This window comes from Mycobacteroides salmoniphilum (assembly GCF_004924335.1).
GTDB lineage: Bacteria > Actinomycetota > Actinomycetes > Mycobacteriales > Mycobacteriaceae > Mycobacterium > Mycobacterium salmoniphilum.
Map to the genome: position 1 here is coordinate 2618265 of NZ_CP024633.1, position 230119 is coordinate 2848383.

A 230119-nucleotide genomic window follows, 5' to 3' on the forward strand; every position below is an offset into this window, starting at 1 on the left:
TCGAATCCGCGCAGCTCCAACAGACCCAGACGCCCGCGGGCGCTGTCGGGGCTGTACAGCTTGTCGATGCAGAACTCCGCGCGGTGGGTGTTCCCGGTGATATCGGTCAGCAAGTGCCGCAGCGCCCGGTCGACGTGCCAGGGAGCAGGATGCTCGGAAGGATCGCGATCGGGCGCCTTCGTCAATCTGTCGATCTCCGCGAAGGCGATCTCCAACTCGTACAACGCCTCTTCGCGGCCTTCGTCGACGCGGGGAGCCTGCGATGTGGTGCCGACGAACCGTCCCGAGAACAGGTAGGACAACGCGGGGTGGTGCTGCCAGTAGGTCAGCAGCGACACCAGTAGATCGGGGCGGCGCAGCAAGGGCGAGGTCGCCGGGGTCCGGCCTCCGAGCGTGATGTGGTTACCCCCGCCGGTCCCGGTGTGGGTGCCGTCCACGTCGAACGATTCGGTGGTCAGCCGCGCCTTTCGCGCCTCCTCATACAGCACCTGGAGCTGGCGGGACTGTTCCGCGAAGCTGCCGGTGGGGGTCACATTGACCTCGATGACCCCCGGATCGGGAGTGACACTCATGACTTCCAGCCGGGGGTCCGGCGGCGGCCCATACCCTTCGATCACCAGCGGGCAGGTGACGGCGGCCTCGATGCGCGCGATGAGATCCACGAAGTCGTCGAGGCTTTGCACCGGCGGCAAGAACAGATACAGCAGCCCGTCGCGAATCTCGGCGACCAGGGCGGTGGGGGGTGCTCCGTCAGCGGGCACCACGACGGCATCCGCGCCGGAACGTTGTGCGCCGAGTTCCGTGGTGACACCGAGCGGGTCCGCCTCGGTGGGGTGCGGTGCCGGCTGCCAGGAGATGGAGTCCAGTGGGAGCCGCAGACCCGCCGGAGACGATCCTTGTGTCAGGACAATCCTTCCGCGGCGCAGTGTCCAGTCGGCGCTCTCCCAGCGACCGCCGTCCTCCCCGCGGTGCAGGGGCAGCAAGTACGCGGCCGGCCGGGCCACCTGCTCGTCCAGACGGGCCAGCAGTTCTGCACGTCGATCTTCCGAGTCTTCCTGCGGTGCTGGGTCATCGGCTGCCGCGACCGGATCGCCCTCGGGACGCCGAACGGATGCGGCGAGTTGACTCAACGGATCCTCATACACCGCGCGGACCTGGCTCTCGGGCAGCCCCAGATCACCCGCCAGGGCGAGCAGGAGCGCGCGGTCCGTGCCCTCAGGGGTGGACCACTGACGATCCTCCGCCCATGGGTCGGCGAGCAGGTCGGGGTCAGACCACAGTGCCTTGCCGTCGCGCCTCCAGTGCAAACCGATCTGCCACCGCGGCAGGGGTTCGCCGGGGTACCACTTTCCCTGACTGCGCTGCACCAAACCTGTTGGCGCCCAGAGCGCTTTGAGACGGGCGGATAGATCGGAGGCACGTACCCGCTTCTGTGGCCCGTCGGCAGCGGTCGTCCACTCCTCGGCGACCTGGTCGTCGATCGACACGAATGTCGGCTCGCCACCCATCGTCAGCCCCACCCCTGCGGTATCGAGCCGGGTGTCGATCTCCGCACCCAATGCGGTGACGGCCTCCCACACCGATGCCGTGTAGGGCAGCGTGACTCGTGGATCTTCGTGCACACGCGTGACGGTGTTGGAGAAATCGAGGGTGGACTCGCACATATCGGTTGCCCCGGAGATGGCGGCGGACGTCGACGGATGTGGAGTCGCCGAGAGCGGAATATGCCCCTCACCGGCGAGCAACCCCGACGTGGGGTCGAGCCCCACCCATCCGGCACCGGGAATGTACACCTCTGCCCAGGCATGCAGATCGGTGAAGTCCGCGACCGGGCCTGAGGGACCGTCGATTTCGACGATATCCGAGGTCAGCTGCACCAGATATCCGGACACGAAGCGGGCGGCAAGCCCCTTCTGCCGCAGGATTGACACCAACAACCAGGCCGTGTCACGGCAGGAACCGATACCCACCGCCAGCGTCGTGTCCGGGCTCTGGACACCGGGCTCCAACCTCACCGCGTAACCGACATCCGAGCACAGCGCCTGGTTGAGCGTGACGAGGTAGTCGATGATGCGCGTATTGGGTGCCATCGTGAAGTTGGCCACCCAGGCCCGAGTCAGTTCACCAGGACCCGAACCGGGCACAGATTCGTCCACCAGCTTGAGGTAGGGCTCCAGATCCGCCGCCAATGCGGCCGGATAGGCAAACCCGACGTGTTCGGCCCACTCCTCGATGAAGAAGTCGAACGGGTTGACCGATTTCAGATCAGCGATGAGGCCGACGGTGATCGATAGCCGTCGGGTGCGCTTCGGAAACACCACGCGGGCAAGGAAATTACCGAAGGCATCCTGTTGCCAGTTGATGAAGTGATCGTCGGGGGCGATGCGCAGCGAGTAGGCCTCGATGGGCGTTCGGGTGTGCGGAGCGGGGCGCAATCGAATCTCGTGCGGATGCACCTGCACGAGTCTGTCGAATACGTAGCTGGTCCGGTGCTCCAGCGCCACCTTGATGCCCATCGGCTGATCCCACCATAACCTGGCCTCACCCGCATGGCCTGCGATTCAGGGCACAATGAACCGGTGGCCACCTGGGATGACGTGACGGGCGTCGCATCGGGGCTCCCCGAGGCGCTCGAGACCTCCCCACGCGTGTGGAAGGTGCGCAAAAAACTGTTCGTCTGGGAACGGCCGTTGCGGAACAGTGACCTGGCAGCGCTGGGAGATTCAGCCCCCGACGGCGACATACTGGGCGCCCGCGTCGGCGATGAGGGCGTCAAACGCGCGCTGATCGCCGAGGAACCGCAGGTGTACTTCACCACGCCGCATTTCGACGGTTACCCGATCGTGCTTGCCCGGTTGGACGCCATCGAGCCACCGGACCTCACCGAACTCATCACCGAGGCCTGGCTGTGCCAGGCGCCGAAGACGCTGGCACGCAGGTTCCTCGACTAACGGCGGCGCAGCTCGAAGATCGGGATGGCGCGGTCGGTCTTCTCCTGATAGTCGGCGAACACGGGAACCTGCTCGACGACCTTCGGATACAGCGCATCGCGCTCGGCGAGCGAAAGCTCATGGGCGACCACGTCGTAACCGTCGGTTCCGATGTCGATATGCGCATGTGGATGTGCGCGCAAGTTGTGCACCCAGGCAGGGTCTTTATCGGCGCCGCCGAATGAGCCGACGATGTAAATCTTCTCGTCGATGTCGAAGTAGGCCAGCGGATTCAGCCGCTGTTGTCCGCTCTTGGCGCCGGTATTGGTCAGGAGCAAGATCGGTACACCGGCGAATTGTCCGCCGACCTCTCCGCCGTTGGTGCGGAACTCCTGAGTGATGCCGTCATTGAATTCGTTGATCACCGCGGCGGGCTGCTGGTTGAAGGGTGTGTCATCGGTCACCTCACCAGAGTGCCACCGCTGCGCCGAGTTCTCAGGTTGCGCTGACAGGATGGCCGGATGACGGTGGCCGCCTCTTCGTCCCGACGTTGGTTCGGTTCGACCGAGATCCTGGTGGTGGCGCTCATCACGATGGCCCTGGCGGCGAGCTGGTTACGCGGGGTTGTCGATGGCAATGAGAAGCTGGCGACCGCCGGGACGGTGTTCTGTGGGGTGTTCGTCCAGGCCGTCCCGTTCCTTGCACTCGGGGTGATCGTGAGTGGGCTCGTCGCGACATTCGTCACCCCCGAACGGCTGGCCCGGTGGCTGCCGAACCGATCCCTCGCCGCGGTGGCAGTGGCGGGTGTGAGCGGAGCGGCGTTGCCCGGCTGTGAATGCGGGTCGGTTCCGGTGGCACGCCGGCTGTACGGACCGGGATCCGTCGGTGCGGCCGCGCTCACCTTCATGTTGTCGGCGCCTGCCATCAACCCGGTGGTGTTGGTCGCTACCGCGGTCGCGTTCCCCGGCCAGCCCACGATGGTGCTGGCGCGCGCGGTGGCCTCCCTGCTCACCGCCATGGTGATGGGCATGGCGTGGTCACGGTGGGGACGGGACAGCTGGGTCACCCGCAAGCTACCCGCAGCGCACGCCGGATCCTCTTCCCGCTGGACGACATTCACCGAGGCCGCGCGGCACGACTTTCTGCAGGCGGCCTCGTACCTGGCGATCGGAGCGGTAGCCGCAGCGGCTTTGCACGTGCTGGTTCCGGCCTGGGTGTTCGAGCATCTGGCGGGCAATCTTGTGGTCGGCGTGGTGACGATGGCGCTGCTGGCCGTGGTGCTGGCATTGTGCTCGGAAGCCGATGCCTTCGTCGCCGCGAGCATCACGATGATGCCGCTGATTCCGCGACTGGTGTTCCTCGTGGTGGGGCCGGCCGTCGACGTGAAGCTCATCGCCATGCAGTCCGGCATGTTCGGACGGCCCTTCGCGGCCCGATTCGCGCCGCTGACGTTCGTGGTCGCCACCGTCGTCGCGACGGGTGTCGGACTGGCGGTGCTGGGGACCTCATGAGGCGCGACACGGAGAACACGCTGCTGATCCTGCTGGGGGTCAGCGTGGCCATGATCGCGGTGACCGGAACCTTCACGCGCTACGTCAAGCCCGGCCTGCTGCCGTGGCTCGCCGGTTCGGCGGTCATCGTGATCGGGCTCGGTCTGGCCGCGATCATCCGCGACGTACGCCGCGGCCACACCGACCACGACGATGAGCACGACGGCCACGGAGGTCACACCCACAAGCACGGCGCCACATGGTTTTTGGTGCTGCCCATAGTTCTGCTGATCTTTATCGTGCCCCCTGCCCTCAGCGCGCGTTCCATCGCGCCGGCCAACATTGGCGCATCGGCCAACACGCCCCGGCGAGCGTTTCCCCCACTGCCACCCGGTGACGCGCCATCCGTGCCGCTGCCGGAGGTCCTGATGCGCATTGCCGCCGGTTCCTCGGACACGCTGAGCGGACGCACCATCACCGTCACCGGGTTCACGTTCAAAGAGGGCGAGCACACCGACCTGGCCAAGATCGTCATCGTGTGTTGCGCCGCGGATGCCCAGCTGGCGCGGCTGCACATGACGGGACCGGCGGCCGCCTCGGCATCGGCGCTGCCGGAGAACGCCTGGATCTCGGTGACCGGGGTCGTGCCGGGCGGACAGAGCTATCGCGGCCCGTCGTCCATTCCCGTCATCGAGGTCACCGGCATCACCCGCACCGATCCACCGAAGAGCACCTACTGAGCGGAGTCGCGTTGCGGTACAAGGCATACCTGTTCGATGTGCAGGGCACGCTGCTGGACTTCTTTGAGCCCGTGTCGCACGCGATTGCCGAGCACGCTCCCGGTATCGATGCCGCCGGTTTCACTCGAGCCTGGCGCGCGGACTATTTCGACCGCGTCGCAAACCTGGCCCAGTCTGTGGACGACTGGACGCGGGTACAGGACCTGTACGCGCACGGCTTCGCCGATGTCTGCCAGACGTTCGGGCTGCCGCGTCCGGACGCTGGCACCGCCGAACTCGTCGCATCCAGCTGGCAGCACCTGATTCCCTGGCCGGACGTACCCGCAGGCCTGGCCGGGCTGCGTTCACAGGCCGTCATCGCCACCCTGTCCAACACCGACATGGCCACCATGGTGAATCTGTTCAAACGCCTGGGTATTTCGTGGGACGCGGTACTCACCGCGGAGGTATTCGGCAGCTTCAAACCAGACCCGGTGGTGTACCAACGCGCACTGCGCTACCTCGGCATCAAACCCGGTGACGCGGCGATGGTGGCCGCACACCCGTATGACCTGCGCGCCGCACGAGAGATCGGCATGGGCACCGTCTTCGTCTCACGCCCCTACGAATACGGCGATCCCGCACTGGCTCATGGCGACCCTGACGAGGAGTTCGATCAGCGGGTCACCGCTATCGGCGACATCGCCTAGCGCAGCCCGCGCGGCCGCACCAGCAGCACCAACACCCCGGCCAGGACGATACCGAAAAGGTTGACCGCCAGCTGCAGCGCGGACAGCCCAGCGATTTCCCATTCCCCCACCGTCGCCGCCACCACCGCGAATCCCGCGGCCGGCACGGTGGTCACCGAGATGAAAACACCCACCAGCGCCGCCGATTTCGCCGACATCAACGAGAGCATGCCGGCCGCGCCCGCCAACAACGCGACCACCAATGAGAACGGCCCCACCTGGAATATGAAGTCGACCTGCTGCAGCTCGCGCACGCTCTTCAAGGTGACCCAGCCGGCGCCCTCGGCGGCCAGCGCCCCGAGGGCAGTCACCCCCATCGCCACCGGGAATCCCACCACCAATGCCAGCAGCGACCGCCGCGCCAGCGACCATTTCCGCCGCACGATCGAAACCGCCAGTGCGGCAAGCGGACCGAACTCGGGCCCGACCACCATGGCGCCGACGATGGTGACCGGCGAATCGGTGACCACGCCGACCGCGGCAATCAGGCAGGCCAGGCACAGGAAGGCCAGGAACGTCAGGTTGAGAGTGGATTCTTCGCGGGTGCGCCCGATCAATTCGTCCCAGATGACGGCATCGGCAGGGTCACCTTCGGCATCGTCCTCGGCCTCATAGGCGGTCTGTGAGATCACCGTGTCGAGCACCTCCGCGGTGATCGATCCCCGCTTGTCGATATCGATCGCCTTGAGCCCGTCGAGCACGTCGTTGGCCGTCTCGCGAGCCACGTCGGCGGTAATCACATCACCCTCGGGGCTGATCGCCACCCCGGGCACACGCACGATATGCGCGACCCCCGTTGTGGTGGAGAGGAACTCCACCACCTGATCGGAGAGATCGGCAGGTGCAATAACCCGGACGTGCAGCACGTGCGCTACGCGTCCGGCTTACCCGGCTGATCGGCCTTATCCGGCTTAGCGTCGATTCCGGATTCCTTGCGCTGCGCCGCGGTGATCGGTGCCGGCGCATCCGTGAGCGGATCCACACCGCCACCGGACTTCGGGAAGGCGATGACTTCGCGGATGGACGATGTACCCGCGAGCAACGCGGTCACCCGGTCCCAGCCGAAGGCGATGCCGCCGTGCGGCGGTGCACCGAAGGCGAAGGCGTCCAGCAGGAATCCGAACTTGTCCTGGGCCTCTTCATTGCTGATGCCCATGACCTTGAATACGCGTTCCTGGACATCGCGGCGATGGATACGGATCGATCCGCCACCGATCTCGTGCCCGTTGCACACAATGTCGTAGGCGTAGGCGAGCGCGGACCCCGGATCGGTGTCGAAGGTGTCCGCGGACTCCGGCTTGGGTGAGGTGAAGGCGTGATGCACCGCGGTCCAGGCACCGGAACCGACCGCCACATCACCGGCGGCGGTGGCGTCATCAGCGGGCTCGAACATCGGCGCGTCCACTACCCAGGCGAATGCCCAGGCGTCGGGGGCGATCAAGTCCAGGCGTTGCGCGACCTCGCCGCGCACCGAACCCAGCAGCGCCCGTGAGGATTTGACCGCACCGGCAGAGAAGAAGATGCAGTCACCCGGACTGGCGCCGACATGCGCTGCCAGCCCATCGCGTTCGGCGTCGGTCAGGTTCTTGGCGACGGGGCCGCCGAGGGTGCCGTCCTCCCCCACCAGCACATAGGCCAGGCCCTTGTGGCCGCGCTGTTTGGCGAACTCCTGCCAGCCGTCCAGGGTCCGGCGCGGCTGATCGGCGCCACCGGGCATCACCACCGCACCCACATAGGGTGCCTGGAATACCCGGAAGCTGGTGTCGGAGAAGTAGTCTGTGCATTCCACCAGCTCCAGGCCGAACCGCAGGTCCGGCTTGTCGCTGCCGTAGCGACGCATCGCCTCGGCATAGGTGATCCGCGCAATGGGTGTGGGTACGTGGTAACCGATCAGATCCCACAGCGCAACGAGAAGCTCCTCGGCCAGCGCGATGACATCGTCCTGGTCCACGAAGCTCATCTCGATGTCGAGCTGGGTGAACTCGGGCTGCCGATCCGCGCGGAAATCCTCGTCGCGGTAGCACCGCGCGATCTGGTAGTACCGCTCCATGCCCGCGACCATGAGCAGCTGCTTGAACAGCTGCGGGCTCTGCGGCAGCGCGTAGAAGCTGCCCGGCTGCAGACGGGCCGGCACCAGGAAATCGCGCGCGCCCTCCGGCGTCGAGCGCGTCAGTGTCGGGGTCTCCACCTCAACGAAATCGTGGCGGGCCAGCACGCCGCGCGCCGCGGCGCTTACCTTAGAGCGCAACCTGATTGCGTTGCCCGGACCCTCGCGACGCAGATCCAGGTACCGATACTTCAGGCGCGCTTCTTCACCCGCGGTTTCATCCAGCTGGAAGGGCAGCGGCGCGCTCTCGTTGAGCACGATGAGTTCGGCGGCGTTGACCTCGATGTGGCCGGTCGCGATCTCGGCGTTGGCGTTGCCCTCGGGCCGGACCTCCACGACACCGGTGACCTCGACGCAGAATTCGGCACGCAACCGATGAGCCTGTTCGAGCACCGCGTCATCACGGAACACCACCTGGGACACACCGGAGGCATCACGCAGGTCAATAAAAATGACGCCGCCGTGGTCGCGCCGTCGAGCCACCCAGCCGGCAAGCGTCACGCGCTGTCCGGCGTCCGACTCCCGCAACGTACCCGCGTCGTGAGTGCGCAGCACAAAAGATCCCTTCGACAGTGCTTGTTATACAAAAAGGCCAGTGTTTAGACGTTTGAGCCTAGCGGCCCGCGTTCGCTGCCTTGTCGGGGCGCCGCGTCGAGACTCAGTGCACCTGGGCCCAGGCGGTACGGCGCACCGAATCCGGGTCCTCCATGGTGACGTCGGAGCGCGACCGGATGATCCGCGTACGCCGACCGTCCGCCCCATAGGTCGGCCAGTCGTCCGGTCCTTCTCCCGTGGCGAAGTCCAGCCAGGCCCGCTGCATGCGGCGCCCGACCGAAGGCATCATCCGCGCCCCGAGCGGACTCAGCAGCATCCCCACAAATGATCCATAACTGTGCTGGACATGCACGATCTCACTGCCGTGGGTGGCGCCCAGGCCGAGGAGCTTGAGTCCCCACGCGGTGTGGTCGAACCGGTACATATACGTGTCGACGAAAGCGCTGTAGGCGTCGGCGAACGCCCACATGGGTGCGGCGAACATGGCATCCGAGCCCACCGCCACCAGCGCCGAACGGCTCGGGTACCGCGGGTACGCGGCGATGATCGCGTCTTGGTACTCCGGACCCACCCGGTTGAAGTAGCCGTTGACGGTCGGCTCGGTGGTGGGCAGCATCGGCGGTTTTACGCGCGCGAACATCGACGCCTCATGGCTATTGGACCCGATGATGAGCGGCACCTGGTGCACCTCACCGCGCCGTGCCGCCTCGATGGGGTGATGCGGCAGCAAGTCGGTGCCGTGCGTGAGGCCGTATCCGAGGATGGGCGTATCGGTGGCGCTTTCGATCTGCAGTTTGGCCGCACCACGGCGCAGTTCCCGCTGCGGTAACACCTTGAGCCGGCTGGGATCGGTGACATCGAGCAGCTCCATGTATCGGTGCGCACGCCGGTCACGCAGGGCCTTATCGGCGATCAGCGGCAACGCGGGGCTCTGTGCGATGGCACGCCCGAACAGACCTGCCGCCGCCGGGCTCGCCAGCAGTGCCAGTACCGATGTCGCCCCCGCCGACTCGCCGAAGATGGTGACGCGGTCGGGATCACCGCCGAAGGCCGCGATGTTGTCGCGCACCCATCTGAGCGCCGCGATCTGATCCCGCAGCGCCAGGTTGTCATCGAAACCCTCTCCCAGGGCGCTGAGCTCCAGTCCGCCCAAGGCCCCGATCCGGTACGTGACGTTGACGACGACGACGTTGCCGTTGGCCGCAAGACGTGCGCCGCTGTACAACTCCAGCTGCCCGGCTCCGAAGACAAAAGCCCCGCCCGGGATCCAGACCATGACAGGCAAGTTGGCGTGGATGTCCGGCGACCAGACGCTGACGGTCAGACACTCTTCGCCGCGAATCTTGGGGTCATCGCGGCCGGCCCCCACAAATGATTTACCTTGCGGCGGCAACGGCGCGTGTTCGATGGCGTCACGCACTCCGTCCCAGGGCTCCAACGGGACCGGCGCCAGGAATCGAAGCTGTTCGACGGGCTGTCGCGCATAGGGCACCCCGCGCCAGACAGAAACACCGCCTTCGGTGGTTCCCCGCAGGTCCCCCAACGGCGTGCGGACGACAGTCGGCAGGGCGACGTCAACGGCCACGTATCGAATCGTAATGCGGACCAGCGCTACAGAGGCGAAGGCCCCGCCGGAAAGTCCCGGGCCGGACATGAACTCTTCGCCATGTAGCGATACGCCCGTCCGTGGAGTATGCAAAGGTATCGGCAGCCGACAGCAGCCGATAGCCGAGTGGCAGAGACACGACATGGGAGTGACGGACCAATGACCTTCAACGAAGGCATGCAGATCGACACCAGCACCACCTCGGGCGGTGGCATGGGCCGCGGCCCCAAGATGGCCATCGGCGGTGGCGTCGGCGGGTTGCTGATCGCGGTGGTGGTCATGCTGCTCGGCGGTGACCCCAGCCAGGTCCTGCAACAACAGGGCCAACAGCAGGCGGGCCCCGCGCAGGAACAGACGCAGGACTTCAGCCACTGCAAAACCGGTGCCGACGCGAACAAGTCACTGGACTGCCGCATCATCGCCACCGGGAACTCGGTGGACGCCGTCTGGACGCAAATCCTCGGACCGAAGTACCCACGGCCGGACGTCAAACTGTTCAGCGGTCAGGTGAACACCGGATGCGGCGCCGCATCCACCGAGGTCGGCCCCTTCTACTGCCCCGCCGACCGGACCGCATACTTCGATACCAGCTTCTTCCAGGTGCTGGTCGACCAGTTCGGATCCAGCGGTGGCCCCTTGGCGCAGGAGTATGTGGTGGCCCATGAGTTCGGCCATCACATCCAGAACCTGTTCGGCGTGCTGGGCAAGAATCACCGCTGTGCCGAGGGCCAGGCGGGCGGCGGCGTGTGCACCGAACTGCAGGCAGACTGCTACGCCGGCGTCTGGGCAAAGCACGCATCGACCACCGTTCAGGAAGGCACCGGAGTCCCGTTCCTGAAACCGCTGACGGACCAGGACATTCGGGACGCATTGTCGGCCGCATCCTCGGTGGGCGATGACCGGATCCAGAAGCGGGCCACCGGGCGTGTCAACCCCGAGGCGTGGTCGCATGGCTCGTCCGAGCAGCGCCAGCGATGGTTCACCCAGGGATACAACACCGGCGACTTCCGCACCTGCGACACCTTCAACGCCGACAGCCTGAACTAGATCCGGGCAGCGAGGGCAGACGCTAGAACAGCGTCATCTCTGGAGTGTGCGCCAATTTTGTTGGCCTCGAGGGGGTTTCCTCACGACGGGAAGCCAGCCCGTACTTGCTCACCAGAGGTCCCACTCGCTCTCTCAACCAGGCCCGGTACTCGGCGGGCACATAAGCGCCCTTGCGATACAGCTCCCGGTATCGACCGACGAGCTCGGGGTGCGACTGGGACACCCAGGACATGAACCAGCCACGTGTCGTCCCGCGCAAATGCAACGGAAAGACCGTGACGCCGGCCGCGCCCGCCTCCGCGATCCGGCCCAACAGGTCATCGAGATGCTCCACCGTGTCGGTCAGGAACGGAAGCACCGGCGCCACCATCACCTGCGGTTCAAAACCGGCGTCGCGTGCGGCGGTGATCAATGACAGTCTCGCCTGAGGCGAAGGCACCCCCGCCTCAACCTCGCGGTGAAGTGCCTCGTCCCCGATGGCCAGCGAGATGCCCAAGCTCACCGGCACCTGTTGAGCTGCCTGGGCAAGCAGAGGCAAATCCCTGCGCAGCAGAGTGCCTTTGGTGAGAATCGATATCGGAGTGCCAGAATCAGCCAGCGCCGCAATGACTCCCGGCATCAGCTGATAGCGTCCCTCGGCCCGTTGATAGGGATCGGTATTGGTACCGAGTGCGACCGTCTCCCGATTCCAGGACTTGCGCGCCAGTTCTTTCCTAAGCACCGGAACCAGATTGGTTTTCACGACGATCTGATTGTCGAAGTCCGCCCCGCTGTCGAACTCCAGGTATTCGTGGGTCGGGCGTGCGAAACAATAGCGGCATGCGTGGGCGCAGCCGCGAAACGCGTTGACCGTAAACCGAAACGGCAACATGGACACCGCCGGAACCTTGTTGAGCGCCGACTTGCACAGCACTTCATGGAAGGTGATGCCCTCAAATTCGGGCGTGCGCACACTGCGCACCAGGCCGATCCGTTCCAAACCCGGAAGCGCACCGTCGTCGGCGTCCAGCGTCTGACCGTCCCACCGCATAACCCTATGCGAACATATGTTCGATCACGTGTCAATCCCCCGCTCCGGTGTCGGCGCGTGAATCTAGGCTTGTCGCCATGAAGCAGCAGCTGCACTTTGTCACTGTCGCCGCAACGGATCTGGATGCCGCTCGGCATTTCTACGGAGCACTGGGCTGGTCCCCACTGCTGGATGTCGAGGACGAGATCATCTTCTACCAGAGCGCACCGGGACAGCTGCTGGGATTTTTCCTCGCGGATAAGTTCAATGAGGACCTCGCCGCGCCCGGTGATCATTCACGGGTTTCCGGAATCACCCTGGCGCACAACGTCGATTCGCCGGAGGACGTGACCGAACTGTCCGGCGCCATGTCCCTGTCGGGGGGCACCGTTCTCAAACCGCCGCAACCCGGCCAGTTCGGTGGGGTCTTTCACGCCCACGTCCAAGACCCCAACGGGCTGATCTGGGAAATCGCCCACAACCCCGGGTGGCGGATCGCCTCCGACGGCACCGTCCACCTCGGTGACTGACACACCGCCCGCCCGCACCGGCCGGCCTGATTGACTTACCGCGTGACGAATACCGCGACCGAGCTCCTGTTCTCCTACGGCACCCTGCAGCAGGCCGACGTGCAGCGTGCCACCTTCGGACAGGAACTAGACGGTCATACCGACGCCATCGTGGGCTTCGATCTGGACTACGTGATCATCACCGACCCACATGTCATCGCGACCAGCGGCAGCGACCGTCACCCCATCCTTCGCCCGTCGGCCGATACCTCGGCGCAGGTCCCCGGCACGGTCTTCTCGATCACGCCCGAGCAGCTGGCGGCCGCCGATGAGTACGAAGTGGACGACTACCAACGTGTTTCGGTGCCACTGCGCTCAGGCGCGACGGCCTGGGTGTATGTGTTCGCCGGCTAGCGGGTCACCACTTGCGCAGTGAACAGGTGACGGCGGTCTCGCCATCGGCCTGGGTGGCCAGGGCACCGTCCACGTACACCTCACAATGGAAGACGGGGGCACCGGTGACGGCCTTGGCCGCCGCACTGGCGCTCACATAGGCCCACTGCGTCGGGTCGTTCAGCGTGGTCTCGACGACGAACGGGGCGTCGGGGGTGATGCGGGTCGAGTTGCGCACCAGATACTTGCTCGACTCCGAGTCGTATGCCGACGCGCTCGGCGGCTCGTTCTGCAGCACGAGGGTCTGCGAGAGGAATTCACGGTCGGAGCTGATCACGTACTTCACTTGGTGCGGTGCCGCCTCGGCGACAGGCGTCAGCACCATCGTCAAGGTCGCGGCACTGGCCGTGGCGAGCAAAGCTGCGGCGATACGTCCCATACGTGTCATATCCGCGATGCTAGCCGCGCCGTTACTTCCTCGACAATCGAACCAATCGGCACGGGCTGCTGTACGCCGTCGGCCAGCGTCTTGAGCTCGATGTTTCCCTCGCCGATTTCCCGATCCCCGGCGACCAGCGCAATCGAAGCTCCCGAGCGGTCCGCGCCGCGCATCGCACCCTTGAGTCCGCGGTCGCCGTAGGCGATATCGGTGCGAATCCCGGCGATCCGCAGCTGCGCCGCCACCTTCACAAGTGCGGATTTTGCGTCCTGACCCAGGGGCACGCAGAACACGTCACAGCGCCCACTGTCCCCCACCGTGACACCCTCGGCCTGCAGCGCGAGCAGGGTTCTATCCACGCCGAGCCCAAACCCGATACCCGACAACGACTGTCCACCGAGCTGCGCCATCAGTCCGTCGTAGCGCCCACCGCCGCCAATCCCGGATTGCGCGCCGAGGCCGTCGTGCACGAACTCGAATGTGGTCTTGGTGTAGTAGTCAAGCCCACGCACCAGCCTGGGGTTCACCACGTACTGCACGCCCAGCGCGTCCAGATGGCTCAGCACCTGATCGAAATGCTCCTTGGACTCCTCGGAGAGGTGGTCGAGCATGAGCGGCGCCGCGGCCGTCATCTCCCGCACTTCGGGCCTCTTGTCATCGAGCACCCGAATCGGGTTGATACGAGCCCGATCTCGCGTGGCCTCGTCCAGGTCCAACCCGAAGAGGAATTCCTGCAACAACTCTCGATACTGCGGGCGGCAGGAGGCATCGCCCAGCGAGCTGATCTCCAACCGGAAGCCGGTCAGGCCCAGGGAGCGGTACCCGGCATCGGCGATCGCGATCACCTCGGCATCCAGGGCTGGATCGTCGACGCCGATGGCTTCCACACCCACCTGCTGCAGCTGGCGATAGCGGCCGGCCTGCGGTCGCTCATACCGGAAAAAGGGCCCAGCGTAACGAAGTTTCATCGGCAGCTGGCCACGATCCAGGCCGTGCTCGATCACCGCGCGCATCACCGATGCCGTGCCCTCTGGGCGCAACGTCACCGACCGATCGCCACGGTCGGCGAAGGTGTACATCTCCTTGCTGACCACATCGGTGGACTCGCCCACCCCGCGGGCGAACAGTCCGGTGTCCTCGAACACGGGCAGCTCGATGTAGCCGTATCCGGCCAGCCGCGCCTGCTCCAGTAGCCCGTCGCGAACAGCCAAGAACTGCGCCGAGTCCGGTGGCACATAGTCCGGTATGCCCTTGGGGGCCCGGAAGGATGCGGTACCGGAAGTCTTCTCGCTCACAGGATTCCCTCGAGGAATGGGTTGGCACGTCGCTCATCGCCGATGCTGGTGGCATTGCCGTGACCCGGCAGCACCACCGTCGAATCGTCTCGGGTGAGCAGTTTGGCCGCAATCGAATTAAGCAGCTGTTGGTGGTTTCCGCCGGGCAGATCGGTGCGCCCGATCGACATCTGGAAGAGCGTGTCACCGCTGAACACCACGTCAATGGGTCCATTGTCGCTATCGACCTCAATGCCGAACACGACAGAACCACGGGTGTGCCCCGGCGTGTGGTCGACAGTGAGTGTGATCCCGGCAAGCTCCAGCTTGTCGCCGTCACCGATCTCCACGAGCTCCTTGGGCTCGGTGAATTCCATGCCCTGGATGAACTGAGCCAGACCCGGCCCGATCCCGGCGAGCGGATCAGCGAGCATCACGCGGTCATCGGGGTGGATGTACACCGGGATCCCGTATTCATCGGCGAGCGGCTGCGCCGTCCAGGTGTGGTCCAGATGCCCGTGGGTGAGCAACACCGCCGCAGGGGTGAGGTCGCGTTCGGCGAGGATCTCCTTGACGCCGGAGGTCGCCTCCTGTCCGGGGTCGACGATGACGGCGGGGCCGCCCTCGTGGGGCGCCACGATGTAGCAGTTCGTGGCGAACATGCCCGCGGGAAAACCGGTGATCAGCACCCGACCAGCTTAGGCGGCGGGTCCTGCACCATCTCTCAGGTGTGGCTGGCACACTCTCTGGCGACCTAGATTCTTCAATGGACGCCCCTAGGAGGAGAACCCGGTGCCGACCAACGAGCAGCGACGTCAGACGGCCAAGCGCAAGCTGGAGCGACAGCTGGAGAACCGTGCTGAGCGCGCCCGTAAGCAGCGGATCTGGGCGATCAGCGGCGTCGCGGTCGTCGCCGTCGTCGTCGCGGTGGCCATCACCGCATGGCTCGCCATCAGCAAGAGCAACAAGACCGATGCGGCACTGGACACCACCGCCCCGGTCTCCACGGTCGACGTGCCGCCGACCTCCTCGGTGCCAACGCCTGACGAGCCACCCGTCACCGGCCCGGCCCTTCCGAAATTCGTGCCTTCCGCTGAGGTCGGTGCCAATTGTCAGTACCGGCCCGCGGGCGCACCCGCCAAGACCATCGACAAGCAGATGCCGCGCTCCGGGAAGATCCCGACCGATCCGGCGACGCTCACCGCCAGCGTGAAGACCAGCCAGGGCAACATCGGCCTGGTGCTGGACAACGCCAAGGCACCGTGCACGGTGAACAGCTTCGCCAGCCTGGCGCAGGGCGGATATTTCGATGACACCATCTGCCACCGGATCACGACTGGCGGCCTGTCGGTCCTGCAGTGCGGAGACCCCAAGGGCACCGGTTCGGGCGGTCCGGGATACGAATTCGACAACGAGTACCCGACGACTGCGTACAAGCCGGGCGATCCAGCGGCGCAGCAAGCCGTCATCTATCCCGCTGGCACGTTGGCGATGGCCAACGCGGGCCCCGGGACCAACGGCAGCCAGTTCTTCATGGTCTACAAGGATTCGCAACTGCCGCCCCAGTACACGGTGTTCGGCACCATCGACAAGACCGGCATGGACACCCTCGCCAAGATCGCCAAGAACGGCATCAAGCCAGGAGCACGTGGCGCGGGTGATGGCGCGCCCGCACAAGAAGTCAAGATCATCGACCTGCAGCTCGACTGACATGATTTCGCGTCGTGCTGTCTTACTCGGTGGATTGACGGCGGTCGGCGTGGCCGCCGTTGGTTGTTCACGCGGCGGCGACCGCCAACCCTCGCCGACCGAACTCGCCTCCCTGGAAAAGGATTTCGGGGGCCGCGTCGGCGTGTATGCCCTGGATACCGGATCGGGTGCGACGCTGAGCCACCGGGCAAATGAGCGCTTCCTCATGTGCTCCACGGTGAAGACCTTCATCGTCTCGGCCATCCTGCACCGGCGTCTGAGTGAACCAGGGCTGCTGGACAAGCGCATTCAATACACGCAATCCGACGTCCTCGAGTGGGCACCGGTCACGTCCCAGCATGTAGCCGAGGGCATGACCGTTTCGGAGCTGTGCGATGCGACGATCCGCTACAGCGACAACACCGGCGCCAACCTGTTGATCGCGCAGCTCGGCGGTCCGAAGCAAACGGAGAAGTTTGTTCGAAGCCTGGGCGACAACGTCTCTCGCATGGATCGCACCGAAGATCAACTGAACATCCCCGATGGTGATTTGGACACCTCGACCCCGCAGCAGCTGGTGACCAACCTGCGCAGGCTGGTTATCGACGAAGGGCTGGATTCGCAGGGGCGCGATCTGCTCACCGACTGGTTGAAGCGGAACACCACCGGCGACCAGTCGATTCGGGCGGGCGTCCCGGCAGGTTGGACGGTCGGCGACAAGACCGGCAGCGGATTCAAGGGTGAAACCAATGACATCGCGGTGATCTGGCCGCCGGGGCGTGCGCCCATTGTGGTGGTGGTGCTCACCGTCCCCGACGACCCGAAGTCCACCAAGGGCAAGCCGACCATCGCCGCGGCCACCCGAATCGCGCTCAAGGCATTCAACGCCTAGCCGCTCGGCGCAAGCGGATCAGGCGGCGCTGGTCACCCGATAGACGTCGTAGACGCCCTCCACGTTGCGCACCACGTTGAGAACGTGTCCCAGATGCTTCGGGTCGCCCATCTCAAAGGTGAAGCGGCTGATAGCCACTCGATCATTCGACGTGGTCACCGAGGCCGACAGGATGTTCACCCGCTCATCGGCCAGGGCACGGGTCACATCGGAGAGCAGCCGGTGCCGGTCCAAGGCCTCGACCTGGATGGCGACCAGGAAAACCGAGGACGACGACGGCGCCCAATGCACTTCGATGATCCGTTCCGATTGCTGCTGAAGGGATTCGGCGTTGGTGCAGTCGGTGCGGTGCACGCTTACTCCCCCGCCACGCGTGACAAACCCGAGGATCTGATCACCCGGCACCGGCGTACAACATTTCGCAAGCTTGGTCAGCACGCCCGGCGCTCCCGGTACCGCCACGCCGACATCCTCGGAGCGTCGCTGCCGGATGGGCATCGTCGACGGGGTGGAACGCTCGGCCAGCTCTTCCTCGGCGCTGTCCACGCCACCGAGCTGGGCGACCAACCGCTGCACCACGTGCCGCGCCGAGACGTGGCCCTCGCCCACCGCGGTGTACAGCTGCGAGGTGTCCTGGTAGCGCAGCTCGCGGGCCAGCGATGCCATACCCTCGCCGTTGACCAACCGCTGCAACGGAAGTCCACCGCGACGCACCTCGCGCGCAATGGCGTCCTTACCGGCTTCGAGCGCCTCTTCGCGGCGCTCCTTGGCGAACCACTGCCGAATCTTCGCCTTCGCACGTGGTGACACGACAAAGGTCTGCCAGTCGCGCGAGGGACCGGCGGTAGCGGCCTTGGAGGTGAAAACCTCCACCACTTCTCCGTTTTCGAGCTTGCGCTCCAGCGCCACCAACCGGCCGTTGACGCGAGCGCCGATACAGCGGTGACCTACCTCGGTGTGCACGGCGTACGCGAAGTCGACCGGGGTAGACCCGGCCGGCAACGTGATGACATCGCCCTTGGGTGTGAAGACGAAGATCTCCTGTACCGCCAGGTCATAGCGCAGCGACTCCAGGAACTCCCCGGGGTCGGCGGCCTCACGTTGCCAGTCGAGCAGCTGACGCATCCACGCCATATCGTCGATTTCGGCGGCGGCATGGTTGGGCGGAACACCATTGCGGCCCTTGGCTTCCTTGTACCGCCAGTGCGCGGCAATACCGTACTCGGCGGTGCGGTGCATGTCCCGGGTGCGGATCTGCACCTCCAACGGCTTGCCTTCGGGGCCGACCACGGTGGTGTGCAAGGACTGATAGACACCGAATCGCGGTTGGGCGATGTAGTCCTTGAACCGGCCGGCCATCGGCTGCCACAGCGAGTGGACAACGCCCACAGCGGCGTAACAGTCACGAATCTCATCACACAGAATCCGGACGCCTACCAGGTCGTGGATGTCGTCGAAGTCGCGGCCCTTGACGATCATCTTCTGATAGATCGACCAGTAATGCTTGGGGCGGCCCTCGACGGTGGCGCCGATACGCGAACCATTCAGGGTGGCAACAATTTCCGCGCGCACCTTGGCCAGGTAGGTATCGCGTGACGGCGCCCGGTCGGCGACCAGTCGCACGATCTCCTCGTATTTTTTGGGGTGCAGGATCGCGAAGGACAGGTCTTCGAGCTCCCACTTGACCGTGGCCATACCTAGACGGTGTGCCAGTGGCGCAATCACTTCGAGCGTCTCGCGGGCCTTACGCGCCTGCTTTTCCGGCGGCAGGAATCGCATGGTGCGCATGTTGTGCAAGCGGTCGGCGACCTTAATCACCAGCACCCGAGGGTCGCGCGCCATGGCGATGATCATCTTGCGGATGGTTTCGCCCTCGGCGGCGTTGCCCAACACCACCTTGTCGAGCTTGGTCACGCCGTCGACCAGGTGGGCCACCTCGGTACCGAATTCGGTGGTCAGCTGCTCGAGGCTGTAACCGGTGTCCTCGACTGTGTCGTGCAGGATCGCGGCCACCAAAGTGGTGGTGTCCATGCCAAGCTCGGCCAGAATGTTCGCGACGGCGATCGGATGGGTGATGTACGGATCACCCGACTTACGAAACTGTTCGGCATGCCGGCTCTCGGCTACCTCGTATGCGCGCTGCAGCACCACGCGGTCGGCCTTGGGGTAGAACTCGCGATGGACGGCCATCAGCGGCTCGAGTACGGGGCTGACGGCCCCGCGCTGGGCGGTCATCCGGCGGGCCAGCCGGGCCCGCACGCGGCGCGACGCACTCATGGTGCCGCTGCTGACCCGCAGGGAGTCCACGCTCGGCGCCGTCTGATCGCTCACGGCAGGCGGGGATTCGACCGCGACCTGATTCTCGCTCGGTACCTGCTCGTCAGCCACGGTTCACCTCCTGCCGCCTAGATTATCCCTCAGATCACGCGCAATGCAGTTAATGGCAGCGGCGCCACGACCGCACGGCCGCCCAGATCCGCCAGTTCCAGAACTACACCAGCGCTGATCACGTCCGCCCCCGCGGTGCGCAAGAGTTTGATGGTTGCCGCCAGTGTCCCTCCGGTGGCCAGCACATCGTCGATGATCGCCACGCGATGGCCGGTCAGATCCACTCCATCGGCAGGAATCTCCAGCGCCGCGGTGCCGTACTCCAGTTGATAGGTCTGAGCATGCACGGGTGGTGGCAGCTTTCCCGCCTTCCGCACGGCCAGCACACCTACGCCGAGCCGGATCGCCACGGCGGCCCCCAGCAGGAAGCCGCGCGCATCGATCCCCGCGATCAGCGTGGCTCCTGCCGCCGCCTCCCCCAACGCATCGGTGACCCGTGACAAGCCTTCGGCGTCCGCGAACAGCGGCGTCAAATCCTTGAACTGCACCCCGGGCTCGGGAAAGTCGGGGACCTTACGAGTCAGCCTGTCGATCAGCGCTGTGACAGCGTCCGCAGATGTCACGCCGGCAACACCCAACGATCCATGTTCCAGCCCGTGCCCCACCGGGTGACGCTCGGTGTGGCGGCGTACATCGACTTCGGTGCGATCAGCACACGCGGCTGCCGGTACAGCGGCAGCGTGGGCAGGTCGTTCCACAGGATCGCCGACGCGTCGCCGAGCAGCCGACTCTGGTCCCTGGCATTAGTGGTCACCGCCAGCGCCGCGATGATCCCGTCGATCTGGCCGTTGCCGTAGTTCGCCGGGTTCTTGCCTTCACGTGACCGCAAGGCGTACGCATCCATGAGCCATGAACCCGTCGACCCGCTTCCGGGAGCGCCGCCGATCGAGCTAAGTAGCGCATCAACCTGATTGTCCCGCAACGAGCGTGGCCCAATCTCGGGCGAACTGACGTCCTGCACGGTGATCCCGGCGGCTGCACAGGCCTGCGCCATGGCGGACACGATTGCCGCGCGGCGCGGGTTGGGCGCTTGGTATCCCACCCGGACGGTCAACGGACGATTGGCCACCGCAGCACGAGCCGCGACAGGGTCCGAACGCATGAACCGTCCCGCCTCGGCGGCGGCCTCCACCGAGGCGAACGAGTCTCCGATGCTGGTATCCAGCCGGGCATTCATCACCGGCACGCCGGTAATTCCCGCGATGGCGTCACGCGGCGTGCACAAGGCGACCGCACGGCGCACATCCGGAGCCCCCACCGACCCTCCGGCACCGAAGATGAGTTGCTCCACACCCGAACCGGGTTCCTCGGTGCGTACGAATCCGTCAGGGGCGGTGAGAGTCCCAGCCGATCCGGCGGCGACGTCGACAACCTCCAGATCGCCGTCGGACAGCCGTTTTTGCACATCGATTCCGCTGGGCCACACCGTGACCCGCTTGGTCACCGGCGGGCTCCCCCACCACTTGTCATTGGCGACAAGCACGACCGATCCGTCGTCGTTGTACCCGTCGAGCTTGTACGGCCCCGATGACGGGAACTTCGAAAGATCCAGCTCGGAGCCGAAGTTCCACTGGTTGTTCCAAAAATCGGCGATCTTTTGCAGTGCCGGAACGTCATTGGCCGCGATGGCACCGATCAGGTCGATACCTCCGCCGATCTTGTCGGCGACCACATGCCACGGCAACATCGTGGTGGCGGCGAACAACTGGGTCCAGTCGGTGAAGGCGCGATCCGGCGCAAAGGTGACGCGCGCGGTCTTCTGCCCTGGCTTGCAATCGATGGTGGAGATATCGGCGTATCCCGCCGTGCTGGCCGCGTCAAAATCGGGCAGCCTGCCGGATTGCGCGAACCAGGCCAGCACCATGTCTTCACAGGTCACCGGTTTGCCGTCGGAGTAGACGGCCTTCTCATTGATGGTGTAGTCGAGCACCAGCGGAATGCGGCCGACGACCTCGACGGTGCCGAAGTCATGGTCAGCGATTACCTGGCCGTCAGGTCCGTGGAAGCCGAACCCGGTGAGTACGCGATTGAATGCCTGTGCCCCGGCTGACGCGTTCCCCGCGACACTGTTGACGTTGTACGTCGTCAAGCGGCCGTCGACGGCGTAGTCGAGCGTTTTTGCCGCCGAGGTCCAACACGAGGTCAACAACCCCGCCGCGAGCACCACCGTGGTCGCGATGGCGCCGATTCGCGCGATCCGTCTGACTCCGGTCCGTGCTGGGCCACGTGAAACCATCAGCGCCGCCGAACGTTTCGCTTACCTTGAGGGCGGGCGCCGGGCTTGGGTTTCGCGGGACGTACCCCGGTTGTGGTGGCATCGGATGCTTCCGATGTCGCCGCCTTGACGGCCTTGGCTCCCGAACCGGTGTCCGCCAGGGGCGCGGCGTCGGGCTTGCGGCGGCTCAGCACCTTCTTGGTATGGCTCGCCACCAGCTCCGTGCGCTCGCGCAGCGCCACCAGCAGCGGGGTCGCGAAGAAGATCGACGAGTAGGTGCCCACCAGAATGCCGACAAGCTGAACCAGTGCAAGGTCCTTCAGTGTGCCCACACCCAGCAGCCAGATGGCCACCACGATGAGCGAGAGCACCGGGATCACCGAGATGAGGCTGGTGTTGATCGAGCGCATGAAGGTCTGGTTCACGGCCAGGTTGGCGTGCTCGGCGAAGGTGCGCCGCGACGTGTGCTGGAACCCGTGTGTGTTTTCCTCGACCTTGTCGAACACGATCACGGTGTCGTACAAGGAGAATCCGAGGATGGTGAGCAGACCGATCACAGTGGCCGGGGTGACCTCGAAGCCCACCAGTGAATACACACCCGCGGTAACCAGCAGGTCGAAGACCAGCGCGGCCAATGCCGCCAGCGCCATATAGCGCTCGTAGCGCACGGCGATGTAGATGCCGGACAGCACCAGGAAAACGCCCAGCGCCCACAGCGCCTTGTTGGTGATCTGCCCGCCCCAGGTCTCCGACACCGCCGAATCGCTGATGGCGTTGATGGACGGTTTACCGTCAGATCCCTTAGGGGCGAACCTGTCGAAGAGCGCCTTGTGAAGCTTCGCCGACTCGTCATTGTCGAGTGTTTCGGTGCGAATCTGAATCGAGGCCGAGTCGCCGGTTCCGGTGACAACGATCGATTCGGCATCGCGGCCGAGTGTTTGACTGAAAACGTCCTCGGTCTGCTGGACGGTCGCCTCGCCCTTCGGGAACGAGACCTTGGTACCGCCCTCGAAGTCGATACCGAAGACGAATCCCTTGATCGCGATGGACAAGATCGCGACGACCATGAACGCGCCACTGATCCCGAACCACAGCGTGCGCTTGCCGACAACGTCGACGGCACCGGTTCCGGTGTACAGACGGTAGAAGAATCCGTGTTCTGGTGCCGCACTGACGGTTTCAACCGCGGTGGACGTGGGTTCCTTGGCGGCACTCTCGGTGCCGTTGCCGTTGCTCACGGTGTCGTTGCTCGTGCTCATGCGTGTGCCGCCGCCTTACGTTCGCGGGCAATCTGCTGGACCGCGCCGAGCCCGTTGTACACGGGCTTGGACAGGGTCGCGGACTTGGAGGACAGGTAGACAAGCGGCCACGTCACCAGGAACACCACGACGACGTCGAGGATGGTGGTGAGTCCGAGGGTGAACGCGAAGCCCTTCACCTGCCCGATGGCAAGGGCGTAGAGCACCACGGCGGCCAGCAGGGTCACCGCGTTACCCGACAGGATCGTCTTACGGGCGCGAGCCCAACCGCGGGGCACCGCCGAGCGGTACGAACGACCTTCTCGTATCTCATCTTTGATGCGCTCGAAGAACACCACGAAGGAGTCCGCGGTCGTGCCGATGCCGATGATCAGACCGGCGATACCGGCCAGGTCCAGGGTGTACGAGATGTATCTACCCAACAGAACCAGGATGGCGAACACCATGGCACCGGAGGCCACCAAGGACAGCGCGGTCAGTATGCCGAGCACGCGGTAATAGAGCAGCGAGTACAGCAGCACGATCGCCAATCCGATGGCGCCCGCGATCAGGCCGGCCTTGAGCGAGGTCAATCCGAGTGTTGCCGAAACGGTTTCGGCATCGGAGGACTCGAAGGACAGCGGCAGCGAACCGTACTTGAGGGCCGCGGCAAGCTGCTTGGCCGAGTCGGAGGTGAACTGCCCGCTGATTTCGGTCTTGCCGCCCGGGATCGGTTCGCGGATGGCCGGTGCGCTGATCACCTTGGAGTCCAGCGTGAACGCGGTTTGGGTGCCCTGCTGCCAATGCGCAGAGGTGTACTCCGCCCAGACCTTGGCGCCGGTGGGCTTGAACTCCATGCTCACCACGTAGATACCGCGCTGCTGGTCAAGTCCCGAGCTGGCGTCCTTGATCTCCTCGCCGCTGATGATCGCCTTGTCCAGCAGATACGCGGCCTTTCCACCCTGACTGTCGTCGCCACAGGTGACCAACGGCAGGTTTGGATCGTCGTTGCCCGCGAGCGGATCGTCAAGGTCATAGCAACGCGATGACTGAACCTGAAGCGCCAGCATCTGAATCCGTGGGTCGTCGCTCTGCCTGATCTGCTTCTCGAAGTCGATCAGCTGCTTGCGTTCCTCACCGCTGCCCGGCTTCGGCGGCAGATCGGTGGCAGGAGCGGCAGGCGGTGGGGCATTCGGCGTCGCGGGCTGCGTCGCCGGAGCGGGTGGCGGCGGTGGCGGCGGTGGCGGCGGCGTGGTGGTTTGCGCCGGATAGGGCCGCGGCTGCGGTTTCGGAGAGGGTGCGGCGGGTGCCGGCTTTCCTGCACCGGGCGCCGGGGGCGTCGCCCCTTGCCCAGCGCCGGGCTGGCCGCCCTGCGGCGCTCCGGCCTGAGGATTCTCCTTGGGCTGCGCCGGCACCATCTGGACGACGGGCCGGATGTAAAGCTTGGCGGTCTGGCCGAGGTTTCGGGCCTCGCTGCCGTCGTTGCCCGGCACGGTGATGACGAGGTTGTCGCCGTCGATGATGACCTCGGATCCGGAGACACCGAGGCCGTTGACGCGCGCATTGATGATCTGCTGCGCCTGCGTCAACGCTTCCCTGGTCGGCTTGGAACCGTCAGGGGTGCGTGCTGTCAGGGTGACGCGGGTTCCGCCCTGCAGGTCGATACCGAGCTTGGGCTTAGCGTGCTTATCGCCGGTCAGAAACACCAGCAAATAGGCGCCAATCAGCAGCACCAGGAAGGCAGCTAAATAGCGCGCGGGATGCACAGGGGCCGATGGCGAGGCCACGTGTCCGGTCTCCTTGCTTGTCGAGGGCGGGTCGGGCGGCGTTCAGGGTTGAGCAAAGGCGAAAGCCGCTACTCCTTGGTCAGCTCGACCCCGGCGCTCTCGACGTCGCGCGACGCCTCCTGAGCGGTGTCATCGGTGTCCTCGGCCTCGTCAACGATCTTGTCGCGAATCGCGAGCTTCATCCAGCGAGTCACAACACCCGGCGCGATCTCCAGGTCCACGGTGTCATCGGTGACCGCGGCGATGGTGCCCTGCAGACCAGAGGTGGTGTGCACCCGGTCGCCGATCGCCAGGGAGTCGTGCAGGTCGATGGTGGCATCGAGGGCCTTGCGCTGCCGCCGGTTCGCGAAGAAGAGGAACGCGCCCATAACGAGGATGAGCGGCAAAAAGACGATGATCGATTCCATGGCGGCTTTCGGGATTCTTTCCGTTGGGTCTTCACAAGTTCAAGCACGGTCTGCGTGAAACGAGCACGCGACAAGTCACCAGTGTGCCATCCGACTCTGTGGAATCGACGCGAACCCCGGACCTGCGCGTCCTGGACTCAACCGTCCTGTCAATCGAACAGGCCGCCCTGCCCCAGCACCTGCGGCGGCGGGGTAAGACCCAGATGCGTCCACGCCAGCGATGTCGCCACGCGTCCGCGCGGCGTACGGGCCAGCATCCCGGCACGTACCAGGAACGGCTCGCATACCTCTTCCACCGTGGTCGACTCCTCCGCGACCGCCACCGCCAGCGTCGACAGGCCCACCGGGCCACCGCCGAAACTGCGTGTCAGCGCCGTGAGCACCGCCCGGTCCAGGCGATCCAGCCCCAGCTCATCGACGTCATAGACGGCCAGGGCGGACTTGGCGACGTCCACCGTGATCACGCCGTCCGCACGTACTTCCGCGTAGTCACGGACCCGGCGCAACAATCGGTTGGCGATGCGCGGGGTGCCGCGCGAGCGTCGGGCAATCTCCGCACCCGCGGCGGCTCCCAGCTCGATACCAAGGATTCCCGCCGATCGGGCCAGTACGAGCTCGAGCTCGTCGGGCTCGTAGAAGTCCATGTGGGCGGTGAACCCGAACCGGTCACGCAGCGGCCCGGTCAGCGACCCCGATCGGGTGGTCGCGCCGACCAGCGTGAACGGCGCCACTTCCAGGGGGATCGAGGTGGCGCCGGGCCCTTTGCCGACGACGATGTCGACGCGAAAGTCCTCCATCGCCAGATACAGCATTTCCTCGGCGGGCCGGGCGATGCGATGAATCTCGTCGATGAAGAGCACGTCGTGTTCGACGAGGTTGCTCAGCATCGCCGCCAGGTCACCCGCTCGTTCCAGGGCCGGACCCGAGGTCACCCGCAGCGAGGAGCCCAACTCGGTGGCGATGATCATCGCCAGGGATGTCTTGCCGAGCCCGGGTGGTCCGGACAACAGGATGTGATCCGGAGTGCTGCCGCGATTCTTCGCACCGGACAACACGAGCTCCAGCTGCTCACGCACCCGTGGCTGGCCGATGAACTCCCGCAGCGACTTGGGTCTCAGCCCGGCGTCGATGTCGTTTTCGCCAACAGTGAGTGCGCCGGACAACTCGGGGCCGGCATCGAAATCGTCCTCCGCGCCGTCGAACTCGTCGAAGCCGGTCATCGCGTCTTGCCCAGTAGCGTCAGCGCCGACCGCAGCACGGTCGAGGTATCTCCGTCGGAATTATCTTGAGCCAGCACGGTATCGGTGGTCTGTTCGGCTTGCTTCGCGGCGAACCCGAGGCCGATGAGTGCCTCGACCACCTGTGTGCGCACCAGCGACGCGGTGCCGCGGCCCAGCTCGGTGGTTCCACCCTGCGCCCCTGCGACTGCCGCCACCTTCTCGCGCAGTTCGAGCACCAAGCGCTCGGCACCACGCTTACCGATCCCGGGAACCCGAGTCAGCGCGTTGACATCGCCATCGGCCAGCGCCTGCCGCAAGGTCGGCGCGTCGTAGACCGCGAGCGTGGCCATCGCGATCTTGGGCCCCACACCGGAGACACCGAGCAGCGTCAGGAACAGATCACGGGCGTCGGTGTCGGTGAAGCCGTACAACGTCATCGAATCTTCGCGGACGATCATCGCGGTGATCAGCCGCACCTGCGTGCCGCGCCGCAGCGTCGACAGCGTGGCCGGGGTGGCATTGACGCGATATCCGACCCCGGCGGCCTCAATCACCACATGATCGAGCGCGATGTCGATGACCTCGCCATTGACCGAAGCAATCATCGAGTTACCGCCTTCATCCGGGCCGCAAAGGCCTTCCGCTGTTTCTCCGCCGCGGCTTCCGCCTTCGCCATTCTCGCCAGCATGGGCGCACGCCAGCAGTGACAGATTGCCAGGGCCAAGGCGTCGGCGGCGTCCGCCGGCTTCGGCGCCGTCTGCAGGTTCAAGATGCGGGTGACCATTGCGGTCACTTGGGATTTATCTGCCCGACCGTTGCCGGTCACGGCCGCCTTGACCTCGGACGGGGTGTGGAAATAGACCGCGATCCCCCGTTTCGCCGCCGAGAGTGCGATCACTCCGCCGGCCTGGGCGGTACCCATCACGGTGGACACATTCTGCTGAGCGAAGACGCGCTCTATGGCGACCACATCGGGACGATGGGTGTCCATCCAGTGTTCGACAACCTCACTGATCGCCAAAAGTCGTTGCGGCAGAGGCTGGTTGGCAGGAGTGCGCACCACATCGACATCCAGGGCCACCACCTTGCGGCCCGAGGATGCCTCGACCATGGACAGGCCGCACCGGGTAAGCCCCGGGTCGACTCCCATTACTCGCACGTGCCAGACCCCTCGCCGTAGAACAGTTGTTCGATCAGCATATCGAGGGGTCTTACCCATTGGGCATAGCAACACGCGAGGGCTCTGCAAATGTCAACACCCGTTGGCCTAAGCTCAGCGCATGTCCACCGAACCTCGGCGATCGGACGCCACCCGTGCGGCCATCCTCGAGGCTGCCCAGGAACACTTCGCCAGTGTCGGGTATGAGAAGGCGACCATACGGGCCATCGCGGCGACCGCGGGCATCGATCCGTCACTGGTGATGCGGTACTACGGCAACAAGGGCAAGCTGTTCGCGGCCGCCGCCGACTTCGACATTCACCTACCCGAGAATCTTGCCGAGATCCCACGCGCCGAACTCGGGGCCACCCTTGTCGAACACTTCCTCGCCAAGTGGGAGGCCGACGACACCATGGTCGCCCTATTGCGCGCGGCGGTTTCGCACGAGACGGCCCGCGCCCGCATGGCCGAGATCTTCAGCAGTCAAATGGTCCCTGCCATCGAGGCGTTGACGGCGGATCGCGCCATGGAACGCGCGGCACTCATCGGTACGCAGATGATCGGCCTCGCCATGTGCCGATACGTGATCCGCCTCGGGAACGTGCCCGAGATGACGCACGAACAGATCATCGACTTGATCGCACCGACGATCCAGGCCTACCTGGACTGCGATTGTGACTGCGACGCGACGTAGTTCGCACGCTCGGGCTGCGTCCACGGGCGCAGCCGCGGCACCCACCGTGGCACGTGCTGCGAGTACTCGGCGTAGTCGCGGCCAAAACGCTTCAACAAGCCGCGCTCCTCGACCAGCGGGAAGTACACGGCGTTGATGCTCACAAAAACGGCTGCGTAGATCAGCAAGCCCACAGAGTTCAGGGCGAATGACTCACCCAACAGAATGGCCACCACACCGGTGATCATCGGGTTACGCACGTAGCGGTACGGGCCGCGCACGACAAGATGAACCGGGGGATCGAAGGGCGCCAGGGAACCCTTGCCCATCTGGTGGAAGAGCATGACGGTGCGGGTCACCAGGAACAGGCCGGCAGCGACCAGCAAGGTCCCGATCACCGTCGCCGTCATCGACATCTCATCGGACATCCATGACGGCACCTCAATGCCCGATCCGTAAAGAATCACCAGCGGAATCAGGACCGTCACGCTGAACGGCAGCGCGAGAACTGCGCGCGCGGTGCGCCACAGGCTCGTCGATTCACGCGCCGGGGCGACTGTGTGTGTGGCCATGACCGGCCTCCCATCACTCGTGGATGTCTTAGATGTACGCCCACTTGACATTGGTGTCAACACTTGTTGACCAACAGTCGTTGACATCACAGTAACGCCACCCAGTGACGTTTGATTCCCGACATCCAGCACGATTCGGGGTCGACGTCCCCGGCCGATTACTGTCGTCGGCGTGTCTGTCGGAAAACTGCCCAGCGAAAAGATGATTCAGTGGTGGCCGCCCCTCGGCGTCATCGCGATGCTGGCACTCGGGTTCTCCGTCGGCAAGGGTTCAACACCGTTGGACGCCTGGTTCTTCGACGGGACGCAGCTCGTGTTGGGGGTGCAGCCACGCTGGCTGCTGTTCTTCACCGACTGGGTATTTCTCGTTCCGGTGCTCGCGGTGTGCGTCGGGTTCGAGCTGCATCGGCGGCGTTGGCGAGTCGCAGCGGTGGTTCTGGCCTGCCCGTTCGTGGCGAATTGGACTACCCAGGGCACCAAGATGCTCGTCGGTCGCGAGAAGGGCGGCTATCTCGCCTACCCCAGCGGCCACACCACCTTCGTGGTGGCCGTGATGGGGATGCTGGTGCTGGTCGCCGGTGGAGCCCTATGGGCGTACATCGTGGCCGCGATCGTCAGCACGCTCGGGCTGCTGGGCCAAGTCGCCTGTGGGTATCACTACCTCACCGACACCATCGGTGCCGTGCTGGTCACCACCGCGGTGGTGACGTTGGGGGTGTGGGCCGCCGGAGTTCAGGAACAGGCACCCGTAGCCGTCGAGTAGCCGCCGACATAACCCGAAGCGACGTCGGCAAGTATCTGCCTGATCCGCTCACTCGATGCATACCATCCTGAAACCGACTCGCACCCAACAACTTTGCCTTGGCTACGGATGACAATCACCCATGGGGTGCCGAACACGACGCGCGCTAGCACCCACAGCGGAAGCAACAACAACAGCAACAAGAACTCCACAGCCACGAATAATGCCAACGCGAGTGCCGGAACGAGAATCAGCAGCATGAGGACGTTCCACACCATGCTTATGGGATCGTCGCCGTGGACGAAGTCAGGACTGATCACCCAGTCAGAGACGTTGCCCCGACGCTTCCAAGGCAGCCACCGCCGACGTGCCGACCACTTCCGCCCCAGACGATCGTGGACGGCAGGCATGGTCAGTCCTCGGAGAGCTCGGCCAGCACCTCATCGGATAAGTCCACATTGGTGTAGACGTTCTGCACGTCGTCACTGTCCTCCAGCGCGTCGACGAGCTTGAACACCTTGCGGGCCGTGTCGACGTCGGCCGGAACAGTCACCGATGGCTGGAAGCTCGCTTCTGCCGAGTCGTAGTCGATGCCGGCATCCTGCAGCGCCTGACGCACGGCCACCAGGTCGGTGGGCTCGGAGACGACTTCGAAGCTCTCGCCGAGGTCGTTGACCTCCTCGGCACCTGCCTCCAGCACGGCCGTCAGCACGTCGTCCTCCGACAGGTTGCCCTTCTCGAGGGTGACCATGCCCTTGCGGGAGAACAGGTAGGACACCGAACCCGGGTCGGCCATATTGCCACCGTTGCGGGTCATCGCGACGCGGACCTCGCCGGCGGCGCGGTTACGATTATCGGTCAAGCATTCAACAAGCACGGCAACACCATTGGGGCCATAGCCCTCGTACATGATGGTCTGCCAGTCGGCACCGCCGGCCTCTTCGCCGGCGCCGCGCTTGCGGGCCCGCTCGATGTTGTCGTTGGGCACCGACGTCTTCTTGGCCTTCTGGATGGCGTCGTAGAGCGTTGGGTTGCCGGCCGGATCCCCGCCACCGGTACGTGCGGCGACTTCGATGTTTTTGATCAGCTTGGCGAACTCTTTGCCACGGCGCGCATCTTTCACGGCCTTCTGATGCTTGGTGGTGGCCCACTTGGAATGGCCGCTCATGTACCCCTGTACCGCTTTCTCTTGACGTTCCGTCTTAATCTTTGCGCTGCCCGAGTGTACTCGGGCAGCGCAGGTGGCCACTGGATAGCGAGGCCAGCGCCAGGAACATAGGGTGATCCGCATGACTGTCCTGGTGGAAGACCCGATAGTCGACGCAATTCTGGACCGGTACGCGTCGACCATCGGCGACAGCCTCACCGATTACCGCAATCACCTGTATCGAGGCATGAACTACCAGCTGCGTCTTCTCGGCATGACGACGGCACCACCCGAGATCGCGCTGGCGTGGGCGACGCACGATATCGGCATCTGGACGGCCGGCACCTGGGACTACCTCGATCCGTCGGTGGCCCTTGCCGAGCAGCTGGCACCGGAGTTCGGAATCGACGATGCCGGTCGCACCACGACGATGGTGGCCGATCATCACAAGCTCAGGTCGGCCGAGGATCTATGGGTCGAGACCTTTCGATTGGGTGACCGGATTGACGCCTTCCACGGGCTCTACGCCTGGACCGGCCTGGAACGCGCCGACGTGCGCGAGGTCGTAGAGGCATTGCCGTACGGCGGTTTTCACGGATTCTTAGTGCGGACGGCCGGAAAGTGGACGCTCAAGCACCCGCTGCGGCCGATGCCCATGCTGCGCTGGTAGATCGCCGCGTTGAGCCGTCAGGAAGCGCGCACCATGTCGACGAACAGCCGATGCACCCGCCGGTCCCCGGTGACTTCGGGGTGAAACGACGTCGCCAACGCACTCCCCTGCCGCACCGCGACCGGATGCCCCTGCGCAATCGCCAGCACCTCGACTTCGGCGCCCACCCGTTCCACCCACGGCGCCCTGATGAACACCGCATGCAGTGCACCGTCAAGCCCGGCGAAATCCAGATCACCCTCAAATGAGTCCACCTGGCGCCCAAAAGCATTGCGCCGCACCGTCATATCGATGGCACCGAGCGCCACCGCATCCGGACGGGTGTCCAGTATCTCGCTGGCGAGCAGGATCATGCCGGCGCACGAGCCATAGACCGGCAGCCCGTCCCGCAGGCGTTCGGAGAGCGGATCGAGCAGCTCGAACACGCGCAGCAAGTTGCTCATCGTGGTCGACTCGCCGCCGGGGAGAACCAACCCGTCCACCTTCGAGAGTTCCTCGGGACGACGCACCCCGAGTGCGTCGACACCAGAATCTTTCAGAGCGGCAACATGTTCCCTGACATCGCCCTGCAATGCCAGCACGCCTACCAGCGGGCTCACGCCATGTTCCCCTTGGCGATCGACGCCTCGTCCGGGTTGCGCTCGTACCGGGTAAGACCTTCTTGCACCACCGCCGCGACCATCCGGCCTTCGCGGTCGAAGATCCGGCCCTGAGTCAGGGCACGCCCGTATCCGGCCGACGGCGATGTCTCGTCGTAGAGCAGCCATTCATCGGCGCGGAACGGCCGCAGGAACCACAACGCGTGATCCAGGGACGCGGTCTGCAGCACCGCGTCCCGGTGCGGCACCTTGGAAGAACTCAACAGCGTCAGGTCGCTCATGTACGCCAGCGCACAGATGTGCAGCACCGGGTCGTCGGGAAGGTGCTTGCGGCAGCGGAACCACACCCGCTGCTGCGCGGCCAGCCGAGGATTCCGGTCCATCAGCTCGTCGGGCACGATCCGGATGTCCCATTCGGCGAACTGGCGGAACAGATCGTGGCTGAACGACTCCTCGGCATCTTGCACATCCGGCAGGTCTTCGGGTGCGGGCACCGGTGGCATCAGGTCCTGATGTTCGATGCCGGTGTCCAGAGTCTGGAATGAGGCCGACATGGTGAAGATCGCCTGCCCGCCCTGGATCGCGGTAACGCGCCGGGTCGCGAACGAGCGGCCGTCACGCACCCGGTCGACGAGAAACACCGTGGGCTCGTTGGGATTTCCGGGTCGCAGGAAGTACCCGTGCAGGGAGTGGACAAGGTAGTGCGGCTCCACCGTGCGAACCGCCGAAACCAACGACTGCCCAGCGACCTGCCCACCGAAAGTACGACGCAGGCTGCTGGGAGTTACGTTGCCTCGGAAGATGTCCTTTTCGAGCTGCTCGAGCGTCAGGATCTCTTCGATATCGGCCATCAGATGGTTTTACCAGCCGCGCTCGGCGAGCCGATGCGGCTGCGCGATGTCCTCCACGTTGATGCCGACCATTGCCTCACCCAGACCGCGCGACACCTTGGCGAGCACATCCGGGTCGTCGTAGAAGGTGGTGGCCTTCACGATCGCCGCCGCCCGCTGCTCCGGGTTGCCGGACTTGAAGATTCCAGAGCCGACAAACACACCTTCGGCACCCAGCTGCATCATCATCGCGGCGTCGGCCGGCGTGGCGATACCGCCAGCGGTGAACAGCGTAACCGGGAGCTTGCCGGCTCGAGCGACCTCGACCACGAGCTCATAGGGCGCCTGCAGTTCCTTTGCGGCGACATACAACTCGTCCTCGGACAGCGAGGTGAGCCGACGGATCTCGCCACCGATCTTGCGCATGTGCGTGGTCGCGTTGGATACGTCGCCGGTACCGGCCTCACCCTTGGAGCGGATCATCGCCGCGCCCTCGGTGAGGCGGCGCAGCGCCTCGCCCAGGTTGGTGGCACCGCACACGAACGGCACGGTGAACTTCCACTTGTCGATGTGGTTGGTGTAGTCGGCCGGGGTCAGCACCTCTGACTCGTCGATGTAGTCCACACCGAGGCTCTGCAGGATCTGCGCCTCGACGAAATGCCCGATACGAGCCTTGGCCATGACGGGAATGCTGACGGCGCTGATGATGCCGTCGATCATGTCCGGATCACTCATGCGGGACACGCCACCCTGGGCGCGGATGTCGGCCGGGACGCGCTCCAGTGCCATGACGGCGACGGCGCCGGCGTCTTCGGCGATCTTCGCCTGATCGGGGGTGACAACGTCCATGATGACGCCGCCCTTGAGCATCTCGGCCATACCGCGCTTGACGCGAGCGGTGCCGGTTCCGGTCTCGGGGGACGTTCCATTGGTCGTGCTAGTCAACTGGGGGCTCCTGAAGTGTTCGGGTTCTCAAACAAGTCTAATGCCGCCGCACCAGCGATTTTGTGGCGGGAGGTGCGGTGACGGGGCTCACCCGATAAGGATCGGTTCGCGGCGCCCGCCGGTGGCCACCGCATCCGCCGCAGCGGCGGCCTCCCCGAGCAGCTCTCCCAGCTGATTCGGGAACACCTGCTCCCCCGAGGCCGTGAGTGCGGCGATCTCTTCGGCATCGCACCAGCGGTGGCCGGTGATATAGCGCTGCTCCAAATTGGTACGGCCGTCCGTCGCGGGTTCGAACCTCTTGGTGCGGTGCACGAAGAACAATTCCTCGGAGCGGATGGTGGTGCCGTTGAAGTCGAAGACGGCGACCCGGCGCCATAGCGGGCCCACGAGGCGCCCGGAGGGAACCGACAACCCGGTCTCCTCGACCAGCTCTCGGACCGCTCCGTCGGACAGCTTCTCCCCCGGCAAGGTCTGGCCGCCAACGGTGAACCACCAGTGCACCGCCGGGCTCGGCGCCGCGGGATCGAAGCCGCGCAGCAGCAGCACCCGGCCATCCTCGTCCAGCAGGATGATCCGTGCCGAGGTGCGGAAGTTGGGCAGTGCCGGATCCTCGGTGCCCGCACCCTGGCGGTCGATGATTTCGAAATACGTTGGCATCGGCGCGGTTCCGCCCAGCCGCAGCCAACGCACCGGACGACGCACCCGGAGGGCCAGGGTGTCGCGCACGGCGTCGTTGTGAAAGCGCCGCGCGATCAGTACCCGCGTCTCCGCATCAGCGAGCTCGGCCACCAGCGCGGGGCGCAACCGCTCGGAGTCGACAGTGGACAACGCCGAGGCCAGCTGGTTCTCCGCGTACTCACGGCGGTCACGATCGGCACGCTCGGCTTTCGCGGCGAGTTTGATCAGTTGACCGTCCTTGAGCACATCCCCCACCGCCCGTGCGACGACGGCGCGGCGCGCCAGCGCGGCGTCGAGGGACTGCCAGGACAGGTCGCTACGCACATGCAGCCGGTCCAGTCGGTTAGCCACCAAGTAGGCCCACAGCAGGCCCAGTGCGACCAGTGCGCCGAGAATGACGATGACGACGACGGTCAACGCCGAGAACGTCACCAACTGTCGACCTTCACCCGGGCACCAGAGGCGGTCACGGTCTCGTAGACCAGCATGATCTGCTGTGCGACCACCGACCAGTCGTATCGCTGGACCGCGTCGGTACCCGCCGCGACCAGCTCTGCCCGGCCCTCATCGTCGCCGAGTACGTCGATGATGGCCGCCGCCAAGGCATCCGAGTCACCGGTGGGCGTCAACCGGCCCGCCTTCCCATCCAGGAGCACGCGCCGGAAGGCGTCCAGCGAGCTCGCGACCACCGCGGTCCCGGCCGCCATCGCCTCCACCAACACGATGCCGAAGCTCTCACCGCCGATGTTGGGCGCGCAGTAGACGTCGGCGCTGTGCATCGCCGAGGCCTTGGTGGCATCGTCCACCTGACCGAGGAACCGCAGATGCTTGGCCAACGGTCCTGCCTGCGTGCGCAATTCGGCCTCGTCTCCACGGCCGACGATCAGGATCTCCACATCGGAAAAGCTGGCCGCGATCTTCGGTAAGGCGCCCATCAATACGTCCATACCCTTGCGCGACTCGTCGTAGCGGCCCAGGAACAGCACCGTCTTACCCGCTCGCGGGTAGCCCTCCAGCATGGGTGCGCCGGAAAAGGATCGGACGTCGACACCGTTCGGGATCTCGACTGCATCAGATCCAAGCGCCTCCATCTGCCAGCGCCGGGCCAGCTCGGAGACGGCGATCCGGCCGACGATCTTCTCATGCCAAGGGCGCAGCACCGCCTGGAAGACGCTCAGCGTCAACGACTTCGTGGTGGAGGTGTGAAAGGTGGCGACGATCGGACCCTCGGCCACCATGAGCGCCAACATGGACAGGCTCGGGGCGTTCGGCTCATGCAGATGCAACACATCGAAGTCGCCGTCGACCAGCCAGCGCCTGGTCTTGGCGTAGGTGGCCGGACCGAATCGCAGCCGCGCCACCGAGCCGTTGTACGGAATCGGAACTGCCTTGCCGCCGGAGACCACGAATTCCGGCAGCTCCAGGTCCGATGAGGACGGTGCGAGCAGACTGACGTGGTGGCCGCGATCCCTCATGACCTCGGCCAACTGCACCACATGGGACTGGACGCCGCCCGGAACATCAAAGGAGTACGGGCAGACCATCCCGATGCGCATTACGCCTGCCCGCCCACGGGATCTGTCTCCCAGGGGGCCGCCCGATCATCAGTTTCTGTCTCCCGGGGGACTGCCCGATCATCGGTTTCCGTTTCCCGGGTGGTCTCCTGCGCCTGGGCCGACTGGACCGGCGGCGTCCGCAGCCTGGTGCGACGTTCTTCGGACAGATCCTCAAGCCACAAGGGTTGCAACATATGCCAGTCCGCCGGGCGCTCGGCGATGTTGGCGGCGAATTCATTGGCAAGTGCCTGCGTGGCCACCGCGACATCGCCTGCCGAGGTGTCGATGGGCTCCTGGATCCGTACTCCCCATTGACCATGTGGCTCGAACCAGCAGTGCGCCGGCAGCAGGCGCGCTCCGGTGTCGATCGCCAGGCGGGCAGGCCCAGCGGGCATCCGCGCCTCCGAGCCAAAGAAGTCGACGGGTACACCGCTGCGGCTCAGGTCGCGATCGGCCATCAGGCAGACGACACGGTTTTCCCGCAACCGCGCCGCCAGGGTCTCGTAGGGCCCGGTGGAGTCGCCACTGGAGGCAAGCACTTCGAAGCCAAGGGTTTCCCGGTAGTCCAGGAACCGGCGGTATAGCGACTCGGGTTTCAGACGCTCCGCGACGGTGGTGAAGGTGCCATAGGTCTGGGCCAGCCAGACCCCGGCCATGTCCCAGTTGCCGCTGTGCGGCAGGGCGATCACTGTGCCCTTGCCCTGCTCCTGGGACGCATCGATGTTCCGACGCCCGAATGCGCAGCTGTCCAGGCGGCCGGCAAGACGCTCCATATTCTGCGAGGGCAGACGGAACGCCTCGCGCCAGTACCGGGCGTAGGAACGCATCGAGTCGATCATCAGCCGGTCGGGCACCTCGCGGGGATGCACGCCGAGCACCCGGGCAAGGTTCTTGCGCAGTTGCTCGGGTCCACCGTTGCGGGCACCGACCATGGCACCGACGTCGAATATGGCTCGGGCGAGTAGATCCGGTGTCACCTGCGTCACGTTCCAGCCGGCGGCATAGCCCCAATCGGCCGCGCGTTCGCCCCACACACTCATGACTGATTCTTCTCCGCGGTGCCCTGTCCGGCATCGGAATTGGGCAACAGATCCGAAGCGCCCGGAGATGTGCGCACCGCATGCATCCGTTGGGCCACCGTCACCAGGCTCGCGATCGCCAGTACCCACATCGCCGTATGCAACGGCCACTGCACTGCGAAACCGCCGCTGAAAGTCGCTCCGGCGAGCACGATGATGAGCCGTTCGGGGCGTTCGATCAGCCCGCCGTCGGCGCGCAATCCGGACGCTTCGGCCCGCGCCTTCACATATGAGATCACCTGTGAGGTGATCATGCAGATCAGCGTGGCAACAACCAAAGATGTCGATCCCCAACCGAACGCGGCCCACCAGAGCAGTCCGGCGAATATCGCACCATCGGCCACGCGGTCACATGTCGCGTCGAGCACCGCGCCGAACCGGGTGCCACCACCGCGGGCCCGTGCCATCGCTCCGTCGAGCATGTCGAACATGGTGAACAGCGAGACCACGATGCCACCCCAGAACAGGTGGCCCGTAGGGAACAAGGTGAGGGCCGCGACAACGGTCGCCGCGGTCCCGAAGATGGTGACGGTGTCGGGAGTGAATCCCGCACGCAGCACCGCGTTGGCCAACGGATTGAGGATCTTCGCGAATGTCTCCCGAGACAGGATGGCGCTCATGGCAATTGCTCCCAGGCGCTCGCGAGTAGCTCGCGGGTGTCCCGCAGCAGCTGCGGCAGCACCTTGGAGTCACCGATGATGGTGATGAAGTTGGCGTCGCCGCCCCAGCGCGGCACCACATGCTGGTGTAAGTGCTCGGCCAGCGATCCGCCGGCCGCGGTGCCCAGGTTCAGCCCCACGTTGAAACCATGCGGACGGGACACCTTCTTGATCACCCGAATCGCCTTCTGGGTGAACGCCATCAGCTCGCGGCTCTCATCCGCGGTGAGGTCTTCGAGTTCGGCGACCTGCCGGTAGGGCACCACCATGAGATGTCCCGGGTTGTACGGGTACAGATTCAGCACCGCGTACACATGATCCCCGCGCGCGACCACCAGCCCGTCTTCATCGGCCATTTCGGGGATGTCGGTGAACGGAGCGGACTCCGCCCCACTCGATTTCACCGCCTCGACGAGATAGGTCATCCGGTGCGGCGTCCACAGCCGCTGCAGATGATCGGGGTCGCCCACTCCCCGGTCGATGATGGTCGAGTCCTCGTCAGTCACGGGTCCCCAACTTCATGAGTTCGGCGGTGGGAGAAATGTTCTCGCGTCTGTTCACCCAGTCGATGATGGCTGCGACGGCCTCATCGCGGGGCACTCCATTCACCTGAGTGCGGTCCCGGAAGCGGAAGCTGACAGCGCCCGCCTCCACATCACGGTCACCGGCCAGCAGCAGGAACGGCACGCGCTGGTTGGTGTGGTTGACAATCTTCTTGTTCATCCGGTCATCGCTGGTATCGACCTCCGCCCGAATACCCTGCGATCTGAGCTGCGCGACAATGTCACTGAGGTACGGCGCGTGAGCATCGGCGATCGGGATGCCGACGGCCTGCACCGGGGACAGCCAGACCGGGAATGCACCCGCGTAGTGCTCGGTGAGCACACCGAAGAAACGCTCGATGGACCCGAACAGCGCGCGGTGGATGAGTACCGGGCGCTGACGTGTTCCGTCGGCGGCGGTGTACTCCAGCTCGAACCGCTCGGGCATGTTGAAGTCGAGCTGAATGGTCGACATCTGCCAGGATCTGCCCAGAGCGTCCTTGGCCTGCACCGAGATCTTGGGGCCATAGAAGGCCGCGCCACCCGGGTCGGGGACGAGCTGCAGTCCGGAATCGCGCGCCACCTGCTCCAAGGTCTTGGTGGACTCTTCCCAGACCTCGTCGGAACCAACGAATTTCGTCTCGTCCTTGGTGGAGAGTTCCAGGTAGAAGTCGTCGAGCCCGTAGTCGGACAGCAGGTCCAGCACGAACCGCAGCAGGGAGGTCAGCTCCTCGTGCATCTGCTCGCGGGTGGTGTAGATATGTGCGTCATCCTGCGTCATGCCGCGCACGCGGGTCAGTCCGTGCACCACACCGGATTTCTCATACCGGTACACCGATCCGAACTCGAAGAGCCGCAACGGCAATTCACGGTATGAACGGCCCCGAGCCCGATAGATCAGATGGTGCATCGGGCAGTTCATGGGCTTGAGATAGTAGTTCTGCCCCGGTTTGCGCACGGTGCCGTCGTCGTTCAGCTCGGCGTCGATCTGCATCGGCGGGAACATGCCGTCGGAGTACCAGTCCAGGTGTCCGGAGGTCTGGTACAGGTTCTCCTTGGTGATGTGCGGGGTGTTGACGAATTCGTACCCGGCAGCGGTGTGCTTGGCGCGCGAGTAGTCCTCCAGCTCCTTGCGGATGATGCCACCCTTGGGGTGAAAAACCGGCAGGCCGGAACCGATTTCGTCAGGGAAGCTGAACAGGTCGAGCTCCACGCCGAGCTTGCGGTGGTCGCGTCGCAGCGCTTCTTCCAGCAGTTCGAGATGCTTGTCCAGGGCTTCCTGGGACTCCCAGGCGGTGCCGTAGACGCGCTGCATGCTGGCATTGGCCTGATTGCCGCGCCAGTAGGCCGCCGAGCTACGGGTAAGCCGGAATGCCGGAATGTGTTTCGTGGTGGGAATGTGCGGGCCACGACACAGGTCGAACCATTCCCGTTCCCCGGTACGAGGATTCAGGTTGTCGTAGGCGGACAGCTCGTCGCCGCCGACCTCCATGACCTCCGGGTCGTCGGCGCCCGACTTATCGGAAACAAGCTCGAGCTTGAACGGCTCATTGGCCAACTCGGCCTGGGCCTCTTCCACCGAACCGTAAACCCGGCGTGAAAAGCGTTGTCCCTCCTTGATGATCTGCTTCATCTTCTTCTCGAGAGCAGCCAGATCCTCGGGAGTGAAGGCGTGATCGATCCCGAAGTCGTAGTAGAAGCCATCGGTGATCGGCGGGCCGATGCCGAGTTTGGCCGCCGGGAACAAGTCCTGCACGGCCTGAGCCAGCACGTGCGCGGCCGAGTGCCGGATCACGCTGCGACCGTCCTCGGTGTTGGCCGCGACCGGCTCGACATCGGTATCGGCCTCCGGGGTCCAGGACAGATCCTTCAAGGCACCGTCCACGCGCACGACGACGATGGCTTCGTCGCCCTTGCCCGGTAGACCGGCCTCGCGTACCGCGGTCCCCGCCGTCGTCCCGGCCGGCACCCGGATTGGGGCCACAAGGGAAGACGGGTTGGGCGCAGTCATCAGCAGTTCTCCAATTCAGAGACGGGGGGTTTGCGAACTCATGCTATCGGTCCGCACCAGCGCCTTCCCAGCCTGATGGGCGCCGCGAGCGCTCAGGCCGATCGAGCCCGGAACGTATTCCGGTAAGCGAGCGGCGAGACTCCGGTGAGCCGGCGGAACTGCTCCCGGAAATTCGCAGGTGAACCGAACCCCACCTCCCGCCCGATCCACTCCACCGAGTCCGCGGAACTTTCCAATAGCTGCTGGGCATGACGGACCCGCGCACCGGTCAGCCATTGCATCGGCGTCTGCCCGGTTTCGGCACGAAACCGCCGGTTGAGGCTGCGCACGCTGGTGGAGGCCTGGGCCGCGAGGTCCTCCAGAGACAGCTCCCGGTGCGCGTTCTGTTCGATCCACGCCAGGATCTCCCCGAGGCCGGCCTCAGGGCGCTGACGGTTCCTGATCACGTATTGCGCTTGGCCACCGTCGCGGTGCAGGGGGGTTACCGCCACCCGCGCGGCCTCGGCTGCGACCGCTGCCCCCTGGTCGCGCGCGACCATGTGCAGACACAGGTCCAACCCCGCCGCCGCGCCCGCCGATGTGAGCACCTGACCCTCGTCGATGTAGAGGACATCGGCGTCCAGGCGCACCGCCGGGAACATCTGCCGGAACAGGTCGGCAGCCATCCAGTGAGTAGTGGCGCGCTTACCGTCCAGAATCCCGGCGGCGGCCAGGGTGAAGGCGCCCGCGCAGATGGAGGCGATACGCACACCGCGCCTGTACGCGTCCTGCAGTGCCTCGATGACGCCGTCCGGCGCGGGAGCCGTCACGTCGTTGCGCGCCGGAACCACGATCGTGTCGGCCTCCGAAAAAGCCTCCAGCCCAAGATCTGTCGCGATGCCAAACGGACCGGCGGAGACGACCGGCGAGGTCCCACACACCCGCACCCGGTAGGGCCGGGTGCCGTCGGCCAGGTGCACACGACGGAACACCTCCACGGCGGTCGCCAGGTCGAAGCCGATGGTGTCCGGAAGCGCAAGAACGACGACGGAGTGAGGCTTGTCCGAACGACCCGAAGGTCCAGAGTGAGGCTGGCCCGAACGACCCGAAGGCACGGAGTGCATGGCGGTCAGCCTAACTCCGATTGGCAATATCTCGTTGGATACTGTCTATCTGGCCACTTCTGCTTCGGTGCCCACACCACGACCATGGCAGTCATGCAGATAGCGATCCTGGCGTACCCGGGCATGACGGCACTCGACGCGATAGGTCCGTACGAAATGCTCCGGGGGCTACCCGACGCCGAGCTTCGATTCGTCTGGCACAAGCCGGGCCCGATAGTGACCGACAGCGGTGTGCTGGTACTCGGCGCGACGCATTCCTTCGAGGAAACAGCGGCACCTGACGTCGTCCTCATCGGGGGTTCGATACCTGCCACGATGAGCACCGCCGCCGACGAGGGCGTGCTGAGCTGGCTCCGGCAGGCACATCACACCACGACGTGGACCACGTCGGTGTGCAGCGGGTCGCTCATTCTCGGTGCCGCCGGGATCCTGCGGGGTAAAGACGCCACCTGCCACTGGGCCGGACAGCGGGTGCTCTCCACCTTCGGCGCGAATCCCCAGCGGGACAAGCGCATCGTCCGCGACGGCAAGGTGATCACCGCCGCGGGCGTATCGGCGGGACTCGATCTTGGACTATGGCTCGTCGGCGAGATCGCCGGACGGCCACGCGCCGAGGCGACGCAACTGTGCATCGAGTACGACCCGCGGCCGCCTTTCGATACGGGCCACATGAGCAAGGCCTCGACCCGCAACAAGGCCGACGCGGTACGGATGATGAAGGGCATGATCTCGGCACGCGATGTCGGCGCGGAGCTCGTGGCGGGCTCACACGTGATGTGGACGAGCGTTATCGACCGGGTGCGGAAAAGGTCAGCCTCCAAGCCCTAACGGGCTCTTCAGCCAGGGCGCCTCGACCCCGAGCAACGCGACGACCCAGCCGAGCGCGCCCAGCACCCACAACGTCGCCACCACCAAGGCCGCGGTGAACAGCACCCCAATCCCCCGCACCCACTGTGGCTGGGTGGAGAACCAGGCCATGAATCTGTCGTATCGGGTCCTGACCGCGTGGAGAAGTTTTGCGGCCCAGGAAAACTCGGTAGCGAGAATGGCCAGACCCAGGAACACGATCGCCCAGCCAGGTCCTGGATACGGGATGGCGATGATGCCCACACCAAGCACCACCAGACCGATGACGGCAACCACTATGCGGTAGACGATGTCGAGCGCCGGCCGATCCCGTACGGTGTCACGCCACCGGGCCCACCTGCGGGTGGCCCGGTTCACGGCTGGCCGGGATTGAGCTTCACGAAAAGCGCGTCGGCTTCGGCGAGCACATTGTCGCCGTCGAGCAATCTGCTGGTCAGGAACACCTTGCGCCCCTCCACACGATCCAGAGTGCAGTCGTACTGCAGCTCCTTCTCGATCGGCGTGACCTTGCGATAGTTGATGTTCAGGTATGCGGTGCGCAACTTACGCAGATCGGTCAGCAGCATCGTGCCGGTGCCGATGATGGTGTCGAAGAGCAGCCCGAGGCATCCGCCGTGCACGGCACCGTTTCGACCCAGGTGATAGCGACCGAAAGTGGCTGTGCCCCTGAGCACTCCGTTATCAAAGCTGTCGATTGTCATCGGGACCAGCAGGATGTTTCCGCGCAGCGGGAGATCGGTGCGCCTTCCTGAGGGCGAGTCCCATTCCGACACCTCGTACGGGGCCAGCAGCTCGTTCATGGCATCGAGCTGGTTGGCCAGCGTGGTGACCATCTCATCGGGCGGCAGGGCAGCGCGAGCGCGGTCCTGCAGGGTTCGCAGCGCGTCGATGAAACGGCCGTAGTCCGGGCCGCCCTTGAGGGTGGGATCGGGCGGGTTGAACCCGCCTCCCTCATGCGCTGTTACTGCTTCCTCGGTGGTCATGCTCACCTACGTTATTGGGGTGGATATTGCACAGCTGAGCCAGCTCCCGTTCACCTACTCCGAGATCGGCGCAACAGCCGGTGAGCTGCCCGTCGGATATCACCACGTGCGCGAATCGCGGCAGCTCGGGACCGGTAGGGCACGGTTCGAGGAGGCCGCCGCAAGCCTGATGCGGTTCGGTATCCAACGCGGGATCGGGCTGCCGGTGCAGACCTCTGCACCGCAGGCCACCGCGGGCGTCAACGTGGCAACGCGCCTGTGGCCGTTCTGGGCGTTGTGCCGCATCGTGTACGTGGTGGACGAGCCGAATCGGCGCGGTTTCGCATACGGCACGCTTCGGGGCCACCCCGAAACCGGCGAAGAGGTCTTCATCGTGCGCCTTGATCCGTCCAATGATGTTGTATCCGTGGAGATCACAGCCTTCTCGAAGCCGTCGTACTGGTGGGTCCGGATGGGCAACCTGGTGGTCAAACAGCTACAGCGAGTGGTAACTCAGCGATACCTGCGTGCCCTCTGACTGCCGCGCGGTCAGCCATTCTGGGCATAACCCTCCCCCGGTAACCTACGGGTTAGCTGGAGAGTGTCACTAGCTACCCATCGGCGTGTCGACACAAGCGCGTGTCAACTGGAATTTGCGTGCCCCAAGGGCTCCTTGCATAGTATTCAGCAAATATTTCTAGCATTAGAATCGTTATGATATGTAACCTGTGGTTCAACTCAGATTCATGCCTCGTTAGGAGCCCTGAACCCCATGGTTTCACTGCCCACCCGCATCGCACTGTTCGCCGGGGCCCTGGGCGCCTCTGCCGCGATGTACCTCGCTCCGGTAGCGGCCGCAGATCCCCCGGTGTGTTCCTCGGGCGAGACGCCGTACAACCACAGCTGCCGGACCGCGTGCGCCGGCGGCGCACCGCGCGTCGGCGGATCCTGCACCCAGCCCGGCACCAACCTGTACGACCGCGGATTCCATGAGCCCACCCATGAGGGCGCCAACCCGCGTACTCCATTAGGTACCAACCCGCAGGTTCCGTTCGGCACGAACACCACAACTGTTCTGCAGTAACAGATTTCGGCACGATGCTCGGTTGACAACGATGTCAACCGGGCATCGCTGTTTCGGGCGTTCTTTCACATGCGGGAATGAAATCGGCCGCAACGGGGTAGACATCACACATGGACCTCAACGACGCCGCGCGCACACTCATCGGAGCGGGCACCGACGCCACGCTCGTCACCATCAATGACGACGGCAGCCCGCAGGTATCCGTCGTGTGGTTCGCCCTGCAGTCCACCCCTGAGGGCGACGAACTGGTTTCCGCCCATCTGTCGGGCAATTACAAGAAGCTGCGCAATATCCGGCGCGATCCCCACGTCGCCGTGACCATCCTCGCGCCCAGCCAGCCCGGGCAGCAGCGCGCATACCTGTCTGTCACCGGTTCCGCGCGAGTGGTCGAGGGAGGCGCACCGGAGCTGCTCAAGCAGCTGGCCACCACCATGCTCGGCTCAGACGAGCATTTCCCGCCACCGAACGCTCCGGACGGGTATCTCACGCGCATCCGCATCGAGTCGGTGGGCGGCAACGGTCCCTGGGCACCACAACCCTGACCTCAGCCTCTGATGACGCCCTTGGTGCGCATCAGAAAGTCGGCGAGAAAGCCGTCATGCGGAATGTCGGGTGCTGCGTACGAGGTCAGGTGCCTGCCGCTGTACACGTTCGCGACCGTCGGCTCGTTGAGTAGATCGTCGATCAGCGCCTCATCATCGGTGATCGCGTTGATCACCAGCGAATCCCTCAGCGGGACAAGACCGTCGGCACGCGACCACGGCGTGATCCACACGCACGGGAAGGCCAGCTCGGTGTTGAGCGTGTCGATATCGGGTCGCTCGAGCAGATGCACGGCCGGTCTCAGCGCGGCCGAACCGTCGCCGAGGTCTGCCACCACCTGATCGGCACCCAACAGCGGTGTGGCGCCCCGAGATTTCACCGCCAGATACTCGGCAAGCCGTTTGGCGGCATCAAGGGACTGGACCGGCAGCGCGGCTCGTTCGTCGCCGATCGGACGCGGCACGATCGTCGCCAGCCCGGCGGCGATCGCCTCTGCCAGCGGTCGCGGATCACCCTCGTAGAGAACGGCCGTGGCGTTGGTGCAGGCCATACCGCCCTGCCCGCTGATCGACTCGACGATGACGTCCAGGTAGTCACGCCAATCCCGTTCGGCGGTGATCAGGATCTTGCTACGGCCGGGCCCGTTCACCATCACCGTCGGGTCGCGGGCATACGCGTCTACGACGTCCTGCCCGCCGTAGACGATGGCGAGGTCGGCGGCGGTGATGATCTCGGCGGCACCCGCATGGTCGGTGGGCAGATACAGCGCGTCTTCTGACCGAAATCCGGCCTGGCGCAGTGCATTGACAAGTCGGTAGCCGGTGAAGGGTTCGCGTCGTGACGGACGGATGGCCACCCGATATCCCAATGCCAGGGCCTGCGCCCACGCGCCGTGAACGCCGGGACTGTTGCCCGACGCATGCACGGCAAGCACCTCACCGCGGCGCACCCACACCGCGCTCCCCTGCCGCGTGCGCTCATCGCGCCAGTCCAGAGCCGCGCCCAGCGGCCGGGCCGGTGTCACCGAGTCGGCTGCCCGGCGGACCGCTTCGGCGACACCACGGGCGCTGGACCGCGCAATCGCGATAGGCAGCCCCGACACCCGGCTGACCACATCGACGTACTGCTCAAAACCCATGCCGCCGATCTCCGCGGTGCCAAAGATCTCGGCGGCCTCGGTCAGCGCGGCCTCACGCCGATCGGCCGGGAGCGCCCCGACGTTGCGTTGTGCCCGGATGCTGCGGCTCACATACAGCGGCGGCACGATGCTCAACTCGGCGACGGGCACCCCGGTCACCTCGGTGATCACCTCGTGGGTGCGGGTGCGGTACTCGCCGCTTGGGCCGAGTGCATCGAGTGTGATCACGATCAGTAGACGCCCTCGATGACGGCCTCGCCCTCGAAGGTCGCCACGGGAACCACCTCGCTGACGGAATCGCCAATCTGGCCCTCGGGTCCGCGCATTCGGATCGCACTGTCGCGTTCGAGGTTGTTGGGGATGAACATGCCCTTGCTGATGTGGTTCATCACCACCTGACCGCGCTTTCCGTTCGGCACGCGCTCGCCCGTGGCGGGATCGATCACCCAGAAGACAACGTGGGGCGTTCGGGGGTCGAAGACAAACGCATCACCGTCGACTCGAGTCTTGGCCTGGGACAAGATCATCGTGCTGCCGAATGCCATCGTGATCGCGGCCGCCGGGAAGATTTCACGAAGCAGATCAAGGGTGTCCAGGTCCACGTGGGCACCGCTGATCAGTATGTAGCGGATCTTCTGGTTCACCAGGTCCACCATGGCCTCATCGCGGGCGATAGCGCCTAGCAGTGGCGGGCTGGTGTGCAGATTGGCCACGTGCTGGGTCTGCAGGACGAACCGGGCCTGCTCCAGGACATGCTGGACGTAACCCGATACCTCGGAGGTGGCTTGGCGCGCGGCGAGCTTCTTGACCCACCGCGGATCCAGGTCCACCGGATAGAACACTGACCCGAGCCGCTCGCTGACCGCGCGCGAGAAGTGGCCGACCCCGTGCGGGCCGCTGGGCATGAGAAACAGCAGGCCCTGCCCCGCCACGAATCCGCCGGCGGTGAAGTCCTCGATCTGCCACTGGGTGACCTGCTCCACCCAATCGGCCAGCTGCGCTGTGCGTTTGGGTGCACCGGTGGTGCCGCCCGATTCGAAGATCCTGGGCACGGGCGCCGGTGATCCGTAGCCGCGTGGAATCAGATCCTCGACGGGTGCATGCCGCAATTCGTTGACCAGGTTCGGGAACAGCCGTAGGTCATCGAAACTCGTGATGTCCGCGAGCGGCTGAAAGTCCAGGGCTTGGGCAGCACGCAACCAGAACGCCGACCCGGTGTCCTCCCCGAAATGCCAGTTGATCGCGGCACGCAGGTAGGCCTCGGGATCTGTCACCGCCCCGGTTCGCGGAACGTCCAACAGTGAGAAATCGACCTCGACCATCCCGCAATCCAAGCCCTACAGACTGAGAGATAGAACTGCTCGGCTCGCTAGTTCATATGTGTTGCAGCGGAATTAATCGTGCGGCCACGACGTGTTCGCACACCCGTCACTCGGCCGGCCGTCACGTGACGTGAATCCCCGCACTGCGATGATCAATCTCACGGCGTAGTTCTGAGCCCGACCACTTCTTGCCACCGGATGAGCTGGCCTCGCGGATGAGGCTGACGAGTGCGGTGTTGACGGGCGCCTTCATGCCCAGCTTCGCGGCGAGCTCGACGACTTCGCCGTTGATGTAGTCGATTTCGGTCGGCCTGCCACGGGTGATGTCGTCAAGCATCGACGAACGCGCCTGCGGGTCAATCTCAACCATCCGTCGTGCCAACAGGGTATACAGCGCGTTGGGCATCCGGAGCACCCAAGGCATGAACGCGAGGGGCGCCGCGAGAGGGCTGACCACCGGCTGGTTGTTACGGCGCAGCAGGCTCAGAGCCTCTCGCTGGGCCGCGGCCAGCACGAGGCGGTATTCCCGATCTCCCAGTTCAGCTTTCAACGGCAGGCCCGAGAGCGCATTCACCGCATTGTTGAGGTTCACCACGAGCTTTCCCCACTGCACCGCTGCCATGTCGTCACGCGCGGCGGTGGGCAGCCCGCTGTCCGTAAGTGCGTCTGCAAGGGACTCCGCTCCGGCGGAGATCGAGAGCTTCCCCTGCGTGCCCTGATGAAAATGCGCCGCGCCGACCTGCGCGACGTTGAAACCGACCATGCCGGTAATTACTTTGCGCTGCTTAATGTATCGCGATATCTGCGCCGGATTGCCGATGCCGTTCTGCAGACTGACCACCACTGCTCCGGGGCGGAGCCTGTCGGCCAGCGATTCCGCCATCTTCGCGGTCGCGGCCGACTTCACGGTCACGAGCACGACGTCGGCGGCGCGCACCGCATCGACGTCCTCGGAGAACACGCAATCGCGTCCAGGGATCGTCGCTGACCATCCCTGATAATCCGACAAAGCGAGGCCGTGCTCCGCGATCGACTGACCAAGGGTGGCGCGCCCGATGTACACCAGGTCATGGCCCGCGATCTGCAGCCGACCGCCCACATAACAGCCGATGCTTCCGGCGCCGGCGACAGCGATTTTCATTGGGCTCCAACCTGAGTGCTTTGCGCGGCCATGGAGGCCCGGTCCCAGTAGTACGGATTATGCGAGTTGATGATTTCCACGTCGTCACGCGCACCTAGTTCACGTAGCTGCCGGGCGTTGTACAGCCGTGAGGCAGCATCTGCCTGCACGAGGTTTTGAAACACCGTGAACACCCGTGGGCATCGCGGTTCGGCGCGCATTTCGCCGGGGTGCATGAAGGCGTCGCCCGCATGTACCAGCCAGCGCGGGCGGCCGATGCCACCGAGGTCGATCACCACGCCGACGTGTCCACGGCTGTGCCCCGGCAACGGGATGATCGCGATCTCCTCGGGCAGACCGGCAAGTTGGCGCGCGGCGCGGAACCCGAACCACTGATCGCCGCCGATCGAATACTCAACCCAGCGGTCGCCCTCTCTGCGTCCCATGAGTTCATGCTGCCCGCTGTACCGCACCTTGTCGTGCAGTGTGAGCTGTGAGCGTATGGATTCGGCCTCGACCGCATGTACATGCAGACGCGCGTTCGGGAAATCGTCGACTCCCCCGACGTGATCGTGGTCGTGATGGGTCAGGATGATGTCGGTGACATCGTCAGGGTCGTACCCCAGCGCCTGCACCTGGTGCACCGCTGCCTCCGATTCGGCGAACAGCGGGTTCAGCAGAAGCTTGAGGGGACGGCCGATTCTGTCCACCGGATCGGCGATGTCACGAAGGCCGAATCCGGTGTCGACAAGCAGCAGCCTGTTACCCGTGTCGACGAGCAGGCAATGGCAGACCAATCGGCCACGCTGCCAGGGCGCTCCCGTGCCCTCCATGAGCCGCTTTCCGATCGGGGCCATCGTGCCGCAGTTCAGGTGATGAATGCGCATGGCTAGTCCTCCGTCCCGGAAAGTTTCGCGAGCGCGTCTATCTCCACCAACAACCCGGGCGGCAGCCCACCGAAAAGAGTCGTACGCGCCGGATAGGGCTTGCTGATGGTGTCCTCGAAAGCCTTATTGAGTTCGGCGAATCCTTCTGGGGCATGAAGGAATACCCGCAGCATCAGCACAGCTCCGAGATCGGCGCCCGCCGCGTGCAGGATCACCTCAATGTTGCGCAGCGCCTGGACGGTCTGCGCATAGACCGTCTCGCCCGCCAAAGAACTTGTCGCGGCGTTGATCCCCACTTAGCCCGACACCTGCAGGGTGTCGCCAATGCGCACAGCTTGCGAGTAGGCGCCGACGGGATGGGGCGCGCCAACGCGGTTTCTATCTGGACCTTTGCCATCCGAACTCCTTTGCAAGCCTATGAATTGGCTGGTTACGGGGTACGTGCCCTCCCCGGCGGACCAGGAAGAGCCTTCTTCAGAACACGCAGCGCGTTGCCGCCGAGAATCCCCGTGACCTCGGAAGCATCGAAGCCGGTGCGCAGCAGCGCATCGATCAACGACGGGAATCCGGTGGGGCCGTCGAATCCCGTGACATACCCGGGTATGCCGTTCATGTCCGTCCCGATACACAGGTGCTCCGGACCGACCAGCCCTGCCAGATGGGAGGCGTGGCGGGCAAAGTCATCTACGTCTCGCATTCCCAACCCGCGAAATCCCATCGGCCACAATCCGATCAGACCACCGGTAGCGGCTATCGCACGCACCTCCTCATCGCTGATGTAGCGCGGAAACTCCTGAACCGCCGATGCCCCGGTATGCGAACTGACCACCGGAACGGACGTCTGATCGCATACGGCCATGGTGGTTGGCGCGTCGGCATGCGCGAGATCTATCAGCATGCCCAGCCGGTTCGCTTCTGTGACAACCTCTTTACCGAGGGCGGTCAGACCCGATGAGTAACGCCCGGCCCGGACAGCGCGGCTGCCCCGACCCCCGGACACCGAGGTACTTATCGTTCCGAGGCCGTTATCCGCGTAGTGCACCAGACCCAGCACCCGCACTCCCCTGCGATGAAGGTCGATCAGCCGATCCGGTTGGGCGCCCACGACATCAGCGCCTTCGAGGCCGAGCATCACCGTCGCAGCATTGCCGGCTTCGATCTGCTCGACCGTGTCCACCACGGTGATGCCCGCCGCCGAGGCCTCCGCGCAGGCGAGGTCCAGCTGGGCCTGGACACCGTGCCACGGCGAGCGGAATCGCCACGCGGTGCCCAGCAACGCATCTCCGACGGCGGTGACGACCGCGAGGTTTACCTTGCCCGTCGACAATTTTGATAACGGCTCGGACGGCATGCCGATTGTCTTGCTGCCCACTGCACGCAGCCAACGCGGCATGATGCTGAGCCCGTGGGTGTGCATATCGACCGTCGGCGCGGTGTCGTTGAGCCTCTTGGATTCTTCGGCGGTCGTATTCATCTGCGGCGACCCTCGAACACGGCGAGCGCCGAGATCAACGAAGAGCCTCCGGGGCTGTTCTGATCACGTCGTCCCACAGCGGCTGAAACTGGAACCATCCGGCGACCGGGGTGCCGATCTGGTTGTAGACCGAGACGGCCGTGTCATGGTCTATTGTCGGGGGCTCACCGGCAGCCATGGCGAGGAGCTGAGCTTGGCAGGAACGCTCCATCGTGATGAACCACCAGGCAGCCTCGGCCACCGAGTGGCCCACGGTGAGCAGCCCGTGATTCTGCAGGATTACCGCTTTGGTCGACCCGAGCGCCGCACCGATCGCCTTGCCCTCTTCCAGGTCAGTGACCACACCGCGATAGTCGGTGTACACCGCGTGGTCCTCGTAAAAGGCGCACGCATCCTGCGTGATGGGCAACAACGGCTGTCCCAGCGACGAGAACGCCTTGCCATGTATCGAGTGCGCGTGCGCTGCGGCGATCACATCGGGCCTGGCCTTATGGACCTCGGAGTGAATGCAGAACGCCGCCCTGTTCACCGGTCGGCTGCCGGTCAGCACATTGCCGTCGTGATCGACCTGGATCAGGTCGGACACCGTGATGTGCCGGAAGTTCATGCCGAAGGGATTCACCCAAAACGTGTCGGGGAACTCTGGATCGCGGACGGTGATGTGTCCGGCCACCCCCTCGGAGAAACCGAATGCCCCGAAGATCCGGAACGCTGCGGCCAATTCACGCAGTCGACGATCACGCTCCTCCTCGACCGTCGCCACGGGCGTTGGACTCATCGGGGCGGCATCGGCGGAACCGACCAGGTACGCGGACAACTCTTCGCCCACCACAACGTCTCCGGAGGTCATCTACTCACCTTTCAATACAGATACGTATCTACTGATCACAAGCTACCCCTGCTACGGAAAAGCCGTCAAGAGGAGCCGTACACGAAGACATCATGGTGAATAGCACCTTTTCCCATGTCAATCAGACGGCCGACCACCGTCAGCCTTACTGCCGACATCTCAGTGATTCGCTCACCATTTCACGGGAACAGCCTTTAAGATACATAGTTGTATCGAAACTGAATTACAGTCCGGACCATCGGAAAGGCATCCCATGCCGACTGCCTCGACTCGCCGGCGCGAACACACCCGTACGCGCCTGATGGAGGCCGCGCTCGACGTGTTCGCCGACCGCGGATTTCATGGCGCCAGCATCGAGAACATCTGCGAGACGGCGGGATTCACACGCGGCGCGTTCTACTCCAACTTCGCAGGCAAGGATGAGCTCTTCTTCACCCTGTTCGACGCCAGCAGCGATCAACTGATCGCAGCACTGCGGGCGGCCCTGGATGAATGCCGCACGAGCCCCGATCCCATCAGCACCTTCATCTCCACCATTGATGACAGGGGTCCCGCGCAACGCCGCTGGTATCTCATCAGCATGGAGTTCACGCTGTACGCGATCCGCGAACCGAGCGCTGCCGTGGTGCTGGCCGAGCACGACGCACGATTACGGCGCGAGGCGGCCGGCATCATCAACGAACTGATGACGATCGCGAATCGGGAGCTGATCATTGATGCCGAGCTCATCGCCCGGCTCGCCACCGCCCTGCGCGAAGGTGTGGCCGCGCAGTTCTACGTCGAGCCCGAACTGGCCGAGACGCGGATGCTGGAACGACTGGCCTTCCCCGCCATGGTGCGCGCATTTTCGCACCCCGTAGGCGCGACGGCGGGCGGCGCATAGCGACGACCGCTGCTGCCGTCCCCCTCTACCCGCTGAGGTCCCACGCCTCAAGCCGGTTGCCGCCCTGCCGCTTGGCGGAGTACATGGCGTGATCAGCATCGGCGACCAATTGCCCAATGACGTTGTCCGGAGCGGCACTCGACGTTGGCGGCGGGCTCGTGGCAAGCCCCACGCTGACGGTGACCGTCACCATCGCGTCCAGCGATTCCAAACCTGCCCGGATCTGTTCGGCGACCTCCCGCGCCTGCGAGGCGGGTCCGCGTAGCGCGACACAAAACTCCTCTCCACCCACGCGTCCGACTACGGCCTCGTCGCCCGAGATCGCCTTGATGTGGGAGCCCACATCGGCGATCACCTGATCACCAACGCCGTGCCCGAAACGATCGTTGATCTGTTTGAACCGGTCGATGTCGATCATGATGATGCTCAGTTCGGACCGATCCGTTCGTGCCGCGTGGGCCAGAGTCGCCGACTGATCGTCGAATCCTCTCCGGTTGTGCAGGCCGGTGAGCGGGTCAATCGCGGCCGCCCTGGCATCGCTGGTGAGCGCCAATTGCGCAAAGTGGATGAACGGTGGAACCCCAACCAGCAGCGTCGCTGTCACGACCGAATCTGCCACGGCGACCGCCCAACCGTGCTGCAGATCGATGGCAACCGCAAGGAACGCGAGCGTCGCTAAAGATGCAAACAGGTACAGGGCAATGAGCCGTGCCCCGTGGAAGGAACATATGTAGATCGCCATCAAGGACAAGGCGATGAGGCCGTGCATGCCGGTGCCCCTGTCGCTGTCCGCGAAGCAGGCGATGCACACCGAGGCGACCGCTGACACCGAGAAGACCGCGGATTCCGATTCCTTGGGCAGTGGTCCGAACCACCAGCGCAGCATCCAGAAAAATGCGAGCAGGCTGGAGACAATGTCGAGTGAACGCCATACGCCAGTACGCGGCCCCATCGGCGAAAACTCCATTGCCAACGGGATGATTGCCAATGCGCCAGCACTGCCGCCCACGGCCCCGCGCAGCGCCAAACGCATCGAGCGCGTTGAAAAGTAGGACATCATCAGGTCATAGCGGGATGGCGAGCTCCACCACCGTGACATGTCACCGAGAGGCAGTGTGCGCGCGACGCCTCCGGCGCCGGAGAACGCAGCCATGTGTCCCCCTATCGTGCTTCAGTTTCAACCTGACCGAAGCCAGTATGGCAACACACGATCCCCAGACTGGCAAGACTGCCCTCTCACGGAGACGACCTGGCGTGGTCGCGCCCGTGCACCCCATGTCGTGCACGCCACAAACCGTTGTGTATCCGACCGGTCTACTGAAAGCCTTTTCGAGAGCTAATCGATAAGCCGGGCAGTGCCGGCAAGAAGGAGCACACGAACTCACTATGGTCTCGATTCCGGTCTCCGCGAGGAACTTGTTCGCCCTCACTCTCGGTGAAGGGGTGCGCCCACCCACACCGACCAGCCATGTTGCACTGTTCGACGAGCCACATCGCCAGTTGCGCCGTTACGGCACCGACGATCCGCGTGAGTCCAGCGCTGTCCCAGTCCTGTTGGTTCCGCCGCTGGCAGCGTCGGCGACATGCTATGACCTCGCACCGGGTCAGTCACTGGTGGCGCACCTGCTCGAGGAGGGCCGTACGCCCTACGTCGTCGACTACGGTGAGATCGGCTGGGCAGACAGACATCTGGGTCTGGAGGCCTTCTTCGCCGATATCATTCCGCAGGCCATCGAGCGCGTGCTTATCGATTCCGGCAAGGCGCAGCTCGACCTGATTGGGTGGAGCCTGGGCGGCACCCTGAGCCTTTTGACCGCCGCAGCCGACCGCGGATTGCCGATCCGCTCGATCGTCGCTATCGGCACCCCATTGGACTACGGACAAATCCCGGGATATCCCGAGGCACGCCGAATCACCAAACGCACCAACGGCTATGCCGTCACCACGGTGTTGCGAGCGCTCGGCGGCATTCCTGCACCGGTGGTACAGGCCGCCTACCGCGCCACCTCATGGGACCGAGAGATCAAGCGGCCCTGGTTCCTCCTGAACAATCTGGACAACACCGAAGCGTTGGCCAAGGCCGAAGTGATCGACCGGTTTCAGGACGCCTTCCCCGGTTATCCAGGACGTGCGGTCTCGCAGATGTGGGGCCGATTCATCTATCACGACGAGATCGCCGCGGGCGTGGTCAATGTGGCCGGTTACACCCTCGATCTGACGGCGCTGACGTTGCCGATCCAGCTGTTCGGCAGCCACCGTGATGCCATCGCACCGTGGCAGTGCGTGCATCACGGCATGACGATGCTTAAGTCCGCGGACGTTCGGTTCACCACGGTGGAGGCGAGCCACCTAGGACTGGTGGCGCTGTCGGCAGGTGTCAACGAGACGTGGCCGGCCATCGATGACTTCTTGGCCGAGTTGGACGGGCACCAGTAGGTCGCTGACGTTCAGCGTCAATCCACCCGCATGAGAATGCGGGACGATTGGCAGAATCGTTCGCTGTCCGGCTAGCTCACGCGCAGCCGCCATGTCGCTTGCTTCCCACGTGCATGCGGGCCGCGCCCAATTCCCAGCCGCGCCGGGTCCAGCGCTCAATAGCGGATCTAACCGTCCTCCACTGAGCCGTTGCGTTTAGGTCGGGCGTGGTCGGCGGCGCTAGATCGTAGTGCGGCGTTGATATCTTCTAGGTCCAAGATGCGACCGATGCCTGCGATGTTGACGCCGACCATAACGAGGGCGACGATGCGTTCGATACGCGCCAAGTCATCGGCACTGTAGCGGCGGGTGCCGCCCTCCGTGCGCGCCGGGGATAGCAACCCATGGCGTTCCCACAGTCGCAGCGATTGCGTGGGGGCGCCGGATAATTCCGCGGCAATCGTGATCCCGTACACCCCGTGGTGGGGTGCGGGCATCCGAGCGCGGATCCCAGGGCCTTGCACCGGCAAGCCTTCATTGATCATCGTCACAACTTTTCTCGTTCGCCTACTTGCACTCGGCATCGTTGAGTGCTAAATAAATCTATACCAACTGGCATAGATAAACCAGTTGGAAGCGCACAGATGGCACAAGGGAAAGGACAGATGGAGGTGGCCACGATGCTGATGCGTACCGATCCATTCCGAGAGCTAGATCGCTTCACCCAGCAGGTGCTGGGAACCGCGGCACGTCCGGCGGCGATGCCGATGGATGCCTGGCGTGACGGGGATGAGTTCCACGTGGAGTTCGATCTGCCCGGTATCGCTACCGATTCGCTGGATCTGGATATCGAGAACAATGTGGTGACAGTGCGCGCCGAACGCGCACCGCTGGATCCCGGCCGTGAGATGTTGGCCGCCGAGCGTGCCCGCGGGGTGTTCTCACGCCAGTTGGTACTGGGCAACAATCTGGACACCGGCCGGATCACCGCGGACTACCACGACGGCGTGTTGCGGTTAGTGGTCCCGGTAGCCGAGAAAGCCAAACCCCGCAAAATCGCCGTGGATCGCCCGGCCGCCGCCAAGGCGATCGATGACACCACGGTGATCACCGAAGAGGGCGACGCGGTGCGTGGCGGTGGTGCGATCAAGGAACCGGTCAGCGCCTGACTGTGTTCGTGTTCCACTAGCTGGGCCGAGGCCTCACGTGCCGCCCCGATGCCGGCGGGGCTCATGCCAGCGATCCATCCTCGGCTCAATCATCCCGATGCCCTAGGTAGACACCTGGGCTGCAGCGAAATACATATTGCAATAGACCGCATCTCAAAACCTGGATGGTCGGCCCCGTTGACAGCACAAAGGAGGTGAGCAATGACGCAGAGCGTCATGATGGTGGCGCCGGCACCGCCAAGCCCGGCCGAGTCAGAGGTGCTGGCCACCCTGGATCTGGACGACGCCACAGGGCTGATAGCGCTGATCGCTGAAGTCGACGCCATACTCGGCGCCGCCGAAGCTCACCGGTGCCAGCGGCCGGCGCCACCAGCGGTCGGGTGCGCCCTTCGCGGGCCCCGGCAAGCTGGTCGGTCTCACCATCGCCCATCGCCGCGACAACACAGTGAACCAGTCCGGCGAGTCGACCCGATGCAGCGCAGCCCTCCGCCAACAAGATCCACACGCCCACAAGCTAATCCGATCACGATCAGGTGAAAGCGAGGTGATGGTACAGCTATCCAACCGTGCCGGGCCAGCCCGTCCCGAAAGGTCCACACCACTTGGGCGTCGTCGTCTGCGCCCACACCTGGACGATCTGCACACGCCAACGCCACACCCAGGCAACAGTTCCCCGAGGCGGGCTGACCCGGCACCACCATCACCGATACAAGGGCGTGGTGATTGCTGTGACATGCTCTAGCGGTGACCGCTCGGCGAGGCGGAAGCCGGAGCGCCGGTGCACGGCGTTGTCAAAACTTCGTGTAGCCGTCGTCCATGCCGATGGCCTTGGACGAATTCTTCGACGATGTACCTACCGGGGGGTGGTTTCAGCATCACCATGGCCTGAATCTCGGAGAACTCTCGGAATGCTTAGACCAGGCGACTGCCGTCGAATCAGCGCCGAGGCGTACCGACAAGCCGTTGAACCGTTGTTGACGTTCATCGCGGACGGTCCAGTGGGTCGGTCAGTTCCGCGGAAGATCCAGTGCACTGATCGCCGCGACCTCAGGACGGTGCGGGCGCTGAGCCAGGAAGTCCAGAACCTCCGATACGAACTCATGGTGGTACTGAAAGACGCCACCGTGGCCGGAGTTGGGGTAGATCCGAAGGCGGGAGTCCGGCAGCCGAGCGGCCATGTCCTTGGAGTGCTCACTGGCGACCATCAGGTCATGGTCGCCGTTGGCGACGAAGACCGGGATTTTGATCTGTGACAGGTCGTCGGCGGGGTGCAGTCCCGCGCTAGTGATTGCTCGCACCTGCGCGAGGCCGGCCTGTGAGGATATCGGCTTGTCCAGATCCAACGTGCGCTCCGCGAGCCGCTCGAGGTAGGCGTTGGCCGCCTCTTTGCCCTTCGTGGTACGAGGGAAAAACAGGAAGTGGCGTGGGTCCTTTCGGGACAGGAACGCCTTGGTGTAGGCGCCACCGACGATGAATGGCATCTTCCAGATTCCCCCGCCGCCGCGCGGGCCGGTGCCCGCGAGCACCATGCGGCGTACAAGGTCAGGAGCCTGGAGGGCAATCATCTGAGCCACGCCACCACCGAGCGAGAAACCGATCAGGTCTACCTGCTCGTACCCCAGCGCACGGATGAACGCGATCGCGTCGGCGCCCATCTGCTCGATGTCGGTCGGCACACGTCCGGCGGTAGCCCCCACCCCCCGGTTATCGAACGCGATCACATGGTGATGAGCGGCGACGCCATCCAGGACGCGCGGATCCCAGTCGTCGAGGACGGCAGTCAGGTGGTGCAGGAACACTACCGGCACGCCGACGGGCCTGCCCAGCTCGCGGTAGGTGAACGAGGTGCCGTCGACGTCAATTGTCTTGGTGGGCGCGGTCTTCCAGGTAGCCATGACTCCTTCTTTCGTCAGGGTGCTGCGGGGTTGGGCGGGCATGCGCAGGACCGCACGTCGAGCTGATCGGCAGGCGCTGCCGTGAAATGGTCCGATTTCCTTTGCGGCACGACTGTTATATTATGATCATAATGCTATGGTGTTGACAAGCCCAGTAAGGAGATCCGCGTCATGGTGAGATACAGCCCGGAACACAAGGAAGCGACCCGGCGCCGGATGATCGAGTCCGCCGCCCGCAGGTTCAAGAGCGACGGAATCGACGGCTCCGGCATCGCGACGCTGGTCGCCGACGCCGGCCTGACCAACGGCGCCTTCTACGGCCACTTCTCTTCGAAGGACGACCTGGTCGCTACGGTCGTCGCGCAACAGCTCGAGGACCAGGTCGCCGTTGTGAACTCGCTGCCGGCCGGCCTTGACTCGGTCGAGGCGTTCCTCCGGGAGTACCTCTCCCCCGCACACCGCCACGATCTCGCTGGTGGCTGCCCCTCCGCGGCACTGCTGGATGAGATCGGGCGGTGCGATGTCACGATCCGGGAGGCCTACACCGACGGCGCCAGTTCGATGATCGAGGCGATTGCCCGCCACCTCGACGACGGCGACCCGCAGCGGACCAACGAGCGTGCGATTGGCTTGTTCTCCTTGCTCGTCGGCTCGCTCCAGGCCGCCCGCGCGGTCACCGATACCGCGCTGTCCGACCGCATCCTTGCGGCGGCGTTCAGCAACGCCATGACCCTTGCCGGCGCTTCACGAAATCCCGTACGCCCAACGATCCGACAGGAAACAGAATGAAGGCCTTCGTCGTCACTCATTACGGCCCCGACGGGCTCCGGGCTGCTGATGTCCCGACGCCGAGCGTTGGACCTCGCGACGTTCTGATAGACGTCCGGGCCGCTAGTATCAATCCGCTCGACAAGATGATCCGCAACGGGGAGTTCAAGCAGCTCATCAGGTACAAGCGGCCTTTCATCCTCGGCCATGACCTGTCCGGCGTGATCACCAAGGTCGGCGCCGAGGTCCGCGGCTTCAAGGCGGGTGATGAGGTCTACGCCCGGCCGCGAGACCTGCGTATCGGCGCCTTTGCCGAACAGGTAGCCGTCGATGCTGACGACATCGCCCTCAAACCCGCCTCCCTGTCGTTTGAGGAAGCGGCCGCAGTGCCCCTCGTCGCGCTCACCGCGTGGCAGGCCCTGGCCGAGCTAGCCGATGTTCAACCGGGGCAGAAGGTCCTGGTCCACGCCGGCGCAGGCGGATTGGGCTCCACAGCCATCCAGGTCGCCAAGCACCTCGGCGCGTATGTCGCCACTACTGCGAGCGCCAAGGACATCGACAAGGTTCGGGCCCTGGGTGCCGACGAGGTCATCGACTTCAGGGCCCGGGAATTCGCCCAGGTCCTGTCCGGGTACGACGTCGTGCTGGACTCCCTAGGTCTGGCGAGTCTGGAGAAGTCATTGACCGTGCTGCAGCCAGGCGGTCTTGCGATCAGCGTCGTCGGACCGCCGGACCCGGCCTTCGCCGATCAACTCCGGCAGCCGGTCCTTAAGCCCGTTATGGCCGTTCTCAGCCGCAAGATCCGCCGTCAAGCACGCAAGCTGGGCGTGCGTTACTCATTCTTTTTCATGCGGGCTAGCGGTCCGCAGCTCGCGATGCTCGGGGCGCTCTACGACGCGGGCACCCTGCGACCTGTCCTGGACCGGACCTTCCCGTTCACAGAGACGCTGGACGCTATGGCCTACGTCGAGCAGGGCAAAGCTAACGGCAAGATCACAGTGAGCCGATGACGATTTCGGCAGATCACCGACCGTCCGTCCTGGTCGCCGGCGCCGGTCGGGGAATCGGACTTTCTCGCCGCGCGCCGAAACTCATCGGCGATCCCCAGAAGGTCATGAAAGCCGACAACCGCTCTCGCACAGCCCGACACCTGAAACGACGCTACCGGTGCGACAACCTCAGCCGGCACTCGTATCAGTAACCACAACAACCGTCACTGACGCATTGTTCGCAAGCGCCACCACATCCTAAGGAGTTCTCCATGAGCAACAACAGCAACGAGGCCATCCTCAGCTCGTACGCGCAGGCCCCAACGCGCACCGTCGCCGTCGGCGATACAAGGTACGCATACCGGGAACTGGGCCCCAAGGGAGGCATTCCCGTTGTCTTCTTCGTCCACCTCGCGGGGACCCTCGACAACTGGGACCCCCGCATCATCGACCCCATCGCACAGAATCGACACGTCATCGCGTTCGACCAGCGCGGCGTCGGTGCCTCCACCGGACAGGTGCCTGACACCCTCGAAGAAGCCGCCGATCACGCCTACGAATTCATCGCGGCACTCGGATACGAGACCATCGACATCTTCTCCTTCTCGATGGGCGGCATGATCGCCCAGGACCTGATCGTCAAACATCCCGACCTGGTCCGCAAACTCGTCCTCACCGGGACCGGACCGCGCGGCGGCAAGGACATCGACAAGGTCGCCGGCGTGACCTACTGGGACATCCTGCGCGCGACATTGACGAGGTCGGACCCGAAGGAATTCCTCTTCTTCAACCGCGATACCGCGGGAAAGGCCGCGGGGAAAGCATTCATCAAGCGACTCCGGGAACGCACCGCCGATCGGGACCAGGAGATCAACATCAAGGCGCTGCTGACTCAATTGAAGGCGATACAGAAGTTCGGCCGCTCGGCTCCCTCAGACCTGTCCATGTTCACCCAGCCGACGCTGATCGCAAACGGAGGCCACGACCGCATGGTCCCCACCGTCCTGTCAGAGGACCTGCACAACCGCATCCAGGGCAGCCAACTGCTCATCTACCCCAACTCCGGTCACGGCGGGATCTTCCAGTACCACAAGGAATTCGCCCCCGCCGCCGCCGAGTTCCTCGCCGACTAAACCGCTGGAGGCTGCAACGGCAGAAGGGTCCAAAGCCGCGTAGCTTGGGGAGCAGACGCTGATTAATGCCCACTCAGGAGCTCAGTGACGTGCACGTCGAGGGCGTCGGCGAGATCCAGCGCCAGCTGCTCCTGGGTCATGCCGCGCTCGATCCGCAGATCCCGCACCCTAGCGCCCACGGTGTTCCGAATCCGTGCCCAAACCGCGCGGGCTCGCACATGGCCGAGAAATGAACTGGCTGAGAACTGCTGTCAGCATGGCGGTGGAGCGGTGCTAAAGATCGGCCAACAGATTTCTGTGGCGGTGAACGCTGTCGGATCTGAGGGCGTAGCACCGATGTAGTGTTCGCGGATCGGCCCCTGGCCGCTGATCAGATGCTCGTTTGCGTATATGCCCAGAGCCCCGTAACTGCGGTCGATGCTCTCGTCGTGGCCGCCGGGGTGAGTGAGCACGGCGAATTCAGCCTGAGGCAAGACCTCGGCACGCGCCCCCTCCGGAGGGATCGCGGACTGCGGCGCAGGCACGAACAGGGTCGCCTTGCCACGTGATTCGAGAAACAGTGCTCGGTCGTAGAGGCCACCCGGAACAACCGCCGACGGTTCGCCTGTCGCCGTGGCAACTGCGTCTCTCAGTGTCTTCAGCGTCGCCGCGAACCAGCTGTCAATCGCGGAAACCTCGATGATGGCGCCGATGGACCACACGGCGAGCGCGGGTTCATGGCGCAACTCCACAGCGGCGGGGGTGTGCACGGGAGAAAGCAGCTCGCGCAGCGCGCCAACGGTGTCACGGGTCTGCTGCAGTTGCACTTCCATTTGTTCGAGATGAGTCGTGATGATCTCAGCGCGGGCCGCGGGGTCGTCTGTGCTCAGCAGCGCCTTGATGTCGGGAATGGACATGCCCAGAGAGCGGAACCGGCGGATGATGTGTGCATGATCGACCTGGCTGGTGTCGTAGAACCGGTAGCCAGTGTGGAGATCGATGTCAGCTGGTTCGAGAATGCCGATGTCGTGGTAGTGCCGTAGCGCCTTCCTGCTCAGGCTGGTCATCACCGCGAAGTCACCGATCGAGACCCGCGCGCCCATGGCATCCTCCTCTGTGTTCCGCCGCCTGTGTAAGGGGTGGGTCCATCCTGAAGTCTCCCCCTGGGGCAAGGTCAACATCGCGGCGTGAGAACCGAAGGCTCCCGTCCCGTTCCAGTGGCCTCCCTGGGGAACAGAGGGCCTGGCTGCCGGGGGCCGCACGAATACGAGATTCGCCCTGCCGAAGGTTGACCTTCCCCTTAGGGGAAGCTCCAACCTGGGGTCATGACCACAGAATGGGAAGCACTCCCGGACACCGTAAAAACGTTCATGACCGCACTCAGCACCCCAGTGGACGGCCGAGCGGTAGCCACGTTCACCGCCGATGCCGTCGTGACCGATGAGGGCCGCGACTACACGGGCCGCGACGAGATCTGGGCCTGGCTGACCGCCTCGGCCGGCGAGTACACCTATACCTCAGAGTTCACCGGCGCGACCACAATCGACACGACCATCGACGTCGGACAGCACCTGGAGGGCGACTTCCCCGGTGGGGTCGTCGACCTGCACTTCCGCTTCACGTTGGACGGCGCGTTGATCAGCCGGTTGGTGATCGAGCCATGACAAGGAGATGGTTCATCACCGGGGGCACGCCCGGCGGCTTCGGGGTGGCGTTCGCCGAGGCGGCGCTGGAGACCGGGGACCGCGTGACGCTCACCTCCCGGCGCCCGCAGGAGCTGGCGACGTGGGCCGAGCAGTACGGCGACCGCGTTCTAGTCGTGCCGCTGGAACTCACCGATGCTGCGCAGGTGCAGCGCGCGGTGCATGCCGCCGAGGAGCGCTTCGGCGGCATCGACGTGCTCGTCAACAACGCCGGCCGCGGTTGGTACGGATCAATCGAAGCGATGGACGAGTCCTCGTTGCGGGCAATGTTCGAACTGAACTTCTTCGCCGTGCTGTCGGTGACACGTGCAGTGCTGCCCGCGATGCGCGCCCGCGGCAACGGGTGGATCGTCAACCTGTCCTCGGTGGCCGGGCTTGTATCCGCACCCGGATTTGGCTACTACAGTGCGACGAAGTTCGCCATCGAAGCCATCACCGATGCGCTGCGTGATGAGGTCGCCGCGCAGGGCATCTCCGTCTTGACAGTCGAACCGGGGGCGTTCCGCACGAACGCTTACGTCGGCTTCGCCAACGAGCCTGTCGCGGAGCCGATCCCGGAATATCACCACATGCTGGAGCAGGTCCGAGCCGTCTTCGTCGGGATGGACGGTGTGCAGCCCGGCGATCCGCTCCGCGGTGCCCGTGCGGTGATCGCGGCGATGGCCCAGAACCCGCCGCCCCGCCGGCTGGTCCTAGGCAATAGCGGCTACGACGCCGTGATCGATACGCTGCAGCAGACGCTCGCCGACATCCGGGCGAACGAGACGCTTTCTCGCAGCGCGGATTTCCCTGCATAGTCGGCCGACGCAGTGCGTCTTCCCCGTGGTGCTGCCGCCGGTCCTTGTGACCAGGGCATCGACGTCGAAAGCGTCGCGGCCCTTCGCCGCCCCGGCCGTGTTCCTGCCGTCAACGATGCTGCGACCGCTCCTGATATTTGGGTTCATCTTTCTTCCTTTTCAACCCATTGGTTGTCTGGCCGGTGTGCCTGCGTCGGGCCCACTGCGCTGCGCCGCCGACGTGCACGGTCGTGCAGGTTAGCTGAGTCCGAGTTCGGTGAGGCGTTCGTGATTGGCGTTGAACCAGGCCTCTTCCTGACCTGGCGCCGGGAAGATCAGGTGGCGGCACAGCTCACGAAGCCTCGTGCCCTCGTAGCCAAGATCGCGAACGCATTGCCCGTACCGAAACTTCATTCCTACTAGCTCGATCCAGGGTTAGAGTCGCGTCCGCAGACGTAGCTCGTGCTCACGCGGAAAAAGGTTCGGTCGGGGCGATCCACCTGGCTATGGCTGCTCCGTACAACCCGGCGCAGCTAGATGTGCTGAAGCGGGACGGTGAGATCGTGCCGGTCAGCCGAGGGGAGGTAGCAGCAGCGGCTGCAGTCGGTAGCTGGGCGGCTCGGTGCCGTGTAGATGCCGCACAAAGTAATCCCAGGTGCGACGTAGCGAATAGTGCAGCCAACCGTACAGCGAGTGCTCGGCACCAGGAATCATGATCAGGTCGAAGTCTTTGTCCGCCTTGATGAGTGCATCGGCCAGGCGCATCGTCATGTATGGGTGTGCGTTGTCGTCGAGTTCACCGTGGATGAGCAGCAGCTTGCCTTTCAGGTTGGCGGCCAGCGTGGTGTTCGAGATCGCCGCTTTGCCTTCGGCGCTCAGATCGCCGTGGTAGTGCTCGGACCACATCGCCAGGTTGAGGGCGTTGTCATGATTGCCCGAGACCGCGACGGCCACCGAGTAGAAGTCCGGGTATCGCAGCACGGCACGCGCCGCGGCGAACGCACCGGCGGACTGTCCGGTAATCCCGACTTGGGCGGTGTCCAGCCACGGATACCGTTGTCCGAGTTCGCGGATTGCGGCGATGTGGTCGTCCAGGGCGCCAGCGTTGCCGAGATCTCCATAGGAGTGGTCATGAAATGCCTTGCTGCGCCCCGCGCTTCCGCGACCGTCGATGGCCACCACCGCGAACCCGAGCGCGGCGAAGGCCTCCGGTTCGCCATAGTGCGGCGGGTTGAACATCGGTCCGGCGCGGTAGAGCTGCGGCCCCGGATAGATGTGTTCGATGATCGGGTACGTGCGGTCCGGGTCCAGATCGTGCGGTCGCCAGAGCAGACCGTAGATGGGGATTCTGCCGTCCGCGGCGGTCGCCCGAAACCGCTCTGGCGGTTGCCAACCCAGAATCCTCAGGCCTTCGGTGTCGGGCGTCTCCAACTCCACCACCACCTGACCCTCCCCGTCGAGTACCACCGAGCGTGGCGGCAGGCTCGGGCTTGAGGCCCGGTCCACCAGGTAGCCGCCCTGCGGCGGGCTGACCGCATCATGATCCAGCTCGTCATCTGTGAGTCGGCTAAACCCGTTGCCGTCCAGCTCGATTCGGCAGAGCTGCCGCAGATACGCGTCGGCCTCCACCAGACCGTTGGCCGCGAAGTACACCTGCCGAGCCCTCTCGTCGACCCATAACAGGCCGCTCACCAGCCACGGCCCGGCGGTGATCTGGGTGACCTGGGCGCCGTCGACCGAATAGAGGTACAGGTGGCCCCAACCATCGCGCTGCGACCACCACAGGAGCTCACCGGTTTCCAGCACGTGCACCATGTGCGGGTCACCGAGCACCACGGTCGGGTCGACCCGGGTCTGGCACGTGTCGGTGATCAGCGTGGCGACCGCACCAGTTGACGGATCCAGGCGACGCAATTCCAGGGTGCGTGCATCGCGTGACTGGTGCAGGAAGTACACGTCGTCACCACTCCACCAGGCGTAGACGAGCGCGACATTGTGCATGATCGGTGTCGGCTCGCTCTGCTGCCGTACGACCGTGCGTTGCCCGACGTCGAGCACGTTCCAGGTCATCGTTGCCACGGTGTCCTCGCCGGGCATGGTGTAACGGGTGCGGTGTTCCACGGGCCGGCCGCCATCGGCCGGGCTCGATTCGACGAGCACCAGTTCGGGCACCTCACGTTGATCGATGCGCGCGACCAGGATTCGGGTGGAATCGGGCGACCAGTGCAAAATCATCGGCGGCGGTATGCCCAGTGCACGGGTCAGTGCGCGTGCACCGGTGGTGTCCGGCAGGCCACCGTAATCGAAGTAGGGTTCGGCGTCATCGGTGAGGGCATGTTCGGTGTCATCGGCCCGGTTGCGGATCCAGATATTGCCATCGCGGCCGAACGCATCCCACCGCTCATCGGGCGACGGGATCGCGCCCGGAATGGTTGCGGTGGTGTCAGATTCGGTGCAGGCGTTGTCCGCCCATCGCCAATTCCGGCCGAACGCGCTGAACAGCACCGTGTCGTCGGCACGAATTTCCACGGCCTGTATCGGTAGATCGGCAACGGTTACCGCCTGCCCGGCTGCCGCCGACAGTGCGGCGGCCAGCGCGTCGTGGTCGAAGGCGGCACGACGAGTCTTCACGCCGGGATCGACCGCGACGTAACGGGTTCCGATCCGGTACCAGAATCGGGCACCGTCGGCGAACCACTGCGGTGTCAGCACCGTGCCCGGCACCCGCCGGGCCCGGTGCGGGAAAAGCATCTGCTCGGCACGCGCGTAATCGGAATCGCTCAGCAATGTCGTCACACCAGGCATCCAACACTCGGACGTAGCGGCACAGTCAAGAACAACTTGACCATGCCCCAGCGGCACCGCGACCCCCGGCAGTCAGTATCCGAGGCCGTGATACAAGATGCCCGCACTGTTATAGGCGATGTGCACCATGACCGCAGGCCAGATCGAACCTGAGCGCAACAGCAGGACACCATTGGCCAAACCGATCATGAGGGCCAAAGGCATCACGCCGTTGATCCCATGTGCCACAGCGAAAACTGCCGCGCTGAAGACCACGCTGATGCAGCTCCCCCAGCGGAACAGGAAAGTCGCAAGCACGCCACGAAACAAAGCCTCCTCACCGAGCGGCGTCAAGATACCGCCCAGCCCCACTGCCGCGATAAGAGGCACTGCTCCCGACCGAGCAGCATCACGGTAGGGCTGCTGAACACCCTCCGCCCCCGGAAACAGCGGATCAAAAATCGCCGAAACCGGCCAACTAAGCCCGAAGCACACCAGGCCGATGACGACGCCGGTCAGCAGCCACAAGAGACTCGTATGCCGCAACCCGAACGGACGGACATCACGAATCCGAACGAGGACCGCAGCAGCAAACGCTCCCAACGGCGCAAGCCGCGCCGAAGTGCTCTACAACACTCATGGGGCGAAGTATCAGCTATGCCCCTAGGGCACACTCAAGCCTCATCGCGCCGTGGCGCTGCCATAAGCGAATCAAGCTCTTATTGCACTCTTAATTAGTGCGGCGCGTGGCAAAGCGGAAAAACTCTCCTGCCCTGTACTTCTTGTGTGGTCCCGGCTGGGTTCGAACCAGCGACCCCTCGCGTGTGAGGCGCCTCCCATAAAGTCTACGCAGGTCGATTCTGTATAGGGAGGTCCATCCAGCAGCATTTTTAGTCCAGGGCAAGCAGGTTCGTCTGTCCGTTGTGGGTCATCGGTGGGTCAACGAGGGTTCTGAGAGCCGTTCGCTATAGCCGACCAGCTGGCACGTAGCCGAAGACCCCACGCAAGGCAAAACCGTATTCGCCGGCGCCAATCGAGATCTTGGGGATTGATTCAACGGTTGCGCCGATCGCGGCCGAGGCTGCGGGGCTTCTTGAACAGGGGCAGGCACCAGGACTGATCGGCCTGCCTGGTTTGGTGTCGCGCCCGACGCGGCGCAAGCCGGGGCTGCGACACGGGCGGCCAGGGCAGGTTCTTGAGAGAGCTTCCCGGCTGCGAGCCTCGGCGTCCTCCATACACTGCAGTTCTTCGGGCGTCAGGGTTCCGCCCCAACCCTAAAACTCAGGGATATCACAACGACGACTCAGGGCGGTCCTCGCGCCACCACCTGTCCGATCTCATCGCTTCGGGAATGGCTGGATCTCCCGGTTCTAGTCCCAGTGTTTGCAGTCGATCAAACCAAACATCTCGAAGTGAGTTTGGAAGTTTCGATCCGCAGAATGGGCAGTATGCAATAGTCAATGACGCTGAACCGCCATCTAATATCGCTATTCCCCATTCTCGAAACTTACTGAGGAAATTAACCGGAACTTCTTTCATGCGAACCGCGTTGTTGATGCCTTCACAGGAATGCCCCTCTTGCATCACGTGATCCTCCTCTCAAGCATTACGAGACATCGATGGTCCGGCCGGGCACCGCCGGCCCTATCATTCCGCCTGTGGTTGGGTCCATGACCCCTTTATGGATTCCGTTCTTATTGTATACTTCGATGTTGCCGTGGGTATAATCCCACTCATAATACTCTTTGCCTTTTCCCGATTCGCCGTTCGTTTTTGTCTTTCCGCGGAAAGGTTTGAATCCTTTCCATACAGGCGATTCCGACGGCGACATCTTTGTTCCTGGAACCGGGACGCAGGATGCGACAGGCCCGTTGGGGTGTGTGCTGTTCCACTCCTGCATCTTCTTCGCGCATTCTTCTGGGGACATAGGTTCCTGACGACGAAGCTGCGCAGCGGCTTTCGTGGCCTGCAAAAAGTCCGGGCTTTGCTCCACATTGGACTCAGGCCCATATGCTGGGCCGATGCCCGTCCCGTGACCTGACGGCAGGCAGAAGCTCAATTCGGCCGTGTATTTTTCCCAGGATTCTTGGTCTGCTTTTTGTGCCATGTCGCGAATGTTGGCCGCCAGGCTGGCGCAGTCGTTATCCGACTTCTGGTCCTCAGGGTTTTCGTTGTTGTTGGTATCTGTGTTGTCGGCTGAGTTGTTGTCATCGTTTTGTGTTGGCTGGTTTTGTTGTTGGTTGAGTTGGCTGGAGAGGTTCTGCCAGTCGTTGCTGGGTTGTGTGTTTTGTTCTGGACTGTGTTGGATTGGTTGTTGTTCTCCGTTGGCGGCGCGGGTATAGGTCCCGTTTTGGTTGGCTTGGCTGGGTTGTGCGGCTTGGCTGGGTTGGGGTGCTGCGCTGTTGTAGATGGAGATGCCGTTGTTCTGATCCAATGGCGGCTGCCCGCTGCTGGCGTCGTAGGAGGGCATAGACGGCACTGAAGGCGGTACGAATTCAGTGCCGCCTCCGGGTGGGCCGGTGGGGGTGCCGCCGCCGCCCGGTCCGCAGTCCGGTGGGCAGTCTGCCCGGGCAATCGCTACCACGGAGCTAGCACCATCCGTGGTTTCGGGGGCGATGACCGGCATGCCGATCGCCGTAGCTGTAACCGCAAGGACGGCCACGGCACTCGACGCGCGGCGTAGCAGTCGACACGGGGAAGCCTTTGCAAAACTGCGTGTTTTCTCAGTGGAGTTCATGATGGTTTCCCGGTTAGTTGGCGGTGCCGCAGTAGGTGTTGCCGTTGGAGGGCAATCTGCGGGTGTTGGTGGCTGCTGTGACGGGTTGGCAGAGCGGGCCGGCGAGCATATTGGCTTTGACCCAGGCGATTTCGTCGTTGGCAACCTGTAGACAGGTGTCGTACTGCTCGCCTTGTTGTCCGAAGGTGGACACGCAGTTGGTGGACATGTTCGCGAACAGGGTGTTATTGCAGACATCGACTGATGTGCCTCGCGGTGCAGCATCGAGGCACATCTGCTGGCGCATGCACGACGGTGCGAAATCCGCGGTGCGGCCGTCCGGTGACCGGTATTGGCTCGGGCCTCCGGGGCACATGCCTGAGTGTCGTTCGGCATACAGCACCGGGTCCACTCCGGCGGGCCGGTATTTGCCCTCGAGATCTGTGACGTAATCAGTTGGGACGGTGATGACTTGGGGCGGGCTGACGCCGTTGGGCATGCCGTTCCAGTCGGCGGTCAGCGCGCCGCTAGTCGGAGTGTTCGAGGCGCGGTACGAGAGGGTGATCTCGATAGGGAAGGCGAAGATGTTGGCCTGGCCCAGGTTGATCAGGATGTTAGTTTGCCTGGGGAATCCTGGGCCGATACCCGGTGTCACGTTGATCGCGCCGCCTTGGGTGTCGCGGGCTACCGGAATGGAGAAGGTACCGACGACCGTTGCCGGGCGACCTGGGTGCGGGTCGGTTTCCACTAGTACGACGTTGGTGCCCTGACGCAGGTGCGTACCCTCAGGAATCCTGACACCGACAGCCATATCCGACGGTGAGAAGATCGTTTTGCGGCGGATGATGATGTCGCCGCCACCACCGGAGAACGGGACCACCTGGTAGTCAACGTCGTTCGAGGTGTAGGTGGCGCCGCCATCGCCGGACCAGGCCGCAGCTTGCAAGGTCATCTCCCCCGGCAGGTGGATCGCGATGTTCTTACCGGCCCAGGTAGTCGGGAAGAAGATGCCGTCTTTGGCGAACATCGGCACCGTGAAATTCGACAGCTCACGCGCGGCCGCCAGCGGCTGGCCCATACCGTTGCCCTCACCCTGCGGCGCCGACGATGAGACCTTCGCACCACCAATGTTGTTGATGCGTGGTGCATCTTGCGGCATCTCCCGCGGCGCCGGCAGCGGCGGCGGTGTCGGAACGATCGGGTCGGCCGCTGCCACACCGGCGGTCATCTTCGAACCTGCGGTGGGCAGCACCATGAATGTCGCAGCTAGGAGCGCCAGGCCCAGCACAATCAGGCGGCCTCGCAGAGTCGTTACGGAAGTCTTGGTCATTAGAGGTCTTTCGGTTCGCCGTAGACGGTTTGGGTGTCGTTGCCGTTTTCGGTGCGGATCCGGAAGGTCGCGAAGGACTGGATCTTGACCTGGCCGCCGCAGCCATCGGCCTCGACGTTCTGGTTACGCACCTGCGAAACCGCATGCATATTCCGGAAATTGATCCGGTCCATCGGAAGCTGCGCCAAGCCACCGGGCTTGAGCAGCACGCGCATGTAGCCGCCGATGTGCTCCTGGGCGCCCAGGGAACCGCCGGCCGAGGCGCCGCCGAAACCGCCACCCTGACCACCACCGCCACCGGAACCGCCCTGACCGCCGCCATACGCCCCGCCGTAGCCCTGTCCGAACACCGACTGGTTCAACGTCAAACCCAGGTCTCCCCCGAGTTCGACACCGGAGGAGGAGTCAGTGCGGCAGCCCACGAAATACCCCGTCTCCAGCTGTGCGTCCTGAATGACCGCGGAACCAGCTCCCGAGATCGTGGCCTCGGCACGGTAGGAAACGCGGGCTTGCCACGAGTTGCTCGCACCGGCGATGTTGTCGATGTGATCGATGACCTCGTTGGTCATCGTTAAACCGACTGTCCACCCGTCATCGGTTACGAACTGCTGCTGCTGATCCGGCATCACTTGCGGGTCAGCGACCGCGCGGGGCGCCCCGATCGATATTGCGGCCGCAACTGTGACTGAGGTTGCGATGACAACGTGGCGCTTGGCGCGACTGCGCGTTAATGCAGTAGTCAACGGCATATCTCCCGTCGGGGCACAAGCCTGTGCGTGGGTGCCGTCCCCTTGGCTGGCACACGCAAATTTATAACAGTCAATGATCGCTATAGCAACATTTACTGGCAAAACTATGCTTGTAGCGCGCTTACCGGTAAAGGATTGCGGTAGGGTGATCGTCGGGCGGGAAAGCCGAAGAACGGATGGGGACAATGCCAAACAAGGGTCACGACCGACAGGTTGCTGAGGACATGCGCGCAGAGAGCCTGGCCGCTAAGCTCACCAAGTTGTACGAGGTGATGAGCCCTGCAGGCGAAGCTGTCTCCGACGCGACGGTCGCCGACGGAATCTTCGAGAAGACGGGGGTGCAGATGAGTGGGCCGTACCTGTGCCTGCTGCGTACCGGCAAGCGCACCAACCCGACCGTGCAGAACGTGCAGGCCATCGCCGAATACTTCGGAGTCCCGGCCTCCTACCTCATCGACGCTGGCGCCGACGCCGCGATCGAATCCGAGCTGCGCCTCGTCAAAGCCATGCGCGACAACGGCATCCGTGACATCGCCACCCGGCTGTCGGGACTCACCCCCGAGTCGATCGGGAATCTGGCCGGCATCGTCGATCGCCTGCGCGAACTAGAGAACCTGCCACCGATCGGACCCACTGATGAACCTTCGACGTAAACGCCCACCACACACAGGCTTACCCGAAACTGATATGCGTCAGCTCATCGGACAACTTCCCGTACCCAGCCCCTTCGACCGGACCGCATTCATCCACACCGTCGAACAGCTGCGCGGCCGACGAATCAACCTCCTGCCCGTCGACGCCACGCTATTGGCGGGAAGTGCGTGCGGTCTGTGGCTAGTCCGCGAACACGACGACATCGTGCTGTATCAAGACGGAACCTCCCAGCTGCACGCTGACCAGATCATCCTGCACGAACTCGGGCACATGCTGCTCGGCCACGACAAAAACGCGAAAACAGATACAGCACAAATGGTCTCAGCGCTCACCCCAAACCTGGACCCCGGCACCGTCAAAGCAGCACTAGGCCGCAGCGCCTACAACACCGCCGCCGAACACGACGCCGAACTCTTCGCCAGCCTCATCCTGGCCCACACACCCAAAGACCGAACCCTCACCGACGTCCTCCTCGGGCGCCAGTGACCAGCGCGGTACCCGGCTTCATCTCTTGGCCAGTCTTCGCCTGTTTCGTGTTGGTGCTGGCTTTTCGACGGCGTTGGCTGGGCACCGGGCTCGCCGCCCGCCACCGCAATCGTGCACTGACTTACCTTGCCGCCACTCACCTGGCCAGCGAACCGCAGGTACAGCACCTGCTCGCCACCACTATCCCAAGCACTGCCGGCACCGCGTCCCAAATCCCTCTGGCACTGCTGCTACTCACGTGCCCTGAGGTCATCGGCATTATCGCGATGACCGATGGCATCGATCCCGCCGCCTTGGTCCGCGGTTATCGCCATTACCGCACCGCGACCGTCGTCACCATTGCTGTCCTGTACTTCGTGGCCGTCGGCCCCCGCAGGCAGGATCAACCCATCGCCCTGGCCAGCGACAACTCTGAAGTACTGGCCGCCGCCATCTGGTCAATCCTGTCGGTCACCGCTGCCACAGTGATCCTGTGGCAGCTCACCAAGAACCTGCGCCAGACACGCACAACCACCGCACAACGCCTCATCGCCGTCGAACTGGGCGCAATCGCCGCTTTGATCTGCTTACCCGGCTTGAGCATCTTCACCCTGGCCCTACTGGAACGCCTGGACCTGGCCTACACCTTGCCGGTGCGCCAAGCCATCTACTCCTACGCCAGCTTCGGTGCCCTCCTAGCCGCCCTGCCCCTAGCGCTGGGGCCCTGCTTCGTCGCCGCCCAAGCCCTTCTGCACCGCGACGCTAACGGTCGCACCTGGCGCAAGCTCGAGCCCCTCTGGACCGACCTCACCACCGCCTACCCAGACACCGTCCTCAACCCGCCCCCACAACGATTCCAACCCGTCACCGACTTTCAACTACACCGCATCATCATCGAAATCCGCGACGCCCTATTACAACTGGCCCCGTACATCACCGCACTCACTGACACCGACCGACAACAACTCGACCACACCTGCAGACCAACCGCCGATGACGAACAGAGCGCACAACACGCGCTACAGATAGCCAAAGCAATCGGCCGCACGACTACCGCCAACCCCTCACCTGCCGGCATTACACCCCTACCCACTGCCACCAGCCGCGAAGACGAACTCACCCAACTCATCGACCTCACCACCTGGTGGTATGCGGCCAAAATAATTGCGAGACAAGAAGCTTTCAAGATGACGGCGACACCACAGCGATCGCAGGACCGGTCGATATCCAATTTGTGAGGGCTCCGATGTTTGTTATCGAAGACGACGAGCATGCTAAAGAACTCGGCAGGTACCGGCACAGGGCGGACGCAATCACGGAGCTGCGGCGCCTAGCCCAGTTGCCGTGGGATGTATCGCTACACTTTCAATGCGTGTTTACACAACGCCGTGGCGCGTCACTTGTAAAATCGCATCGCTTGATTCATTAATCATATTCCTGGCCATGGCATCCGCCGAAGGATGCGGCAACGTGTAGCCGCCGTCATTTGATAGCCGGATCAGGATGCCGTGAACAGCGTTTCGTGTTGCCGCAAAGCGCGACATCGGGTCAGGCAATGCACCGGCAGCCTGTAGTTGAGCCATATCGACTGTCGGCAGGTAGCTCGCCAGGGTGTGAGTCTTGTCGGACTCAATGCGGGCGAGATTACCTGCCAGAGCCGATATCTCGGCCGCACCGGCCATCTCACCTAGCGCTCGGTTCTCTCGCTGGTATCGAGTAAGCAGAAACGGAAAGGTTCGATCCCCTGGCGGCGGGCTGACATCGAGTGCCGACAGCACCGCCAATAGCCAGTGAGCCAACCGGATCCCTGCAGCACCCAAATTGGGTTCGCACTCAGTGACAAGCTGGTGGCCAAGGTAATAGGCGCGGTCCAGAGCTGTTCTCGAATCTGTCCGCGGATTCAGATCCAGATTCGGACCGTACGTGGACACGTAGCGACCTTCGAGTCGATCCGCCGCCAAGCTGAGTAAGCCCAAATGGGTGTAGACGTGGAATGCTGCGAAAACCCTGTGCGTGTCCCATTGATTCTGTGTGCCACTTGCCCCCGCCATGTTCCACGGAGCGGTCACGCGTAGTAACGCTCGGCCAGACAGATCAGCCTCACCGGGCAGTTCTGCCAGAACCGAATGCGCATGTCGGAAATCATAAAATTTGTGATGTAGCGCTTCGTGTAAAAGATATTCTGCTGTGCGCCAAGGATTCCCGAAGGCAGACTCCCCGATATAGAACGTACCAGGGATGAGGACGGTGGAGCCTGAGGACATGCTCTTGCCCGAATCAGCTGGGCCGACTACTGCGATCTGGGTTGCGTGTTGCAGCGCCGAATACGCCAGATTCGGAGTGAGTGCCTCCAATAGCTCAAAGCCCTGTTGAAGCTGGCGGACTTGTTCGCATGTCGGTTCGCGCAAGTCGCTGTTTCGAAAGTAGAACCGAGAGGCCGCCCTAAACACTCGCGTACACGGATCTTGTCTACGCTCCTCGCGCCAGATCCGCGTCGGCACCTTTCCCGATAGCCCAAGTGTGCGACCCTCGGCGATAGCACTGGGCGGCCCGTGCTCGCCGCTTCGTAACTGTTCAGCGCATTGCTCGAACACCGCCGCCCTATCCCGGCCGCAGGTCGGCCCAACCTCGTCAACACCGCTGGTTCTAGCGTAAAACTCATCGAGGACCGCGATACGCACACTTGTGTCCTGCAGGTACGCGCGCGCTGTTGCCTGATCGACCGTCTGAAGCTGCTCGTAGAAACCCCTTGCCGGCGCGGACGTCTCTGCAAGTCTCCCTAAACGCCGATCGATGACGGCGTACATGCTCGTCAGGATGTACTCGCTGGCCCCGAACGGAAAATGATCGGCAACAAGACGATCAATCTCTTCATCCGAAACTACGGACCGTACGACATCTACAACGCTCATGTACGCGCGTCCCCGTCTGCTGGCTGGCTTTAGTGCTGGTGAATATGGTTGCCGGAGGCTGGATCATCGAGATCCACATGCCCTTGAGTCACCCGCGAAATCGGTGCATCTTCGTCGTGAAACTCCTCAACTTCGCCGGTCGGCAGATCAGACAAGGGGTCGTGCCGTAGGCGATGCGGCTCCTGTCTAATCGGTGGCGGCCATTTGTCCTGCCAATCTGGACCATTCGCCATCGCTAGTGCGAGTGGACGTGGTTGCCGGTGCCCGGATCATCGACATCGATGACACCGGGACCGCCGCGGCCACGAGCCTGAACTTCCGATTCCTTCAGTGCCGCAGCATCTTCGGGGCTCAGATCCTCTGTGGATTTCTTGTCTGTCATGGCAGTACCTCTCGTGTTGGGTGACGCGCTGCGGTTTCTTTTGGCCCGTCGGCAAAGCCGACACCGAAGATATATCAGTCAATGATTATCTCTGCAAGATTTACCAGAAAAATTCTGGGAGTTTGAGTTGACCGGAGGTGAGACGGCCCTGCTGGAATCAAGCCGGCCATCCAGGACCTCGTAGACACTGAAAACACCCCGTTGACGGTGCCCTTTGCGGCACAGTCAACACTGGTGTCGTGAGTTCCGTAGTCAGACGTACGCTCGGCCAGGATCACCGCCTGCCCGGCTGGCCCGAAGTGAGTGTGGCCGTCCTGGCCGCCGTAGTGCTCTACATGGTCGGTGCGGTGGCTGCTCTCCGGCTCCCACCTGGCTGTCCAATCTCGCCCGGCCAGGCCAACTTCCTCGTTTCGGGTCTTGCCCCGTTGGGGGCCTTCGCTCTGGCAGCACTTGTCCGGTTCCGAGATGTGCGCCCTTTCGGGGTGCGGCGCGTGCACGTCGGTTGGTTGGTCGTGGCCATGGGAGTCGGCTTGGCATGCTTCGTGTTGAGCTGGCCGGTCTCGGCGCTGTTCGATCCGTTCTTTCCCGGCTCGGAAAGTGTCCAGCAAGGTTATCGGGACGCGGCCAGCGCTGGCTTGTCCTCACTCGTGGTGACCGTTGCGCTCGGCGGGCTGCTCACGCCCCTGGGTGAAGAGGCGCTGTTTCGCGGCGTCTTGGCAGTTCCTCTCACGTTGGGGCATTTGGATCGGTCTGTTGGTCAGCGCAGCCGTCTTCGCGCTCGCTCATGGCATTAACGCTGTCATGCCACTGGCATTCGTCATCGGGCTCAGCACCGGACTGCTGCTACAGCTTTCCGGCTCTATCTGGCCAGGAGTGCTGGTCCATGCCGTCTACAACAGTTTGGGTATCTTTTACCACGCCGTCGCCGGCGGCTGACTCGAATCAGCATCCCAGGCAACTTGCTAACCAAAAACCATATCCCAGAGTCCTTTTGGCCGAGATTGACTCGGAGCCGCCGTCCCGCCAGCTTTCGCGTGAGAGCAACCCCGGCGCGCCGTAGCCATCAACCGGGGTCAGACGAGTCGTGGGGCCTAAGCCGCAGAACCCGTACCTTGCTCGTTGGTGATTCTGCCACTTGAGGCGAATTAGCATCTGACGGCGCACCCTTGCCCGTCACCCCTCTGCGGCACTAGAGCTTGTAGCGCAGGTACATCATCGCCAGGAAGAGGAGCACGAACACGCCAAGTCCCAATCCGGCAGGCACGCTTTTGAGCGCCAATGAGATGCATATGACCACGACCGCAGGAGCGACCACCCAATAGAGCCACTTCTGGACAGTACTTTCGCGCGGCTCCGCGAATAGGGATATGCCTCCGCTCACCACGGCCATCAAGGCGATGTAAAAGTCCGGTTCCGGGGCCCTCATCGCTCACCACCATATGTGAAACCACACGCGGATCCCATCATGTCAATAATTTGCTGTACAGCTATACTCGCTCTGTGCGCCTATGTTTAATACTTGCTCCATGGTGGGTGCAAGCCCCGGTACACGCCGTACTTTTCTTCGTTCTGTGGGCGTTGTATGGCGCGGCGACCGATTCACGGCCTGATTGGCTGCAAGTTGCCATCACCGCTCTCTTGTTCGGTCTGATCATGGGACCGGTATCAGCGCGACGGAATCGCCGCGTCCTCGCGCCAGTGATGTCTGGTGTGACACCGCGCGACTACCGGCACGTATCCAAGGCGCTGCGGATCGGGCCACCGCCAAGCGATCCGGTCATGTTGCACGCCGCTGCCCGTCTAGCGCGTATGCGCGCCGCCCAAGGCATGCGAGAGCGCACAACCTCGATAATCCTCATGGCTGCATGTGTCGTTGTCATGATTGCCCCGGGCGAAGGACATACGTTCCACGCCGCTGGATACGTGATGGCAGTGTTGTTTGGGGTCCTCGGCGCCCACAGCTGGTTCAATCCGCTTCTACTCCAAGCACGTTCGACAATACTGGCAGACGCTGCACTACAAAACATCTCATCGATGGGCCTCAGCGGCACCGTGCAGCATGCCGACTCTGTTCGCCAGGACCCGGAGTCATATCCGCTGGAAAATCATCCCTCGCAACGAGATGAGCAGGTTCTCCACGTCCCGGGTTCTGACCGTGGGCTGTTTTCGTTTCGCGGCAGGATGGCGTGCGCGATCCTTGTGCTCGTCATTGGCGGCTTCGGGCTTTGAGCCTACCTTCACTACCGCGATCCGGAAATGTTCTGGCTTTCCCTGTTCCCACTGACGCTGGCGTCTATCGGCATCTGGGATGCAGTTAAATACAAGCGCGCCTTGCCCTTCCGCGACGAGCAGTAGCGAATCATCACCGACCCGGCAGGTCGATTGCCTGATCAACGCCGCGCGGGGATTCCGACGAATCTGTGCGACAGATCGTCGATTGACGAGGCAGCGGCACAGGCGATTTCGATAGTCAAAGGTGCTAGGCAGCATAGTTGTGCCGAGACTCAGCGGCGCAGGGTCTGCAAGCCGTACTCCACGGCCACATCGATGGCCATGAACCATGTGAGGGAACATAGGCCGGCCAGCACGGCGTGCCAGTAGCAGAGCCTTTCATTGAAACGAACCATGCGGGCTGCCGCCACGATCGCGAGTATCACGCTGATACCCAAAGTGATCCAAAATGCCCAGTAGATGCCTTCGGACCAGAAGAACGGAAACAGCACCACTGTCAACACGAGGCACAGCAGCATGCCCAGTCCGATGCCAGCTGCGAACGCCATGACGGCAAGGACTGCGGTTCGAGCCCTCAAGAAGTCCAGCTCCCAGAAGGCTTGACGATGGCCCGGGCGCGCGATAAAGGGGTGCACGAGAATCTCATTCTCATGTGCCCCGACAGAAAGTAATGATGGCCAGTCTTTCTTCGAGCATTTCGCCGATGAGTTTCTGATACACCGCTTCCCGATTGGCAACCTCTGCAGCGCTCCTGGTCGGCGCCGCCGCGTGCGCGCTGCGCACCACGTTCGTCACCTGCACCGACAGATCCGCGATACGACGCACTCGTGGGGCCACATCTGGGGCCGTCATCTTGGCAGCGTCGCGCTGAAGTTGATCGGACCACCCTTCGTAGTCAGCAACGCTAGGGCCGCCCTGCACCACCAGTTGCCCATTAGTCAACTGATTTTGTTCCCGCACGGCAATCGTGACATTGAATGTTTTGTCGCAGTCCCGCTTCGGCCATTCGCGCTCATAGGTCACCGCGAACGCGATAGCGCACGCAACGAGACCTAGTGCAATCACCGCCAGCCACAGCCGATCTCGCTTCCCCAGGGATAGACCGCTGTCAGCGGTCTGCCCGGTTGCCGCAGCACGGAGTGCTGCAATATGGCGCTCCTGTCGGTGCCCTACGTACCACTCTGACAAGAAGTACGGCACCAGCAGGAAGGCCCACAAGGCCCATCCGGCAGCACTCACGGCGCTGCGCGTGATGTAAACCTGAAAGAGCACCATCCCGATCCACATCACCGGCAACGCCAGAGACGACGACGAGTTCTTGCGGACCTTGCTTAGTGTTTTGCCCAGATCGAGCGCGGCGTCCAGCACAACAGGATCAGTCGGGACCTGTCGGCGCCACAACGCCTTCACAACATCGGAGCGCCGCGAGCCGCTAACGCCCTTCAGCACGACCATGTAAGCGCGATGCGCCTTCTCCTGGTATCCGACCGAGATCGCCGCGGCTACCAAGCAAATCCCGATCATTGACCCGGTCCATGCCGGGCTGAACTCCAACCCTGGGACGGTCAACAGCAGCGGACTCATCGCCAGCGTCATCAGGGCGGACGAGCAAACCCACCGCATCCACCAAGGCCACCCGATCATTCGCATCTGCACAGCAAACAGTATTGCAGAGCTAACCAATCATTCTACGGACCCCTCGATGCGATACACGCAAGCTAGAACACCCAGCTCGTAGGCGCCGCGACCACGAACCCCGTGGGTGACCGACGGGCCTGCGTCAGAGCTGATTTCGTGCGGCGCCTTGAGGACACAAACCAAGTCCGCTGACGGCGGCACCCCGCACACAAGAGACCGCGAAGGCAGGAAGCTCCAGAACACGATCTTGTGACCTGGGGCAAGCACGACTGGCACCGCGCCGCTGGTATCACCGAAGAACTCTTCAGAGGTTTTGGCAACGAACTGTGCAGGTCCAAGGCCCTGGTCATACACCCCCTGTAGATCCACGATATGCGTGCCCGTGGGCTGTCCGGGCAGGTCGCCAGCGCATGCCACTTGGTGCGTCACCTTGACGGTCTGCTCCTTGCACAACAGCCCGGTCGCCGTGCTGAACCACAGGGTAGGTACCGCGTTAAGGTCCGCGAGGCCGGGGGGCAGCGGCCCGCTGTCATCGATCAACGAGTCGATGTCTGGAACCAGCGGTGCCGCAGCGGCATCCGGGAGAGGACTGATCAGCGCCAGTGAAACCACCACGACGCCAACTAATCCCATGGTGATCGCTCTGACAACCGATCGCACCTTCCTACCTGCACTACCCATGCCGGCTCCTACCTCCCCTGCACCAGGTTCACGGTGTATCACCCATCCCCCGCCATCCTCTCACATCGTGAAATTTGCTGTCGGCTTACACTGTGCTGGTGTGGATAAGACTTGCGCTTGCCCCGTGGTGGATACAGTGGCCCGTCTATGCAGCCCTGATCTTCACAGCGGCGGGTATCCCTGTGGCGGTCATCAACCGCGGCGAACAGGGGCAATGGCTCGGTTGGTGGATCGGTATCGCCGTCGTGGCGCTCGTCGTCGGGCTGGTGTGGGCTCTGGCCGCACGATCCCGGGCGCCGCAGCTGCGGCAGCTCCTCGACGGCCTGCCACCGGCCCAGTATCGACAGGCCGCCAAAGCCGTCCTGTCCGGCCCTATACCGATCGATCCGGCGATCCGGCGAGCGGCCGCACGCTTGGCGCAGAGAGCAGTTGAACGTCAGTTCCGCAGTATTTCGCCGGTGGTGTGCCAGCTCTTGATGTGGGCCATGGGCGTCAATGCTCTTTTCCAGGTGGGGTCCGCTGCGTTCGGGGCAACGATCAGCTTCATCACAGTCTTCAATGCTGCCGCCTTCTCGGGCATGGCAGTTTTTTGGTGGCTCTATCCCCCGCTACTGCAAGCTCGGGCTCAGCTACTGGCAGGTTTCGTGCACACACCGATCTTCGGCGGCGCGGCGCCGTCGGCGCAGGGTTCGTATGGTGCCCCGGATGCAGGCCGCTATCAGGACCAGGCCCAGGGCGCTTACTCCCCACCACAGGTATGACGATGTGATGGGCCGACGATCGAACCTCGACATGGCTTCGTCCAAGTGCTGCAACACAATTCCGAGGCAGGTCAAGTAGATACCCGCGGCTATCCCCTCGAGCAGCAAGACCGCTGTGACGACCTTCTTAATCAGATGCCTCTTCTGTCGGTGGATGTGGGCGGTCCAGCCTTATCCCCCGTGGAAACTGAATGTGCTTGTCGAGCAGCCGACTTCACCGCGATCACGCATGTTCTCGATCAGCAGCGCGAACAAGACTCCGGTTACCGCCATCGTTCCGAACAGAATCAATGGCGCTGCAATCAAGAACCCGAACCCATCGCCCACACTTGAATCGACAGCACAAGCACGCCGCATCTCCGACAGCACTCTGGCCACCACAGCCAAACTGAGCAGCCCGAGCGCAACACACGTCAATGCACCGACGAAAACCATCTCAGACTTCGACATCATTTGCCGCGACCCCGCTGCCCAACCGGGTGCGGCCATCAGCCTGATTCATCTCGACACCCTCGACCTAGACCACTGAAAATGCCACATCATCGCATCACCAGCTGTGCCCGTTCCGAACCATCCGCGTAGCCGTGACCAGCCCCAGCCTGGGTTCTGCTTCACGCAGAGCCTTGACCGCATCGACCAAAGAGCCACGCCCAGCGACAACCTCAGACACCCGCGCGTCCGTCCACTCAGCTGCCACCTGCTCCTGCACTCGCCGAAGCCAGACCTGGCGGCGCTCATGCCACACCAAATAGAACGCGCCAAGCACGCACAAACCATGCAAGAAAATGCCAGTCCAGTTCCGCTCAAGCACGGACGGCACACACAAGATCAGCCCCGCGGCAACGAGAATCCACGGAACGACAAGACTCATACGATTCATCATCTAGAAAACTCGGGATCCGTTGGGGACGCTCACGAACCCGCGCCGCGGCCGCACTTAATCACCGAATCGTCTGCCCTATCCGCGCGTTTTCAACTCGTCTGCCTTGGCCTCGACGAGGTGTGCCAGCTCTTTGGGGAATCCAGCAAGGAGCCGGCTCATCACCAGAGCTGATCGGCCGTTTTCGGACTCTGTCCTGGTCGGATCGGCGTTGCTGTCAAGGAGCAGCCTAACCATTGATCCGTCAGGCGAATTCAGGTGACGCTTCATTACCGCCATCCACAGCGGTGTGTTGCCCCACACGTTGATCGGGTCGACGTTCGCGCCAGCGTCGAGTAGCTCTTTGGCGATTTCGATGTTTCCACGATCGGCGGCAATATGTAGCGGCGTCATGTCTTCTGGCCCAGGAAAGTTGATGTCAACGCCTGCGGCAACCTCAGCACGAAAAGCGGCAGCATCGTTGTTCATGTTGCGGGTATCAATTCACGCCGAGTTCGCGGCGGTAGGCATCGATGAGTGGCTCAGCGAGCTGTTCACCCTTGGGGGTGAGGTTAAGCCACCAGTGGTACTCCCAATCCCGATCCTTGAACTGTCCGATGTAGTCCTTGCGAATTTCTTGGATCGTTCCTTCAAGGTCGCTCGAGGGGACAAAACCGATAGCATCGGATGGGACGGTGCCTAACTCGAACAGCCCTTCGCGCACCAACGACCGGGTCATGTCAATCGTCTTTTCCTGCACTTCCGGCAAGGAAGTGCCCGGGGATTCCTGCTCGACGTACCAATGGCCAGCGAGGAGTTGCACCCAATCACCGACTCCGTCGACGAGTGTCTTCTCTCGGGCTGTGTAGTCCGCGTACATGTTGATGCCCTTTACCTTTCCGTCTAGCATTCGCTCAGCTCAGCCACCACATCGTCGTCGTAGGCCGTTCGACTACGCTTCAGGCAGAAGAGATTCAGCTACTTGCTTTCCCTTGTCGGTGAGGTTGAGCCAGGCCACGTAATCCCAGACACCGTTTTCGTCGTAGTGGCCGACGTACTCGGCCCGGATACGGTCTAGTGCTTCATCGATGGGAATGCCCCACGGGACGAAGCCGGCGCCGCGTTCTACGGTGCCGACTTGGGTATAGCCCTGCACTCACAAGGTCGGCCACAGTGTTGAGCGACTCGACTTGCAGTTCGCCGACCGACGCATCTGGGTTGGCGAGGTAGACCAGCCGATGCACACGGTAGAAATGGACCCAATCATCGAGCCCGTCCATCAGGACGTCGTTGCGGGCGCTGTTCATATGATGCCTTCCGGGCCTCATTGGGAGACTCTCAAGGAAGCAAGGAGCTTGGCGGCGAGAAGCCGAACTTCAGCCCATCGATCATCCGACTGCAGCCCTGATACGACCACTGGCCGACATCCGGAGCCTCTGACATCGCGGTCAAAAGACGATCAACGTCGAGCGCACACACACTCTGCTGATCATTTAACGAAAGCCGTTCTGGTACATACAAAGAGTCGAACTCAAGCGCCAGTTCATCAGTTCCCACGCCAAGCTTTTGTAGGTAACCGATCTGAATTTCCGGCGAAGCTGCCATTCGCGCAACAAGCTCCACGAAACCGTTACGCCAGTTGTCGATACCTGACGTCATCGGATTACCCCTCCTAGATCGCCTTGCGGACCAGCAAGAACACGCCGGTCAGGGTCAGAGGCCCATGATGCACACCACGGGGTGCCAACGAATCTGCGTACCCGTGGGGTTCTCTCCGCACCGCCGGGTCCGCTCCTAGGTACTCACCGCTGGTGAAGGATTCCAGTCGATGGGGTACGGGTCGACATCTCCAAGGAGCTCTGCGAACATCTGCATCTCGTGGCAGATTTCGACCATCGGTATGGGGCGACGGCTCACTTTGTTGATGTCGCGGCCTTCACGTGACCACGCTGGCGCCGACACACCGATCCCAACGTCGACCGGAAGGTTTTCGATGTCGGTTTGCCAGTTCGCCCAGCGGTAGTCCTGGTAGAACCCGTTGACTTTATCGGTGCATGTCAGTGCCCAGTGCAGAAAGTCGTAGTGCCCGAATCCACAAGGCTCCCATTTGAGGGTATCGAACGGCCAGTAGTGGACTTCGCCGTTCGCTTCCTTGATGCCGCCATAGTCGGCGGCAAAGAGGCCCCCGAGTACGTCCATGGCACAGAACATGAACCCTGGGATTGCCATGTTGTTGAGGCTGGGAAAGTTGGGGGTGCCGCCGCCAAAGATCTTGAGCCACCCATGATCTGCCAGGATCCCGCCACAGTTGTAGGTGAGGGCGCCAGCTCCAGAGCGGACGGTCACCTGCAACTTCTCCAGCTCCGCTCTACCTTGCTCGTTGGTGATCGACAGCGCACGATGAGCCCCGTGATTAAGCCAGGTCTGGATTTCGGGCCAGGCCGGCTCTTCAACGTTCAAGAGCTCATCTAGTGTCTTCATGCACTTCCTCCCCGCCAAGACCGCTGCACTGGTTTTTTTCCGGTTACGAATCGCGGCTGGCAGCGCGTCACTTAGACCGGATACCCGATGTTGTCGATGTCGTCGGCAAGATCGTCGAGGGTTATGTCCGGGTTCAGCGCTCGCACCACCGATTCAGTTAGGGGACGCAGGCCGAAGACGTGTTCGATTGCGGCCGGGTCGGGTTGCATCTCGAAGTAGTCGCGGGCGAACTGTTGGTATGGAAGGGAATTGGGGCTCGTCAGGATCTCATTGAGGAACTGATCGGACCCGTCGGGGCTGACACCGCTGCGGTGATCCGGGTAGGTCACCGGGCCGGTCTGCCAGCTGGTGTCGTGCTGCTGCCGCCATAGGCAGTAGGTCGCTGCGAAGACGCCTTCAAGAGCGAAGGCCGATTCAGTGAGAAATTCGGCGAATACCTCGGGAAGGCCATCGGTTAACCCTGGCCATTGCGTGGGCGGGTCGGTGCGCCATGGGGACATGGGCGATTCGTGCTCGAAGCCGCGGATGAACCCGCCAGCCGGGGCGAACACGATGAAGCTGTCATCACCGGACCCGTTGCGGATCTCCGCCGCCGACGACCCGCCTCCCCAATCCGGGGTGTACGAATAGCGGCGGCTATCCCACTCCGGGCACAGCACGGCGTCCAGCATTGCCACCGCACGACACCGCTCTTGGAGCGCGGACAGGTCCGGCAGTTGGGCAGCCACGTCACGAGCACTCATTGGCGTATTCAAACATCACCGCGGTGATCGTGGGGGCTGGGGCAGATCGCGGTAATTTAGTGCCGTCCTGTCCTGGAACGATTGGCGCGGTTACCCTACTGCGCCAAGGCGATCTGCCGCGGCTCAACGTCCGGGCCACCGGCGCGAATGAGTGCTCTTGTGGGGCTGGGCGAGAATCGGCGGACGATGGGCTCGATCGCTTTCCAGATTTCGTCGCAGCTGGGTCCATAAAGATAGATAGTGGCGGTGCCGTTGCCGATTTCATTACCGTCTACCTCGCCCAGATCGCGAGCGGAAATGACTTCTGCCAGTTGATCTTCTGCATCAAAGATGAATTCCAGTGAAAGCTCGATATCCCATTCGATGATCACCGCTTGTTCGGTCACTTTGGCTGGCCGCTGCCCTCGGGGAGCAGGATGTTGATTTCGTTGGGTCCACTGATGTCGTCAATGGTCGTACGGGTGAAGATCTTCAATGGCAGCACACCGGCTCGGTTGAGTGGCACGCGATGCATGTCCTCGGGATCATCGAGGATGCCGCCGATGGCCAGTACCGGCTGCGTGAGGGTCAAGGTGCTGTCGTAGATACGGTCACCCAGGTCCGCCTCATTCTCGCCGGTCAATACCTTGATTTTGACCTCTGCCCCAACGTAGTCGGCGTCATCAGCAGTCATCGTATAGATGAACAATACGTGTTCGCCTCCGTCAACGGGCGTGACGTCCCGGCTGGCGGTTGCCGGACTCTCAAGCGTCCCGTAGTCCTCGACTTTGATCTGGTGACCCATAGGGTAGATCTGAGTGTCGAGCAGAACTGTGTTCTGTGTCAACGTGTTTCACCAATTCCCGTTAGTACGCTGTTGGGCCTGAAGTCAGCTCAGGTCGTACCGGATCAGGATGTTCACATCACTTGGGCCGCTGATTGGGCGCTCACCATGGTCGGGATATGTCACGGTCTTGATCGCCGTCTCGGTGAAGATCTGTAGACGAATCGGCCCGGTTCGTTCCAGCGGAACATGATTCAGGCTGTCCTCGTCGTGCAGGATCTCACCCAGACCCAAGAAGGGCTGGGTGAACGTCACGTTCTGATCGAAGATGAGTTCGCCGAGCCCCTGTGTGTCGGTTCCTTTGTAGACGCGAGCCACCACGTCGCGCTCGATCGTTTCGGCTTCGTCAGCAGACATCGTGTAGACGGAGACGCTGCTGTCTGACGCGTCGAACGCAGCACCTTCTGTCACTCCGTCAGGGATATCCGATGTGCCAGGGTCTTCGATCTTGATCTGACTACCGTCCGGATAGATCTCGCCTTCGAAGAGAAGCTCATTTGGCATGATCTAGTGGCGTCCTGTTCTGGAGCGTTTAGCGCGGTTGCCCTTGCCGTTGCCCTTGTTGTTCTTCTTGCTGCCGCTGCTCTTGGAATGTGAACCGCTGTCGTGCGAGCTGCCGTTCCCATTATGAGTGCTGGCGGTGTTCTGAGCGGGTCGCGCGCCTTCCCTGGCGTGGTCACGGGTCTGGTTGGTAGTCGACGTGTTGCGCACGGCTTGGTTGTCGCGCTGCTGGGCTTCCGATTCGGGCCGTGCGTGAACAGTTTGGGGCTCGTTGTTGTGCTGCGCCTGCTGTTGGCTCACGCTATTGACCATCCGGGCACCCTGCAAGGCTTTGGAGCGCTGCGCCTGGGATGCCTGCTCAGCGCGAGCGGCCTGGACCTGGCGCAGATCAGCGGGTGACGATGGGCGCTCCGGGACCCTTGCGGGCGACTGCGGCGCGGTGGGCGGATTAAGTACGCAGCGTTGGCAGTTCAGCTCGCCCTGGTTGTTGCGGTAGGCGAACTGGTAATTGTCGCCTGGTTTCATCTTGAACCGGGTGTAGAGGGTGCGGAGTAGGTCGCGTTCCTTGATGCTCTCGTCGGCGGGAAGATGCTTGACATCGGCCTTCCCGTCGCGACTCTCGGCCGAGGACGCGGGCGGTGATTCGTCCCGGTGCATGCCCGGCTCGGGCTTGGTTCCGCGCATGTTGCCGCGCCGGTTAATCTTGGTCTGCTCGGCGGTCTCTTTGGTCATCACGTCTGGCGCGGTCTCAGCTTTGTGCTGGTAGTGACCCGCCATGTCCTTCTCGCTGTAGACGGCGGTTGGATGCTCGGTGACGTGCCCGCAGTTCATGCCCGTGCAAGCTGGGTGCACCTCCGGGACGTACTTGCCCGGTGGCGCGTTGGGGACCTTGGGAACCTCAGGCGCCTTACCTGCATCACCAACCTCCCTAGCGAGTTGTGTTGGTGTGGGGGCATTTTCGGGGGTGACCCGAGTGATGGTGGAGGATTCCGCGGCGATGTCGTCGGCTTTCTTGACGCCTTGTTCGAGGGCGTTCTCGGCGACGTTTTCGACGGTCTTTTTGGTCAGTCCTTGTGGGGTGACGGCAGCAAGGATTTGCATCCCGGCCGAGAAGTTTTGCAAGCCCTTGTTGTTGGGGTCCGTCGCGGCGACGGCTTCGGTACCGACCGAGGCCACGTTCAGGGTGAGAGAGACCCTGGCGAGCACTCCAGCGCCAGCAGCGGACCCGACGCCGGTGGCCATCAACGCGGTGCTGCCGACCAGCATCGCCGACTCCAGCGGGTGCTGACGAACCTGATTCCCGACCGCTTCGGCTTGCATGTGCTGCCCGTCGGCCAGGGGCTCGAATGCCTTGCCGATGGCCTCCCCGGCTTTCATGAAGCCGTGGCCGATCGAATCGAGGGTGTGGTCGACATCGGTCCAGCCGTACTGGGAGTAGTCGCCGCCTACGGCTAGTGGCGGATCGACGTAGACGGGCCAGGTGGTGGATTCGGTGGGTGAGATGACTTCGGAGACTTGGTACAGCTGGGGGGCAACCTGTTTGGCCACATACGCCGAGTACACGATGTTCCCGTTGGCGTCACGGGCCTCGGCCGGCGACATCACACCCAGGGTTTCTGCCAGTGCGGTGGCCCGGTTCAGCGTGAGGTGCCCGCTGGAGTGCATCAGCATCACCGTGTCGGCGGGAGTGCTCACCAACGTAGTCACCGACCGCACACCGTCCGCGCTGTTGATGCGGGCCACGGTGCGGTAGCCGTCGCGGGTGTTCTCGGCCAGCAGATCGAACCCGGCGCCGGCATCCGGGTACACCATCTGCCCGGCCCTAGTGGTCTGTCCAGCGCCGAGCTGCGTGGGAAGTGTCATCTCCACAGGACCGGCGGGGCTCTGGGACACCAGACCGGCAGCTGGGTTCACCGGCAAGCCCGCGGCCCGCTCTGTACTGGTCAGAGATGTGTCGAGTCCGGCCACTGACTCAGTGAAGGCTGCGGTGGCAGCCTGACCGAACGTCTCGGCTGCGGAAACTGTCGGTGCACACTGCGATGAGTTCAGCAATGAGAGCGGTAGCAGGACCGCAGCCAACAGCGCTGCAGCTTTTACCGCGACAGGCAACACTCTTGGCGCTCTGTCCAGGAAACTCATTTCCACCCCTTCTTGAGGACCAGTGGACGGTATACGACTACACGACCACACTGACACGAGCTTGCCTCTACTCTGATTAGGAGAGTGACTTGCCCGGCCGGTCCGACTCATAGCAAAGTATGCTACATCAGATAGATCAAACTAAATAGCCACGTTAAATGGGTTAATGCTGAATGACGCGACATGACACTAGATAACTCATTCGACTCACCGACGCTTTGGTCAGCGACGAACGATAAGTTCGCCCTAACAATCCGAGGTCAGGCCACTCGGCTCCGTAGGGTCAAGACCGACAGGAAACCTTTCGGCAACCTGACGGCAAACCAATAGCTAGGCGGGCCTGTTGCGCTGACGCCGCCGATGGATGGGTTTCTCGTTAAGTTTTTCCATCACATCGTCGTAGGCGTAGAGCTTCCTGCAGCCCGGAGTCCAGGTCTGGTTGCGCTGCCCGTCGGCATGTAGGTAGGACCGTGGCGCGACACGGCCCAGCACCTTGTAAAAGGTCGCCGACGCCGGAGCCTCACCCCCCCAGCTTCATCATCCGCAGCACGTCCGCGCCCGTCATCGGCTGATCGCGCGCACGGGCCCGCATGTCCTCACGGAGCTCGTTGACGTCGTATGCCCTCCGACACCGCGGGCAGGCCACGACGCCGCCCTTCTCGGCATACAACTTCACGCCGTACGTCAGCGGGACACACCCTCGTCACTACTCGCCCTCAAGCTCGGGGCACTCGCCGCATAGCCGCAGCTGTACGGCGACGGTACTGGCGGAGGCGCGTCACAATCCCCGTCGAATAGCTGCGGCCGCGAAGTGGATACCTCAAGGTGATGTACTCGGGAGATCCGGCGATCCAATAGTTGTCGCTGCCTGGCTGCCTTCAACGACGGTCGAAAGATTCTCCGCGCGGCCTTGAGGGTAAGAAGCCGAAGAGGATCGGGATCAGGGAGCCTATGTAGGGCACGAGAGCTAGCAGGACTAGCCATCCTGAATGGTCGGCGTCGTGGAGCCTGCGGACTGTCAGTGCCCATCCTGGGGCCGCCCATATCAGAACTAATCCTATGAGCACTGTCACCAACGCTTGCTTGAGCATGGTGTCTGTGCCGAGGGCTACTCCAGATACAAGAAGGCCAGCGGCCAGGGTTTGCATCAGCATGACCCATCAGTACTCGCTGCGCGATGCGCGACCCGAGAATCGGAAGTAACTGCGGAAGAATCGCGTTATCGCTTGGCTAAAGGTTGCCCCGTACAAGGGGAGCGTCAGATCGCGCGGATCGGTCGCGCCGAGAGGCTTGGAAACGTTGTGGCGGTTCGCCTCTGGCGGGAATGGTTCGGTGCGCATTACAGATGTCCTCTGCTGGGGTTAATTGGGTTCGGGTGGATGCGGTTTCATCAAAGCGCGGCCCTCGTAGGGAGTCGATGCTCTGTCAGGCGGGAAACGGCCACCAGTTGGGAGTTCCGTTCGGGCAGAGTTCGTTTGTGGCAGGGGTGTACACGCTGCTGACCCCCACCACTACTGCAGCTGCTGCCGCTAGCACCGCCATCCCGATGGCCAGAAGCACTGACCAATCGCGCTGCGCGAGGGACACCGTCAGCGCGAACAGGACTTCGGTGACCGCGGTTGTTCCGACTAGAATTGATGGTGCGGCGATCAAGAATTGCAGGCCATCGCCCACATTTGACTCGGCACCGCATTCCTGCCGCATTGCGTCTACGACTCTCACCACCACAACCAGACTGAGAAGCCCAAGCACCCCGCTAATCGAGGCGCCTACGGCGACCTTTTGATCCTTGAGCATCTAGGTGTATCTAAGTTTCAATGGCACTGAGTCGGCTTCATTCTGGCCAGAACCGGTCACGTACCGACCATCGGTGAACAGCGGCGCCGACGCCAGCGAAATCAGCACGGCGCAGACAAGAGCCGAAGTCGACAAGGCGCCCGGTGTCATCATCTCGCCGGAGCAATGCTCGTGAAGTTGTCACTGACCGCACCAAATCGCGGTAGTTAGAAACCGCTGTCCGACATCGAATTGATCGTTTGTTCTCCGACACATCGCCTCCCCCGATCAGAGCGAAACTTCAGGCTGATGACACTACCCTCAGGCGCAGATGCATGTCTACGTGGATAGCAAACATGTAACATCGCAGCGGATGCGTTGAGAGTCGATACTGTCCGCAGTGGCGACGGTGCCCTAGCTCCTCACCGAGTTCAGTTCAGTTTCGAACGTCGCCACCACACCGGCCGGCGGCGGGGTTTGTTTTCTGGGCGAAGAGCTGTGACCGTTATGAGGGGACGTCCCCAGCGGGTGAGAATCTCATTTGCGATGGCGGCTGTCTCTATCGCGTCAGCGCCATCAATGTTGGCAGCCATCAAGCCACCGGGCACACCGTCAGAGTCCAGCAAAGCACGCCAGTCTCTTGATGTCATGGACAGATACTCCAGCGCAGGAAAGCTTTTGACTTGCATGGGGTCTGCCAGCCTGCTGTATCTGGCATCTATGGTGCGCACGCTCGAGCGATCTAGCAGTGGACCCAGATCGACTGCGGTGTCAGAAATTCCGAGGCACACTACTTCGAGATCGTCGCGGGCGGCGGCATCTTCAATCGCCACCCGGTTCAAGTAAACTTTGGCCGCGTCTCTGACTGGTCCGGTGGGTGGACACAATCGCTGATGAACCAGCAGATCTGTGAACGAGTCGCTGACAAGCTCTGCGCCGATGTTCAATTCGTGATCGAGGAAGATCACCTGCCCATAGTGGCCGTTTTCAGCCGGTGCCAAGTCAGCGCAATAGACATTCCCTCCTCCGTCCGTTCCGACGGGGAACCACAGAGGGGTGCCGGCCAGCGGCTGTATTCTGCGATTGGGGTCAGCCGCTATTGTCTCGGTTGCGCCGTATTTCCATGCTGAGAGACGATTTTCAGGAAGATACGTCTGCCTGTAGGGTCCGTCACCCAACGGGATGATGTCCATGCCGTAGAAGTCGCCGGCGTCTGGATCTTCGTTGAGGACGAGTTCTCCGCTTCCGGCCGTCAGATACAGCGCACGTATTTCTCCTGGCAGGGCGATGCCTAGCCTGGCCTCAACAGCCAAAATTTCTTCCTGCGTGGCGGGTTGGGCACCGGGGATTTTGCGTGCAGTCAGCGCGGCCAGCGCGCTGGGATCCGCGCCCGGGGCGGGCGCGGCACGCGGGCATCGCTCCGCTTGGCGCCGATACGGCGCCGGAAGCGCGCCGTCATCACGGACGAGGTCTCCCACGATGTCGCCGCCAAGCCCGTAGGACACGTTCTGGGGTAGTTCGACAATGTGGACCTCCCGAAGTCCGGCGCGGCTTGCACGCAGAACTGCGCCGAATTGCTTGTCGAGGCCTTGATGGATACGGTATGCGGCTTCGCGGAAGTGCTCGGTAGCCGGGGAGTTCGTGGGGTTGGCGCCGTCGTAGGTGAATGACCATCCAAAGCTGTGTTCAGCGAAAGTAGTGGCGCCCTCAACCAGGTTGATCTGCGGCGGAGCGTCCTGCAGCATGGCGACGAGCGTTGGCAACCAGGTTTGAATATCCCGAGGCACCGTCACGGCCAGAGCCTAGGCCACAACCTGATCATCGACACCCGCGACGGTCACTGCCAGATCGGCGATCGTGCCACGTGGGGACCGATTCTGTGCTGCGATGTATCCCATGGCTGCCGTGCCGCCCGATGTCGTGGCGCAGCGCACCGCGTTGCGCAGTGCGGTCGCGGACACGATCGCGCCCCAGGCTGACAACAACCTGATCATCGGCACCTGGAACCTGCGCGCCTTCGGCGGTCTGAGCCCGACCTGGCAGGCTGGGGCGGGCGATTCACCTAAACGTGACTGGCGGGCCGTCACGTTCATCGCCGAAGTGATCCGGCGCTGCGATGTCGTGGCATTGCAAGAAATTCGCCGCGATCCCACCGCGTTGCGCTTCCTGCTGAAAACCCTTGGGCCCCAGTGGCGGGTCATTGTCTCCGATGTCACCGAAGGTGATGCCGGCAACGGTGAACGGTTGGCCTTTGTCTACAACACCGAACGGGTTCAACCTTCGGGGCTCGTGGGCGAACTGGTATTACCTGAGATCGGCGATCATCCGGTGCGCCAGTTCGCCCGCTCCCCCTACGCTGCCAGCTTCCAGCGCGGAGGCACCGAGTTCATCCTGACCACCGTTCACGTGCTCTGGGGCGATGCACCCGAAGACCGACTACCAGAACTGACCGCCTTCGCGCAGTGGATGCTCGCCTGGGCCAAACGCAAGTCCGATTGGAACACCAACCTGCTGGTGCTCGGCGACTTCAACCTCGACCGTATGGGCGATCCATTGTTTGATGCGTTCTTGTCGACAGGCCTGTGGCCGCCAGCAGAACTCAATGATGTCCGCCGCACCATCTTTGACAACGACCACACCCGCCACTTCTACGACCAGATCGCCTGGTTCTCGACCCCCACCGGCACCCAGCTCCTGCAATCGCTGACCTACTCCAAAAGAGCCGGATCATTCGACTTCGTACCGCACTGCTACCCCAACCTCACCAAAAACGAACTCTCGTGGCGCATCTCCGACCACCACCCGCTGTGGACCGAGTTCGAGATCGGGTAGACACGATGCAGCTGGCTATTGACCGGGCAACGCCTTTCGGGCTGCATCCCATGCCCCTTCAAACATTATGCGCTGCACTGGCGTTCCATCGAGCGCGACGACCTCACTACCCGTGCGCCAACCGAGACACACGCGCGTACCGCCCACATGGTCGGTCTCCATCAACAGGCCCGCAGCATCTAACGAACCGGCGGAGATACCTGGGGTCAGGACCTCGACGGCAGTCGTCGTCCATGGCCTGACGTTCGCAAATTCGGCATCATCACTAACCGGGATCACTGTCCCCGTAAGCAAGACCTTCCCATAGACAACTCTTGCCCGGGTCCCACACCTTTGCGTCAAGAGGGCGATCGGCGGACGCCCGTCCAAGGATTCAAGTTCCTGCGGACTCATACGCTGCACGGCGTGTAACGACGCCGTCGGTGTTAATGCCGAGGACTGGACGATGACCCAATCGTCGAATTCGTCAGACATCTCAAACCCCCAACGTGTAGTTAGCAATTCGCAGTAACAGCCCTCCCTGACTGCCCTAGCCTCTGATTCTTCCGCAGTACTACAGCGAGCGCGGGAAGCGACACTCAAGCGTCGACACGTTCTGCTGCTAATGAGCGTCACCGCTGCCCAGCGATACTCGCATCGCAGCCAGGAATCTTCAGACGGCGGCAGTGAAAATCGGTATCGATTGGCGCGTCCTCTCGGCAAGATCAGCTTATGAAGCTGTGGGTAGACGACGAACGTCCGGCTCCCGACGACTGGGCCTGGGCGAAGACGTCGGACGATGCACTGAGCCTGCTCGGCGGGGTCGAACCCGTCGAGGCAATCAGTCTGGACCACGACCTAGGTGGCGAAGACACAACACGGCCCGTGGTGCGGTGGCTCGCCGAGCACGGCGGCTGGCCCGAGCGCGTGTACGTGCACACCGCCAATCCTGTTGGGAGGCAGTGGCTCGAAGGGATGGTTCAGCGTTATGGTCCTGGCGTGAGCCGATGGAGCTGAGCTAACCACCGCTCTCTTGACCGCGTTACAGTCCAAGTATCAGCTGGTCCATATACGCTGCGCTGTTCTGAATCGAACATCTCAATTACGACGACTTGCGCCGCCGAGACTACATCCGGCGGGAACAGTCTTGATGGGAGTCCCTGCGCTGGACCGGGCTACTGCCGCGTCATAGCGTCATCATCTCTCGAATCTCGCCGGGGTACGGCGGCGCGTCGATCCTGCGCTTCTCCTGGACAAGTGTCTCTTCGACCCCTTGCCGCCGCATCGCTTCAGCGCGGTGCTGTCCGTTCAACCACCGCACGGTCCCGTTGAGATCACGGATCAGGCCCATCGGGTCGTAGAACAGGCAGTGCGCAGCGTCGGCCACATCTTCGGGCAGATCTTCGGGGATGCCCTCCCGCCGCTGGGCTTGGATCGCGATGGCGGACGCCCGCCCCCAGTCCCCGGCTAGATAGCGGGTCATGTCCCGGAAGATGCGGCTGGCGGGCAGCTCGCTTATCGGGATGCATCGGAGCACCAGCACGCGTGTGGGAGTCGGCGGCACGTACGGGACGAAGCCCGACCCCTCATCCCATTCGGCACCAAGACGATTCAGCAGTTCCACGTCGGCGAGATCGGTGTCGTGAATCCCGAAACAGACGTCGCTGCCTGGGTAGAAGTCAACCGTCCCGATGTTCGTGGCGCCCTCGAACCGCAGCGACGGGTTGCGCACGTTGAAGATGAGGGTGGGGGGCTCCCCGTCGTGGGGGAAGAAGTCCTTCCACGCTCGATCCCTGAACGCACCCGCCTCGCTGCGGCGATTCATGACGTGATCGCCTTCCCGCACGGTGATGAGCGCGAGCGCGCGGCCGGTCTCGTCGCGGAACGCTTGAGCGCGAGCCGTGTAGATCCCCCCGTACACCTCCCACATGTGCTGATCGGCGGTGCGGCCGGGTCGGGGCGTTCCGTTCGCGTCGTTGCTATCGCGTTCCATTTCGCCTCAATCAGTTCCGTTGATGAACAAGGTGACTGGCATCCCGGGGAACAGCCGTCCATCACCATTTGGGAATCTACGGCCCTGGGGCGACAACGGCGGCGAGCAACCTGCTACCAAGGCACTGATGCTGACGCGGTTCTAGGCTTCCGGGATGCTCTCGCAGTGGCTTCCCCTACTGGGTTCGGTGATCGTTGCGAGCGGGGCGCTCGGCGGGGTCATGCTGAGCAACCGGCGCGCAGACCGACGGGAACGTGAGAAACATCGCCGTGACCAGCTGGCCGCAGCGGTAAGTGAACTGCTGGCTCGCGTTGAGGAGGCCTCCCGCCAGGCGCTCTCCATGCAGAAGATCGCGGGGAAGTACCAGCGAGAGACCGGTCAGCCAGCGTTGCACTTGGGCAAGCTCGCCGACGAGGTGGTGCCGGCCTCCGATGCTTTCGACGCGTTGATGACCAAGGCCCGGGTCGCCCAGCACAGGGTGGAACTACTCGAGCCTCAGCTGGAGGTTCCGGCGTTGCAGTTGGTCGCCTGGTGTCTCCTGCAGGCACGCCCCGCTGTGCTCAACGAGAAGGTGGAGCTGAGCACGTTCCAGAAGGCGCAGCACACCGAGATGCAGGCACTGATCGAGGCGTACCGAACGCTGGGGTAACCGCGGCCAGGTGTCAGAAGGTATCGATCTGCTGCAGCTCATCCGGGAACGGTTCGGCGTCGATGGGTCGTCGCTCCTCGACGATCGTCTCCAACACTCCCTGCCGTCGCATCGCTTCGCCGCGGTGCTGGCCATTCCCCCAGCTGACCTCCTCCCCGGGCTCGCGGTCCAGACTCATCGGGTCGTCGAACAAGCTGCGCACGGCCTCGCTCATCGCGACGGGCAAGTCCGCGGGGATGTTCTCCCGCTGTCCGGCGCGAAGCGCGATAGCGGTGGCCTCCACCCAGTCGACGGCCAGGTATCTGGCCATGTCCCGGAACAGGTCACTCTCCGGCAGTTCGCTCACCGTGATCCGGCGGAGCACCACCGCAGTGGTGGGCGGCGGCGGGGTGTACGAGACGTACCCGGTGCCCTCGTCCCACTCGGCTCCAAGCCGGTCCAGCTGCGCCCGCAACTCGGAGTCGATCCGGGGAGTGCGCCTGAGTAGCCCCTCGTCATCGAACTCGATCTCGACGACTGTCGGCCAATCCTTGAACCACAGGCGCGGGTTCAGCAGGTTGGCGATCAACTTGGGAGGCGCAGAGTCCTTCGGGAAGAACTCCTTCCAGATGGTCCGCTGGTATCTCTCGGCGTTGTTGATGTGACTGGCTGCGAAATCACCCTCGCGCAAGGTGATCAGGGCGAGGCCCTGCCCCGTCTCGCCGCGGAAGACCTGGACGCGGGAGGTCCTGAGTTTGTCCAGGTGCCACATGTGCACGTCCGCCTTGCGGCCGGGCCGGTACCGGAGTCGTCGAAGTGTCGTTGCAATCGACTTGCGGGTCACCATGGATCTGATTCTTGAGCGGCCTCGCCCATCGTGGGGGCGACGCGCCGCCTCTGATTTGGACCGCCTCGTCAGATCACAACTTCGACCCTGCGTGTCAACAGAGCATCGAGGAGTGCCGCCCGCGTCGTTTGAACTCTTTCTGCCTCGACGGACGTCGCGCGAAGCTGCCTATCAACGGCTTCGAGAGCGTCTGCGATCGAGATCTGCGTCGCGACCGGAGGTATCGGCACGACGAGTCTCGCCAGGTTGTCGCGAGACACACGGACAACCTTGGTGTCCGTGTACACATGTTGCACCTGCTCGCGGAATCCGGGTGACGCGAACAGGTACGACGCAAATCTGGGCTCCAGTGGATGACTGAGGATGTAGGCGTCATCGTGTACCGCCACAGAATCCTCACCGAGCCAGGCAACTGCTTTGAGCACACCCTCGACGTTCTCGCTGGTTCCTGCGATCACAAGATCACCCGGCTTCGCGAAGCGCAGCTTCGAGCGCATCGCTTCGGGAAGTCTCGAGTGCACTTCCGAAGTGACCGCACCGAAGTCCGTGTGGATCTGCGAGTAGTGAATACACCCGATGCCACTGTCGACATAGTCGGACTTGACAAATCTCTTTCCGCGCGTGAGCGGGCCGAGGTCGCCTACGGCACTGTCGGTCCAAGACTCGTCTCGCCGCCTGAGTAGCTCGGCGAGGATGGCGGTCCGAGCCGCCTGGACCGCCGCGGCCTCTACCTCAAGCGCACTGCGCACCGCGTCCACTGACTCAATGATCTCAACGATGCGTTCTTGGACAGGTCTGGGAGGAAACGGGATCCGGTGGGCTTCGAACCGGTCGGGCTTCCACTCCGATCGGCCTTCGGCTCCTTGCCTTGCGGAGTCGATGGCTTCGAGAGTCGCTCGACGTTGGAAGGTCAGCTTGAGGAACTCAGGCACGAGGCCAGGACCGACTTCGTATGTCGGGAACTTGTTCGTGACGATCGCGCCATCCAGGTCTTCCGGCAGGACGTCGAACGGACCACGCTGGGAGTCGAGGATGCAGTAGATGAAGTCACCCGCCCGCGCGCGATACATCTTCGTCCGAAGCTGACGCCCTGTCTTCACGCTGCGGATGTAGACACCGGTTCCGTATCGGATTCCGAGCGACGAGTACTCGACGTCAGGGTCGAGCTTGACCGGCTCGACCCTACGCTCGGCGTGCTCACCAATCGTCGTGGTCGGCCAATCAGGCATCAAAGCCACCGATCCCGGCCTCGGACAGGATCTGCATCATCCGCTCCTGCGCAGCTTCACGCTCAGCGCGAGCCTCTTGCCAGTTGGAGAGCGCTTCATCAAGGTCATGCGATTCCGTCTGCGGCCAAGGATTAGGCCTCACGCCACGCGCGACCAGGCCACCGTCGGCATCGAAGATCGGCGAACGCCAGGACCTCGCCTCGGCGTCCTCCGCTCCGTCTCGGACGGCCCTGAGCGCATTCGCGGAAAGCGCACCCCAACGCCCGGTGTCCCGACGGCCATGCGCGACCTGGACCTGGTGGCCATCGTCCTCCATGTCCAAGAAAGTCACCAGCGCATCGCGATCATGCCCATTCGCCGTCTTCGTGAAGCCGAAGATCGACGTCTTGACGCCTCGCTTCTGTTCAAAAAAGAGTTGCTGAGGCATGTCGATCACGAAGTCGAGCTTGGCCCGCTCGAGGATCGCGAGCGCTGCCTTCTGGTTTGGGCTCTTCGCAAGGGTGTTGTTCGGCATGATGATCACCAGCCGACCGCCGTCCTCCAAGTACTCGATGGCGGACATCGTGAAGTTGATCGGGTTGTCGTTCTCGTACGGCGGGTTGATAACGCACTTCGTCGGCTTCAGGCTCTTCACGTACTTGCGGAGCTTCTCGTCGCTCTTGGCCACAGCGAACGACTTCCCATGCGTCACGAGAGAGTCTCTGTACAGCAGGTTCGACCGGCCGTCGCCATGCAGGAACATGTTCGAGCACGCAAGGGCGAACAGGATGGCGTCGAGTTCGAGCCCGATCAGCTGGTGGTCGTGGATACGATCGATGCGTTCCTCATCACCATGCGCCTTGTCGACGAGCTGCTCCATAGCGTCCATCAGGAATCCGCCGGACCCCATGCAGGTGTCTAGCACCACGTCATCGCGCTCAAGTCGAGCCAACTCCACCATGAAGGTCTTGATGTGGTCCGGTGTCAGGATGATGTTCTTGTTGTCCATCTTTCCGGCGCGCGACAGGAAAATCTTGTAGGCCCGCCCCAGGATGTCTCGCTTCACCGAGCTCTTCGAGGGCTGGTGCACTCGATTGTCGATGTCGTCGATGATGTCCTTGTATTCCCCCAAGGGAATGTCGATGGTCTTGACGAACGCGAAACGGTCCTTCCAGTCGATCATCTTCGACTCGGAGTTGATCTTCTTGTCCAGTTGCCGCTTAACCGCGTCGACGATCTGATCATTGAGGTATCGCGCTTCGACGAGACGGGTGTCTTCGGGAATCACCTGCGACTTGTAGACGGCCCGGAATTGCGGATCGTCCAACGCGATCATGAGCGCAGAGAAGAACAACGAGCGCTCGGTGTCCCGCACGCGGGAGTCCTTGTGGAACCGCTCGTTGAGTCGGATAAGAAAGCGGCGCAGCTCAGCATCTGAGAAGGGGTCACCGTGTGCCGCCGCTTGGTAGTGCTTCGTCAGCGTGGCTAGGCTGACCAGCGACCTCACGTCGTCGAGTTCTTCGATCTCCTCGCTGTCGCCCTTACGGAGGAAATGGGTGACTCGAAGTGACTCCTGTGTCTGCCCGGACAGCGCGATGCCGACGATGTCCGAGTGCGGCACGGCATTGGTGGTCATGTAGCTGCGCACATCAGCTTCCGCGGCGGCGTGATCGGACTTCAGTCCCGGCTCCCCCGACTTCGCCTCGACGACGATCAGCCACTCGCCCATGTCCTTGAAAAAGTCGGGGAAGCCGTCGCCAGTGGACCCGGCCCGCTTCGACTGGAAGCCGAACTTCTTCGGGATGTCCCGCTTCTCGACGAACGTCGACGCCCCGTAGAACTCCCGGAACAGATTCTCTGTCGTGCTCTCAGCCAAGTTCCACCCCTTCTGATCCGTGGTCTGGGGGCGTGCTCGAAGACAGTCCCTACTCGACTGGTCGACACTATCGGGTCGCCACCAGGCCAGCTGCCCGAAGTGCGTGATCCGACTCGGGTGGTGGGGCAACGTGGTGCTGCCGAAGCCGTCGGCCAGGTGCGACACCACTGCCCCCGGCTAGCTGGGCAGATCGAGCGTCGCCCCGGTCCGGCGCATCATCTCGAACGGGCCGGGCGACGACAGAGAGGCGATCTCAGGTCGTCAGTGATCATTGCTGTCCTCGGTTACTCCTCGGAGCCCGCGGGCGATGGTCTCGGTTCTCCGCCAGACGTCGTATGCACGGTCTATCAGCTGGTGGTGGCTGTCGACCGTTGCGATCGGCGCATCACCGACGGCGTGGATCAGGTAGTGCCATGTTGCGGCCCCGTGTACGGCGGCCTCGTACAGGGCGAGCTCGACCCACCGGTCACGGTTGTCGAGAATGCGCATCGCGGGTTCGGGGACGGGGTGGCCGCCGGCCTCACAGTGATTGTGGTAGTCGGTGTTCGGAAAGCGATGGTCCGCACGCTGGCGGATCTTGCCCGGCTGCCAACGTTGTAGCCGCGTCTGCCGATCCGACTTGAGCCATTCCCAGGCATCGTCCGGGTCGTTGGTCACCGCCCAGGCCAGGTACTCGACTTCGACGAGTTGTCGGACCAGGGCGGCACTGGCGTAGGCCCAACGGCCCATGGCAAGATACGCGGTGCTCGCGAGGAGTTCGCCGCCGATCGCCGCCACCAAGCCAGCGGGGAGGAGTCGGCGTGTCTGAGTGACCGTGAGATTGCCCTCGGCGGTGAGGTTCCTGGCGTCCGCCCCAAAAGTGACCATCCCGAGTGACAGCTCCTTGACGAGGTCGCGTCGCGAGCGACTTGGATGGGGCGTGTCTGTTTCCGGCATCCGCGCAGGCTATCGGCCCTGACACTCCCGCGGTCGGCGAACGCTCAACCTTCGGACACCGTTCGCTCGCCCCCGTTCCACTCCCGAGCAACCCCACGCAACTCGGTGCGCACCGCCGCGCGGCGCAGCTCCGGACGCGAGTGCCAGTGGCACATCCAGCAGCAGCACACGTTGGTGCCGGTGAATGCGAACTCCCAGTAGCGGCAGCCGATACGGCCGATCGACCACGCGGGGGGTCGAGGTCGGGCAAGTCGCACACGCGGCCAGCGCAGCGGTGAACGGCGTGCACGGCGACTTCACGGCGGGCGACGCGGACTCGGTAGGGGGTGTGGGCATCGGTACGGGACACGGCGGTCTCCTCAGACGGGCAGCCCCTCCGAGTCCGCAGATCGCCGTGGGATGGGGCTACGGCATGAGCGGTAGGCCGCCGGCCGGGAGGAGATAACCCATGGGAAGGGATCGTACGAGGGTGAGCTGGCAGGAGTCAGCCGAATACCCGACAGTCACCGCCGTCCCCGCTCGAACCGCCAGATCGCGTGATCGAGGGCCGTCGCTGACATCTCGAGTTCCGGCGCCGCGGCGGTCACGATCTCCGCGACGAACGCCGCGCCGACGCTGCGGCGCGGCACGTCCAGCGCACCCGCCACGAAGCGGCAGATCATCCGATCGGGCTTCACCCCGGGGACCCCCACGAGCATCAGCACATACCGCCAGGTGATCCCGGAGCGCTGACCCTTCACCGCGCACCACGCCTTCCGCGCCTGTTCCAGTCGGGCCTCTTCTGCGGCAGCTGCGCGAAAGTCAGCGGTGGTGCCGATCCCCTCGGCGGCGAGAACGCGGGCCGCGTCGCGGATCGCCTCCGCCTTCAAGACCCCGCCGCGTGTGGACGTCCGGTTACGGGTGCCGATCCGCGCCGCCCAGCCGTCGGTACCGTCGCACTCATCGAAGGTGGCCAACAGCTCCGAAGTGCCGTCTGCAGCCGGGTCACCATCCTGCCCGCGGCGGTGGGCCCGGTAGCGGTCGAGCACCTTCACCACGCTGGAGTAGGTGACGCCGGTCGACTGTACGGAGTCGATTACACAGAGGGCCAGACCGTCGCGGTAACCCTTCGGCGTCTCAGCGCCGCGGAACTGCTGGCAGGCAGCCACGAGGGCGGCCAACTGCTCAGCGGTGTGCATCAAGACCACAGCGTCGCACAGAGCACCGAGATGGGCGGGAACCTTCCCAGATTCGTCGCCGTCGCGTCGGGCATGGATGAGACGATCGCGATGTGGCGACGGATCCGAAGCGGCGACAGCTCAAGCGCATCGCCGAGCTGGTCAGCACTTGCCGGCAGTGCCCGGGCATGAACGAGCCCGGGGTGACCGCTTCGGCGCCGGGGTACGGATCGGCACACGCCCCCGTCGCCATCGTCGGGCAGAGCCTCTGCCGCAAGTGCATGGAGTCGGGGATCCCGTTCACCGGCGGCAGCGGGAGCTACATCGACCGGGCGTTGGAACTCGCCGGCCGGGAGAAACGCCAACTGTTCATCACGAACGCGGTGCACTGCCATCCCAAGGATGACCGGAAATCACATCGGTACGAGATCGAGAACTGCCGGCACTTCCTCCACGAGGAGTTGTACGTCGTGTCGCCGCTGCTGATCATCGGGCTAGGCGAAGACGCGGAAAAGGTGCTCTCCGAGCGCTACCCCGACGGGTGCCATCTAGCGTGGCCGTTCGTCAAGCCGCGGACCGTGAAGCAAGACACGACACACCTGCTGTTCCCGGAGCACCCCGGCTCGTTGCGGTTCAAGAAGACGGCCGACCGCGCGTTCTACTCACCGAGTCTCGCCGAGGCGATCGCATGGGGGTTCGAGATCAGATGAGCCGCGCCGACTCCGACGAGCACTACGTCCTCAACCTGTGCGAAGAGATCCTCGGCGTTGTCGGGCACCGTCAGGCGAGGTTCGACTGGCTGCGCGGAGACCCGTCACCAACGCGCCCCGTGGGTCGACGCTGCCCGTAGACGGCTACTGGCCGGATCTGAAGCTCGCCGTCGAGTTCCAGGAGGAGCAACACTCGCAGCCGTCTGCTTTCTTCGACCGTCGGGATACGGTGTCTGGGGTCGGCCGCGGCGAGCAGCGCCGCCTGTACGACGAGCGCAAGCGCACCCTGATCCCGGAGCACGGATTACGGCTCGTGGTGATCGAGAAGTCCGCCTTCACCGTGAGGTCGAAGCGGATTGCACATGACCGCGCACGTGACCTCAGGGTTGTCCGTGAGCACCTTGAACCGTTTTGAGCTCACAGCCCCCGCGGAACGGCCGCAGTGCCGTCACCTGATGCTGCCCTGTCCGAACACACGGAAACTATCGCCCTGGCGATCCCTAAGCGACACAGCAACCTCACCCGGCACCCGCTTGGCGGATGATGAGCGACATGACGATGAACGCCGAAAAGATCCCACACATGTCGATGCGCCGTAACCGCCAGCGCTCATGACGTCTGAACGCTTTGACGGACACCAGCAGTCTCTGGCTCTGCACGCGCTGGTGGTCTCCAAGCTGCTGAGAGATCCAGAGCGTGTACTGGAGATCGCCCGGCGCAACGCTAAACACGACCTCGGAGTCGGGAATGTCCACAGCGAGAAGTACATCCGCGAATGGGACCGCTTACTCAAGCAGGACATCCCATCGCTCATCGACGCGATGCTCGATCCGTCCGATCTCGGGATCACGTTGCGCTCGTGCACGCCGTTTACGGGGATCCTCACCGACGACGAGGTGCAGGCAGTCAAACGGCAGTACCGATGACAAGTATTTCGGGGATGTCGGTGGGTGGGTGGGTGGGTAACCTCCCAGACACGGTGAGGTTCTGATCCATAGACCGGTGGGCCACAGCATAGGTATCAATGATCTGCGGCCACATTAGGTATGGAGTTCGCCTGATGCTCCCGCACGTTAATAACCTCTTGGACTCAAGTCCCACAAAGTCTGCGCTTAGAGGTTGAGAAACTCCTGCCGCGCCCGCCACTAAGTGCCACGCTGAAATGTATGCCAAGACCACCACGATGGGCCGTTCCCGTCAGAACGACGGCGGGTATGAGATATGAGGTCCGGACGCACTGCACGCGCCCGGACGGCACCAGCTACCAGCAAAAGCGCAGATTCAAAACCCTCGCCGCCGCTGTCGAGTGGCACACCACTGTCATGTCTGAGCTCCGCCGCGGCCATCAGAAGTCTTCTGCCCCACCGCTAACGGTGCAGCAGGCAGTCGAGGACTGGTTGTCAGGACAAAGGCTCCGGGAGACAACGATGGCAGCATATGTCAGTGCCCTTCGACCAATCGTAGATGCCCTCGGCGACAGGCCTATTGGCTCGATCACCAAAACCGATATCGAGTGCGTCGTGCAATCGTTGCGCACGGGCACATCGGTGTCGGGCACCTGGCACGCACCCCAAAAGCTGAAAGGCAAAACAGTGCGGTCGGTTTGGACCGCGAACACTATCAACCCAATGCTCGCCCGGATGCGTGCAATTATCGCCGACCTCGTTGCTCAGGGCCTGTTGACGCGCAACCCTGCCTCGTTGGTTAAGGCTCTGCATCCGGTGAAACCGATGTTCAAGACACTTGAGGCTGAACAGATTCCGGTCTTATTGCGCGCCACGGAGAATCATCCCTTCGGCATAGCATGGCGGCTGGCGTTGTTGGGACTACGCCGTGGCGAAATCCTCGCATTGACGTGGGATTGCGTCGATTTCCGAAAGAACGCGCTACTTATCTCTCAGGCGCGCATTCCCACACCGGGCGGCTCCCGCGTCGGACCGACCAAGACGGTCAACAGCATTCGCGTCTTACCGATGCCGGCCGACCTCGCCTGGGCCTTGCTTCGCGTGCAAGACCGGCAGGCTCAGCTGCGTGAGCGGCTCGGCAGTCAGTGGCCGAACTCAAACATGGTTGTCCTCGGTAGGGATGGACAACCTCCAAACCCGGGCACATTGACGAGTACGTGGAAGAAGACCCTCAGAGACGCCGGTCTCCCTCACATCCGTCTCCATGACGCCCGTCATTCATGTGCCACGCTAATGCATTTGAACGGCGTCCCAGCTGTGGTGGTCGCCGCCTGGTTGGGCCACGCAGACCCTGGATTCACCTTGCGGACGTATACACACTCGAACCCTGCCGCACTGGCCGAGGCAGCGAAGTTCCTCGACAGCGTCACCCAGTTGATCCCCTCGTCTGAACCGGGCTCGGTCGCCTAACCGCCTATCTTGGCAGGCCACCGCTTCTACACCGAGAGACTCGCAGGTTTAGAAACAAGGCAGCGAAAGCTGTAATAGGAGAACACGTTGCAGACAACAACCGGTTTTATTGATCCCCGAAAAACAGGGAGACCTCCTGATCCACGGGTGTGGGGAGGTCTGCATTAAGAAGTCTACTACGCGCACGCCGGCCACACGATTGCTTTTCAATCTGCAAGGAGCGGTACGTCGGCACCGGTATGCGATTGGTCCGCGCGCACCACTGAGTCTGTCGCTCAGCTGACACTGCCGTCCGGTGCACACTTGGCTGGGAGTCAAGTGGTCGCAGGTTCAAATCCTGTCAGCCCAATAGAGAATTGCACAGTTAGGAGACAGTTCCGCGAGGCCGGCAGCCGTCTTTTCGACACCCGGTACGGGTATGAGTGGCCACGCAAATGACAACCCGCATCCGAATCAGCTTCGTCCGGTTCATTGATTCGGGTCTGATTCGACGGGTACGACCGTGACAGTGGGGACGTGGCCGGTGAGCGTCAACGGCGCCGCACCCGGGCCGACGCCCACGCTGCCAAGGAATTTCAACAGATAGCTCTCGGTGGTCGAGTCCGCGGCGAGGCGCACCACTTTGATTCCTTCGCGTTCGGCTATGCGCTGGCCACCATTCTGTACGCCGATGGGAGTCACGATGATTCCGCCGGATGCGCCCAAGTCGCGGATCGAATACGCGAGCGCCGCCACTGCGTTCTGCTTCACCTTGGAGGTGGTCAGCCGCCGACATTCGATGACGATGACCCCACCACCGTCTGTTGGGACACCCTTGCCGTCGATCTCCCAGTCGGTCGCGTCCCCGACGAGTGTCTGTTTATCGGCCACACGTTTCAATCCGAGACCAAGCAGATCGCTCAACTTCTGGAAGAGAAAGCGTGCCACTTCCTCATAGCTCTGCCACGTCGTCACTTGTTCATTGCTCATTGCGTTGCATTCCTTTCATTCACTAGTCCCCCCGCACCCAGCTTGTCGACCGTGGCCCGCGCAGCGTCCTGACTGGCATCAACCGCGGGGAGAAGGGTTTTACGCCGGGACCGCCCCCATCTTCGGGCGCTGATGAAGAACTGGCCGTCGATTCGGCCGATCGTCGCCGCAACCGTTGACATGCCGACACCCTGAGTCAAGTCCTAAAGTGTCCGAAATCTACTGTTATCCAACATATTTAGTTGATGCGCCAACATTGGGCAAATTTGCATCGGTGGATGGCAACCCGCTTTTACTCGAGGGGGTATTCGCTGACGTCCGCCAACGGTCATAAAGCGTGCCCAGCTGTCTAAAAAATACATCGACGAACGTCGGTGAAGGAGGTTCCAATATCTGGGGTCAAGTAGCCGCCGAGCCCTTCGCAGCAAAACCCTGTACACATCGCCGCTCAGAGCGCTCGGTCGAACCGTCGACGCCCCCGACGGACGTCACCGCTCCGGGAGGCACAGCCTCGACGGCCCCTAGCCTCCCGCGCCGCTGACGCTCAACACCTTTGGCGTACTCCAGTCGCCGAAGGTGAGGCCAGATGATCATCAGCGGACTGAGGGCGATATGCGGGTTCTGGATTGGCGTTCTCGCATGCCTGCGCCGCCGGGTTGGCCACCGCCGAGTTCTCGCGAGTTCAGGTTCCGCGCTATCTGTCGCGCCGCGTTTTTGAGCGCTAAGGGGTGGTGAACAGGTTAAATCGATAACCCGGGTTGGGTCATAAGTGGGTCACGCTCTTATCAGACTCTTAATTAGCGCGACGTGTAGCAAAGCAAAAAGACCCTTCTACCTGCAACTTTCTGGTGGTCCCGGCTGGGTTCGAACCAGCGACCCCTCGCGTGTGAGGCGAGTGCTCTTCCGCTGAGCTACGAGACCGCGTACTGATCGTTGATGGCTGATCAATCGAGGTGAAAGGCTAGCACGAGGGGCCGGAAACACCCCAGCCCGGCCGCCTACGGGCCGCGCACGCAAGGGATTTGTGATTAAACCTCTCGTTCGACTACTGTTTCACTTCGCACCGGGTGACGATCTCATCCGTTGCGCGCGGATGTAGCGCAGTTGGTAGCGCACAACCTTGCCAAGGTTGGGGTCGCGGGTTCGAATCCCGTCATCCGCTCGGAGGGTGGACAGTCATCCCTAGCGGTGGAGTGGCCGAGTGGTGAGGCAACGGCCTGCAAAGCCGTGCACACGGGTTCGATTCCCGTCTCCACCTCCATAAAGACCCCGCGCGATTAGCTCAGCGGGAGAGCGCTTCCCTGACACGGAAGAGGTCACTGGTTCAATCCCAGTATCGCGCACCAGTATTACCGCAGCTAGGCTGCGGTTTTCTTCCCGGGAAATCGGGGCTTGCGTGACGCTGCTATGGGTGCTTAGCGCCAGGGTGAACTTCCCGACAAGGAAAGAATCATCCTTATGGCCATCAACCAGATCATTGACGTCACCGAGTCGGCGGTGCCACCAGAGGGGAATTCAATTCGGGGCGTAAATCGGCCAGATACGGATTGGCCTGTTGCGCTGCACGCACCACTTCGGTATCGATCTCGGCGATGATCGTCCCGGTCCCCGATTCGATGCGGTCGAGAACACCCCCGTCGGGACCGACGATGCTGCTCCGACCGACATAGGTTGTCGCGTTCTCGACACCGTCGTGATTGATGTACGCCACATAGATCTGGTTCTCCCAGGCTCGTGTCCGGATTACGACATCGGCGACGAACTCGAAAGGCGTCATCTGTGCCGTCGGCACCGCAAGCAGATGCGCACCAGCAAGGGCACTCATCCGGACATTCTCGGGAAACTCCACGTCGTAACAAATCATCATGGCGACGTTGACTCCGCGATACTGCACCACGGTCGCGGGTTGGCTCCCCGGCGTGAAATAGGCACGATCGATCTCGCCGAACAGGTGAGTCTTCCGGTGTCGGCCACACACCGCGCCACGCTCATCGACAAAGACAACGTTGTTGTACAGCGCCCCCGTAGCGCCGCTCTCCGCCAGCCCCACGATGATCGCAATCTTGTTCCGTTCAGCGATCGAGCAAACGACATCAAGGTGATCGGCGCTCACGAGCTCGGGTAAACGGTCCCCGATGTCGTAACCGGTGATGAACAGCTCCGGCGTGATGAGCAGATCTGCCTGCCCTGCAAGTCTTCTCGCGACCTGCTCAAGCTCAGCAAGGTTGGCATCCGGATTCGCGGGGTTCCCGGCCGACTGCAGGCCCGCCACTCTTAGTTTCGTGGAAATGGACCCACCTCCGGCTGTCATGGCGTTTTCACCACTGTGAGGTACAGAGTCCTCTTACGCATCCGGCACGCCCAGTTTTGCGGCACAACCGCACACGCCCAGCGGTGGTGAGTCCGGCATTGCCAGGGCCATCCCATTCCCAGCCACGCTGGCGGTTCAACAAACAGTTGAAGCACTATCGCCGGACCTGACAGATATCTGTACACAGCCGACACCAGATGCAAGGATACGCACGTGACTGAGGATGCTTCCGTGGCACAAGCCCGAACACTCCTGGCATCGCTCTACGAGCATGTCAACGAGGTATCGACCACGATGGCCCAAGCCGAACACCTCATCCGACATACCCCGCGCCACAGCACAACCCACCGACATCACCACCGCCGAGCGTCAGCCATGCGCAAAGACCTCTACGAAGCCCACCGCCTCATCGACGGCCTACACCACCGGTACCCCGCTACGCGGGACACGCGGTGGTCCCCTCTGCCGTCACGGCACTAGACGAACCGGCCTCCACCAACGCCCGGCGGGCACGTCGCTCGACCAACAACGGCACAAACTCACGCACCCGGCAGTCAGCGAACTGTGCGTACGCACCCTGCACGACAGCCGAGACGTGCTCAGGCGACAACCATGACTACCTGACCATCAGCCGCTGCTGGACCGCCGCCACTAATGCCTGCTCACCCATCCCAGACATCACGTAAGAGTGAGCCACGATGCCCGAGCCGTCAACCGATAGTTCAGATGCCATTAACCGCCAGAGTGCTCGCCTCGTCGGTCAGTTGACCTACACATGCTCCTGCGAACAGTTCGCCGTCATGTGTTCATTTCTCATTGCACCTGAGTGAAGAAGTCATTCACTCTTTCGTCCTATCGGTAGCTGAACCACTAAGAATCTCGCGATTCTTGCGGCTTGACGATCTGATATTTCCCCACTAGAAATTGCTGGTGCAAGCCGTTCGAGTGAAGTTGAGTAGCCTGTTCATCGCAGGCGGTTTGTTGACTGGGTGCGTGGTTCCCGGCGCCGCGAACGTAGGTCAAGGACACGTCGGCTCAGCCGCCGAAATACTGCCCGATGATGCCCAGATGTCTTCGCTTCTTGCGCTTCGGCTCCATTCCGATACGCGCATTGACAGACTCGATCTCGCAGCAGCCAATGCCCATAACGCGGACACCCATACGAGTTCTGCCGAGTGCCTCGGCGTCGCCTTACCCAGTTGGGGCACCACACTCGGCCAAGCTCCGGTACGTCAGGCGATACAGCAGCAATGGTCGACACGCTGGAAAATCAGGGGCACTGGTACAGGAACCGCGGTAGAGATCCAGATCGTCGAACTCGAGTCTCCCAGCAGTGCCAGAACCTGGTTCACCACGCTGGAGGCGAGCTGGCGGCGCTGCCAAGACAAGCCATTCACCACAAAAGGTCCCGGGACCGGTGCAGTAACCAACCTGGAAGTCAAAAGTGTTGCAGAGGATCCTGTTTCATCAGACTTCATGCATGCGATCATCGCCGAGTCGACCGGACCTCAGCATCTGGCACCACGCCAAACGCAACGAGCCGCCGTCCAGACATCGCAGTACATCATCGACGTTTCAGTGCATGGACACAGCGACACCACAAGCGACAAGGCCCAATCCGTGGCACGCCTGGTCAAAGCTAACGCCACCGCATAAACACCCCTCAGCGCTCGCTTCCGTCATCGTCACCGGGCCTGTCTCGGTGTTCGCGACGTAAGGATCTTGTAAACCCGAAAGCCATCCGTGTGCCGAAAACCCTTGCTGTTCAGCGATTTCAGCAAGTTCACAGCAATTCTGTGACCGGCGTCATAGATGCCGAGTTCAACTGACAGTTGTACCGTCTCAACTGTCACAAGGACGTGTCGCTCCCGGGTATCAATCAATTCCACTGCTCCTTCAGCCGCAGAGTGATTGGAGTCCCTCGTGCCATTATGCACTGTCCCGAAAGTTCGTTTCTACAATGGTGTGGACATCCCCCAGCTTGGCCTCGGCGTCGCCGCCATCCCCGATTCTGAGGCGGAAACCATTGTCCGGCAAGCACTTGACGCCGGATACCGGCATATTGACACCGCCACCAGATATGGCAATGAACGCGGCGTCGGTCTCGGCATCTCCCGCTCGGGCGTACCCCGGGACGAAGTTTTCATCACCACAAAGCTGTGGGTGGACGATTTCTGTGATGCCGCTGGCGCTTTCGCGCGGAGCCTTGAAGCGCTCGGCACCGACTATGTGGATTTGTTCCTGATCCATTGGCCCGCACCGGATCACGGTCAGTACGTGACCGCGTGGCAGCAGATCGTGGAGCTCTATCTCTCCGGCAACATTCGCGCCATCGGGGTCTCCAACTTCGAGCCCGAGCACGTACAGGCCATTGTCGACGCAACCGGCGTGCTGCCGGTGATCAACCAGGTGGAGCTGCACCCGTACTTCCAGCAGCGAGAGTTGCGGCAGTTCAACACCGACCGCGAAATCGTCACGGAGGCATGGAGTCCCCTCGCCCAGGGAATCGGTACCACCGGAGATTCCCCACTGGCCGCGCTGGCCGCCAAGCACAACAAGACACCAGCACAGCTGATCCTGCGTTGGCATATCGAACTAGGTCATGTGGTGATTCCCAAGACCTGCTCGCCCAGCCGATTGACCGAGAATCTGCAGATCTTCGATTTCAGTTTGCCCCCAGAAGATCTCGAGGTATTCGGTCAGTTCGACCGACCCAATGGCAGGCTCGGGACACACCCCAACGAGGGATTCTCGGCACACCATTCGGCGCGAAGCAGATGGCACCGGGAGCAGCTGGCAAGGCGGGCGGCCTAGCGCTCCCCCATCCGAACACGCCCAGCAGCGACAAGTTCGGCATTGCTTGCGGCCAGCGATCCATCCGGCAGACGCAGCGTGTCCTCAAGCCCTATCCGTGTGGCGAGCCCCCGCGTCGCCGCGAGGTCGAGCATCGGCCACGCCGATGAGTCCTCACCGTGCAGCAGCACATCGAGAGCGCCGGACACACGAACCTGTGCCAGCATGCGCACCGCCTGCTCTTCGACCTCGGTGCCGGCCACCCCACCCGGCAGCTCCAGCAAGACACGGAAACACTCCCTGCGTAGCGGTGAGCCCGACCACGACAGGGCGGCCGCCTCGTTCCACAACCCCGCCTCCACACCGATGCCACGCGCCAACAGCGTCTCGGCGACCTTGGTCGCACCGTCCTCATGCCAATTCACCGAGGCGAAGTCCGGCAGTTCGGTCCACCCGTTGATGGCCGCACAACGCGCGCCCGGATCGGCCAGGGCCCACGCGCCGGTGGTGACGCCGACGGGAAGACCCGGGCACTGCGCCCGGATGGCCACAACGACGGGATCGACCGCGCTCGCCAGCAGCGAGTCGAACCCGTTGGCGTCCTTGGCATGAACGTGAACCGCCGCCGCCCCCGCATCCCGACATGCCGCGGCGTCCGCCGCGATCTCGGCCGGCGTGCAGGGGATTGCGGGATGCTGGTCATTGCGCCGCACCCCGTTCAGACATGCTTTCAGGTACCCCACTTGCACGCCCCCTACCGGTGGATCGGCCCGTCGCTGTCGCTCAGCGCCCGCCCGGAGCCTCCCGAGGTTTCGGCGATGATCTGCGCCGCAATGGATATCGCGGTCTCTTCGGGTGTGCGGGCATTGAGATCCAGGCCCAGCGGGCTGTGTAGCCGTCGCAGCTGATCGTCGGTGACGCCGTCCTCGCGCAGGCGGGCCACCCGGTCGGTGTGGGTGCGTCGCGAGCCCAGTGCGCCGACAAAACCCACCGGCCCCGCAAGAGCTGCGACCAGCATCGGCACGTCGAACTTCGGGTCGTGCGTCAGCACGCACACCACGGTGCGCCCGTCAACGCGCCCGGCCGCCGCTTCGGCGCGCAGGTACCGGTGCGGCCAGTCGACCACCACCTGATGCGCGTGCGGGAACCGCGCCGACGTCGCGAACACCTCACGGGCATCGACCACCGTCACCCGGTAGCCGAGCTGACTGCCGACGCGGCTCAACGCCCGCACGAAGGCGTTGGCCCCTGCCAGGATCATCCGCGGCGGCACACCGAATGCCTGGACGAATACCCGCGGCAGCGCGGATTGATCGGGCTCACAGCGATCGGCACCTGCCACCCCACTGCGCCCCGCACGCACCAGCGACGCGATATCGCCATCGATCTGCGGCCACGGCGCCGGCTCACCCGCGCGCACCAGAGCCCATTCCGGAATACCCGCCAGCGTGCTCACCAAGGCCGCGGGCTCCCCTGCTTCCGTCAGGCTGCGCAGTGGGAGCAGCAGCGGCAGCCGCTCGGCGCCAACGCATTCGGTGAGGACCTCAATCTCGCCGCCGCATGTCAGTCCCGGCGCGATCCCGTCATCGACACCGAACCGCTCGCTCACGCACAGGCCGGTCTCCAGGACCTCGCCCGCGGTCTCGATGACCGCGGCCTCCACACAGCCACCCGACAGTGATCCGATGACCACCGAATCGGCCGTCACGATCATCGCCGCGCCGGGCTCACGCGGAACCGCACCGCTGACCTCCACCACGCGGGCCAGCGCGACCGCGTCACCTGCCTCGATCAGTTCAACCAGATCGCCGAGTATGTCTTTCATGAGGGCACTCCTGCGCCGGATTCGTTGATGGCCTGCCACACGCGCGCCGCGTTCATCGGTAGGCGATGCATCCGAACTCCGACGGCATCGCGGATGGCATTGGCCAATGCCGGCGCCACCGGGTTGTACGGAGATTCACTCATCGACTTGGCACCCAGCGGCCCCAGGGTGTCGTAGGTGTCGGCGAAGTAGACCTCGGTATCGGGCAGATCCACCAGCTGCGGAATGTGGTAGTTGCGCAAGGTCGCCGTGCTGACGATACCGTCCTGCACGATGATCTCTTCGTAGAGCGCTGAGCCGATGGCCTGTGCGACACCGCCTTCCACTTGTCCACGGCACTGCTGCGGATTGATGATCACCCCGGCATCGGCGGACTGCACCGACTGCAAGATCCGCACGGTGCCGGTGTCCGGATGCACCCCGACCCGGAACGCCTGGACATTGAACGCGACCGACCGCGGTGTGCCCTCGTGGCGTCCCACCGCCGTCAGTGCCTGCGGCGCCGAGGTGGCGATATCGGCAAGCCCGAGCAGCTGACCGCCGATCTGCACACCGTCCGGTCCTAGCACACACCGCGATTCCGGTACCGCCAGCTTCTCCGCGGCAAACCGGATAATCTTGTCCCGCAACAGCTCTGCTGCCCGGTGCACGGCCAGCCCCGCGACGGTGGTGCCCGCCGATCCGAAGGCGCCGGTGTCGTGGCCCACCTCATCGGTATCTGCCTGGTGCACATCGATCTGACATGGTGCGCACCCCAGCACGGCGGCCGCAAGCTGCGCGTGCACGGTGGTGGTGCCGTTGCCGAATTCGGCCGAGCCCACCGAGATCCGGTAACGGCCCCGCTCGTCCAGCTCGGCGCGCGCATCGGCCACATGCCCGCGTGGGGGCACGGTCGCGATCATGGCGACGGCCATGCCCTCGCCCACCTTCCAGTCCACGGGCAAGGCCGATCCGTTGCGTACCGGGTCGGCCGCGCCCTGCGCCAGCGCGTGCTGCGCCAGGTCCAGGCACTGGTCGAGCCCGTAGCTGCCGAATTCCAGGTCGTCCTCCTCCACCTCCCAGCTGACGAAGGGATCGCCTGGGACGATGACATTGCGGCGCCGGAACTCGAACGGGTCGATGCCGAGTTCGCGGGACAGCTCGTCGAGGGCCGACTCGATCCCGAACAGCACCTGCCCCAACCCGTAGCCGCGGAACGCACCGGACGGGATGTTGTTGGTATATACGGCCTGCGCATCGACTCTCTTATTGGCGCAACGGTATTGAGCCATGGACTCGTTGCAGCCGTGAAACATGACGCCCACGCTGTGGTTTCCGTAGGCCCCGGCATCGGAGAGCACGTCCACGGCCAGCGCCGTCAGTACGCCGTCCGGACCTGCCGCGGCGGTCACGTTCACCCGCATGGGATGACGGCACGGCGCGAGGGTGAACTGGTCGGTGCGGCTGAACTCATAGACCGCCGGCGCGCCAGTGGCACGCACCGCCAGCAGTACGAGGTCTTCGGTGAGCATCTCCTGTTTAGCGCCGAACCCGCCGCCTACCCGTGGCGCGAACACCCGGACCTGTTCGTGCGCAAGGCCGAAGATATGGCAGAGCTCATCGCGCACTAGGAACGGCACCTGGCTGCTGGTGCGCAGAACATAGCGCCCGTGCTCGTCCCGCCACCCCACCGCGCCGTGTGTCTCCAGGTGAACATGCTGCACGCGGGCGGTCTGCCAGCTGCCACTGATCACAGCACCGGTCTCCCTCGCCCGGGCCAGGGCCGTCTCGACGTCGCCGACCTCACCGTGCACCTCGGCGACAAGATTGCGCGCGGGGTCGGCAATCCTGGCACTGGCCCCCTTATCCCCGTGCACCCGGTGCGCACTCGGCTGCTGCGTCAGGTCGGGGTCGAATACCGCGGGCAATACCTCGTATTCGACCTCGATGTGCTCGAGCGCCCGGTGCGCGATGGTTGGCGAGTCCGCCACGACCGCCGCGACGCGCTGCCCCGCGAACCGCAGCACACGATCGAAAACCAGAGTGTCATCGGGATCATCGGTGCGCTCGTGATGGCGCGCGGTGGAGAACGCCACCCCGGGGTCGTCGCGGTAACACAGCACCGCGCGCACCCCCGGCAGGGCACCGGCCCTGGCGGTGTCGATGCGCATGATGCGGGCCGACGGGTGCGGACTGCCCAGCACCGCAATATGTCCCACACCGGAGGGCAACTGATCCATAGTGTACGGCTCGGTGCCGGTGACCACCCGCGCGGCAGCCGGAGCACTGACGGTCTCTTTCGGTGGTGCGACACCGCAGATCGCGGCGCGAATGGGCCGGTACCCAGTGCAACGACACAGGTTGCCCTTCAACGCATTTCCCAGGTCCTGGGTCTGATCCTCGGTGAGCGTCGCCGCCGTCAGCACCATTCCGGCCGTGCAGAATCCGCATTGGAAACCGGCATGACCGATGAAACCACGCTGCATGGGATGCAGGTCATGTTCCTCTCCGAGACCTCGGACCGTGAGGATCTCGGCATCGGTGACCCGATGTGCGGGCACGATGCACGAGTGTTGCGATGCCCCGTCCACCAACACGGTGCAGGCACCGCAATCACCGGCATCACAGCCCTTTTTGACCTCGGAGTGGCCGTGTTCACGAAGAAACGTGCGCAGGCACTGCCCAGGCCGCGGGGTGGTGTCGATGATCTGGCCGTTGACCTTCATCGGTGTCCGCCCGTCAGCTCCTCGGCGACCTCGCGGGCCAGCTGCGCGGTGACCGCGCGCCTCCAGTCGGCAGTGCCGTGGGCATCGGTGTGGAATTCCGGGCCGGGAATGCCTGCCGCGGCCTCGAATACATGTTCCAGGTCGGCCGGGACCCGTAGCACGATCGGCCTACGCGTCCCGGCGGAGATTCCGAGCACAATGTCCTCACCGTCAAGCCTGCCAGTGACCAGGGCGCCGGAGCGGCCCAGCGCGGAATAGGCAATCTTGCGTAGCGCTGTCGGCTGCGCCAGCGCAGTGGACGGAAAAGTTATGGCGCGCAGTACATCACCGGGCTGCAGCACGGTCTTGTTGATGTCGGTGACGAATTCCGTAATGGCGCAGCGCTCGTCGGTGCCGTCGCGACGCCAGATGAGCAATTCGGCATCCAGGGCCGCGCACAACGAGATCATCGCTCCCGCGGGCAGACCCAGACAGATGTTGCCACCGACCGTCGCGGCACGCCAGATCTTGAATGAGGCCAGCAGCGCACGCGCGCACTGCCCAAAAAGGACGGTCGCACTCCATTCGGGTGGATACGACGCATTGATGAGGCGTTCGATACTGCAGGTGGCCGCGACCTCCAAGCCGCCCGCGTCGACCACGAGATCGGGCCACCGCATACCGGCCAGGTCCACCAAACGCCGCAGTCCCGGCTGCGGTTCGCTCATCAGCCAGGTGCCACCTGCCAGTACGCCGTCCTGTGCCCCGAGGCCGCGCAGATCAGCGCGCTCTCGCGGAATCAGCACCGAGTCGATGGTGTGCAGATCCATCAGCGCACCCTGCCCATCAATCCATGATGCGCTGCCTGCACCGCGACCGCGATCCGATCGGTATCCACCGTCAGCATCGCCCCGTCTCTGACGACCGCTCGCCCATTCACCCAGGAACACCTGATGGGTGGGACCGCACCCAACATCAGAGCGGCCACCGGGTCGTCGATGCCGCTGTGGCCCAGCGTGCGCAGATCCCATAGCACCAGGTCCGCGCACTTACCGGCCTCGATCGAGCCGATTTCGTCGGCGCGGCCCAGCAGGCGGGCGCCGCCCAGTGTCGCCAGCTCCAATGCGGTGCGAGTGCTCAGTGCCGTCGGCCCCCCGACCGCTCGTGCTAGCAGCAGCGCCTGGTGTGCCTCCTCCAGCATCCGTCCCGACTCGTTGGAGGCCGCACCATCCACCCCCAGACCCACCGGCACCCCAGCCGCCAGCAGCTCTCGGGTGCGGGCGATACCGGCGCCCAGGCGCCCGTTGGAGGTCGGGCAGTGCGCGATTCCGGTACCCGTGCCAGCCAGCCGGCCAATGGCCGCATCGTCGAAGTGAATCCCGTGCGCGAACCACACATCGGGGCCCAGCCAGCCCAGCCGTTCCATGTAGTCGAGGGGGCCGCAACCAAACCGTTCGGCACAGTAGTCAGTTTCGTCCTGGGTCTCCGCGAGATGCGTATGCATCCGGACGCCGTGCTCGCGAGCCAAGAGCGCTGACTGATGCAAGAGCTCCCCGCTCACCGAGAAGGGCGAGCAGGGCGCCAGACCGATGCGCACCATGGAGCCCGGCGCCGGATCATGCCAGCGGGCGATGGCCGCGGCGCTGGCCTCCAGGGCGGTATCGATCGACTCCACCAGGCTGTCCGGCGGCAGGCCCCCGACGGACTGTCCCAGGTCCATCGAGCCACGTGTCGGGTCGAAACGCAGCCCGACTTGACTCGCCGCCGCGATCTCGGCTTCCAGCAGATCGCCTGCCCCCGAAGGGAACACGTAGTGATGGTCGGTCGTGGTGGTACAGCCCGACAACGCCAGCCAGCTCAATGCGCCCTGTGCCGCAACGTGCAGGCTGTCGGCGTCGATACCCTCCCACACCGGGTATAGCTGGGTAAGCCATTGGAAGAGTGTGTGATCGGCGGCGAGTCCGCGGGTGATCCACTGATAGAGGTGGTGGTGGGTGTTCACCAATCCCGGCGTGAGCAGACAACCACGGCCGTCCACACGTTCGGCACCCTCCAGTGTCCGCCACGGGTTCTGTTCTCCGGCCGGCAATACCGCGGCGATCCGCTGGCCATCGATGACGACGGTCGCACCGTCGAGCTCACGCCCGTCGTAATCGACCGTGGCCGCGAATACGTTCTCGATCAATGTGATTGAGCTCATCGGCCGGACTCGCTGCCGTGCCTCGGGCTGCGGATGTGACGCGTGGTGTGCACTATGGTGCGATGCACCCGATTGCGGCCACCGTCTACCGCGGGCACATCTTCCACATCGCGGGCTCTCCCGGCGTGGCAGATGCGGCCGCGCATCTGCAGTCGATACCCGATGGGGCGCTGGCGGTCGGCATCGATGGTGTAATCGCCTACTGCGGCACCTACCCGCAACTGCCCCAGGCCTACTCCGCGTGGCCCGTGCACGATCATCGCCCCGGATTCCTGCTGCCCGGTTTCGTGGACACCCATATGCACTTCCCGCAGACCTACTGCACCGATTCCTATGGCGGCGGCCAACTGTTGGAGTGGCTGGAGCGCTGCATCTTTCCCGCCGAGGCCCGCCTGGCCGACCCGGTGCTGGCACAGCGCGCTGCCGAAACCTTCTGCCGCCGCCGGATCACCGCCGGAACCACGGCCGCGATGGTGATGGGCTCGGCTTTTCCTCAGGCCCAGGAGGCCTTGTTCGCGGCGACCCGCGCCGCGGGCCTGCGGATGGTGAGCGGACGCGGTGTGCAGACCACCGGGCCCGACAGCGCCACGCCACTGCTCACCACGACCGAGCACGCAATCCGGCTGTGTGCCGACGAAATCGACAGCTGGCATGGCGACTCCCTCACAGATGTGGCGCTCGTGCCCCGCTTCTCGCTGTCGGTCACGCCCGACACCCTCGCGGCGCTTGGCCAGCTCTACGACGAGGTGCGGGGTAAGGGTGTCTACTTCCACTCTCATCTCAACGAGAACGCCCGGCCGGGCACCGGAGAGGTGGATGCCACCCTGTCCGCATACGGGGTCAGAAGCTACCTGGATACCTATGACGGTCATTTTCTGCCCGGCTCCCGCAAGGGCGGCTCCACGCTGCTGGGCCGCAGGAGCATTCTGGCCCATGCCGTGCACTGCCAGGACGGGGAACTGGCCCGCATGGCGGATACCGGAACCTCCATCGCACATTGCCCCACCTCCCAGCTGTTCCTGGGTTCCGGGACCATGCCGTGGCGCCGCACCGTCGACAGTGGAGTCAACATCGCCCTGGGCACCGATGTGGGTGGTGGCGACGAATGGCTGTTGACGCGCGTACTGAACGACTGTTTCAAAGTCCATATGACCGAACCCGCTTCGGCCGCGATATCTCTACACCCCGCCGAGCTGCTGTTCACCGCCACGCTTGCCGGGGCGCGCGCGCTGGACCGCGAGGACACGTTCGGCAACCTGGACCAGGGCAAGGACGCGGACTTCCTGATCATTGACCCCCACCGATGGGAACCGTTGGCCGACAACCTTTCCCACGGCATCCACTCCGACGACGAGCAGTTGGCCACCGAGCAGACACTGTTTCGCCTGCTGATGGGGCTGCGGGAACCGGCCATCAGCTCGGTGCACGTGCGCGGACGGGATATCACCGACTACCTCGACTGCTAGGTCAGCCAGGACAGGTGCGGGTCCCAGGCCGGCCCGGCATCCGGTGCGTCATCCCGGGTCACGATGGCCTGAATCAATCCGTACGGACGGTCATCGGCATGAAAGACCTCGTTGGGGTTCTCCAGCCCGAACGGTGACAGGTCGTACACAAAGTGGTGTTTGTTGGGCGCCGAGAGGCGGACCTCGGCGATCAGCGGGTAGGCCTCCAGGATCGCCGTGCCCATCTCGTACAACGTCTGCTGCAGGGCCAGCGAGTGCACGGTGGCGAAGCGCTCCAGGATGATCTGCTTCACCCCGAGATAGGTCTGGTCCCAGTCGATCTCGGTACCGATGAAACGCCATTTGGCGACCAGCGAGGTGGCCATCACCCGGTCGTTGGTGGGCTGCAGGATCGTGTACTTGTCTTCTAGGAAATCGTGGAACTCCGAACCCGTCGACTTCAGCACGACCAGATCTTTGAGACCGCCGATCACCCAGGTCCGCTGCGCCGCACCCACACCCTCGACGGTGATCTCGGCGGTGCGCACCTCCTGACCTTTACGAACCCAGGCGTGATCATGTTCGCGCCCATCGACAAGGACCCTCTCCCAGGCGTATTCGTCAATCTCAATGCGCGCGCCGGTTACCGGCTCATACTCGTCCACGAAGTGGTACGCCAGGTCCAGACCATATCGCTCGATGGTCTCGATGCCCTTCTCCTTGGCGTACGCGTAGATGGTCTGCTTCTGACTGTCGGTGGGCAGCACCTTGCGCTGATCGCCATCGGTGTAGGCCGCGGCGAAGTCCCCGCGCAGTGCGCTACCGACGTTGAGGTCCTTGATCTCATGGCGCGGAGAGTCCCGGTAGATCCGGACGACTCGGTTCTCGGCCTTGCCGTACTGGTTGCCTCCGAGCACGATTCCCATGGATGCGTTCCTTTCTCAGCTGCCGCGATAGGTGGAGTAGGCGTACGGGCTCAGCAGCAGCGGCACATGCAGGTGCCCACTACCGTCCGCCAGGAAGCTGATGATCACTTCCGGGTAGAACCCATCGATCCCGTTGTCGGTGAACCAGGTTCCCGTGTCGAACACCAGCCGGTACGTGCCTGCGGCTAGCACCGCCCCGGCAAGGTCGGCAATCCTGCCCTCGGAATCGGTTGTGCCGCTGGCCACCAGAGACTCTGCGCCGTCCAGCAGCCTCACGCGCACCCCCTGCGCCGGCCGCCCGGAAACCGCGTCCAGTACATGGGTACTCACACCCGTCACGATCCGTCCTCCGTCTCGATGTCATCGGCATGTCTGCCCGCCGGGCCCAGCATCCGCGCCAGGCGGCTGCGATTGATCTTGCCCAATTCCATTCTCATGACCCGGCGTTCGTTCTGGGGGTCATTCTTGAGCCGCTCCTGCAGGATCGCCAGCAGTTCCCCGGCGGGCCTGCCATTGGCAAACACGAGATACACGTAGCCAAAACGCTTCTCGTACTCGGCATTGCATTCCTTGAGCTGGGCCAGCACCGTGGCCTCGGCACCGGCCACACCGGACTGCTCCCGGCGCGAGGCCGCGTTATCGGGCCGCTCCCCGATCCTCGGGTGCCCGTCGAGCGCCTCGTCCAGATCCGAGTCAGTGAGCTCGGCCAGGATCAGGTCCGCCCGGTTGTACAGGGCCTCCTCATCACGAAAGGGGCGCCCGGCCGCCACCCGCACCGCCCAGATCCGCGAAGTGCAACACTCGTAGAGCCAGTGGATCGCCTGGTTATCGGTGAGCTCGTTGAAGCTTTCGATTCCCCGCCAGTCAACGCGCCGCATGGAAATCCTCGTAACGCCCGAAGCGGGCCGCCGTGATGGGATTGGCGTCGGCCACCAGATCATCGAATCGGTAATTGGCGATCTTCGCGATCTCGATGAGGGCGAAGGAGCGCTCGCTGGTTGTCGAATTCTCCATGCGGCTCCACCCGTTGCGCAGCACCCGTTCGTAACGCTCGGTCTCTCGTGCGCAGATCACCAGCGGGAAACCGAAATGCTCGCGATAGGCGTTGGCCAGGCTCACTACATTGTTCAGCTCACCCTCGTCGAGGGTCTGCAGGATGGTGTGGTCGACGGCTGCCATCTCCCCAGCTTCGTCCTCGGCACCCAGATCGGGGAACGATCTGATGAGTTCGAGCTGCTGCTCGTCGCTGCCGGTGAGCATCGCCTCCTGGAATGCGCTGCGCAGATCGTGTGCGTCGGTGAAGGGCCGCTGCTGGTAGGCGCGATCCACGACCCAGTGCACGTCCTGGACCAGGCTGCCGAACGTGTGACGAAACTCGTCGAGGGTCATCTCATTGACCTGCGCGAGCCGAATGGCGCCTCCCCCCGCCACCGCCACGCCGCGGCTACCGGTGTGGAAGAACAGTAGGTTCAACACGATCGCGGTGATGGCGCCCATGGTGATGCCGGTGCTGAACGGAATCTGCAGCAGCCCCGGTACGGCCTGGTCGATTCCCGGGAGCGCGGGAACCGCGATATCGCGCCCGCGGTCCAGGACGGTTGACGGGCCCGAAGACTGGGAGAACTGCACGTACATTCCCATGGCCAGCGAGGTACTGGCGATGATCAGGTTGCGGTGGTCGTTGAAGTCGACCTTGCCCAGTGTCTGGATGCCGACGACGGCCACCGTCGCGAACAAGGTCATCGCGGCCCCGCCCAGCACCGGGGCCGGGATCGACTCCACGATCTTGGCGGTCTTGGGCAGCACGCCCAACACCATCATGATCAGCCCAGCGGTCGCTACCACCCAACGACTCTTGACCCCGGTGAGGCGCACCAGCCCGACGTTCTCCGAGAACGCCGTGTACGGAAACGAGTTGAAGGTGCCGCCGATCATGGTGGCAATGCCGTCGGCGCGCACCGTGGCGGCGATATCCGCCCCGCGTACCCGCTTGCCGACGATCTCGGCGGTGGCGAAGACCGCGCCGGTGGATTCGACAGCGGTCACCATCAGCACCACGATCAGCGACACCACCGCAATAACATCGAAGCGCGGGGCGCCGAATGCGAATGGCGAGGTGAACCCGATCCAGCCCGCCTCACCCACCCGCGTGAAATCGGTGTCACCGGCAAGCCAGGCGATGGCGGTACCGGCAACCAGACCCAGCAGCACCGCGATGGTGCTCCAGAAGCCCCGGAAGAACCTCTGCATCAGCACGATCAGCACGATGGTGCCTGCCGCGTACATGAGCCAGCGCCCGTTTCCGGGATCGTGCGCCGCGACCGGGCTGTGCGGGTTGCGGACGGCGTCGCCGATGCCCACCGGCAGCAGCGACACTCCGATGATCGTGATGACCGAGCCGGTCACGATCGGCGGGAAGAAGCGGATGAGGCGGGCGAAGAACGGCGCGATGAGAAAGGTGAACGCGCCCGCCGTAATGACGGCGCCGTAGACGGTGAGCAGCCCCACCCTGCCGCCGCCGTGGTCGTTGGCGATCTTGATCACCGGCGCCAGGGTCGCGAAGGTGACCCCTTGGAGCAGCGGCAGCCGCACGCCGATCTTCCAGAACCCGACCGCTTGCAGGATCGAGGCAATACCGCAGGTAAACAGGTCTGCGGTGATCAACATGGTCAGCGCCTCGGCGTCCAGGTTAATGGCACGCGCGATGAGCAGCGGCACCAGCACCGCGCCGGCATAGAACGCGATCACATGCTGGATGCCCAAAGTGACGAGCTTGCCCGCGGACGGCACCTCGTCGACGGGATGGACTCTCCTCATCGCAGAACCTCCCTGCATCGGTGCGTCCGCGCTACCTGCCGACCGCCGAAGCGACGCTAGATCGACCGTGTTGCGGCCAGGTTGCCGGGTGTCTATATCTTTCCGGCGGGTCAGCGCGCTACGTTTCGGCGATTACGTCCAATTGCCCTGCGGCAGCGACTATCACCGACTCCAAGCGGTCGTGGTGGGTCGCCGCGACGGACAGCAGAGCCTCGGTATCGCCCCTTGCCACCGCTGTGATCATCGCCTCATGGTCGGCGTGTAGCTGCAGCTGATCCGACGCGGAAACCGTCCGCATCACCTGGAACGGCTCGGTCAGATTCCAGGTGGCCTCGAACATGTGCAACAGGCGGTGCATGCCGCAGGGAATCACCAGTGCGCGGTGAAAGCGCCGGGAATGCAGGTGAAAAGCACGCGCATCGCCTTCGATGGTGGCCTGTTGCAGCCGCTCATGTTCGGCCAGCGCGCGATCCAGATCCTCAGGCGTTGTCAGCGCCACCGCCTGTGCGAGCGCGGCACGCTCGAGAACACCTCGGGTGAAATAGATCTCGCGAAGCTCGGGAAGCGTGAGCTGCGCCACGCGGTAGCCCCCATTGGCCCGATGATTGACAAGCCCTTCGGCGACAAGGGTCTTGAGTGCTTCCCGTACCGGGATGGGGCTGATTTGGTAGGTGTCGGCGACCTCACTGATGGGGATCGTGGAACCCGGCGGCGCGGCACCCTCGAGGATGGCCCGCCGCAACCCGTCGAGCACGCTCGTCTGGTCATGCCCGGACCGGTTGGCGCGCAGCTCGTTGATCAGCCTGCGGTAGCGGAACGTACGTGACATTCGCCCTCCATCGCCGTCTGCCGAACCCCGATCTTGTCAGTGGTCGTGCCCGGCTGCTATCGCTGGCGACATAGAGTTAACGCGAACGTTTCATGACGCGGCGCCCGGGACAACGCCGTACCCCACGCCCGTCGCGGCCGACGTACCCTGTCGGCCATGCGCATACGCGTCATCAACCCCAACACCACCGAGGCCATGACGAAGGCCATCGAAGCGGTAGCGCATTCAGCGGCCTGGACGGGAACCAGTATCACCACGGTCAACCCGGCGATGGGGCCGGTCTCGATCGAGAGCCACTACGACGAGGCGTTGAGTGTGCCCGGTGTGCTGGCCGAAATCCGCCGCGCTGAATCCGAAGGCGCCGAAGGGTACGTGCTGGCCTGCTTCGGCGATCCCGGCCTCGATGCCGCCCGGGAACTGGCCGCCGGTCCGGTGGTCGGCATCGCCGAGGCCGCCATGCACATGGCCAGTCACCTCGGCAGGGGGTTCAGTGTGGTCACCACCTTGGAGCGCACCGCCGGCCGCGCCCGGGATCTGGCCGAACGCTATGGAATGTCCCGCTTCTGCCAGGGAGTGCACGGTTGCGATATCGCGGTGCTGGACTTGGAGACAAACCCCAAGACCAAGGACATTCTCATCGAACACTGCCAACGCGCGGCACGCGATGACGGCAGCGATGTGATCGTGCTGGGTTGTGCGGGAATGGCCGGGCTGTGCCGGGATATCTCCTCCGAGATCGGGCTACCGGTGATCGATGGTGTGGCAGCCGCGGTGAACCTGGTGCAATCGTTGGTGTCCATGGGCCTGCGCAAGTCGGGACGGGGCGAGTTTGCCACGCCGCCAATCAAACCCTATGCCGGACTGACGGATTCGTTCGGTTCAATATCCGCGGGGTGAACCCGACGCCAATGTTCGGCGATGTCGATGCGTTTGGCGATCCACACCCCCTCATGGGCCTGCACATGGTCGAGGAACCGCTCGAGCGCGACTGTCCTTGCCGGCCGGCCCACGAGCCGGCAGTGCAGGCCCACCGACAGCATCTTCGGGCTGCCCGCCTCCCCCTCGGCGTACAGGCAATCGAAGGCATCTCGCAGATGCGTGAAAAATTGTTCCCCGCTGGGGAATCCGGCCGGTGAGGCAAACCGCATGTCATTCGTGTCGAGCGTGTAGGGCACGACCAAGTGGTCGGTCGCACCGCCGTGAGCAGGTACCCGCACCCAGTACGGCAGGTCATCGGCGTAGGAGTCGGAGTCATAGGCGAATCCCCCGTGCTCGACCACCAGTTGCCGGGTCTGTGGGGAGTCACGGCCGGTGTACCAACCCAACGGGGCGGCGCCGGTGAGGTCACGCAGAATCTGGACTGCCTGCGCCATGTGCTCACGCTCGATATCCGGGGACACCAGCTGGTAGGACTGCCACCGCAGCCCATGGCACGCAATTTCGTGCCCGAGCTCAGCGAACGCCGCCACCGCCTCCGGGTTGCATTGCAACGCCCGCGCCACGGCGAAGATCGTCAGTGTCAAGCCACGGCGCTCGAACACCCGCAGGACCCGCCAGAGCCCGGCGCGTGAACCATATTCGTACAGCGATTCCATGCTCATGTGCCGGTTCGTGAACGGCTCCGCCGGCACCATCTCCGAAAGAAATGTCTCCGAGGCGGCGGATCCGTCCAGCACGTTGTTCTCGGCGCCCTCTTCATAATTGAGCACGAACTGCACCGCGATACGCGCCGCACCAGGCCAGCGCGGGTGCGGTGGGGTACGTCCGTAACCCACCATATCGCGGGGTGTCGCCTGTTCAGTCTCGTTATGAGCCATCGTGGGCACGATAGTAGGCCGCCCGATTTGCCGCACCGAATCACGTTCCGGTGGAGGAATTCTGGCCCGGGAAAATATTGTTTCTGCGCAACACGATGGCAACACCGAGCACTTAACTTCGGGTGTCACCAGCTTTTCTGGCTGGTCGACGATTCGGAGGAGGCTACGTGACCGGCGTAATCACGGCTGATGCCATCGCCCCGGCCAGCGGCCACAACGCCGCCGGGGACAGCGTGATCAAACCCGGATACGACCCGGCGTTGACCAATGGCGATCTGGCCCCGCTGCGGGCACAGAGTTGGACCAGCTACAACTTCTTCGCGTTCTGGATGTCCGATGTCCACAGTGTCGGCGGCTACGTCTTCGCGGGAAGTCTTTTCGCGCTGGGAATCTCAGCCTGGCAGGTGCTGCTGGCACTGACGATCGGCATTGTGGCGGTGTACTGGCTGTGCAATCTGGTGTCACGACCTTCCCAGCAGGCCGGCGTGCCGTACCCGGTAACCGCACGGATTGCCTTCGGTGTGCGGGGCGCCAATCTTCCCGCTCTGATCCGCGGCCTCATCGCCGTCGCCTGGTATGGCATCCAAACCTATCTGGCTTCAACGGCATTCGTACTCCTGGCGGTGAAGTTCCAGCCCGCCCTGGGCCGCTATGGCGATGCCGACGAGTACGGCTTTCTCGGTCTATCGTTACTCGGCTGGGGTGGCTTCCTGCTGATGTGGGTGCTGCAGGCCGCCGTCTTCTGGAACGGCATGGAGGCGATTCGTAAGTTCATCGACTTCTGTGGCCCCGCCGTGTACGCGGTGATGGTGGCACTTGCGCTCTATCTCGTCGTCGCGGCCGGCTGGCAGAACGTGCATTTCGGCCTGGCATCGGGTCCGCCGAAAACCGGGTTCGCCGCGGTGGCGACAGTGCTGAGTGCGATCGCACTGGTGGTGTCCTATTTCTCGGGGCCCATGCTCAACTTCGGCGATTTCTCGCGGTACGGGCGCAGCTTCGAGGAGGTCAAGCGCGGCAACTTCCTGGGATTGCCGGTGAACTTCCTGTTCTTCGCGGTGTTGGCGGTGTGCACGGTGTCGGCAGGGGCAACGGTCATCGGCCGCGGCGAGGACGGCGCCATCATCACCGACCCGGTGCTGATCGTGGACAAAATCGACAACACCACCGCGGCAGTACTGGGTGTGCTCACCTTCGCGATCGCCACCATCGGGATCAACATCGTGGCGAATTTCGTCTCGCCCGCTTTCGATTTCTCCAACCTGTCCCCGACGCGGATCAGCTGGCGGGCCGGCGGGATGATCGCAGCGGTCGGATCGATCCTCATCACGCCCTGGAATCTCTACAACAACCCCGACACGATCCACTACACACTCGACACGCTCGGCGCAGTAATCGGTCCGCTCTTCGGAGTCCTCATCGCCGATTTCTATCTCGTGCGCAACCGCACCATCGAGGTCGACGACCTATTCGCCCTCTCCCCGGCGGGCGCGTACTACTACCGCGGCGGCATCAACCCGGTGGCGGTGGCCGCGACCGTCGCCGGGGCGCTTACCGCCATCGCGACAGTGGTCTGGGGCAGCGCCTACCTGGCGAGCTTCACCTGGTTCGTGGGTGCGGGAATCGGCTTCGGCATCTACCTGCTGGGCATGCGGTACGTCCCGGCACACGTAATCTATGGCCGGTAGTCCCGGTCGGCGCCGTCACTCAGGTGATCACACGGCACCTCGATCACATCGGCGCGTGCGGCCAGGTACGGCCCGGCTCCCCGGTCGCCCGCCAGTGCCGCCAGTACCGGGCCGAAATATTCCGAGCCGATGTACACGGGATGGCCGGGCCGATCCGCGAATATCGCGCGGGCCAGTGCCGAGCGCCGGTGCCCACTTGCGCGCAGCACTGCGCGTACCACCTCCGGGCCGACGGACGGCAGGTCCACCAGATGGATGAGGACTCCCGCCACATCCGTTCGCGAGCGCAGCAGTTCCAGCACCGATCGCACCGATTCCGATGCACCGCCCTGCCACCGAGGAACATCGATACCCCGTGCAGGCACCGGCATTTCGGCGTGCGCGGCACCCTGCGTCACGTAGATCTCGTCGCAGCCCCCACGGTCCAGAGCGGTCACCGCCAGCGCGAGCCAGCGCCCGTCCTCGGCAAGGATCTTCGGTATGCCGTAGCGGGTACCGGCTCCTGCCGCGAGTACCGCGCCGACAACGACATCCGCCGTGGAATCGGGCGCCACGAAGGTCATAGCCCTATCGAACCCCATGACCGCCGCCCGCGTAATACGCGCTGCATCCCGCGTTCACATTCGTTAAACAGGCCGTCGTTACGGTCGCGCACATGACGGCCGCGATCGAGATACCCGCCAGCGAGATGGTGCGCCTGGCGAACAAGCCACCCTGGTATCGGTCGCTGTTCGTCCAGCTGCTGGTGGCCATCGTCGCGGGTGTGCTCATCGGCTGGCAGTGGCCCGGGCTCGGTGCCGACCTGCGCCCCTTAGCCGATGGCTTCATCAAGCTGATCAAGATGCTCATCGCGCCGATCATCTTCTGCACGGTGGTGCTCGGCATCGCCCACGTCGGAGATCTCAAGTCCGTTGGCCGGATCGGCGTCAAGGCCCTCATCTACTTCGAGGCGGTCACCACCTTCGCGCTGCTGTTCGGTCTATTGGTGGGAAATCTCGCCAAGCCGGGGGCAGGGTTCCACATCGACGCCGGGACGCTGGCCACAGGTGCTGATGCCATCGCCAAGAAGACCAACAATGGCGAACTGCCACACACCGTCGAGTTCCTGCTCGGCATCATCCCCTCGTCCATTGTCTCGGCCTTCGCCGAGAACGCCTTGTTGCAAGTGCTGTTCTTCGCCGTACTTTTCGGCTTGGCGCTGGCCAAGTTCGGCGAATCGGGACCACCGGTGGTGCTGGAATTCATCGAGCACCTCAGTCACATCTTCTTCACCATCATCGGGTGGATCATGCGGCTGGCACCGCTCGGGGCGCTCGGCGCGATGGCCTACATCGTGGGCCAATACGGCATCGGCTCGCTGGGCAGTTACGGCAAGCTCATCGCCGCCTGCTACGTGGCCGCGTTGCTGTTCATCGGGGTTCTGGCGGTCATCGCCCGGCTCTTCGCGGGAGTGAACCTGTGGAAGTTCGTCGTCTACATCAAGGACGAGTTGTTCCTGGCCCTCGGCACCGCCTCCACCGAAGTGGTGTTACCGCGCATCATGACCAAGCTGAATCACGCGGGGTGTTCCAGAACAACCACGGGGCTGGTCATCCCCACCGGGTACTCCTTCAATCTCGACGGAGCCACCCTGTACCTCTCGATCTGCGTGCTGTTCCTCGCGCAGGCACTCGGCGTCAACCTCAGCATCGGCGAGCAGATCACCGCCGTGCTGGTGCTCATGCTGACCTCCAAGGGCATGGCAGGCGTGCCGGGTTCATCGTTCCTGGCGCTCTCGGCGACCGTGGCGGCCATCGGCCACGGCGCCATCCCGGTGGCGGCCGTCGCCCTGCTGCTGGGCGCCGACCGGATCATGGACTCGATGCGAGTATCGGTGAATCTGCTGGGCAATTGCGTCGCGACGTTTGTGGTGGCCAATTGGGAAAGTCAGCTCGACAAGGACCGCATGCGCGCGGTACTCGCCGGTGAAGAGACCGCCGCCGAGCCCGACGAAGAACCCGCCGCTGCGCACCGTTGAGCGCTGCCGAAACGAGTCTGCGAGCATGGGACCCGTGTCAGCGGCATCCACGTCCCACCCGTCAGATGCCAGCAGCCCCGACTGGCTCGCTCCCATCGCGGAACTGTTGGCGTCCGCCGACGCCGAACTGGCGTCTGCGTATCCCGATGGCCGCGGAGAACCGCAACCGATCCACACCGCCTACCTCAGTGCGGCGTTGGCCGACGTCCAGACACCCGAGCAGTGGGGTTCCTCCGCACTCGAGCTCGCCGGGCGCCATGAGCAGGCGCTCACGGCACTCGACTCACAGGGCGTCCTCCCCCGCGTCAGGGAGCGGCTCGCCATCGCCCCGATTCAGGACCTACGGCTCGATTTCGAGGACGGTTACGGCCGGCGTACGGACAGCACCGAGGACGCCGACGCACGCAAGGCGGGGCGCACCTTGCGGTCGCTGTCGATGGCAGCGAATCCCCCTGTGGCACTGGGCATCCGAATCAAGGGCCTCACCTCGGTGCACCTGCGGCGCAGTGTGCGCACCCTGGAACTGGTGCTCGACGGGGCATCGGGGGTGCCGCGGGGATTCGTGACGACCATCCCGAAGTTCCGCGTGCTGGCCCAGGTCGAGGCCGCACTCCAGCTGTTCGATGAGCTTGAGCGGGTACACGGATTACCCAGCGGATCATTGCGTTTCGAGCTCCAGATCGAGAGCCCGCAAGCGGTACTGGGTGCCGACGGCACCGCCACCCTGGCCAAGGCCATACACATGGCGCGAGGACGCCTCGTCGCATTGCATTACGGGACCTATGACTACAGCGCGGCATGCGGGATCGCCGCCGCACATCAGTCGCTGGAACACCCACTCGCAGACCACGCCAAAGCGGTGATGTTGACCGCCGCGGCCCAGACCGGTGTGTGGGTGTGCGACGGCTCCACCCAGGTGATCCCCGATGGCTCCCCCGAACAGCAGGCCGCCGCGATCACCAGACACCATCGGCTGGTCACTCGCGCTCTCGAACGCGGCTACTGGCAAGGCTGGGACATGCATCCCGGGCACTTGATCACCCGGTGGCTGGCCACCTACGCATTCCACCAGCGGGCGCTGGCCACCGCCGGGCCCCGCATCGATGCCTACCTGCGGCGCCAGGGCGGCGCGATCGTCGACGAACCGGCGACGGCGCAGGCACTGGCCGCCGGGATACTGCGCGGCTTGGACTGCGGCGCCTACTCCCCCGACGAGGTCGCCGCCGTCGCCCCCGGATGCGACCGCGCGGTACTGGACCAACTCGTGCAACGCACCACAACAGGAGATACCGACCAGCAATGACCAGCAATACACCCGCAGGGCTGCCCGATTTCACGATGCTGCCCGACTTGGCGCTGCGATCCCTGGGCGGAGCGGTGATCTGGGCCAACGACGACCTGTTCGCCGAGAAGGAGAACCTGATCAAGCCCGGGCCCGCGGACTACCGGCCCGCGACCTTCGGGCACAAGGGACAGGTGTACGACGGATGGGAGACCCGGCGCCGGCGTGATCCGGCGGGCGAGCCCGGCCACGACGCCGCCATCGTCAGGCTGGGCGTCCCCGGTGTGATCGCGGGCATCGTCGTCGATACCGCATGGTTCAAGGGCAACTACCCGCCGGAAATCTCGGTGGACGCCGCACAGATCGACGGATATCCGTCGGCGGACGACATCGCTCAAAATACCTCCTGGCACAACATCATTGAGCGCACCAAAGTCTACGGCGACACCCGTAACGTGTTCGACGTTCACTCGACACAGCGGTGGACACACGTGCGGTTGACGATGCACCCGGACGGCGGCGTCGCACGGTTACGCGTGCACGGCCATGGCCGGCCCGACCCGCGATTCCTCGACGCCGGCCAGTTCGACCTGGCCGCCATCGAGAACGGCGGGCTGGTGACCGATTGCTCCAACCGGTTCTACAGCTCACCGCAGAATCTGCTGTTCCCCGGTGTCGCGCGGGTGATGGGCGACGGCTGGGAGACCGCCCGCCGCCGCGACGGGGCCAACGACTGGGTGCAGGTGCGGCTCGCCGGTGAAGGAGTACTGCGCCTGGCTGAGATCGACACCTCGTATTTCGTGGGCAACAGCCCCGGTGCGGCGGGGCTGCAGGGCTTGAGTGCCCAGGGCGACTGGGTTCCGCTGCTGCCGCGCACCCCGCTACAGCCCGACACCCGGCACCGTTTTCTGCTGGATGGTCAGCAGCCCGTCACCGACGTCCGCCTGGACATCTACCCCGACGGTGGCCTGGCACGCCTACGCCTCTTCGGTAACCTCACGGCGGCGGGGAGGGCCTCCGTCCAAGGCACCTGACACCTCGTTTTGGCACCGCGAGTGTAAAGTTTGGGCGTAGTTAGCTGTTAATTAGGGGGCGACTATGGGCGGGCTGTTACAGGTTGATGCTGACGCGTTGCGGAGGCTCGGACAGACACTCCAAAGTGAAGCGGCCGCTATCAGCGGCATACAGCTGCCAACGGCGGTTGTCATGCCAGGCTCCCCTGTCGAGGCTGCGTCCAGTAACTGCGCCACCGAAGTCAAGTTGGCGTATGGCTACATGGCAAAAAGCGTTGATCATATGGGTGGCCTGGCGTCCGCCTCGGCAACAACTTACGAGGACGTTGACCGCGCCTTCTCGGACCAGCTCAGCGTCTACCGCGCGGGGCAGTAAATGGCGACCATCTCGCACGTGCGGGGCTGCCGGCCCGAAACAATGAACAGCTACGGCGACGCATTGTCGTCGGCGAATCGGACTTTCGCTGAGCAGATCGGCGGTATGAGGAGCGCAGTAGACAACACGATGCTGCACTGGCAAGGCAGCGGCGCATCAGCCGCCTCGGGACGAGCTTGGAGCGAACAAGTCGCCGCAACCCAAATCGACGAAGCTGTAGAGGGCGTGTCCGAGAAGTACAAAACATTCGGAACACAGTTATCCGCAATCAAAGGCGCGCTCCTGGACATCGTTGACAAAGAGGTTCCGGCCGCGGGGATGACTGTCGCCGATGACGGGAAGGTGACAGCGCCCCGGGTGCCGCCGACCGGGAAGATGTTGGATCAAATGGTGATGCAACAGCTCCTAGATTCGGTGGCCGCTGGCCTCGAGTCACGAATCAAAGACTCACTCAGTTCGTTTGGCGACACCGAAGACAAGGCGGCACAGGCGATTCTCATGGGAGCCAACGATCTGATGGCCCTGCGGAAACACCCAGACTCGCCAACTCCGCACCCTTTCGGTGTGAATCCGGGCGAAACTGGTGGTCCAGGATACGTTCTCGGCGAAGCGACGAAGCCGCAATACAACTTCACTGACGACTTCAAGTACGGCTCTGAGAAGCCCACCGAAAAGGACTACCAAGAATCGACCAAATGGCAAGCGCTGCTCAAAGGTGCACAGGTCGTTAGGCCAGACCTTGATGACGCGACCGACATGTACTCCCACTACTGGGACAACAACGGCGCACCAAAGGAATTCGACTACACCGAGGCCTACCGCGAAGATCAGGGCGTCAAAACATCCGTGGATTCTGAAATCGCCCGCGCCGCAGCTGCCGCCGATCAGATGGTGCGGGACGGACACACGAACTTCTCGATAACTGGTGACACCCAAACCGTGGGCAATGGTGACCCGAATCTTCCGTACCCGAAGACCGAGGATTGGCAGAAGGCTATCGGCGCATATCAGCAGTGGAGCCAAGGCGATGTGCGGGTTGAAGGTAACCGCGTGTACATGGACGTAACCGTTGAGGCCAACGACCGCTACAACTTCAACAAGGGAGCCGAAGACATCGCAACGGGCAAGCCGGACAACGCCAACGGCAGATTCGCCGAACTCGGCTGGGCCAAACCTTTCGACACCCACGGCAGCATCACTAAGACCATTTCATGGGAACTGGGCCAGCCGCCGCAGAGCGGAACCATCACCGATGTATCTACGCCACAACGGAATCCTGGCGGCGAAGACAGAATCGACAATCGGAACGCCAGCGGACCGATGTGGCCGAAGTGATGACACTGACTCGCGCATTAGGTGTGGCAGCGCTGTCCCTAAGCTTGATTGTCCTCGGCGGCTGCACTGACAAGAACCAGCCAAACAGCGACCGGACGGAAACGACGAGCGTGCAACCTGACGAGATCCGACATGACCTTGAGCCACTAACCAAACGGTTTGCGGCACTGGGGCAACCCGTATCGGCGAGTTGGATTGGCGGCACGAAGTCGCCCGACCACAACGGGCGCACGGACCTTCCGGGGCCGTCGTCCTACTGGCTGGAAGCGGTCATCGAACTTGAACCGGCGGTAGCGAGCGACCTGCGCACCAAACACATTGACGGGCAGCCATCGCAGCCAACACAACCGGACCTAAAACCGGCACTTCAATCACTTGCACCAAAAGGTACGTACGTCCGTAGCGACAGTCTTGACGCCGCGCTCACCGCGAACAACTGGTACAGCAAGGCATTCCTTCTCCAAGACCGCCCCACACTCGTACTCACTTCGTTTCAGCCGTAGCCGGGGGTCTGTTGGTGACTGAGTCAGATATCGAGGAGTTCGGCCGCAAGGTACAGCGCGCCCAATACGAGTTGGAACAGATACGCGGCACCGGGTTCTCGGGCCACATCAAGGTTGAAGTCGACGCGGCCGGGAAGCTGCTTTCTGTGCGTTCGCCTGACGGCGCCACCATCATCGAGGCCTACCAACAGGCAGTCTCCGAGGCGGAAGCCAAAGCGCGAGAGGTGTCGCAAGAAGTTCTGACCGACCCATTGGCGGCATCCGTTCGCGGCCTGCTGGAGGTACACCACGCGCAGTTAGAGGCGGACCGCCGTACGAAGGAAGACAAGGACGCTAAGGCCTGGGATTCGTTCCGCGATGACCCGCTCGGCTGGCGACGCTAACTAGCTAACACGGCCCCACACCACGTTCGACGACGACCCGACAATCTGCCTTTTGATTGTCTACATCGAGATGGGGACCGTCAGCATGTCAACAATCGGTTGGAGCAACGATCTTGCGACATGCTTCAAGGGCGGGCACAGGCAGGCGTCTGGGCTGTGCACTGGAGGGGCCGAACCAAAATGGGCCCGACCCCACACGGCCTCTACGGTGGGCGGCAATACATTGGTGACGATGACGGAGACAGAAATTGAACGACATTCAAGATCCTGCAGACGTCGACGACAACACAGAGATCCATCGTGTTGCGCGTCTTATCGATGAGACGATGGCAGCAGAGTCGCACTACACGATGGCGGTTGCGGTCCGCGAGAAGCTCGGACTGAGCGTCGTCCAAGACATCCCAGCAGAATGTTCGGAAATCACACGGGCTACTGTTTGGGCGCTTGACTACCGGACTGAAATCGATGACGGCAATCGCTTACGTGTCGTCCCGAAATCCGACTTCGGCGGTGGGTCCGAAGCACCCTCGATCAGGGACATACCCGAACGCATCAGTGCGATATGGCGTGGGCTTCTCGACACCGTAACTGCCCCGGCTAGCCGCGCACGGTTCTCGCATCTTCTCTTCGAAATTGGAGGGCCGAGGCGACAAGACGATGGCGCAATCGCAGTGGACGCGTATATCGCTTCAGCCGCTAGATGGACACGGGAACTAGACCGCATCGACGACCTGCGACTCGGCGAACGAATCGCACACATCATTGGAGACACCGCACGGCTTGCACTGTGCATCGAGGCATTACTGGACGTATCTGAAGATGAGTTGAACTCGAATACAGGTCCAATTCGCGGTGGGATTGTTATACGACCCCTCACACACGTCATGAAATCCCCGCATTGCCCTGACCGCATCGATGATCTAATTGAGCGCGCCGCTCAAGAGCTCAACGATGTTCATAACCGCGACGATGCGCTCAAACTGGCACTCCTGCGATGCGGCGATACCACCTGCAAAGAGTCAGTTTGGCGGCGGCGGGTCGAGGGTTTTGTAAAGGCGGCCGAATCTGCAAACGAGCCAATCATGCGGCTGTCTCTTCGCCGCGAAGGACTCGAAATTGCTGAGAAATCCAACGACCAGGAACTGCGCCGTTTCGCCGCCGCAGCCCTGGAGAGCGGCCGTGACGACGACCTCGGAATGATGAGGATCGGGGCGTCATCGGCGGTCTATGCCGAGGAGTTCGACCGAATCCGCGATTCTTTTATCTCCACTGAGAGCTGGAAAGCAGCACTCGTCCAGTTCGCGTACGCCGGTCCGCTTAGTGGAGACGTCGATCGAAACAGGGCCCTTGTGGAGGCTTTGCGCGAGGCTAGCCCGCTTGCGGCCCTCTTCCCGGTTGAACTTCTAGGACCAGACAATATGCCTATCGTTCGAGCGGTCACTCCAGAGGAGAAGTTTGAGTTCGAACTTCTGAGGCTGGAATCGCAGCAAACCGCAACCCTCGCTCGCCCCCTAGTCGATGCCCTACACGAAATCGTAGTTCGCTTCGGGGTACCCACGACTGAGGAGCTGACGACTTTCCTCGCCAGCTGGCCGGGGATCAGCGCACCCGCCATCCACACGATTGTTCGTGCGCTGCATCGGTTTTGGTCGGGCGATTGCGAGGGCGCCACGTATACAATGTTGCCTCGCATCGAGACCCTTGTCCGTTCCTTGATCTTGCGGACCGAACGGGGCATGTACAAGCTGCAGGACTCGCACGCACCTGGCCACTTTCCAGGACTCGGCGCCATGCTCAACCTTCTGGCGGAAGAGATCCCGATTGATGAATCTCGCGTGCGGTTCCTGAAAATGACCCTGACAGAGTCTGCAGGCTACAACTTTCGGAACAAGTTGTCGCACGGGGTCGAAGACTATTGGTATCCCAGCACCGCAGCGATCGTCATCCATAACGCACTTTTCATCGCAACCTTAACTCCCGCAGAAGATCCGAACCCCGACGAATGATTTTTGACAGCTATTGGTCCGCGCACATTTGATCGCGTGGCGAACGCAGAGCAAAAGGCATAAGCGTCAAGCGGATTTCACGATTCACATCATCTTGGGCGTGCACCGTGAACTCAAACTCTTCATCCCCGGTGCGCCGAGGCCTGCTCCGCTTACAGTTGGGGTGCTCCTCGATCTTCGCGACCGCCTTCTCAATGATCGCAGTCACGTCTTTTCGACGGATGAATAACAAGATTGCGGCCTTGGTATCTCGCCAAACAAGATAGCGGAACAACTGGTCCAGAGCCTCATCCATCGTCCTAGGCCCGGACCATACTTTGCACTCTCCAATGAAGACATTGCGATCGTCTTCACGAATGAGGATGTCGGTCTTTCCTTCTCCATTGAAGAGTTCTCCCCCAGCGGTGCCCTGGAAGTGGGAATTCAGGCCCATTAATAGGATGTCGCGGATCTCTTCTTCTTTGAGTTTAGCGGCGACGGAAGGATTGCGCTCCAACTGGTTTCGAGTATTTCGGAGCACACGGAGAGCGTCTTTATAGTCCTGCTCCGGCAACGTCGGTTCTGGCTTGAACGGTGCCCGAGCTCCGGACGGTTCGGGGCGCCGCGGCTTCATCGTTTTCCGCTTTGTTGGGATGACATATCGATCGGCGTCAGGTCTCCGACGAACCGGAAACCCGACGCTCGCTTGTAAGTTTCGCATCGCCAACAGTTGCTCACGCCTTCGGCCAACCATGCTCGGCACTTCATCGCCTACGTGACGATTGTGCGAATCGATTTGTGACCGAGACCATCCAAGGTATTTCTCGATCTCTGCTATCTGATCTTCGAATGCCTTCCTTGTCGCTGCTGGATCACTTGGCGGGTCGTCTAGAACTAAGTGGAGCGCACCCTCCTCGAGCCTTAAGACTTGCGGAGGTGACCACGTGGACATATCGGCCTGCAGGGTGAATACGTCGCTCAGGCCCACGAAAGGCACCACAAGCACAAATCGAACAACGCATCGTGTGTGGACCCGGCCGAAGTTCACGAATTGCTGTTCAACCTCCGCCGGCTCCAGTTGATACGCCTCGTCGACGAGAAGCTGAGGGCACTCGACTGAGCCGAGGTCGACCAAGTACTCGACGACGTCATCCACAGGGGTGTTGAGCAGATCGTCGGGATCCCAGCCCTGAAGGCGTTGCGCTACGGCGCCCGCTGCCTTGCCAAGTAGCCCGGCCAACCTGCCGCCGGTGTCGTATAGGCTCCCACTGCCAAACAACTGAACATATGCCACGGGAGTATGTTGCATGGCCTGGCGAGGTAATACCTCGCATTCGACGACTACGCAGCCGGTTTGCCCACAAAAGAATGCTCACGGCTCGCCTGTCGACTGCCGCGAAAAGCGGCTGTACTTCCGATGACCGAAATCGTGACTCGGAGTCATCAACGCGCTCCTGGTGCAGGACCTGCTCGCCGTAACTCCAAAAAGCCGAGCAGCACCCAGGCACGCCCTCTACAGCATCCCCATCACGGCCATGTAGAACCTCAACTGCAGTGCTCTGTCAACCGAGTAGCGGCACGTCAATAGACTCCCTTGACGTGACCGAACGCGAGAAGACGGATTCCGCACCCACGAAGGACGCGGGGGCCGCCCTGGACGTGGAGGGCTCCGGTGTCCAACCCCCGGTGTCCGACCGGATACGTAGGGCTTTCTGGTGGTTGGAGCGCTTCGCACCGGCCATCGGATCCCGCTGGGCGGTCGAGCTGTGGTGCACCCCGCCGGTCATCGAATCGAGTCTGCGGATGCCGCCCGGCGTGCCCCCCGGCGAGCCGCTGGAGGCCCATTGGGACGGGCACCGTATTGCAGGTGAGTCATGGGGCCAGGGACCGACGGTCTACCTGGTCCACGGCTGGGGCGGGCAGCGCACGCACCTCGGGATCTTCATCAAGCCCCTTATGCAGGCCGGTTACCGCGTCATCGCCTTCGACCTGCCCAGCCATAACGAGTCCGCTGCGGGCGCCCTGGCACCGGGGCGCACCACGCTCATCGAGTGCGCGCACGCGGTGGCGGCCGTCATCAAGGAGCACGGGCCCGCCCACGCGGTGGTCGCCCACTCCCTGGGGGCCAACGCGACCACCTTCGCGGCCTCCTATGGCGCATCGGTGGGCCGCCTGGTGTACCTGGCACCGATGGGCGATTTCCCCCTTTACCTCGACCTGTTCGCCGCACGCCATGGCTTCGGCAAGCGGATACGCGCCGGACTGCAGCGCCAGCTCGAGCGCCGCATCGAGATGACGCTGCCCGAGACCGAGTTGGTCCGCGTCGCTGCGACCGCCGGGCATCCTCCGCTGCTGCTGATCCACGACCCCGACGACCCGGACACGCCGTACGCGTCGAGCGAACGTCTGGCGCAGTCATGGCCTGGAGCACGTTTCATCGCGACAAAGGGACTCGGGCGCCTGGCGCACTTCCGAATCCTGCGGCATCGTCCGGCGATCAACGCCGGTCTCGAATTCATCGGTCCCGCTGCCGAACTGCAGCCAGCCGACGCCTAGAGCATCCCGAGCAGCTCCATATCGGTGACGTACTTGACGATGTTCGGCGCCCCGACCTGAGGAATGTCTCTCTCGGAGCCAATCTTGGCTTCCTGCACCGCCGCACGGAAGCGATCGGCCGGGGCGAATGCACCGACAGTCGGCACGATGGGACGCACCCGCTCGGGGTCCTGCACCAGCGTCAGATACATCTGCTGCACCGAGTTTCGCCGGTGCTTGTCCGGCAGCGCCTGCAGACCTGCGCCGAACCGCTGCAACCAGTCCTGGAAATCATCGACACGCTCGATGGGGTACCCGGCCTCGATCAGCCAGTCGACGTACTCGTCGAGACCGATGCCGTCATCGTGCGGGTTCATCACGTGATAGGTCTGGAACCCGTCAACCACTTGAACACCCAAGGTGGTGATTGCTTCGGCGACGAATTCCACGGGCAGCCCGTCGAAATGCGCACGCCTCCGATTGCCCTCGGCGTCAAGGCGATAGAACGACTTGGGTGCCAGACCGGTGGTCACAATGCTCAGGATCATCTTGCTGAACACATCCGAGGCGTTCAGCTGACCCGCGTAGGTGGTATCGGCCAGGATCATGTCGCAGCGGAAGACACCGATCGGCAGCCCACACAGATCATGGGCCTCTCGCAGCAGCACCTCTCCGGCCCACTTGCTGCTGCCATAGCCGTTGGCGTACGTGTCCTTGATCGCACGCGTGGCACAGATGTCACGGATATCGGCGTCCTCGGTGAAGGCCACCCGTTTGACCGGGTCACCCACATTGGCCGTCGATACGAACGTGAACATCTTCAGCTTCGCGGTGAGGGCCAGCCGGATCAGCTCGGCGGTGCCCGCCACATTCGGCCCGAACAACTCGCCATAGGACAGCGCGCCGCTCACAACGGCTGCCGAATCGACAATCACGTCAACGGTATCGGCCAACCGCTGCCAGGTCTCCGTGGTCACACCGAGGTCTGTTTCACCCTTGTCGCCGGCGATAACCTCCAAATGGTCCTCGGCCAGTTCGTGGAAGTGCCGCAACAGTTCCGGGTCGCCGCTGTCGAAGATCTGTTCCAGCCTGCGCCGGGCGTCGTCGTCAGATGGGGCCCGTACCAAGCAGATCAGCTTGCCGTCGAGCAGTTCCAGCTTTTCGAGCCATTGCAGCACCAGGTACCGCCCGAGGAAGCCGGTGGCTCCGGTCAGCAGTACGGTACGCGCTTCCCCACCGGGCTTCGGCAGCGTCCTTGCGACGCTGAGGGTTTCCGCGTCGATGAACTTGTCCAGTGTCAGGTCGGCGGCACGTACCTCTGCGACCTCGGAACCGTGCACGGCCACATAGCGCGGGTCGCTGGCATGCTTGTCCAGCTGTCCGCTCAGGCTGCTGACCGTGGGGGTGTCGAAGAGAGCCCGCACGGTCAGGTGCGTGTTCATCGATTTGTTGATGGCTGCGATCAGGCGCATGGCCGACAGGGAGTCGCCGCCCAGATCGAAGAACGAGTCGTCGACGCCCACGCGCTCCAGGCCGAGCACGTCCGCGTAGAGACCGGCCAGGATCTCCTCGACAGGGTCCGACGGGGCACGGTACTGAGTTTCCTGATACTGCGGCTCTGGCAGGGCACGGGTATCAAGCTTGCCGTTGACCGTCAGCGGCAAAGCGTCGATGACCACCACCGCCGCGGGCACCATGTAGGCCGGTATCCGTTCGGCCAGCGCCGCGCGCGCCTTGGCCGGCTCAACGGCCCCGGTGACGTATCCGACCAGCCGCTTATCGCCCGGACGATCCTCACGCACAATCACGACCGCTTGCTCGACGCCCTCGAGATCGGCTAGCGCGGTTTGGATTTCGCCGAGTTCGATGCGGTAGCCGCGGATCTTCACCTGATCATCGGCACGCCCCATGTAGTGCAACTGCCCGGCTGAAGAACCTGGGCCACCCCACCGCACCAAATCCCCCGTGCGATACATACGCTCGCCTGGGGCACCGAATGGGCACGCCACAAACCGCGACGCCGTCAGCCCTGATCGGTGCAGATAACCGGCGCCGAGCCCGTGGCCCGCGATGTACAGCTCACCGACCACGCCCACCGGAACCCGCCGCATCCAGGGGTCCAGCACAAACAGCGCCGCCCCCGCCACCGGAACACCTATCGCGGGTGTTCCCGAACCAGCGGCCAGCGGGGGGCTCACTGTCACACAGAGGGTGGACTCGGTGGGGCCGTAGGCGTTGACCATCAACCGTCCCGGCGCCCACCGGTCCACCATCTCCGCCGAGCAGGCCTCGGCCGCCACCACCAGGGCCATTCCTTCCAGCGCCTCCGGCGACAGCGCGGCCGCCGCCGAGGGTGTCTGGTGCAACACGGTGACGCCCTCGGAGACCAGGAATTCCTGGAAGTCTTCCGGGACCAACGATTCGGGGACCACCACGAGAGAGCCGCCGTGCAGCAGCGGACCCCAGATCTCTTCCACCGAGGCATCAAAGGCGTACGAGTACCACTGGGACCACACCTGCCCCGGCCCCGAGGGCACTCCGAGGTGCTCATACCCCAGCACTTGCGTCACGTTGTGGTGAGTTGTCGCGACTCCCTTGGGAATACCGGTGGTACCGGAGGTGTAGACGATATGCGCGATATCGTCGGCGGCCGGCCCCGCCACGGCGGTGCCGGGCTGGGTGCTCACCCCGGGATCGCTGATATCGATGATCGGCAACGTGTACCCGTCCAGCCGCGAACGCAGCGCCGCGCTGGCAATGGCGGCGATCGGGCCCGCATCGGTGATCATGAATTCGATGCGCGAGTCGGGAACCGCCGGAGCGATCGGCAGATATGCCGCACCGCTCTTGAGTACCGCAAGAATCCCGATGATCGCCTCACCACGGCGTTCCGACAGCAATGCCACGCACTGCCCTGGCCCCGCGCCGTACTCAATCAGCAGGTGCGCCAGACGATTCGATTCCTCATCGAGGTCGCCGTAGGTCCACGAACGTTGCCCACATCTGATCGCTATCGCATCGGGATGGGAAACTACCTGTGCTGCAAACAGTTCCGGTATGGATCTCGGCGTTACGGGTGCCGACAGCACCGCACGGTTACCCAGCTGGTCCAGCCGGGCGCTCTCCGCGGCGTCGAGCACATCTACCGCCGACAACCGCTGCGCAGGATTGGCCGCAACCGCCTCGAGCACCCGCTGCAGCCGCGCGATCAGTGACTCGACACTCGCGAGATCGAAGACATCGGTGCGGAACTCGACCGCACCGCCGAGACCGGCAGGCTCACCGGCCTGGGTGAAGCGCTCGCCCAGGGAGAACGTCAGGTCCATGCGGGCGGTGTTGGTGTGCACCGGTATCTGGGTGATCCGTAGATCGCCCAGCCCTAGTCCGTCGGCATCCTGTCCGGGAAGGTTCTGCCAGGTCAATCCGACCTGAACCAGGGGGTGGCTGCTCCGGGACCGGATGGGATTGAGCCTCTCCACCAGCACCTCGAAGGGAACGTCCTGGTTTTCGAGCGCTTCCAGACTGCGCCCCCGCACCTGCGCCAGCAGATCCCCGAAGGTGGGATCGCCACCGGCATCGACGCGCAGCACCAAGGTGTTGACGAAGAAGCCCACCAGCTCGTCGAGGGCGGGCTCGTCGCGGCCGGCGACCGCGAACCCCACCGCCACATCGGAGGTGGCGCTGATCTTCGAGAGCAGCACGGCCAGCGCCGCCTGGATCACCATGAAGCTGGTGGCCCCGTGTTCACGTGCCAGCGCACGCACTGCGTGTTGCAGCTGCTCCGGCCATTCCAGATCCACACTGGCGCCGCGATAGTCGGCAACCGCCGGGTAGGGCCGGTCGGTCGGCAGCGCGAGATGTTCGGGCATTCCGGCCAGCGCATCATGCCAATAGGCGACCTGGGTGGCGATGGCGCTCTCGCTGTCTTCGAGGTCGCCGAGCTGATCACGTTGCCACAGTGTGTAATCGGCATACTGCACCGGCAGCGGTGCCCAATCGGGTGCATGCCCACCACACCGGCCGGCATAGGCCACCGTCAGGTCACGCATGAGTGGTGCCACCGACCAGCCGTCGGCGGCGATGTGATGCACCGTGGCCACGAGAACGTGCTCGTCACCGGACACCGTGAAGAGTTTGGCGTGCATGGGGATCTCGGCAGCCAGGTCGAATGTGTGGCACGCCGCGACGCCGATCGCCTCGTCCAGCTGTGCGGGCGACCATGCGGTGGCATCGATCACCTCCCAGCCGAATTCCGCATTTTCGGCTGCCAGCACCAGTTGGTACGGCACACCTTCCTCATCGCGGAACACGGTGCGCAGCGACTCGTGACGACTCACCACGTCGGACAATGCCGCACCCAACGCATCCAGGTCGAGCTGCCCGCTCAGCCGCAACGCGACCGCCATGTTGTACACCGGTGAGGCACCGTGCAATTGGTCCAGGAACCACAATCGTCGCTGCGAGAACGACAGCGGAATCACGTCGGGCCGGGCGGCCGGCAGCAACGGTGCCCGCCCGCCCGAATCCGTCCGTAGCCCCGGGGCCAACTGGCCGATCGTGGGGGTGTCGAAGAGGGCGCGCACGGTCAGATGCGTGTTCATCGACTTGTTGACGGCCGCGATCAAGCGCATGGCCGACAGCGAGTCACCGCCCAGATCGAAGAACGAGTCGTCGACGCCCACACGTTCCAGGCCGAGCACATGCGCATAGATATCGGCCAGGATCTCCTCGACCGCGTTCGATGGTGCGCGGTACAGAGTTTCCTGGTATTGCGGCACCGGCAAGGCACGGGTATCGAGCTTTCCGTTGACCGTCAACGGCAGGGCACCGACCACCACGACCGCGGCCGGGACCATATACGGCGGTAGCCGCTCGCCCAGCGCCGCACGCGCCCCGGCGGTGTCGACCAGTCCGGCCACTGACTCGGTGACGTAGCCGACCAAGCGCTTATCGCCGGGTCGGTCCTCACGTACGATCACCACTGCCTGCTCGACCCCGACCACGTCGGCAAGGGCGGCCTGGATCTCGCCGAGCTCGATGCGATACCCGCGGATCTTGACCTGCTCATCGGCGCGGCCCAAGTACTGCAGGTTCCCGTCAGCACGCCAGCGCACCAAATCCCCTGTGCGATACATGCGCTCGCCTGGGGCACCGAACGGGCAGGCCACAAACCGCGACGCGGTCAACGAGGACCGGCTCACATACCCGAGCCCCAGCCCGAGCCCGGCCACATACAGCTCGCCGACCACACCGACCGGCACCGGTCGCAGCCAGGCATCGAGCACGAACAGTGCGGCCCCCGGTACCGGCCCGCCGATCGTCGGCGTCCCCGAACCCGCGGCCAACGGCTTACTGACCGTCACGCACATCGTGGTCTCCGTAGGCCCATAGGCGTTCGTCATCACCCGCCCGGGCGCCCAGCGGTCCACCAGCTCCGCCGAGCATGCCTCGGCGGCCACCACCAGCGCCACCGACTCCAGCGCCTCCACGGACAGCGCCGACAGGGCCGACGGAGTCTGGTGCAACACGGTGACATGTTCGTCAATCAGCAAGGCCTGGAACTCATCCGGACCGATCGACTCCGGGATCACGAGTAGCCGCGAACCGTGGAACAGCGCACCCCAGATCTCTTCCACCGAGGCGTCAAAGGCAAACGAATACCACTGCGACCACACCTGTCCCGGCCCCGAGGGTAAACCGACATGCAACGACTCCAACAACTGCGTCACGTTGTGGTGAGTTGTCGCAACTCCCTTGGGAATACCGGTGGTGCCCGAGGTATAGATGATGTGCGCGACATCGTCAGACGCGGGTAGCGGCAGCGATGCGTCGGTCTGCGCGTCGATGGCCGGGTCGTCGATGTCGACAACCACGACATCATGTGCCCCGAACCGGCCGGCCAACGTCGCGGTCGTGACCACCGCGACTGGTTTCGCGTCACCAACCACGAAATCGATCCGGGCATCGGGCACCGCCGGGTCGATCGGCACGTATGCCGCCCCGGTCTTGAGCACCGCCAAGATCGCGATGATCCCCTCGGCGGACCGCCCGAACATCACCGCCACACAGCGGCCCGGACCGGCACCCAAGCCAATCAGGAAGTGCGCCAAACGGTTCGAATCACGCCCAACCGCAGCGTAGGTCCATGACCGGTCCCGGCAACTCAGCGCCACCGCATCGGCGGTCCTGGCCACCTGCGCCCCGAACAGTTCCGGAATCGACACCCCCGTCGCCCGCCGATCCAGCACCGCGCGGTTGCCCATCACGTCCAGAAGCACCCGCTCGTCGGCACCCAAGACATCCACCGAGGACAACCGCCGCAACGGGTCGGCCACCATCGCCGCCAGCACGAGTTCCAACCGGCCGGCCAACACCACGACGCTCTCGACATCGAAGACATCGGTATCGTGCTCGATGCTCAGCATCAGTTCGTGGCCCGGCGTCACCTGTAGTGCCAGCGGATAGTGGGTGGCTTCCCGGCTGGAGAAGCCCGCGATGGCCAATTCGCCTGTACCCATGACCGTCCCGAATGCCGCCGGGTCAATCGGGTAGTTCTCGTACACGAACAGGGTGTCGAAGAGCTGATCCTGCCCGGTGACACGGTGGATCTCGGGAAGCGCGACGTGCTGGTGCTCCAGCGTCCGGTTCGAGACGCTCTGCAGCTGCTCCAACAACTCGGCGGTGGTGGTCGTCGCGGTGATACGCGCACGCACCGGCACCGTGTTGATCAACAGGCCCACCATCGATTCCGCGCCTGCCACCTCGGCGGGGCGACCCGAGACCGCGGCGCCGAAGGCCACATCATGCTGGCCGGTCAACCAGACCAACAGCTGCGCCCAGCCCGCCTGGAGGACGGTGTTCACGGTGGTGTGGTGGGCGCGGGCGAGTTCGGTCAGCGCCCGCGTGGCCTGCCCGGACAGTCGCAGCGATTGTGTCGCGCGCCGCCCCGATCCCAGCTTGTGCGACGGACCCACCAACGCGGGTGTCTCGAACCCGGCCAGTACATCCTGCCAAGCAGCAAGAGCCGCATCCCGATCCTGATCGGCCAGCCACGTCACAAACCTGCGGTAGGGCACGGCCGGCGGCAGGCTGTGCCCGCCGTAGCCCGCGAAGATCTCTTGCAACAGGATGGGCAACGACCAGCCGTCGAGGACGCTGTGGTGACTGGTGAGTACAAGGCGGTGTTGGTCGTGACCGACTCCGATCAGTACCACCCGGAACAGCGGCGGATTGGTCAGGTCGCATACCGCTGCGCGTTCGGCGGCACACCGCTGCGCGATCTGGCCCTCGATATCGGTGTCCGCGAGTTCGAGGTACTGCCAAGGAGTTACCGGGTCTGCCGGGATGCTCTGCACCGGCGGATCGAACTGCGCATGGAAGCGGGCGGCCAGGTTGGGGTGCCGGGCCACGACCGTGTGCACCGCGTCGCGCAGTCTGGGTGCATCGAGCGGGCCCGCGAGGGTGAGGTCCAGCTGCACCGCGTACACGTCGTCACTGCTGGCGTGGGCGGTGGCATGGAAGAGCAGCCCCTGCTGCAGCGGCGTCAGCGGCAGCACATCGGCGACCCGGTGTAGCCGCTCCAGTTCGTCGATCTGCTGCTGGGTGAGATGTGCGGGCACGATGTCCGACGGAGTCAATCCCCCGCCGCCGCCACGCACATGCGCACAGATACCCGTCAGTGCCTCAGTCCATAGCTGGCTCAGCCGGGTGATCTGCCCATCGTCTATCGAGGACGCCCAGGTCCAGTTGGCTTCCAGATAGGGACTCGTGTCGGTGCTTGATTCCAGGACGCCCGCATTCAGAGTCACGGCATGTGCCAGCGCCAGCGGCACCGCGGCGGCCACCGCGGCCGCCGACACGGCGTCCGGGCTCGGCAGCCACAAGTCGCCGCCGCGTTCACCGAAACCGCCCAGCCGTCCCAGATAGTTGAATCCGATAACCGGTTCCGCCCCAGCGAGATCCACCTCAGGGTTCGCATAGCGCAGCAGGCCATACGTGATGCCGTCGGGCAGTGCACGGAGCTGTTCCTTGGCCTCCTTGATCACCGCACCCAGCGCGGGGTCGCCGGCACTCACCTGCGCCCAGTCCAGTCGGCCGAGACTCAAGGCCACCGGGTACTTGCTGGTGAACCACCCCACCGTGCGCGAGACGTCCACCGGTGAATTCCCGCTGGCGACCAATTCCTCCTGGCGCCCATGGCCTTCCACGTCAATGCCGACCGGCGCACCGGTATTTCCCGAGAGCTGTGCGACTGCCATGCCCAACGCGATCAGCAAGATATCGCCCACCCCGGCATGGAACGCCGCGGGTGCATCGCCCAACAAGATGCGGGTGGTTTCGGCATCCAGCGACGCCGACATCGTGTGGGCGGTGGCATACGTGTCCACCGCCGGCCGCACGGCCGGCAACAGTGCGGGGGTCGCTTGCACCCGCTTCCACGCGTCGACATGTTGGGCCATCTCGGCGGTGCGCGCCTGCTCATCGATCAACGCCGCCCAGCGGGCGAAGGACGTGCCACCCGGCGGCAGGACCACCGGCTGTCCGGCGCGATGCTGAGCCCAGCCGATGTTGATGTCTTCCAGCAGGATTCGCCAGGACACTCCATCGACCGCCAGATGGTGAATGACCAACGCCAACTGTGCCGTGGAGCTGGCCCACAGTGCGCTCAGCATTGTCCCGTTGGTCGGGCTCAACCGGGCCCGGGCCTGCACCAGGGCCTCCTCGGACAACACATCCACAGATTGCAGGCAGCTGCGCGCGTCCACCGCATCCGCGTCGGGAACGGTCAACGACCACCCTCGCGCACCGTCGTCTTCGGCACGCAGCCGCAGCATGGGATGGCGGTCCACCAGGGCCTGAAGCACCACCACCACATCGGCCTCGGTCACGGCGGCCGGGACCGTCAGCACCATCGTCTGGTTGAACTGGTCTGACTCGCCCGGTACATCCCGCAGCCATCGCATGACCGGTGTCGCGAGCACCTCGCCCAGTCCGTCATCGGCCACGTCTGCATCGCCGACGACGGTGGTGGCCACTCGAGCCAGCCGTGCCACGGTCTGCTCGACGAAAATATCGCGAGGTCGGCACAGCACCCCGGCAGCACGTGCCCGCGACACCACCTGCATGGACATGATGCTGTCTCCGCCGAGATCGAAGAAGGAGTCGTCCACACCGACCCGCGGGAGCCCGAGGACCTGGGCGTACACGGCGGCCAGCGTCTGCTCAACATCGTCCGTCGGCGCGCGGTACGCACCAGCATTCATCTCGGGTACCGGCAGCGCGCGGAGGTCGAGCTTGCCGTTAGCGGTCAGCGGAAGCGCGTCCAACACGATGATCGCGGACGGAATCATGTAGGCAGGCAGCCGATCACCGAGTGCGGCGCGGGTCCCGGCCGCGTCGACGGCACCGGTGACATAACCCACCAGCCGCCTATCACCCGGACGGTCCTCGCGGACCATCACCACGGCCTGCTCCACTCCGTGTGCACCGGCGAGCACGGTCTGCACTTCGCCCAGTTCGATGCGATTACCGCGGATCTTGACCTGCTCGTCGGCGCGGCCCATGTACTGCAACGCACCATCGGCGTTCCAACGCACCAGATCTCCGGTGCGATACATGCGCGCCCCAGACGGCCCGTACGGATTAGCCACAAACCGCTCCGCCGTCAACGCCGCCCGGCCCACGTAACCAGACGCCAGTGCGGGTCCGGCCAGATACAGCTCGCCCACCACACCGATCGGCGTCGGCTTCAGCCCGGCATCCAGCACCAGGGTGCGCATACCCGGAATCGGGGCACCGATCCCGACAGGCTGCCCCGCCGCCATCGGCGCGGAGGTGGCCCAGATGGTGGCCTCACTCGGGCCGTAGGCGTTGACCAACCGCCGTCCCGGCGCCCAGTCATCCACCAGCTCGCGCGGGCAGTCCTCCCCCGCGGTGACCAATGTGCCCAGACTGTCCAGCCGCATCCGGTCCAGCGACGACAACACCGTCGGGGTCAGCACCGCCGCGCTGACCCGCCGGGCCTGCAAAAACTCCGTCAATGCATCGGCGGCGTACACATCGCGCGGTGCCACCACCAGTGCGGCGCCCGCGCCGACCGCCCACAACATCTCGAAGACCGAGGCGTCGAATGTCGGCGAGGCCACCATGAGCACCCGCGCATCGCCACTCAGTGCGAGCAGATCCTGCTGCGCCGCAACCACTCCCGGCAGTCCGGCCTGGCCCACCGCTACACCCTTCGGGGTGCCGGTCGAGCCCGATGTGAAGATCACGTACGCGGTGCTCTCCGCCCGCAGCGCCGCTGATCGATCGGCGTCCGTGATCGGTTCGGCCGACCGCGCGGACACGTCGCAGCCGTCGACGCGCAGCACCGGGCGCGAACCGGACCCCGAAACCTCGTCGGAGCCGTGAGTCAACACACACACTGCCGCCACCGAGTCCAAGACCGTGGCGACCCGCTCGACCGGATGAGCACTGTCCACCGGTACATACACCCCGCCGGCCTTGGCCACGGCCCACCACGCCACCACCAGCTCGGCACAGCGGTCCATCGCCACACCCACCGCACGTTCCGGGCCCACCCCGGTCTCGAGCAGCACCCGCGCCCAGCGCGTCGACCATTCGTCCAACTCGCGATAGGTCAGCTCTCGGGCACCATCGACCACCGCCACCGCCCCGGGGGAAGCGGCTACTGCTGCGGCCAACAGTTGCGGTGCCACACCGACCGGCGCCTGTACGCCCGCACCGGACCACTGCGACAGCACCAGATCACGTTCCCGCTGATCCAGCAGCGGGACCTCGCCCACAACCACCGAGCGCTCGGCCCCCAGAAGCCGTCCCAGGAGCGATTCCAAACGGGCTATGTGCCTATCGATCTCGGCAACGGTGTACCTATCGGGATTCCACGCGAACTGGATGCGCGACGTGCCGCCGCCCGGGCGCGGATAGATATTGATCGCGATGTCCTGGACGGGGAAGGTGGTCAACACGTTGACCACCGCCTCCGACGGTCCGAAGAAGAACACATCCGCGAAGTCGAAGACGTTGATGACCTGGCCGAATTCGATGTTCGTGTCGCGACGTCCCGCATCGACGACCAGCTCCGGCCAGCGCCGGAACTGTTGGTGGCGCAGCGCGCCCACCACGGCCTTGGCGACCTGGTCGTCCAGCGCTCCGATGGTGTCCCCATCATCGACGGTGACCAACAACGGCACCAGATTCGACACCATGCCGCCACATCTCTTCAGCGCCGCGGTAGTCCGCCCGGACACCGGCAGCGACAATGAAACATTGTGACGCCCTGTCGTCTTCGCAAAGAAGGAGGCCAGCGTCGCAACGACTCGGGCCACCTCAAACTGACCAAGACCGTTCTGCGACAACAACTCATCGCACACCAATTCGCGTACCAGTGGGTGTCGCGGCGTGACGACACGCTCCATCCCCGCGAGATCAGCCGTCTCGATCGGCGCGGACAAGACGTTCTTCCAGTATTCGAAATCCGCATCGCTGCGCGAGGACTGCTGATACTTCTGATCGGCCTCGCGAATCACGGAGAACTCCGAGAAATCGACATCGGTCTCGGCCACCACCGACCCCGAGTACACATCCGCGATATGCCTCAGCAGATTGTTGGTGGCATACCCGTCCAAGAGAACGTGATGTGTGCGCATGTAGAAGTACGACACATCGTCGGCTACCCGCAGGAGCGCGAAGTACGTGAGCCGCTCACTGAGCAAGTCGATAGGCCGGCGGTACTCCTCGTCCATCCAACGGCGAGCAGCGGCGACCGCGTCACGCTCGGCACGCATATCAATGCAGGGCATGGTCTCCGGGAACGCACGGTCGACGACGAAGACCGGCTCGCCGTCCTCGATGGACAGCCGTGCGCACGGTGTGCCGAACCGTGCGGCCATAGATTCGCAGGCCACCATGAGCTTTTCAGCGTCCACGTCGTGATCGATCGTGACGAATCCCGCAAAGTTGTAGGGAACCTCGGGCCGCAGTTGCTGCGCGACCCATATCGACCGCTGCGCGGCTGTCAGAGGTCCAAGAACATCGGACTGCGTTCCGTAGTTGAGCATGAGGACGACGAACTCCCTACTTGGGCCTGCGTACTGGCGTCTGAAAAATCAGCGGTGAGATACCTTGTTGCGCAAGGCGAATAGGTCCTCTACGCGAGTCTTTGGCGTAGGTCCTTGGGCCGTATGTCGGGCCAATGCTCATCGATGTACTCGAGGCACGCTGCGCGGCCAGCATGACCGTAGACCACGCGCCAGCCCGACGGGGCATCGGCGAAGGACGGCCACAGGCTGTGTTGTTCCTGATCGTTGACCAGAACGAGAAAGCTGGCACTGTCATCGTCAAAGGGATTGGTTTGCATCGTTTTCCTCATCATCACGACCCAAGCGCAACGGCGCTGCAGTCAGCACCGGTTCTGCCACCTCGAGATCACGTGTGGCTGTTGAGATATCCCCCGCGCCGGAAGTATTCTTCGCCGCTGCGCTCAATGCCGTCGGCGCAACGAATGCGGGTGATCACCAGTCCGCGGTTGCCGACGCGATAGGCATTGGACCCACACACCACCACCCCGCCTTCCTCCTGAACGATCACCCGCCCCGGCGTCCCGCCGTAGCGGGCCTCGGAGATGCGTGCCTCCAACACCTCGATCCGCTGCCCCTCGTAGAAGGTGAACGCGCGCGGGTACGGCTCCGACAATGCACGCACGAATCGTTCGATATCCTCGGCCGGCCAGCTCCAGTCGATCGCGCTGTCGCGCTCTGAACGCTTGTGGCAGTAGGTCCGTTCGGCCTTGTTCTGCGGCCGCCACACGGCGTTGCCGGACTCCAGCGCACTCAGCGCTTCGGCCAGCACCCCCGGAATCAGATCCATCCCACGCAGCACCAGCTCGGTGCCGGTATCGGCAGGGCCGATCGGCAGCGCATGCTGCACCAGAATGTCACCGGTATCCAGGCCGCTATCCATGCGGTGCACAGTCAATCCGAATTCGGATTCGCCGCTGATCAACGTCCATAGAACAGGGGAAAATCCGGTGAATTTCGGCAGCAGCGAATCATGGAAATTCAGGGTGCCATGTGGCGGGAAATCATAGAGTTCGACAGGCATCCGGTTGTACCAGCTATTGACGACGATGACATCAGGCTCGGCACTCTTGACCAGATTGATAGTTTCGGCGTCCACCCGTGTGGTGAAATGCACGGGAATGCCATGCTCACGCGCGAGTTCATCGACCGGCGCCGACCAAATCGCCTTGTACGCCTCCTCGCTGGCCGGATGAGTGACCGCAAGAACGACCTCGTGCCCCAGATCGATCAAGGCCTGCAGGGTTCGGTAGCCCCAGACCTGATATCCGAACGACACAATGCGCATACACAACCCCTTAGCTCTTAAGCGCTGGTCAGGGCTTATGCCCACAAGTTGAACACCACTGGCAGATCAGCTTAAGGGTTTCCTCAGGTTACGCAAGCCTTCCCTAACCCACAGGAAGGGACCCCGGGGTCGGGTATCAGGCCGCTAACCTGCACGAGCGCACGGAACGAAACGAAACGAAAATCTTCAGACGTCGGCGCCCACCACCAACTTCCTCGGCAAAAAGACTGCAGGAACAATGGTGACCACCGCTAATGCAACAGCAACGAAGAATACCGTCGTGTACGCGTGCGAAAGCCACTGCGGAGCATTTATCGCAAAATCTGAAATCGGATTCACCACCGGGCCACTCGATATTCCACGACTCCCGGTTTCTCCCTCCGCTATGGACAACGGATCGACCTGAATTCCGCCTCCGGCACGATTGAATTGATTGGTCAACAGCGTTGCCATCAACGCGGCCCCCACAGATCCGCCCACCTGATCGTTGACGCTCAGCAGCGTGGTGCCCCGCGCGATCTGGGACGGTGCCAGCGACTGCACGCAGGCCGCTGACAGTGGCGTCGACGTGCAGCCAACCCCCATGCCCATGACCATTAACCCGGCCAGCAGTATCGGCGAGAAATCTGCTTGTCGCGCCACACCGAATGTGAAGATGCCCAAGCCCACCGCAATCAACGGGAGGCCAATCAGCACAATCGTCCCTGGCCCGCGCCTGTCCATGAAGATCCCCGCGAGGGGCATGGTCAGCACGAGACCGACTCCCATTGCCACCATGGATATCCCGGACCGCATCGGCGATTGATGCAGCACCACCTGGAAGTAACTCGGCACAAGCAAGCTGACGCCGACAAAGGTGGCGGCGAAGGCGAACTGCGTGATGTTGGCCCACCTGACCACACGATTTTCGAACAGCCGTAGGTCGACAAGAGGATGCGACGCGCGGTTCCTGGTGTGCACGACGAACGCAAAAATCAGTGCGGAACCGATGATGACGGGTAGCAGGACATGTCGGTCGGCCATGCTGTCGCGCCCGGGGATCGCCGACATCCCGACAAGCAACATCGCCACGCCGGGTGAGAGCAACAGTGCGCCCACCACGTCGAGTTTCTCTGAAGGCTCGGGGTTATCCCCGGGAAACATGAAGGCCGCCAGCACGATGGCACTCAACCCGATCGGCAGGTTGATCAGGAATATCCATTCCCAGCCGTAGCTGCCGATCAACCATCCCCCCAGGATCGGCCCACCGATCGGGCCGAGCAAGAAGGGCGCCGCTCCTAGGGCGACCACTCTGCCAAGGCGCTTCGGGCCCGCCTCACGGGTCAAGATCATGAAGCTCAGTGGCATCAACATGCCACCACCAATGCCCTGAATCACACGGAAGATAATGAGCAACAAGATGTTTGGGGACACCGCGCACAACAACGAGCCAACCGTGAATACCAGGACGGCGCCCATGAACAGACGTTTTGTGCCGAAACGGTCGGCAGCCCATCCGGTCATCGGGATCACTGTTGCGAAGGCAAGCATGTAACCGGCGATGGTCCAGGACACGACGGCCTGACTGGAGCCGAACTCGGCGACAAAGGTCCGCTGAGCGACCGCCACAGCCGTACTGTCCAAAAATGCCATCACGCTGGCCAAACCGCAGACGCCAGCGATCCGCAGCAGTGCGGCGTCGAGCTTGTCGGGGTGCCCCGGCTCATTCACACCACGCTGCTCAGCCGACCCGCTCGGCGCCGAGAGGGCGGTAGGCACGCTGTCCATAGGTCGGCGAGTATATCCACGCAGAGGGGCCCGTTGGGGTCTACCTCAACGGGCCGGCCACCGCTTCCACCTGGCCTTCCGGGCTCCGGCCGCGGCCCGAATACCAACGGTAGTAATCGTTCTGCACCCGGCTCACGATTCCCGGTAGTACACGGTAGGAATCCCGGTACAAGATGCCCAGTGGGTTGTTCACCTCGCGACTGCGCCGCCTGAGCGCATCGACGACCATGTCGACGCCCTCCTCCAGCGTCAGCGATGCGTACTGGCTCCAGTCCGACGGGGCGATCATGTCGGTCGTCACCAGCGGGAGATGAACGTTGGTGACGCGCACTCCGTCGGCACGGCTCTCGATGCCCGCGATACGCAGTACCGCATCCATGGCCGCCTTCGACCCGACATAGGCAGAGAAGTCGGGCAGGTTGCCCAGCACTCCAATCGACGAGCTGTGCACGATATGCCCCGAGCCACGGGCACGCATGCCCGGCAGCAGGCGCAGCACCAGGCCCACACCACCGAGGTAATTGATCGCCACGGTCCGCTCGTAGTCGTGCAGCCGGTGTTCGGAGTCGGCGAGCGACCGCATGATCGATCTGCCCGCGTTCAGCACCAAAGTATCTGGCGCCCCATAGCGTTCGAGTACTTCGGTGGCGACCGCATCCGCGCCGTCACTCGTCGATAGATCGCCGGGCACCGCGTGCGCGATACCGCCCCGCACAGCGATCTCGCGCACCACGTCGTCGAGTTCATCGGCCCGGCGTGCGGTGACAATCGCACGAGCGCCCGCCTCCGCGACCCTCTCGGCCAGCCGGCGGCCGATCCCGCTCGACGCGCCGGTGATCAACACCGTCCGACCGCCCACGCGCTCGGACAGTGTCGGAGTCCATGGGTAGCTGACGCTGACCGGCCTCGTAAGAACGTTGATCATGTGTCTGACGGCCCGCATCGGGTCTCCCATAGCTCGTTGTGCTGCTGACTGTTTCGCGTTACGGCGGAGCCGAGGCGTGTAACCCCGAGTAATGATTATGTTGACATCAACCGTTGTCAAGATGGGGCCCCGGTCGTCGAATTTCGGCATCCCGCCTTCGTGCTGTTTGCTATCGTTGCTGATGGGCGCAAGTTTTGGGGGTCGTATGCGGTTCAGCGCGACACTCTTCCTCATCGCCACACTCCTCTGTGCGTGTGTGTCCCCCAGTAGCTCCGCCCGGCACGACGAATGGTCTTCGCTCGTGTCGATGCTCGCCGACCAGCAGAAGGCTCTGCATGAGAAGGACTCTCTGTACGACCTTCCCGGCACGCCCCAGCCGACGACACGCAAGGACATCCGCGCAAAGGAACGGCAGTGGGGCCTGTATCTGGATGCCGACCACCGGGAACTGCTCCAGGTCTCCGACGGCCTGCGCGCATTCTGCGGCTTCGACGACTTGTTCTCCCTCGCCGATTCGGCGCCCGGCTCGACGAACTGGGAGGGCATGAAGGCGTACATCGAAGGCGCGTCGCTGACTCCCGAATACTTCGGTGCCCACTCCTTCAACCAACTGATTCCCGTTCTCGGCACCGAGGACGACTACGTGATGATCATTGCCGTGGCCCACTCATACTTCAGCGACGAGCCGGGCACCGTGTTCGAGCTCGGCGGTAGTGGCCCCAACGGGATCGGCCAGTACCCGACACTGATGGACGCGGTGAGGACCAAGTCGGAGTGGTACCAGAGGGAACTCCGGAACACGAAGGCGTAGGTGTGCGGGGGAACCACAACGCATGCGCGATCGTCTGACCAAACAAGAAGGGCTTCCGGAGGGGATACATGACATCGGGACCAGGCGTTGCCCACACGGCATCCGCTAATAGCTGTCGCGTTCCCCGATGTCACCGGACGCGCGCGAACCATACGGTAACCAGATAGGTTGAATATCATGTCAGATCTGCCTACTCGCACCTACGCCGAGTTTCCCGGAATCAGTACCCGCGCCTGGGAACACCCGGCCGACCGGGCGGCTCTGCAAACACTGCGCAGCCTCAAAGGCTTCGACACCATCCTCAAGGCGCTGGCCGCGCTGCTGCGGGAACGTCAGCATCGGCTGATGTATCTGGCGACCGCCGTCCGCGTCGATGATCGACAGTTCACATCACTGCACGACACCCTCAACGACTGCGCGCGCGTCCTTGATGCCCCCGAAACCCCGGAGCTCTACGTCATTCAGGGGCCATACGCCAACGCCTACACCATCGGGATGGACCAACCGTTCATCGTGCTGACCTCCGCGCTGCTGGACCTGATGAACGAACAGGAGCTTCGCTTCATCGTCGGTCACGAACTCGGGCACGCACTCTCCGGGCATGCGGTGTACCGCACCATGCTGATGCACCTGATGCGGCTGGCCGGGAACCTCGGCTGGATGCCGATCGGAGGGTGGGCGCTGCGCGCCGTTGTCGCCGCGCTCATGGAATGGCAGCGCAAGTCCGAGCTGTCCGGGGACCGCGCCGGAATGCTCTGCGGCCAGGACGTGGACACCGCGATCCGGGTGGAGATGAAGCTGGCCGGGGGCTCACGCCTCGATGAGATGGATACGCAGCGCTTTCTGGCCCAGGCGGCCGAGTACGAGCGCACCGGAGACATGCGTGACGGCGTGCTCAAATTGCTCAACCTCGAACTGCAATCGCACCCGTTCTCCGTATTGCGGGCCGCCGAGCTCAGCAAGTGGATCGACCGCGGCGAGTATGGCGCGATCCTCGGCGGGGACTATCCGCGACGCGACGAGGACGCACAGGCCGATCTGGGTTCCGAGTTCCGCTCCGCGGCAAGGTCATACAAGGACAATTTCGATTCCTCGACCGACCCGCTGATCTCCGCGCTGCGCAACTTCGGATCCACGCTCGATGGCGTCGTCAATGTCGTCGGGCAGGGCGTCACCGATGTCGCCACCGACGTGCGACGCCGGTTCTCGGAGTGGCGCAACAATTCCGACGACGAGCCACGCGATGGCGACACCTGACCACGGAGACTCGACGGTCGACGTCGTGGAGTACGAAGACGGCGTCGGCCTAGCCGGATCCCCTTGACACCATCGGATATCCGATGGTCGCCACCGCTCCTTGCGGATACGCTCGACACCCCATGACATCGACCCACGACGCACGTGTGTTGCGCGCCACCATGCGCACCGATCTCACCGCCGCGATGAAGACCCGCAACGGCCCGGCCGTGAGCGCACTGCGGACGGCGATCGCCGCGATCGACAACGCCGAGTCAGTGGACGACACAGCCCGAAAGACGCTGGATAACACCCATATCGCCGGTGCGACAAGAGGTCTCGGATCAGCGGAGGTAGCCCGTAGGGTGCTCTCCCCCGCCGATGTGCGCGCCATCCTGCGGGCACAGATCGATGACCGTGCCACTGAAGCCGAGCGCTATGACACGCTCGGCCAAGCCCAGGCCGCCGCGCGGCTGCGCGAGGAGGCCGGGGTCATCGCCGGGTACCTATAGCGACCCGTAGCGCCGCGCGATGCCGTCGCACAGGATCTCCACACCCTTGACGATCACTTCACGCGGATTGGTCACCTGCGGCAGGTCGCCCACCCCCACCAGTGCGGCCAGTCGCGGGGATTCCGGCAGCTCGGCGTTACCGCCGATCAGCTCGGATAATCCCGAAAAGTCGGTGCGTGCGCCCGGGGAGACAAGCTGCCCACCGACCGCACCGAGGCCGACGCCCTGCGAGTAGCTCCACACCTGAAACGCCAGTTCCGCCGCCTCGGGCACCGGAACCCCGAGGTGACCGAAGGCCTCCAGCAACCAGTCGAAACACACCAGAGTGTCGGGCTGCATCCCGTTGCGTGGCACCGCATACGCCAACAGCACCCAGGGATGGGTGCTGTACAGATTGAAGTCGTATTCGACGGCGACGCGCACCCGCGCCCGCCAGTCAGGGTCACCCATCATCTCGGCGGGGTAGGCGAATCGGCGGGTGACCTCTGCGGTCATCTCGACCAGGAGCGCATCCTTGTCGGCGACGTGGCGGTATAGCGACATGGCCCCCACGCCGAGGGCCTCGGCGATCTTACGCATGGACACACCGGTCAGGCCTTCTGCATCGGCAATCGTGATGGCCTTGGCAACAATCGATTCCAGCGTGAGACGCGGATCGGTCACGATGCTCCCTCCATAACTCGATTGACCGGCTTCACCAATTTGCGTACAGTGTACCCAGTCTACTGCGTACGCCGTACGCGCCCCAATATCACCGGAGCGATACCCCATGACCACCTGCAAGAGCACTGCGCCCGAAAACGCGACGCCGGAAGGCGCCCGCGCTGGACGACGTACCTGGTTCGGGCTGGCCACGCTCCTGCTGCCCGTGTTCCTGGTGTCGATGGACGTCTCGGTGCTGTTCCTGGCGATGCCACGGCTGTCCGAGTCACTCAATCCATCGGCGGCCGAACAGCTCTGGATCCTGGATGTGTACGGATTCCTGCTCGCCGGACTGCTCATCACCATGGGCAACCTGGGCGACCGGTGGGGACGTCGACGTCTCATGCTCTGGGGTGCAACACTTTTTGGCATCGCATCGGTGATCGCCGCATTCGCGCCCACCCCGCTGGCACTGATCGCGGCACGCGCGCTGATGGGTATCGGCGGGGCCACCCTGCTCCCCGCCAGCCTGGCGCTTATCGGCGTCATGTTCCCCAATGCCCGCCAGAAGGCGCTCGCGGTCGGCATCTGGGCGGCGGCCTTCTCATTCGGTGCCGCCGTCGGCCCCGTCATCGGCGGCCTGCTGCTGCACCACTACTGGTGGGGCTCGGTGTTCCTCATCAACGTTCCGGTGCTGATCGTGCTGCTACTCACCGCCAACGCGCTCATCCCCGAATACCGAAACCCCGTCCTGGAACCGTTCGACCTCGCCGGCGTCGCGCTGTCGATGACCGGAATCATGACCCTGGTATACGCCGTGAAAGCCGCAGCGACGCATGGCTTCTCGCTATCCGTCGCAATCACCGGAGTGATCGGCGTCGTCACCCTGGCGATGTTCGTCCGGCAGCAGATGCGCTGCCCGCACCCGCTGCTCGCGCTGGACCTGTTCCGCAACCGGACCTTCACCGTGGCAATCGTCGGCACCGTCGCCGCGATGGCGACGTTCGGCGCCACGACCTACCTCACCGGGCTCTACCTGCAGTCAGTGCTCGGCTTCGACGTGCTGGCCGCCGCCTTCCTCGGACTGCCCATGGCGCTGACGGTCGCCTACTTCTCGATGGACGCAGCACGTATCGAGCGTCTACTCGGGGAGCGCTGGACATTCGTGGTGTCTCTGCTGGCCATGGCGGTTGGCAACGCGGTGCTCCTCGCACTGGGCCCACACGGGCCGGTGGGCGTCTACATCGCGGCAACGGTGATCGTGGGCGCCGGTGCCGGTGTCATGTTTACGTTCGTCTCTGCCGTAGCGCTCAATGCCGCCCCGACCGAGCGGGCCGGGCAGGCCACGGGCATCTCGGAGATGAGCTTTGAGCTCGGGACGGCCTTCGGGCTGGCTTTGTTCGGAGCCCTGGCCTCCGCGATCTTCGCCGCCCGCACCCATGTGCACGAGACACTCGGACAGGCCATGGCGCGCGCCAAGGACATCGGTGGCGAGGCGGGTGCCACCGCGGCCGAGCTCGCCAGGACCGGATGGACCGACGGAATCCACGCGGTAGCGGGGGTATCGACGCTGATCCTGGTGGCCGCCGCGATCACGGCCGCCGTTGTGATGCGTCACAGCGACAGCTGATAGGGAACCTTCGGCGCACCGGACTCGTAGAACACATATGACCCGCGAGATCCGAGACATCGACTCCACCACCGAGGCCGTTGCCCACCGCGTGATCGCCACAGCATTCGCCGAGGATCCCGTGATCCGTTGGGTGAACTCCGACCCCCGGCGTGACCAGGCGATTTTCCACGGGATCTCGCTCGCCTTGCACGGCTCCGGCCAGGGCGAGTACCTGCTGTACGAGGACGGCGTGGCGGTCGGGGCCGCGCATTGGGATCCTCCGAGCTGGGAGCCGCCGGGCGCGCAGCGGATGCGGGCCATCCCGTTGCTTCTCGGCGCGGTGCGGCTCGGCGTCTTCCGCGGTATTGCCCTGGCGCGTGCTGCCGCGGCCGTCCGGCCCAAGCACCCGCACTGGTATCTGGCGACCATCGGCGCCGCCGTCCCCGGCAGAGGTATCGGCTCAGCGCTCATCAAACACCAGATCGATCAGATCGAAGGTCCGGCCTATTTGGAGAGCTCCAACATCCGCAACAACCCGCTCTACGAACGCTTCGGCTTCAGGGTGGTCGACGAGATCAAACCGGCGCCCAACGGCCCCACGCTGTGGGCAATGTACCGGGACTGATTGCGCCCCAACATCGCTGATGCCGAACCCGCCGGATCACTGAGAATCGGTAACGACCGCGACTACCCTGGCGATGGAATACCTAGAGTTCTGTGTGTATTGAGTGCTGATAGTTGTTGTCTCCGCGGGGTGTAGCGGGGGCGCCGGTAGTACAGAGGGTTGAGATGACGATTGTTCCGCCTCCCGTCGAGGACACGGCGATGCGAGCGTGGGAGTTCCCCGAGAACGACCCCGAACCGCCCGCACAGTGGAGCAAGTACGTGCCCGGTGAGCCGCAATTGCGTGCGGCGGCCTTCGGGACGCTGATCGGCCTGCTGGTAGCGGTGCTTCTGGGCGCGGCCTATGGCGCCGAACCCGGCGGTTCCCTGTGGGCATTGAACAGGACCGTCTTCACCACCCACTCCCAGGACGTCGCCATACGCGCCGTGGTCTCCCCGCTCAAAAACGCCCAGGACATCCTGGGCAACGGCACGCAGCCCTCGCCCGATCAGCTCACCGAGGCCCGGACCTCACTCAATGAGGCCAAACAGGGATTGGAGTTCGTCTCCGCCTCCGCTGAGCGCACCACGCTGCAGAACCTTTATCTGCAGCTCACTCAACAGCTGCGCCAGTACACACCGGAACAGGCCCAGCAGCTTCCCCCGCTGCCCGCGCCCCCAGAGGTGAACACCGACGCCAACCTGGCCGCCAACGTGGGACCCGCCGCACCGGCATCATCGCCGCCGAGTTGGGGCTACGCCACCGCCGCGAGCGCCCCCGGCCCGGCTCCACAGTCCTACTCGGCTCCCCCGCCACCCGGAATTCCGGTCGATCCCGTTGCCGACTGGCCGGCTCCCGTCGCCCCACCGTTGACGCCCAACCTGCTCGATCTGGGCGGCTACGACCAGTCGTGGTCTCTGCTCTACGGATACAACGTCTTGGACTGGTTCAACTGGGGACTGTCCGGCTTCAACCGGTACGGGTTCGACTTCATGGGCTTCGACCGGTGGGGCTATGACCGGTGGGGCTACGACCGGTGGGGCTACGACCGGTCGGGTTACAACTGGGACGGCTACAACTGGTCGGGTTACAACCGCGACGGTCGAGATCGAGATGGCCGCAACGAATGGGGTCAGTTCCGCGACGACGATCCCCGCGATCAGGGTTGGTACGACAGGTATCACCCGTATCGGGAGTACTACGACTGGAAGTTCCAGAACACCAACCCGGTGTACAGCCGCAACCTGTGGGATCAGGCGCATGGAATCAACCCCGCTCAGTATCGGGATTGGAACCTGAATCGCAGCTGGGACAACCCCTTGGAGCGTGACTGGTCCCCCGTAACCAGCACCGCCCGCGTCGCCGACCGCCCGCTGTTGGCCGAGCCGGTGGTGAACCTCGATGCGTCACTCGCACAGTTCCTCACCGACGACAAGTCGTCCCGTCCGGCGGGGGATCTCATCAAGGATCTGTCGACGAAGTCGGTCCGAAACTTCAGCAAGGAACTTGCCACCCCACCTCCGGCTCCCGAGAAGACACCCACATCGGTGTCCCCTGCCGAGGTAAAGCCCTCTGCCCCACCGGTGTTGACGGCACCGGCGCCTACGGTTCCGCCAAAGCAAGTGCCCGAGGACTTCACACCCCCGTCACTGCCGACGGTTCCGCCACTGACACCGGCCCCGTCCACGGAGCCGCGCGCGACGTCCAGCACGACGAGCCCGGCCCCGTCGACCGAACCGTCACACCCACCGACCCCGACGTCCGGGTCTCCGACCGATGCCACCACCAGCCCGTCGGCTCCCACACCAACACCGAAGGAGGAGACATCGGCCCCCGTGACGACGCCGACGGCTCCGACTCACGAGACACCGGTGACGCCTACGCCACGTCAAACGGTCACCACAGCACCCTCGGAGACGGCCGAGCCATCGGTCGCTCCCGAACCGACCAAGCAGCACAGCACGCCGACGTATGAGGTCCCGACGTCCGAAGCACCCGCTCCGCGGGCGACCGTAGAACCTGCCCCCCAGCAGGTCCCCACCGAGGCTCCGGCGAAGCAGACACCCGTCGAGCGTGAGACGCCCCCATCACGCGCGTCGGCGCCAGAAACTGTGGCACCCACACGCGAAGCGCCCGCACGGGAGGCACCGACGTACAGCACCGTCACACAGGCACCCAGTTCAGGCGGCAGTAGCGGTGGTGGCGGTTACGGCAGTGGTAGTAGCGGCGGCAGTGGTGGTGGCCACCATTAGCGAGGGCCCCACCGCAGCGTAAGTAAGGGTACCCTTATTTCATGCCGACAACATGGATAGACACCGTGATACACCAGGTGCGCAGGGTGGGCGACTTCCCGTTTCCGCACCAGGCGGCCTTCATGCTGGACAATCCGATTCATCGAAAATTGGTGGATCCCGCGGGCGTGGCCGAGCGGTTGGGGCTGCGCGGTGACGAACGAGTGCTGGAGATCGGTCCAGGGCCGGGAATCTTCAGCGTGCAGATAGCCCCTCGACTCCCCTCGGGTCATCTCGACCTGTTCGACGTGCAGCCCGAGATGCTCGACAAGGTGAAACGCAAGCTCGACCGGGCCGGATGTCGGAACGCAGGATTCCACTCTGGCGACGCCAGTAATGGACTTCCGTTCCCGGACAGGTCCTTTGACATCGCCTTTCTCGCCAGCGTGATCGGCGAAGTCCCCGATAAGACCGCCTGCATCCGGTCACTGCACAAGGCGCTCAAGCCCGGCGGGCGGCTGGTCTTCCAGGAGATCTTCCTGGACCCCGATCGCCTGGGAATCTCCGAGCTACGCACCCTCACCGAACCGGAGGGTTTCGCCTTCTCCTCGGCGACCGGAAGCCGGTGGCGCGACATCGTGGAGTTCACCCGAACCTGATCCGCCCCAGCCGGTTCTTCACGCAGCCCTCGAGCACTCGGCGCCGGAGCGACCCCGCATAGCAAACCCCTGCGCAACCGACCCCACATCGACGCTGACGGTGCATGCGCATCCCGGACAGTGGGAGCCAGTTGTGAGGAATACCATGTCTGAAGATATCGTTAGTTTAGGTAATCTACTTTTCAGACTTCCAAAGAACACCCTGTCGATGTGAGGCTGCCATGACCGTGACCAACGAGACCGACCCGCAGCTGGAGCAGCTGGCCCGCCGCATCGAAAATCTGCGCGAGAGCGATCCACAGTTCCGCGCCACTGCACCCGATCGCACGGTCGCCGAGCAGGTACTGCGCCCCGGCCTACATCTCTCCGAGGCCATTGCGACGTTGATGACCGGATACGCCGAGCGCCCCGCATTGGGCGAGCGTGCACGTGAACTGGTCACCGACCATGACGGCCGGAGCGTGCTGCGCCTGCTCCCCCGTTTCGATACCACGACGTACGGTGAATTATGGTCCCGGACAACGTCTGTCGCAGCATACTGGCACCACGACGCGGCTCATTCGGTCAACGGCGGCGACCTGGTGGCGACCCTCGGGTTCACCAGCGTCGACTACACGGTGCTGGATCTGGCGATCATGATTCTCGGCGGGGTCGCGGTTCCGCTGCAGACCAGTGCACCAGCGTCGCAGTGGACCACCATTCTCGCCGAGACCGAACCCAACACGCTGGCCGTGAGCGTCGAATTGATCGGCACCGCATTGGAATCGGTACTCGCCACCCCGTCGATCAAGCAGGTCGTGGTGTTCGACTACACCCCCGAGGTCGATGCGCAACGCGAGGCCTTCGACGCCGCCAGCGCACAGCTCGCCGGAACCGGTATCACCATCGAGACGCTCGATGCGGTGATCACCCGCGGCAAAGAGCTTCCCGCCGCCCCGCTCTACGCACCTTCCCCCGGTGACGATCCACTGGCACTGCTGATCTACACCTCCGGCAGCACCGGGGCCCCCAAGGGCGCCATGCACAGTGAGAATATCGTGCGCCGCTGGTGGATTCGCGAAGACGTCATGGCCGGGACCGAGAACCTGCCCATGATCGGCCTGAACTTCATGCCGATGAGCCACATCATGGGCCGCGGCACACTCACCTCAACACTGTCCACCGGTGGACTCGGGTACTTCGCCGCATCCAGCGACATGTCAACGCTCTTCGAAGACATGGAGCTGATCCGCCCCACCGCACTCGCCCTGGTGCCCCGCGTATGCGACATGGTCTTCCAGCGGTTCCAGACGGAGGTGGATCGCCGCCTCGCCAGCGGTCACGCCGCGGATCCAGATGCGGTGGCCGCAGAGGTCAAGGCCGAGATTCGTGACAACCTCTTTGGTGGCCGCGTCTTGGCGGTCATGGTGGGCTCGGCACCGCTGTCCGAAGAGCTGGGCGAATTCATCGAGTCGTGCTTCGAGCTGCATCTGACGGACGGTTACGGATCCACCGAGGCGGGCATGGTGTTCCGTGATGGAGTCGTGCAACGCCCGCCGGTCATCGAGTACAAGCTCGTCGATGTGCCCGAGCTGGGGTACTTCTCCACCGACCAGCCGCATCCGCGCGGTGAGCTGCTGTTGAAGACCGACGGTATGTTCCTCGGCTACTACAAGCGTCCCGAGGTGACCGCGGGCGTCTTCGACGAAGACGGCTTCTACATGACCGGCGACATTGTCACCGAGCTCGCCCACGACAACATCCAGATTGTCGATCGCCGTAACAACGTGCTCAAACTGTCCCAGGGCGAGTTCGTCGCGGTCGCCACACTGGAAGCCGAGTATGCCAACAGCCCTGTGGTGCACCAGATCTACGTGTACGGCAGTAGCGAAAGGTCCTATCTGCTGGCGGTCGTGGTGCCGACACCGGAGGCCGTCGCGGCCGCGAAGGGCGACACCACGGCACTCAAGGTGACCATCGCGGATTCGCTGCAAGACATTGCCCGAGAGATCCAGTTGCAGTCCTATGAGATCCCGCGCGACTTCATCATCGAGCCCCAGCCGTTCACCCAAGGCAACGGTCTGCTGACCGGCATTGCCAAACTCGCGCGCCCAAATCTTAAGTCGCACTATGGCGATCGGCTGGAACAGATGTACGCCGATATCGCCGAGCAGCAGAGCTTGGAAATGCACCGGCTGCGTTCCGATTACGATCCCGACAAGCCCGCGCTGGAAACGGTGCTCAAGGCCGCCCAGGCCCTGCTGGGTGTCTCGTCGGCCGAACTGGCCGCGGACGCACATTTCACCGACCTGGGTGGCGATTCACTGTCTGCCCTGTCCTTCTCGGATCTACTGCGCGATATCTTCGACGTCGAGGTCCCCGTCGGCGTCATCGTCAGTGCCGCCAACGACCTCAGCGGTATCGCGAAGTTCGTTGATGAACAACGTCATTCCGGTGGTAACCGGCCGACCGCCGAGACGGTGCACGGAGCGGGGCATGCTGAGATCCGCGCCGCTGACCTGACTCTGGACAAGTTCATCGACGAGGCCACCCTGCAGGCGGCCCCCTCACTTCCCCGAGCGACCGGAACACCGCGGACCGTGCTGCTGACCGGATCCAACGGCTACCTGGGCCACTACCTGGCACTGGAATGGCTTGAGCGCCTGGACAAGACCGAGGGCAAGCTGATCGTCATCGTTCGCGGTAAGGACGCCGACGCGGCCTACCGCCGCCTCGAGGAGGCGTTCGACACCGGCGATACCGAACTGCTGGAGCACTTCCGAGCGCTGGCCGGAAAACACCTCGAGGTGCTCGCGGGCGATATCGGCGACCCGGACCTCGGTCTGGAGGCCGACACCTGGCAGCGCCTGGCCGACACCGTGGACGTCATCGTGCACCCGGCCGCACTGGTGAACCACGTACTGCCCTACAAGCAGCTTTTCGGCCCGAATGTCGTTGGCACCGGCGAAATCATCAAGCTGGCGCTGACCACCAAGATCAAGCCCATCACCTATCTGTCGACGGTCGCGGTCGCGGCGTATGTCGATCCGGCCACCTTCGACGAAGAGTCCGATATCCGGCTTATCAGCGCGGTGCGCCCCGTGGACGAGCTCTACGCCAACGGCTACGGCAACAGCAAGTGGGCCGGCGAGGTACTGCTGCGGGAGGCGCACGACCTCTGCGGCTTACCGGTCGCGGTGTTCCGCTCCGACATGATCCTGGCCCACAGCCACTACACCGGCCAGCTCAACGTCCCCGACCAGTTCACCCGCCTGATCCTGAGCCTCATCGCCACCGGCATCGCACCCGGATCGTTCTATCAGGCGCAGGCCACGACTGCGCGTCCCCGTGCGCACTATGACGGGCTCCCGGGTGACTTCACCGCCGAGGCCATCAGCACGTTGGGCACGCAAGTGTCGGAGGGCCCCGAGGCCTATGTGACGTACGACTGCGTGAACCCGCATTCCGACGGCATCTCGCTGGACAACTTCGTCGACTGGCTCATCGACGCCGGCTACCCCATCCAGCGCATCGACAACTACAGCCAGTGGTTCGACCGCTTCGACACCGCCATCCGCGGCCTACCCGAAAAACAAAAACAGCACTCGCTGCTACCCCTGCTGCACGCCTTCGAACAGCCCTCCGGCGCCGAAGACCACGGGGTTGTTCCGGCCAAGCATTTCCAGCACGCGGTGCAGGCCGCCGGAATCGGTCCGATCGGGCAGGACGGCACGACCGACATTCCTCATCTGTCGCGGCAGTTGATCGTCAAGTACGCCAAGGACCTCGAACAGCTCGGCCTGCTGTAGGTGCAGGTGAGCCCGCGCGCTTACAGAATCTACGGTTTCGTAAGCTGCCCGATATGACGATCGACGCCACCGCTGCCCACACGAAGGAAGCACGTCGTCAGCGGTTGGGTGACCGCGTGCGGCGTCTCTTCACCGAGGATCCGCAGTTCCGTGCGGCCAAACCCGATACCGCGGTCGATGCCGCCGTCGCCGTACCTGGTTTGCGGCTCGCACAGGTGGTGGCCACGATCATGGACGGGTACGCCGACCGTCCCGCCCTCGGACACCGGGCCCAGGAGCTCGTTACCGATGAGGCGGGTCGCTCGACACTACGTCCACTGCCCGAATTCGAGACCGTCACCTACGGCGAGCTGTGGGGTATGGCGCGTGCACTGGCTTCCGCGTGGCATCACGATGCCCACGCTCCGGTGCGGACCGGCGATTTTGTCGCGATGCTCGGCTTCACGAGCGTCGACTACACCGCAGTTGATCTCGCGTGCATCCACCTGGGCGCCGTAGCGGTACCGCTACAGACCAGCGCGCCCACATCGAATTGGACCGCCATCCTTGCCGAATCCGAACCCTCGGTACTGGCCGTGAGCGCCGAGCTATTGGATGTGGCAATGGAATCGGCGCTTGTCACGCCGTCGCTGCGACATATCACGGTCTTCGACTACCACCCCGGTGTCGATACACAGCACGAAAGCATCGAATCCGCACAGCACCGGATCGCCGAGGCGGATCTGCCGATTTCCGTTGACGTGATATCCGCGGTGATTGGGCACGGGCGTGCCCTTCCGGAAGCCCCCCTGTTCACCGCCGACGAGGGCGACGACCCGTTGGCCCTGGTGATCTACACCTCGGGAAGCACGGGCACCCCCAAGGGCGCGACATACACCGAGAAGATGGTCGCCAAACCATGGCTGAGGGCCGACACTCTGAGCTCCAAGGCCGAAATTCCTTTGATCAACCTCAATTTCATGCCGATGAGTCACGTGATGGGACGCGGCAGCCTGGTTACCGCGCTGGCCTGTGGCGGCCTCGCCTACTTCGCGGCATCCAGCGATATGTCCACCCTCTTCGAAGACATCACCCTCACCCGTCCCACCGTGGTGACTCTCGTTCCCCGAGTGTGCGACATGCTCTTTCAGCGTTACCGCAATGAGGTCGAACGCCGCGCCGGGGTCGATCCCGCCACCGATCTCGCCGCCCTCGAAGCCGAAGTCAAGGGTGAGTTCCGTGAAAACCTTTTCGGGGGACGTGTTTTGACCATCGTCTGCGGCTCAGCACCACTGTCCGAAGAGCTTGCGGCATTCATCGAATCCTGCCTGGACGCCCGTATCACCGACGGGTACGGGTCCACCGAGGCGGGGGTCATCGTGCGCAACGGGCGAATCCAGCGCCCGCCCGTCATCGACTACAAGCTGATCGACGTGCCCGAGCTGGGCTACTTCTCCACCGACAAACCGCACCCGCGGGGTGAGTTGCTGGTCAAAGCCGAGTCGGTGTTCGGCGGCTACTTCAAGCGCCCCGAGGTCACGGCTGATGTGTTCGACCCGGACGGGTACTACAAGACCGGCGATATCGTCGCCGAGCTCGAACCCGACAAGATCCAGATTGTCGACCGGCGCAACAATGTCATCAAGCTGTCCCAGGGTGAGTTCGTCGCGATCGCCAACCTGGAGGCCGAATACGCCAACAGTCCACTGATACAACAGATTTGCGTCTATGGAAGCAGCGAGCGGTCTTACCTGCTGGCCGTGGTGGTACCCACCTCCGAGGCATTCGAGCTGAGCCACGGCGATGACGAGCTACTCAGACGTCTGATCGCCGAGTCACTTCAGCAGGTAGCCCGCGACGCGGAACTGCAGCCCTACGAGGTGCCCCGCGACTTCCTGGTGGAGACCGAGCCGTTCTCTGCCGCCAACGGCCTGCTGACCGGTATCGCGAAGCTGGCCAGGCCCAAGCTGCACGAGAAGTATGGTGCCCGCCTCGAACAGCTGTACTCCGATATCGCGAGCGCCCAGGCGCTCGAACTTCAGGCCCTGCACTCTGCCGGACACGAGGGCAAGCCGGTAATCGACACCGTGCAACGTGCGATCACGGCGCTGCTGGGGCTGTCCGCGGCCGAAGTCAGCCCAGAGGCGCACTTCATCGACCTGGGCGGCGATTCCCTCTCCGCCCTCTCCTTCTCGGATCTGCTCCGCGACATCTTCGCCGTGGACATTCCGGTCGGCGATATCGTCAGCGCCGCCAACGATGTGGCCGCCATCGCGCGCATCATCGAAAAGCAGCGCGACTCCGGATCGGCCCAACCCACCGCCGAGACGGTGCACGGCGCCGGACACACCCAGATCCGCGCCGCCGACCTGACCCTGGACAAGTTCATCGACGAGGCCACCCTGCAGGCGGCCCCCTCATTGCCCAGAGCGCTCGGAGCCCCGCAGACGGCGTTGCTCACCGGAGCCAACGGCTACCTGGGCCGTTTCCTCGCACTGGAATGGCTTGAACGCCTGGACAAGACCGGTGGAAGCCTCATCGCCGTCATCCGCGGTAAGGACGCCGACGCCGCCTACCGCCGCCTCGAAGAGGCATTCGACAGCGGAGACTCCGAACTACTGGCGCATTTCCGGGCGCTGGCCAAAGAACACCTCGAGGTGCTCCCCGGCGATATCGGCGAACCCAACCTGGGACTGGATGCCGACACCTGGCAACGCCTGGCCGACACCGTGGACGTCATCGTGCACCCGGCCGCACTGGTCAATCACGTGCTCCCCTATAGCCAGTTGTTCGGCCCGAATGTCGTTGGCACCGCCGAAATCATCAAGCTGGCGCTGACCACCAAGATCAAGCCCATCACCTATCTGTCGACCGTCGCGGTGGCCATGTCGGTGGATCCCAAGGTGTTCGACGAGGATTCAGATATCCGCACCATCAGCGCGCTCCGGCCCATCGATGAGGGGTATGCCAACGGATACGGCAATGCGAAGTGGGCCGGCGAGGTGCTGCTGCGGGAGGCGCACGACCTCTGCGGCCTGCCGGTCGCGGTGTTCCGCTCCGACATGATCCTGGCCCACAGCCACTACACCGGCCAGCTCAACGTCCCCGACCAGTTCACCCGCCTGATCCTGAGCCTCATCGCCACCGGCATCGCACCCGGATCGTTCTACCAGAAACAGGCCGCGGGTGAACGTCCGCTAGCTCACTATGACGGGCTCCCAGCGGATTTCACGGCATCGGCCATTACCGCAGTCGGCGCCGCGGTCGCGTCTTCTGAAGCAATTCAGACCTACGATTCGGTGAACCCACATGCCGACGGCATATCGCTGGACAACTTCGTCGACTGGCTCATCGACGCCGGCTACCCCATCCAGCGCATCGACAACTACAGCCAGTGGTTCGACCGCTTCGACACCGCCATCCGCGGCCTACCCGAAAAACAAAAACAGCACTCGCTGCTACCCCTGCTGCACGCGTATCGATACCCGCAACACGCGCACAACGGGGCCTTCATACCCGCAATCAGATTCCGCGAGGGCGTCCACGCCGCCCAGAACATCGATATCCCCCACCTCACCGAGGATCTCATCGTCAAGTACGCCAAGGACCTCGAACAGCTCGGCCTGCTATAGCCGCGCGAATTTCTGTGCGCCGCTTTCAATTCCGTGGTGATACCGGCGAAGCCCGGATTCGGAATCGTGACCGGTGTTAGTGTCCCCGCCATGGGACAGTGGTCACGCGACGAGCTGCAGAGCATGTTCGACCATCACCTCCGGGTGGTCGATGAGATAGGCCCCAAGGGTGAGTGGGCCACATACGCCGACCTGTTCGCTGAGGACGCCAGCTATATCGAACCGACCTACGGCACGTTCGAGGGCCGCGACGCCATCCGCGAATCCATGGTCAAGACCATGTCGGAGTTCCCCGGGGCGGAGATGCCGCACTACTTCTCCAACTGGCACGTCGTCGACGAGGAACACGGCTGGGTCATCTGCGAGCTGGTCAACCGTATGAAGGACCCCGGCGACGGAAGCATCTGGGAGGCAACGAACATCAGCATCTTCCGCTACGCCGGCGACAATCAATGGGCCAACGAGGAAGACGTCTACAACCCGATGCAATTCATGGTGGCCATCCAGGGTTACGTGCAGCGCAGCAGCGAACTGGGCTCACTGTCCCCCGCGGCCGAGACCTTCGGGAAAAACATGGGCTGGCTCAGCTAGCTCGCGGCCAGGAACCGGCCCGCCTTGACCGTGCTGCCGAAGCCCTCGACGAAGGTGCCATAGGAGTACACCCGCTGCCCACCGACGACCGTAGCCGCGATCGCCCTGTCATTGCGGCACACCTGCCGGGACACCCCAAACTCGTCCATGAACTGCTCGTGGTATTCCTCCAGCGAATCATCAAGGCCCGCAGGGTCGATCACCGCAATATCGGCGGTGTCCCCAATACGCAGACGCCCGGCGTCCAGGCCGTACCACCCACCGAGCTCACCGGTGAGCCGGTGCACCGCGGCTTCCAGCGGCATGAAGGGCACACCCGCCTCGCTGGCCTCCTTCACGCGCTTGAGTAACCGCAACCCCGCGTTGTAAAAGGACATGTTGCGCAGGTGCGCACCTGAGTCGTTATTGCCCAGCTGGAAGTGGCGGTACTTAATGGCCTCATTCAGAATGTCGGTCCGGTCATTGGCGATGGTGGTGTGCCAGCGCACCTTCCCCGGGTACTCGGACACGAGGTCAAGGAAGGCGTTGACGGGCTGCACCCCACGATCGTCTGCCACCTGACCAAACGACTTGCCTACCACCGATTCGTCGGGACAACCAACGATCTCCGTGTCGTACATATCGCGATTCCAGGCCACTACTCCGTACTTCTGGGCCATCTCCTTGCGGAACCGTCGCCGATATCCCTCGTCCTTGATCAGATCGACCCGCTGGAGCTGATCGCGGATATCCAATGCCGCCGTGCCCGAGGCGAACTCCTCGAAGATCACCAAATCCATGCCATCGGAGTACAGATGGAACGGCACCGCCAGCAGCTGGAAGTTGACCTGGGAGCGCAGCAGCGGGTTCAGGGCGCCAGTCGCCGCCTTGAGGAGATTGATCACCGATCGGTTGCTCTTCAGATCAAAGGCCGCCAGCAGGGTGGTCTTGAGGGAGCGCCGCCAGGGGCGGGCGCCGCTGAGCAGGAAGTGCATGACAGTTTCGGGCCGCTTCTCCACGTCGAGGTTCGATTGCACCACCGCGCCGTGCCGGCGCACCACGTCATAGAGCGCGCCGTACTCGCGCCAGGTCGCGTACGTGGACGGCAACTGTCGACCCGCGAACCGGGTGCCCTCCAACTTGGAGAAACGCAGCCGGTCGGTGGACAGGCCGACGAAACCGGCGTCGAGCGCATCGGCCACCATGGCCCGCATCCGGGCCAGTTCCTCGGACGAGGGGCGTTCGTCGTAGTCGGTCGCGCGCGCGAGACCCATGACCGCCGCACGGATATCGGAGTGCCCGATCAGTGTTGCGACGTTGGCGCCCAACGGAAGTGACTCGATGAACTTGCGGTACCCGCGTGGTCCGTCCCAGTCTTTGTGCTCCTTCAGTGCCGAATGGACCGCATCCCACGGCAGGGCCTCGACCCGGGCGAAAAGATCGGCAACATCCTCCGGATCCGCGTACACCGCGGACATCGAGCAGTTGCCGTAGATGACGGAGGTGACACCATGGCGCACCGATTCACCCAGCCCCGGACTGACGAGCACCTCGGCGTCGTAGTGCGTATGCACGTCGACCATGCCGGGGATGACCCACTTGCCGTCGGCATCGATGACCTCGCTCGCGTCGGCACTCGACAGGCCGGGCGCCATGGCCACCACCTTGCCGCCGCGAACCCCGACATCCAGAGCTTGGCCGGGTGCGCCGGTCCCGTCGAACACCAGGCCCCCACGCACCAGCAGGTCAAATGTCGCCATACTCGATCCACCTCATTCGATCAGCAGATACTTAGCTTATCCCTGCGTATTCACGCCTATCGGGAAGGCCCATCTGCGTCTTCACAGGTGCTTCACAACTGATTGCTACCGTGCGGCATGAACTGGGTCGACCATTTCGAGCGGAACCGCACGCACAACCGCCTGGTCGACGCTGCGGTCAATTGGCGTGGCGACACTGTGCTGTCCACTGAGTCCGCTGTGGCCATCGGCCGCTCCTTGCAGCGCTTCGAGATCGGCGAACGCGGCGATGGCGAGGTGCTGCTACACAAGGCGCGCACAGGTGACCCCCACTACGCGCGGGCGCTCGAATTGTTCGTCGCCGAAGAGCAGCAGCACGCTCATCTCCTGGGCCGAAGCCTGGAGCACCTCGATGTGCCGCCACTGTCGCAACATTGGTCGAACTCGGTGTTCGTATGGGCTCGTCGGATGTTCACGCTGCGCTGGGAGCTGATGGTGCTGACGGTGGCCGAGGTGATCGCACTGAGTTACTACGCCGCGATGTCACAGTGCGGCGACCCCGCGGTGGAAGCGATGTCCATGCGAATCCTCGACGATGAGCATCACCACGTGGCGTTCCAGATCGATTCTCTACGCGAGGGATTCGCGTCCACTCCACGGACCGTCAAGATGCTGATGCGTGCGTGCTGGATGGTCGTGGCGGCGGGCGCCACCGCTGCAGTGGCGTTGGATCATGGCCCGGCCCTGCGGGTTTGCGGGTGGACCCGGGCACGGTTCTCCCGCGACGCCTGGCGTAACTTTCGTCAGGTGTCGCGGGAGTCCTTGCTCACGCATCGAAGAAGATCTGCACCCGGTCGGATTCCGGTAGCGTCTGGCACGCCAGCGTGAACCCCTCGGCCACCTCGCTGTCGATGAGAGACTCGTTCATCAGCATCCGCGTCTGACCCGATTGCACCGAGCACATGCAGGTGGCACAGGCCGATTCGCGACACACATAGGGTGCGTCGATCCCCGCGTCCAGGAGTACGTCGAGCAGCTTCTTGCCCCTAGGCCAGTCCAAAACATGTGTGCTGCCGTAGATTTCAACCTCCAGGACCGCGTTCCCGGTCGTGTCGCTGCCGGTGACCCGGATGGCTTCTGCCGTCACTGGCCCACCGCACGGCGGCCGGGCAAGCGATCATTCAGCTCGCCCTCGGAACCGAAAAGGATTCCCTGCCATGTCTCGAGCAGTTCCTCGGTGTCGACATCATCGGGATGAAACCCGGGGCGCATGTATTCGGCGATATCGCGCATCAGACCCTTCACCAGCGGGCCGCGGTACACATCGATGGTCTGGCGCAGCACCGCCAACGGCTTCCAGCCGCTCGGGTCAGTGAGGATCGACGCCAAGACGGCCAGCGTCATCAGGGGCAGCGTGCCCGCCCAAATCAGTGACATCACACCGATGCGCACCGACTCCGGACCACCCACCGAGCGATACACATCGAAGGCGACCGACTTGTGCTCCATCTCCTCCATGGCATGCCAGTTCAGGAGGTGGTGGACCTCATCGGACATCGGAATCTCTTGCAGCTCAGCACTGGAGAGCACCCGCTGGGCCAGCACCGCTGTGTAATGCTCGGCGGCGGCGGTCATCGCCAGATGCGCGATTCTGGGTGCGCGTTTCTCCAGCGCGATGAGGAACTTCTCGCGCCGACTCCCCTCCTCGAAGTTCATGATCCGGACCAAGGGATAGCCCATATCGATGATCTTCTCGTTGAGCTTGCGGTGCTCGCGGCCATGCATGGCCTCCTGCCCGATGAAACCCGCCACCCGCTTCTTCAACACCGGATCGGTGATCTGGTCGGCGTAGTTGCGCACGGACCTGATGAAGGACTCCTCGCCGGGAGGAAACGCACCGGAAAGGAGCGACACCAAATGACTGAAGACGATGTCGCCCTCGACGTAGTGCTTCTTCATGGGGGCCGGCTCACCGAACCGGAAGTTCATCCGGCGCACCTTGGGCAACTCGCGCGCCGCGACTCCCCGCCGCCCCTGTTCGACAACAGCCATGACGGAACTCCTTTTCCTGAGACGTCTCCGTTGACGCCTGACCTGGCAATTTCTTAGTAGTACTCTGAGTACTACTGGTAGTATCCATACCGCACGGCGTGAGCACAATAGGCAGCACACGTGTGTCCCCCTCGAACTGGCGAACCAGGGGCCCGGCACACGTACCATCACTGGTGATGAGAGGCGTGGAAAGCGTGACTACAGCCATCGCGTCGAAGGCCGGCCCCGTCGCCGCCCGGCGTGGCGACCGCCGCAAGGTTGCCCGGGAAGAATTGCTGGATGCCGCGTTTCGCGCGATCGATGCCATCGGCTCGACCGTCAGCATGGACGACATCGCGCGCGAGGCGGGGGTTGCCAAACCGAAGTTGTACCGCTACTTCGAAGACAAGGCCGACTTGCACGGCGCTGTGCTGGAACGCGTGCAGGACATGGTGTGGAACGCGGCCATGGGCCGAATCAATCTGATGACAGACTCGGCGCGCGAATTGGTCGAACACGGTGCCAACGAGTACGCACGCATGATTTCGGATCACCCGAACGTGTTGCGCTTCATCGTGCACGGCCATTTCATCAATTCCAGTGACGGCACCGAGCGTTTGGTGGAGACCGCGCAGCAGATGACGCACGACATCGCCGAAATACTGTCGAACGCGATCGACGACGAGACGGTGGACATCGACGACGCGGATCTGGCGGTCAGCTCTGCCGCGGGTGCCATCGGCACCGCCACCGAATGGTTCCTGGGCCCCAATCAGCAACGTGCCCAACCGATGCCCATCGAGACATTCGTGGAGTACCTGACCACTGTCCTGTCCGGACTCGCCGCATCGATCGCCGAATTCAACGGCCTGACCCTTGATCCCGACCAGCCGCTGCACCTGGCGTTCACCAGCACACGCGGCGGTACCGCATGACCGACGGGGTCCCCCTGGCACGTATCACTCGTGGCCGGGCGCTCGGCAAGTTGGCGGCCGGGCAAGCGGTACGCACCGCGAGCAGTCGACTCTCCATGATCGGGCGATCCGAACAAGCACGTGCGCTCCTCGCGGAACGTTCTACGCTGCAGGCAGCCGATCAGCTCGTGACCGTGCTGGGCGGCCTCAAGGGTTCGGCGATGAAGCTCGGCCAACTGCTGTCCATGCTGGAAGTGGACATGGTGCCCGAAGCCCATCGCGAGCGCTTCCGGCAGAAGTTGGCCCGACTGCGCGATCAGGCTCCGCGCGAGCCGTTCACGGTGATGCGCCCGATCATCGAGTCCAACCTGGGCGTGCTGCAGAAGAGCTTCCGCGACTTCGACGAAACGCCCGTCGCTGCCGCCTCCATCGGCCAGGTGTACCGAGCCGTCCTGCACGACGGGCGCGCGGTCGCGGTCAAGGTCAAGTACCCCGGGGTCGACGAGGCCGTGCACGCGGACATGCAGAACCTCGCGCTGTTCACGAAGTTCTGGCGCAAAGCGCTACCGACGCTCTCGAATTCGGCCTTCATGGACGAGATCTCCATGAATTTGGAAAGCGAGCTCGATTATCCGCGCGAGGCGCGCACCCAACACGAGATCGCCGAACGCTACCGCGGACATCCGTTCATCGTCATCCCCGATTGCGTACCCGAGATGTGCACGTCACAGGTCCTCGTGACGGAATTCATTGACGGCCAGTCCTTTCCCTTCATGCAGACGCTCCCCGACGAAGAGCGCAACCAGATCGGTGAACTGATTTTCCGGTTCTATATCGGATCGCTGTTCCAGGACAACGACTTCTGCGGCGACCCGCATCCGGGAAACATTCTGCGCACGGCCGACGGCACCGTCGGGTTCGTGGACTTCGGGCTGTACAACCGGATGGACCCCGAACACGTCGACTTTGAACGGACGATCATGCGTGCCGCCACCGAGGGACGCGCCCAGGACATGTACGACGCGATGGTGGCGCGCGGGATCGTCGACTCCCATTCGGACGTCTCCCCCCAGAACTGTCTGGAGTACTGCCATGCGGCTTCGGGATGGAATCTTGTCGACGAGGAAATGACCATCACCCCGGAAATCGCTTCCAGCGCCATGATTCTCGCGGTGGACCCACGCTCCAGTGAGTTCACCGGAATGCGCAGGCAAAACCTACCTCCCGAGCACATTTTCTCGCGTCGTGCAGATTTCTACACCTTCGGAGTACTCGGCCAGCTCAATGTCACCGGCAACTGGCATCGCATCGCGCGCGAGTGGATTTATGGCGAGCCACCCGCCACCGAGATCGGAATCGCCATCGCGCGGTGGCGCGCTTCCCGCTAGCGCAACAATCCCTCGATCGCGCGGCCAAACATCCACGGCCCGCCCGCCTGGGCCAACCGGTCGAAGACGCGCGGCAGGCCGCGAATGCTCACCTCCTCGGTCCAGACCACGCGTGAACCGCGCCCTCGCGCCTGTACCTCGATCTCGGCCCACCCCAGAATCAACGTCCCCGTCTTCTCCAGTCGGCAGCGGCCGGGGCTCCCCTCTCGCGGTGGCTGCCACCACGTGACCGTCATCGGGTCGTCAAACCCTATGGTTCCCAGCCCTGTTCGCCCTACAAACGTGGTACCTACCCCCGGGGGCAGATCGCTCGTCACGGATACCGTCGTCAGCGGAATGTGCTCGCTGTGCCGAGGCCAGTCGGTGATTCGCGCGAAGGCTTCGCCGACGGGCAGCGCGCTGAGGCGCTCTATTCGGAGAAGGGCCACAAGCCGAACAGTCTCGAGGGCGCCTGCTGACCACGCAAGGCGACGATGGTGTCCGTCAGTGTTTCCCGCGGGTCACGGTAGGTGACACCGAGTTCACGCTCGCTGGGTGAGTCATCGGAGGCGGGCATCTGCGTGTAGTACTGCATACCTGCCTCGGTCATCGGGGTACCGAGCGGGACATAACGGCCGAGCTGATCCATCACCGTTCCCGCCACGCGCAGCAGCAAATCGGGTACCGGGACGGCCAGCACGGTGCTACCGGCCGCATCGGTCAACACATTCACCAGCTCATCCACCTCCAGCCGATGACCGCCCGCGGTGTAGCGCCGCGGTCCCCGCCCCGGTTCCAACAGCGCGGCGTGCAGGGCAGCGAGGTCTCGGACGTCGACCACCAGCCATGCCGCGCTGCGTCCCGGGACCGACCTCATCAGCAGGACCCAGCGCACGCCCTCGGCGGCCTCACCGAACTGATTTCCGACCGGCGGTCCCAGCACCATGCCCGGGTACGTGATGGTCACCGGTGCACCGGATTGCTGCAAGTCGCGCACGTACAGCTCGACCCGCGCCTTCGACTGACCGTACCCATCGCTGCCTCCGGCCGCGGGCAGGTCCGCCTCGAAGGTTTCCAGACCCGGCCGAAACAGCGCGGTGATGCTGGAAACGTGCACAATCGGATCGAGGCCCCGGTCAACGGCCGTCCCGAGGACGTTCTGGGTGCCCTCCAGGTTGATGGACATCATCCGGTCGGCTTCTTGGGGATCCGTGCTGACCATGGCCGCGCTGTGCAGTACCGCGTCGCATCCGTCGAGCGCGGCCTCGACCGAGTCCCGATCGGTGATATCGCCGACGGCGTAGTCGGATACGTCGACACCGAGCGTCGCCACCGTGGTGTGCAGGCGAGCTTCCTTACGCACCAGAAAGCGGACCTGATGCCCGGCGTCGGCAATGGCCTTCGCCGTCCATCCACCCACGAATCCGGTACCGCCAGTGATCAATACGCGCATACTTCACGTCCCCTCCGGTGCGGCGAACCGCTCCAATCAGGACATCGTAGGTTGTCAGCGCCTCCATACCGGGCGAATGCCGAAGAGCCATGTGGCACCGTCCCCGCCGCGACGTGTGCCAAGATCGCTGGGTGCGTCTACGCCCCGTGTTCCCGCTCATCGCCGCCCTCACTGCCCTCGCCATGGCCTTGGCTCCGACGGCGACCGCACAACCCGAGCGGGTGACGCCCATCGGGCACATCGGCGAGACGCTGCATTTCGACTACGGCACCATCGGCGCCGATGTCACCGTGCACAACATCGAACCCACTGGTGTCCCGGCCGGAATGGCTCCCCCACGCGGCATCATCTGGAAGGCGTACGTGACCATCCGGCCGACCAAGGTGCCCAACGCGTACGCGTTGTTGATGGCGCTCAAGCTCGGCGGCATCTCACCGGAAACCGGAGATGCCTATGAGCCCCAGCGCACCGACGAACCCGACGATCTGAACTACGCGCTGCGTAACGCGCCACAGGGCTCGACGGTGAGCGGCGCGGTGTATTGGGACGTCTATCGCGGACCGGTGCGGCATATCGTGCTGCGTTCGTCGCAGACCCAGGTCCACCTGGCCCAGTGGGACCTCTGAGCTCTCAGCGAGGCTGGAACAGATAGTTCCGGAAGGTATCGGTGACCTTGTCCACGGGCCGCCACGAGTCGGCGCTCCATACCGACATCCGGTAATCCCGCGCGGTGAACCACGCGACGATGTCCTCGGCGGTGCGCCCGAACCGCTCCATGTGGCGATCCTCTACCTCGAGCATCATCGCCGGACGGGTCCGTTCGATGGTCTTCTCGCCACTCACCAGGACATCGAGTTCGGCGCCCTCGACATCGATCTTCACGAAGTCGATCCGCGTGATGCTCAGGCGCTCGCAGAAGCCGTCGAACGTCTCGGTGTCCACGACGACCCGGATGTGCTCATCGAACTCGGCGTTCGAGCCCAGCCCGTCGGCCCCGGCGTCGACGAAGGACCGTCCGGTGATCGGCTTGCCGTTGCGCAGCGGAACGCTCATGACCTGCTCACCCGGGTTGGTGCCGAGTGCGACGGCGTGACGGCGTACGTTCTGCGCGCTACGCAGCCCCAGCGCCGCCGACGAGGTCGCATGGGCGAACCGCAGCGGCTCCAGGCTGTACACCAGGCCGTCCGCGCCCACCAGACGCGCCAGCTCCGCGGTGTAGAAACCGGCGGCGGCACCCACGTCCAGGCACACATCTCCGGGCTTGACCACCTGCGCGATACCCACCAGCTCGGTTTCCACCCACGGGGTGGTGCGGGCGAGTGTGCGCAGGCCCTGCCCCACCACGGCGTCACGAATCTCGCCGAAGGCCGTCACGCGCCGCGTCATATGGTGCTCCTCAGGGTTGATCATCAACATGGTCGCTGTCTCGGAACCGCGCCAAGTATAGGTAGCGTGCCCGTCATGCCGATTCAGGTCAGCACCGCGACGGCTGCCGACAGCGCAGAAGTCGCCGCCGTCGCCGCTCGTACCTTCCCGCTCGCGTGTCCCCCCTCGTCAACACCGGAGGACATCGCCGCGTTCATCGCGGCCAACCTCAGCACGAACAACTTCGACGAGTACATCCGCGAGCACCGGGTACTGGTGGCACGCGAGAACGACGTCATCATCGGGTACTCGATGCTCGTCAACGGCGTGGTCGAGGATCCCGACGTACAATGGGCCGTCACGCTACGGCCCGCGATGCAGCTCTCCAAGATGTACGTGCTGCCCGAGTTCCATCAGGCGGGGGTGGCGAGCGCGCTGATGACCGCGGCCCTCGCCGACGCCGCCGAGCGCGGGGCCATCGGAGTCTGGCTGGGCGTCAACCAGGAAAATGAACGCGCGCAGCGCTTTTACGCTAAGCACGGCTTCAACCGCAGCGGCACGAAGACCTTCCAGGTGGGCGAACGCCTGGAGAACGACTATGTCATGCAGTGCTTGGTAGCGGCGCCGCGCTGAGCGCCAGCAGCCGCGAGGTGGCACGGAGGTACTTCTTGCGGAATCCGCCGGCAACCATCTCGTCGTCGAAAACCGTGTCCAGCTTCGCCCCCGAGGCCTCCACCGGGATACCCGCGTCGTAGAGGCGGTCCGTCAGAGCGACGATCCGCAGCGCCACCGCCTGATCGTGCACCTGCTGCACGCCCGCGATGAACACCGCCGTCACACCTTCGATCAGGGTCAGATACCGCGACGGGTGCATGCTCGCCAGGTGCCGGCACAGATCGTCGAACTGGTCGAAGGTGGCGCCGTCGATCGAGGCCGCCAACTCGCGAAGCTCATCATCGGTGTGCGGCTCGGGGGCCGGCGGCAGGTCACGGTGACGGTAGTCGGGGCCCTCGACGCGGACGGTGTTGAAGATCGCCGACAGCGTGTTGATCTCACGCAGGAAGTCCTGGGCCGCGAACCGGCCCTCGCCGAGCTGCTCGGGCAGTGTGTTGGAGGTGGCGGCAATCGACACCCCGCGCGCCACCAGCTCCGAGAGCAGCCGCGACACCAGCGTCGTGTTGCCCGGGTCATCCAGCTCGAACTCGTCGATGCACACCACGGTGTAATCGGCGAGCAGCTCGATGCACTCCAGGAAGCCGAATACCCCTGCCACCTGCGTCAGTTCACCGAAGCTGGCAAACGCCTTAGGGCCGGGCACGGTGTGATAGATCGATGCCAAGAGGTGGGTCTTACCGACTCCGAATCCGCCGTCGAGGTAAATCCCGACCCCGGGCAGCACCTCGCGCTTGCCGAACAGCTTCTTTTTGCCCGCCCGGCGGATGGTCGCCTCCTGAGCGAAAGCGCGGCACGACTCCACGGCCGCCGCCTGCGTCGGCTCGTTGGGGTCGGGCCGGTACGAGTCGAAACTCACCGAGGTGAACGTGGGGGGCGGCACCAGCTGGGCAATCAGCCGCTCATTGGAGACGGTGGGGTGCCGGTCGGCAAGGTGCTGGGGGTGCCCGGGCGAGCGAAGCGACGGGGAATGGCCCGGAACGGCACCGGATTGCGGATCAGTCACACGGGCAGCGTAACGGCGTGTTGAGATCTCCTTGTGGCCGACAGTGACGGTGAACAGGCGATTCAGGACCCGGCTGGGATACAGCTCACACAGCTGACGACCGGGGCTCCGGTGGATTCCGGCGAGTTGGCGGACCTCTACGACTACCCGGGCGGCGATGGACTGTGCTTGCGCGCCAACATGATTGGCAGTCTGGACGGTGCCGCCACGGTAACCGGCTTATCCGGCGGACTCGGCGGCGAGGGCGACCGGGCGGTATTCGCGGCGATGCGCGCCAATGCCGATGTGATTCTTGTCGGTGCCGGGACCGTGCGGGCCGAGCGGTATCACGGTGCGCATCTGCCGGTCGGTCTGCGCCAGCGCCGCCAGGCCCGCGGGCAGAGCGAGGTTCCGGTGATTGCCGTGGTCACGGCCTCGGGGGCGGTGGACCCGAGCATCCCCTTGTTCACCGAGTCCGAGGTCGCACCCATCGTGGTGACCTCGGCCTCGGGCGCGAGGAATGTCGCGTCCCGCGTGTCGGGTGTACAGGTTCTGGTCGCCGACAACGCCGGGACCGTCGATCTGCGCGCGGCGCTGGCGCAGCTGCACGGCCGCGGTCTGTCCCGGGTGCTGTGCGAGGGAGGCCCGTCCCTGCTGGGCGCCCTGCTGGCGGCGCGGCTCGTCGACGAACTGTGCCTGACCACCGCACCCACCACGGTCGGCGGCGGCGCAGCCCGCATCACGGCAGGCCCCTCCGAAGTGCTCACATCATGGCGGCGAGTGTTGCTGCTCGGCGATGCCGACGGCTACCTGTTCGCGCGGCACGTACGGGCTTGAGTGACAGTCACCCGATACTGTGGTCGGCATGCGTGCACGGCTGATGGGGGCGATGGCGGTTGCCCAGCTGCTGACCGGAGTACTGGCTGGCTGCGCTCCCGGCCCCTCGGCGGGACCGCATTTCGCCATGGACGAGGGCCACGGAAATGTAGGCCCCGCCACGGCACCGCCGCCGACCGGCCCCCCATCGATCGACAAGCCCAAGGTCGACCTGTCCTGGCAGGACTGCACCCGTGAGGTGCTCGGCAGCGCCAACATCACCACATCGCCGACGTTCACGCTCGAGTGCGCCGAGTACAAGGCACCGCTGGACCCGATCAACGGCGCGCCGGGCAGCGTGACCCTGGGCGCGGTGCGCGCCAAGACCTCCCAGACACCCGCCGACGCCGGCCCGCTGGTGTTCACCACCGGCTCCGATCTGCCATCCTCGGTCCAGCTGGCGACATGGCTCAACGGTCCGGGCGCGCAGGTGCTCACACAGCGCCCCGTGGTGGCCGTCGACCGTCGCGGTATCGGACGATCCGACGCGATCACCTGCCGCGACACCTGGGACCTGCGCGATATGCGTGACCTGGCGCAGAACCGCGGCGGTGACGACCCCGTCGCGAGCCTGGGCAAGATCGTTGAGACCGCGACCACCAACTGCACCGACACCATCTCCCCCGGCGACTCCGCCTACAACGACGCGCACGCCGCGGAGGACCTGGAGGCCTTGCGCGCGCAATGGGATGTGCCCACCCTGGCGCTCCTCGGCATCGGCAGCGGCGCGCGCGTTGCGCTGGCCTACGCCGGATCGCACCCCAACAAGCTGGCCCGGCTGATGCTCGACTCACCGGTGGCCGTCGATATCGCCGCGGAGGCGGCCGCCGAGCAACGGCTCAAGGGCGAGCAGTCGGCATTCGACGCATTCGCGGCGCAGTGCGTCGCGAACAACTGCCCGCTGGGACCGGATCCCGCGGGCGCCGTGGGCGACTTGTTAAACCGCGCTCAGAACGGTGGACTGCCGTGGTCGCGGGCAACAGTCGTCAGGGCCATCACCACCGCGCTGGCGTATCCGATCGGCGACGGCACCGCCGTCGTGCAGAATCTCGCGAACGCACTCAACGCGGCGCGCGGAACTGACCGGGAAGCCCTCACGCCCCTGGTGGATCGGGCCAACGCACTGCGTGATTCCGATGGGCAGTTCGTCAATTCCTGCAGCGACGCGCTGGCACGGCCCACCCCTGATCGGGTGCGCGAGCTCGTGGTGGCCTGGGGCAAGCAGTACCCGCTGTTCGGGCGCACTTCCGCCCTCGAACTGGTGAACTGCCTGCAATGGCCCAGCGGATCCAAGCCGAACCCGCCGCAGGACTTGAAGATCGACGTGCTGATCCTCGGCGGACAACACGACCCGATCTCCGGCAGCGAGGGCGTGTCGGCGACCGCCGCGGTGATCATCAACGCCAAGGCCGCGAGCAAGCGCGTCATGTGGCAGGGCATCGGCCACGGTGCGATTGTCTACACCGCATGCGCACAGCCGCCCGCCCTCGCCTACCTGAACGACGGAAAGCTCCCGGAGACCGACACGTTCTGCCCGGCCTAGTCGTCCTTGCCGGAACTGCCCTGGGCGCTCAAGGTACGGTGCCTGCGTGGTGTCAGTCGATAGGTCCTTTTCAAGCCTGATTGAAGGCTTCAAGAATTCCGTCTCGCAGGCCCTGAAACCTCCGACCGCACCGCCTTCGGTCGCGACCATCCTGCGGTCGGTGCTGTGGCCCGTCGCCATCATGGCGGTCATCCACCGCAGCTACGTGCTGGGCACCAATGGCTACATCACCGACGACTTCGGCCCCGTCTACCGTGCCGTCATCGCCTTCAAGCGGCACCTGCCGGTGTACAACGAGAACTTCGGCTACGTCGACCCGCACTACATCTACCCACCGGGTGGCACGCTACTGCTGGCGCCCTTCGGATATCTGCCCGTGGACGCATCGCGGTACTGGTTCATCACCATCAACGCCGTCGCGATCGTGATCGCGGCCTACTTCCTGCTGAGACTGTTCAACTTCACGCTGGCCTCGGTGGCCGCACCCGCACTGCTGTTGGCCATGTTCTGCACCGAAAGCGTCACCAACACAATTGTTTTCACCAACATCAATGGCGTAGTGCTGCTGCTGGAGGTGCTGTTCTTCCGCTGGCTACTGGACGGGCACAAGAACTCCGAGTGGTTGGCCGGCGTCGCGATAGGCCTGACGCTGGTCATCAAACCGATCTTGGCTCCCCTGCTGCTGCTGCCGCTACTGAACCGGCAGTGGCGGGTTTTCGCGGCCGCCTTCGGTATCCCCGCCTTCTTCAACCTCGTGGCGATGTTCGGCCCGCACAAGGTCAGGATCGTCGACGGCTGGGACTACTTCCGGCGCACCATGAGGTACCTCGCCGAAACGCGCGACTACTTCAACAGCTCCATCTCCGGCAATGGCGTGTACTACGGGCTCCCCGTGCCGCTGATCGGCTTCCTGCGCATCGCCTTCCTGCTGATCGCCCTGGTGAGCGTGTGGCTGCTGTACAAGTACTACCGCCGGCGCGACCCCCGGTTCTGGGCGCTGACCACCGGCGGTGTGGTGCTGACCGCCTCGTTCCTGCTCCTGGGCCTGGGCCAGGGCTACTACTCGATGGCGCTGTTCCCGTTCATCATGACGATCGTGCTACCCAACTCGGTGCTGCGGAACTGGCCGGCCTGGCTGGCGATCTACGGCTTCTTCACTATGGACCGCTGGCTGCTGGTGCACTGGCTGACGACCGGCCGTGTCCTGGAGTACCTGAAGATCACCTACGGATGGTGCCTGCTGCTGATCGTCGTGATGATGGTGCTGGTGCTTCGGTACCGCGACGCCAAGGCCGCTGGCACACTGGATAACGGGCTAGATCCAGACTGGATGAGCGCTCGGACAAGCACTAAGGAGTCAGCGACCGATGACGACATCGAACGACCCCAAGATGAATCTGACCGACGAGCAGTGGCGGGAGCGACTGACTCCTGAGGAGTTCGCGGTGTTGCGCCGCGCGGGTACCGAACGACCGTTCGTCGGCGAATACACCGACACCAAGACCGAGGGTGTTTACGCCTGCCGGGCGTGCGGGGCCGAGCTGTTCCGCAGCACCGAGAAGTTCGAATCTCATTGCGGCTGGCCGTCGTTCTTCGATCCGGCCGATTCGGACGCGGTGATCCTGAAGCCCGACAAGTCGCTGGGTATGCGTCGCGTCGAGGTCGTGTGCGCCAACTGTCACAGCCACCTGGGGCATGTGTTCGAGGGCGAGGGATATCCCACACCGACGGATCAGCGCTACTGCATCAACTCGATCTCGCTGACACTGCAGCCGTCCTCAATCCCCTAGGGAAGGCGGGCGACGAGTTCCTCGACCGAGACGCGTGGCCCGGTGTAGAACGGCGTCTCTTCGCGAACGTGCAACCGTGCCTCGGTGGCACGCAAATCGCGCATCAGGTCGACGATACGGTGCAGCTCCGGTGCCTCGAACGCCAGCAGCCACTCGTAGTCGCCGAGCGCGAAGGCGGGGACGGTGTTGGCACGCACATCCTTGTACGCACGCGCGGCGATGCCGTGATCGGCGAGCATCTTGCGCCGCTCCTCATCGGGCAGCAGGTACCAATCGTAGGACCGTACAAAGGGATACACGCAGATGTAAGCACCGGCCTCCTCCCCCGCAAGGAAGGCCGGGATGTGACTCTTGTTGAACTCGGCGGGCCGGTGCAGCGCCGCGTTGCTCCACACCGGGGTGCTGGCCCGACCCAGCGCGGTGGTGCGCCGGAAGTCGCTGTACAGCGCCTGCAGCTTCTCGATCGATTCGGCGTGCGACCAGATCATGAAATCGGCATCGGCGCGCAGCCCGGCCACGTCGTAGATGCCGCGCACCACGACACCGTCGTCTTCATGACGTTTGATCAGGGTGGCCACCTCGTCGGCGGCGGTATCGCGGTCCTCGCCCAGTCCCTGGTCGCGCACCTGAAACACCGAGAACATCAGGTAGCGAATGGTGGAGTTGAGGGTGTCGAAATCGAGGCTAGCCATGTCTCCATCGTGCCACGGTGGCTCGCACCGCTTGAGAGGCGGAGGCCACACAAGCCGGCACCCCAATCCCGTCCAGGTACGACCCCGCCACCGCGATCCCGGACGGCAACCCGGCGCGGATCGCGTCCACCACGTCCGCGTGGCCGGGACCGTACTGCGGCATCGCGTCGATCCAACGGGCCAACGCCGAGTTGATCGGCGTGACAGGCGTACCCAGCACGGTTTCCAGGTCGACAACGGCCCAGTGCCGCAGTTGGTCGTCGCTGGTGGCCCGCGCCACGGTGTCACCGAAGCGCCCATAGGACAACCGCACCACCTGGGTACTGTGTCCGCGCAATCCCCACTTGCTGGTCGAGAATGTTATGGCCTTGGCGTGCAAGGCTTCTCCCGATGCGACGAGCACGCCGGAATTCGCGGGAATCGGGGTATCGCCGGGCAGCGTCAGCGCGACGACTACCGAGGAAGCAACCGGAATGGTCCGCGCCGCCGCCGCCGATTGGGGTGCCACCGCATCCAGAATCACCGCCGCACGGGGCGCCGGCACCGCGACGATGACCGCGTCACAATGATCAGCTGACGTTCCGTCGCCGGTGAGCGCCCAACCGTCGCCATCGCGCGCAACACCGGTGATCGCACGCTGCCGATGTTCGGCGCGGGCGCGGCGCCAGAGTTCCTCCAGCAGCACCGCGTACCCGCCGTCGATGGCACCGAAGATGCCGGTGGCCGAAATAGGCGGCAATGCCTGCCGGGCCGCGGCGAGCAAGCTGCCCGCCCCCTCGTCGAGTGCCCGGGCGATGCCGGGCGCTGCCGTACGCAGCCCCGTCGTCGCGGCCGAACCCGCGTACACGCCGCCGAGCAGCGGATCGACCAGCCGCGCAACCACCTGCGGACCGAACCGCAGCGAGACCAGGTCCGCAACCGTGGGTTCGGCTCCGATGGTCCAGTGCATATCGCGCTGGGGCTCACTCTCGATGCGTGCCACAGTGTCCTCGTCGACAAGTCCGACCACCGACGAGGCCGAGGCCGGAATGCCGTTCACCGTCCGCGTGGGCAGCGGATGCAGACTGCCTCCGGCATAGACGAGTGGCCGCGCGCCCGTGGTGTCGAGCCTGCGGTCGGCCAGCCCCAGTTCCTCCAACAGGTCCAGCACCTCGGGGCGGCGGGTGATGAATGCCTCGGCACCGATATCGATCCGGTGCTCACCGAGGGTGACGGTCCGAAGGATCCCACCCAGCTGCTCGGCGGGGTCGTACACGGTGATGCGCACGTCATCGCCGAGCTCGCACCGCAACCGGTACGCGGCCGTCAGCCCCGAAATACCGCCCCCCACAATGGCAATGGAGGGACCGGCCGACGACGCCGCTGAGGTCACAACGAATGCACCAGCGCCACCGCATCGGTGAGAACTGCCGGATCGGTATCCGGCAGCACCCCGTGCCCCAGATTGAAGATATGCCCGGCGGCACCGTTGGCCACGGCCTGACGGCCCTCGCCGACGATTCGGCGCACCTCGCGCTCCACCACCGGCCATCCGGCAAACAGCACCGCCGGATCGAGGTTGCCCTGCAAGGCTTTCCCGGAGCCAACCCGGCCGGCCGCGACATCCAGTGGAGTGCGCCAGTCCACACCGACCACCGTGGCGCCGGCCTCTCCCATCGCACCCAACAGCTCGGCGGTGCCCACCCCGAAGTGCGTCATGGGCACACCCGCATCGGCGAACTCATCGAAAATCCTTGTGCTGTGCGGCAGTACAGCAGATCGATAGTCGGCTAGCGACAGCGCACCCGCCCACGAGTCGAAGAGCTGTAGCGCGTCCACGCCGGCATCGAGCTGCGCGCGCAGGAACGCGATGGTGATATCGGTCAGCGCGGTCATCAACGCGTGCCAGGTCTGGGGATCGCCCTGTAGCAGCGCCTTGGTGCGCTGATGGTGGCGGCTCGGGCCACCCTCGACAAGATAGGAAGCCAGCGTGAAGGGGGCGCCGGCGAAGCCGATCAGCGGCGTGGCGCCCAGCTCGGCGACCAGTAGTCGCACGGCATCGCTGACGGCCGCAACCTGTCCGGATTCCAGGCGCGGCAGTCCCGCTACATCGGCGGTGGTGCGCACCGGGTTGGCGATCACAGGTCCCACATCGGGAACGATGTCGAGATCGATCCCGGCGGCCTTGAGCGGCACCACGATGTCCGAGAACAAGATGGCAGCGTCCACCTGGTGTCGGCGGACCGGCTGCAGCGTGATCTCGCAAACCAGTTCAGGATTAAAACAAGCGTCCAGCATGGCGTGATCGGCACGGACCGCGCGGTACTCGGGCAGCGAACGCCCGGCCTGCCGCATGAACCACACCGGAGGACGGCTGGGAACCCTGCCCGCGGCGGCCGCGAGGTAGGGGGAAAGTGGCAGCTCACGACGGGTTTTGGCCTCCGTCGCACGATCTTCGTTCAATCCGGTCATCACTGCCCATGCTGCCATGGCAACCTCGCACGGCGCGCCTTCGGGAGCATGTCGGCCCGGCGCGCTAGCGTTCATTGCTGTGACGTCTGCCGAACCAGCCCCGTTCCGCGCGGCGGTCGACGCGATGAACTCCGTGACCGCGCGTCCGGAGATCGAGCTGGGCACCATCCGTCCTCCGCAGCGGCTGGCTCCGTTCAGCTACGCACTCGGCGCGGAGATCAAGCACCTCGATACCGATCACGTGCCCGAACAATCCGAGGGCGACGCCTTCGGCAGGCTAATCCTGTTGCACGACCCCGACGGTGATGAGGCGTGGAACGGCACCATGAGGCTGGTCGCCTACATCCAGGCCGATCTGGACGCCTCCGAGGCTGTGGACCCGTTGCTGCCGGAGGTCGCGTGGAGCTGGCTCGTGGACGCGCTGAACACGCGCACCGCGGAGGTGACGGCGCTGGGCGGAACCGTGACCGCAACCACCTCGGTCCGCTACGGCGATATCGCCGGTCCGGGGCGCGCTCACCAGTTGGAGCTACGGGCATCCTGGACCGCCACCGGTGCCGACATCGGAACTCACGTCGAGGCGTTCTGCGAGGTACTAGAGCACGCAGCCGGCCTGCCACCGGTGGGTGTGACCGATCTGGGGTCGCGCCACCGCGCCTAGGGCCTACGCTGCTGATTCAGATATGGACAACGACGCCGAACTTCCCGAACCGACACCGCTGCTTCGCCCCGCCGAAGGGGTGCCGCCACTCACCGCCTCGACGGATGAGATCCGCATGGCCGCAGAACGTTTGGGGTGTGGAACCGGCGCCTTTGCCGTTGACGCCGAGCGCGCGTCCGGATTCCGGTACTCCAATCGGGCCTACCTGATCCAGATTCGCCGACGCGGCGCAGGAACGGTACTGCTGGACCCTACGAATGTTCCCGACGCACTGGGACCGATCGTCGAGGTGCTGGGCGCCGCCGAATGGATCTTGCACGCCGCCGACCAGGATCTGCCGTGCCTGGCCGAATTGGAGATGAGACCACCGTCGGTCTACGACACCGAACTGGCCGGGCGCCTGGCCGGTTTCGAGAAGGTAAACCTGGCCGCGATGGTGCATCGACTGCTCGGTCTGGGCCTGGCCAAGGGACATGGCGCCGCCGACTGGTCCAAACGTCCCCTGCCGGACGACTGGCTCAACTACGCGGCGCTGGACGTCGAGGTGCTCATCGAACTGCGCGAAAAAGTCGCCGAGGTGCTCGACGAGCAAGACAAGACCGAATGGGCCCGGCAGGAGTTCGAGCACCTTGCGCATATGCCGGCCTCGGCGACGCGACGGGACAACTGGCGTCGCACCTCCGGAATCCACAAGGTACGCAAACCCGCACAGTTGGCGGCCGTCCGCGAATTATGGCTCAGCCGTGATGAATTGGCACGCGCACGAGATGTGGCCCCCGGCCGGACGCTACCCGATACGGCGATCGTCGAAGCGGCGATGGCCGATCCGAAAACCCGTAACGAACTGATCGCCCTGCCGGTCTTCGGCGGTCCCCGGCAGAAACAGCAGGCCGATCGTTGGCTCACGGCGCTGGCGAAAGCCCGCGACGCTGCCACCCCTCCGCCGGTCAACGAACCCACCATCGGGCCACCTCCGGTATCGCGATGGTCGCGACGCAAACCCGAGGCCTACGCGCGCCTGGAGGCCGCGCGCACAGTCCTGTCGGCACTCTCCGAGCAGATCACGGTGCCGGTGGAGAACATCGTCACCCCGGAGATCGTGCGGCGGCTCTGCTGGGACTGGGACGGCAACGGGGACGTCGAAGAGATACTCGCCGGCCACGGCGCCCGCCCATGGCAACGGGAACTGGCGGCGCCGATCCTCACCGAGGCGCTGACCGACTAAGCAGGAGATTCACGCCGGTAGGGCAAAACTGAGTTGCACGGTCGCGACGGACACGCTCTGCTGGTCTCCATGGCGACACTTGAACCCGTCGATGTGCAACTGTGGCCACGAGGTGAATGGTTCGCGCACTATCTCGACCGCTGTCCCACCTACTACTCGATGACGGTGGAGCTGGACGTCACCCACCTTCTCGGGGAGATTCGCGCATCCGGCCGCAAGACGTATCCGACACAGGTCTGGGCATTGGCGACCGTCGTGAATCGTTATCCGGAATTCCGCATGGGGCTTGATGATCAAGGAAATCCAGGAATCTGGGACATCGTGGATCCAGCGTTCACCGTGTTCAATCCCGACCGCGAGACCTTCGCGGGTATCAGCGCCAACTACACCACCGACTTCGACGCGTTCCACACCGAAGTTGTCGAGCTTCTGGCCGAATATCGTCACTCCTCAACGCTTTTCCCACAAGGATTGCCCCGGCCCCGGAATGTGTTCGACATCTCCAGCATCCCGTGGACGAGTTTCTCCGGCTTCACATTGACCATCGCCCCCGGCTGGAAACATCTGGCTCCCATCTTCACCATCGGCAAGTTCCGCGAGCAGGACGGCCAAACCATCATGCCGCTGGCAATGCAGATTCACCACGCGGTGGCCGACGGGTACCACAGCGCGCGCCTCGTGGAGGAGCTGCGCGAAACCCTCGCCGCTCCGGACTGGGTGCGGGGTTAATCGACCTGTTCGGAAACCGGACTGTCGGCCGCCTCGCGACTCATCGCGGCCACCCAACCGGTGATCTTGCGGGCGATGTGCTGATCGGTCAAACCGAGCTGCTCAAGAACCTGCCCCCGCGATGCATGGTCCAGGAACTGTTGCGGCACACCGATATCCCGGCTAGGAACGTCCACATCGGCATCCTGCATGGCCGCAGTTACCGCGCTACCCGCGCCGCCGTGCACGCCGCTGTCCTCAAGGGTCACCACCAGCCGATGCTGGCCGGCCAGCCCGACCACGTACTCGGGCACCGGCAGCACCCACCGCGGATCGACGACAGTGACCCCGATCCCCTGCTTGCCAAGCCTCTCGGCCGTTGCCAAGGCTGTCGACGCGAACGGGCCGACCGCCACCAGCAACACATCGGCGTGTAAGCCGCCCGCCGGCCGGGCCAACACATCGACGCCGTCGCGACGCTCGATCGCCGGGATATCCTCGCCGACTTCACCTTTCGGAAAACGCAGCGCGGTCGGACCATCTTCAACTGCCAGCGCCTCGGTGAGCTCTTCACGCAGCCGCGAGGCATCGCGCGGCGCGGCGACCCGCATTCCCGGCACTATGTTCAGGATCGACAGGTCCCACATGCCGTTGTGGCTGGCTCCGTCGCTTCCGGTGATACCCGCCCGGTCCAGCACGAACGTCACCGGGAGCCGGTGCAGCGCAACGTCCATCATCACCTGATCGAACGCACGGTTCAGGAAGGTGGAGTAGATCGCCACCACGGGGTGCAGGCCCCCCATCGCGAGCCCGGCCGCGGAGGTGACGGCATGCTGCTCGGCGATACCGACGTCGAAGAGCCGATCGGGGAAACGCTCCCCGAACTTGCTGAGCCCGGTCGGACCCGGCATGGCCGCGGTGATCGCCACGATGTTGCGGTGCTCGCTGGCCACATCGATCAGTGAATCGGAGAACACTGACGTCCAGCCCGGGGCCGAAACATTGATGGAGCGGCCGGTTTTCGGGTCGATGATGCCGGTGGAATGCATCTGCTCGGCCTCGTCGTCCTCGGCAGGCGCGTACCCCATGCCCTTGCGGGTAATGACGTGCACAATGACCGGGCCGCCATAACCGCGGGCGCGGCGCAACGCATCCTCGACCGCGTTCTCGTCGTGACCATCAACGGGCCCAACGTATTTGATCCCCAGATCGGTGAACATCACCTGCGGAGATACCGCGTCCTTGACCCCCACCTTGAGGCTGTGCATCAACGCGTACGCCAACGGTCCCACCACCGGCATACCGCGCAGCAGCTTTCTGCTCTCGTCAAGCACCTTCTCGTAGGTGGGCGTGAGCCGCAGCCCGGCCAGATGCGAGGCGAGCCCACCGATGGTCGGCGCATAGCTTCGCCCGTTGTCGTTGACAACGATGATGATGCGCCGATCGGCGGCGGCGATGTTGTTCAGAGCCTCCCAGCACATGCCGCCGGTGAGCGCGCCATCGCCAACCACCGCCACGACATGGCGGCGGCGTTGCCCGGTCAGTTCGAATGCCTTCGCGAGTCCATCGGCGTAGGACAGCGCCGTCGACGCGTGACTGGATTCCACCCAATCGTGTTCACTCTCGGCCCGGCACGGGTACCCCGACAGGCCGTCCTTCTGGCGCAGCGTGTCGAAGTCTCCGGAACGTCCGGTCAGGATCTTGTGCACATACGCCTGATGCCCGGTGTCGAAGATGATCGGGTCATACGGGGACTCGAACACGCGATGGAGAGCCAGCGTCAGCTCGACGACACCCAGGTTGGGTCCCAGATGGCCGCCGGTCGCGGCGACCTTATGGATCAGGAACTCGCGAATCTCGTCGGCGAGCAAGTCCAGCTCTCGCTTCGAGAGACCCTGCAGGTCACCCGGCCCTCTGATGTCGTCAAGCATCAGGTCAGTCTACGCAGCGATTCAGATTTGGTCGCTTGGAGCGCAGCCAAAAACATCGGGCACTCCATCGTGGTCGGCATCGAGTGTCTCCTTGGCCTCGATGCGCCGATATGCCCGGTTGCGCAGCCTCAGCACGACCGAGGCCACCGCCGCCGATGTCAACGATCCGGCGAGCACACCGACCTTGACGTGCTCGGCGGCCGATCCGGCACCGAACGCCAATTCGCCGATGAGCAGCGACACCGTGAAGCCGATCCCGGCGAGCAGGGCCACACCGGCGATATCGAGCCAGCTCAGATCGTCATCGAGACTGGCCCGCGTGAACCGCGCCAACAGATACGTCGTCAGGAAGATCCCTATCGGCTTACCCACCAGCAGACCAAGGACCACACCCAAAGCCACCGGATCCAGCAGCGCCTGCCACAGCCCGGCGAAGCCGCCGAGGGTGACACCCGCAGCGAAGAACGCGAACACCGGCACCGCGACACCCGCCGACAACGGTCGCAGCCGGTGCTCAAATCGCTCGGCCATACCGTGCACATCGGTACGTCCGTCCCGCCTCAATACCGGGACGGCGAATCCCAACAGCACGCCCGCGACGGTGGCGTGCACCCCCGAGGCGTGCACCAACGCCCACGCGGACAGTGCCAGCGGCAGCAGTAGCCACCATTCCCGGCGGCGGCGCTGCACCGCCAGCACGAACAGCGCGAGCGGAATGAGCGCGAGGCCCAGCGGCCCCCAATGCAGCTCATCGGTATAGAAGACCGCGATCACGATGACAGCCAGCAGATCATCCACCACCGCCAGGGTGAGCAGAAATGTGCGCAGCGCGGACGGCAGATGCGTTGAAATCACGGCGAGCACGGCGAGCGCGAAGGCGATATCGGTGGCGGTGGGAATCGCCCAGCCGCGCATCGCCTCGCCACCACCGGAAGCGTTCACCGCCAGATAGATGGCCGCCGGAACGAGCATGCCGCCAATGGCAGCGACAATCGGCAACGCGGCGCGACCCGGGTCCCGCAGATCCCCCGCCACGAATTCACGCTTCAGTTCCACGCCCACGACGAAGAAGAAGATCGCGAGCAGTCCGTCCGTGGCCCAGCCCGCCAACGTCAGGTGCAGATGCAGCCGCTCGGGCCCGACGGTGATGGCACCCAGCCGGTAGTACCACGAGCTCCACGGTGAGTTCGCCCAGAGCAGTGCGGTCAGCGCCGCCACCACCAGCAGCACACCACCGACAGTTTCCTGGCGCAGAATCTCGGCGACACGAGACGATTCCGCCCACGATCCGCGGGTAAAGACGCGTTGACGCAGGCCCATGGGTTGGTGTCCGTCCTTTCTGGCAAGGCTAAATACCGCCGACCAGACTTCCCGGCACACCTGGGAAGTTACTTTATAAGATCTTTACGTCCGCCGCCTTCTCATCGGGTGAGCAGCGCGAAGCTTTCGATGTGATGAGTGAGCGGGAACGCATCAAATAGCCGCAGCTCACGCACCCGATACCCACGTTCCAGGTACAGGCCCACATCACGCGCGAATGCCGCTGCCTCACAACCGATATGGATGACTCTCGGCACACCGGCATCGGCGATTCGCCCGATGACCTCACGTCCGGCGCCCGCACGGGGCGGGTCCAGCACCGCGACATCGGCCTTACCCAGATCGCGCATGGCGTTCCGTACCGAACCGCAAATCATCGTGACCTGACGCAGATCTCCCAGCGCACCCTTGGCGCTCCGGAATGCCGGCCGCGAGGTGTCGACACTGACAACACGTCCCGTGCGTCCCACCGCCTCCCCCAGTACCGCCGCGAAAACCCCGACGCCGCCGTACAAGTCCCAGGCGGTCATTCCCGGCTCCAGCTCGGCCCATTCGGAGACCAGCTGACTGTAGGTGCTCGCCGCGTCGCGATGGGCTTGCCAGAAGGCCGTAACCGGTACCAACCAGTGCCGGTCCGCGACCTTCTGAACCGCAACGTCCTCGCCTTCGACAACCGACCGCCCGCGCAACACGTGCCGGCGCCCCTGATCGTCCAGCACGGCGTGCAACGGCCCCTCGGAACCGAGATCCGGTTCATCCAGCCCATCGAGCAATCCCGGCACCACCTGGGCACAGCGCAGGTCGGTCACCAGCTCGTCACTGTGATAGCGGTGAAAGCCTGGTTGACCCAAGGCATTCACGTCCAAACGCACCCGAGTCCGCCACCCCGTGGACTCGCCGGCACCGACCTGTTCGGCCACACCCTGCCAGTCGTACTTGCCGAGCCGCGCCAACTGCTGGCTCACCACATCACCCTTGAGCTCGCGCAGATACGTGGGATCGACGAAAGACTGGTCACAGCAACCAGATTCGCCACTACCGTGCGCGATGGGACATATCGGATCGATGCGGTGCGGTGAGGCATCCAGGACATCGATGGCGGCGCCATGCCAAAAGCTCGCTTGTCGGTCGTCGGTGATCTGGACACGGACCCGCTCGCCCGGTAACGCGTACCTGACGAAGATGACGCGCCCGTCGTGCCGCGCCACCACGCTGCCCCCGTTGGCGGGCCCGCCGGTTTGGACCTCGAGAATTTCGCCGATTGCCATCTAGGAGTCGAACCCTCGCCGTGAGTCGCCGGGTGCGGACTGCTCGTCGAGCTCCCGGCGCCGTTCGGACGAGTCAAGCTGCCACGGAACGGATGTGACCATGACGTTGGGGACGAACAACAGACGCCCCTTGAGTCGCAGCGCGCTCTGGTTGTGCAGCACTTGCTCCCACCAATGCCCCACCACATACTCGGGGATGAAGATGCAGACGACCGTCCGTGGCGCTTCCTTACTGATGCGTCTGACGTAATCGAGGATCGGCCGGGTGATTTCGCGATACGGGGAAGCGATCACCTTCAGCGGAGTGCTGAGATCGCTTGTCTCCCAATCCCTGACGAGCTCTCGGGTGTCCCGATCGTCAACGCTGACGGTGATCGCCTCCAGCACGTCGGGACGAGTGGCCCGGGCATAGGCGAGGGCGCGCAGTGTGGGCTGATGCACCTTGGAGACAAGGACGACGGCATGGGTGCGGCTGGGCAGCACCACCTCTCCCTCGTGGTTGTCCAGCTCGCGGGCCACCGTGTTGTAGTGCTTGTGAATCATCTTCATGAGCACGAACAGCAGACCCATTGCCAGGATCGCGATCCATGCTCCAGCAAGGAATTTGGTGACCAGGACCACCAACAGCACCGCGCCGGTCATGATGAAACCGATGGTGTTGATGATGCGTGAGCGGATCATCTTGCCGCGTACCGCCGGGTCGGTCTCGGTTTTGAGCAACCGGGTCCAGTGCCGCACCATGCCGATCTGACTGAGGGTGAAGGACACGAACACCCCGACGATGTACAGCTGGATGAGCGCGGTCACCTCGGCCTTGAACGCCACCACGAACAGGATCGCGACGGCCGACAGGAAGATGATGCCGTTGGAGAACGCCAGCCGATCACCGCGCGTGTGCAGCTGGCGCGGCAGGTAGCGGTCCTGCGCCAGAATCGATCCAAGCACCGGAAAACCATTGAATGCGGTGTTGGCGGCCAGCACCAAGATGAGCGCCGTCACCACGGTGATGAACAGGAAGCCGATCCGGAAGTCACCGAACACAGCCTCGGCCAGCTGGGCGACCAGGGTCTTCTGGTGGTAGTTGGCGGGCGCACCCACCAGTTGGGTGGCGGGGTCCTCGGCGATCTTGGCTCCGGTGCGTTCGGCCAGCAGGATGATCCCCATGAAGAGGGTGATGGCGACGCCGCCGAGGAGCAACAGCGTCGTGGCCGCGTTGCGTGACTTGGGTTTCCGGAAGGCGGGCACGCCGTTGCTGATCGCCTCGACACCCGTCAACGCCGCACACCCCGACGAGAAAGCCCGCGCGACAAGGAACACCAGCGCGAAGCCCAGGATCCCGTTGCCTTCGCCATGCATCTCGAAGGAGGCCGACTCCGCCTTCAGCGGGGTACCGAGTACGTAGATCTGGAACAGCCCCCAGCCCAACATGAGGTACATGCTGACCATGAAGGCGTAGGTGGGAATCGCGAACGCGGCGCCGGATTCGCGGACTCCGCGCAGATTCATCGACATCAGGATCACAATGGCGACCACCGCGAAGGTGACTTTGTGCTGCGCGACAAGCGGAATGGCCGAGCCGATGTTCGACATCGCCGAGGACATGGAAACGGCAACGGTCAACACATAATCCACCAGCAGGGCACTGCCGACCGTCAGGCCCGCGGTAGGCCCGAGATTGGTGGTCACCACCTCGTAGTCGCCGCCGCCGGAAGGATAGGCGTGCACGTTCTGCCGGTAACTCGCGACCACGACCATCATGACCGCGGCGACCGCAAGGCCGATCCACGGCGTCAACGCATAGGCGGACATGCCCGCGACCGAGAGCACCAGGAAGATTTCCTCGGGCGCGTACGCCACCGAGGACAGGGCATCCGAGGCGAAAACCGGGAGCGCGATGCGCTTCGGCAGCAGGGTATGGCCAAGGCTGTCACTGCGAAACGGTCGGCCGATTAACAGGCGCCGAGCCGCCGTCGACAGCTTGGAAAGCGTAGACACGAACGCCAACATTAGGCCACGCGAGCAATCGCGGTACGGTCTCACTTGACATCGCTGTGTCGGGTGCCGTGACGCGGCGTTCAGCATCGCGGTAAGTCCTGAGACGAACGCCTATCCAGAAGGGTCTACCGGTGCGAGTAGTGGTGATGGGCTGCGGGCGCGTGGGTGCCGCGCTGGCGGGAGGGCTGGCCAGGATCGGCCACGAGGTGGCGATCATCGACAAGGAGGCCTCCGCGTTCAACCGGCTCAGCTCCGAATTCACTGGCGAACGCATCGTCGGCATGGGTTTTGATCGCGACGTCTTGTTGCGGGCCGGGATCGAGCGGGCACAGGCATTCGCCGCGGTCTCCTCCGGTGACAACTCGAACATCATCTCGGCCCGGGCGGCCCGCGAGACCTTCGGCGTCGAGCGCGTGGTGGCCCGCATCTACGACGCCAAGCGCGCCGCCGTCTACGAGCGCCTCGGCATTCCGACCGTCGCCACCGTGCCGTGGACAACCGATCGCCTGCTGCATGCCCTCACCCGCGAAAGTGACACCACCAAGTGGCGTGATCCGTCCGGTTCGGTTCTGGTCACCGAGCTCGCGCTGCACGAAGACTGGATAGGCAAGCGCATCACGGCGCTGGAGACCGCCACCGGTGCGCGGGCGGCCTTCATCATCCGGTTCGGCACGGGCGTGCTTCCCGACGCCAAGACGGTTATCCAGGACAGTGACGAGGTGTACGTATCAGCGGTGTCCGGACGCGCCGCCGAAGCCATGGCGATCGCGGCGCAGCCGCCGGGCGAGGATGCCGACGATGACCACGGGAGTGCCCGATGAAGGTAGCCATCGGAGGCGCCGGCGCCGTCGGACGTTCCATCGCACGCGAGCTCATCGAGAGCCGGCACGACGTCACCCTGCTGGAACGCAATCCCGATCACATTGATCCAGAGTCGGTACCCGAGGCGCATTGGCGGCTTGGGGACGCCTGTGAGATCAGCCTGCTGGAAGCCGAGGAACTGCACACCTTCGACGTGGTGATCGCGGCCACCGGTGATGACAAGGCCAATCTGGTGCTCAGCCTGCTGGCCAAGACCGAATTCGCCGTGGCCCGCGTCGTGGCCCGGGTGAACGACCCGCGCAACGAATGGCTGTTCGACGATGCCTGGGGCGTCGATGTCGCGGTGTCGACACCGCGCATGTTGGCATCCCTCGTCGAGGAGGCCGTCGCCGTGGGTGACGTGGTGCGGCTGATGGAGTTCCGGCGTGGTCAGGCCAATCTGGTGGAGATCACGCTCCCCGACGACACCCCCTGGGGCGGTAAGCCGGTACGAAAGCTGGAACTGCCCCGCGACGCGGTGCTGGTGGCAATTCTGCGCGGATCGCGGGTCATTCCGGTACAGCCCGATGAGCCTCTCGAAGGCGGCGACGAGCTGATCCTGGTGGCCACCGCGGATATCGAGGACGAGCTACACCGCGCAGTCCTGCCGCAGTAGTCGCCGACTAGCTGCTCGCCGGAGATTCCTCGGCCGCGTTGTCGGTGTGGCGGCGCACATAGCGAATCACCAGCAGGGTGACCAACGCACCGACGGCGGTCAACGGCCAGCCCATCGCGATCTTCGTGCCACCCAGCCAGGCCGTGTTGCCCGCGAGGTATAGCCACTGCTGCACGACAAATCTGGTGGCGAACAACGCGATCCAGACCACCGTCGCGATATCGAAGGCCGTCAGGATGCGCCGGTTACCGCGCCACGACATGTCACCGCCGGTGGCCCAGCTGTACGCGTAACCCACGATCGGGCGGCGGATGATCACCGATACCAAAAACACCGTGCCCCAGAAGAAGTTGGCCCAGATCCCGATGAGGAAGTAGCCCTTGGCCTCTCCCAGCAGGTAGGCGATCAGCGCGCTGATGCCGACGCTGATGAATCCCGAGACTGCCGGTTGCAGCGACTCGCGCCGCACCAGCCGCCAAACCAAAACCAGGGTCGCCGCCACCAGGGCAGCGATGATCGCCGGCATCAACGAGGAGACGCTGACCGCGACAACGAAAACGATCACCGGGATCGACGAGTAGACGATGCCCTGCCATCCCCCCGCCTGATGCCACATCTCGTGCAGCGGAGAGCTTCCTGGCTCCTCGGGCTTGGTCCCGGGCACGCTGAATTTCAGCTGCGGGCCCTCCGCGGTATCCGGGCCGACATGCGCGCCGCCCGAGCCGTCCGGCTCGTGCGATGGGGTCTCTGGCACTTAGCGCTGAATCTCGTAGTACGGGTTGTGAATCACCTTGCCGCCGTTCTCAAGCTTGCCGAGTCGACCGCGCACCAGCAGGGTGCGGCCCGATTCGATACCGGGGATTCGGCGCTGTCCCAGCCAGACCAGCATCACCGTGTCGGTGCCGTCGAACAGCTCGGCCTTCACGCCGGCGACGCAACCCTTGGAATTGGTCTCGACGGTGCGCAACGTTCCGCACATGGTGACCTCTTGGCCGCGCTGACAATCGATGACGCGCTGAGCACCGGTGGCGGCGGCGTCGTCACCGATCTTCTCGGCGTCTACTTGCTCCAGGTCCTCTGTCAGCCGACGAGTCAGTCGACGCAGATAACCGCCTGTGGTAGCCACTTCTCGTCCTGGCCTCTCAACATGCCCGATCGTGTGATCGCTCGTGGAGTCACTTGGCGCAAGCGGCTCATCGGTGCAACCGCCACGGTAGACCTTTGCACGCCCCGATGCCAGGCGGCCCCCGGGGTGTCCCGTACACCGGGCAAGATCAGGTGCGTGACGCCCATCAACGGTCTTGCCGCGAGCGGCCCATCCCCCGAACTTGATGGCCGCACGGCTGTTCTCATGCCGGGCACGGGCTCCGACGACGACTTCATCACGCGGGCGTTCGGCCCCGCTCTCACCAGAGCGGGGGCCGCCCTGGTCGCGGTGCGTCCAGAACCGAATGACCTGGTCAACGGCTACCTCAGGGCGCTCGATCGGGCCGCTCGGGGTGGCCCGATCGTCGTAGGCGGGATGTCCATCGGCACCGCCGTGGCCCTGACGTGGGCCCTGCGTAATCCCGGGGCGACGGTGGCGGTGCTGGCAGCCATGCCGGCGTGGACCGGAAGGCCGGAGAACTCGCCGGCTTCGGTATCCGCCCGGGTCACCGCCGAATCGCTGCGCTCCGACGGGTTGGCAGCGGTGACCGCCGCGATGCAGGCCAGCAGCCCCGCCTGGCTGGCGGCAGAGCTCGCCCGGTCCTGGGCAGTCCAGTGGCCGGGTCTGCCCAATGCCATGGAGGAGGTGTCGGCCTTTGAGAACCCGGCTGCCGACGATATCCGCGGATTGACCGTGCCGTTGGCGGTGGCGGCGGCCACCGATGATCCGATACATCCGCTCACCGTCGCCCGGGACTGGGTGTCCTGGGCGCCGCGCGCGGCACTGCGCACCTTCACCCTCGATCAGCTGGGCGCCGATCCGTCGTGTCTGGGCCGGGCGTGTGTCGGTGCGCTGACCGACATCTGAGTCACAGACCGCGCGCAGCGGGGTCGGCCGTGGCCTCAATCGTGAGCACCAAACCGTCGCGCACCGTCAGGGTGACCACCGCGAACAGCCTGCGCTGCGTGAAAGCCAGCAGAACCGGCTGCCCGAACGGCCCACCAACGAGCGTGGCGCCATGCCCGAGATAGACGAGCAGGTTGGTCGCGACATCGGTGCGTCCGCGATTGACCTGTGGCGGGGGCGCCGGGTCTCCGATGATGGTGCCGACCCCCCAGACGCTGGGATCCAGGACCGCCATCAATCCGGTCAGATCACCATGGGCGCATGCGGTGACGAACTTTTCGATCAGCTGCTGGTGCTCGGCACCGGTGACATCACCGGTGCGCGACGCGGACTGCTGGAATCTGGTGCGCGCACGCCGGGCGAGCTGGCGGCACGTGCCCACCGGACGGCCCACCGTCGACGCGATCTCCTCGAACGGGACGCCGAACACGTCATGCAAGACGAACGCGACCCGCTCGCCGGGACTCAACGTGCGCAACACCTCCAGCAGCGCACCGCGCACCTCGTCATCCAGAGTCACTCTGTCGACGGGATCGGCGCTCGCGGAAATATGCAGCGGTGCACCGGATTCCACAGTCGACGCGACACCCGTCTGCTCACGGCGTATCCGCGCCGAACGCAGCTGGTCCAGGCACAACCGGCCGGTCACCACCGATAACCAGGCACGCGGCTCGTCGATCTCCGTCTCGTCGGCGCGCGCCAGCCGCACGAACGCCTCCTGAGCGCAGTCCTCGGCATCCCCGATGTCACCGAGCATTTGATAGGCCAGATTCACCAAGTACGGGTAGTGCTCACGCCAGGCCGCGGCCACCAGCGCGTCGTGCGTCGACGAGGAACTCATGTCACTACGACGATTCCGCGCCCCGAAAAGTTACCGCCCACGCCGGTAACTTTCCGCGCCTGTGCCCCGTCGTACTCATGTGGCCGAAACATGGAAAGCCATCCGAACCTCCCGAATTGGAGTACCCAACATGACAATTCTCGTCACCGGCGCAACAGGCAATGTGGGGCGCCCGCTTGTGGATCTGCTTATCAGCGCGGGCGCCGACGTGCGCGCGGTCACCCGCCACCCTGAACACGCGGATTTCTCACCCCAGGTGAAAACCATCGAGACGGCCCGAGCGGGCCTGCGCGGCGCCACCGCCGTCTTCCTGAATTCCCGGGCACTCGGCGAGGACCTCACCGATTTTGTGGATCAGGCTGTACGCGAAGGGGTTACCCGCCTGGTCGCACTCTCGGCGATCAACTGCGACGACGACGTGTCCCGGCAACCATCACGGTTCCGCGGTGACCGGAACAAGGAGGTGGAACGGTGCGCCGTCGATTCCGGAGTGGAGTGGGTGAGCCTGCGTCCGACGGTCTTCGCGTCCAATTTTCTCGGGATGTGGGCGGGCCAGCTCAAGGCGGGCGACGCGGTCCGCGGACCGTATGCGGCGGCCTCTGCCGCCCCGATCGCGGACCGGGACATCTCCGAGGTCGCGGCGCGCGCCCTGCTCACGGACGACCTCGTCGGGCATCGCATCCCGTTGACCGGTCCGCAGGCATTCACCAACGCCGACCTGGTCGCGGTGCTCGGGGACATTCTGCATCGGCCGCTGGAATACCAGCAGGTTGCCGACGATCTCGTCCGTCAGCACTTCGCCGGTCTGGGGTTTCCGGCGGGATTCGCCGACGCGTACCTCGCCATGCAGGCGGCCACGGTAACCGTGCCGGCGATTGTCACGCACGAGGTGGACCGGATACTCGAGCGTCCCGCGGAGACATTCGCATCCTGGGCCAACAGATTCCGGGCCGAATTCGCACGTGCCGAGTTCGCACCGCAGAAGGGGTGACGGCCATGACCAACACCCCACCGCGATGGCTCACACCGATGAACAAAGTGGTGCGGGCGTTTCACCGCCTCGGCATACCCACCGGTCCGGCGATGGTGCTGACCGTTCCCGGCAGGAAGACCGAACGTCCCCGCCCCACGCCAATCACACCATTCGAGATGGACGGCCAGCTCTATGCCGTAGGCGGCTATCCGGGCTCGGATTGGCCACGCAACGCCGCCGCGGCCGGTTCCGGAACTCTCACCCGACGACACCGTGTCCAGCACGTCAGGATCATCAGCGTGCCGCCCGAGACGGCGCGGCGTGCGCTGCGGGAATTCGCTCTGAAGGTTCCGGTGGGCGTGCGGTTCGCGAAAAGCGCCGGGCTGGTCCGGCATGGAACCCCAGATGAGTTCGAAGCCCTGGCCGGAACGTTGTCGGTGTTTCGGTTCGATCCCGACTAGGTGCTCAGGGTCGCGCTAGCTCCCGCCAGCCGGATCTAGCCGCCGGTGATTGTGGACCGCAACTGCTGCATGGCTGACCCGGAGACGCTACGGCGGGCCACGGGCGTCGGATCATCCTGCGGGGCAGGTTCCTGGACGACGGCCTCGGCTTCTGCCTGGGCCATCGCCTGCGCCTGCGCCGCTTGCAGCTGCTCGAGCATCGGTTCGGGCAGTGCGACCGGAAGGGGGGTGCGCACCGGGTACGGGCTGTCATCGCGGCGGACGACGGTATCGGCCACCGCGTCGCGCGCCTCCTGAGCCAGGGCGTCGAACGTTTCGGCGGGCCCCTGCAGCACGCAGCGGATCATCCATCGGTAGCCGTCGACCCCGATGAAGCGCACAGAGCCTCCCTCGGCGACTCCGACGACCTCGCGGCCCCACGGTCCGTCGGCGATGGAGACCTCCGCCGCTTCCTTGCGCAGCGATTCAGCCAGCTCGCCCGCGATCTCACGCCACAGTCCGGCGGATTTCGGCGCGGCGTAGGCCGCCACCGAGTAGCGCCCGTTGGGTGTCAGCACGAAGACCGCACCGGGAGCACCGGAGGCGGTCAACTCGACCTGAATCTGTCCGGCCTCGGGCACCGGAATGAGGACCGAGCCCAGGTCCAGGCGCCCGATTCCGGCGTCTTCCGGACTGTCGAAGTCCTCGACTTCGTATGGGCCGTCGAATGTTTCCCCCGACCCTGACGCATCGTCAGCATCGTCCAGGTCGTTCAGACCGCCACTTCGGTGCAATGCCATCACAAACTCGCATGTCCGCCGCTGGATCCGTGCCCGCCCACACCGCGGGTGGTCACGGCCAGACCGGCCTCGTCAAAAGAATCCACTTCAACCAGCTCTGGCAACTCAACCTGCTGAACCAACAACTGCGCGATCCGGTCGCCACGGGCGATGACGATCGGAGTCTCCGGGTCCACGTTGATGAGGCTGAGCTTCACCTCGCCACGATACCCGGCATCGATCGTGCCAGGGCTGTTGACGATCGAAAGACCCACGCGCGCAGCCAGGCCCGAGCGCGGATGCACCAGCCCGACCATCCCGGTCGGGACGGCCACGGCGATACCGGTACCCACCAAAGCCCGGCGCCCGGGCTCGATCACGACGTCCTCGGCACTGTAGAGATCGACCCCCGCATCGTCGGCATGCGCACGGGACGGCAGGGGAAGCTCTCGATCGAGGCGAACGATCGCCAATCTCGTAGGTGTGGGCACGATCGCCCAGACTACCCTTGGCCGCGTGACGGACTCCCCCAACAACACGACCGATATCCGCTACGTCGAGCGGTTGTGGGTTCCGTGGTGGTGGACCCTGCCCGGCTTTGGCGCGGCAACACTGCTCGGGCTGGAAATCAATCAGAGCATGCGCCAGCTGCCCGGCTGGGTGCCGTACCCGATTCTGTTCGCGATTGTCGCGGGAGTCTTGTTGTGGTTCAGCAGGATCCGCGTGGAGGTTGCCGCAGCGCCGGACGGCGGCGCCGAGCTGCGCGCCGGGGCAGCACATCTGCCGGTCAGCGTGATCGCCAAGTCGGCGGCAATTCCCGCCACCGCGAAGAGCTCGGCACTCGGCCGTCAGCTCGACCCGGCGGCCTTCGTCGTGCATCGGGCCTGGATCGGCCCGCTGGTCCTGGTGGTCCTCGACGACCCAGAAGATCCGACGCCGTACTGGCTGGTGAGCAGCCGCCATCCCGATCGGGTGCTGGCCGCCCTACGGAGCTAGTACGCGGCCGGGGCCGCGACTAGCTCCGACTCTCAGGCCGCGCAGTCGGTGCAGATCAACTGGCCATTCTTCTCACTGGCCAGTCGGCTGCGGTGGTGCACCAGGAAGCAACTCGAACAGGTGAACTCGTCGGCCTGCTTCGGGATGACCCGGACCGAAAGTTCCTCGCCGGACAGGTCGGCACCTGGTAGCTCGAACGATTCGGCGGTTTCCGCCTCATCGACATCGACCACCGCCGACTGTGCTTCGTTACGACGAGCCTTGAGCTCCTCTAACGAGTCCTCTGACACATCGTCGGCGTCTGATCGCCTCGGCGCGTCGTAGTCGGTAGCCATGCGTCCATCCCCTTATCAACATCTCGTCTTCAAGCTTCTGCATTAGGCGCAGCAAGGCTTTGTACCAGGCTGAAACGGACACCACAAACTATTAGTGCCCAGATCCTGTCGGTTCTTTGTGTGATTTACATCACACAGCAGTGGACACCCGGTCTATTTCGCCGTCTGTCGCCCAGAAGTCAGCTGGCCTAGAGTGCCATCCGTGGTCGCAGACATCACCGAGGGCACCTCGGTAGACAAGTACGGGCGCCCGTTCCGCCGCCGGAACTATTTGCCAGCCCTTTGCGTGGGAATAGCGCTCCTGGTGGTCACGGTATTCGTCTGGTCCTCGGCGCTCACCCGGGAAGCACCGGTCAAGGAGGCGACGGCATGCAACCCTCCCGCTCAGCAGACCGAGCCCGGGTCCGGGACCCTGGGTAAGCCGGTGTCACGTTCCGCGCTGTCGGGAACCACCCCGGCGACGCTCAACGACGTCAAGGCACGCGTCCTCAACGCCAACGGCCAGGCCGGCCAGGCCGGGGATGTCTCCACCGCGCTGCGCGATCTGGGGTTCCCCTCGCCGACCGCCGATAACGACCCCTTCTACCCCAGTGGGTCCCGCCTGAACTGTGTCGGACAGATCCGATTCGGGGAATCCGGCTACGCCAACGCCCTGACGCTCTCGCTGGTGGCGCCGTGTGTCGAGTTCGTCGAGGACAAGCGATCCGACAATTCGGTGGACCTGGCGCTCGGCAGCGAGTTCACCGAACTCGCCTCTGGTAACGCGGTCACCTCGGCGCTCAACAGCCTCAAATCCGGTAACCAGGCCAACTCTGATTTCATCCTCAAGGCCCGGCAGAGCACCTGTTAGCCGGGAATCGGCGCCAACGCGTCGATATCGGTCAAGAGCTGCCCGAACTCCTCGGCGAGTCCGGGAGCCATGGCCGCGATGAGGGCGCCGTCGGCGCTCCGGGCGTCCGCGTCCGGCAGCACCAGCACCGCGCCGGCTTCACGTGCGATGAGAGCACCGCCGGCCCAGTCCCACGGCCCCAGCCCGTGCTCGTACTGGGCATCAACACGTCCTTCTGCCACCGCACACAGATCCAGCGCGGCCGATCCGATCCGCCGCACGTCACGCACCCTGGGCAGGAGCTGCGCAACCAGTTGAGCCTGACGTTCTCGACGCACCGTCGAGTACGCGAAGCCCGTAGCCACCAGGGCCAGCCGCGCTTCCCGAACCGGGTTACACGCCAAGGGCCACTGCAGGCCGTTGGCCTCGCGCACGGTCGCACCAAGGCCTGAAGCCGCCGAGAAGACGCGATCCGCCACGACATCGGCCACCGCGGCCGCCACCGACACCCCGTCCACCTGAGCGGCCACCGAGACGGCATACGCGGGAATGCCGTAGACGAAGTTCACCGTGCCGTCGATCGGATCGATCACCCAGCGCACGTGCGATGAGCCGCTCGCGCGCCCTCCGGTCACCCCGTCCTCCTCGCCCAGGATCGCGTCCTCCGGGCGTAATGCCGACAGCCGACGGCGCAGCAGCCGTTCACATTCGGTATCGACGAGAGTCACCGGATCTGTCTCGGAGCTCTTGGTCCGCACAGAGGCCGCCCAATCGACGGTTCCGCGACGATGCCGCACAAATTCGGCCGCCTCGGATGCCAGCCGCACCGCTACCGAACGCAACGCTCCCGGATCGATTCCCACGCGTCTATCGCAGCACAGCCACGAGCGTCACGCACGGTGTCCCCTGGGGCATTAGGGTGTCACTCGCATTCAGTCTGTTCCGGCTGTGTTCGACCGTGTTCGCCAGCCATGTAGACCCAGGGCCAAGGAGCGCCGATGACCGCCACCGAATCCAGACCGTCCGCACCCGCGACGCACGCCGGCGTGACCGCGCAGCGAGGGTTCGGCATCGACGTCGGCGGCAGCGGCATCAAGGGCGCGATCGTGGATCTGACTACCGGCGAGATGATCGGCGAACGGGTCAAATACCCCACTCCCCAGCCCGCCACGCCGACGGCCGTCGCAGAGACCATCGCCACAGTGGTCCGTGATTTCTCTTGGACAGGGCCCGTTGGCGTGACCTATCCGGGCGTGATCGTGCACGGCGAGGCGCGCACCGCCGCGAACGTCGACAAATCATGGTTGGGCGTCAACGTCCACGACATCATCAGCGCCGAATTGAACGGCCAAACCGTCACCGTGCTCAATGATGCCGATGCCGCCGGAATGGCCGAGGACCGGTACGGAGCGGGCAAGGATCAGTCCGGCCTGGTCGTCCTCTTGACGTTCGGAACCGGGATCGGATCTGCCGTCCTTCATAACGGAGTCCTGTTACCCAACACGGAGTTCGGGCATATCGAAGTCGGCGGCATGGAGGCCGAGCATCGCGCGGCGTCGTCGGTGAAGGAAAAGAACGATTGGAGCTACAAACAGTGGGCGCCCGAGGTCACCAAGGTCTTGGAGGCCGTGGAGAACGCGCTGTGGCCCGACCTGTTCATCGTGGGCGGAGGCATCAGCCGCAAGGCCGACAAGTGGGTGCCGCTGCTGACGAATCGAACCCCGGTAGTGGCCGCTGCACTGCAGAACACGGCGGGAATCGTTGGCGCGGCGATGGCCGCACACGCTGGCGTTTCACCTTAGCTTTTTCACAGGTTCTGCGCTCTTGTCGTTACAATGGCAAGCAGATAGCCGCACGCCGGGCCACGCAGGTGCTCCCCGGCAGCGACGAACATCAAGCAGACAGCCAAATTCTCGATTTTGCATGCCCATGCGCGTCGAAGAAGTAGCCAGGAAAGGGCGTACGTGGCAGCCACGAAAGCAGCTCCGGTAACGCAGGCCGCCGACGAAACACCTTCGACGACGACCGCCGTCAAGGCAGCACCCGCGAAGGCACCGGCCAAGAAGGCACCCGCGAAGGCCGCCGTTAAGGCAGCACCCGCGAAGAAGGCGCCGGCCAAGAAGGCCGCGGCCAAGGCGCCCGCGAAGAAGGCGGCCCCCGCCAAGAAGGCACCGGCCAAGAAGGCCGCAGGTAAGGCAATCGATCCCGCTCTCGAACCGCAGGGCAGCCCCGAGGACGCCGATATCGAGCCCGGTGAGGATATCGAGCCCGACCTCGCCGAGGACGCCGATATCGAGGCCGACCTCGCCGAGGTTGCCGTCGTCGAGCCCGAGGCGGAAGCCGAAAGCGACGAGCCCACTGAGAAGGACAAGGCATCAGGCGATTTCGTCTGGGACGAAGAGGAATCCGAGGCGCTGCGACAGGCCCGCAAGGACGCCGAGCTCACCGCCTCCGCGGACTCGGTGCGCGCCTACCTCAAGCAGATCGGCAAAGTGGCCCTGCTCAACGCCGAAGAGGAAGTTGAGCTGGCCAAGCGGATCGAGGCCGGCCTGTACGCGACCCAGATCGTCACCGAGCTGACCGAAAAGGGCGAGAAGCTCCCCGCCGCCCAGCGCCGCGACATGTCGTGGATCTGCCGTGACGGCGATCGCGCCAAGAACCACTTGCTGGAAGCCAACCTGCGTCTGGTGGTATCGCTGGCCAAGCGCTACACGGGCCGCGGTATGGCCTTCCTGGACCTCATCCAGGAAGGCAACCTGGGTCTGATCCGCGCGGTCGAGAAGTTCGACTACACAAAGGGTTACAAGTTCTCGACGTATGCCACCTGGTGGATCCGTCAGGCCATCACCCGCGCGATGGCCGACCAGGCCCGCACCATCCGCATCCCCGTGCACATGGTCGAGGTCATCAACAAGCTCGGCCGCATTCAGCGTGAGCTGCTCCAGGACCTGGGTCGCGAACCCACGCCCGAAGAGCTGGCCAAGGAAATGGACATCACGCCGGAGAAGGTGCTGGAGATCCAGCAGTACGCGCGTGAGCCCATCTCGCTGGACCAGACCATCGGTGACGAGGGCGATTCACAGCTCGGCGACTTCATCGAGGATTCCGAGGCCGTGGTCGCCGTCGACGCGGTGTCCTTCACCCTGCTGCAGGATCAGCTGCAGTCGGTGTTGGAGACGCTCTCCGAGCGCGAGGCCGGCGTGGTGCGTCTGCGGTTCGGTCTGACCGACGGCCAGCCGCGCACGCTCGACGAGATCGGTCAGGTGTACGGGGTGACCCGTGAGCGCATCCGGCAGATTGAATCCAAGACCATGTCGAAGCTGCGCCACCCGAGCCGTTCACAGGTGCTGCGCGACTACCTCGACTAAGCCCCTTCCACGCGGGCGAACGGGTCTGCAGGTATTCACAGCGGATTGACAGGCAAGTCGCAGGTTTCGATCACGGTAAGAACAACTGGCGAATTCCGAACCTGTCACCTCTACTGTCGAAACTCCTGCTAGACGCACAAATACCCGCCAGGAGCCTGTCCCGTGATCAAACTTCTCATCTTTACCCTTGTGGGTCTTGGCGCCCAGATCGTCGACGGGACGCTCGGTATGGCGTTCGGGGTCACGGCGACGACCCTGCTGGTGTTTACCGGTGTCGGTGCCGCCCATGCCAGCGCCGCCGTGCACTTCGCCGAGGTCGCCACGACACTGGCCTCGGGTGTCTCCCATTGGCGGTTCGGCAATGTCGACAAGCGTGTCCTGCTGCGGCTGGGCATACCCGGCGGCATCGGCGCGTTCCTTGGTGCGACCGTGTTGTCACGGTTGTCCACGGAGTCCGCCGCACCGATCACAGCGGGGATCCTGCTGGCCATCGGCGTCTACCTCATCTACCGATTCAGCACCAACCCGCCGCGCGGGAACTACGCGCCGACGACACCGTTCTCGGCGAGGTTCCTGGCCCCGCTGGGCCTGTTCGGCGGATTCATCGACGCCTCCGGTGGCGGCGGTTGGGGACCCATCACGACAAGCACCTTGCTCACCAGCGGAAAGGCCGCACCCCGCACGGTGATCGGCTCGGTCAGTGCGTCCGAGTTCATCGTCGCCGTTTCAGCGAGCATCGGCTTCCTGTTCGGGCTCGGCTCTGAGTTCTTCAACAACCTGATCGTGATCGCCGGGCTGGCCCTGGGCGGTGTGATCGCCGCGCCGATCGCGGCCTGGCTTGTCTCGCGCGTCAACTCGGTGGTGCTCGGCACCGCGGTCGGCGGCGTACTGGTGCTGACCAACGCCCGCGCGCTGCTGCGGTACTTCGACACTCCCGACTCCGTGCGTACACCCATCTACCTGGCGATTGTCATCGTCTGGGTGGCACTGGTCGCGTACACGTGGCGCAGGGCCACGCTCACCGCCGCCGAAGCCGCGGGAGACCTCAGCGAGATCGCAGCGAGCGCGGAACCCCAACGGGCGCTGGCAGACACGCCCGGCGACGATATCGCTGCCGCACCGAAGTAGCAGCTAGTAAGCACGCTCAAAGCGCGAATGGAGTAGCCCGCTACGCATGTCGAGCGGGTGCCCACGCGCACAGCATGGTGCCAACCCGGTGACAGTCATCGGGCTGGAATCGAAGGACACACCATGACCGCAACACTCGACACAGAAGTCACCGCGCCGCCGCCCCTGGACGGCGAGGTGGCCGATCGACGCAGCAAGTTCCGCAAGCTGACCGCCGAGACCGCCAAGGATCCGTACGCAGAACGGGCGTTCCTCGCATCGAAGCTGGCTGTGCTGCAATCACATCCAAAGCTCTCGGCAGCCACCCGCCGCGAGGCTGAAGCAACGCTGGCCGAGGCCGCGGGGGTGGCGGATATCGCCGAACTCGCCGCCGGGATAACCCCGCCTCCGGGCGGAGTCGGCTACGGCATGTTCTACACGAACAGCTTTCGCACCCGCTTCGCGCGCGGCACCTCGTTCTACTACGAGATCGTCTGCCCACACCAGCCCGGCGGCAACGTGGCCGACTACCTGTACCTGACCGCCACCAACCGTGCACAAAAAGGTGTCGAGGCGTTCGTGTCGTACCACGCGCAGGACATCGCCCGATTCAAGGTGTTCGACTGGGCGCGCTCGGATCACTGGCAGACCGACATCCCGTTCGCGAATCTGACGTCGTACCTGCGTAGCACCTCCTCACATGGCTGGGGCCTGCAGACACTGCTCGTGTGGAATCAGTCCTTCGAAATCGCACCGAATCGGTGGCGCAACGAGGTACTGCTCCACAACCGTGCGGCGAACCGTTGGGATCTCGTGTACCGCTTCGACTACCAGTCCTCCACCGCCGAACAGATCTCCGGCTGGGTCGGCAGCTGGGGACCGATCGTCGAGACATTCCAGAACAGCTACACGAACACCCGTTGGCTCGGATTCCTCAACACGATGCTGGTGGGCCGCGACGCGGCCGGCAACTGGGGACAATGGGCACTGCTGCGCGCGGCCGACTCGACCATTCGCAATGACGGACATGGATTCTCGCCATTGTTCCTGGACCCGAATTACTCTTTCGTGGTCAAGAGTTGACCGGGCAGGAGCAGCCGATCATGAGTGATAACGGATCGCCTCCCCCTCCCGGTACCGGCCCCATCGCCGATCGGCGCCAGGAGTTCGAAGAACTCAGCCGCCGGCACCGGGAGGGAGCGGATGACCGCGCGTTCATCGAGCACAAGATCGAGATCGTCACGAGCGATCCCGATCTGACTGCCGAGGAGAAGGCCGCCGCGATCGCGGAACTGCGGCGCGCCTTGGAATGACGGCCGCGACACCCCACTGCACGGACCCACCGGCGACAGCAACCTGTCGGTGGGTCCGGCCATACTGGGCAATGTGAGCACTGTCGGCCACTGCTTCTTCGGCACCGCCATCGGCACCTGCGCCATCGCATGGAGCGACGAGGGCATTGTCGCGTTGCAGCTGCCCGAGCACGACGATGCGGCCACCTTAGCCAGGATCCGACGCCCCGCGGGAAGCGAACTGGTACCGCCTCCCTTCGTGGCCGAGGCGATCGAGGGCCTCAAGCGCGTCCTTGCCGGCGAGGATGACGATCTGCGGTGGGTTCAACTGGATTTGGACGGCATCACCGATTTCGATCGCGACGTGTACGCGGTAACCAGGGACATCGGCCCCGGCACGACGCGCAGCTACGGTGACGTGGCAGCAGCCGTGGGTGCGCCGGGCGCCGCGCAGGCCGTGGGACAGTCGTTGGGCCGCAATCCGATTCCGCTCCTCGTCCCCTGCCACCGCGTGCTGGCCGCCGATCACAGCCTGCACGGCTTCTCCGCTTACGGCGGCGTCGTCACCAAGCGCGCACTACTCAGGCTCGAACACACCCCTGGTTTCGACGACCCCACCCTGTTCTGACGCGAAAGACACAGCGCAGGTCTACGCTCTAGCGCATCAAGATCCGGCCGACGCATCGGGAGACCTCATGACCGGTTTGTATGTAGCTGCACTTCTCATCGGAATCGTCGCGGGCCTGCGCGCGATGACCCCACTTGCGGTGTTGAGCTGGGCGGCATTCGCCAAATGTCTTCTGGTGGAAGGCACCTGGGCATCATTTTTGGCCAGCCTGATCGTCGCCATCATCGCCACGGTGCTGGCCGTGGGCGAGATCGTCAACGACAAACTGCCCAAGACACCGAGTCGCAAGGCGCCGCCCGCGTTCGCGGCGCGCGTGGTGCTCGGCGCCTTCTACGGAGCGGTATTCGGCACCCTGGCGGGCGGCACCTCTCCCGGACTCATCATCGGCCTTCTGCTCGGGGCGGTCGGTGCGGTGATCGGCACACTCGGCGGGGCGTGGGCGCGCGGCAAGCTGGCCGAGGCCTTCGGTAAGGATCTGCCCGCCGCGCTGACGGAGGATGCTGTCACCGTCGCTGCAGCCATTGCCATCACCGTGGCGCTCGCCACGTGAGCACACATTTTGATGCCGTCGTCGTGGGCGCCGGCCAGGCCGGCCCCTCCCTGGCCGCCCGATTGCGTGGCGCGGGGATGACCGTGGCCATCGTGGAGCGTCACCTGTTCGGCGGCACCTGCGTCAACACCGGATGCCGCCCCACCAAGGCGCTGGTTGCCAGCGCGCACGCCGCCCATATGGCGCGCGATGCGGAGCGATGGGGAGTCGTCCTCGACGGCTCGGTGAGTATGGACATGGCCCGCGTGCGCGAGCGCAAGGATTCGGTAATCCTCCCGTCGCGCAACGGCGGCGAGAAATGGCTCAAGGATCTTGGTTGCACCATCTACCACGAGCACGCACGCTTCATCTCTCCCACCGAGCTCGCCGTGGGCGACGAGATCATCTCTGCCGAAAAAATCTTCCTGAACGTCGGTGGCCGGGCCGTGGTTCCGGATTGGCCCGGCGTCGACGAGGTTCCGCTGCTCACCAACAGCTCGCTCATCGAGTACGACGAAATCCCGGAACACCTCATCGTCATCGGCGGCAGTTATGTCGGACTGGAGTTCGCGCAGATCTACCGCCGGTTCGGCAGCAAGGTGACGGTGGTGCATCGCGGACCACGGCTCGTCGAACGCGAGGACCCCGACGCCTCGGCGATCATTCAGGAAGTCCTGGAGCGTGAGGGAATCTCCTTCCGCCTCAACGCCTCCTGTATCAGCCTGTCCCGCGGAGACGACGGGGTCGGCGTTGGCGTCGATTGCACCCGGGGTGCGCCCGAGGTCACCGGCTCTCATGTACTTGTCGCGGTAGGGCGCCGACCGAACACCGACGACTTGGGCCTGGAGAACGCCGGCGTCACCATGGATGACCGCGGGTACATCACGGTCGACGATCAGCTGCGCACCACTGTGCCGGGCATCTGGGCCTTGGGCGACTGCAACGGTCGCGGAGCCTTCACCCACACCTCATACAACGACTTTGAGATCGTCGCCGCGAACCTGCTCGATGACGATCCCCGGCGGGTCACCGACAGACTGCCCTGCTACGCCCTGTACACAGATCCGCCGCTGGGCCGGGTCGGCATGACCGAAGCGCAGGCACGCGCCTCGGGACACTCCGTGCTCGTCGGCCGCAAACCGATGAGCCAGGTCGGGCGCGCCATAGAAAAAGGCGAAACCGACGGCTACATGCAGGTTTTGGTCGATGCCGACACCGATCTCATCCTGGGCGCGACCATCCTCGGGGTGGGCGGAGACGAAGTCGTGCACTGCCTGCTCGACACCATGCAGTACGGCGTGCCCGCACGACAACTTCAGCGCACCGTGCACATTCATCCCACGGTGGCAGAGTTCTTGCCCACCGTCTTGGGCGAACTCGCGCCACTCGTTTGACCTCAAGTGCACGTGAGCTCCTAGCATCCGGGTATGAAGATTCACGACGTGCGGATCACTACTACCGACCTGCCCGGCGCCGCTCGCTTCTACAACGAAACCCTTGAATTACCAGTACAACTGGATCACGACCGGGCGACGGTTCATATCGGGGACAGCACGCTCACGTTGATTCCGGGACCCGCGTATCACGGTGCGCATCACATCGCCTTCACCATTCCCGCCGGAAGCCTGGGCGCGGCCAAGGAGTGGCTGTCGCAGCGCGTCACGCTGCAGACCGATGGTCAATGGCACGACGAGTTCGACTGCGCGCCCCATTGGCAGGCCCGCAGCATCTACTTCACCGGTCCTGACCACGCCGTCCTCGAACTCATCGAACGCAACATCCTCGACAACCACATCGATCATTCGTTCGGTGTCGGCGATATCCGTTCTCTCAGCGAGGTCGGCTTCGGGGTATCCGACGTACTCGAGACCCAACGGCGCATGCACGACACGCTGGGCCTGCTGCCGTTCGGCGAACCCGCGCCGGGCTTCGGTCCGGTGGGGGATCACGACGGGCTGTTCATCCTGGTGCCCTCGGACGTCACATGGCGCCCCGAGAATCGGATCCCACCACCTGCCGCGCCCATCGTGGTGACGGCCGATGTATCCACCGCGCTGAAGATCGGCCAGTACTACCTGATTCAACCGCAGTGACTCACCCGCGTTAGGAGCGTGAGTCCCGCCAGGCCAGCGGCGCATCGAGCACCGACAGGTCGTAATCGTTGTCGGCGTCGATCCCCACGGTGAACAACCTCGCGCCCACGTCGGCATAGGCGTCCGCTTCGGCCGCCGTCAATCCCCGTTCGGGATCCAGCCCCCAGGCGGTCGAGCGTTCAATTTCGTTGTGGTCGCGGCCGATTCGTTCGGCCTCGGCGATCAGGATGTCGTTCTTGCGCCGGTAGGTGTCGATATCGGCGAACGCGTGCCAGATATGGGCATGCCGCGCCACCAACGGAATGGTGCGCTTCTCTCCCCCGCCACCGATCAGGATCGGTATCGGTCGCACGGGTGCCGGCAGCAACTGACCCAGCCGGTTCTCGATCCGAACCAGGCTCTCCTCGAACAAATCGAATCGTGAACCTGTCGTACCGAAGTCATATCCGTATGTGGTGTAGTCCCTTTCGTACCAGCCGGCACCCACGCCCAGGATCAGCCGGCCATCGCTGATGTGGTCGACAGTCCGGGCCATATCGGCCAGCAGATCGGGGTTGCGATAACCCACGCCGGTGACAAGCAGCCCGATTTCCGCCCGCGAGGTGACCTCGGCCCACGATCCCAGGGCGGTCCAGGCCTCGAAATTGTTGACGTCGGGCTGCACCTCGTCGAGCACCACTCCCTCACTGCTCAGGGTGCCAGCGGGCCAATGGAAGTGGTCATAACCGAAGATGACGTCCACCCCCTTGTCCTCGGCGCGGAGCACGGCATCTCGCCACTGCTTGTAGTTCTGCGCCTTGGCGGGCCGCAGCTGGATTCCGATGCGAATGCGTCCTGTCACATCGAAGTCCAATTAATCGATCGCCGTAGGTATTCCCCGCCGCCTACGCTGCCGCCATGGAACGCGTGAATATCTCGTCGGACGGCGAATGGGAAGGAGCGGTTGGCTACTCCCGCGCGGTGCGAGTCGGCGGTCACGTGGCCGTCGCCGGAACCACGGCGGCGCGCCAGGGCCGATCACCTGTCGGCGGGAACGACATCGCCGAACAGACCCGCGAGGCGCTGCGCCGAATCGAGTCGGCGCTTAGCCAGGCAGGTGCCTCGTTACGCGATGTCATACGCACCCGCATCTTCGTCACGGATATCGAGCAGTGGCGTGAGGTCGGTTTGGCCCACGGCGAGTTTTTCGGCGACATCCGCCCCGCCGCCACGATGGTCGAAGTCTCAGCACTCATCGATCCGGCGCTGCTGGTGGAAATCGAGGCCGACGCCGTCGTCGACTAAATTGGTCAGACCACTAGACCTCTTACCAATCGCGGTGCTACCGTGACGGCATGGCACTGCAGCCGATCGCCCGTCAGTCGATACCCGACGAGATATTCAGTCAGCTCGCGGCGCAGGTTCTGACCGGCGACCGCACTCCCGGCGATACCCTGCCCAGTGAGCGAGCCCTTGCCGAGGCCCTCGGGGTGTCCCGCACCGCCGTTCGCGAAGCGTTGGGCCGCCTGGAGCGCTCGGGCCTGATTCACATCCGCCAGGGTGGGTCGACGGTAATCCGGGACTATCGCAGCGAGGCCGGTTTCGACGTGCTGCCGCTACTGCTCGCCTATGGCGGCGATGTCGACCGCCGGACACTGGCCAGCGTTATTGAGGCACGCGCGGTCATCGGCCCGCAGGTGGCGCGACTGGCCGCGCAACGATCTCGCCAAAACCCCGGCGTCGCCGATCGGCTGCGTGCCATGACCACCGATCTGGAATCGGAAAGCGACCCACTGCAACGAATGTGGCAGGCGCTCGGTTTCTGGGAGCTGGTCATCGACACCGCCGACTCGATTGCCTTCCGACTGGTGTTCAACACCATGCGCGACTCATATGTCCGGGCCCTGGACGTGCTCGTCAACGTCATGGCCGCCGAAGTCGGCGACATCGGCCATTACCGGGCACTCGCGGACGCCATTGCCGATGCTGATCCGGACGCCGCGCAAGAGGCGGCCGCCGCCATGCTTGCCCTGGGCACCAAGGCCTTTGACAAACTCCTGACGGAAATGGAGGACCAGAAATGACCCGCACCATCCGCAAGGGAATGACCCTGCGCGATGCTCTTGTCGAGTTCGTCAAACACCCCACCCCATGGATGCTTCTCACATGGTCTGCCGTGCTACTGGGCGCACGAATCGCGGTGGGCGGCTGGACTATTGCCGACGCCATCACGCCCATTGCACTCGTGGCCATCTCCCCTGTCGCCGAATGGCTGATCCATATCGGGATCCTGCATTGGCGCCCGCGCTCGGTGGGGCCGGTGAAAATCGACTCGCGGCTGGCCCGCGACCACCGTCTGCATCATCAGGATCCGCGGGATATCCCGCTGGTGTTCATCCCATGGCCAAGCCTGGTCGTGGTGATCACCGGATTGACCCTGGCCGCGCTGTTCGCCTTCCCGCGCACCGGACTTGGGCTCACCTTCGCGCTCACGGTGGCATTGTTCCTGGTGTTCTACGAGTGGACGCATTACCTCGTCCATACCGATTACAAACCGCGTCACGCGATCTATCGTGCGGTCTGGCGAAACCACCGGTACCACCATTTCAAGAATGAGAACTACTGGTTCACCGTCACCAGCTCGGGGACCGCCGACCGTCTCCTGGGCACCTATCCGGATCCGCAACAGGTGAAGTCATCACCTACGGTCCGAAATCTGCACGCGCCCAGCATAACCGGCTAACTTCCGCCGCCACAGCTCCCACCACCACAGCTGCTACCCCCGCCGCAACCGCTTGAGCCGCTACCGCAGCCGCTATGGCCACTGCCGGAGTCGCTGCTTCCGCCCCCACAGCCGCTACCCGAGTAGCCGGTATATCCGCTACTCGAGGAACCATCACCACTGCGTGGCCGGCTTCCGGAATTGGCCGACACGACAAAAACGCTCACGCCGATCAGCAGGACTATCACCGCCGCGATGGCAATGATGGCGACGGTCACGCGTCAGCCCGCTCCGGCCGTAACGCGAAGTATCGCAACTTCTTTCCGAAGGCGATCTGAAGTTCCCGACGACCACCGCGGCGCACCAGGGCAATACGACGAAGCCCCTCGGCGACCTCACGATCCATCATCCAATCGCGCAGATACGGAAGCTCATAGGCGTACTCGCGGAATTCCTTGGCATCACAGAGCACACAGCACCGCATCGCGTGCACCCGCGCATACTGCTCAAACTCGTGCTCCCAGTTGGGCATTTCAGCGAGCCACGGCACCGCCCTGGCCATGTCGAAGCGTCGCTTGATCCGCAGTTGCGCACCCGCGCTCAGCGCCGTGTATTCGTCAAATCCCGACGGGGCATTCCCGGCCAGCAGATCCGAGAGCACCGACAGCTGACGACGCCGCAGAACCTCACGGTTGTCAAGCATGCACAACACCCGCCTTGATCGCCTGCCGCACCACCGAAAGGTCGGCGCTCACGCTAGCTTCGTCGATCGACCCGTCACGCTCGATGAGCACGCCCAGGCTGCGGCCGGAAGTCAGCACCACGAGCTCGGTGAGCAGATCGGCCACCGGATCGATAATGGTGTCGGAATGGGTATCCCAGTACAGATCCCCCTCGAACCGGCCACCCGCGATGTGCACGTACGCGACGCGCTCGACGGGGAATCGGCGCAGCAGCGCTACGGGATCGGTGCCGGAGGCCACTGCCGTCGCGTAGAGGTTGGCGATATCGAGCACCAGCCAGCAGCCGGTGCGGCGGGAAAGCTCACGCAGGTAGTCCGGCTCGCTGAGCTCGTTCTCGGGCCACTGCAGGGTGGTGGCCACGTTCTCCAGCGCCAAGGGCACCCCGAGGTCGTCCTGAACCCGGGACACGTTGTCCACCAGGACATCCAGGGCCAATGTGGTGCGCGGCGGAGCCACCAGATGACCCGCCTCGAGCACACCGCTGTGCCGTCCGTCCTCATAACCGGCCCGCACAAACGCCACGTGCTCACTGACCATTGGAGCGTTGAGCTCCGCGGCCAGAGCAGCCAGGTGCTTGACGCGCTTGGCGTCGGGCAGATCGGCCCCGGCGAGACCCAGGGACACGCCGTGCGGCACCACAACGGTCCCCGCCGCACGCAGGCGCATCAGTTCGACGGGCAGCGCTCCAGGGCGAAAGTTCTCGGCGACGATCTCGGTGAAGGCAAGGTTAAGGGCGTCGTCCGTGACGGCACCCTGGTTGAACATGGCAGCAAGCTCGGGACGCCATGAGGCACCGACCGCGGGCTCGTCGGCCAGCACGGTCGTAAGCGGGTGATTTGAAGAGGCCACCGCGGTTACCCCCTTATCTCAAGACCGGCGAGTTACGCCAGTCTAGCTACCACGTTGATAGCTTAGGAAGTGCTAGGTGCCAGCGGTTTAAAAAAGCCGTCCGATTCCGGCCGGAAATTCGCCACAGAAGTAACTGCGGCGATCGGCAGCGGTCCGTACAAGTGAGGGAACAGCATCGATTCAGGGTCGCTGGGCACACCTGGTTCCCAACGTACCGGAGAGTCAAGCAGATTCGAGGCAACAGACAATACGACCAGATCACACCTACCGCGATACAAGCGGTTGGCCGGAAGGTGAACCTGGTGCGGCGCGGAAAGATGAATGAATCCCGTTTCGGCCAGTGACGTGGGCCTATGCTCCCCCTGTTCACGCGCCAACGCCCACTCCTGGACGGAACAGATATGAACAAGTTCGGCTTCGCTCGGCGCCATCGACTGCATCACACCAGTATCCGATCCTCCTCACGCGCGAAGGGGGCACCTCCCACTTCTGGGGGCCTCATCGGCCTGTAACGCCCCGGACGTGAGCCGCGACACACCGGACACACATGGGGAACAACCGAAACCCCCCAAACGTCTGACAAAGTACATACATAGGCGCCGAGCGGTTCACCGGACCGCAAAGCTCAGGAGAGATACGGAGGAGCCATGTACGCAACTCTGACCAGTCCAGAGCTGACGAAGGCTGACCGCTGCGATCGTTGCGGAGCGGCTGCCCGGGTCCGCGCCACACTCCCGTCCGGAGCCGAGCTGCTTTTTTGCCAGCACCACGCCAACGAGCACTCCGAGAAGCTGAGCGCCCTGTCGGCAGTGTTGTCCATCAGCGCCCCCACCGAGGGTTAGTCGCCGCGGTTTCACCCCCGGTAACGACCGCTGACCATCCCATCAGGAATGCTGGTGTGGCCATGAGTGAGAAGCCGCGCCATGTCTCGATAGGTCGAGACGTCTTGCACGTGATGCGTCGCACCGCCGTAAAGAGTTGGGACGACTCGATTTTCGCGCAGTCGGCCCAAGCCGCTTTTTGGCAGGTGCTGTCGCTACCACCGCTGCTGTTGGGCATCCTGGGGAGCTTGACGTTCGTCGGGCCGCTGTTCGGATCGGACACGCTGCCCGAGATCCAAGAGCGACTCCTGCGGGTGGCCAACAGCGTCTTCAGCAAGAGCGTGGTCGCCGAGATCATCGAACCCACGATCATCGACATCATGCGTGATGGGCGCGGTGAGGTGGTATCCATCGGATTCGTCATCTCGCTGTGGGCGGGGTCCTCGGCGATATCGAGCTTTGTGGACTCCATCGTCGAGGCGCACGATCAGACACCGCTTCGCCACCCCGTACGTCAGCGGTTCTTTGCGCTGGGCCTATACGTCGCCGCACTGGCGATGGCGGTGGTGACATTGCCGGTGATCGCCCTCGGACCGAAACGGATCGCCGAGGTCGTCCCCGACTCGTGGAACGCGCTGCTGCGGTACGGCTACTTTCCACTGTTGGGTATCGCACTGGTCGCCCTGGTGACGCTGCTGTACCGGGTAGCCCTCCCCAAACCGCTTCCGTCGCACCGTTTGTTGATCGGTGCGCTGCTGGCGGTGACGTTCTTTGTGATTGCCAGTCTGGGGCTGCGGTTCTACCTGAACTGGATCACACGAACCGGATACACCTACGGCGCATTGGCCACCCCCATCGCGTTCCTGCTGTTCGCGTTCATGCTCGGATTCGCGATCGTGCTGGGCGCCGAACTCAACGCCGCCATCGAGGAACACTGGCCGGCCGGGGCCACACACGCCCGTCAGCTGCGCGAATGGCTGAGCCCACACAATGGCCAGAACGGTGCCGAGGGCAGCTCTGACGAGGCGACTCCCGAGAGAACCGCCGAAGGCTGCTAGTCGCCCTTCTTCATCATTTCGTAGATGCGCTTGCAATCCGGGCACACCGGGGAGCCGGGCTTGGCCGACCGGGTAACGGGGAAAACCTCACCGCACAGGGCCACCACATGGTTTCCCATGACGGCGCTCTCCACGATCTTGTCTTTCTTGACGTAGTGGAAAACCTTCGGTGTATCACTGTCTGTGCTCTCGTCGACGGTGGTGTCCGGACGCTCGATCGTCTGCGTGTCCATCCCTACATTGTGACATTGTGGAGATATGAGAAAAGAGCTGTCGTTCGATGACGACGGCCATCCGGTACTCATCACGGCGGCCGCGGTCTCGGTCGAAGAACAGCACCGCGCCCGGGTACGCCGCTATTTGACGCTGATGGCGTTCCGGTTCCCGGCCCTGCTGGGATCCGCTTGGGCCTACAGCGTGTGGCACAACGGCTGGATCTCGCTGGCGATCTTGGCGGCGTCGATCCCACTGCCCTGGATGGCGGTGCTCATCGCCAACGACCGCCCTGCCCGCAAGGCCGAGGAGCCACGTCGGTACGGGCCCCAGGAACACCGTCATTCGCTGTTCCCCACCGCTGAGCGCAGAGCGATTGATCCCGCTCCTCCGCCGCAACCGCGCACCCCGGCGGAAGGGTCAGCTGACCCGTCTTAGGGACAGCTATGTCAATTCTCAGGACATTCTCAGCTGCCGACGGCGAATCCGCAGGTCAGTGAGGGCGCCGTTTGGGAACCTCAGGAACTTTCTGGGCCAACCAAGCGTTGCAACTCATGAGACCTACGGATCAACTAGGAGGCAGCGATGGCAAACGCCACCACCCGTCCGGCTCGTACCATCGAGTCCGAGGATCTGGACGCCCAGAGTCCAGCCGCGGACCTTGTACGGGTCTATTTGAACGGCATCGGCAAGACTGCGCTGCTGACGGCGGAGGACGAAGTCGAGCTCGCCAAACGGATCGAGGCGGGGTTGTACGCCCAGCACCTTCTGGACACCAAGAAACGCCTCGGCGAAGCCCGCAAGAAGGATCTGGCCGTGATCGTGCGTGAAGGCAGCGCGGCACGCAGCCACCTGCTGGAGGCCAACCTGCGCCTGGTCGTTTCGCTCGCGAAGCGCTACACCGGTCGCGGGATGCCACTGCTCGACCTCATCCAGGAGGGCAACCTGGGCTTGATCCGCGCGATGGAGAAGTTCGACTACGCCAAGGGGTTCAAGTTCTCGACATACGCCACCTGGTGGATTCGTCAGGCCATCACCCGCGGTATGGCTGATCAGAGCCGCACCATCCGCCTTCCCGTGCACCTGGTGGAGCAGGTGAACAAGCTGGCTCGCATCAAGCGCGAACTGCACCAGCGACTCGGCCGCGAGGCCAGCGATGAGGAATTGTCGGAGGAGTCCGGCATTCCCGTGGAGAAGATCGGGGATCTGCTGGACCACAGCCGCGATCCGGTGAGCCTGGACATGCCGGTCGGCACCGACGAGGAAGCACCTCTGGGTGACTTCATCGAGGACACCGAGGCGATGTCCGCGGAGAACGCCGTCATCGCCGAGCTGCTGCACTCGGACGTGCGCAGCGTGCTGGGCACTCTCGACGAACGCGAGCAGCAGGTCATCCGGCTCCGGTATGGACTCGACGACGGCCAGGCCCGCACGCTGGATCAGATCGGCAAGCTGTTCGGGCTGTCTCGCGAGCGGGTGCGTCAGATCGAGCGCGAGGTCATGACGAAACTGCGCCACGGCGATCGCGCGGAGCGCCTGCGTTCGTACGCGAGCTAGTTGACCTACTACCCTGCCCTCGGGGCGCTGCGCGCTGGAAGCGCAGCGCCCCGATTTACGTTGTAGGTCGGTAGACTGAGCACGACCGTAAGGGGCCGAGTAGTGAACGATCTTGTCGATACGACAGAAATGTATCTGCGGACGATCTACGACCTTGAAGAAGAGGGCGTCGTGCCGCTGCGGGCGCGTATCGCCGAACGGCTGGAGCAGAGCGGGCCGACCGTCAGTCAGACGGTGGCGCGGATGGAGCGCGACGGCCTGTTGAACGTCGCCGGAGACCGCCACCTTGAACTCACCGATAAGGGCCGCGCACTCGCGGTGTCGGTGATGCGCAAGCATCGGCTGGCCGAATGCCTGCTGGTCGACATCATCGGACTGCCCTGGGAGGACGTACACGCCGAGGCGTGCCGCTGGGAGCACGTCATGAGCGAGGACGTCGAGCGCCGACTGCTCACGGTGCTCAACAACCCGACCACCTCGCCGTTCGGTAACCCCATTCCCGGGCTGTCCGAGCTGGGTGTCGCCGCCAACCGGTCCGAAAACGCGAGCGCGGTGCGGCTCACCGAGATTGCCGGGGGCTCACAGGTTGCCGTGGTGGTGCGCCGCCTGGCTGAGCACGTCCAGGCCGATACCGATCTGCTGACGCGTCTCAAGGACGCCGGCATCGTGCCCAATGCGCGCGTCACCGTGGAGTCCTCCCCCGAGGGCGTCATCATCGTCATTCCCGGTCACGAAAGTGTCGAGCTGCCCCACGAGATGGCTCATGCCGTCATGGTGGAGAAGGTCTAGCACCCTCCTCCGGATCCCTGGATGCTCCTGGGCGGCAAGCTGATACCCAACTCATGGGCGAGCCGGAAACCAGTGTCGGCCAGGGTGCGAATCTCATCGGGGCGCATACCCGCACGCAGCGCAGACATCAGCAGCTGCCCCAAACGATGCTCCGGCTCGACGATCAGCGCCGCCTCCAGAGCGACACCGGCCAGCGGACCGTCGCCCCGCACATAGGCGCTGAAGCCAAACAACACCAACGCCGCCGCGCGCCAGGGGGCAGGCAGCAGTCGACTCAGCGCCAACCACAACCGCTCCACATCATCGGCCAGCACGCCGACAGCCAAGGCACACACTGTGTCTCGAACACGCACCACCGTCAGCGAGCGAGCGATGCTCAGCAGCTCACGGTTGGACAGTGGACGGAATTCTGCCGTCCGGCACGCCGCCCGCATCACTCGATTCACGGCGCGCCGGTCCGCTGCGGCGTCGTCGGCCTGCCCCCGCGGCGGGCGCCGCAAGGATGCGGCCAGCGCACAGGTGCGGCGAGTGTCCGTGGGAGCGATCAGCGCCACGAGGTCCTCTCGGCGGCGGTGCACCGTCCTGCCTGCCAGTACCGCGGCGGCGGTCAGCGGTGAGCAGTCCGGATCGTCGACGGGGCCGCCGGCACCACATCCGTCGTAGCAGCGCCACCATCCCTGCGGAGACACCCGGTCCACCGTGTGGCCGGCGATCAACGAAATACCTTGATGCTCAAGATGTCTGGCCAACCGACGGATGATGTCGCCGGACTCCCGTTCACCCAGATCCGCGCTGATAACCACCGCGATCACCGCGTCGGCCGGCCCGGGACCCAACACCTCCGCCAGTATCGCGAGCGCCGCGTTGTCGGGGTCGTCCAGATCGTCCAGATCCCTGCGCAGTATCGCCTCGACCAGCCCATCGGCAAGCGTGACGACGACGAGGGAATCTTCGGGAATGAACCCCAACATCGCCGGTAGTGCGGCAATCAGGGCGGAGGGCCGGTTCAATCGAAAGTCGGGGCGACCGGGGGTCCCGGGAATCAGCGATGTCATGCCCGCACCGTGACAGCGAGGACCGTCATCGCCCCGACGGTGACCTCGCGTTATGACGGCGCATACGGAGCTCTGTGGATACCACCGCAATTGTGTACAAGACGCCCATGGCTGCCGGCGGACACAGGACAATCACTGCGGATCGGGTACCATTTAACATGTCGGTAATCTTGCCGACCCTCAGGGCAGACCACTCGCTGGACGTTGGGCTCACCGCCCCGCCTCGATCCCGTCGCCTTCTCTGAGACTTCTCAGAGGATCCCATGTCTTCACTCGCAAGCGGTACACCCTTTCTCGATGCCTCCGAACGGAGCGAAGGGGTCCTTCCGGCAGCCCCCTTCGCGCTGCCTACTGGTTCCACCGCGATCGTCTACTGCGAGGGTCAGTTCGGGGAGCAGGACGGCAAGACCGCCAACGGCCTGGTCCGGCACTCGGAGAAGTACGAGATCCTCAGTGTCATCGACAGCCTCCGGGCCGGAGTAGATGCCGGGAAATTCCTGGATGGCACCGCGAACGGCATCCCGGTGCTGGCGTCGCTCGCCGAGTCCATCGCTCACGCCGGCCACGTACCTGACTACCTGATCTGTGGGCTGGCGCCTGCCGACGGCCTACTGTCGAGCGCGCAGCGGGTCGTGTTGCTCGACGGCATCGCCCGCGGCATGCACATCATCAACGGCCTGCACGAGTTCCTCAACGACGATGCCGAATTCGCGGCGGCAGCGGTCATCGCCGGCGTCACCATCACCGATGTACGCCGACCGAAAGAAAAGCGCGACCTACACCTGTTCTCCGGCCGGATCTTCGACGTCACCTGCCCCAGGATCACGATCCTGGGAACGGACGGGGCGATCGGGAAGCGCACCACCGCCACCTTGCTGGTCCAGGCGCTGAACGCGCGCGGCATCAAGGCGGTCATGGTCGGCACCGGTCAAACCACCTTGATCCAGGGCGGGAAGTACGGCGTCGCGCTGGATGCGCTGGTCCCCCAGTTCTGCTCGGGCGAGGTCGAGCACCAGGTCGTCGCCGCGTTCGAGGGTGAGAACCCTGACGTGATCGTGGTCGAGGGGCAGGGCGCGCTCAGCCACCCCGCGTACATCACGTCGGCGCACATCCTGCGTGGCAGCCGCCCGGCCGGCGTCATCGTGCAGCACGCGCCTAAGCGCAAGGTGCTCGGCGACTTCCCGATGGTGCCGATGCCGACCGCCGCCAGCGAGATCGCACTGATCGAGGCGTTCGCCGATACCCGCGTCATCGGGGTCACGATCAACCACGAGGAAATGACCGAAGACGAGCTGAACGACGCGATTTCCGAGCATCATTCGGCGCTCGGCCTCCCGGTGACCGATCCTCTGACGCGCCCTTCCTCGGATCTGGTCGACATGGTCCTGGCGGCCTTCCCCGCGCTCGCGGCAAAGCTCGCAGGGAAAGCCGACACGACAACCCCCGTGTGACACTTCGGCTCGAGACCGATCTGGGCAAGCTCGAGCAGAACACCCGGATCCTGGTTGACCGGCTCGCCTTGACGGGCATCCGGGTCACGGGGATCACCAAGGCCGTGTTGGGCTCGCCGGCAGTCGGCGCAGCGATGCTGCGTGGCGGCGCCCGTGGCCTCGGCGACTCCCGAGTTTCGAATCTCGCTCGGCTGTCGGCGCTCGACCGATTACCGCTGCGCACATTGATCCGTTCACCCATGCTCAGCCAGGTGGCGCGGATCGTTGACGTCGCCGATATCAGTCTGAATACCGAGGCCGTCGTGCTGGCGGCGCTCGATCAGGCCGCGTCCCAGCAGAAGCGGATGCACGCCGTCGTACTCATGGTCGAGTTAGGTGACCTGCGCGAGGGCATTGCGCCCGCCGACGCCCCCGAGGCCGTGCGAGCAGTCCTCGGCCACTCTTCGCTACGGCTCGTCGGGCTCGGCGCCAACCTCGCTTGTCAGAACGGTGTGGTGCCTGACGACCGGAACATGGGCATCCTCACCGGGCTCGCCAACGACATCGAGACACTGCACGGGATTTCGCTCGACGTGGTCTCAGGCGGCAACTCGGCGAACCTGAACTGGGCGCTGCACACCCACGACGTCGGCCGGATCGACGAACTTCGACTCGGCGAAGCCATCCTTCTCGGCGTCGACCCGCTGTATCGGACACCGATCCCCGGCCTGCACACGGACGCCTTCACCTTGAGCGCCGAGGTCATCGAGGTCGCCATGAAACCGGCTCAACCCTGGGGACATCGCGCTCAGGCGGCCTTCGGCGTGGCGCCGGTCCGCACCGGCAGCGTGACCGTGCACCAAGCAATCCTGGCCCTCGGTCGCCAGGATGTGGACCCCGATGGCCTGCAGCCACCCGAGGGCATCACGATCCTCGGGATGAGCAGCGACCACCTGGTGGTCGACCTCGGTGATCACTCCGTCGCGGTCGGCGACGAGATCGATTTCGGTGTCGGCTACGGCGCGCTCGTGCGGGCGATGACGTCACCCTTCGTCACCAAGATCGAGCACCTTGGCCGTTCCGTCGCGCCCGGGGCGGCTTAGGCGCCAACACCGATCCACGACGGATACGACCGCACCGCCAACCACTGATCAGCGGAAGTTGTCGTGCACCTTGAGTACTGCGGCGGTGAAGGCCTGATCCAGAAGCACCGCGTCGGGTTCGGTGCCCTGAAAAGTCATGTAGGTGGCCTGTATTCGAATATCGGCGATCTGCGCGATAAGCGACAAGGTCGTTTGTGTGCCGCTACGCGCCACGGCCGGTGCCACCGTTTGATTCACCGCAACCGAATCATCGGCATTGATGGGCGGAGCCACTGCCTGAGAAGCCGTTACCGTGCTCGGGATCTGATCCGGACCGGTGAAGGTGAACGAGGCGCAACTCTCCAGCTGGGTCTTGTACGTGGCCAGCGGCAGCGGCACACGAAGCACCGCCACCGTGATGGTCGAATTGTCAGAGTCGTTGGTGCCCACCGCCACCGCCGCATCCTGCGGCACGGCCGGGACGGGCGCAGGTGCGCAGGTACTCGGGGCCACCGTCGCCGCGTCGGGCACACCCCGGATGTCGCGGAGCGCAAGTCCGGCCGCATGCGGGTCGAGCGTGGTGGCGGGGTACTGGTGCGGGAAATCTGCCGGGGCCAGCAGCAGCGGGCCCACTGGACCCGTCGGCGCCTGAAGGGCCGTCGTGGTGGCGGTCAGCGGGGGCGACGCACCACCGGATGCCTCCACGGCCGAGCCGTCGATCGCCCGTGTGCACGCGGGAGCCGTCACGGCGCAGCATCCAGCCACAACCATCGTCGCTACCAGCCGCGATGCCGCCACGGTCACATGCTGCCATCGGCACACCCAGGGCCCGAGGAGGCGCGCGCGAGATTCGGCAGGGACAACTGTTCATGTGGCTGTGACACGCACGGCATGCGCGATTCGGTGAATCAGCGTATGAGTACAACCATGACCAACGGTCTTCGCCCAAGCGGCTCATCCGCGGCCGACACTCCCACATACGACCTCGTCGTCATCGGCTCCGGTCCCGGCGGCCAGAAGGCCGCCATCGCCGCCGCCAAGCTGGGCAAATCGGTGGCGGTGATCGAGCGTGACAACATGCTCGGCGGTGTCTGTACCAACACCGGAACGATCCCGTCCAAGACGCTGCGCGAGGCCGTGCTCTACCTGACCGGCATGAACCAGCGCGAGCTGTACGGCGCGAGCTACCGGGTGAAGGCCAACATCACCCCCGAGGATCTGCTGGCGCGCACCGAGCACGTCATCCGCAAGGAGATCGAGGTGGTGCGCGCCCAGCTGCTGCGCAACCGCATTGATTTGATTACCGGCATCGGGCGGTTCGCCGATGAGCACACCGTCATCGTCGAGGAAACCTCCCGTGGCGAGCGCACCACCCTGCATGCCGATTACGTCGTGCTGGCCACCGGCACGAAACCCGCCCGTCCTTCAGGTGTGGCCTTCGACGAGCGACGAGTCCTCGACTCGGACGGCATCCTGGACCTGCGCTTCATCCCGGTATCGATGGTTGTGGTCGGCGCGGGCGTCATCGGAATCGAGTACGCCTCCATGTTCGCCGCTTTGGGCACCAAGGTGACCGTGGTGGAGAAACGCGACTCGATGCTCGACTTCTGTGATCCCGAAGTCGTTGAGGCCCTTCGCTTTCACCTGCGGGACTTGGCAGTGACGTTCCGCTTCGGCGAGGAGGTCACCACCGTCGACGTCAATGACTCCGGCACCATGACCACCTTGGCCAGCGGCAAGCAAATCCCCGCCGATACCGTGATGTACTCCGCGGGGCGACAGGGTCAGACCGATCAGCTCGACCTTGCTCGGGCGGGCCTCGAAGCCGACAACCGCGGCCGGATCTGGGTCGACGCGAATTTTCAGACCAAGGTCGATCACATCTACGCGGTGGGCGACGTGATCGGCTTCCCGGCGCTGGCAGCCACCTCGATGGACCAGGGCCGCCTGGCGGCGTACCACGCGTTCGGCGAGCCCTCGAAGGGCATGACCGATCTGCAGCCCATCGGGATCTACTCGATCCCCGAGATGTCCTATGTGGGTGCCACCGAGGTTGAACTCACCAAGAACGCGATTCCCTATGAGGTGGGAGTCTCGCGTTACCGCGAGCTGGCGCGCGGACAGATCGCCGGGGATTCCTACGGCATGCTCAAGCTGCTGGTGTCCACCGAGGATCTCAAGCTGCTCGGGATACACATCTTCGGCTCCGATGCCACCGACCTGGTCCACATCGGACAGGCCGTCATGGGCTGCGGCGGT

At 64.1% G+C, this 230119-nt stretch carries 226 protein-coding genes, 4 tRNA genes and 4 pseudogenes (2 of these 234 only partly in view); 104 read left to right on the top strand and 130 right to left on the bottom strand.

Going from position 1 to position 230119, the window contains the following annotated elements:
- On the bottom strand, positions 1-2516 hold the 5' portion of the coding sequence (locus tag DSM43276_RS12925; protein WP_078331043.1) for a transglutaminase family protein. It extends 814 nt beyond the left edge of the window; 2516 of the gene's 3330 nt are visible here — the first part of the coding sequence; its start codon is at positions 2514-2516; the stop codon falls past the left edge of the window.
- Between the two features lie 63 nt (positions 2517-2579).
- On the opposite strand from DSM43276_RS12925, the gene DSM43276_RS12930 reads away from it, so the two are divergent.
- Positions 2580-2951, top strand: coding sequence for an MmcQ/YjbR family DNA-binding protein (locus tag DSM43276_RS12930; RefSeq protein ID WP_078331089.1), 372 nt, complete (start codon positions 2580-2582; stop codon positions 2949-2951).
- Here the strand turns inward: DSM43276_RS12930 and DSM43276_RS12935 are convergent.
- A complete protein-coding gene (locus DSM43276_RS12935; RefSeq protein WP_078331042.1) occupies positions 2948-3394 on the bottom strand; it encodes a nitroreductase family deazaflavin-dependent oxidoreductase in 447 nt (148 codons plus the stop codon). The two genes, DSM43276_RS12930 and DSM43276_RS12935, sit on opposite strands and share 4 nt — an antisense overlap.
- Before the next feature lie 57 nt (positions 3395-3451).
- Between DSM43276_RS12935 and DSM43276_RS12940 the strand changes: the two genes are divergently transcribed.
- From DSM43276_RS12940 to DSM43276_RS12950, 3 genes are read left to right on the top strand one after another with little or no spacing between them, the layout of a single operon-like run.
- Positions 3452-4441: a permease gene (locus tag DSM43276_RS12940; RefSeq protein WP_078331041.1), complete on the top strand. Its 990-nt coding sequence runs from the start codon at positions 3452-3454 to the stop codon at positions 4439-4441.
- Positions 4438-5160, top strand: a complete 723-nt coding sequence (locus DSM43276_RS12945; RefSeq protein WP_078331040.1) for a TIGR03943 family putative permease subunit — start codon at positions 4438-4440, stop codon at positions 5158-5160. The genes DSM43276_RS12940 and DSM43276_RS12945 overlap by 4 nt, the downstream gene beginning before the upstream one ends.
- Before the next feature lie 11 nt (positions 5161-5171).
- Positions 5172-5849, top strand: a complete 678-nt coding sequence (locus DSM43276_RS12950; RefSeq protein ID WP_078331039.1) for a haloacid dehalogenase type II — start codon at positions 5172-5174, stop codon at positions 5847-5849.
- On the opposite strand, the gene DSM43276_RS12955 is transcribed toward DSM43276_RS12950, so the two are convergent.
- The 3 genes from DSM43276_RS12955 to DSM43276_RS12965 form a co-directional block, all read right to left on the bottom strand.
- Positions 5846-6754, bottom strand: a complete 909-nt coding sequence (locus DSM43276_RS12955; RefSeq protein ID WP_078331038.1) for a DUF389 domain-containing protein — start codon at positions 6752-6754, stop codon at positions 5846-5848. The genes DSM43276_RS12950 and DSM43276_RS12955 overlap by 4 nt on opposite strands.
- Before the next feature lie 5 nt (positions 6755-6759).
- Positions 6760-8550 (bottom strand): aspartate--tRNA ligase, encoded by a 1791-nt coding sequence (gene aspS / locus DSM43276_RS12960; protein ID WP_078327372.1) that lies wholly within the window; start codon positions 8548-8550, stop codon positions 6760-6762.
- 103 nt (positions 8551-8653) lie between these two features.
- Positions 8654-10204 (bottom strand): carboxylesterase/lipase family protein, encoded by a 1551-nt coding sequence (locus DSM43276_RS12965; RefSeq protein ID WP_234803104.1) that lies wholly within the window; start codon positions 10202-10204, stop codon positions 8654-8656.
- Between the two features lie 111 nt (positions 10205-10315).
- Here DSM43276_RS12965 and ypfJ point away from each other — a divergent pair, with 111 nt between their 5' ends.
- Complete coding sequence (gene ypfJ / locus DSM43276_RS12970; RefSeq protein ID WP_078295761.1) at positions 10316-11203, top strand: KPN_02809 family neutral zinc metallopeptidase; 888 nt, start codon at positions 10316-10318, stop codon at positions 11201-11203.
- A gap of 22 nt (positions 11204-11225) precedes the next feature.
- On the opposite strand, the gene DSM43276_RS12975 is transcribed toward ypfJ, so the two are convergent.
- Positions 11226-12233, bottom strand: coding sequence for an Rv2578c family radical SAM protein (locus tag DSM43276_RS12975; RefSeq protein WP_078331037.1), 1008 nt, complete (start codon positions 12231-12233; stop codon positions 11226-11228).
- 77 nt (positions 12234-12310) lie between these two features.
- Between DSM43276_RS12975 and DSM43276_RS12980 the strand changes: the two genes are divergently transcribed.
- A complete protein-coding gene (locus tag DSM43276_RS12980) occupies positions 12311-12742 on the top strand; it encodes a VOC family protein (RefSeq protein WP_078331036.1) in 432 nt (143 codons plus the stop codon).
- A 42-nt stretch (positions 12743-12784) separates the two neighbouring features.
- Complete coding sequence (locus DSM43276_RS12985) at positions 12785-13135, top strand: gamma-glutamylcyclotransferase family protein (protein ID WP_078331035.1); 351 nt, start codon at positions 12785-12787, stop codon at positions 13133-13135.
- Between the two features lie 4 nt (positions 13136-13139).
- Here DSM43276_RS12985 and DSM43276_RS12990 read toward each other — a convergent pair whose 3' ends face one another.
- From DSM43276_RS12990 to DSM43276_RS13000, 3 genes are read right to left on the bottom strand one after another with little or no spacing between them, the layout of a single operon-like run.
- Complete coding sequence (locus DSM43276_RS12990) at positions 13140-13553, bottom strand: hypothetical protein (RefSeq protein ID WP_078331087.1); 414 nt, start codon at positions 13551-13553, stop codon at positions 13140-13142.
- 5 nt (positions 13554-13558) lie between these two features.
- Positions 13559-14848: a histidine--tRNA ligase gene (gene hisS, locus DSM43276_RS12995; protein ID WP_078331034.1), complete on the bottom strand. Its 1290-nt coding sequence runs from the start codon at positions 14846-14848 to the stop codon at positions 13559-13561.
- Positions 14845-15516, bottom strand: coding sequence for an MBL fold metallo-hydrolase (locus tag DSM43276_RS13000; protein WP_078327366.1), 672 nt, complete (start codon positions 15514-15516; stop codon positions 14845-14847). The genes hisS and DSM43276_RS13000 overlap by 4 nt, the downstream gene beginning before the upstream one ends.
- Before the next feature lie 103 nt (positions 15517-15619).
- Between DSM43276_RS13000 and DSM43276_RS13005 the strand changes: the two genes are divergently transcribed.
- Entirely contained in the window at positions 15620-16537 is a 918-nt protein-coding gene (locus tag DSM43276_RS13005) for a peptidylprolyl isomerase (protein ID WP_078331033.1), read from the top strand.
- Between the two features lies 1 nt (position 16538).
- Positions 16539-17408, top strand: a complete 870-nt coding sequence (blaMAB, locus tag DSM43276_RS13010) for an MAB family class A beta-lactamase (RefSeq protein ID WP_078331032.1) — start codon at positions 16539-16541, stop codon at positions 17406-17408.
- Positions 17409-17426: 18 nt separating this feature from the next.
- Here the strand turns inward: blaMAB and DSM43276_RS13015 are convergent, their stop codons facing one another.
- The 9 genes from DSM43276_RS13015 to ruvC form a co-directional block, all read right to left on the bottom strand.
- On the bottom strand, positions 17427-19796 hold the full coding sequence (locus tag DSM43276_RS13015) for a RelA/SpoT family protein (RefSeq protein WP_078331031.1): 2370 nt from the start codon (positions 19794-19796) through the stop codon (positions 17427-17429).
- A 29-nt stretch (positions 19797-19825) separates the two neighbouring features.
- Complete coding sequence (locus tag DSM43276_RS13020; protein WP_078331030.1) at positions 19826-20359, bottom strand: adenine phosphoribosyltransferase; 534 nt, start codon at positions 20357-20359, stop codon at positions 19826-19828.
- Entirely contained in the window at positions 20356-22032 is a 1677-nt protein-coding gene (locus DSM43276_RS13025; RefSeq protein WP_078331029.1) for an ABC transporter substrate-binding protein, read from the bottom strand. Before DSM43276_RS13025 ends, DSM43276_RS13020 begins: the two co-directional genes overlap by 4 nt.
- Complete coding sequence (secF, locus tag DSM43276_RS13030) at positions 22032-23249, bottom strand: protein translocase subunit SecF (RefSeq protein ID WP_078331086.1); 1218 nt, start codon at positions 23247-23249, stop codon at positions 22032-22034. The genes DSM43276_RS13025 and secF overlap by 1 nt, the downstream gene beginning before the upstream one ends.
- Before the next feature lie 17 nt (positions 23250-23266).
- The gene (gene secD, locus DSM43276_RS13035) at positions 23267-25036 is read right to left on the bottom strand and encodes a protein translocase subunit SecD (protein WP_078331028.1); all 1770 of its coding nucleotides are present in this window, start codon (positions 25034-25036) and stop codon (positions 23267-23269) included.
- Positions 25037-25104: 68 nt separating this feature from the next.
- Positions 25105-25443: a preprotein translocase subunit YajC gene (yajC, locus tag DSM43276_RS13040; protein ID WP_078331027.1), complete on the bottom strand. Its 339-nt coding sequence runs from the start codon at positions 25441-25443 to the stop codon at positions 25105-25107.
- Positions 25444-25592: 149 nt separating this feature from the next.
- The gene (gene ruvB / locus DSM43276_RS13045; protein ID WP_078327431.1) at positions 25593-26606 is read right to left on the bottom strand and encodes a Holliday junction branch migration DNA helicase RuvB; all 1014 of its coding nucleotides are present in this window, start codon (positions 26604-26606) and stop codon (positions 25593-25595) included.
- A 53-nt stretch (positions 26607-26659) separates the two neighbouring features.
- On the bottom strand, positions 26660-27268 hold the full coding sequence (ruvA, locus tag DSM43276_RS13050) for a Holliday junction branch migration protein RuvA (protein ID WP_078327359.1): 609 nt from the start codon (positions 27266-27268) through the stop codon (positions 26660-26662).
- On the bottom strand, positions 27265-27822 hold the full coding sequence (ruvC, locus tag DSM43276_RS13055; RefSeq protein WP_078331026.1) for a crossover junction endodeoxyribonuclease RuvC: 558 nt from the start codon (positions 27820-27822) through the stop codon (positions 27265-27267). The genes ruvA and ruvC overlap by 4 nt, the downstream gene beginning before the upstream one ends.
- 121 nt (positions 27823-27943) lie before the next feature.
- On the opposite strand from ruvC, the gene DSM43276_RS13060 reads away from it, so the two are divergent.
- Entirely contained in the window at positions 27944-28516 is a 573-nt protein-coding gene (locus DSM43276_RS13060) for a TetR/AcrR family transcriptional regulator (RefSeq protein WP_078327357.1), read from the top strand.
- Between the two features lie 89 nt (positions 28517-28605).
- Here the strand turns inward: DSM43276_RS13060 and DSM43276_RS13065 are convergent.
- Positions 28606-29067, bottom strand: a pseudogene (locus tag DSM43276_RS13065) (methyltransferase family protein); the annotation flags it as partial.
- Positions 29068-29239: 172 nt separating this feature from the next.
- On the opposite strand from DSM43276_RS13065, the gene DSM43276_RS13070 reads away from it, so the two are divergent.
- Positions 29240-29830: a phosphatase PAP2 family protein gene (locus tag DSM43276_RS13070; RefSeq protein ID WP_109556257.1), complete on the top strand. Its 591-nt coding sequence runs from the start codon at positions 29240-29242 to the stop codon at positions 29828-29830.
- Here DSM43276_RS13070 and DSM43276_RS13075 read toward each other — a convergent pair.
- Together DSM43276_RS13075 and DSM43276_RS13080 are read right to left on the bottom strand one after the other, a co-directional pair.
- Positions 29800-30219, bottom strand: a complete 420-nt coding sequence (locus tag DSM43276_RS13075) for a hypothetical protein (protein ID WP_078331024.1) — start codon at positions 30217-30219, stop codon at positions 29800-29802. The genes DSM43276_RS13070 and DSM43276_RS13075 overlap by 31 nt on opposite strands.
- A gap of 2 nt (positions 30220-30221) precedes the next feature.
- Complete coding sequence (locus DSM43276_RS13080; RefSeq protein ID WP_078331023.1) at positions 30222-30977, bottom strand: YebC/PmpR family DNA-binding transcriptional regulator; 756 nt, start codon at positions 30975-30977, stop codon at positions 30222-30224.
- Between the two features lie 121 nt (positions 30978-31098).
- Between DSM43276_RS13080 and DSM43276_RS13085 the strand changes: the two genes are divergently transcribed.
- Positions 31099-31626 (top strand): hypothetical protein, encoded by a 528-nt coding sequence (locus DSM43276_RS13085; RefSeq protein WP_078331084.1) that lies wholly within the window; start codon positions 31099-31101, stop codon positions 31624-31626.
- A gap of 17 nt (positions 31627-31643) precedes the next feature.
- On the opposite strand, the gene pdxT is transcribed toward DSM43276_RS13085, so the two are convergent.
- From pdxT to DSM43276_RS13135, 10 genes are all read right to left on the bottom strand, one after another.
- Positions 31644-32225: a pyridoxal 5'-phosphate synthase glutaminase subunit PdxT gene (pdxT, locus tag DSM43276_RS13090; protein WP_078331022.1), complete on the bottom strand. Its 582-nt coding sequence runs from the start codon at positions 32223-32225 to the stop codon at positions 31644-31646.
- On the bottom strand, positions 32222-33076 hold the full coding sequence (locus tag DSM43276_RS13095) for an acyl-CoA thioesterase (RefSeq protein WP_078327353.1): 855 nt from the start codon (positions 33074-33076) through the stop codon (positions 32222-32224). The genes pdxT and DSM43276_RS13095 overlap by 4 nt, the downstream gene beginning before the upstream one ends.
- Positions 33077-33085: 9 nt before the next feature.
- A complete protein-coding gene (gene pdxS, locus DSM43276_RS13100; RefSeq protein WP_078327352.1) occupies positions 33086-34000 on the bottom strand; it encodes a pyridoxal 5'-phosphate synthase lyase subunit PdxS in 915 nt (304 codons plus the stop codon).
- A gap of 87 nt (positions 34001-34087) precedes the next feature.
- Positions 34088-35110, bottom strand: a complete 1023-nt coding sequence (locus DSM43276_RS13105; protein ID WP_078331021.1) for an NUDIX hydrolase — start codon at positions 35108-35110, stop codon at positions 34088-34090.
- Complete coding sequence (locus DSM43276_RS13110) at positions 35107-36234, bottom strand: glycosyltransferase family 4 protein (protein WP_078327350.1); 1128 nt, start codon at positions 36232-36234, stop codon at positions 35107-35109. Before DSM43276_RS13110 ends, DSM43276_RS13105 begins: the two co-directional genes overlap by 4 nt.
- Complete coding sequence (locus DSM43276_RS13115) at positions 36234-37274, bottom strand: phosphatidylinositol mannoside acyltransferase (RefSeq protein ID WP_078331020.1); 1041 nt, start codon at positions 37272-37274, stop codon at positions 36234-36236. The genes DSM43276_RS13110 and DSM43276_RS13115 overlap by 1 nt, the downstream gene beginning before the upstream one ends.
- Positions 37271-37933, bottom strand: coding sequence for a phosphatidylinositol phosphate synthase (gene pgsA / locus DSM43276_RS13120; RefSeq protein WP_078331019.1), 663 nt, complete (start codon positions 37931-37933; stop codon positions 37271-37273). Before pgsA ends, DSM43276_RS13115 begins: the two co-directional genes overlap by 4 nt.
- A complete protein-coding gene (locus DSM43276_RS13125; protein WP_078327347.1) occupies positions 37930-38478 on the bottom strand; it encodes an ATP adenylyltransferase in 549 nt (182 codons plus the stop codon). Before DSM43276_RS13125 ends, pgsA begins: the two co-directional genes overlap by 4 nt.
- Positions 38471-40525: a threonine--tRNA ligase gene (thrS, locus tag DSM43276_RS13130; protein WP_078331018.1), complete on the bottom strand. Its 2055-nt coding sequence runs from the start codon at positions 40523-40525 to the stop codon at positions 38471-38473. Before thrS ends, DSM43276_RS13125 begins: the two co-directional genes overlap by 8 nt.
- A gap of 92 nt (positions 40526-40617) precedes the next feature.
- Positions 40618-41628 carry a GlxA family transcriptional regulator gene (locus tag DSM43276_RS13135; RefSeq protein ID WP_078331017.1) on the bottom strand — a complete coding sequence of 337 codons (1011 nt, stop codon included), beginning with the start codon at positions 41626-41628 and terminating at the stop codon, positions 40618-40620.
- A gap of 93 nt (positions 41629-41721) precedes the next feature.
- Here DSM43276_RS13135 and DSM43276_RS13140 point away from each other — a divergent pair, with 93 nt between their 5' ends.
- A complete protein-coding gene (locus DSM43276_RS13140; protein WP_078331083.1) occupies positions 41722-42456 on the top strand; it encodes a DJ-1/PfpI family protein in 735 nt (244 codons plus the stop codon).
- Here the strand turns inward: DSM43276_RS13140 and DSM43276_RS13145 are convergent.
- Together DSM43276_RS13145 and DSM43276_RS13150 are read right to left on the bottom strand one after the other, a co-directional pair.
- A complete protein-coding gene (locus tag DSM43276_RS13145) occupies positions 42439-42852 on the bottom strand; it encodes a TIGR02611 family protein (RefSeq protein WP_078331016.1) in 414 nt (137 codons plus the stop codon). The two genes, DSM43276_RS13140 and DSM43276_RS13145, sit on opposite strands and share 18 nt — an antisense overlap.
- Positions 42849-43478 (bottom strand): PaaI family thioesterase, encoded by a 630-nt coding sequence (locus DSM43276_RS13150; protein WP_078331015.1) that lies wholly within the window; start codon positions 43476-43478, stop codon positions 42849-42851. The genes DSM43276_RS13145 and DSM43276_RS13150 overlap by 4 nt, the downstream gene beginning before the upstream one ends.
- 19 nt (positions 43479-43497) lie before the next feature.
- Here DSM43276_RS13150 and DSM43276_RS13155 point away from each other — a divergent pair, with 19 nt between their 5' ends.
- From DSM43276_RS13155 to DSM43276_RS13165, 3 genes are all read left to right on the top strand, one after another.
- Complete coding sequence (locus DSM43276_RS13155; RefSeq protein WP_078331082.1) at positions 43498-43995, top strand: DUF1990 family protein; 498 nt, start codon at positions 43498-43500, stop codon at positions 43993-43995.
- A 234-nt stretch (positions 43996-44229) separates the two neighbouring features.
- Positions 44230-44541: a hypothetical protein gene (locus DSM43276_RS13160; RefSeq protein WP_078331014.1), complete on the top strand. Its 312-nt coding sequence runs from the start codon at positions 44230-44232 to the stop codon at positions 44539-44541.
- A 110-nt stretch (positions 44542-44651) separates the two neighbouring features.
- The gene (locus DSM43276_RS13165) at positions 44652-45083 is read left to right on the top strand and encodes a PPOX class F420-dependent oxidoreductase (RefSeq protein ID WP_078327341.1); all 432 of its coding nucleotides are present in this window, start codon (positions 44652-44654) and stop codon (positions 45081-45083) included.
- Between the two features lie 2 nt (positions 45084-45085).
- Here DSM43276_RS13165 and DSM43276_RS13170 read toward each other — a convergent pair whose 3' ends face one another.
- The 7 genes and pseudogenes from DSM43276_RS13170 to DSM43276_RS13200 form a co-directional block, all read right to left on the bottom strand.
- Positions 45086-46450, bottom strand: coding sequence for an aldehyde dehydrogenase family protein (locus DSM43276_RS13170; RefSeq protein WP_078331013.1), 1365 nt, complete (start codon positions 46448-46450; stop codon positions 45086-45088).
- A gap of 2 nt (positions 46451-46452) precedes the next feature.
- A complete protein-coding gene (locus DSM43276_RS13175) occupies positions 46453-47544 on the bottom strand; it encodes a phenylacetate--CoA ligase family protein (RefSeq protein ID WP_078331012.1) in 1092 nt (363 codons plus the stop codon).
- 121 nt (positions 47545-47665) lie between these two features.
- A complete protein-coding gene (locus DSM43276_RS13180) occupies positions 47666-48685 on the bottom strand; it encodes a 2-dehydropantoate 2-reductase (RefSeq protein ID WP_078331011.1) in 1020 nt (339 codons plus the stop codon).
- Positions 48682-49551: an MBL fold metallo-hydrolase gene (locus tag DSM43276_RS13185; protein WP_078331010.1), complete on the bottom strand. Its 870-nt coding sequence runs from the start codon at positions 49549-49551 to the stop codon at positions 48682-48684. Before DSM43276_RS13185 ends, DSM43276_RS13180 begins: the two co-directional genes overlap by 4 nt.
- Positions 49552-49553: 2 nt before the next feature.
- A pseudogene (locus DSM43276_RS13190) lies at positions 49554-49948 on the bottom strand (RidA family protein).
- Positions 49949-49981: 33 nt separating this feature from the next.
- Positions 49982-51025 carry a dipeptidase gene (locus DSM43276_RS13195; RefSeq protein ID WP_078331009.1) on the bottom strand — a complete coding sequence of 348 codons (1044 nt, stop codon included), beginning with the start codon at positions 51023-51025 and terminating at the stop codon, positions 49982-49984.
- Between the two features lie 34 nt (positions 51026-51059).
- The gene (locus DSM43276_RS13200; protein WP_078331008.1) at positions 51060-51875 is read right to left on the bottom strand and encodes a class II aldolase/adducin family protein; all 816 of its coding nucleotides are present in this window, start codon (positions 51873-51875) and stop codon (positions 51060-51062) included.
- A 253-nt stretch (positions 51876-52128) separates the two neighbouring features.
- Here DSM43276_RS13200 and DSM43276_RS13205 point away from each other — a divergent pair, with 253 nt between their 5' ends.
- The gene (locus DSM43276_RS13205; protein WP_078331007.1) at positions 52129-52758 is read left to right on the top strand and encodes a TetR/AcrR family transcriptional regulator; all 630 of its coding nucleotides are present in this window, start codon (positions 52129-52131) and stop codon (positions 52756-52758) included.
- Positions 52759-52783: 25 nt separating this feature from the next.
- On the opposite strand, the gene DSM43276_RS13210 is transcribed toward DSM43276_RS13205, so the two are convergent.
- Entirely contained in the window at positions 52784-53911 is a 1128-nt protein-coding gene (locus DSM43276_RS13210) for a GGDEF domain-containing protein (RefSeq protein ID WP_078331006.1), read from the bottom strand.
- Between the two features lie 233 nt (positions 53912-54144).
- Between DSM43276_RS13210 and DSM43276_RS13215 the strand changes: the two genes are divergently transcribed.
- Positions 54145-55194 carry an alpha/beta fold hydrolase gene (locus DSM43276_RS13215; RefSeq protein WP_078331005.1) on the top strand — a complete coding sequence of 350 codons (1050 nt, stop codon included), beginning with the start codon at positions 54145-54147 and terminating at the stop codon, positions 55192-55194.
- Between the two features lie 167 nt (positions 55195-55361).
- Here DSM43276_RS13215 and DSM43276_RS13220 read toward each other — a convergent pair whose 3' ends face one another.
- Positions 55362-55718 carry a MerR family transcriptional regulator gene (locus DSM43276_RS13220; protein WP_420359333.1) on the bottom strand — a complete coding sequence of 119 codons (357 nt, stop codon included), beginning with the start codon at positions 55716-55718 and terminating at the stop codon, positions 55362-55364.
- A 135-nt stretch (positions 55719-55853) separates the two neighbouring features.
- On the opposite strand from DSM43276_RS13220, the gene DSM43276_RS13225 reads away from it, so the two are divergent.
- Complete coding sequence (locus DSM43276_RS13225; RefSeq protein ID WP_078310892.1) at positions 55854-56342, top strand: Hsp20/alpha crystallin family protein; 489 nt, start codon at positions 55854-55856, stop codon at positions 56340-56342.
- A gap of 252 nt (positions 56343-56594) precedes the next feature.
- Here the strand turns inward: DSM43276_RS13225 and DSM43276_RS23580 are convergent, their stop codons facing one another.
- Both DSM43276_RS23580 and DSM43276_RS13235 read right to left on the bottom strand, forming a co-directional pair.
- Entirely contained in the window at positions 56595-56765 is a 171-nt protein-coding gene (locus DSM43276_RS23580; protein WP_157896061.1) for a hypothetical protein, read from the bottom strand.
- A gap of 584 nt (positions 56766-57349) precedes the next feature.
- Positions 57350-58237, bottom strand: coding sequence for an alpha/beta fold hydrolase (locus tag DSM43276_RS13235; RefSeq protein WP_078331000.1), 888 nt, complete (start codon positions 58235-58237; stop codon positions 57350-57352).
- Between the two features lie 171 nt (positions 58238-58408).
- Between DSM43276_RS13235 and DSM43276_RS13240 the strand changes: the two genes are divergently transcribed.
- From DSM43276_RS13240 to DSM43276_RS13250, 3 genes are all read left to right on the top strand, one after another.
- On the top strand, positions 58409-59026 hold the full coding sequence (locus DSM43276_RS13240; protein ID WP_078330999.1) for a TetR/AcrR family transcriptional regulator: 618 nt from the start codon (positions 58409-58411) through the stop codon (positions 59024-59026).
- The gene (locus DSM43276_RS13245; RefSeq protein ID WP_078330998.1) at positions 59023-60015 is read left to right on the top strand and encodes an NADP-dependent oxidoreductase; all 993 of its coding nucleotides are present in this window, start codon (positions 59023-59025) and stop codon (positions 60013-60015) included. Before DSM43276_RS13240 ends, DSM43276_RS13245 begins: the two co-directional genes overlap by 4 nt.
- Positions 60016-60266: 251 nt before the next feature.
- A complete protein-coding gene (locus DSM43276_RS13250; protein WP_078330996.1) occupies positions 60267-61127 on the top strand; it encodes an alpha/beta fold hydrolase in 861 nt (286 codons plus the stop codon).
- Positions 61128-61378: 251 nt separating this feature from the next.
- On the opposite strand, the gene DSM43276_RS13255 is transcribed toward DSM43276_RS13250, so the two are convergent.
- A complete protein-coding gene (locus DSM43276_RS13255) occupies positions 61379-62209 on the bottom strand; it encodes a MerR family transcriptional regulator (protein ID WP_078330995.1) in 831 nt (276 codons plus the stop codon).
- A 222-nt stretch (positions 62210-62431) separates the two neighbouring features.
- On the opposite strand from DSM43276_RS13255, the gene DSM43276_RS13260 reads away from it, so the two are divergent.
- Both DSM43276_RS13260 and DSM43276_RS13265 read left to right on the top strand, forming a co-directional pair.
- Complete coding sequence (locus tag DSM43276_RS13260; RefSeq protein WP_211196727.1) at positions 62432-62770, top strand: nuclear transport factor 2 family protein; 339 nt, start codon at positions 62432-62434, stop codon at positions 62768-62770.
- Positions 62767-63606: an SDR family NAD(P)-dependent oxidoreductase gene (locus tag DSM43276_RS13265; RefSeq protein ID WP_078330994.1), complete on the top strand. Its 840-nt coding sequence runs from the start codon at positions 62767-62769 to the stop codon at positions 63604-63606. The genes DSM43276_RS13260 and DSM43276_RS13265 overlap by 4 nt, the downstream gene beginning before the upstream one ends.
- Before the next feature lie 237 nt (positions 63607-63843).
- On the opposite strand, the gene DSM43276_RS23585 is transcribed toward DSM43276_RS13265, so the two are convergent.
- The 7 genes and pseudogenes from DSM43276_RS23585 to DSM43276_RS13295 all read right to left on the bottom strand — a co-directional run bounded on the left by DSM43276_RS23585 (position 63844) and on the right by DSM43276_RS13295 (position 71164).
- Positions 63844-63999, bottom strand: a complete 156-nt coding sequence (locus DSM43276_RS23585) for a hypothetical protein (protein ID WP_157896060.1) — start codon at positions 63997-63999, stop codon at positions 63844-63846.
- A 156-nt stretch (positions 64000-64155) separates the two neighbouring features.
- Positions 64156-66381, bottom strand: a complete 2226-nt coding sequence (locus DSM43276_RS13270; RefSeq protein WP_078330993.1) for a S9 family peptidase — start codon at positions 66379-66381, stop codon at positions 64156-64158.
- A gap of 81 nt (positions 66382-66462) precedes the next feature.
- Positions 66463-66981 (bottom strand): annotated as a pseudogene (locus DSM43276_RS13275) (lysostaphin resistance A-like protein); the annotation flags it as partial.
- A 678-nt stretch (positions 66982-67659) separates the two neighbouring features.
- Positions 67660-67953: a DUF6980 family protein gene (locus tag DSM43276_RS24085; protein WP_412458694.1), complete on the bottom strand. Its 294-nt coding sequence runs from the start codon at positions 67951-67953 to the stop codon at positions 67660-67662.
- 22 nt (positions 67954-67975) lie between these two features.
- Positions 67976-68839, bottom strand: a complete 864-nt coding sequence (locus DSM43276_RS13285) for a colicin E3/pyocin S6 family cytotoxin (protein WP_078330992.1) — start codon at positions 68837-68839, stop codon at positions 67976-67978.
- Positions 68840-69119: 280 nt separating this feature from the next.
- Positions 69120-70415 carry a hypothetical protein gene (locus DSM43276_RS13290; protein ID WP_078330991.1) on the bottom strand — a complete coding sequence of 432 codons (1296 nt, stop codon included), beginning with the start codon at positions 70413-70415 and terminating at the stop codon, positions 69120-69122.
- On the bottom strand, positions 70415-71164 hold the full coding sequence (locus tag DSM43276_RS13295) for an MspA family porin (protein ID WP_078330990.1): 750 nt from the start codon (positions 71162-71164) through the stop codon (positions 70415-70417). The genes DSM43276_RS13290 and DSM43276_RS13295 overlap by 1 nt, the downstream gene beginning before the upstream one ends.
- Positions 71165-71349: 185 nt before the next feature.
- On the opposite strand from DSM43276_RS13295, the gene DSM43276_RS13300 reads away from it, so the two are divergent.
- The 3 genes from DSM43276_RS13300 to DSM43276_RS13310 are packed head-to-tail and all read left to right on the top strand — an operon-like array spanning position 71350 to position 73521.
- Positions 71350-71817 carry an XRE family transcriptional regulator gene (locus tag DSM43276_RS13300; protein WP_078330989.1) on the top strand — a complete coding sequence of 156 codons (468 nt, stop codon included), beginning with the start codon at positions 71350-71352 and terminating at the stop codon, positions 71815-71817.
- A 34-nt stretch (positions 71818-71851) separates the two neighbouring features.
- Complete coding sequence (locus DSM43276_RS13305) at positions 71852-72304, top strand: regulator (protein WP_078330988.1); 453 nt, start codon at positions 71852-71854, stop codon at positions 72302-72304.
- The gene (locus tag DSM43276_RS13310; RefSeq protein WP_078330987.1) at positions 72301-73521 is read left to right on the top strand and encodes an MAB_1171c family putative transporter; all 1221 of its coding nucleotides are present in this window, start codon (positions 72301-72303) and stop codon (positions 73519-73521) included. The genes DSM43276_RS13305 and DSM43276_RS13310 overlap by 4 nt, the downstream gene beginning before the upstream one ends.
- Positions 73522-73659: 138 nt before the next feature.
- Here the strand turns inward: DSM43276_RS13310 and DSM43276_RS13315 are convergent, their stop codons facing one another.
- Positions 73660-75195 carry a hypothetical protein gene (locus DSM43276_RS13315; protein WP_136629067.1) on the bottom strand — a complete coding sequence of 512 codons (1536 nt, stop codon included), beginning with the start codon at positions 75193-75195 and terminating at the stop codon, positions 73660-73662.
- A 235-nt stretch (positions 75196-75430) separates the two neighbouring features.
- Positions 75431-75577 carry a hypothetical protein gene (locus tag DSM43276_RS23590; RefSeq protein ID WP_157886185.1) on the bottom strand — a complete coding sequence of 49 codons (147 nt, stop codon included), beginning with the start codon at positions 75575-75577 and terminating at the stop codon, positions 75431-75433.
- A 239-nt stretch (positions 75578-75816) separates the two neighbouring features.
- On the opposite strand from DSM43276_RS23590, the gene DSM43276_RS23835 reads away from it, so the two are divergent.
- Positions 75817-76371 carry a hypothetical protein gene (locus DSM43276_RS23835; RefSeq protein ID WP_234803103.1) on the top strand — a complete coding sequence of 185 codons (555 nt, stop codon included), beginning with the start codon at positions 75817-75819 and terminating at the stop codon, positions 76369-76371.
- Positions 76265-76513 (top strand): CPBP family intramembrane glutamic endopeptidase, encoded by a 249-nt coding sequence (locus tag DSM43276_RS23840; protein ID WP_234803099.1) that lies wholly within the window; start codon positions 76265-76267, stop codon positions 76511-76513. Before DSM43276_RS23835 ends, DSM43276_RS23840 begins: the two co-directional genes overlap by 107 nt.
- 253 nt (positions 76514-76766) lie before the next feature.
- Here the strand turns inward: DSM43276_RS23840 and DSM43276_RS13325 are convergent, their stop codons facing one another.
- The 4 genes from DSM43276_RS13325 to DSM43276_RS13345 all read right to left on the bottom strand — a co-directional run bounded on the left by DSM43276_RS13325 (position 76767) and on the right by DSM43276_RS13345 (position 80128).
- Positions 76767-77003 (bottom strand): hypothetical protein, encoded by a 237-nt coding sequence (locus DSM43276_RS13325; RefSeq protein WP_078330985.1) that lies wholly within the window; start codon positions 77001-77003, stop codon positions 76767-76769.
- Positions 77004-78081: 1078 nt separating this feature from the next.
- A complete protein-coding gene (locus DSM43276_RS13335; RefSeq protein ID WP_078330984.1) occupies positions 78082-78357 on the bottom strand; it encodes a hypothetical protein in 276 nt (91 codons plus the stop codon).
- Between the two features lie 100 nt (positions 78358-78457).
- On the bottom strand, positions 78458-79405 hold the full coding sequence (locus DSM43276_RS13340; RefSeq protein ID WP_234803097.1) for a hypothetical protein: 948 nt from the start codon (positions 79403-79405) through the stop codon (positions 78458-78460).
- An 87-nt stretch (positions 79406-79492) separates the two neighbouring features.
- Positions 79493-80128, bottom strand: a complete 636-nt coding sequence (locus DSM43276_RS13345; RefSeq protein WP_234803096.1) for a hypothetical protein — start codon at positions 80126-80128, stop codon at positions 79493-79495.
- 98 nt (positions 80129-80226) lie between these two features.
- Here DSM43276_RS13345 and DSM43276_RS13350 point away from each other — a divergent pair, with 98 nt between their 5' ends.
- Positions 80227-80889, top strand: coding sequence for a hypothetical protein (locus tag DSM43276_RS13350; protein ID WP_234803095.1), 663 nt, complete (start codon positions 80227-80229; stop codon positions 80887-80889).
- A gap of 154 nt (positions 80890-81043) precedes the next feature.
- Positions 81044-81418: a hypothetical protein gene (locus DSM43276_RS13360; protein WP_157896059.1), complete on the top strand. Its 375-nt coding sequence runs from the start codon at positions 81044-81046 to the stop codon at positions 81416-81418.
- Between the two features lie 18 nt (positions 81419-81436).
- Here DSM43276_RS13360 and DSM43276_RS13365 read toward each other — a convergent pair whose 3' ends face one another.
- The 15 genes and pseudogenes from DSM43276_RS13365 to DSM43276_RS13430 all read right to left on the bottom strand — a co-directional run bounded on the left by DSM43276_RS13365 (position 81437) and on the right by DSM43276_RS13430 (position 92004).
- Positions 81437-81760 (bottom strand): hypothetical protein, encoded by a 324-nt coding sequence (locus DSM43276_RS13365; protein WP_078330981.1) that lies wholly within the window; start codon positions 81758-81760, stop codon positions 81437-81439.
- Positions 81761-81847: 87 nt separating this feature from the next.
- Positions 81848-82237, bottom strand: a complete 390-nt coding sequence (locus DSM43276_RS13370) for an ankyrin repeat domain-containing protein (protein WP_078330980.1) — start codon at positions 82235-82237, stop codon at positions 81848-81850.
- A 10-nt stretch (positions 82238-82247) separates the two neighbouring features.
- Positions 82248-82628, bottom strand: a complete 381-nt coding sequence (locus DSM43276_RS13375) for a hypothetical protein (RefSeq protein WP_136629072.1) — start codon at positions 82626-82628, stop codon at positions 82248-82250.
- Positions 82629-82700: 72 nt separating this feature from the next.
- On the bottom strand, positions 82701-82904 hold the full coding sequence (locus DSM43276_RS23845) for a hypothetical protein (protein WP_234803094.1): 204 nt from the start codon (positions 82902-82904) through the stop codon (positions 82701-82703).
- A 168-nt stretch (positions 82905-83072) separates the two neighbouring features.
- Positions 83073-83407 (bottom strand): annotated as a pseudogene (locus DSM43276_RS13385) (hypothetical protein).
- Between the two features lie 135 nt (positions 83408-83542).
- The gene (locus DSM43276_RS13390) at positions 83543-84229 is read right to left on the bottom strand and encodes a DUF2625 family protein (protein ID WP_078330978.1); all 687 of its coding nucleotides are present in this window, start codon (positions 84227-84229) and stop codon (positions 83543-83545) included.
- 71 nt (positions 84230-84300) lie between these two features.
- Positions 84301-84972 carry a hypothetical protein gene (locus tag DSM43276_RS13395; RefSeq protein WP_078330977.1) on the bottom strand — a complete coding sequence of 224 codons (672 nt, stop codon included), beginning with the start codon at positions 84970-84972 and terminating at the stop codon, positions 84301-84303.
- A 95-nt stretch (positions 84973-85067) separates the two neighbouring features.
- Positions 85068-85358, bottom strand: a complete 291-nt coding sequence (locus tag DSM43276_RS13400) for a hypothetical protein (RefSeq protein WP_078330976.1) — start codon at positions 85356-85358, stop codon at positions 85068-85070.
- The gene (locus DSM43276_RS13405; RefSeq protein ID WP_078330975.1) at positions 85355-85756 is read right to left on the bottom strand and encodes a hypothetical protein; all 402 of its coding nucleotides are present in this window, start codon (positions 85754-85756) and stop codon (positions 85355-85357) included. The genes DSM43276_RS13400 and DSM43276_RS13405 overlap by 4 nt, the downstream gene beginning before the upstream one ends.
- An 84-nt stretch (positions 85757-85840) precedes the next feature.
- The gene (locus DSM43276_RS13410; RefSeq protein ID WP_078330974.1) at positions 85841-86299 is read right to left on the bottom strand and encodes a hypothetical protein; all 459 of its coding nucleotides are present in this window, start codon (positions 86297-86299) and stop codon (positions 85841-85843) included.
- Between the two features lie 3 nt (positions 86300-86302).
- Positions 86303-88264, bottom strand: coding sequence for a NucA/NucB deoxyribonuclease domain-containing protein (locus DSM43276_RS13415; RefSeq protein WP_136629076.1), 1962 nt, complete (start codon positions 88262-88264; stop codon positions 86303-86305).
- Between the two features lie 691 nt (positions 88265-88955).
- The gene (locus tag DSM43276_RS23595) at positions 88956-89111 is read right to left on the bottom strand and encodes a hypothetical protein (RefSeq protein WP_157896058.1); all 156 of its coding nucleotides are present in this window, start codon (positions 89109-89111) and stop codon (positions 88956-88958) included.
- 202 nt (positions 89112-89313) lie between these two features.
- Positions 89314-89589 (bottom strand): DUF805 domain-containing protein, encoded by a 276-nt coding sequence (locus tag DSM43276_RS23850; RefSeq protein ID WP_337678161.1) that lies wholly within the window; start codon positions 89587-89589, stop codon positions 89314-89316.
- Between the two features lie 271 nt (positions 89590-89860).
- Positions 89861-90232, bottom strand: coding sequence for a hypothetical protein (locus tag DSM43276_RS13425; protein ID WP_078330972.1), 372 nt, complete (start codon positions 90230-90232; stop codon positions 89861-89863).
- A 410-nt stretch (positions 90233-90642) separates the two neighbouring features.
- The gene (locus DSM43276_RS13430) at positions 90643-92004 is read right to left on the bottom strand and encodes an SMI1/KNR4 family protein (RefSeq protein WP_078330971.1); all 1362 of its coding nucleotides are present in this window, start codon (positions 92002-92004) and stop codon (positions 90643-90645) included.
- 127 nt (positions 92005-92131) lie between these two features.
- On the opposite strand from DSM43276_RS13430, the gene DSM43276_RS13435 reads away from it, so the two are divergent.
- Positions 92132-93043, top strand: coding sequence for an endonuclease/exonuclease/phosphatase family protein (locus DSM43276_RS13435; protein ID WP_211196729.1), 912 nt, complete (start codon positions 92132-92134; stop codon positions 93041-93043).
- 711 nt (positions 93044-93754) lie between these two features.
- Positions 93755-94039, top strand: a complete 285-nt coding sequence (locus tag DSM43276_RS13440; protein ID WP_078330968.1) for a cyclic-phosphate processing receiver domain-containing protein — start codon at positions 93755-93757, stop codon at positions 94037-94039.
- Positions 94040-94208: 169 nt separating this feature from the next.
- Here DSM43276_RS13440 and DSM43276_RS13445 read toward each other — a convergent pair whose 3' ends face one another.
- Positions 94209-95015, bottom strand: coding sequence for a hypothetical protein (locus DSM43276_RS13445; RefSeq protein ID WP_078330967.1), 807 nt, complete (start codon positions 95013-95015; stop codon positions 94209-94211).
- A 154-nt stretch (positions 95016-95169) separates the two neighbouring features.
- Between DSM43276_RS13445 and DSM43276_RS13450 the strand changes: the two genes are divergently transcribed.
- Positions 95170-95664, top strand: coding sequence for a hypothetical protein (locus DSM43276_RS13450; RefSeq protein WP_078330966.1), 495 nt, complete (start codon positions 95170-95172; stop codon positions 95662-95664).
- A gap of 13 nt (positions 95665-95677) precedes the next feature.
- Here the strand turns inward: DSM43276_RS13450 and DSM43276_RS13455 are convergent, their stop codons facing one another.
- The 5 genes from DSM43276_RS13455 to DSM43276_RS13475 form a co-directional block, all read right to left on the bottom strand.
- On the bottom strand, positions 95678-96490 hold the full coding sequence (locus DSM43276_RS13455; RefSeq protein ID WP_234803093.1) for a hypothetical protein: 813 nt from the start codon (positions 96488-96490) through the stop codon (positions 95678-95680).
- Between the two features lie 68 nt (positions 96491-96558).
- Positions 96559-97719, bottom strand: a complete 1161-nt coding sequence (locus DSM43276_RS13460) for a restriction endonuclease subunit S (RefSeq protein WP_078330965.1) — start codon at positions 97717-97719, stop codon at positions 96559-96561.
- The gene (locus DSM43276_RS13465) at positions 97712-99574 is read right to left on the bottom strand and encodes an HsdM family class I SAM-dependent methyltransferase (RefSeq protein ID WP_136629077.1); all 1863 of its coding nucleotides are present in this window, start codon (positions 99572-99574) and stop codon (positions 97712-97714) included. The genes DSM43276_RS13460 and DSM43276_RS13465 overlap by 8 nt, the downstream gene beginning before the upstream one ends.
- Before the next feature lie 261 nt (positions 99575-99835).
- A complete protein-coding gene (locus DSM43276_RS13470) occupies positions 99836-100510 on the bottom strand; it encodes a hypothetical protein (protein ID WP_136629079.1) in 675 nt (224 codons plus the stop codon).
- Between the two features lie 503 nt (positions 100511-101013).
- Positions 101014-101688 carry a hypothetical protein gene (locus tag DSM43276_RS13475; RefSeq protein WP_234803101.1) on the bottom strand — a complete coding sequence of 225 codons (675 nt, stop codon included), beginning with the start codon at positions 101686-101688 and terminating at the stop codon, positions 101014-101016.
- Between the two features lie 92 nt (positions 101689-101780).
- On the opposite strand from DSM43276_RS13475, the gene DSM43276_RS13480 reads away from it, so the two are divergent.
- The 5 genes from DSM43276_RS13480 (at position 101781) to DSM43276_RS13495 (ending at position 104752) form a co-directional block, all read left to right on the top strand.
- Positions 101781-102377 carry a uracil-DNA glycosylase family protein gene (locus DSM43276_RS13480; RefSeq protein WP_078330962.1) on the top strand — a complete coding sequence of 199 codons (597 nt, stop codon included), beginning with the start codon at positions 101781-101783 and terminating at the stop codon, positions 102375-102377.
- A complete protein-coding gene (locus DSM43276_RS23855; protein ID WP_234803092.1) occupies positions 102374-102517 on the top strand; it encodes a hypothetical protein in 144 nt (47 codons plus the stop codon). The genes DSM43276_RS13480 and DSM43276_RS23855 overlap by 4 nt, the downstream gene beginning before the upstream one ends.
- Before the next feature lie 89 nt (positions 102518-102606).
- Positions 102607-102792 (top strand): hypothetical protein, encoded by a 186-nt coding sequence (locus DSM43276_RS23860; RefSeq protein WP_232783692.1) that lies wholly within the window; start codon positions 102607-102609, stop codon positions 102790-102792.
- 196 nt (positions 102793-102988) lie between these two features.
- On the top strand, positions 102989-103303 hold the full coding sequence (locus DSM43276_RS13490) for a hypothetical protein (protein WP_078277999.1): 315 nt from the start codon (positions 102989-102991) through the stop codon (positions 103301-103303).
- Between the two features lie 501 nt (positions 103304-103804).
- On the top strand, positions 103805-104752 hold the full coding sequence (locus DSM43276_RS13495) for a site-specific integrase (protein WP_234803051.1): 948 nt from the start codon (positions 103805-103807) through the stop codon (positions 104750-104752).
- Positions 104753-105220: 468 nt separating this feature from the next.
- On the opposite strand, the gene DSM43276_RS13505 is transcribed toward DSM43276_RS13495, so the two are convergent.
- Together DSM43276_RS13505 and DSM43276_RS13510 are read right to left on the bottom strand one after the other, a co-directional pair.
- Entirely contained in the window at positions 105221-105721 is a 501-nt protein-coding gene (locus DSM43276_RS13505; protein WP_078330006.1) for a restriction endonuclease, read from the bottom strand.
- A gap of 846 nt (positions 105722-106567) precedes the next feature.
- Positions 106568-106642, bottom strand: a tRNA-Val gene (locus DSM43276_RS13510).
- A gap of 168 nt (positions 106643-106810) precedes the next feature.
- Here DSM43276_RS13510 and DSM43276_RS13515 point away from each other — a divergent pair.
- The 3 genes from DSM43276_RS13515 (at position 106811) to DSM43276_RS13525 (ending at position 107067) form a co-directional block, all read left to right on the top strand.
- A tRNA-Gly gene (locus DSM43276_RS13515) sits at positions 106811-106883 on the top strand.
- Positions 106884-106908: 25 nt separating this feature from the next.
- Positions 106909-106982, top strand: a tRNA-Cys gene (locus tag DSM43276_RS13520).
- Between the two features lie 10 nt (positions 106983-106992).
- A tRNA-Val gene (locus tag DSM43276_RS13525) sits at positions 106993-107067 on the top strand.
- Positions 107068-107204: 137 nt separating this feature from the next.
- On the opposite strand, the gene DSM43276_RS13530 is transcribed toward DSM43276_RS13525, so the two are convergent.
- Complete coding sequence (locus DSM43276_RS13530) at positions 107205-108032, bottom strand: carbon-nitrogen hydrolase family protein (RefSeq protein WP_078330007.1); 828 nt, start codon at positions 108030-108032, stop codon at positions 107205-107207.
- A 436-nt stretch (positions 108033-108468) separates the two neighbouring features.
- Positions 108469-108642, bottom strand: coding sequence for a three-helix bundle dimerization domain-containing protein (locus DSM43276_RS24090; RefSeq protein ID WP_412458671.1), 174 nt, complete (start codon positions 108640-108642; stop codon positions 108469-108471).
- A 383-nt stretch (positions 108643-109025) separates the two neighbouring features.
- On the opposite strand from DSM43276_RS24090, the gene DSM43276_RS13545 reads away from it, so the two are divergent.
- Entirely contained in the window at positions 109026-109688 is a 663-nt protein-coding gene (locus tag DSM43276_RS13545; RefSeq protein ID WP_136629080.1) for a sensor domain-containing protein, read from the top strand.
- Between the two features lie 267 nt (positions 109689-109955).
- Positions 109956-110846: an aldo/keto reductase gene (locus tag DSM43276_RS13550; RefSeq protein ID WP_078330009.1), complete on the top strand. Its 891-nt coding sequence runs from the start codon at positions 109956-109958 to the stop codon at positions 110844-110846.
- Here the strand turns inward: DSM43276_RS13550 and DSM43276_RS13555 are convergent.
- Genes DSM43276_RS13555 through DSM43276_RS13575 form a run of 5 tightly spaced genes read right to left on the bottom strand, consistent with a single transcriptional unit; the run spans position 110843 to position 117519 of the window.
- A complete protein-coding gene (locus DSM43276_RS13555; RefSeq protein WP_078330010.1) occupies positions 110843-111568 on the bottom strand; it encodes a 3-keto-5-aminohexanoate cleavage protein in 726 nt (241 codons plus the stop codon). The genes DSM43276_RS13550 and DSM43276_RS13555 overlap by 4 nt on opposite strands.
- Before the next feature lie 11 nt (positions 111569-111579).
- The gene (locus tag DSM43276_RS13560) at positions 111580-112650 is read right to left on the bottom strand and encodes an XdhC family protein (protein ID WP_078330011.1); all 1071 of its coding nucleotides are present in this window, start codon (positions 112648-112650) and stop codon (positions 111580-111582) included.
- Positions 112647-115355 (bottom strand): molybdopterin-dependent oxidoreductase, encoded by a 2709-nt coding sequence (locus DSM43276_RS13565; RefSeq protein ID WP_078330012.1) that lies wholly within the window; start codon positions 115353-115355, stop codon positions 112647-112649. Before DSM43276_RS13565 ends, DSM43276_RS13560 begins: the two co-directional genes overlap by 4 nt.
- Positions 115352-116164 carry an FAD binding domain-containing protein gene (locus tag DSM43276_RS13570; protein ID WP_078330013.1) on the bottom strand — a complete coding sequence of 271 codons (813 nt, stop codon included), beginning with the start codon at positions 116162-116164 and terminating at the stop codon, positions 115352-115354. Before DSM43276_RS13570 ends, DSM43276_RS13565 begins: the two co-directional genes overlap by 4 nt.
- Positions 116164-117519 carry an 8-oxoguanine deaminase gene (locus tag DSM43276_RS13575; protein WP_211196772.1) on the bottom strand — a complete coding sequence of 452 codons (1356 nt, stop codon included), beginning with the start codon at positions 117517-117519 and terminating at the stop codon, positions 116164-116166. Before DSM43276_RS13575 ends, DSM43276_RS13570 begins: the two co-directional genes overlap by 1 nt.
- Positions 117520-117596: 77 nt before the next feature.
- On the opposite strand from DSM43276_RS13575, the gene DSM43276_RS13580 reads away from it, so the two are divergent.
- Positions 117597-119000, top strand: a complete 1404-nt coding sequence (locus DSM43276_RS13580; RefSeq protein ID WP_078330172.1) for an amidohydrolase family protein — start codon at positions 117597-117599, stop codon at positions 118998-119000.
- On the opposite strand, the gene pucL is transcribed toward DSM43276_RS13580, so the two are convergent.
- From pucL to DSM43276_RS13605, 5 genes are all read right to left on the bottom strand, one after another.
- On the bottom strand, positions 118997-119905 hold the full coding sequence (pucL, locus tag DSM43276_RS13585) for a factor-independent urate hydroxylase (RefSeq protein ID WP_078330015.1): 909 nt from the start codon (positions 119903-119905) through the stop codon (positions 118997-118999). The genes DSM43276_RS13580 and pucL overlap by 4 nt on opposite strands.
- A gap of 15 nt (positions 119906-119920) precedes the next feature.
- Positions 119921-120244: a hydroxyisourate hydrolase gene (gene uraH / locus DSM43276_RS13590; protein ID WP_078330016.1), complete on the bottom strand. Its 324-nt coding sequence runs from the start codon at positions 120242-120244 to the stop codon at positions 119921-119923.
- The gene (gene uraD, locus DSM43276_RS13595) at positions 120241-120783 is read right to left on the bottom strand and encodes a 2-oxo-4-hydroxy-4-carboxy-5-ureidoimidazoline decarboxylase (protein WP_078330017.1); all 543 of its coding nucleotides are present in this window, start codon (positions 120781-120783) and stop codon (positions 120241-120243) included. Before uraD ends, uraH begins: the two co-directional genes overlap by 4 nt.
- Positions 120770-122740: a solute carrier family 23 protein gene (locus DSM43276_RS13600; protein ID WP_078330018.1), complete on the bottom strand. Its 1971-nt coding sequence runs from the start codon at positions 122738-122740 to the stop codon at positions 120770-120772. The genes uraD and DSM43276_RS13600 overlap by 14 nt, the downstream gene beginning before the upstream one ends.
- A gap of 100 nt (positions 122741-122840) precedes the next feature.
- Positions 122841-123551, bottom strand: coding sequence for a GntR family transcriptional regulator (locus DSM43276_RS13605; protein WP_078330019.1), 711 nt, complete (start codon positions 123549-123551; stop codon positions 122841-122843).
- A 156-nt stretch (positions 123552-123707) separates the two neighbouring features.
- Between DSM43276_RS13605 and DSM43276_RS13610 the strand changes: the two genes are divergently transcribed.
- Complete coding sequence (locus DSM43276_RS13610; RefSeq protein ID WP_078330020.1) at positions 123708-124448, top strand: aspartate/glutamate racemase family protein; 741 nt, start codon at positions 123708-123710, stop codon at positions 124446-124448.
- Here the strand turns inward: DSM43276_RS13610 and puuE are convergent.
- Positions 124403-125368 (bottom strand): allantoinase PuuE, encoded by a 966-nt coding sequence (gene puuE / locus DSM43276_RS13615; protein ID WP_078330021.1) that lies wholly within the window; start codon positions 125366-125368, stop codon positions 124403-124405. The genes DSM43276_RS13610 and puuE overlap by 46 nt on opposite strands.
- 167 nt (positions 125369-125535) lie before the next feature.
- Between puuE and DSM43276_RS13620 the strand changes: the two genes are divergently transcribed.
- Positions 125536-127053, top strand: a complete 1518-nt coding sequence (locus tag DSM43276_RS13620) for an NCS1 family nucleobase:cation symporter-1 (RefSeq protein ID WP_078330022.1) — start codon at positions 125536-125538, stop codon at positions 127051-127053.
- Here DSM43276_RS13620 and DSM43276_RS13625 read toward each other — a convergent pair.
- Positions 127041-127607 carry a nucleotidyltransferase family protein gene (locus DSM43276_RS13625; RefSeq protein WP_109556149.1) on the bottom strand — a complete coding sequence of 189 codons (567 nt, stop codon included), beginning with the start codon at positions 127605-127607 and terminating at the stop codon, positions 127041-127043. The genes DSM43276_RS13620 and DSM43276_RS13625 overlap by 13 nt on opposite strands.
- Before the next feature lie 101 nt (positions 127608-127708).
- On the opposite strand from DSM43276_RS13625, the gene dctA reads away from it, so the two are divergent.
- The 7 genes from dctA to DSM43276_RS13665 all read left to right on the top strand — a co-directional run bounded on the left by dctA (position 127709) and on the right by DSM43276_RS13665 (position 135968).
- On the top strand, positions 127709-129070 hold the full coding sequence (dctA, locus tag DSM43276_RS13630; RefSeq protein ID WP_078330024.1) for a C4-dicarboxylate transporter DctA: 1362 nt from the start codon (positions 127709-127711) through the stop codon (positions 129068-129070).
- 25 nt (positions 129071-129095) lie between these two features.
- Entirely contained in the window at positions 129096-130373 is a 1278-nt protein-coding gene (locus DSM43276_RS13635) for a DUF6986 family protein (RefSeq protein WP_078330025.1), read from the top strand.
- A complete protein-coding gene (alc, locus tag DSM43276_RS13640) occupies positions 130370-131386 on the top strand; it encodes an allantoicase (RefSeq protein ID WP_078330026.1) in 1017 nt (338 codons plus the stop codon). Before DSM43276_RS13635 ends, alc begins: the two co-directional genes overlap by 4 nt.
- A gap of 355 nt (positions 131387-131741) precedes the next feature.
- A complete protein-coding gene (locus DSM43276_RS13650) occupies positions 131742-133076 on the top strand; it encodes a hypothetical protein (protein WP_078330028.1) in 1335 nt (444 codons plus the stop codon).
- Positions 133064-133579 (top strand): hypothetical protein, encoded by a 516-nt coding sequence (locus DSM43276_RS13655; RefSeq protein ID WP_078330029.1) that lies wholly within the window; start codon positions 133064-133066, stop codon positions 133577-133579. Before DSM43276_RS13650 ends, DSM43276_RS13655 begins: the two co-directional genes overlap by 13 nt.
- 14 nt (positions 133580-133593) lie before the next feature.
- Positions 133594-133962 (top strand): YbaB/EbfC family nucleoid-associated protein, encoded by a 369-nt coding sequence (locus DSM43276_RS13660; RefSeq protein ID WP_078330030.1) that lies wholly within the window; start codon positions 133594-133596, stop codon positions 133960-133962.
- Between the two features lie 248 nt (positions 133963-134210).
- Positions 134211-135968: a hypothetical protein gene (locus DSM43276_RS13665; RefSeq protein WP_078330031.1), complete on the top strand. Its 1758-nt coding sequence runs from the start codon at positions 134211-134213 to the stop codon at positions 135966-135968.
- A 10-nt stretch (positions 135969-135978) separates the two neighbouring features.
- Here the strand turns inward: DSM43276_RS13665 and DSM43276_RS13670 are convergent, their stop codons facing one another.
- A complete protein-coding gene (locus DSM43276_RS13670; protein WP_078330173.1) occupies positions 135979-137241 on the bottom strand; it encodes a hypothetical protein in 1263 nt (420 codons plus the stop codon).
- Between the two features lie 305 nt (positions 137242-137546).
- Here DSM43276_RS13670 and DSM43276_RS13675 point away from each other — a divergent pair, with 305 nt between their 5' ends.
- Positions 137547-138503 carry an alpha/beta fold hydrolase gene (locus DSM43276_RS13675; RefSeq protein WP_078330032.1) on the top strand — a complete coding sequence of 319 codons (957 nt, stop codon included), beginning with the start codon at positions 137547-137549 and terminating at the stop codon, positions 138501-138503.
- Here DSM43276_RS13675 and DSM43276_RS13680 read toward each other — a convergent pair.
- The 5 genes from DSM43276_RS13680 to DSM43276_RS13700 all read right to left on the bottom strand — a co-directional run bounded on the left by DSM43276_RS13680 (position 138500) and on the right by DSM43276_RS13700 (position 154578).
- A complete protein-coding gene (locus DSM43276_RS13680) occupies positions 138500-150562 on the bottom strand; it encodes a non-ribosomal peptide synthetase (RefSeq protein WP_078330033.1) in 12063 nt (4020 codons plus the stop codon). The genes DSM43276_RS13675 and DSM43276_RS13680 overlap by 4 nt on opposite strands.
- Before the next feature lie 89 nt (positions 150563-150651).
- Positions 150652-150861: an MbtH family protein gene (locus tag DSM43276_RS13685; protein WP_078330034.1), complete on the bottom strand. Its 210-nt coding sequence runs from the start codon at positions 150859-150861 to the stop codon at positions 150652-150654.
- A gap of 68 nt (positions 150862-150929) precedes the next feature.
- Positions 150930-151868 carry a methionyl-tRNA formyltransferase gene (locus tag DSM43276_RS13690; RefSeq protein ID WP_078330035.1) on the bottom strand — a complete coding sequence of 313 codons (939 nt, stop codon included), beginning with the start codon at positions 151866-151868 and terminating at the stop codon, positions 150930-150932.
- Positions 151869-152054: 186 nt separating this feature from the next.
- A complete protein-coding gene (locus tag DSM43276_RS13695; protein ID WP_078330036.1) occupies positions 152055-153635 on the bottom strand; it encodes a DHA2 family efflux MFS transporter permease subunit in 1581 nt (526 codons plus the stop codon).
- A 40-nt stretch (positions 153636-153675) separates the two neighbouring features.
- A complete protein-coding gene (locus DSM43276_RS13700; protein WP_078330174.1) occupies positions 153676-154578 on the bottom strand; it encodes an SDR family NAD(P)-dependent oxidoreductase in 903 nt (300 codons plus the stop codon).
- A 283-nt stretch (positions 154579-154861) separates the two neighbouring features.
- On the opposite strand from DSM43276_RS13700, the gene DSM43276_RS13705 reads away from it, so the two are divergent.
- The 3 genes from DSM43276_RS13705 (at position 154862) to DSM43276_RS13715 (ending at position 157119) form a co-directional block, all read left to right on the top strand.
- Positions 154862-155371: an SMI1/KNR4 family protein gene (locus DSM43276_RS13705; RefSeq protein WP_078330175.1), complete on the top strand. Its 510-nt coding sequence runs from the start codon at positions 154862-154864 to the stop codon at positions 155369-155371.
- Positions 155372-155548: 177 nt separating this feature from the next.
- Positions 155549-156628, top strand: a complete 1080-nt coding sequence (locus tag DSM43276_RS13710; protein ID WP_078330037.1) for a M48 family metallopeptidase — start codon at positions 155549-155551, stop codon at positions 156626-156628.
- 122 nt (positions 156629-156750) lie between these two features.
- A complete protein-coding gene (locus tag DSM43276_RS13715; RefSeq protein ID WP_136629081.1) occupies positions 156751-157119 on the top strand; it encodes a GatB/YqeY domain-containing protein in 369 nt (122 codons plus the stop codon).
- On the opposite strand, the gene DSM43276_RS13720 is transcribed toward DSM43276_RS13715, so the two are convergent.
- Positions 157114-157782, bottom strand: a complete 669-nt coding sequence (locus DSM43276_RS13720; RefSeq protein WP_136629083.1) for a TetR/AcrR family transcriptional regulator — start codon at positions 157780-157782, stop codon at positions 157114-157116. The two genes, DSM43276_RS13715 and DSM43276_RS13720, sit on opposite strands and share 6 nt — an antisense overlap.
- Positions 157783-157888: 106 nt before the next feature.
- Between DSM43276_RS13720 and DSM43276_RS13725 the strand changes: the two genes are divergently transcribed.
- From DSM43276_RS13725 to DSM43276_RS13755, 7 genes are all read left to right on the top strand, one after another.
- Entirely contained in the window at positions 157889-159391 is a 1503-nt protein-coding gene (locus tag DSM43276_RS13725; RefSeq protein WP_078330039.1) for an MFS transporter, read from the top strand.
- 37 nt (positions 159392-159428) lie between these two features.
- On the top strand, positions 159429-159998 hold the full coding sequence (locus tag DSM43276_RS13730; RefSeq protein WP_078330040.1) for a GNAT family protein: 570 nt from the start codon (positions 159429-159431) through the stop codon (positions 159996-159998).
- A gap of 164 nt (positions 159999-160162) precedes the next feature.
- On the top strand, positions 160163-162229 hold the full coding sequence (locus tag DSM43276_RS13735) for a hypothetical protein (RefSeq protein WP_078330041.1): 2067 nt from the start codon (positions 160163-160165) through the stop codon (positions 162227-162229).
- Between the two features lie 56 nt (positions 162230-162285).
- Positions 162286-162867, top strand: coding sequence for a class I SAM-dependent methyltransferase (locus DSM43276_RS13740; RefSeq protein WP_078330176.1), 582 nt, complete (start codon positions 162286-162288; stop codon positions 162865-162867).
- Positions 162868-163088: 221 nt separating this feature from the next.
- Positions 163089-166655, top strand: a complete 3567-nt coding sequence (gene car / locus DSM43276_RS13745; protein WP_136629084.1) for a carboxylic acid reductase — start codon at positions 163089-163091, stop codon at positions 166653-166655.
- A 53-nt stretch (positions 166656-166708) separates the two neighbouring features.
- Positions 166709-170266 (top strand): carboxylic acid reductase, encoded by a 3558-nt coding sequence (gene car / locus DSM43276_RS13750; RefSeq protein WP_136629086.1) that lies wholly within the window; start codon positions 166709-166711, stop codon positions 170264-170266.
- A 90-nt stretch (positions 170267-170356) separates the two neighbouring features.
- Positions 170357-170857 (top strand): nuclear transport factor 2 family protein, encoded by a 501-nt coding sequence (locus DSM43276_RS13755; protein ID WP_078287864.1) that lies wholly within the window; start codon positions 170357-170359, stop codon positions 170855-170857.
- Here DSM43276_RS13755 and DSM43276_RS13760 read toward each other — a convergent pair.
- Complete coding sequence (locus DSM43276_RS13760; protein ID WP_078330043.1) at positions 170854-172596, bottom strand: N-acyl-D-amino-acid deacylase family protein; 1743 nt, start codon at positions 172594-172596, stop codon at positions 170854-170856. The two genes, DSM43276_RS13755 and DSM43276_RS13760, sit on opposite strands and share 4 nt — an antisense overlap.
- Before the next feature lie 117 nt (positions 172597-172713).
- Between DSM43276_RS13760 and DSM43276_RS13765 the strand changes: the two genes are divergently transcribed.
- Positions 172714-173463 (top strand): hypothetical protein, encoded by a 750-nt coding sequence (locus DSM43276_RS13765; protein WP_078330044.1) that lies wholly within the window; start codon positions 172714-172716, stop codon positions 173461-173463.
- Here DSM43276_RS13765 and DSM43276_RS13770 read toward each other — a convergent pair.
- A complete protein-coding gene (locus DSM43276_RS13770) occupies positions 173402-173722 on the bottom strand; it encodes a 2Fe-2S iron-sulfur cluster-binding protein (protein ID WP_078330045.1) in 321 nt (106 codons plus the stop codon). The two genes, DSM43276_RS13765 and DSM43276_RS13770, sit on opposite strands and share 62 nt — an antisense overlap.
- On the bottom strand, positions 173719-174627 hold the full coding sequence (locus DSM43276_RS13775; protein WP_078330046.1) for a metal-dependent hydrolase: 909 nt from the start codon (positions 174625-174627) through the stop codon (positions 173719-173721). The genes DSM43276_RS13770 and DSM43276_RS13775 overlap by 4 nt, the downstream gene beginning before the upstream one ends.
- A gap of 185 nt (positions 174628-174812) precedes the next feature.
- Here DSM43276_RS13775 and DSM43276_RS13780 point away from each other — a divergent pair, with 185 nt between their 5' ends.
- Positions 174813-175541, top strand: a complete 729-nt coding sequence (locus tag DSM43276_RS13780) for a TetR/AcrR family transcriptional regulator (RefSeq protein ID WP_078330047.1) — start codon at positions 174813-174815, stop codon at positions 175539-175541.
- A complete protein-coding gene (locus DSM43276_RS13785) occupies positions 175538-176908 on the top strand; it encodes an ABC1 kinase family protein (protein WP_078330048.1) in 1371 nt (456 codons plus the stop codon). Before DSM43276_RS13780 ends, DSM43276_RS13785 begins: the two co-directional genes overlap by 4 nt.
- On the opposite strand, the gene DSM43276_RS13790 is transcribed toward DSM43276_RS13785, so the two are convergent.
- Together DSM43276_RS13790 and DSM43276_RS13795 are read right to left on the bottom strand one after the other, a co-directional pair.
- Positions 176905-177336, bottom strand: a complete 432-nt coding sequence (locus DSM43276_RS13790; protein ID WP_078330049.1) for an SRPBCC family protein — start codon at positions 177334-177336, stop codon at positions 176905-176907. The two genes, DSM43276_RS13785 and DSM43276_RS13790, sit on opposite strands and share 4 nt — an antisense overlap.
- The gene (locus DSM43276_RS13795) at positions 177318-178340 is read right to left on the bottom strand and encodes an SDR family NAD(P)-dependent oxidoreductase (RefSeq protein ID WP_078330050.1); all 1023 of its coding nucleotides are present in this window, start codon (positions 178338-178340) and stop codon (positions 177318-177320) included. The genes DSM43276_RS13790 and DSM43276_RS13795 overlap by 19 nt, the downstream gene beginning before the upstream one ends.
- A gap of 131 nt (positions 178341-178471) precedes the next feature.
- Between DSM43276_RS13795 and DSM43276_RS13800 the strand changes: the two genes are divergently transcribed.
- Entirely contained in the window at positions 178472-178966 is a 495-nt protein-coding gene (locus tag DSM43276_RS13800) for a DUF1942 domain-containing protein (RefSeq protein WP_109556154.1), read from the top strand.
- A 4-nt stretch (positions 178967-178970) separates the two neighbouring features.
- On the opposite strand, the gene DSM43276_RS13805 is transcribed toward DSM43276_RS13800, so the two are convergent.
- Positions 178971-179726 (bottom strand): FkbM family methyltransferase, encoded by a 756-nt coding sequence (locus DSM43276_RS13805; protein ID WP_078330177.1) that lies wholly within the window; start codon positions 179724-179726, stop codon positions 178971-178973.
- Between the two features lie 75 nt (positions 179727-179801).
- Between DSM43276_RS13805 and DSM43276_RS13810 the strand changes: the two genes are divergently transcribed.
- Complete coding sequence (locus DSM43276_RS13810) at positions 179802-180338, top strand: GNAT family N-acetyltransferase (RefSeq protein WP_078330052.1); 537 nt, start codon at positions 179802-179804, stop codon at positions 180336-180338.
- Here DSM43276_RS13810 and zapE read toward each other — a convergent pair.
- Entirely contained in the window at positions 180307-181275 is a 969-nt protein-coding gene (gene zapE / locus DSM43276_RS13815) for a cell division protein ZapE (protein ID WP_099051771.1), read from the bottom strand. The genes DSM43276_RS13810 and zapE overlap by 32 nt on opposite strands.
- A gap of 141 nt (positions 181276-181416) precedes the next feature.
- Here zapE and DSM43276_RS13820 point away from each other — a divergent pair, with 141 nt between their 5' ends.
- From DSM43276_RS13820 to msrB, 4 genes are all read left to right on the top strand, one after another.
- Entirely contained in the window at positions 181417-182199 is a 783-nt protein-coding gene (locus DSM43276_RS13820) for a pyrimidine reductase family protein (RefSeq protein ID WP_078330054.1), read from the top strand.
- Between the two features lie 28 nt (positions 182200-182227).
- A complete protein-coding gene (locus DSM43276_RS13825; RefSeq protein WP_078330178.1) occupies positions 182228-183781 on the top strand; it encodes an alpha/beta fold hydrolase in 1554 nt (517 codons plus the stop codon).
- Positions 183782-183857: 76 nt separating this feature from the next.
- On the top strand, positions 183858-185216 hold the full coding sequence (locus DSM43276_RS13830) for a glycosyltransferase family 87 protein (protein WP_234803058.1): 1359 nt from the start codon (positions 183858-183860) through the stop codon (positions 185214-185216).
- Complete coding sequence (msrB, locus tag DSM43276_RS13835) at positions 185173-185571, top strand: peptide-methionine (R)-S-oxide reductase MsrB (protein ID WP_078330056.1); 399 nt, start codon at positions 185173-185175, stop codon at positions 185569-185571. The genes DSM43276_RS13830 and msrB overlap by 44 nt, the downstream gene beginning before the upstream one ends.
- On the opposite strand, the gene hemQ is transcribed toward msrB, so the two are convergent.
- Genes hemQ through hemE form a run of 3 tightly spaced genes read right to left on the bottom strand, consistent with a single transcriptional unit; the run spans position 185568 to position 188732 of the window.
- Positions 185568-186263 (bottom strand): hydrogen peroxide-dependent heme synthase, encoded by a 696-nt coding sequence (gene hemQ, locus DSM43276_RS13840; RefSeq protein ID WP_078330057.1) that lies wholly within the window; start codon positions 186261-186263, stop codon positions 185568-185570. The genes msrB and hemQ overlap by 4 nt on opposite strands.
- Positions 186256-187635 carry a protoporphyrinogen oxidase gene (locus DSM43276_RS13845; protein ID WP_109556136.1) on the bottom strand — a complete coding sequence of 460 codons (1380 nt, stop codon included), beginning with the start codon at positions 187633-187635 and terminating at the stop codon, positions 186256-186258. Before DSM43276_RS13845 ends, hemQ begins: the two co-directional genes overlap by 8 nt.
- Positions 187632-188732: a uroporphyrinogen decarboxylase gene (gene hemE, locus DSM43276_RS13850; RefSeq protein WP_169053058.1), complete on the bottom strand. Its 1101-nt coding sequence runs from the start codon at positions 188730-188732 to the stop codon at positions 187632-187634. Before hemE ends, DSM43276_RS13845 begins: the two co-directional genes overlap by 4 nt.
- Before the next feature lie 106 nt (positions 188733-188838).
- Here hemE and DSM43276_RS13855 point away from each other — a divergent pair, with 106 nt between their 5' ends.
- The 3 genes from DSM43276_RS13855 (at position 188839) to DSM43276_RS13865 (ending at position 191329) form a co-directional block, all read left to right on the top strand.
- Positions 188839-189375, top strand: coding sequence for a DUF3000 domain-containing protein (locus tag DSM43276_RS13855; RefSeq protein WP_234803059.1), 537 nt, complete (start codon positions 188839-188841; stop codon positions 189373-189375).
- 22 nt (positions 189376-189397) lie between these two features.
- Positions 189398-190600 carry an HRDC domain-containing protein gene (locus tag DSM43276_RS13860; protein WP_078330060.1) on the top strand — a complete coding sequence of 401 codons (1203 nt, stop codon included), beginning with the start codon at positions 189398-189400 and terminating at the stop codon, positions 190598-190600.
- Between the two features lie 69 nt (positions 190601-190669).
- Positions 190670-191329 carry a CatA-like O-acetyltransferase gene (locus tag DSM43276_RS13865; RefSeq protein ID WP_078330180.1) on the top strand — a complete coding sequence of 220 codons (660 nt, stop codon included), beginning with the start codon at positions 190670-190672 and terminating at the stop codon, positions 191327-191329.
- Here DSM43276_RS13865 and dxs read toward each other — a convergent pair.
- From dxs to DSM43276_RS13885, 4 genes are all read right to left on the bottom strand, one after another.
- On the bottom strand, positions 191326-193239 hold the full coding sequence (dxs, locus tag DSM43276_RS13870) for a 1-deoxy-D-xylulose-5-phosphate synthase (RefSeq protein ID WP_078330061.1): 1914 nt from the start codon (positions 193237-193239) through the stop codon (positions 191326-191328). The two genes, DSM43276_RS13865 and dxs, sit on opposite strands and share 4 nt — an antisense overlap.
- Positions 193240-193260: 21 nt before the next feature.
- Complete coding sequence (gene nhaA / locus DSM43276_RS13875; protein WP_078330062.1) at positions 193261-194559, bottom strand: Na+/H+ antiporter NhaA; 1299 nt, start codon at positions 194557-194559, stop codon at positions 193261-193263.
- Positions 194560-194660: 101 nt separating this feature from the next.
- Complete coding sequence (locus tag DSM43276_RS13880; protein WP_078330063.1) at positions 194661-195827, bottom strand: class I SAM-dependent RNA methyltransferase; 1167 nt, start codon at positions 195825-195827, stop codon at positions 194661-194663.
- On the bottom strand, positions 195828-197822 hold the full coding sequence (locus tag DSM43276_RS13885) for an APC family permease (RefSeq protein WP_211196730.1): 1995 nt from the start codon (positions 197820-197822) through the stop codon (positions 195828-195830).
- Between the two features lie 131 nt (positions 197823-197953).
- Between DSM43276_RS13885 and DSM43276_RS13890 the strand changes: the two genes are divergently transcribed.
- Complete coding sequence (locus tag DSM43276_RS13890) at positions 197954-198643, top strand: potassium channel family protein (protein WP_109556138.1); 690 nt, start codon at positions 197954-197956, stop codon at positions 198641-198643.
- A complete protein-coding gene (locus DSM43276_RS13895; protein ID WP_078330066.1) occupies positions 198640-199299 on the top strand; it encodes a potassium channel family protein in 660 nt (219 codons plus the stop codon). The genes DSM43276_RS13890 and DSM43276_RS13895 overlap by 4 nt, the downstream gene beginning before the upstream one ends.
- A gap of 7 nt (positions 199300-199306) precedes the next feature.
- On the opposite strand, the gene DSM43276_RS13900 is transcribed toward DSM43276_RS13895, so the two are convergent.
- Positions 199307-200053 carry a DUF3159 domain-containing protein gene (locus DSM43276_RS13900; RefSeq protein WP_078330067.1) on the bottom strand — a complete coding sequence of 249 codons (747 nt, stop codon included), beginning with the start codon at positions 200051-200053 and terminating at the stop codon, positions 199307-199309.
- Positions 200054-200425 (bottom strand): OB-fold nucleic acid binding domain-containing protein, encoded by a 372-nt coding sequence (locus DSM43276_RS13905; RefSeq protein ID WP_005057265.1) that lies wholly within the window; start codon positions 200423-200425, stop codon positions 200054-200056.
- Positions 200426-200650: 225 nt separating this feature from the next.
- Between DSM43276_RS13905 and DSM43276_RS13915 the strand changes: the two genes are divergently transcribed.
- On the top strand, positions 200651-201313 hold the full coding sequence (locus tag DSM43276_RS13915) for an alpha/beta fold hydrolase (RefSeq protein WP_078330068.1): 663 nt from the start codon (positions 200651-200653) through the stop codon (positions 201311-201313).
- A 1-nt stretch (position 201314) separates the two neighbouring features.
- Here DSM43276_RS13915 and sigI read toward each other — a convergent pair whose 3' ends face one another.
- The gene (sigI, locus tag DSM43276_RS13920; RefSeq protein WP_078330069.1) at positions 201315-202193 is read right to left on the bottom strand and encodes an RNA polymerase sigma factor SigI; all 879 of its coding nucleotides are present in this window, start codon (positions 202191-202193) and stop codon (positions 201315-201317) included.
- Positions 202194-202323: 130 nt separating this feature from the next.
- Between sigI and DSM43276_RS13925 the strand changes: the two genes are divergently transcribed.
- The gene (locus tag DSM43276_RS13925) at positions 202324-203184 is read left to right on the top strand and encodes an NmrA family NAD(P)-binding protein (protein ID WP_078330070.1); all 861 of its coding nucleotides are present in this window, start codon (positions 202324-202326) and stop codon (positions 203182-203184) included.
- Positions 203185-203222: 38 nt separating this feature from the next.
- Complete coding sequence (locus DSM43276_RS13930) at positions 203223-203627, top strand: PNPOx family protein (RefSeq protein ID WP_078330181.1); 405 nt, start codon at positions 203223-203225, stop codon at positions 203625-203627.
- A 35-nt stretch (positions 203628-203662) separates the two neighbouring features.
- On the opposite strand, the gene DSM43276_RS13935 is transcribed toward DSM43276_RS13930, so the two are convergent.
- Together DSM43276_RS13935 and dut are read right to left on the bottom strand one after the other, a co-directional pair.
- A complete protein-coding gene (locus tag DSM43276_RS13935; protein WP_078330071.1) occupies positions 203663-204406 on the bottom strand; it encodes a DUF3710 domain-containing protein in 744 nt (247 codons plus the stop codon).
- Positions 204406-204876 (bottom strand): dUTP diphosphatase, encoded by a 471-nt coding sequence (gene dut, locus DSM43276_RS13940; protein ID WP_167668440.1) that lies wholly within the window; start codon positions 204874-204876, stop codon positions 204406-204408. Before dut ends, DSM43276_RS13935 begins: the two co-directional genes overlap by 1 nt.
- On the opposite strand from dut, the gene DSM43276_RS13945 reads away from it, so the two are divergent.
- Complete coding sequence (locus DSM43276_RS13945) at positions 204869-205381, top strand: DUF3093 domain-containing protein (RefSeq protein WP_078330072.1); 513 nt, start codon at positions 204869-204871, stop codon at positions 205379-205381. The genes dut and DSM43276_RS13945 overlap by 8 nt on opposite strands.
- Before the next feature lie 32 nt (positions 205382-205413).
- On the opposite strand, the gene DSM43276_RS13950 is transcribed toward DSM43276_RS13945, so the two are convergent.
- Entirely contained in the window at positions 205414-205716 is a 303-nt protein-coding gene (locus DSM43276_RS13950) for a DUF4193 domain-containing protein (RefSeq protein WP_005057245.1), read from the bottom strand.
- 202 nt (positions 205717-205918) lie between these two features.
- Between DSM43276_RS13950 and cei the strand changes: the two genes are divergently transcribed.
- Entirely contained in the window at positions 205919-206566 is a 648-nt protein-coding gene (gene cei, locus DSM43276_RS13955) for an envelope integrity protein Cei (protein WP_078330182.1), read from the top strand.
- Here cei and DSM43276_RS13960 read toward each other — a convergent pair.
- A complete protein-coding gene (locus tag DSM43276_RS13960) occupies positions 206563-207387 on the bottom strand; it encodes an inositol monophosphatase family protein (protein ID WP_078330183.1) in 825 nt (274 codons plus the stop codon). The two genes, cei and DSM43276_RS13960, sit on opposite strands and share 4 nt — an antisense overlap.
- Positions 207388-207543: 156 nt before the next feature.
- Between DSM43276_RS13960 and ppgK the strand changes: the two genes are divergently transcribed.
- From ppgK to DSM43276_RS14005, 9 genes are all read left to right on the top strand, one after another.
- A complete protein-coding gene (ppgK, locus tag DSM43276_RS13965) occupies positions 207544-208347 on the top strand; it encodes a polyphosphate--glucose phosphotransferase (RefSeq protein ID WP_078330073.1) in 804 nt (267 codons plus the stop codon).
- Positions 208348-208464: 117 nt separating this feature from the next.
- On the top strand, positions 208465-209913 hold the full coding sequence (locus tag DSM43276_RS13970; protein ID WP_078330074.1) for an RNA polymerase sigma factor: 1449 nt from the start codon (positions 208465-208467) through the stop codon (positions 209911-209913).
- Positions 209914-210075: 162 nt separating this feature from the next.
- Positions 210076-211041, top strand: coding sequence for a sulfite exporter TauE/SafE family protein (locus tag DSM43276_RS13975; protein ID WP_078330075.1), 966 nt, complete (start codon positions 210076-210078; stop codon positions 211039-211041).
- A 123-nt stretch (positions 211042-211164) separates the two neighbouring features.
- A complete protein-coding gene (locus tag DSM43276_RS13980; RefSeq protein ID WP_078330076.1) occupies positions 211165-212103 on the top strand; it encodes a hypothetical protein in 939 nt (312 codons plus the stop codon).
- A 20-nt stretch (positions 212104-212123) separates the two neighbouring features.
- The gene (locus tag DSM43276_RS13985; RefSeq protein WP_078330184.1) at positions 212124-212333 is read left to right on the top strand and encodes a hypothetical protein; all 210 of its coding nucleotides are present in this window, start codon (positions 212124-212126) and stop codon (positions 212331-212333) included.
- Positions 212334-212382: 49 nt separating this feature from the next.
- The gene (locus DSM43276_RS13990) at positions 212383-212940 is read left to right on the top strand and encodes a methylated-DNA--[protein]-cysteine S-methyltransferase (protein WP_078330077.1); all 558 of its coding nucleotides are present in this window, start codon (positions 212383-212385) and stop codon (positions 212938-212940) included.
- 67 nt (positions 212941-213007) lie between these two features.
- Positions 213008-213490, top strand: a complete 483-nt coding sequence (locus tag DSM43276_RS13995; protein WP_078330078.1) for a DUF4126 domain-containing protein — start codon at positions 213008-213010, stop codon at positions 213488-213490.
- Positions 213487-214863, top strand: a complete 1377-nt coding sequence (locus DSM43276_RS14000) for an FAD-containing oxidoreductase (protein WP_078330079.1) — start codon at positions 213487-213489, stop codon at positions 214861-214863. Before DSM43276_RS13995 ends, DSM43276_RS14000 begins: the two co-directional genes overlap by 4 nt.
- A gap of 33 nt (positions 214864-214896) precedes the next feature.
- On the top strand, positions 214897-215562 hold the full coding sequence (locus DSM43276_RS14005; RefSeq protein ID WP_078330080.1) for a VOC family protein: 666 nt from the start codon (positions 214897-214899) through the stop codon (positions 215560-215562).
- A gap of 10 nt (positions 215563-215572) precedes the next feature.
- Here DSM43276_RS14005 and DSM43276_RS14010 read toward each other — a convergent pair whose 3' ends face one another.
- Positions 215573-216403 (bottom strand): LLM class F420-dependent oxidoreductase, encoded by an 831-nt coding sequence (locus DSM43276_RS14010; RefSeq protein WP_078330185.1) that lies wholly within the window; start codon positions 216401-216403, stop codon positions 215573-215575.
- 56 nt (positions 216404-216459) lie between these two features.
- Between DSM43276_RS14010 and DSM43276_RS14015 the strand changes: the two genes are divergently transcribed.
- From DSM43276_RS14015 to DSM43276_RS14025, 3 genes are read left to right on the top strand one after another with little or no spacing between them, the layout of a single operon-like run.
- Positions 216460-216846 (top strand): RidA family protein, encoded by a 387-nt coding sequence (locus DSM43276_RS14015; protein WP_078330081.1) that lies wholly within the window; start codon positions 216460-216462, stop codon positions 216844-216846.
- Positions 216847-216896: 50 nt separating this feature from the next.
- Positions 216897-217625, top strand: a complete 729-nt coding sequence (locus tag DSM43276_RS14020; protein ID WP_078330082.1) for a FadR/GntR family transcriptional regulator — start codon at positions 216897-216899, stop codon at positions 217623-217625.
- Entirely contained in the window at positions 217622-218284 is a 663-nt protein-coding gene (locus DSM43276_RS14025; protein WP_078330083.1) for a sterol desaturase family protein, read from the top strand. The genes DSM43276_RS14020 and DSM43276_RS14025 overlap by 4 nt, the downstream gene beginning before the upstream one ends.
- Positions 218285-218537: 253 nt before the next feature.
- On the opposite strand, the gene DSM43276_RS14035 is transcribed toward DSM43276_RS14025, so the two are convergent.
- The 3 genes from DSM43276_RS14035 to DSM43276_RS14045 all read right to left on the bottom strand — a co-directional run bounded on the left by DSM43276_RS14035 (position 218538) and on the right by DSM43276_RS14045 (position 220286).
- Positions 218538-218966: an SCO6045 C-terminal-like domain-containing protein gene (locus DSM43276_RS14035; RefSeq protein WP_078330085.1), complete on the bottom strand. Its 429-nt coding sequence runs from the start codon at positions 218964-218966 to the stop codon at positions 218538-218540.
- On the bottom strand, positions 218959-219855 hold the full coding sequence (locus DSM43276_RS14040) for a multinuclear nonheme iron-dependent oxidase (protein ID WP_078330086.1): 897 nt from the start codon (positions 219853-219855) through the stop codon (positions 218959-218961). Before DSM43276_RS14040 ends, DSM43276_RS14035 begins: the two co-directional genes overlap by 8 nt.
- A gap of 62 nt (positions 219856-219917) precedes the next feature.
- A complete protein-coding gene (locus DSM43276_RS14045; RefSeq protein WP_169053111.1) occupies positions 219918-220286 on the bottom strand; it encodes a DUF952 domain-containing protein in 369 nt (122 codons plus the stop codon).
- 216 nt (positions 220287-220502) lie between these two features.
- Between DSM43276_RS14045 and DSM43276_RS14050 the strand changes: the two genes are divergently transcribed.
- On the top strand, positions 220503-220697 hold the full coding sequence (locus DSM43276_RS14050) for a DUF7455 domain-containing protein (RefSeq protein WP_078326657.1): 195 nt from the start codon (positions 220503-220505) through the stop codon (positions 220695-220697).
- Positions 220698-220759: 62 nt separating this feature from the next.
- Entirely contained in the window at positions 220760-221734 is a 975-nt protein-coding gene (locus DSM43276_RS14055; protein WP_078330186.1) for a YihY/virulence factor BrkB family protein, read from the top strand.
- On the opposite strand, the gene DSM43276_RS14060 is transcribed toward DSM43276_RS14055, so the two are convergent.
- A complete protein-coding gene (locus tag DSM43276_RS14060; RefSeq protein ID WP_078304143.1) occupies positions 221731-221967 on the bottom strand; it encodes a DUF3039 domain-containing protein in 237 nt (78 codons plus the stop codon). The two genes, DSM43276_RS14055 and DSM43276_RS14060, sit on opposite strands and share 4 nt — an antisense overlap.
- 25 nt (positions 221968-221992) lie before the next feature.
- Here DSM43276_RS14060 and DSM43276_RS14065 point away from each other — a divergent pair, with 25 nt between their 5' ends.
- From DSM43276_RS14065 to DSM43276_RS14075, 3 genes are all read left to right on the top strand, one after another.
- On the top strand, positions 221993-222385 hold the full coding sequence (locus DSM43276_RS14065; RefSeq protein WP_078326659.1) for a DUF3099 domain-containing protein: 393 nt from the start codon (positions 221993-221995) through the stop codon (positions 222383-222385).
- 147 nt (positions 222386-222532) lie between these two features.
- Positions 222533-223504, top strand: coding sequence for a sigma-70 family RNA polymerase sigma factor (locus tag DSM43276_RS14070; RefSeq protein WP_078310950.1), 972 nt, complete (start codon positions 222533-222535; stop codon positions 223502-223504).
- 102 nt (positions 223505-223606) lie between these two features.
- Positions 223607-224293: an iron-dependent transcriptional repressor DtxR gene (locus DSM43276_RS14075; protein WP_078326661.1), complete on the top strand. Its 687-nt coding sequence runs from the start codon at positions 223607-223609 to the stop codon at positions 224291-224293.
- Here DSM43276_RS14075 and DSM43276_RS14080 read toward each other — a convergent pair.
- The gene (locus tag DSM43276_RS14080; protein ID WP_078330088.1) at positions 224290-225348 is read right to left on the bottom strand and encodes a DUF4192 domain-containing protein; all 1059 of its coding nucleotides are present in this window, start codon (positions 225346-225348) and stop codon (positions 224290-224292) included. The genes DSM43276_RS14075 and DSM43276_RS14080 overlap by 4 nt on opposite strands.
- A gap of 263 nt (positions 225349-225611) precedes the next feature.
- On the opposite strand from DSM43276_RS14080, the gene DSM43276_RS14085 reads away from it, so the two are divergent.
- Both DSM43276_RS14085 and DSM43276_RS14090 read left to right on the top strand, forming a co-directional pair.
- The gene (locus DSM43276_RS14085) at positions 225612-226799 is read left to right on the top strand and encodes an N-acetyltransferase DgcN family protein (protein ID WP_078330089.1); all 1188 of its coding nucleotides are present in this window, start codon (positions 225612-225614) and stop codon (positions 226797-226799) included.
- Positions 226796-227881: an alanine/ornithine racemase family PLP-dependent enzyme gene (locus tag DSM43276_RS14090; protein WP_078330090.1), complete on the top strand. Its 1086-nt coding sequence runs from the start codon at positions 226796-226798 to the stop codon at positions 227879-227881. Before DSM43276_RS14085 ends, DSM43276_RS14090 begins: the two co-directional genes overlap by 4 nt.
- A gap of 48 nt (positions 227882-227929) precedes the next feature.
- Here DSM43276_RS14090 and DSM43276_RS14095 read toward each other — a convergent pair whose 3' ends face one another.
- A complete protein-coding gene (locus DSM43276_RS14095; RefSeq protein WP_078330091.1) occupies positions 227930-228664 on the bottom strand; it encodes a hypothetical protein in 735 nt (244 codons plus the stop codon).
- Positions 228665-228787: 123 nt separating this feature from the next.
- Here DSM43276_RS14095 and sthA point away from each other — a divergent pair, with 123 nt between their 5' ends.
- Positions 228788-230119, top strand: the 5' portion of a protein-coding gene (gene sthA / locus DSM43276_RS14100) for a Si-specific NAD(P)(+) transhydrogenase (RefSeq protein WP_078330187.1). 117 nt of this gene lie beyond the right edge of the window; the window shows 1332 of its 1449 coding nt (coding positions 1-1332); its start codon is at positions 228788-228790; its stop codon lies beyond the right edge, outside the window.

Excerpts from the sequence above, each read along its gene's own strand:
- DSM43276_RS12940 (WP_078331041.1), top strand. The coding sequence starts at position 3,452 with ATGACGGTGGCCGCCTCTTCGTCCCGACGTTGGTTCGGTTCGACCGAG.
- DSM43276_RS12945 (WP_078331040.1), top strand. The coding sequence starts at position 4,438 with ATGAGGCGCGACACGGAGAACACGCTGCTGATCCTGCTGGGGGTCAGC.
- DSM43276_RS12965 (WP_234803104.1), bottom strand. The coding sequence starts at position 10,204 with ATGTCCGGCCCGGGACTTTCCGGCGGGGCCTTCGCCTCTGTAGCGCTG.
- ypfJ (WP_078295761.1), top strand. The coding sequence starts at position 10,316 with ATGACCTTCAACGAAGGCATGCAGATCGACACCAGCACCACCTCGGGC.
- DSM43276_RS12975 (WP_078331037.1), bottom strand. The coding sequence starts at position 12,233 with ATGCGGTGGGACGGTCAGACGCTGGACGCCGACGACGGTGCGCTTCCG.
- DSM43276_RS12980 (WP_078331036.1), top strand. The coding sequence starts at position 12,311 with ATGAAGCAGCAGCTGCACTTTGTCACTGTCGCCGCAACGGATCTGGAT.
- DSM43276_RS12990 (WP_078331087.1), bottom strand. The coding sequence starts at position 13,553 with ATGGGACGTATCGCCGCAGCTTTGCTCGCCACGGCCAGTGCCGCGACC.
- blaMAB (WP_078331032.1), top strand. The coding sequence starts at position 16,539 with ATGATTTCGCGTCGTGCTGTCTTACTCGGTGGATTGACGGCGGTCGGC.
- DSM43276_RS13025 (WP_078331029.1), bottom strand. The coding sequence starts at position 22,032 with ATGGTTTCACGTGGCCCAGCACGGACCGGAGTCAGACGGATCGCGCGA.
- yajC (WP_078331027.1), bottom strand. The coding sequence starts at position 25,443 with ATGGAATCGATCATCGTCTTTTTGCCGCTCATCCTCGTTATGGGCGCG.
- ruvA (WP_078327359.1), bottom strand. The coding sequence starts at position 27,268 with ATGATTGCTTCGGTCAATGGCGAGGTCATCGACATCGCGCTCGATCAT.
- DSM43276_RS13060 (WP_078327357.1), top strand. The coding sequence starts at position 27,944 with ATGTCCACCGAACCTCGGCGATCGGACGCCACCCGTGCGGCCATCCTC.
- DSM43276_RS13075 (WP_078331024.1), bottom strand. The coding sequence starts at position 30,219 with ATGCCTGCCGTCCACGATCGTCTGGGGCGGAAGTGGTCGGCACGTCGG.
- DSM43276_RS13080 (WP_078331023.1), bottom strand. The coding sequence starts at position 30,977 with ATGAGCGGCCATTCCAAGTGGGCCACCACCAAGCATCAGAAGGCCGTG.
- DSM43276_RS13085 (WP_078331084.1), top strand. The coding sequence starts at position 31,099 with ATGACTGTCCTGGTGGAAGACCCGATAGTCGACGCAATTCTGGACCGG.
- DSM43276_RS13095 (WP_078327353.1), bottom strand. The coding sequence starts at position 33,076 with ATGGCCGATATCGAAGAGATCCTGACGCTCGAGCAGCTCGAAAAGGAC.
- DSM43276_RS13110 (WP_078327350.1), bottom strand. The coding sequence starts at position 36,234 with ATGCGCATCGGGATGGTCTGCCCGTACTCCTTTGATGTTCCGGGCGGC.
- DSM43276_RS13115 (WP_078331020.1), bottom strand. The coding sequence starts at position 37,274 with ATGAGTGTGTGGGGCGAACGCGCGGCCGATTGGGGCTATGCCGCCGGC.
- pgsA (WP_078331019.1), bottom strand. The coding sequence starts at position 37,933 with ATGAGCGCCATCCTGTCTCGGGAGACATTCGCGAAGATCCTCAATCCG.
- thrS (WP_078331018.1), bottom strand. The coding sequence starts at position 40,525 with ATGACTGCGCCCAACCCGTCTTCCCTTGTGGCCCCAATCCGGGTGCCG.
- DSM43276_RS13135 (WP_078331017.1), bottom strand. The coding sequence starts at position 41,628 with ATGCACTCCGTGCCTTCGGGTCGTTCGGGCCAGCCTCACTCTGGACCT.
- DSM43276_RS13140 (WP_078331083.1), top strand. The coding sequence starts at position 41,722 with ATGCAGATAGCGATCCTGGCGTACCCGGGCATGACGGCACTCGACGCG.
- DSM43276_RS13150 (WP_078331015.1), bottom strand. The coding sequence starts at position 43,478 with ATGACCACCGAGGAAGCAGTAACAGCGCATGAGGGAGGCGGGTTCAAC.
- DSM43276_RS13160 (WP_078331014.1), top strand. The coding sequence starts at position 44,230 with ATGGTTTCACTGCCCACCCGCATCGCACTGTTCGCCGGGGCCCTGGGC.
- DSM43276_RS13165 (WP_078327341.1), top strand. The coding sequence starts at position 44,652 with ATGGACCTCAACGACGCCGCGCGCACACTCATCGGAGCGGGCACCGAC.
- DSM43276_RS13175 (WP_078331012.1), bottom strand. The coding sequence starts at position 47,544 with ATGGTCGAGGTCGATTTCTCACTGTTGGACGTTCCGCGAACCGGGGCG.
- DSM43276_RS13180 (WP_078331011.1), bottom strand. The coding sequence starts at position 48,685 with ATGAAAATCGCTGTCGCCGGCGCCGGAAGCATCGGCTGTTATGTGGGC.
- DSM43276_RS13185 (WP_078331010.1), bottom strand. The coding sequence starts at position 49,551 with ATGCGCATTCATCACCTGAACTGCGGCACGATGGCCCCGATCGGAAAG.
- DSM43276_RS13195 (WP_078331009.1), bottom strand. The coding sequence starts at position 51,025 with ATGAATACGACCGCCGAAGAATCCAAGAGGCTCAACGACACCGCGCCG.
- DSM43276_RS13200 (WP_078331008.1), bottom strand. The coding sequence starts at position 51,875 with ATGACCTCCGGAGACGTTGTGGTGGGCGAAGAGTTGTCCGCGTACCTG.
- DSM43276_RS13205 (WP_078331007.1), top strand. The coding sequence starts at position 52,129 with ATGCCGACTGCCTCGACTCGCCGGCGCGAACACACCCGTACGCGCCTG.
- DSM43276_RS13210 (WP_078331006.1), bottom strand. The coding sequence starts at position 53,911 with ATGGCTGCGTTCTCCGGCGCCGGAGGCGTCGCGCGCACACTGCCTCTC.
- DSM43276_RS13215 (WP_078331005.1), top strand. The coding sequence starts at position 54,145 with ATGGTCTCGATTCCGGTCTCCGCGAGGAACTTGTTCGCCCTCACTCTC.
- DSM43276_RS13220 (WP_420359333.1), bottom strand. The coding sequence starts at position 55,718 with ATGATCAATGAAGGCTTGCCGGTGCAAGGCCCTGGGATCCGCGCTCGG.
- DSM43276_RS13225 (WP_078310892.1), top strand. The coding sequence starts at position 55,854 with ATGCTGATGCGTACCGATCCATTCCGAGAGCTAGATCGCTTCACCCAG.
- DSM43276_RS23580 (WP_157896061.1), bottom strand. The coding sequence starts at position 56,765 with ATGGTGAGACCGACCAGCTTGCCGGGGCCCGCGAAGGGCGCACCCGAC.
- DSM43276_RS13235 (WP_078331000.1), bottom strand. The coding sequence starts at position 58,237 with ATGGCTACCTGGAAGACCGCGCCCACCAAGACAATTGACGTCGACGGC.
- DSM43276_RS13240 (WP_078330999.1), top strand. The coding sequence starts at position 58,409 with ATGGTGAGATACAGCCCGGAACACAAGGAAGCGACCCGGCGCCGGATG.
- DSM43276_RS13245 (WP_078330998.1), top strand. The coding sequence starts at position 59,023 with ATGAAGGCCTTCGTCGTCACTCATTACGGCCCCGACGGGCTCCGGGCT.
- DSM43276_RS13250 (WP_078330996.1), top strand. The coding sequence starts at position 60,267 with ATGAGCAACAACAGCAACGAGGCCATCCTCAGCTCGTACGCGCAGGCC.
- DSM43276_RS13255 (WP_078330995.1), bottom strand. The coding sequence starts at position 62,209 with ATGGGCGCGCGGGTCTCGATCGGTGACTTCGCGGTGATGACCAGCCTG.
- DSM43276_RS13260 (WP_211196727.1), top strand. The coding sequence starts at position 62,432 with ATGACCACAGAATGGGAAGCACTCCCGGACACCGTAAAAACGTTCATG.
- DSM43276_RS13265 (WP_078330994.1), top strand. The coding sequence starts at position 62,767 with ATGACAAGGAGATGGTTCATCACCGGGGGCACGCCCGGCGGCTTCGGG.
- DSM43276_RS23585 (WP_157896060.1), bottom strand. The coding sequence starts at position 63,999 with ATGAAGTTTCGGTACGGGCAATGCGTTCGCGATCTTGGCTACGAGGGC.
- DSM43276_RS24085 (WP_412458694.1), bottom strand. The coding sequence starts at position 67,953 with ATGCAAGAGGGGCATTCCTGTGAAGGCATCAACAACGCGGTTCGCATG.
- DSM43276_RS13285 (WP_078330992.1), bottom strand. The coding sequence starts at position 68,839 with ATGCCCTCCTACGACGCCAGCAGCGGGCAGCCGCCATTGGATCAGAAC.
- DSM43276_RS13290 (WP_078330991.1), bottom strand. The coding sequence starts at position 70,415 with ATGACCAAGACTTCCGTAACGACTCTGCGAGGCCGCCTGATTGTGCTG.
- DSM43276_RS13295 (WP_078330990.1), bottom strand. The coding sequence starts at position 71,164 with ATGCCGTTGACTACTGCATTAACGCGCAGTCGCGCCAAGCGCCACGTT.
- DSM43276_RS13300 (WP_078330989.1), top strand. The coding sequence starts at position 71,350 with ATGCCAAACAAGGGTCACGACCGACAGGTTGCTGAGGACATGCGCGCA.
- DSM43276_RS13305 (WP_078330988.1), top strand. The coding sequence starts at position 71,852 with ATGCGTCAGCTCATCGGACAACTTCCCGTACCCAGCCCCTTCGACCGG.
- DSM43276_RS13315 (WP_136629067.1), bottom strand. The coding sequence starts at position 75,195 with ATGAGCGTTGTAGATGTCGTACGGTCCGTAGTTTCGGATGAAGAGATT.
- DSM43276_RS23590 (WP_157886185.1), bottom strand. The coding sequence starts at position 75,577 with ATGACAGACAAGAAATCCACAGAGGATCTGAGCCCCGAAGATGCTGCG.
- DSM43276_RS13325 (WP_078330985.1), bottom strand. The coding sequence starts at position 77,003 with ATGAGGGCCCCGGAACCGGACTTTTACATCGCCTTGATGGCCGTGGTG.
- DSM43276_RS13335 (WP_078330984.1), bottom strand. The coding sequence starts at position 78,357 with ATGGCGTTCGCAGCTGGCATCGGACTGGGCATGCTGCTGTGCCTCGTG.
- DSM43276_RS13340 (WP_234803097.1), bottom strand. The coding sequence starts at position 79,405 with ATGACGCTGGCGATGAGTCCGCTGCTGTTGACCGTCCCAGGGTTGGAG.
- DSM43276_RS13345 (WP_234803096.1), bottom strand. The coding sequence starts at position 80,128 with ATGGGTAGTGCAGGTAGGAAGGTGCGATCGGTTGTCAGAGCGATCACC.
- DSM43276_RS13360 (WP_157896059.1), top strand. The coding sequence starts at position 81,044 with ATGTGGGCGGTCCAGCCTTATCCCCCGTGGAAACTGAATGTGCTTGTC.
- DSM43276_RS13365 (WP_078330981.1), bottom strand. The coding sequence starts at position 81,760 with ATGAGTCTTGTCGTTCCGTGGATTCTCGTTGCCGCGGGGCTGATCTTG.
- DSM43276_RS13370 (WP_078330980.1), bottom strand. The coding sequence starts at position 82,237 with ATGAACAACGATGCTGCCGCTTTTCGTGCTGAGGTTGCCGCAGGCGTT.
- DSM43276_RS13375 (WP_136629072.1), bottom strand. The coding sequence starts at position 82,628 with ATGTACGCGGACTACACAGCCCGAGAGAAGACACTCGTCGACGGAGTC.
- DSM43276_RS13390 (WP_078330978.1), bottom strand. The coding sequence starts at position 84,229 with ATGAAGACACTAGATGAGCTCTTGAACGTTGAAGAGCCGGCCTGGCCC.
- DSM43276_RS13395 (WP_078330977.1), bottom strand. The coding sequence starts at position 84,972 with ATGAGTGCTCGTGACGTGGCTGCCCAACTGCCGGACCTGTCCGCGCTC.
- DSM43276_RS13405 (WP_078330975.1), bottom strand. The coding sequence starts at position 85,756 with ATGGGTCACCAGATCAAAGTCGAGGACTACGGGACGCTTGAGAGTCCG.
- DSM43276_RS13410 (WP_078330974.1), bottom strand. The coding sequence starts at position 86,299 with ATGCCAAATGAGCTTCTCTTCGAAGGCGAGATCTATCCGGACGGTAGT.
- DSM43276_RS23850 (WP_337678161.1), bottom strand. The coding sequence starts at position 89,589 with ATGCTGATGCAAACCCTGGCCGCTGGCCTTCTTGTATCTGGAGTAGCC.
- DSM43276_RS13425 (WP_078330972.1), bottom strand. The coding sequence starts at position 90,232 with ATGCTCAAGGATCAAAAGGTCGCCGTAGGCGCCTCGATTAGCGGGGTG.
- DSM43276_RS13440 (WP_078330968.1), top strand. The coding sequence starts at position 93,755 with ATGAAGCTGTGGGTAGACGACGAACGTCCGGCTCCCGACGACTGGGCC.
- DSM43276_RS13445 (WP_078330967.1), bottom strand. The coding sequence starts at position 95,015 with ATGGAACGCGATAGCAACGACGCGAACGGAACGCCCCGACCCGGCCGC.
- DSM43276_RS13450 (WP_078330966.1), top strand. The coding sequence starts at position 95,170 with ATGCTCTCGCAGTGGCTTCCCCTACTGGGTTCGGTGATCGTTGCGAGC.
- DSM43276_RS13455 (WP_234803093.1), bottom strand. The coding sequence starts at position 96,490 with ATGGTGACCCGCAAGTCGATTGCAACGACACTTCGACGACTCCGGTAC.
- DSM43276_RS13460 (WP_078330965.1), bottom strand. The coding sequence starts at position 97,719 with ATGCCTGATTGGCCGACCACGACGATTGGTGAGCACGCCGAGCGTAGG.
- DSM43276_RS13470 (WP_136629079.1), bottom strand. The coding sequence starts at position 100,510 with ATGCCGGAAACAGACACGCCCCATCCAAGTCGCTCGCGACGCGACCTC.
- DSM43276_RS13475 (WP_234803101.1), bottom strand. The coding sequence starts at position 101,688 with ATGCACACCGCTGAGCAGTTGGCCGCCCTCGTGGCTGCCTGCCAGCAG.
- DSM43276_RS23855 (WP_234803092.1), top strand. The coding sequence starts at position 102,374 with ATGAGCCGCGCCGACTCCGACGAGCACTACGTCCTCAACCTGTGCGAA.
- DSM43276_RS13490 (WP_078277999.1), top strand. The coding sequence starts at position 102,989 with ATGACGTCTGAACGCTTTGACGGACACCAGCAGTCTCTGGCTCTGCAC.
- DSM43276_RS13495 (WP_234803051.1), top strand. The coding sequence starts at position 103,805 with ATGGCAGCATATGTCAGTGCCCTTCGACCAATCGTAGATGCCCTCGGC.
- DSM43276_RS13505 (WP_078330006.1), bottom strand. The coding sequence starts at position 105,721 with ATGAGCAATGAACAAGTGACGACGTGGCAGAGCTATGAGGAAGTGGCA.
- DSM43276_RS13530 (WP_078330007.1), bottom strand. The coding sequence starts at position 108,032 with ATGACAGCCGGAGGTGGGTCCATTTCCACGAAACTAAGAGTGGCGGGC.
- DSM43276_RS13560 (WP_078330011.1), bottom strand. The coding sequence starts at position 112,650 with ATGAAAGACATACTCGGCGATCTGGTTGAACTGATCGAGGCAGGTGAC.
- DSM43276_RS13565 (WP_078330012.1), bottom strand. The coding sequence starts at position 115,355 with ATGAAGGTCAACGGCCAGATCATCGACACCACCCCGCGGCCTGGGCAG.
- DSM43276_RS13570 (WP_078330013.1), bottom strand. The coding sequence starts at position 116,164 with ATGGATCTGCACACCATCGACTCGGTGCTGATTCCGCGAGAGCGCGCT.
- DSM43276_RS13580 (WP_078330172.1), top strand. The coding sequence starts at position 117,597 with ATGCACCCGATTGCGGCCACCGTCTACCGCGGGCACATCTTCCACATC.
- pucL (WP_078330015.1), bottom strand. The coding sequence starts at position 119,905 with ATGGGAATCGTGCTCGGAGGCAACCAGTACGGCAAGGCCGAGAACCGA.
- uraD (WP_078330017.1), bottom strand. The coding sequence starts at position 120,783 with ATGCGGCGCGTTGACTGGCGGGGAATCGAAAGCTTCAACGAGCTCACC.
- DSM43276_RS13600 (WP_078330018.1), bottom strand. The coding sequence starts at position 122,740 with ATGCAGGGAGGTTCTGCGATGAGGAGAGTCCATCCCGTCGACGAGGTG.
- DSM43276_RS13605 (WP_078330019.1), bottom strand. The coding sequence starts at position 123,551 with ATGTCACGTACGTTCCGCTACCGCAGGCTGATCAACGAGCTGCGCGCC.
- DSM43276_RS13610 (WP_078330020.1), top strand. The coding sequence starts at position 123,708 with ATGCGCATACGCGTCATCAACCCCAACACCACCGAGGCCATGACGAAG.
- puuE (WP_078330021.1), bottom strand. The coding sequence starts at position 125,368 with ATGGCTCATAACGAGACTGAACAGGCGACACCCCGCGATATGGTGGGT.
- dctA (WP_078330024.1), top strand. The coding sequence starts at position 127,709 with ATGACGGCCGCGATCGAGATACCCGCCAGCGAGATGGTGCGCCTGGCG.
- DSM43276_RS13635 (WP_078330025.1), top strand. The coding sequence starts at position 129,096 with ATGGGACCCGTGTCAGCGGCATCCACGTCCCACCCGTCAGATGCCAGC.
- alc (WP_078330026.1), top strand. The coding sequence starts at position 130,370 with ATGACCAGCAATACACCCGCAGGGCTGCCCGATTTCACGATGCTGCCC.
- DSM43276_RS13650 (WP_078330028.1), top strand. The coding sequence starts at position 131,742 with ATGGCGACCATCTCGCACGTGCGGGGCTGCCGGCCCGAAACAATGAAC.
- DSM43276_RS13680 (WP_078330033.1), bottom strand. The coding sequence starts at position 150,562 with ATGCTCAACTACGGAACGCAGTCCGATGTTCTTGGACCTCTGACAGCC.
- DSM43276_RS13685 (WP_078330034.1), bottom strand. The coding sequence starts at position 150,861 with ATGCAAACCAATCCCTTTGACGATGACAGTGCCAGCTTTCTCGTTCTG.
- DSM43276_RS13690 (WP_078330035.1), bottom strand. The coding sequence starts at position 151,868 with ATGCGCATTGTGTCGTTCGGATATCAGGTCTGGGGCTACCGAACCCTG.
- DSM43276_RS13695 (WP_078330036.1), bottom strand. The coding sequence starts at position 153,635 with ATGGACAGCGTGCCTACCGCCCTCTCGGCGCCGAGCGGGTCGGCTGAG.
- DSM43276_RS13700 (WP_078330174.1), bottom strand. The coding sequence starts at position 154,578 with ATGCGGGCCGTCAGACACATGATCAACGTTCTTACGAGGCCGGTCAGC.
- DSM43276_RS13710 (WP_078330037.1), top strand. The coding sequence starts at position 155,549 with ATGTCAGATCTGCCTACTCGCACCTACGCCGAGTTTCCCGGAATCAGT.
- DSM43276_RS13715 (WP_136629081.1), top strand. The coding sequence starts at position 156,751 with ATGACATCGACCCACGACGCACGTGTGTTGCGCGCCACCATGCGCACC.
- DSM43276_RS13725 (WP_078330039.1), top strand. The coding sequence starts at position 157,889 with ATGACCACCTGCAAGAGCACTGCGCCCGAAAACGCGACGCCGGAAGGC.
- DSM43276_RS13730 (WP_078330040.1), top strand. The coding sequence starts at position 159,429 with ATGACCCGCGAGATCCGAGACATCGACTCCACCACCGAGGCCGTTGCC.
- DSM43276_RS13735 (WP_078330041.1), top strand. The coding sequence starts at position 160,163 with ATGACGATTGTTCCGCCTCCCGTCGAGGACACGGCGATGCGAGCGTGG.
- car (WP_136629084.1), top strand. The coding sequence starts at position 163,089 with ATGACCGTGACCAACGAGACCGACCCGCAGCTGGAGCAGCTGGCCCGC.
- car (WP_136629086.1), top strand. The coding sequence starts at position 166,709 with ATGACGATCGACGCCACCGCTGCCCACACGAAGGAAGCACGTCGTCAG.
- DSM43276_RS13755 (WP_078287864.1), top strand. The coding sequence starts at position 170,357 with ATGGGACAGTGGTCACGCGACGAGCTGCAGAGCATGTTCGACCATCAC.
- DSM43276_RS13760 (WP_078330043.1), bottom strand. The coding sequence starts at position 172,596 with ATGGCGACATTTGACCTGCTGGTGCGTGGGGGCCTGGTGTTCGACGGG.
- DSM43276_RS13765 (WP_078330044.1), top strand. The coding sequence starts at position 172,714 with ATGAACTGGGTCGACCATTTCGAGCGGAACCGCACGCACAACCGCCTG.
- DSM43276_RS13775 (WP_078330046.1), bottom strand. The coding sequence starts at position 174,627 with ATGGCTGTTGTCGAACAGGGGCGGCGGGGAGTCGCGGCGCGCGAGTTG.
- DSM43276_RS13785 (WP_078330048.1), top strand. The coding sequence starts at position 175,538 with ATGACCGACGGGGTCCCCCTGGCACGTATCACTCGTGGCCGGGCGCTC.
- DSM43276_RS13795 (WP_078330050.1), bottom strand. The coding sequence starts at position 178,340 with ATGCGCGTATTGATCACTGGCGGTACCGGATTCGTGGGTGGATGGACG.
- DSM43276_RS13805 (WP_078330177.1), bottom strand. The coding sequence starts at position 179,726 with ATGACGCGGCGCGTGACGGCCTTCGGCGAGATTCGTGACGCCGTGGTG.
- DSM43276_RS13810 (WP_078330052.1), top strand. The coding sequence starts at position 179,802 with ATGCCGATTCAGGTCAGCACCGCGACGGCTGCCGACAGCGCAGAAGTC.
- DSM43276_RS13825 (WP_078330178.1), top strand. The coding sequence starts at position 182,228 with ATGCGTGCACGGCTGATGGGGGCGATGGCGGTTGCCCAGCTGCTGACC.
- msrB (WP_078330056.1), top strand. The coding sequence starts at position 185,173 with ATGAATCTGACCGACGAGCAGTGGCGGGAGCGACTGACTCCTGAGGAG.
- hemQ (WP_078330057.1), bottom strand. The coding sequence starts at position 186,263 with ATGGCTAGCCTCGATTTCGACACCCTCAACTCCACCATTCGCTACCTG.
- hemE (WP_169053058.1), bottom strand. The coding sequence starts at position 188,732 with ATGGCAGCATGGGCAGTGATGACCGGATTGAACGAAGATCGTGCGACG.
- DSM43276_RS13855 (WP_234803059.1), top strand. The coding sequence starts at position 188,839 with ATGAACTCCGTGACCGCGCGTCCGGAGATCGAGCTGGGCACCATCCGT.
- DSM43276_RS13860 (WP_078330060.1), top strand. The coding sequence starts at position 189,398 with ATGGACAACGACGCCGAACTTCCCGAACCGACACCGCTGCTTCGCCCC.
- DSM43276_RS13865 (WP_078330180.1), top strand. The coding sequence starts at position 190,670 with ATGGCGACACTTGAACCCGTCGATGTGCAACTGTGGCCACGAGGTGAA.
- dxs (WP_078330061.1), bottom strand. The coding sequence starts at position 193,239 with ATGCTTGACGACATCAGAGGGCCGGGTGACCTGCAGGGTCTCTCGAAG.
- nhaA (WP_078330062.1), bottom strand. The coding sequence starts at position 194,559 with ATGGGCCTGCGTCAACGCGTCTTTACCCGCGGATCGTGGGCGGAATCG.
- DSM43276_RS13880 (WP_078330063.1), bottom strand. The coding sequence starts at position 195,827 with ATGGCAATCGGCGAAATTCTCGAGGTCCAAACCGGCGGGCCCGCCAAC.
- DSM43276_RS13895 (WP_078330066.1), top strand. The coding sequence starts at position 198,640 with ATGAAGGTAGCCATCGGAGGCGCCGGCGCCGTCGGACGTTCCATCGCA.
- DSM43276_RS13915 (WP_078330068.1), top strand. The coding sequence starts at position 200,651 with ATGCCGGGCACGGGCTCCGACGACGACTTCATCACGCGGGCGTTCGGC.
- sigI (WP_078330069.1), bottom strand. The coding sequence starts at position 202,193 with ATGAGTTCCTCGTCGACGCACGACGCGCTGGTGGCCGCGGCCTGGCGT.
- DSM43276_RS13925 (WP_078330070.1), top strand. The coding sequence starts at position 202,324 with ATGACAATTCTCGTCACCGGCGCAACAGGCAATGTGGGGCGCCCGCTT.
- DSM43276_RS13930 (WP_078330181.1), top strand. The coding sequence starts at position 203,223 with ATGAACAAAGTGGTGCGGGCGTTTCACCGCCTCGGCATACCCACCGGT.
- DSM43276_RS13935 (WP_078330071.1), bottom strand. The coding sequence starts at position 204,406 with ATGGCATTGCACCGAAGTGGCGGTCTGAACGACCTGGACGATGCTGAC.
- DSM43276_RS13950 (WP_005057245.1), bottom strand. The coding sequence starts at position 205,716 with ATGGCTACCGACTACGACGCGCCGAGGCGATCAGACGCCGACGATGTG.
- ppgK (WP_078330073.1), top strand. The coding sequence starts at position 207,544 with ATGACCGCCACCGAATCCAGACCGTCCGCACCCGCGACGCACGCCGGC.
- DSM43276_RS13980 (WP_078330076.1), top strand. The coding sequence starts at position 211,165 with ATGACCGCAACACTCGACACAGAAGTCACCGCGCCGCCGCCCCTGGAC.
- DSM43276_RS13985 (WP_078330184.1), top strand. The coding sequence starts at position 212,124 with ATGAGTGATAACGGATCGCCTCCCCCTCCCGGTACCGGCCCCATCGCC.
- DSM43276_RS13995 (WP_078330078.1), top strand. The coding sequence starts at position 213,008 with ATGACCGGTTTGTATGTAGCTGCACTTCTCATCGGAATCGTCGCGGGC.
- DSM43276_RS14005 (WP_078330080.1), top strand. The coding sequence starts at position 214,897 with ATGAAGATTCACGACGTGCGGATCACTACTACCGACCTGCCCGGCGCC.
- DSM43276_RS14015 (WP_078330081.1), top strand. The coding sequence starts at position 216,460 with ATGGAACGCGTGAATATCTCGTCGGACGGCGAATGGGAAGGAGCGGTT.
- DSM43276_RS14020 (WP_078330082.1), top strand. The coding sequence starts at position 216,897 with ATGGCACTGCAGCCGATCGCCCGTCAGTCGATACCCGACGAGATATTC.
- DSM43276_RS14025 (WP_078330083.1), top strand. The coding sequence starts at position 217,622 with ATGACCCGCACCATCCGCAAGGGAATGACCCTGCGCGATGCTCTTGTC.
- DSM43276_RS14035 (WP_078330085.1), bottom strand. The coding sequence starts at position 218,966 with ATGCTTGACAACCGTGAGGTTCTGCGGCGTCGTCAGCTGTCGGTGCTC.
- DSM43276_RS14045 (WP_169053111.1), bottom strand. The coding sequence starts at position 220,286 with ATGGCGCCGAGCGAAGCCGAACTTGTTCATATCTGTTCCGTCCAGGAG.
- DSM43276_RS14050 (WP_078326657.1), top strand. The coding sequence starts at position 220,503 with ATGTACGCAACTCTGACCAGTCCAGAGCTGACGAAGGCTGACCGCTGC.
- DSM43276_RS14055 (WP_078330186.1), top strand. The coding sequence starts at position 220,760 with ATGAGTGAGAAGCCGCGCCATGTCTCGATAGGTCGAGACGTCTTGCAC.
- DSM43276_RS14060 (WP_078304143.1), bottom strand. The coding sequence starts at position 221,967 with ATGGACACGCAGACGATCGAGCGTCCGGACACCACCGTCGACGAGAGC.
- DSM43276_RS14065 (WP_078326659.1), top strand. The coding sequence starts at position 221,993 with ATGAGAAAAGAGCTGTCGTTCGATGACGACGGCCATCCGGTACTCATC.
- DSM43276_RS14070 (WP_078310950.1), top strand. The coding sequence starts at position 222,533 with ATGGCAAACGCCACCACCCGTCCGGCTCGTACCATCGAGTCCGAGGAT.
- DSM43276_RS14080 (WP_078330088.1), bottom strand. The coding sequence starts at position 225,348 with ATGACATCGCTGATTCCCGGGACCCCCGGTCGCCCCGACTTTCGATTG.
- DSM43276_RS14085 (WP_078330089.1), top strand. The coding sequence starts at position 225,612 with ATGTCTTCACTCGCAAGCGGTACACCCTTTCTCGATGCCTCCGAACGG.